The organism is Embleya sp. NBC_00896 (genome assembly GCF_045207785.1).
In the GTDB taxonomy this organism is placed as follows: Bacteria; Actinomycetota; Actinomycetes; order Streptomycetales; family Streptomycetaceae; genus Embleya.
In genome coordinates, this window is record NZ_CP108776.1 from 5,382,454 (window position 1) to 5,613,139 (window position 230,686).

General features: G+C 71.1%; 213 protein-coding genes, 1 tRNA gene, 2 pseudogenes and 1 riboswitch (2 of these 217 running past the window's edge). Of the genes and pseudogenes, 165 read left to right on the forward strand and 51 right to left on the reverse strand.

All coding sequences use genetic code 11. From position 1 onward, the window contains the following. From thiE to OG928_RS24440, 3 genes are all read right to left on the reverse strand, one after another. Positions 1–170: the beginning of a thiamine phosphate synthase gene (gene thiE / locus OG928_RS24430; RefSeq protein ID WP_406287347.1), read on the reverse strand. 475 nt of this gene lie to the left of the window's left edge; 170 of the gene's 645 nt are visible here — the first part of the coding sequence; the start codon lies at positions 168–170; its stop codon lies off the left edge, out of view. Between the two features lie 11 nt (positions 171–181). Beyond that, positions 182–547: an Rv2175c family DNA-binding protein gene (locus OG928_RS24435; RefSeq protein ID WP_406287349.1), complete on the reverse strand. Its 366-nt coding sequence runs from the start codon at positions 545–547 to the stop codon at positions 182–184. A gap of 90 nt (positions 548–637) precedes the next feature. After that, positions 638–1,819, reverse strand: coding sequence for an NAD(P)/FAD-dependent oxidoreductase (locus OG928_RS24440; protein ID WP_406287351.1), 1,182 nt, complete (start codon positions 1,817–1,819; stop codon positions 638–640). 117 nt (positions 1,820–1,936) lie between these two features. After that, positions 1,937–2,048, forward strand: a riboswitch (TPP riboswitch). On the opposite strand from OG928_RS24440, the gene thiO reads away from it, so the two are divergent. From thiO to pknB, 6 genes are all read left to right on the forward strand, one after another. Further along, the gene (gene thiO / locus OG928_RS24445; RefSeq protein ID WP_406287354.1) at positions 2,044–3,210 is read left to right on the forward strand and encodes a glycine oxidase ThiO; all 1,167 of its coding nucleotides are present in this window, start codon (positions 2,044–2,046) and stop codon (positions 3,208–3,210) included. Its footprint overlaps the riboswitch before it by 5 nt. A gap of 23 nt (positions 3,211–3,233) precedes the next feature. Continuing rightward, positions 3,234–3,443, forward strand: a complete 210-nt coding sequence (gene thiS / locus OG928_RS24450) for a sulfur carrier protein ThiS (protein WP_406291169.1) — start codon at positions 3,234–3,236, stop codon at positions 3,441–3,443. 4 nt (positions 3,444–3,447) lie between these two features. Continuing rightward, complete coding sequence (locus OG928_RS24455; RefSeq protein ID WP_406287356.1) at positions 3,448–4,242, forward strand: thiazole synthase; 795 nt, start codon at positions 3,448–3,450, stop codon at positions 4,240–4,242. 88 nt (positions 4,243–4,330) lie between these two features. Continuing rightward, the gene (locus OG928_RS24460) at positions 4,331–4,801 is read left to right on the forward strand and encodes a helix-turn-helix domain-containing protein (RefSeq protein WP_406286316.1); all 471 of its coding nucleotides are present in this window, start codon (positions 4,331–4,333) and stop codon (positions 4,799–4,801) included. Then, a complete protein-coding gene (locus tag OG928_RS24465) occupies positions 4,690–5,472 on the forward strand; it encodes an IS630 family transposase (RefSeq protein ID WP_406286313.1) in 783 nt (260 codons plus the stop codon). The genes OG928_RS24460 and OG928_RS24465 overlap by 112 nt, the downstream gene beginning before the upstream one ends. Before the next feature lie 137 nt (positions 5,473–5,609). Beyond that, positions 5,610–7,643, forward strand: coding sequence for a Stk1 family PASTA domain-containing Ser/Thr kinase (gene pknB, locus OG928_RS24470; RefSeq protein WP_406287359.1), 2,034 nt, complete (start codon positions 5,610–5,612; stop codon positions 7,641–7,643). 135 nt (positions 7,644–7,778) lie between these two features. Here pknB and OG928_RS24475 read toward each other — a convergent pair whose 3' ends face one another. From OG928_RS24475 to OG928_RS24485, 3 genes are all read right to left on the reverse strand, one after another. After that, positions 7,779–8,423 (reverse strand): sulfite oxidase-like oxidoreductase, encoded by a 645-nt coding sequence (locus OG928_RS24475; RefSeq protein ID WP_406287362.1) that lies wholly within the window; start codon positions 8,421–8,423, stop codon positions 7,779–7,781. 255 nt (positions 8,424–8,678) lie between these two features. Next, positions 8,679–10,169, reverse strand: coding sequence for a phytoene desaturase family protein (locus tag OG928_RS24480; protein WP_406287363.1), 1,491 nt, complete (start codon positions 10,167–10,169; stop codon positions 8,679–8,681). Positions 10,170–10,660: 491 nt separating this feature from the next. Continuing rightward, positions 10,661–11,527, reverse strand: a complete 867-nt coding sequence (locus tag OG928_RS24485; protein ID WP_406287366.1) for a 1-aminocyclopropane-1-carboxylate deaminase/D-cysteine desulfhydrase — start codon at positions 11,525–11,527, stop codon at positions 10,661–10,663. A gap of 296 nt (positions 11,528–11,823) precedes the next feature. Here OG928_RS24485 and OG928_RS24490 point away from each other — a divergent pair, with 296 nt between their 5' ends. From OG928_RS24490 to OG928_RS24515, 6 genes are all read left to right on the forward strand, one after another. Next, positions 11,824–12,111, forward strand: coding sequence for a DUF6504 family protein (locus tag OG928_RS24490; RefSeq protein ID WP_406287367.1), 288 nt, complete (start codon positions 11,824–11,826; stop codon positions 12,109–12,111). 13 nt (positions 12,112–12,124) lie between these two features. After that, positions 12,125–12,628, forward strand: coding sequence for an SAV_6107 family HEPN domain-containing protein (locus OG928_RS24495; protein ID WP_406287369.1), 504 nt, complete (start codon positions 12,125–12,127; stop codon positions 12,626–12,628). Between the two features lie 11 nt (positions 12,629–12,639). Further along, complete coding sequence (locus tag OG928_RS24500) at positions 12,640–16,104, forward strand: DNA polymerase III subunit alpha (RefSeq protein ID WP_406287372.1); 3,465 nt, start codon at positions 12,640–12,642, stop codon at positions 16,102–16,104. 52 nt (positions 16,105–16,156) lie between these two features. Next, a complete protein-coding gene (locus OG928_RS24505; protein WP_406287374.1) occupies positions 16,157–16,912 on the forward strand; it encodes a methyltransferase in 756 nt (251 codons plus the stop codon). Positions 16,913–17,008: 96 nt separating this feature from the next. After that, positions 17,009–18,217: a DNA polymerase IV gene (dinB, locus tag OG928_RS24510; protein WP_406287376.1), complete on the forward strand. Its 1,209-nt coding sequence runs from the start codon at positions 17,009–17,011 to the stop codon at positions 18,215–18,217. A 279-nt stretch (positions 18,218–18,496) separates the two neighbouring features. Then, positions 18,497–18,892 (forward strand): DUF3040 domain-containing protein, encoded by a 396-nt coding sequence (locus OG928_RS24515; protein ID WP_406287379.1) that lies wholly within the window; start codon positions 18,497–18,499, stop codon positions 18,890–18,892. Positions 18,893–19,094: 202 nt separating this feature from the next. On the opposite strand, the gene OG928_RS24520 is transcribed toward OG928_RS24515, so the two are convergent. The 5 genes from OG928_RS24520 to OG928_RS24540 all read right to left on the reverse strand — a co-directional run bounded on the left by OG928_RS24520 (position 19,095) and on the right by OG928_RS24540 (position 24,808). Then, complete coding sequence (locus tag OG928_RS24520) at positions 19,095–19,292, reverse strand: hypothetical protein (protein ID WP_406287382.1); 198 nt, start codon at positions 19,290–19,292, stop codon at positions 19,095–19,097. A 19-nt stretch (positions 19,293–19,311) separates the two neighbouring features. Beyond that, positions 19,312–21,531, reverse strand: coding sequence for a transglutaminaseTgpA domain-containing protein (locus tag OG928_RS24525; RefSeq protein WP_406287384.1), 2,220 nt, complete (start codon positions 21,529–21,531; stop codon positions 19,312–19,314). After that, complete coding sequence (locus tag OG928_RS24530) at positions 21,528–22,928, reverse strand: DUF58 domain-containing protein (RefSeq protein ID WP_406287386.1); 1,401 nt, start codon at positions 22,926–22,928, stop codon at positions 21,528–21,530. The genes OG928_RS24525 and OG928_RS24530 overlap by 4 nt, the downstream gene beginning before the upstream one ends. A gap of 1 nt (position 22,929) precedes the next feature. After that, on the reverse strand, positions 22,930–24,102 hold the full coding sequence (locus tag OG928_RS24535; RefSeq protein WP_406287388.1) for an AAA family ATPase: 1,173 nt from the start codon (positions 24,100–24,102) through the stop codon (positions 22,930–22,932). 181 nt (positions 24,103–24,283) lie between these two features. Beyond that, the gene (locus OG928_RS24540; protein ID WP_406287390.1) at positions 24,284–24,808 is read right to left on the reverse strand and encodes a beta-class carbonic anhydrase; all 525 of its coding nucleotides are present in this window, start codon (positions 24,806–24,808) and stop codon (positions 24,284–24,286) included. Between the two features lie 349 nt (positions 24,809–25,157). On the opposite strand from OG928_RS24540, the gene mraZ reads away from it, so the two are divergent. From mraZ to OG928_RS24625, 17 genes are all read left to right on the forward strand, one after another. Further along, on the forward strand, positions 25,158–25,598 hold the full coding sequence (gene mraZ, locus OG928_RS24545) for a division/cell wall cluster transcriptional repressor MraZ (protein ID WP_406291171.1): 441 nt from the start codon (positions 25,158–25,160) through the stop codon (positions 25,596–25,598). Positions 25,599–25,993: 395 nt separating this feature from the next. After that, complete coding sequence (gene rsmH, locus OG928_RS24550; RefSeq protein ID WP_406287393.1) at positions 25,994–26,947, forward strand: 16S rRNA (cytosine(1402)-N(4))-methyltransferase RsmH; 954 nt, start codon at positions 25,994–25,996, stop codon at positions 26,945–26,947. Positions 26,948–27,137: 190 nt separating this feature from the next. Beyond that, positions 27,138–27,866: a hypothetical protein gene (locus tag OG928_RS24555; RefSeq protein WP_406287395.1), complete on the forward strand. Its 729-nt coding sequence runs from the start codon at positions 27,138–27,140 to the stop codon at positions 27,864–27,866. A gap of 598 nt (positions 27,867–28,464) precedes the next feature. Continuing rightward, the gene (locus tag OG928_RS24560) at positions 28,465–30,477 is read left to right on the forward strand and encodes a penicillin-binding transpeptidase domain-containing protein (RefSeq protein ID WP_406287398.1); all 2,013 of its coding nucleotides are present in this window, start codon (positions 28,465–28,467) and stop codon (positions 30,475–30,477) included. A 49-nt stretch (positions 30,478–30,526) separates the two neighbouring features. After that, the gene (locus OG928_RS24565; protein ID WP_406287401.1) at positions 30,527–32,200 is read left to right on the forward strand and encodes a UDP-N-acetylmuramoyl-L-alanyl-D-glutamate--2,6-diaminopimelate ligase; all 1,674 of its coding nucleotides are present in this window, start codon (positions 30,527–30,529) and stop codon (positions 32,198–32,200) included. Then, on the forward strand, positions 32,197–33,621 hold the full coding sequence (gene murF, locus OG928_RS24570) for a UDP-N-acetylmuramoyl-tripeptide--D-alanyl-D-alanine ligase (RefSeq protein WP_406287403.1): 1,425 nt from the start codon (positions 32,197–32,199) through the stop codon (positions 33,619–33,621). The genes OG928_RS24565 and murF overlap by 4 nt, the downstream gene beginning before the upstream one ends. Continuing rightward, entirely contained in the window at positions 33,618–34,676 is a 1,059-nt protein-coding gene (gene mraY / locus OG928_RS24575) for a phospho-N-acetylmuramoyl-pentapeptide-transferase (protein WP_406287405.1), read from the forward strand. Before murF ends, mraY begins: the two co-directional genes overlap by 4 nt. 20 nt (positions 34,677–34,696) lie before the next feature. Next, positions 34,697–36,181 carry a UDP-N-acetylmuramoyl-L-alanine--D-glutamate ligase gene (gene murD, locus OG928_RS24580; protein WP_406291173.1) on the forward strand — a complete coding sequence of 495 codons (1,485 nt, stop codon included), beginning with the start codon at positions 34,697–34,699 and terminating at the stop codon, positions 36,179–36,181. 13 nt (positions 36,182–36,194) lie between these two features. After that, positions 36,195–37,517 (forward strand): putative lipid II flippase FtsW, encoded by a 1,323-nt coding sequence (gene ftsW / locus OG928_RS24585; protein ID WP_406287408.1) that lies wholly within the window; start codon positions 36,195–36,197, stop codon positions 37,515–37,517. Between the two features lie 5 nt (positions 37,518–37,522). Then, positions 37,523–38,617 carry an undecaprenyldiphospho-muramoylpentapeptide beta-N-acetylglucosaminyltransferase gene (gene murG / locus OG928_RS24590; RefSeq protein ID WP_406291174.1) on the forward strand — a complete coding sequence of 365 codons (1,095 nt, stop codon included), beginning with the start codon at positions 37,523–37,525 and terminating at the stop codon, positions 38,615–38,617. Positions 38,618–38,637: 20 nt separating this feature from the next. After that, positions 38,638–39,462: a cell division protein FtsQ/DivIB gene (locus tag OG928_RS24595; RefSeq protein ID WP_406287410.1), complete on the forward strand. Its 825-nt coding sequence runs from the start codon at positions 38,638–38,640 to the stop codon at positions 39,460–39,462. A gap of 290 nt (positions 39,463–39,752) precedes the next feature. Beyond that, positions 39,753–40,931 carry a cell division protein FtsZ gene (ftsZ, locus tag OG928_RS24600; RefSeq protein WP_406291175.1) on the forward strand — a complete coding sequence of 393 codons (1,179 nt, stop codon included), beginning with the start codon at positions 39,753–39,755 and terminating at the stop codon, positions 40,929–40,931. Between the two features lie 88 nt (positions 40,932–41,019). Beyond that, positions 41,020–41,751 (forward strand): peptidoglycan editing factor PgeF, encoded by a 732-nt coding sequence (pgeF, locus tag OG928_RS24605; protein ID WP_406287413.1) that lies wholly within the window; start codon positions 41,020–41,022, stop codon positions 41,749–41,751. A gap of 43 nt (positions 41,752–41,794) precedes the next feature. Further along, positions 41,795–42,520 carry a YggS family pyridoxal phosphate-dependent enzyme gene (locus OG928_RS24610; RefSeq protein ID WP_406287415.1) on the forward strand — a complete coding sequence of 242 codons (726 nt, stop codon included), beginning with the start codon at positions 41,795–41,797 and terminating at the stop codon, positions 42,518–42,520. 73 nt (positions 42,521–42,593) lie between these two features. Next, positions 42,594–43,238 carry a cell division protein SepF gene (locus tag OG928_RS24615; protein WP_406287418.1) on the forward strand — a complete coding sequence of 215 codons (645 nt, stop codon included), beginning with the start codon at positions 42,594–42,596 and terminating at the stop codon, positions 43,236–43,238. 65 nt (positions 43,239–43,303) lie between these two features. Further along, the gene (locus OG928_RS24620) at positions 43,304–43,588 is read left to right on the forward strand and encodes a YggT family protein (protein ID WP_020552920.1); all 285 of its coding nucleotides are present in this window, start codon (positions 43,304–43,306) and stop codon (positions 43,586–43,588) included. 45 nt (positions 43,589–43,633) lie between these two features. Next, positions 43,634–44,869 carry a DivIVA domain-containing protein gene (locus tag OG928_RS24625; RefSeq protein WP_406287420.1) on the forward strand — a complete coding sequence of 412 codons (1,236 nt, stop codon included), beginning with the start codon at positions 43,634–43,636 and terminating at the stop codon, positions 44,867–44,869. Between the two features lie 131 nt (positions 44,870–45,000). Here the strand turns inward: OG928_RS24625 and ileS are convergent, their stop codons facing one another. Next, positions 45,001–48,147: an isoleucine--tRNA ligase gene (gene ileS, locus OG928_RS24630; protein WP_406287422.1), complete on the reverse strand. Its 3,147-nt coding sequence runs from the start codon at positions 48,145–48,147 to the stop codon at positions 45,001–45,003. A gap of 609 nt (positions 48,148–48,756) precedes the next feature. Between ileS and OG928_RS24635 the strand changes: the two genes are divergently transcribed. The 5 genes and pseudogenes from OG928_RS24635 to OG928_RS24655 all read left to right on the forward strand — a co-directional run bounded on the left by OG928_RS24635 (position 48,757) and on the right by OG928_RS24655 (position 52,055). Beyond that, positions 48,757–49,218, forward strand: coding sequence for a TraR/DksA family transcriptional regulator (locus tag OG928_RS24635; RefSeq protein WP_406287424.1), 462 nt, complete (start codon positions 48,757–48,759; stop codon positions 49,216–49,218). 31 nt (positions 49,219–49,249) lie between these two features. Next, a pseudogene (gene lspA, locus OG928_RS24640) lies at positions 49,250–49,855 on the forward strand (signal peptidase II); the annotation flags it as partial. 281 nt (positions 49,856–50,136) lie between these two features. Then, on the forward strand, positions 50,137–51,081 hold the full coding sequence (locus OG928_RS24645) for an RluA family pseudouridine synthase (protein WP_406287426.1): 945 nt from the start codon (positions 50,137–50,139) through the stop codon (positions 51,079–51,081). 82 nt (positions 51,082–51,163) lie between these two features. Further along, entirely contained in the window at positions 51,164–51,376 is a 213-nt protein-coding gene (locus OG928_RS24650) for a hypothetical protein (RefSeq protein ID WP_406287429.1), read from the forward strand. A gap of 79 nt (positions 51,377–51,455) precedes the next feature. Next, positions 51,456–52,055: a dienelactone hydrolase family protein gene (locus tag OG928_RS24655; RefSeq protein WP_406287431.1), complete on the forward strand. Its 600-nt coding sequence runs from the start codon at positions 51,456–51,458 to the stop codon at positions 52,053–52,055. Here OG928_RS24655 and OG928_RS24660 read toward each other — a convergent pair. Next, on the reverse strand, positions 51,959–53,200 hold the full coding sequence (locus tag OG928_RS24660) for a mechanosensitive ion channel family protein (RefSeq protein WP_406291177.1): 1,242 nt from the start codon (positions 53,198–53,200) through the stop codon (positions 51,959–51,961). The genes OG928_RS24655 and OG928_RS24660 overlap by 97 nt on opposite strands. A gap of 158 nt (positions 53,201–53,358) precedes the next feature. On the opposite strand from OG928_RS24660, the gene OG928_RS24665 reads away from it, so the two are divergent. The 4 genes from OG928_RS24665 to OG928_RS24680 all read left to right on the forward strand — a co-directional run bounded on the left by OG928_RS24665 (position 53,359) and on the right by OG928_RS24680 (position 56,838). Further along, on the forward strand, positions 53,359–53,997 hold the full coding sequence (locus tag OG928_RS24665) for a hypothetical protein (RefSeq protein WP_406287433.1): 639 nt from the start codon (positions 53,359–53,361) through the stop codon (positions 53,995–53,997). Positions 53,998–54,109: 112 nt separating this feature from the next. Then, on the forward strand, positions 54,110–55,138 hold the full coding sequence (locus tag OG928_RS24670) for an ABC transporter ATP-binding protein (RefSeq protein ID WP_406287436.1): 1,029 nt from the start codon (positions 54,110–54,112) through the stop codon (positions 55,136–55,138). Between the two features lie 14 nt (positions 55,139–55,152). Further along, entirely contained in the window at positions 55,153–55,956 is an 804-nt protein-coding gene (locus tag OG928_RS24675; RefSeq protein WP_406287437.1) for an ABC transporter permease, read from the forward strand. A 102-nt stretch (positions 55,957–56,058) separates the two neighbouring features. Further along, a complete protein-coding gene (locus OG928_RS24680; RefSeq protein WP_406287439.1) occupies positions 56,059–56,838 on the forward strand; it encodes a hypothetical protein in 780 nt (259 codons plus the stop codon). Between the two features lie 177 nt (positions 56,839–57,015). Here the strand turns inward: OG928_RS24680 and ybaK are convergent, their stop codons facing one another. Genes ybaK through OG928_RS24695 form a run of 3 tightly spaced genes read right to left on the reverse strand, consistent with a single transcriptional unit; the run spans position 57,016 to position 59,757 of the window. Next, entirely contained in the window at positions 57,016–57,513 is a 498-nt protein-coding gene (ybaK, locus tag OG928_RS24685; protein WP_406287441.1) for a Cys-tRNA(Pro) deacylase, read from the reverse strand. Between the two features lie 16 nt (positions 57,514–57,529). Further along, on the reverse strand, positions 57,530–58,216 hold the full coding sequence (locus OG928_RS24690; RefSeq protein WP_406287444.1) for an LON peptidase substrate-binding domain-containing protein: 687 nt from the start codon (positions 58,214–58,216) through the stop codon (positions 57,530–57,532). A gap of 50 nt (positions 58,217–58,266) precedes the next feature. After that, entirely contained in the window at positions 58,267–59,757 is a 1,491-nt protein-coding gene (locus OG928_RS24695; RefSeq protein WP_406287446.1) for a pentapeptide repeat-containing protein, read from the reverse strand. Positions 59,758–59,864: 107 nt separating this feature from the next. Between OG928_RS24695 and hisD the strand changes: the two genes are divergently transcribed. The 13 genes from hisD to OG928_RS24760 all read left to right on the forward strand — a co-directional run bounded on the left by hisD (position 59,865) and on the right by OG928_RS24760 (position 71,600). Continuing rightward, the gene (hisD, locus tag OG928_RS24700) at positions 59,865–61,220 is read left to right on the forward strand and encodes a histidinol dehydrogenase (protein ID WP_406287449.1); all 1,356 of its coding nucleotides are present in this window, start codon (positions 59,865–59,867) and stop codon (positions 61,218–61,220) included. Then, on the forward strand, positions 61,217–62,329 hold the full coding sequence (locus OG928_RS24705) for a histidinol-phosphate transaminase (RefSeq protein WP_406287451.1): 1,113 nt from the start codon (positions 61,217–61,219) through the stop codon (positions 62,327–62,329). Before hisD ends, OG928_RS24705 begins: the two co-directional genes overlap by 4 nt. Before the next feature lie 21 nt (positions 62,330–62,350). Then, complete coding sequence (gene hisB, locus OG928_RS24710; protein WP_406287453.1) at positions 62,351–62,947, forward strand: imidazoleglycerol-phosphate dehydratase HisB; 597 nt, start codon at positions 62,351–62,353, stop codon at positions 62,945–62,947. Next, entirely contained in the window at positions 62,944–63,099 is a 156-nt protein-coding gene (locus OG928_RS24715) for a hypothetical protein (RefSeq protein ID WP_406287456.1), read from the forward strand. The genes hisB and OG928_RS24715 overlap by 4 nt, the downstream gene beginning before the upstream one ends. Positions 63,100–63,113: 14 nt before the next feature. Continuing rightward, on the forward strand, positions 63,114–63,752 hold the full coding sequence (gene hisH / locus OG928_RS24720) for an imidazole glycerol phosphate synthase subunit HisH (protein WP_406291179.1): 639 nt from the start codon (positions 63,114–63,116) through the stop codon (positions 63,750–63,752). A gap of 75 nt (positions 63,753–63,827) precedes the next feature. After that, complete coding sequence (gene priA, locus OG928_RS24725) at positions 63,828–64,562, forward strand: bifunctional 1-(5-phosphoribosyl)-5-((5-phosphoribosylamino)methylideneamino)imidazole-4-carboxamide isomerase/phosphoribosylanthranilate isomerase PriA (RefSeq protein ID WP_406287458.1); 735 nt, start codon at positions 63,828–63,830, stop codon at positions 64,560–64,562. Continuing rightward, positions 64,559–64,975 (forward strand): RidA family protein, encoded by a 417-nt coding sequence (locus tag OG928_RS24730; RefSeq protein WP_406287460.1) that lies wholly within the window; start codon positions 64,559–64,561, stop codon positions 64,973–64,975. Before priA ends, OG928_RS24730 begins: the two co-directional genes overlap by 4 nt. Then, entirely contained in the window at positions 64,972–65,733 is a 762-nt protein-coding gene (gene hisF / locus OG928_RS24735; RefSeq protein WP_406287462.1) for an imidazole glycerol phosphate synthase subunit HisF, read from the forward strand. The genes OG928_RS24730 and hisF overlap by 4 nt, the downstream gene beginning before the upstream one ends. A 542-nt stretch (positions 65,734–66,275) precedes the next feature. Next, complete coding sequence (gene ltrA / locus OG928_RS24740) at positions 66,276–67,769, forward strand: group II intron reverse transcriptase/maturase (protein ID WP_331766702.1); 1,494 nt, start codon at positions 66,276–66,278, stop codon at positions 67,767–67,769. 108 nt (positions 67,770–67,877) lie between these two features. Then, positions 67,878–68,444: a helix-turn-helix domain-containing protein gene (locus OG928_RS24745; protein ID WP_406287465.1), complete on the forward strand. Its 567-nt coding sequence runs from the start codon at positions 67,878–67,880 to the stop codon at positions 68,442–68,444. Positions 68,445–68,518: 74 nt separating this feature from the next. Beyond that, positions 68,519–69,799 (forward strand): MFS transporter, encoded by a 1,281-nt coding sequence (locus OG928_RS24750; RefSeq protein WP_406287468.1) that lies wholly within the window; start codon positions 68,519–68,521, stop codon positions 69,797–69,799. Between the two features lie 63 nt (positions 69,800–69,862). Then, positions 69,863–70,732 (forward strand): septum formation family protein, encoded by an 870-nt coding sequence (locus OG928_RS24755; protein ID WP_406287470.1) that lies wholly within the window; start codon positions 69,863–69,865, stop codon positions 70,730–70,732. 37 nt (positions 70,733–70,769) lie between these two features. Beyond that, on the forward strand, positions 70,770–71,600 hold the full coding sequence (locus OG928_RS24760; protein ID WP_406287473.1) for a septum formation family protein: 831 nt from the start codon (positions 70,770–70,772) through the stop codon (positions 71,598–71,600). Positions 71,601–71,805: 205 nt separating this feature from the next. On the opposite strand, the gene OG928_RS24765 is transcribed toward OG928_RS24760, so the two are convergent. Together OG928_RS24765 and OG928_RS24770 are read right to left on the reverse strand one after the other, a co-directional pair. Further along, on the reverse strand, positions 71,806–73,656 hold the full coding sequence (locus tag OG928_RS24765) for an ABC transporter ATP-binding protein (RefSeq protein WP_406287475.1): 1,851 nt from the start codon (positions 73,654–73,656) through the stop codon (positions 71,806–71,808). Continuing rightward, positions 73,653–75,470, reverse strand: coding sequence for an ABC transporter ATP-binding protein (locus OG928_RS24770; RefSeq protein ID WP_406287477.1), 1,818 nt, complete (start codon positions 75,468–75,470; stop codon positions 73,653–73,655). The genes OG928_RS24765 and OG928_RS24770 overlap by 4 nt, the downstream gene beginning before the upstream one ends. Before the next feature lie 286 nt (positions 75,471–75,756). Between OG928_RS24770 and OG928_RS24775 the strand changes: the two genes are divergently transcribed. The 20 genes from OG928_RS24775 to pyk all read left to right on the forward strand — a co-directional run bounded on the left by OG928_RS24775 (position 75,757) and on the right by pyk (position 97,779). After that, positions 75,757–76,920 (forward strand): alpha/beta hydrolase, encoded by a 1,164-nt coding sequence (locus OG928_RS24775; protein WP_406287479.1) that lies wholly within the window; start codon positions 75,757–75,759, stop codon positions 76,918–76,920. 31 nt (positions 76,921–76,951) lie between these two features. Beyond that, the gene (locus tag OG928_RS24780) at positions 76,952–77,629 is read left to right on the forward strand and encodes a TIGR03085 family metal-binding protein (protein WP_406287481.1); all 678 of its coding nucleotides are present in this window, start codon (positions 76,952–76,954) and stop codon (positions 77,627–77,629) included. A 43-nt stretch (positions 77,630–77,672) separates the two neighbouring features. Further along, entirely contained in the window at positions 77,673–78,050 is a 378-nt protein-coding gene (hisI, locus tag OG928_RS24785; RefSeq protein ID WP_406287484.1) for a phosphoribosyl-AMP cyclohydrolase, read from the forward strand. 54 nt (positions 78,051–78,104) lie between these two features. Beyond that, positions 78,105–79,649 (forward strand): anthranilate synthase component I, encoded by a 1,545-nt coding sequence (locus OG928_RS24790; RefSeq protein ID WP_406287486.1) that lies wholly within the window; start codon positions 78,105–78,107, stop codon positions 79,647–79,649. A gap of 133 nt (positions 79,650–79,782) precedes the next feature. Continuing rightward, the gene (locus OG928_RS24795; RefSeq protein ID WP_406287490.1) at positions 79,783–80,535 is read left to right on the forward strand and encodes a TIGR02234 family membrane protein; all 753 of its coding nucleotides are present in this window, start codon (positions 79,783–79,785) and stop codon (positions 80,533–80,535) included. A gap of 106 nt (positions 80,536–80,641) precedes the next feature. Next, positions 80,642–80,851: an HGxxPAAW family protein gene (locus OG928_RS24800; RefSeq protein ID WP_406287492.1), complete on the forward strand. Its 210-nt coding sequence runs from the start codon at positions 80,642–80,644 to the stop codon at positions 80,849–80,851. A gap of 285 nt (positions 80,852–81,136) precedes the next feature. Then, positions 81,137–81,526, forward strand: a complete 390-nt coding sequence (locus OG928_RS24805) for a CD225/dispanin family protein (protein ID WP_406287494.1) — start codon at positions 81,137–81,139, stop codon at positions 81,524–81,526. Beyond that, a complete protein-coding gene (locus OG928_RS24810; protein WP_406287497.1) occupies positions 81,526–81,990 on the forward strand; it encodes a DUF2752 domain-containing protein in 465 nt (154 codons plus the stop codon). The genes OG928_RS24805 and OG928_RS24810 overlap by 1 nt, the downstream gene beginning before the upstream one ends. Before the next feature lie 177 nt (positions 81,991–82,167). Further along, positions 82,168–82,977, forward strand: a complete 810-nt coding sequence (trpC, locus tag OG928_RS24815; protein WP_406287499.1) for an indole-3-glycerol phosphate synthase TrpC — start codon at positions 82,168–82,170, stop codon at positions 82,975–82,977. A gap of 19 nt (positions 82,978–82,996) precedes the next feature. Next, positions 82,997–83,140 (forward strand): tryptophan biosynthesis modulator TrpM, encoded by a 144-nt coding sequence (gene trpM / locus OG928_RS24820; protein WP_406291181.1) that lies wholly within the window; start codon positions 82,997–82,999, stop codon positions 83,138–83,140. A 55-nt stretch (positions 83,141–83,195) separates the two neighbouring features. After that, a complete protein-coding gene (gene trpB, locus OG928_RS24825) occupies positions 83,196–84,431 on the forward strand; it encodes a tryptophan synthase subunit beta (protein WP_406287501.1) in 1,236 nt (411 codons plus the stop codon). After that, positions 84,428–85,243 (forward strand): tryptophan synthase subunit alpha, encoded by an 816-nt coding sequence (gene trpA / locus OG928_RS24830; protein ID WP_406287503.1) that lies wholly within the window; start codon positions 84,428–84,430, stop codon positions 85,241–85,243. Before trpB ends, trpA begins: the two co-directional genes overlap by 4 nt. Positions 85,244–85,414: 171 nt before the next feature. Then, the gene (locus tag OG928_RS24835; protein ID WP_406287506.1) at positions 85,415–86,236 is read left to right on the forward strand and encodes a DsbA family protein; all 822 of its coding nucleotides are present in this window, start codon (positions 85,415–85,417) and stop codon (positions 86,234–86,236) included. A 117-nt stretch (positions 86,237–86,353) separates the two neighbouring features. Further along, entirely contained in the window at positions 86,354–87,013 is a 660-nt protein-coding gene (locus OG928_RS24840) for a MauE/DoxX family redox-associated membrane protein (RefSeq protein WP_406287508.1), read from the forward strand. Then, entirely contained in the window at positions 87,010–87,825 is an 816-nt protein-coding gene (locus tag OG928_RS24845) for a DsbA family protein (protein WP_406287509.1), read from the forward strand. The genes OG928_RS24840 and OG928_RS24845 overlap by 4 nt, the downstream gene beginning before the upstream one ends. Positions 87,826–87,958: 133 nt before the next feature. Beyond that, complete coding sequence (gene lgt / locus OG928_RS24850) at positions 87,959–89,020, forward strand: prolipoprotein diacylglyceryl transferase (protein WP_406287511.1); 1,062 nt, start codon at positions 87,959–87,961, stop codon at positions 89,018–89,020. 149 nt (positions 89,021–89,169) lie between these two features. Continuing rightward, entirely contained in the window at positions 89,170–89,904 is a 735-nt protein-coding gene (locus OG928_RS24855; RefSeq protein ID WP_406291184.1) for a VIT1/CCC1 transporter family protein, read from the forward strand. Positions 89,905–90,203: 299 nt separating this feature from the next. Beyond that, complete coding sequence (gltB, locus tag OG928_RS24860) at positions 90,204–94,754, forward strand: glutamate synthase large subunit (RefSeq protein ID WP_406287513.1); 4,551 nt, start codon at positions 90,204–90,206, stop codon at positions 94,752–94,754. Beyond that, entirely contained in the window at positions 94,747–96,207 is a 1,461-nt protein-coding gene (locus tag OG928_RS24865; RefSeq protein WP_406287516.1) for a glutamate synthase subunit beta, read from the forward strand. Before gltB ends, OG928_RS24865 begins: the two co-directional genes overlap by 8 nt. A gap of 147 nt (positions 96,208–96,354) precedes the next feature. Then, positions 96,355–97,779, forward strand: a complete 1,425-nt coding sequence (pyk, locus tag OG928_RS24870) for a pyruvate kinase (RefSeq protein WP_406287519.1) — start codon at positions 96,355–96,357, stop codon at positions 97,777–97,779. A gap of 48 nt (positions 97,780–97,827) precedes the next feature. Here pyk and OG928_RS24875 read toward each other — a convergent pair whose 3' ends face one another. The 3 genes and pseudogenes from OG928_RS24875 to OG928_RS24885 all read right to left on the reverse strand — a co-directional run bounded on the left by OG928_RS24875 (position 97,828) and on the right by OG928_RS24885 (position 98,728). Beyond that, positions 97,828–98,376 (reverse strand): helix-turn-helix domain-containing protein, encoded by a 549-nt coding sequence (locus OG928_RS24875; protein WP_406291186.1) that lies wholly within the window; start codon positions 98,374–98,376, stop codon positions 97,828–97,830. Between the two features lie 105 nt (positions 98,377–98,481). Continuing rightward, positions 98,482–98,583: pseudogene (locus tag OG928_RS24880) on the reverse strand (helix-turn-helix domain-containing protein); the annotation flags it as partial. Between the two features lie 72 nt (positions 98,584–98,655). Next, positions 98,656–98,728 (reverse strand) — tRNA-Leu (locus OG928_RS24885). Positions 98,729–98,839: 111 nt separating this feature from the next. Between OG928_RS24885 and OG928_RS24890 the strand changes: the two genes are divergently transcribed. The 6 genes from OG928_RS24890 to OG928_RS24915 all read left to right on the forward strand — a co-directional run bounded on the left by OG928_RS24890 (position 98,840) and on the right by OG928_RS24915 (position 105,107). Then, complete coding sequence (locus OG928_RS24890) at positions 98,840–99,460, forward strand: ANTAR domain-containing response regulator (protein WP_406287522.1); 621 nt, start codon at positions 98,840–98,842, stop codon at positions 99,458–99,460. 287 nt (positions 99,461–99,747) lie between these two features. Continuing rightward, positions 99,748–100,959: a branched-chain amino acid ABC transporter substrate-binding protein gene (locus OG928_RS24895; protein ID WP_406287524.1), complete on the forward strand. Its 1,212-nt coding sequence runs from the start codon at positions 99,748–99,750 to the stop codon at positions 100,957–100,959. 101 nt (positions 100,960–101,060) lie between these two features. Beyond that, the gene (locus OG928_RS24900) at positions 101,061–101,981 is read left to right on the forward strand and encodes a branched-chain amino acid ABC transporter permease (protein ID WP_406287527.1); all 921 of its coding nucleotides are present in this window, start codon (positions 101,061–101,063) and stop codon (positions 101,979–101,981) included. Beyond that, on the forward strand, positions 101,978–103,399 hold the full coding sequence (locus OG928_RS24905; RefSeq protein ID WP_406287529.1) for a branched-chain amino acid ABC transporter permease: 1,422 nt from the start codon (positions 101,978–101,980) through the stop codon (positions 103,397–103,399). The genes OG928_RS24900 and OG928_RS24905 overlap by 4 nt, the downstream gene beginning before the upstream one ends. After that, positions 103,396–104,316 (forward strand): ABC transporter ATP-binding protein, encoded by a 921-nt coding sequence (locus OG928_RS24910; RefSeq protein WP_406287531.1) that lies wholly within the window; start codon positions 103,396–103,398, stop codon positions 104,314–104,316. Before OG928_RS24905 ends, OG928_RS24910 begins: the two co-directional genes overlap by 4 nt. A gap of 86 nt (positions 104,317–104,402) precedes the next feature. Further along, positions 104,403–105,107: an ABC transporter ATP-binding protein gene (locus OG928_RS24915; RefSeq protein ID WP_406291188.1), complete on the forward strand. Its 705-nt coding sequence runs from the start codon at positions 104,403–104,405 to the stop codon at positions 105,105–105,107. 87 nt (positions 105,108–105,194) lie between these two features. On the opposite strand, the gene OG928_RS24920 is transcribed toward OG928_RS24915, so the two are convergent. Then, positions 105,195–105,575 (reverse strand): PaaI family thioesterase, encoded by a 381-nt coding sequence (locus tag OG928_RS24920; RefSeq protein ID WP_406291190.1) that lies wholly within the window; start codon positions 105,573–105,575, stop codon positions 105,195–105,197. 94 nt (positions 105,576–105,669) lie between these two features. On the opposite strand from OG928_RS24920, the gene polA reads away from it, so the two are divergent. The 4 genes from polA (at position 105,670) to OG928_RS24940 (ending at position 111,304) form a co-directional block, all read left to right on the forward strand. Next, positions 105,670–108,423, forward strand: a complete 2,754-nt coding sequence (gene polA / locus OG928_RS24925) for a DNA polymerase I (RefSeq protein WP_406291192.1) — start codon at positions 105,670–105,672, stop codon at positions 108,421–108,423. A 120-nt stretch (positions 108,424–108,543) separates the two neighbouring features. Continuing rightward, complete coding sequence (locus OG928_RS24930; RefSeq protein WP_406287533.1) at positions 108,544–109,773, forward strand: hypothetical protein; 1,230 nt, start codon at positions 108,544–108,546, stop codon at positions 109,771–109,773. A 200-nt stretch (positions 109,774–109,973) separates the two neighbouring features. Further along, complete coding sequence (locus OG928_RS24935) at positions 109,974–110,111, forward strand: hypothetical protein (protein WP_406287535.1); 138 nt, start codon at positions 109,974–109,976, stop codon at positions 110,109–110,111. Positions 110,112–110,170: 59 nt separating this feature from the next. After that, positions 110,171–111,304, forward strand: a complete 1,134-nt coding sequence (locus OG928_RS24940) for a DUF3068 domain-containing protein (protein WP_406287538.1) — start codon at positions 110,171–110,173, stop codon at positions 111,302–111,304. Between the two features lie 54 nt (positions 111,305–111,358). Here the strand turns inward: OG928_RS24940 and OG928_RS24945 are convergent, their stop codons facing one another. Further along, positions 111,359–112,228, reverse strand: a complete 870-nt coding sequence (locus OG928_RS24945; RefSeq protein ID WP_406287540.1) for a class I SAM-dependent methyltransferase — start codon at positions 112,226–112,228, stop codon at positions 111,359–111,361. Positions 112,229–112,506: 278 nt separating this feature from the next. On the opposite strand from OG928_RS24945, the gene rpsA reads away from it, so the two are divergent. The 13 genes from rpsA (at position 112,507) to OG928_RS25010 (ending at position 128,658) form a co-directional block, all read left to right on the forward strand. After that, entirely contained in the window at positions 112,507–113,994 is a 1,488-nt protein-coding gene (rpsA, locus tag OG928_RS24950; protein ID WP_406287542.1) for a 30S ribosomal protein S1, read from the forward strand. A gap of 159 nt (positions 113,995–114,153) precedes the next feature. Next, positions 114,154–115,458 (forward strand): MFS transporter, encoded by a 1,305-nt coding sequence (locus OG928_RS24955; RefSeq protein ID WP_406287544.1) that lies wholly within the window; start codon positions 114,154–114,156, stop codon positions 115,456–115,458. Next, entirely contained in the window at positions 115,448–116,497 is a 1,050-nt protein-coding gene (locus OG928_RS24960; RefSeq protein ID WP_406287546.1) for a hypothetical protein, read from the forward strand. Before OG928_RS24955 ends, OG928_RS24960 begins: the two co-directional genes overlap by 11 nt. 706 nt (positions 116,498–117,203) lie before the next feature. Then, the gene (locus OG928_RS24965; protein WP_406287549.1) at positions 117,204–117,767 is read left to right on the forward strand and encodes a phosphatase PAP2 family protein; all 564 of its coding nucleotides are present in this window, start codon (positions 117,204–117,206) and stop codon (positions 117,765–117,767) included. A gap of 3 nt (positions 117,768–117,770) precedes the next feature. After that, positions 117,771–118,757 (forward strand): decaprenyl-phosphate phosphoribosyltransferase, encoded by a 987-nt coding sequence (locus OG928_RS24970; protein ID WP_406287550.1) that lies wholly within the window; start codon positions 117,771–117,773, stop codon positions 118,755–118,757. Continuing rightward, a complete protein-coding gene (locus tag OG928_RS24975; protein WP_406287551.1) occupies positions 118,750–120,135 on the forward strand; it encodes an FAD-binding protein in 1,386 nt (461 codons plus the stop codon). The genes OG928_RS24970 and OG928_RS24975 overlap by 8 nt, the downstream gene beginning before the upstream one ends. A gap of 39 nt (positions 120,136–120,174) precedes the next feature. Beyond that, complete coding sequence (locus OG928_RS24980; protein WP_406287553.1) at positions 120,175–120,930, forward strand: decaprenylphospho-beta-D-erythro-pentofuranosid-2-ulose 2-reductase; 756 nt, start codon at positions 120,175–120,177, stop codon at positions 120,928–120,930. A gap of 186 nt (positions 120,931–121,116) precedes the next feature. Next, a complete protein-coding gene (coaE, locus tag OG928_RS24985) occupies positions 121,117–121,716 on the forward strand; it encodes a dephospho-CoA kinase (protein ID WP_406287555.1) in 600 nt (199 codons plus the stop codon). 37 nt (positions 121,717–121,753) lie between these two features. Beyond that, on the forward strand, positions 121,754–123,832 hold the full coding sequence (uvrB, locus tag OG928_RS24990; RefSeq protein WP_406287558.1) for an excinuclease ABC subunit UvrB: 2,079 nt from the start codon (positions 121,754–121,756) through the stop codon (positions 123,830–123,832). 238 nt (positions 123,833–124,070) lie between these two features. Beyond that, positions 124,071–124,643, forward strand: coding sequence for a TerD family protein (locus OG928_RS24995; RefSeq protein WP_406287560.1), 573 nt, complete (start codon positions 124,071–124,073; stop codon positions 124,641–124,643). A 103-nt stretch (positions 124,644–124,746) separates the two neighbouring features. Further along, positions 124,747–126,504, forward strand: a complete 1,758-nt coding sequence (locus OG928_RS25000) for a TerD family protein (RefSeq protein WP_406287561.1) — start codon at positions 124,747–124,749, stop codon at positions 126,502–126,504. 332 nt (positions 126,505–126,836) lie between these two features. Further along, on the forward strand, positions 126,837–127,493 hold the full coding sequence (locus OG928_RS25005) for an exonuclease domain-containing protein (protein ID WP_406287563.1): 657 nt from the start codon (positions 126,837–126,839) through the stop codon (positions 127,491–127,493). A gap of 178 nt (positions 127,494–127,671) precedes the next feature. Next, positions 127,672–128,658 (forward strand): TerC family protein, encoded by a 987-nt coding sequence (locus OG928_RS25010; RefSeq protein ID WP_406287565.1) that lies wholly within the window; start codon positions 127,672–127,674, stop codon positions 128,656–128,658. On the opposite strand, the gene OG928_RS25015 is transcribed toward OG928_RS25010, so the two are convergent. Continuing rightward, positions 128,655–128,822 (reverse strand): hypothetical protein, encoded by a 168-nt coding sequence (locus OG928_RS25015; protein ID WP_406287566.1) that lies wholly within the window; start codon positions 128,820–128,822, stop codon positions 128,655–128,657. The two genes, OG928_RS25010 and OG928_RS25015, sit on opposite strands and share 4 nt — an antisense overlap. A 136-nt stretch (positions 128,823–128,958) precedes the next feature. Here OG928_RS25015 and OG928_RS25020 point away from each other — a divergent pair, with 136 nt between their 5' ends. Further along, a complete protein-coding gene (locus OG928_RS25020; RefSeq protein WP_406287568.1) occupies positions 128,959–129,507 on the forward strand; it encodes a CGNR zinc finger domain-containing protein in 549 nt (182 codons plus the stop codon). Between the two features lie 258 nt (positions 129,508–129,765). Here the strand turns inward: OG928_RS25020 and OG928_RS25025 are convergent, their stop codons facing one another. Together OG928_RS25025 and OG928_RS25030 are read right to left on the reverse strand one after the other, a co-directional pair. After that, complete coding sequence (locus OG928_RS25025; protein ID WP_406287570.1) at positions 129,766–130,422, reverse strand: MBL fold metallo-hydrolase; 657 nt, start codon at positions 130,420–130,422, stop codon at positions 129,766–129,768. A 44-nt stretch (positions 130,423–130,466) separates the two neighbouring features. Then, on the reverse strand, positions 130,467–131,201 hold the full coding sequence (locus tag OG928_RS25030; protein WP_406287572.1) for a maleylpyruvate isomerase family mycothiol-dependent enzyme: 735 nt from the start codon (positions 131,199–131,201) through the stop codon (positions 130,467–130,469). Between the two features lie 348 nt (positions 131,202–131,549). Between OG928_RS25030 and uvrA the strand changes: the two genes are divergently transcribed. The 16 genes from uvrA (at position 131,550) to OG928_RS25110 (ending at position 152,135) form a co-directional block, all read left to right on the forward strand. Continuing rightward, positions 131,550–134,393 (forward strand): excinuclease ABC subunit UvrA, encoded by a 2,844-nt coding sequence (gene uvrA / locus OG928_RS25035; RefSeq protein WP_406287574.1) that lies wholly within the window; start codon positions 131,550–131,552, stop codon positions 134,391–134,393. Positions 134,394–134,462: 69 nt separating this feature from the next. Continuing rightward, a complete protein-coding gene (locus tag OG928_RS25040) occupies positions 134,463–134,939 on the forward strand; it encodes a Rieske (2Fe-2S) protein (protein WP_406287575.1) in 477 nt (158 codons plus the stop codon). A 39-nt stretch (positions 134,940–134,978) separates the two neighbouring features. Next, positions 134,979–137,078 (forward strand): excinuclease ABC subunit UvrC, encoded by a 2,100-nt coding sequence (uvrC, locus tag OG928_RS25045; protein ID WP_406287577.1) that lies wholly within the window; start codon positions 134,979–134,981, stop codon positions 137,076–137,078. Between the two features lie 24 nt (positions 137,079–137,102). Further along, positions 137,103–137,996 (forward strand): RNase adapter RapZ, encoded by an 894-nt coding sequence (rapZ, locus tag OG928_RS25050; RefSeq protein WP_406287579.1) that lies wholly within the window; start codon positions 137,103–137,105, stop codon positions 137,994–137,996. Next, positions 137,993–138,958: a uridine diphosphate-N-acetylglucosamine-binding protein YvcK gene (gene yvcK, locus OG928_RS25055; protein WP_406287582.1), complete on the forward strand. Its 966-nt coding sequence runs from the start codon at positions 137,993–137,995 to the stop codon at positions 138,956–138,958. The genes rapZ and yvcK overlap by 4 nt, the downstream gene beginning before the upstream one ends. Beyond that, the gene (whiA, locus tag OG928_RS25060) at positions 138,949–139,929 is read left to right on the forward strand and encodes a DNA-binding protein WhiA (protein ID WP_406287584.1); all 981 of its coding nucleotides are present in this window, start codon (positions 138,949–138,951) and stop codon (positions 139,927–139,929) included. Before yvcK ends, whiA begins: the two co-directional genes overlap by 10 nt. Positions 139,930–140,052: 123 nt before the next feature. Beyond that, positions 140,053–141,303: a GNAT family N-acetyltransferase gene (locus tag OG928_RS25065; protein WP_406287586.1), complete on the forward strand. Its 1,251-nt coding sequence runs from the start codon at positions 140,053–140,055 to the stop codon at positions 141,301–141,303. A gap of 182 nt (positions 141,304–141,485) precedes the next feature. After that, positions 141,486–144,707, forward strand: coding sequence for a M14 family zinc carboxypeptidase (locus OG928_RS25070; RefSeq protein ID WP_406287588.1), 3,222 nt, complete (start codon positions 141,486–141,488; stop codon positions 144,705–144,707). Between the two features lie 311 nt (positions 144,708–145,018). After that, positions 145,019–145,582 carry a hypothetical protein gene (locus OG928_RS25075; RefSeq protein WP_406287591.1) on the forward strand — a complete coding sequence of 188 codons (564 nt, stop codon included), beginning with the start codon at positions 145,019–145,021 and terminating at the stop codon, positions 145,580–145,582. Between the two features lie 198 nt (positions 145,583–145,780). After that, positions 145,781–146,785: a type I glyceraldehyde-3-phosphate dehydrogenase gene (gap, locus tag OG928_RS25080; RefSeq protein ID WP_406287593.1), complete on the forward strand. Its 1,005-nt coding sequence runs from the start codon at positions 145,781–145,783 to the stop codon at positions 146,783–146,785. A 114-nt stretch (positions 146,786–146,899) separates the two neighbouring features. After that, entirely contained in the window at positions 146,900–148,087 is a 1,188-nt protein-coding gene (locus OG928_RS25085; RefSeq protein WP_406287596.1) for a phosphoglycerate kinase, read from the forward strand. Positions 148,088–148,090: 3 nt separating this feature from the next. After that, entirely contained in the window at positions 148,091–148,906 is an 816-nt protein-coding gene (gene tpiA, locus OG928_RS25090; RefSeq protein ID WP_406287598.1) for a triose-phosphate isomerase, read from the forward strand. A gap of 366 nt (positions 148,907–149,272) precedes the next feature. Further along, entirely contained in the window at positions 149,273–150,925 is a 1,653-nt protein-coding gene (locus OG928_RS25095; RefSeq protein ID WP_406287600.1) for a hypothetical protein, read from the forward strand. After that, positions 150,922–151,275: a hypothetical protein gene (locus tag OG928_RS25100; protein WP_406287602.1), complete on the forward strand. Its 354-nt coding sequence runs from the start codon at positions 150,922–150,924 to the stop codon at positions 151,273–151,275. Before OG928_RS25095 ends, OG928_RS25100 begins: the two co-directional genes overlap by 4 nt. A 126-nt stretch (positions 151,276–151,401) precedes the next feature. Further along, the gene (gene secG, locus OG928_RS25105; RefSeq protein ID WP_026218871.1) at positions 151,402–151,638 is read left to right on the forward strand and encodes a preprotein translocase subunit SecG; all 237 of its coding nucleotides are present in this window, start codon (positions 151,402–151,404) and stop codon (positions 151,636–151,638) included. Between the two features lie 209 nt (positions 151,639–151,847). Continuing rightward, complete coding sequence (locus OG928_RS25110) at positions 151,848–152,135, forward strand: RNA polymerase-binding protein RbpA (RefSeq protein ID WP_020553570.1); 288 nt, start codon at positions 151,848–151,850, stop codon at positions 152,133–152,135. 206 nt (positions 152,136–152,341) lie between these two features. Here OG928_RS25110 and OG928_RS25115 read toward each other — a convergent pair whose 3' ends face one another. After that, positions 152,342–153,688 carry a tetratricopeptide repeat protein gene (locus OG928_RS25115; RefSeq protein WP_406287604.1) on the reverse strand — a complete coding sequence of 449 codons (1,347 nt, stop codon included), beginning with the start codon at positions 153,686–153,688 and terminating at the stop codon, positions 152,342–152,344. 308 nt (positions 153,689–153,996) lie between these two features. On the opposite strand from OG928_RS25115, the gene OG928_RS25120 reads away from it, so the two are divergent. Then, positions 153,997–154,581, forward strand: coding sequence for a hypothetical protein (locus OG928_RS25120; RefSeq protein WP_406287605.1), 585 nt, complete (start codon positions 153,997–153,999; stop codon positions 154,579–154,581). A gap of 175 nt (positions 154,582–154,756) precedes the next feature. Here OG928_RS25120 and OG928_RS25125 read toward each other — a convergent pair whose 3' ends face one another. The 3 genes from OG928_RS25125 to OG928_RS25135 all read right to left on the reverse strand — a co-directional run bounded on the left by OG928_RS25125 (position 154,757) and on the right by OG928_RS25135 (position 157,271). Continuing rightward, positions 154,757–155,140: a hypothetical protein gene (locus tag OG928_RS25125; protein WP_406287607.1), complete on the reverse strand. Its 384-nt coding sequence runs from the start codon at positions 155,138–155,140 to the stop codon at positions 154,757–154,759. 538 nt (positions 155,141–155,678) lie between these two features. Further along, positions 155,679–156,788 (reverse strand): methyltransferase domain-containing protein, encoded by a 1,110-nt coding sequence (locus OG928_RS25130; RefSeq protein WP_406287609.1) that lies wholly within the window; start codon positions 156,786–156,788, stop codon positions 155,679–155,681. Between the two features lie 258 nt (positions 156,789–157,046). Next, positions 157,047–157,271 carry a hypothetical protein gene (locus OG928_RS25135; protein ID WP_406287611.1) on the reverse strand — a complete coding sequence of 75 codons (225 nt, stop codon included), beginning with the start codon at positions 157,269–157,271 and terminating at the stop codon, positions 157,047–157,049. Positions 157,272–157,395: 124 nt separating this feature from the next. On the opposite strand from OG928_RS25135, the gene OG928_RS25140 reads away from it, so the two are divergent. From OG928_RS25140 to OG928_RS25155, 4 genes are all read left to right on the forward strand, one after another. Next, positions 157,396–158,244, forward strand: coding sequence for a Scr1 family TA system antitoxin-like transcriptional regulator (locus OG928_RS25140; protein WP_406291194.1), 849 nt, complete (start codon positions 157,396–157,398; stop codon positions 158,242–158,244). Beyond that, positions 158,223–158,420, forward strand: coding sequence for a DUF397 domain-containing protein (locus OG928_RS25145; protein WP_406287612.1), 198 nt, complete (start codon positions 158,223–158,225; stop codon positions 158,418–158,420). The genes OG928_RS25140 and OG928_RS25145 overlap by 22 nt, the downstream gene beginning before the upstream one ends. A 36-nt stretch (positions 158,421–158,456) precedes the next feature. After that, positions 158,457–158,648: a DUF397 domain-containing protein gene (locus tag OG928_RS25150; RefSeq protein ID WP_406287614.1), complete on the forward strand. Its 192-nt coding sequence runs from the start codon at positions 158,457–158,459 to the stop codon at positions 158,646–158,648. Between the two features lie 235 nt (positions 158,649–158,883). Further along, complete coding sequence (locus OG928_RS25155) at positions 158,884–159,408, forward strand: hypothetical protein (protein ID WP_406287616.1); 525 nt, start codon at positions 158,884–158,886, stop codon at positions 159,406–159,408. A gap of 83 nt (positions 159,409–159,491) precedes the next feature. Here the strand turns inward: OG928_RS25155 and OG928_RS25160 are convergent, their stop codons facing one another. Both OG928_RS25160 and OG928_RS25165 read right to left on the reverse strand, forming a co-directional pair. Beyond that, entirely contained in the window at positions 159,492–159,854 is a 363-nt protein-coding gene (locus tag OG928_RS25160) for a hypothetical protein (RefSeq protein WP_406287618.1), read from the reverse strand. Between the two features lie 92 nt (positions 159,855–159,946). After that, the gene (locus OG928_RS25165; protein WP_406287620.1) at positions 159,947–160,891 is read right to left on the reverse strand and encodes a heme o synthase; all 945 of its coding nucleotides are present in this window, start codon (positions 160,889–160,891) and stop codon (positions 159,947–159,949) included. 389 nt (positions 160,892–161,280) lie between these two features. Between OG928_RS25165 and tkt the strand changes: the two genes are divergently transcribed. The 6 genes from tkt to pgl all read left to right on the forward strand — a co-directional run bounded on the left by tkt (position 161,281) and on the right by pgl (position 169,983). Beyond that, a complete protein-coding gene (tkt, locus tag OG928_RS25170; RefSeq protein ID WP_406287622.1) occupies positions 161,281–163,371 on the forward strand; it encodes a transketolase in 2,091 nt (696 codons plus the stop codon). Between the two features lie 126 nt (positions 163,372–163,497). Beyond that, positions 163,498–164,610 carry a transaldolase gene (gene tal / locus OG928_RS25175; RefSeq protein ID WP_406287624.1) on the forward strand — a complete coding sequence of 371 codons (1,113 nt, stop codon included), beginning with the start codon at positions 163,498–163,500 and terminating at the stop codon, positions 164,608–164,610. Positions 164,611–164,856: 246 nt separating this feature from the next. Then, complete coding sequence (locus tag OG928_RS25180; protein WP_406287626.1) at positions 164,857–166,536, forward strand: glucose-6-phosphate isomerase; 1,680 nt, start codon at positions 164,857–164,859, stop codon at positions 166,534–166,536. Continuing rightward, positions 166,533–168,089, forward strand: coding sequence for a glucose-6-phosphate dehydrogenase (gene zwf, locus OG928_RS25185; RefSeq protein ID WP_406287628.1), 1,557 nt, complete (start codon positions 166,533–166,535; stop codon positions 168,087–168,089). Before OG928_RS25180 ends, zwf begins: the two co-directional genes overlap by 4 nt. Next, a complete protein-coding gene (gene opcA, locus OG928_RS25190; protein ID WP_406287629.1) occupies positions 168,086–169,231 on the forward strand; it encodes a glucose-6-phosphate dehydrogenase assembly protein OpcA in 1,146 nt (381 codons plus the stop codon). The genes zwf and opcA overlap by 4 nt, the downstream gene beginning before the upstream one ends. Further along, a complete protein-coding gene (gene pgl, locus OG928_RS25195) occupies positions 169,228–169,983 on the forward strand; it encodes a 6-phosphogluconolactonase (RefSeq protein WP_406287631.1) in 756 nt (251 codons plus the stop codon). Before opcA ends, pgl begins: the two co-directional genes overlap by 4 nt. Before the next feature lie 124 nt (positions 169,984–170,107). On the opposite strand, the gene OG928_RS25200 is transcribed toward pgl, so the two are convergent. Continuing rightward, positions 170,108–170,581, reverse strand: coding sequence for a hypothetical protein (locus tag OG928_RS25200; RefSeq protein WP_406287633.1), 474 nt, complete (start codon positions 170,579–170,581; stop codon positions 170,108–170,110). A 498-nt stretch (positions 170,582–171,079) separates the two neighbouring features. Here OG928_RS25200 and egtA point away from each other — a divergent pair, with 498 nt between their 5' ends. From egtA to egtD, 3 genes are all read left to right on the forward strand, one after another. Further along, positions 171,080–172,318: an ergothioneine biosynthesis glutamate--cysteine ligase EgtA gene (gene egtA, locus OG928_RS25205; protein WP_406287635.1), complete on the forward strand. Its 1,239-nt coding sequence runs from the start codon at positions 171,080–171,082 to the stop codon at positions 172,316–172,318. Continuing rightward, on the forward strand, positions 172,318–173,667 hold the full coding sequence (egtB, locus tag OG928_RS25210; protein WP_406287637.1) for an ergothioneine biosynthesis protein EgtB: 1,350 nt from the start codon (positions 172,318–172,320) through the stop codon (positions 173,665–173,667). The genes egtA and egtB overlap by 1 nt, the downstream gene beginning before the upstream one ends. A gap of 866 nt (positions 173,668–174,533) precedes the next feature. Further along, positions 174,534–175,511, forward strand: a complete 978-nt coding sequence (egtD, locus tag OG928_RS25215; protein ID WP_406291196.1) for an L-histidine N(alpha)-methyltransferase — start codon at positions 174,534–174,536, stop codon at positions 175,509–175,511. Between the two features lie 70 nt (positions 175,512–175,581). Here egtD and OG928_RS25220 read toward each other — a convergent pair whose 3' ends face one another. The 3 genes from OG928_RS25220 to OG928_RS25230 all read right to left on the reverse strand — a co-directional run bounded on the left by OG928_RS25220 (position 175,582) and on the right by OG928_RS25230 (position 178,308). Further along, positions 175,582–176,529, reverse strand: a complete 948-nt coding sequence (locus tag OG928_RS25220; protein ID WP_406287640.1) for a COX15/CtaA family protein — start codon at positions 176,527–176,529, stop codon at positions 175,582–175,584. Positions 176,530–176,587: 58 nt separating this feature from the next. After that, positions 176,588–177,304 carry an ABC transporter permease gene (locus OG928_RS25225; RefSeq protein ID WP_406291198.1) on the reverse strand — a complete coding sequence of 239 codons (717 nt, stop codon included), beginning with the start codon at positions 177,302–177,304 and terminating at the stop codon, positions 176,588–176,590. Positions 177,305–177,378: 74 nt separating this feature from the next. Next, positions 177,379–178,308 (reverse strand): ABC transporter ATP-binding protein, encoded by a 930-nt coding sequence (locus tag OG928_RS25230; protein WP_406287642.1) that lies wholly within the window; start codon positions 178,306–178,308, stop codon positions 177,379–177,381. A gap of 202 nt (positions 178,309–178,510) precedes the next feature. Here OG928_RS25230 and OG928_RS25235 point away from each other — a divergent pair, with 202 nt between their 5' ends. The 8 genes from OG928_RS25235 to OG928_RS25270 are packed head-to-tail and all read left to right on the forward strand — an operon-like array spanning position 178,511 to position 185,113. Continuing rightward, positions 178,511–179,326: a helix-turn-helix transcriptional regulator gene (locus OG928_RS25235; protein WP_406287645.1), complete on the forward strand. Its 816-nt coding sequence runs from the start codon at positions 178,511–178,513 to the stop codon at positions 179,324–179,326. Further along, positions 179,323–180,735 carry a Fe-S cluster assembly protein SufB gene (gene sufB / locus OG928_RS25240; protein WP_406287647.1) on the forward strand — a complete coding sequence of 471 codons (1,413 nt, stop codon included), beginning with the start codon at positions 179,323–179,325 and terminating at the stop codon, positions 180,733–180,735. The genes OG928_RS25235 and sufB overlap by 4 nt, the downstream gene beginning before the upstream one ends. A gap of 3 nt (positions 180,736–180,738) precedes the next feature. Then, a complete protein-coding gene (gene sufD, locus OG928_RS25245) occupies positions 180,739–181,971 on the forward strand; it encodes a Fe-S cluster assembly protein SufD (RefSeq protein ID WP_406287650.1) in 1,233 nt (410 codons plus the stop codon). Further along, positions 181,968–182,285, forward strand: a complete 318-nt coding sequence (locus tag OG928_RS25250) for a non-heme iron oxygenase ferredoxin subunit (RefSeq protein WP_406287651.1) — start codon at positions 181,968–181,970, stop codon at positions 182,283–182,285. Before sufD ends, OG928_RS25250 begins: the two co-directional genes overlap by 4 nt. Positions 182,286–182,292: 7 nt before the next feature. Further along, positions 182,293–183,066: a Fe-S cluster assembly ATPase SufC gene (sufC, locus tag OG928_RS25255; RefSeq protein ID WP_406287653.1), complete on the forward strand. Its 774-nt coding sequence runs from the start codon at positions 182,293–182,295 to the stop codon at positions 183,064–183,066. Next, a complete protein-coding gene (locus OG928_RS25260) occupies positions 183,063–184,322 on the forward strand; it encodes a cysteine desulfurase (protein WP_406287655.1) in 1,260 nt (419 codons plus the stop codon). Before sufC ends, OG928_RS25260 begins: the two co-directional genes overlap by 4 nt. 18 nt (positions 184,323–184,340) lie before the next feature. Continuing rightward, positions 184,341–184,790, forward strand: a complete 450-nt coding sequence (sufU, locus tag OG928_RS25265) for a Fe-S cluster assembly sulfur transfer protein SufU (protein ID WP_406287657.1) — start codon at positions 184,341–184,343, stop codon at positions 184,788–184,790. Continuing rightward, entirely contained in the window at positions 184,787–185,113 is a 327-nt protein-coding gene (locus OG928_RS25270; protein WP_406287660.1) for a metal-sulfur cluster assembly factor, read from the forward strand. Before sufU ends, OG928_RS25270 begins: the two co-directional genes overlap by 4 nt. 365 nt (positions 185,114–185,478) lie before the next feature. Here OG928_RS25270 and OG928_RS25275 read toward each other — a convergent pair whose 3' ends face one another. Then, complete coding sequence (locus OG928_RS25275; RefSeq protein WP_406287662.1) at positions 185,479–188,283, reverse strand: hypothetical protein; 2,805 nt, start codon at positions 188,281–188,283, stop codon at positions 185,479–185,481. 491 nt (positions 188,284–188,774) lie between these two features. Between OG928_RS25275 and OG928_RS25280 the strand changes: the two genes are divergently transcribed. The 7 genes from OG928_RS25280 to OG928_RS25310 all read left to right on the forward strand — a co-directional run bounded on the left by OG928_RS25280 (position 188,775) and on the right by OG928_RS25310 (position 196,870). Then, positions 188,775–189,149: an ATP-binding protein gene (locus tag OG928_RS25280; RefSeq protein WP_406287664.1), complete on the forward strand. Its 375-nt coding sequence runs from the start codon at positions 188,775–188,777 to the stop codon at positions 189,147–189,149. 112 nt (positions 189,150–189,261) lie between these two features. After that, positions 189,262–189,792, forward strand: a complete 531-nt coding sequence (locus OG928_RS25285) for a hypothetical protein (protein WP_406287666.1) — start codon at positions 189,262–189,264, stop codon at positions 189,790–189,792. Between the two features lie 558 nt (positions 189,793–190,350). Next, on the forward strand, positions 190,351–191,949 hold the full coding sequence (locus OG928_RS25290) for an ABC-F family ATP-binding cassette domain-containing protein (protein ID WP_406287668.1): 1,599 nt from the start codon (positions 190,351–190,353) through the stop codon (positions 191,947–191,949). A gap of 385 nt (positions 191,950–192,334) precedes the next feature. Then, complete coding sequence (locus OG928_RS25295) at positions 192,335–192,568, forward strand: helix-turn-helix domain-containing protein (protein ID WP_406287670.1); 234 nt, start codon at positions 192,335–192,337, stop codon at positions 192,566–192,568. 166 nt (positions 192,569–192,734) lie between these two features. Next, a complete protein-coding gene (locus OG928_RS25300) occupies positions 192,735–193,508 on the forward strand; it encodes an enoyl-CoA hydratase/isomerase family protein (RefSeq protein ID WP_406287673.1) in 774 nt (257 codons plus the stop codon). A 160-nt stretch (positions 193,509–193,668) separates the two neighbouring features. Beyond that, positions 193,669–195,570, forward strand: a complete 1,902-nt coding sequence (locus OG928_RS25305) for an ABC transporter ATP-binding protein (RefSeq protein WP_406287676.1) — start codon at positions 193,669–193,671, stop codon at positions 195,568–195,570. A 70-nt stretch (positions 195,571–195,640) separates the two neighbouring features. After that, complete coding sequence (locus OG928_RS25310) at positions 195,641–196,870, forward strand: FAD-dependent monooxygenase (RefSeq protein WP_406287678.1); 1,230 nt, start codon at positions 195,641–195,643, stop codon at positions 196,868–196,870. 30 nt (positions 196,871–196,900) lie between these two features. On the opposite strand, the gene OG928_RS25315 is transcribed toward OG928_RS25310, so the two are convergent. The 3 genes from OG928_RS25315 to OG928_RS25325 are packed head-to-tail and all read right to left on the reverse strand — an operon-like array spanning position 196,901 to position 198,521. Further along, the gene (locus tag OG928_RS25315) at positions 196,901–197,245 is read right to left on the reverse strand and encodes an Asp23/Gls24 family envelope stress response protein (RefSeq protein WP_406287681.1); all 345 of its coding nucleotides are present in this window, start codon (positions 197,243–197,245) and stop codon (positions 196,901–196,903) included. Continuing rightward, positions 197,242–197,976 (reverse strand): Asp23/Gls24 family envelope stress response protein, encoded by a 735-nt coding sequence (locus tag OG928_RS25320; protein WP_406287683.1) that lies wholly within the window; start codon positions 197,974–197,976, stop codon positions 197,242–197,244. The genes OG928_RS25315 and OG928_RS25320 overlap by 4 nt, the downstream gene beginning before the upstream one ends. Next, the gene (locus tag OG928_RS25325; RefSeq protein WP_406287685.1) at positions 197,967–198,521 is read right to left on the reverse strand and encodes an RNA polymerase sigma factor; all 555 of its coding nucleotides are present in this window, start codon (positions 198,519–198,521) and stop codon (positions 197,967–197,969) included. The genes OG928_RS25320 and OG928_RS25325 overlap by 10 nt, the downstream gene beginning before the upstream one ends. A gap of 274 nt (positions 198,522–198,795) precedes the next feature. Here OG928_RS25325 and OG928_RS25330 point away from each other — a divergent pair, with 274 nt between their 5' ends. The 6 genes from OG928_RS25330 (at position 198,796) to OG928_RS25355 (ending at position 201,741) form a co-directional block, all read left to right on the forward strand. Then, positions 198,796–199,290 (forward strand): Asp23/Gls24 family envelope stress response protein, encoded by a 495-nt coding sequence (locus tag OG928_RS25330; RefSeq protein ID WP_406291200.1) that lies wholly within the window; start codon positions 198,796–198,798, stop codon positions 199,288–199,290. Further along, complete coding sequence (locus OG928_RS25335; RefSeq protein ID WP_406287689.1) at positions 199,287–199,565, forward strand: hypothetical protein; 279 nt, start codon at positions 199,287–199,289, stop codon at positions 199,563–199,565. The genes OG928_RS25330 and OG928_RS25335 overlap by 4 nt, the downstream gene beginning before the upstream one ends. A gap of 374 nt (positions 199,566–199,939) precedes the next feature. After that, on the forward strand, positions 199,940–200,122 hold the full coding sequence (locus tag OG928_RS25340) for a hypothetical protein (protein ID WP_078977717.1): 183 nt from the start codon (positions 199,940–199,942) through the stop codon (positions 200,120–200,122). After that, a complete protein-coding gene (locus tag OG928_RS25345; protein WP_406287692.1) occupies positions 200,122–200,478 on the forward strand; it encodes an Asp23/Gls24 family envelope stress response protein in 357 nt (118 codons plus the stop codon). The genes OG928_RS25340 and OG928_RS25345 overlap by 1 nt, the downstream gene beginning before the upstream one ends. Beyond that, entirely contained in the window at positions 200,475–201,101 is a 627-nt protein-coding gene (locus OG928_RS25350) for a DUF6286 domain-containing protein (RefSeq protein ID WP_406287695.1), read from the forward strand. The genes OG928_RS25345 and OG928_RS25350 overlap by 4 nt, the downstream gene beginning before the upstream one ends. A 7-nt stretch (positions 201,102–201,108) precedes the next feature. Then, positions 201,109–201,741: a hypothetical protein gene (locus OG928_RS25355; RefSeq protein ID WP_406287697.1), complete on the forward strand. Its 633-nt coding sequence runs from the start codon at positions 201,109–201,111 to the stop codon at positions 201,739–201,741. A gap of 73 nt (positions 201,742–201,814) precedes the next feature. Here OG928_RS25355 and OG928_RS25360 read toward each other — a convergent pair whose 3' ends face one another. Beyond that, positions 201,815–202,576, reverse strand: coding sequence for an SDR family oxidoreductase (locus tag OG928_RS25360; RefSeq protein ID WP_406287698.1), 762 nt, complete (start codon positions 202,574–202,576; stop codon positions 201,815–201,817). Positions 202,577–202,658: 82 nt separating this feature from the next. On the opposite strand from OG928_RS25360, the gene OG928_RS25365 reads away from it, so the two are divergent. Further along, positions 202,659–203,429 (forward strand): SIR2 family NAD-dependent protein deacylase, encoded by a 771-nt coding sequence (locus OG928_RS25365; protein WP_406287700.1) that lies wholly within the window; start codon positions 202,659–202,661, stop codon positions 203,427–203,429. Positions 203,430–203,452: 23 nt separating this feature from the next. On the opposite strand, the gene OG928_RS25370 is transcribed toward OG928_RS25365, so the two are convergent. Then, positions 203,453–204,262, reverse strand: a complete 810-nt coding sequence (locus tag OG928_RS25370; protein ID WP_406287702.1) for an SURF1 family protein — start codon at positions 204,260–204,262, stop codon at positions 203,453–203,455. Positions 204,263–204,794: 532 nt separating this feature from the next. Between OG928_RS25370 and OG928_RS25375 the strand changes: the two genes are divergently transcribed. The 6 genes from OG928_RS25375 to OG928_RS25400 all read left to right on the forward strand — a co-directional run bounded on the left by OG928_RS25375 (position 204,795) and on the right by OG928_RS25400 (position 211,970). Further along, positions 204,795–205,511: a hypothetical protein gene (locus OG928_RS25375; protein WP_406287704.1), complete on the forward strand. Its 717-nt coding sequence runs from the start codon at positions 204,795–204,797 to the stop codon at positions 205,509–205,511. Then, positions 205,508–207,133, forward strand: a complete 1,626-nt coding sequence (locus OG928_RS25380) for a protein kinase domain-containing protein (protein WP_406287707.1) — start codon at positions 205,508–205,510, stop codon at positions 207,131–207,133. The genes OG928_RS25375 and OG928_RS25380 overlap by 4 nt, the downstream gene beginning before the upstream one ends. A 397-nt stretch (positions 207,134–207,530) precedes the next feature. Next, positions 207,531–209,312, forward strand: a complete 1,782-nt coding sequence (locus OG928_RS25385) for a hypothetical protein (protein WP_406287709.1) — start codon at positions 207,531–207,533, stop codon at positions 209,310–209,312. Positions 209,313–209,374: 62 nt separating this feature from the next. After that, positions 209,375–210,154, forward strand: coding sequence for a hypothetical protein (locus OG928_RS25390; protein WP_406287711.1), 780 nt, complete (start codon positions 209,375–209,377; stop codon positions 210,152–210,154). Positions 210,155–210,217: 63 nt separating this feature from the next. Then, the gene (locus OG928_RS25395; RefSeq protein ID WP_406287714.1) at positions 210,218–211,495 is read left to right on the forward strand and encodes an MFS transporter; all 1,278 of its coding nucleotides are present in this window, start codon (positions 210,218–210,220) and stop codon (positions 211,493–211,495) included. A 37-nt stretch (positions 211,496–211,532) separates the two neighbouring features. Continuing rightward, a complete protein-coding gene (locus tag OG928_RS25400) occupies positions 211,533–211,970 on the forward strand; it encodes a nuclear transport factor 2 family protein (protein WP_406287717.1) in 438 nt (145 codons plus the stop codon). Here the strand turns inward: OG928_RS25400 and OG928_RS25405 are convergent. The 5 genes from OG928_RS25405 to OG928_RS25425 form a co-directional block, all read right to left on the reverse strand. Further along, positions 211,940–212,743 (reverse strand): SAM-dependent methyltransferase, encoded by an 804-nt coding sequence (locus OG928_RS25405; protein ID WP_406287719.1) that lies wholly within the window; start codon positions 212,741–212,743, stop codon positions 211,940–211,942. The two genes, OG928_RS25400 and OG928_RS25405, sit on opposite strands and share 31 nt — an antisense overlap. Before the next feature lie 188 nt (positions 212,744–212,931). Beyond that, on the reverse strand, positions 212,932–214,197 hold the full coding sequence (locus tag OG928_RS25410) for an amidohydrolase family protein (protein ID WP_406287722.1): 1,266 nt from the start codon (positions 214,195–214,197) through the stop codon (positions 212,932–212,934). A 6-nt stretch (positions 214,198–214,203) separates the two neighbouring features. Next, positions 214,204–215,544, reverse strand: coding sequence for an amidohydrolase family protein (locus tag OG928_RS25415; protein WP_406287724.1), 1,341 nt, complete (start codon positions 215,542–215,544; stop codon positions 214,204–214,206). A gap of 5 nt (positions 215,545–215,549) precedes the next feature. After that, complete coding sequence (locus OG928_RS25420) at positions 215,550–216,440, reverse strand: SDR family NAD(P)-dependent oxidoreductase (protein ID WP_406287727.1); 891 nt, start codon at positions 216,438–216,440, stop codon at positions 215,550–215,552. A 45-nt stretch (positions 216,441–216,485) separates the two neighbouring features. Then, a complete protein-coding gene (locus tag OG928_RS25425; protein WP_406287729.1) occupies positions 216,486–217,280 on the reverse strand; it encodes an acetoacetate decarboxylase family protein in 795 nt (264 codons plus the stop codon). Positions 217,281–217,501: 221 nt separating this feature from the next. Here OG928_RS25425 and OG928_RS25430 point away from each other — a divergent pair, with 221 nt between their 5' ends. Continuing rightward, positions 217,502–218,107, forward strand: a complete 606-nt coding sequence (locus tag OG928_RS25430) for a TetR/AcrR family transcriptional regulator (RefSeq protein ID WP_406287731.1) — start codon at positions 217,502–217,504, stop codon at positions 218,105–218,107. Between the two features lie 19 nt (positions 218,108–218,126). Here OG928_RS25430 and OG928_RS25435 read toward each other — a convergent pair whose 3' ends face one another. Then, positions 218,127–219,335, reverse strand: coding sequence for a hypothetical protein (locus OG928_RS25435; RefSeq protein ID WP_406287732.1), 1,209 nt, complete (start codon positions 219,333–219,335; stop codon positions 218,127–218,129). Positions 219,336–219,453: 118 nt separating this feature from the next. Here OG928_RS25435 and OG928_RS25440 point away from each other — a divergent pair, with 118 nt between their 5' ends. From OG928_RS25440 to OG928_RS25470, 7 genes are all read left to right on the forward strand, one after another. After that, positions 219,454–219,753 (forward strand): DUF6412 domain-containing protein, encoded by a 300-nt coding sequence (locus tag OG928_RS25440; protein WP_406287734.1) that lies wholly within the window; start codon positions 219,454–219,456, stop codon positions 219,751–219,753. Positions 219,754–219,827: 74 nt separating this feature from the next. After that, the gene (locus OG928_RS25445; RefSeq protein ID WP_406287736.1) at positions 219,828–220,511 is read left to right on the forward strand and encodes a YidC/Oxa1 family membrane protein insertase; all 684 of its coding nucleotides are present in this window, start codon (positions 219,828–219,830) and stop codon (positions 220,509–220,511) included. Positions 220,512–220,613: 102 nt separating this feature from the next. Then, positions 220,614–221,555, forward strand: coding sequence for an exonuclease domain-containing protein (locus tag OG928_RS25450; RefSeq protein WP_406287738.1), 942 nt, complete (start codon positions 220,614–220,616; stop codon positions 221,553–221,555). Positions 221,556–221,796: 241 nt separating this feature from the next. Beyond that, positions 221,797–222,882, forward strand: a complete 1,086-nt coding sequence (locus OG928_RS25455) for an amidohydrolase family protein (RefSeq protein WP_406287740.1) — start codon at positions 221,797–221,799, stop codon at positions 222,880–222,882. Positions 222,883–223,064: 182 nt separating this feature from the next. Further along, positions 223,065–223,604: an RNA 2'-phosphotransferase gene (locus OG928_RS25460; protein WP_406287742.1), complete on the forward strand. Its 540-nt coding sequence runs from the start codon at positions 223,065–223,067 to the stop codon at positions 223,602–223,604. Between the two features lie 126 nt (positions 223,605–223,730). Further along, positions 223,731–224,297, forward strand: coding sequence for a DUF3099 domain-containing protein (locus tag OG928_RS25465; protein ID WP_406287744.1), 567 nt, complete (start codon positions 223,731–223,733; stop codon positions 224,295–224,297). Positions 224,298–224,584: 287 nt separating this feature from the next. Next, positions 224,585–224,842 carry a hypothetical protein gene (locus tag OG928_RS25470; protein ID WP_406287746.1) on the forward strand — a complete coding sequence of 86 codons (258 nt, stop codon included), beginning with the start codon at positions 224,585–224,587 and terminating at the stop codon, positions 224,840–224,842. A gap of 157 nt (positions 224,843–224,999) precedes the next feature. On the opposite strand, the gene moaA is transcribed toward OG928_RS25470, so the two are convergent. Beyond that, positions 225,000–226,007 (reverse strand): GTP 3',8-cyclase MoaA, encoded by a 1,008-nt coding sequence (gene moaA, locus OG928_RS25475; protein ID WP_406287747.1) that lies wholly within the window; start codon positions 226,005–226,007, stop codon positions 225,000–225,002. 191 nt (positions 226,008–226,198) lie between these two features. Between moaA and OG928_RS25480 the strand changes: the two genes are divergently transcribed. Both OG928_RS25480 and OG928_RS25485 read left to right on the forward strand, forming a co-directional pair. After that, on the forward strand, positions 226,199–227,176 hold the full coding sequence (locus OG928_RS25480) for a D-alanyl-D-alanine carboxypeptidase family protein (protein ID WP_406287749.1): 978 nt from the start codon (positions 226,199–226,201) through the stop codon (positions 227,174–227,176). Positions 227,177–227,317: 141 nt separating this feature from the next. Continuing rightward, positions 227,318–227,494, forward strand: coding sequence for a hypothetical protein (locus OG928_RS25485; RefSeq protein WP_406287752.1), 177 nt, complete (start codon positions 227,318–227,320; stop codon positions 227,492–227,494). A gap of 76 nt (positions 227,495–227,570) precedes the next feature. On the opposite strand, the gene OG928_RS25490 is transcribed toward OG928_RS25485, so the two are convergent. Further along, positions 227,571–228,935: an ABC transporter substrate-binding protein gene (locus OG928_RS25490; RefSeq protein WP_406287754.1), complete on the reverse strand. Its 1,365-nt coding sequence runs from the start codon at positions 228,933–228,935 to the stop codon at positions 227,571–227,573. 81 nt (positions 228,936–229,016) lie between these two features. Further along, positions 229,017–229,637 (reverse strand): hypothetical protein, encoded by a 621-nt coding sequence (locus tag OG928_RS25495; protein ID WP_406287756.1) that lies wholly within the window; start codon positions 229,635–229,637, stop codon positions 229,017–229,019. Between the two features lie 360 nt (positions 229,638–229,997). Between OG928_RS25495 and OG928_RS25500 the strand changes: the two genes are divergently transcribed. Next, positions 229,998–230,552 (forward strand): hypothetical protein, encoded by a 555-nt coding sequence (locus tag OG928_RS25500; protein ID WP_406287758.1) that lies wholly within the window; start codon positions 229,998–230,000, stop codon positions 230,550–230,552. Positions 230,553–230,557: 5 nt separating this feature from the next. Continuing rightward, positions 230,558–230,686, forward strand: partial view of an ABC transporter permease subunit gene (locus tag OG928_RS25505; RefSeq protein WP_406287759.1) — the beginning only. 1,770 nt of this gene lie beyond the right edge of the window; the window shows 129 of its 1,899 coding nt (coding positions 1–129); its start codon is at positions 230,558–230,560; its stop codon lies off the right edge, out of view.

Here is a 230,686-nt window from a genome sequence, read left to right on the forward strand (position 1 = left end):
AGGTGTTCGAGTTCCTGCCGGGCCTCCAGGCCCTTCTGCCGCAACTGCACGATGTCCACGCCGGCGCCGAGCACCGCGTCCAGGAACGCGGGCAGGTCGCCCTGCCGCTCCCGCGCGTCGGTGCACAGGTACAGCCGGGCGGCGGCCAACCGTTCCTGACGGGTCGTCATCTGTCCCGGCCTCAGATCGCCAGCGCCTGGGCGCGGCGACGCACCTCGGTCATCCGGTTCTCCTGCAGCGCCTGGACCGGCGTGCCCGGCAGGGTGTCGTCCGGAGTGAACAGCCACTCCAGCGCTTCCTCGTCGGTGAAGTTGGAGTCGGAGAGCAGGGTCAGCGTGCCGACCAGGCCCTTGACGATGTTGCCGTCCTGGAAGAAGTCGGCGGGCACCTGGAGGGCGCTGTGCTCGCCGCGGCGCACGGCCAGGAACTTGCGCTCCTTCAGCTGCTGCCGGACCTTCAGGATGTCCACGCCGAGGATCTCGGCGATGTCGGGGAGTGTCACCCAGGCGGGGACGAGGGCTTCTGTTTTGGCGTCGATCTCGCTCACCCGGCCCATTTTAGGTTCCGCGCCGGCCGCGGCCCGCCGGCGCGGTCGACAACAGCGCCGGCCGCGGCCTCCGAGACCGCGGACCGCGGGCTACAGGGCCACGGACTTGAGCGCGTTCTCGGGGTCGGCGAACCTCGCCCGGTCCACCGGCGTGCCCAACTGGACGAGCTTGCGGCCCTGGGCCAGGTCGCGCGGCCTGGCCACGGCGAGCAGCGCGACGAGCCGGTCGCCGGCGAACCAGCCCGCGGTCCACTTGGCCTCCTCGGCCGAGCCGCGGAAGACCAACTCGTCGGTCGCCGCGTGCCGGCCGACGTACTGCACCATCCGGCCGAACTGGTCGGACCAGAAGTAGGGGACCGGGTCGTACGCCAGGTCGCCGCCGAGCAGGTTGGTCACCAGCACGCGCGGGGCCTGGAGCGCGTTGTCCCAGTGCTCGACGTTCATCCGGGTGCCGTACCGGGCGGACGGGAAATCGACGCAGTCGCCGACCGCGTACACCCCGGGCAGTGAGGTCGCGAGGTGGTCGTCCACCTCGACGAAGCCGCGCGCGTTGCGGGCCACCGCGTCGGCCAGCCATTCCGTGTCCGGGCGCACGCCGATGCCCACCACGATCGCGTCGGCGGGCAGTCGGCGACCGTCGGTCAGGTGTACCGCGCCCGCCTCCAGGCGGTCCACGCGCGCGTTCACCAGGAGTTCGACGCCGGCCTCGGCGTACCACGGCACGAACCGCTCGCCGATGGCGTCCGGGAACGGCCCGGCGAGCGGCGTGTGCAGGGCCTCGACGACGGTGGTCCGGCAGCCGGCGGCGGCCGCGGTGGTCGCCACCTCGGCGCCGACCCAGCCCGCACCGACGATCACGACGTGCGCGCCGGGCACGAGCGCGGTGCGCAGCGCGCGCGCGTCGTCGATCGTGCGCAGGACGTGCACGCCGGGCATCCCGGCCGCGCCGGGCAGGTTGACCACCCGCGAGCCGGTCGCGATCACGAGCCGGTCGTAGTCGACCGGACCGGCGTCGGTGTCCACGACGCCCGCGCGCAGGCCCGTCGCGGTCCGGCCGAACAGGCAGCGCACGCCGAGCGCGTCCCAGTCCGCCTCGAACGAGGTGTCGTCGGTCTTGCCGGCGAGCACCTCCTTCGACAGCGGCGGGCGGTCGTACGGCGGGTGCGGCTCGGCCCCGAGCAGGGTGACGCGCCCGGCGTACCCCTGGTCCCGCAGCGCCACCACGGTTTGCAGGCCGGCCATGCCGGCACCCACGACGAGCACGTTGTCCATGCAGGGCACCCTACGACGCGCCCCGTCGTCCTCGACCACCAGGGTCTTGACTCAGTCAAGGACATCTCGGGTCGGCCATTCGGGCGCCCCGGGCGGCGCCGGGGCGGTGTCGTAGTGTGGAGAGGTCACGGGAGCCCGGTGAGACCGGGCTGAGAGGGGGGCTGCGAGCCCCCGACCGTCCGAACCTGATCCGGGTCATACCGGCGAAGGGAGTTCCCCTCACCATGTCCACCATCACGACCACCGACGTCGTGGTCGTCGGCGCGGGCGTCGCCGGACTGTCCGTCGCGTGGCGCGCGAGCACCCGGTACGGGCTGACCGTCACCGTCGTGGACCCGAGCCCCGGGCGCGGTGCCTCGCACGCGGCCGCGGGCATGCTCACGCCCGTCTCCGAACTGCAGTACGGCGAGGAGAGCCTGCTCCGGCTGAGCATCGAATCGGCCCGGCGCTACGCCGATTTCGCGGCCGAGCTGGCCGACGCGGCCGGCCTGCCGTCGGGCTACCGCGCCTGCGGCACGATCGCGGTCGCGCTGGACGCCGACGACCGGGCCGTCCTCAAGGACCTGCACGCCCACCAGACCCGCCTCGGCCTGGACTCGTCCTGGCTGACCAGCCGCGAGTGCCGCCGACTCGAACCGATGCTCGCTCCCGCGATCACCGGCGGCCTGCACGTCGCGGACGACCACCAGATCGACAACCGCCTGCTGGTCGCGGCGCTGCTGGCCGCCTGCGAACGGGCCGGCGTGCGGTTCGTCCGCGAGAGCGTCGAGCGGATCCTGGTCGCGAACGACCGCGCGTACGGCGTGTGCCTGGTCGACGGGCGCGAGCTGACGGCCGATCAGGTGCTCCTCGCGGCCGGCTGCCGCTCCGGCCTGATCCCGGGCCTGCCGCCCGAGGTGGTCCCGCCGGTACGACCGGTCAAGGGCGAGATCCTGCGCCTGCGGGTGCCGCCTGAGATGCTGCCGTTCCTGTCCCGCAACATCCGCGGCGTGGTCAAGGGCGGCAGCATGTACCTCGTGCCGCGCGCGGACGGCGAGCTGGTGATCGGCGCGACCGAGCACGAGCTCGGGCACGACACCCGGGTCACCGCCGGCGGCGTGTACGAACTCCTGCGCGACGCGCACGAACTGGTCCCCGGCATCACCGAGCTGCCGCTGGTCGAGACGCTCGCCGGGCTGCGCCCCGGCAGCCCGGACAACGCGCCGATCCTGGGCCGCTCGGCGCTCGCCGGCCTCGTCGTGGCGACCGGCCACTACCGGCACGGCATCCTGCTCACCCCGATCACCGCCGACACCGTCGCCCAAGTGCTCGCCGAGGGCGGCACACCCGAGCTCATCCGGCCCTTCGGGCCCGACCGCTTCGAGACCGCCGACCGGAAGGTCATGGCATGAACGACGCACCGGAAGGTCACGGCATGAACGCCATAGAGGTCTCGGTCAACGGCGCCCGGCGCAGCGTCGCGCCCGGAACCACCGTCGCCGAGCTGGTCGGCACGCTGACCACCGCGGCCAAGGGCGTCGCGGTCGCGGTCGACGAGGCAGTGGTCCCGCGCGGCGCGTGGGCCGACACCGTGCTCGACGCGGGCAGCCGCGTCGAGGTGCTGACCGCTGTCCAGGGAGGGTGACCGCATGGCCGACGACAAGCTGGTGATCGCGGGCGAGTCCTTCGCGTCGCGACTGATCACGGGGACCGGCGGCGCGCCGAGCCTGGAGATCCTGGAGCGGGCGCTGATCGCCTCGGGCACCGAGATCACCACGGTCGCGATGCGCCGGGTCGATCCGGGCACCGCGGGCTCGGTCCTGGACGTGCTGCGTCGACTGGGGATCCGGGTGCTGCCGAACACCGCCGGGTGCTTCACCTCGGGGGAGGCCGTGTTGACCGCGCGCCTCGCGCGCGAGGCGCTGGAGACCGACTGGGTCAAGCTGGAGGTGGTGGCCGACGAGCGCACGCTGCTGCCCGACGGGGTCGAGCTCGTGGACGCCGCCGAGCGGTTGGTCGACGACGGCTTCCGGGTGCTGGCGTACACCAACGACGACCCGGTGCTCGCGCGCCGACTGGAGCAGGTGGGCTGCGCGGCGGTGATGCCGCTGGGTTCGCCGATCGGTTCGGGCCTGGGCATCCGCAACCCGCACAACATCCGGCTGATCACCGAGCACGCGAAGGTCCCGGTCGTGCTCGACGCGGGGCTCGGCACCGCCTCCGACGCGGCGCTGGCGATGGAGCTCGGGTGCGACGCGGTGATGCTCGCGTCGGCGGTCACCCGCGCGCAGTCGCCGGTGCTGATGGCCGAGGCGATGCGGCACGCGGTGGACGGCGGCCGGCTCGCGTTCCGGGCCGGGCGGATCCCGATGCGGCACCACGCGCACGCGTCGTCACCGATGGCCGGCATGCTGGAGAGCAGCCCCGAACACCCGGCGTTCTAGTAGCGTGTCGCTGCTTAGATATGGCGTGTCTGGTTGGGAGGTTGGTGTCTGGCAGATTCCTTCCCCTTTGCCAGACGGGACTGTTGTCATGGGTTCGCAGAAAAAGCGGCCGGTCAGGTTGACCGCGCAGGATCGCGAGGAGTTGGTCCGGGTGACCACGACGGGTGTTCGTGGGGCCTCGATGATCATGCGCGCGCGGGTGCTGCTTGCGCTGGATGCCTCGGTGGGTGAGGCGGATCCCAAGGAGGTGATCGCGGCCCGGCTCGGCGTCTCCGGTGAGACATTGCGGCTGGTCGCCAAGCGTTTCGCCGAGACCGGTGGCGATGTTCACGCCACGATCGCGCGGAAGAAGCGCGACCTCCCGCCGGTGCCCTCGCCGGTGACCGGTGAGGTCGAAGCCCGGCTGATCGCGATGGCGTGCTCACAGCCACCCCAGGGCCATGCCCGGTGGTCGCTGCGGCTGCTGGAGAAGCACGTCGCGCTGGTCGAGGACATCCCCGATCTGGACCACTCCACCATCGGACGGGTCTTAAAAAAACGGAACTGCGTCCTCATCTGAAGAAGTGCTGGACCATCCCACCACGAGCGAACGCGGAGTTCGCGGCCCGGATGGAAGACGTACTGGCCGTCTACGCCCGGCCCTATGACCCGGCACGTCCGGTGGTGTGCATGGACGAGAAGCCCTACCAGCTCCTCGACCATGCCCGCGACCCGCTTCCGGCCCGCCCGGGTCACGACGCCCGCCAGGACAGCGAGTACATCCGCCGCGGCACGTGCTCGATCTTCATGTGGGTCGAACCCCTGCGCGGGTGGCGCCGAGTTCAGGCACTGTCCCAGCGGACCCGGATCGACTGGGCCGGCCAGGTCAAGCACCTGCTGAGCGTGGATTACCCCGACGCCGAGGCCGTGGTGCTGGTGATGGACAACCTCAACACCCACGGCATCGCCTCACTGTACGAGGCATTCGACCCGGAAGAGGCCTTCGCACTGGCCCAACGCCTCAAGATCCACCACACACCCAAACACGGGTCATGGCTCAACATCGCCGAGATCGAACTCTCCGCGCTGACCCGGCAATGTCTCGACCGCCGGATCGGCGACCTCGACATCCTCAACACCGAACTCTCCGCCTGGCAGAACGCCACCAACACCGACCAACGTCAGGTGGACTGGCAGTTCACCACCCACGACGCACGCATCAAACTGCGCCACCTCTATCCCAAGAATTAGCTGCGACGGACTACTAGTGCCGTGACCGCCGTGCCGCGTCGCGTCCTGCGACCGAGCGCGTCGTGTCATACACCAGGCGGGGAACCGTGGGGAAGACCGTCGGCGTCCACAAGGCAGTGGACCCTACACTCCTGAACATGGACACGACCTTGAACGATCCGCTCGTCGGGCGGCTGCTCGACGGTCGATACCGGGTCGATGCCCGAGTTGCCGCGGGTGGCATGGCCACGGTGTATCGGGCTCTCGACACCCGTCTCGACCGCACCGTCGCCCTCAAGGTGATGCACGCCGGCCTCGCGCAGGATCCCGAGTTCACCCGGCGCTTCATCCTGGAGGCGAAGGCCGCGGCGCGGCTGTCGCACCCGAACGTGGTCAACGTCTTCGACCAGGGCACCGACGGCGCCGTCGCCTATCTCGCGATGGAATACGTCGAGGGCCGCACGCTGCGCGAGCTCCTCACGGACCTGGGCAACATGACGCCGCGCGAGGCGTTCGGCGTACTCGAACCGATGCTGGCCGCGCTCGCCGCCGCACACCGGGCGGGCTTCGTACACCGCGACGTCAAGCCGGAGAACGTGCTGATCTCCGACGACGGCGGGATCAAGCTCGGCGACTTCGGCCTGGCCCGCGCGACCACCACGACCGCGACCGCCGCGACCGGCAAGGTCCTGGTCGGCACCGTCGCCTACCTCGCGCCCGAACAGGTCGAGCGGGGCGAGTCCACGCCGCGCTCGGACGTGTACGCGGCGGGCGTGGTGCTGTACGAGATGCTGACCGGCCGGCAGCCGCACCACGGCGCGACCGCCGTCGAGGTGATCTACAAGCACGTGCACTCCGACGTACCCGCGCCCTCGCTCGCGGTGCCGGGCCTGTCGCACGCGCTCGACACGCTCGTGCGCGCGGCGACCGTGCGCGACCCCGAGCAGCGGCCGAGTGACGCCGAGGCGCTGCTCACCTTCGTCCGCCGGATCCGGCACGGGATGCCGGAGGCGGAGCTCGACTTCGGCGCGGCGCTGCGCCTGCCGCCTGCGCCCGAGCCGATCAACGACAACGCCACGAGCGTGTTCCGCGTCAACGAGGTGCTGCTGCCGCCGCACCTGGCTCCGCTCGGGTTGAGCGTCGACTCGATGGAGGACGAGCACGCGCGCTACGGCGGGCCAGGGTACGACGATCGGTACGCGGAGCACCACGAGTACGCGCCGGTCGAGGAGTCCGCTCCGGCCGCGGCGGCGTCGGACGGCGGCTACCCGAAGCAGCCCGCGCTGCCGGGGCGGCGACGCAAGCGCGGTCCCTCGCGCGGGGTGATCGTGCTCGCGGTGATCCTGCTCGTCGCCGCGGCGATCGGCGGCGGCGCGTGGTGGTACGGCTCCGGGCGCTACTCCGACGTCCCGGGCGTGCTGAACATGGCCCAGGCCGAGGCCGAGAAGCGACTCAAGTCGGCCGACCTGAAGGTGAAGTACGACGAAGGGGCGTTCAGCGAGATCACCCCCAAGGGCGCCGTGCTGTCCACCGACCCGGCTCCCGGCAAGAAGGTGCTGAGCGGTTCGACGGTCACGATCAGACTCTCCAAGGGCCCCGAGCGCTACGTGGTGCCCGCGCTCGCGAACCTGAGCCTGGAGGACGCCAAGAAGGCGCTCGCCGCGGCGAACCTCAAGGTGGGCACGGAGACCAAGACCGCGAGCGAGAAGCCGCCGGGCACCGTGGTGGCCAGCCACCCGGCCGCCGGCGAGCAACTCCAGCGGGACACCGCGATCGCGCTCGTGGTCAGCCGCGGCCCGGACACCGTCGTGCCGGATCTGACGGCGCTGACCGTCGACGAGGCGAAGGCCAGGTTCCAGCCCAATCAGGGCATCACCGTCGAGGCGGATCCGACCCAGCAGTTCTCGGACACCGTCCCGGTCGGCCGGATCATGTCGTTCGCCCCGGGCGTCAACGCGACCGTCCCCTTCGGCACCAAGATCACGGTCGTCGTCTCCAAGGGTCCCGACCTGGTCCAGGTCCCGCCGGTGACCGGAATGAGCGCGGACGACGCGGGCCGGACACTGCAGGCCGCGGGCCTGCGGGTCAACAACCGGATGATCCCGCTGATCCCGGCGAACGTCGGCAAGCAGGAGCCGGCCGCGGGCTCGATGGTCAAGCGCAACAGCGAGGTCTTCATCTCGAACTTCTAGTGCCGGGCGCGGCACTGGTGCCGTGACCCACGGCATCGGCGCGCGACGCACGAAGGCCCCGCCCCGACTTCTCGTCGGAGCGGGGCCTTCGTGCGTGGTTCGTGGTCGTGCGTGGTCCGCGCGGCTCGGGACGGATCAGGTCAGGGCGGGGCCCTGTCCGCTCTCCTCCTGGTACGAGTAGCGCTGCTCCTGCCACGGGTCACCGATGTTGTGGTAGCCCCGCTCCTCCCAGAAGCCGCGCTTGTCGGCCACCATGTACTCGATCCCGCGCACCCACTTGGGGCCCTTCCACGCGTACAGGTGCGGCACGATCAGCCGGACGGGGAACCCGTGCTCGGCCGTCAGCGGCTCGCCGTTGTGGTGCGTGGCCAGGATCGTCTGGTCGTTCGCGAAGTCGAACATCCGCAGGTTGGAACTGAAGCCGTACTCCGCCCACACCATCGCGTGGGTGACCTCCGGGGCGGGCGGGGCGATCTCGAGCAGTTTCGCGATCGTGAGCCCGGTCCACTCGTTGCCGAGCATGCTGAACTTGGTCACGCAGTGGAAGTCGGCGATCACGGTCTCGTGCGGCAGCGCGGAGAACTCGTCGTGGTTCCAGCAGTGCTTGTCCCCCGAGGCGGTCGCGCCGAAGACGCGAAAGTCCCACATCTCGGGCTTGAACCGCGGGACCGGTCCGTAATGCAGAACGGGCCAGCCGCGCTGGATCCGTTGGCCCGGCGGAAGTCGCGGATCGCGATCCGGAGCCTCGGTCCCACCTTGTGCCGCTCCCGTATGCCCCATACCCCTCATGGTCCCAGACGCCCCGGGTAGGTCTCGACCGCCCCCGTCGGGCAGGGACGGTCACGCTCGGTCATTCCCGGCCGCGGCAAGGGAGCGTGACGGCCCTTGCGGCGCCGGCACAGACCGTCATCATCAAGTCGGTGTGGTCCCGAGTTGGCGATGACCGAGGAAACGCGCCGGGGTGAGGGGTGGCGGGACACGATTTCGGGATATCGGGACGCGCTCTTCGCGCGGGTGGCCTCCGCCTGAGCGGGGTCAGGGGCGGCCGATGAGGTCGGCCACCGAGGCCGCGGACATGCCGACCCTGGTCAGGCCGCCGCCGGGGTGGGCGCTCGCGCCGACCGCGAACAGGCCCGGGATCCCGGACTTGTTCGGGGTGCGGCGCCGGGCGTCGCGCGGGCCGTCGGCCGTCGCGCCGGGGACCTCGCCGCCCGGGGCGCCCGTCTGCCGCTCCAGGTCGGCGGGGGTGCGCAGGTCCGACCACAGGACCCGGTCGCGGACGTCGAGGCCGCGCCGGGCCAGCAGGTCGAGCACCGTGCCGGGGTAGGCGTCGCGGACGGCGGGCGAGGCCCAGTCGACGGCGCCCTGCCGCGGCACGCGCACCTGTACCGTCCACGCGCTGTGCCCCTCGGGGGCCAGCGTCGTGTCGTCGGGGGCGAGCACGCACAGCGTCGGGTCGGTCGGCGGCGTCGGCCGGTCGGCGAACAGCGCGTCCGGCTCGTGCGCGGGGTCGTCCGCGAACAGGTAGCTGCGATGCGGCATGTCGGGGGTACGGCCGCGCAGCGCGAGGTGCAGTTCGAGCACCGACGACGCGGCCGGCACCCGGTGTGCCCTGGCCGGTTCGGCCGGGCCCGGCAGCAGCCCGGCGTGCAGCGCGCCCGCCGGCACGTCGGTGATCACGATGTCGGCGTCGAGCCGGCCGCCGTCGGCGAGCAGCACGCCGGACACCCGGCCGCCCGCGACCTCGATCGAGGCGACCGCGGTGTCGGTGCGTACCCGCACCTTCCGCTGCACGCAGCGCGCGTGCAGGGCCTCGGTCATCCGATGCAGGCCGCCGCGGACCCACCACACCCCGAAGGTCTCCTCCAGGTACGGCAGCACCGCCAAGGTCGCGGGCGCCTTGCGCGGGTCGCAGCCCGCCTCGACGGCGAACCGCTCCAGGTGGGCGCGCAGTCGGGGGTCGCTCAGATGGGTGCGGCCGAGCGAGCGCAGCGAGCGCCAGGGGGCGGTCGTGCGCAGGTCGCCGCGCCCGCCCGCGCTGCGCAGCCGCTCGGCGCGCTGCTCGGGGTTCGCCAGCAGCGGCGCCTCGATGAACGACTTGCGGGTGACGCCCCAGATCTCGCCGGCCCGGTGCAGCAGCCGCTGCCAGTCGGCGCCCGCGCCGCGGCCGAAGCCGGCCTCGAACGCGTCGTGGATCCCGGATCGGGAGGCGTTGGGGACGTCGACGATCGTGCGCGGCCCGCCCGCGGAGGCGAACGACTCGCGGGTCGGCGTCTCCACCGGGACCAGGTCCACGACGTCCTCGATCGCGGCACCGGTCTTGAGGAACAGGTCGCGGTAGACGGCCGGCAGCGTGAGCAGCCCGGGGCCGGTCGTGAAGGTGAATCCGTCCCGGACGATCGACCCCGACATCCCGCCGGTCGACGCCGACCGTTCGCAGATCGTCACCTCGTGTCGAAGCGTGGCCAGTCGAGCGGCCACCGCCAGTCCACCGATACCTGCGCCGACAACCACAATGCGAGCCACGTCGACCCAGCGTATATGCGGGTGAGGGGGACTAGGCCCGCCCCCCGGGCCTAGTCCCCCTCACCGTCCCCGCGACCGCTCCCCACGGTCTACGGGCCCACCCCCCAGCGGGTCACGATTGGTAAGACTCGCGACCCGCCCGGAGGGTTGTACGCGCGGGGAAAATTTCTTGGCCGCATATACAACCGGCTCCCGAAATCATGATCAAAACGGATATAGCCGGTGGTACTCAGTCCTGTTTCTGAGTACCTGTACGGATGTCCCGCCCCCGGCACGACCGGCAGAGTTGTCCGCACGGGGAGAAGCCCGGGGGAACGCCGCTCGGGGGGAGCGGCGGGGCGACGAACGACATCGGGACCGGCGACACGGGGCGACGGTACGGATGGGGACGACCGTCGGCACGGGGCGACGGGCGTCCGAAGCGGTGGCTCCGCCGACGGGGACGGCGGAGCCGCTGTGCGTGCCGCGAGACGGCCGCCGCGCGACGCGCGTCAGCCGGTGACCACCGCGACGATCCCGGTGCCCGGTGCGAACGCGCCGCGCCCGATCAGTTCGAACAGACCGAACAGCATCTTGCCGACGTAGATCGGCTCGGGCGCGAACCCGTGCCGGGCCGCGAAGTCGGCGACGAACGCGTCCAGCTCCGCCGTGCGCCGCGCGTAGCCGCCGTGATGGAACCCGGTCTCCACCCGCCAGTTGTCGGTCGGGGCGCCGTACGTGCGCCGCTGGAGCTCCGCCACCTCGCGCGCGGGGAAGTCGCCTCTGAGCGCCGAGAAGCCGATCGCGCGCCGCCCCGGGGGCAGGCCCGCCGCGATCCCCGCGAGGGTGCCGCCCGTGCCCACCGCGACGCATACGACGTCGAACGCGACGTCGAGTTCCGCGGGCAGCTCCGCGCAGCCCCGCACGGCGGCCTCGTTGCTGCCGCCCTCGGGGAGGACGTACGCGGGCCCGTGTGCCGCGAGCAGGCGTTCGAGCACCTCGGGTGTGTGCTTGGCGCGGTAGGTGACGCGGTCCACGAACACCAGGCGCATGCCGCGTTCGACCGCGAAGGCCAGCGACGGGTTGAGGGGTCGGTCCGCGAGCTCGTCGCCGCGCACGACCCCGACGGTCGCGAGGCCGAGCGCGTGCCCCGCGGCCGCGGTGGCCCGGATGTGGTTCGAGTACGCCCCGCCGAACGTCAACAGCGTGCCGTGACCCCGCTCGTGGGCGGCCTCGAGGTTGTACTTCAGCTTGCGCCACTTGTTGCCGGGCACCTCGGGATGGATCAGGTCGTCCCGCATGAGCCACAGCCGCAGGCCGGATGCCGCGAGGCGGGGATCGGACAGCTCGCGCAGCGGCGAGGGCAGACGTGGTTGCACCCGGGCAGGGTCGCACGCCGGCCGCGGCGCGGTGTCGGTGCCGCCTGTCACGGTGGATCGCGTGCACGACCCCGTGCCCCAAGGTGCTCGAACACTTATCGAACACGACGGTTCGCCCGGTACTGCGGCAATGGCGTTGACGTGGGTGGGGGAGCGAGCTTTACTGGCAAACGAGATCGAACTTTTGTTCGAGAAAAGAGTTCGACTCTCGAACGGCACGGGGCACCCGGATGGACGGCCCGGACCGGCGGTGCGTGGGGAAGCGCATCGCCGGCCCCCGGCAGAGGAGGAGCTGTATGACGCGTCTGCACACCGATCCGGTGGAGGTGCTGCGCAGTGGTGGGGACCCCGCGCGGTTCCTTTGGCACGACCGGCTCTACGTGGTCCGGGAGGTGCTCGGCCACTGGGTCGAGACCGGTGAGTGGTGGCAGCACGCCCGCTCGCGGACCGCCGTCGTGGCGACGGGAGAGCGTGAGGTGTGGCGGGTGGAGGCCGGTGCCGGCCGCAGCGCGCCCCTGGGTGTGTACGACCTCAGCCTGGACGCCGGCTCCGGCACCTGGACGCTGGCGCGGACCGCCGATTGAGGAGGCGACTCCCGTGAGTGCAAGCCCGATCGCACGCCTGAACCAGTCCGCCCACATACCCGAGCCGCCGCCGGTGCGGCGGGCGCCCGTGCGTTGGTCGTCCGCCCCGCGCGGCGCGCTCGATCTGCTGGCCCAGGCCCGGCGCGGGCTCACCGAGGCCGCCGTCAGCCGGGACGCCGCCGAGCGGTACGCCACCGCCCATCTGGCCGCACTGCGGGTGGCCGCGGCCGTGCTCGCCGCCCGGGCCCGGGCCGACGACGAGCGCCCGGGCCGCCGTCGGCGGGCGCCGCGCAGCGCGTGGGAGCTGCTGCCGAGGGTGGCCCCCGAGCTGACCGAGTGGGCGGCCTTCTTCGCGGCGGGCGCCCGCAAGCGCGCCGCCGCCGAGGCGGGCCTGCCCGGCGCGGTCACCGGCCGCGAGGCCGACGACCTGATCCGCGACGTCGAGACCTTCTTCCGGTTGGTGGTGAAGCTCCTGGCGCTGCCCCCGATCCCGGCCCCACCCGCTCCTAGCGATTGAACGCACCACCCATGAACCGACCGAGCCGGCCGAACCGATCGTTCGCCCACCTGCACGTCGCCTCCGGGCACTCGATGCGCTACGGCGTCTCGCACCCGCGCACCCTGATCGAGCGCGCGGTCGAACACGGCCTGGACACGCTCGCGCTGACCGACCGGGACGGGGTGTACGGAGCCGTCGTGTTCGCGCGCGGGTGCGTCGCGGCGGGCATCCGGCCGATCCTCGGTGCCGAGCTGGCCGTCCTGCCCACCGAACCGCCCGCCGCGCCGGGCGGGGGCCGCCGCACCCCGCGCGCGGCGGCGCCTTCACCGACCCCGGCACCCCCGCGTCACCGTGCTCGCCCGGGGCAAGGCCGGGTGGGCCGCGTTGTGCCGGCTGATCAGCGACGCGCACCGGCGCGACCGCGGCACCCCGTGACCACGTGGGACATGCTCGCCGGGGCCGGCGCCGACGTCGTCGTGCTGGCCGGCCCCGACTCGGAGATCGGCCGGGCCGTCGCCGCCGACGAGCCCGCGCGCGCCGAGCGGCTGATCGCCCGGGCGAAGGCGGCGCTGGCGAACGACGCTTTTTTCATCGAACTGGTGTGCCATCTCGCGCCGCTGGGCCGGGCCCGCTCCGCGGCCCACGCGGCCCGCATGCTGACCCTCGCCGACACCCACCGCGTGCCCGCCGTGCTCACCAACGCCGTGCGCTACGCCGACCGCGAGGACGCCGTGATGGCCGACGTGCTCGACTCGGCCCGCCGACTGGTCCCCCTGGGCCACCACCACCTGGAGCGCACCGGCTCCGAGGAATACCTCAAGCCCACCCTCGACATGGTCGCCGTCGCCGCCGAGATCACCTGCCTGGCCGGCCGCGGCACCGCCGCCGCGCTGCTCGGCGCCACCCGCGCGCTCGCCGACGGCCTCGTCCTGGACCCCGCCGAGGACCTGGGCATCGGCAGCGTGTTCCACCCCGAGCCGGAGGTGCTGGGTGTCCCCGCGAGCCGGGCCGCCGCCGAACTGCGCGCGCGCTGCGAGGCCGGGCTGGGCCTGCGCGGCATCGCCCCCACGGCCGAGGCCCGCACCCGCCTCGACGACGAACTCGCGCTGATCGGCCGGCTCGGCCTGCCCTCCTACTTCCTGACCGTCGCGGGCGTCGTCGACCTGATCCGGGACATGGGCGTGCGCTGCGCGGCCCGCGGCTCCGGCGCCGGCAGCCTGGTCAACCACCTGCTCGGGATCTCCGGCGTCGACCCGCTGCGGCACGGCCTGCTGATGGAGCGCTTCGTCTCCGACCGGCGCACCGCGCTGCCCGACATCGACGTGGACGTCGAATCCGCCCGCCGCACCGACGTCTACGAGCGGATCATGGCGGTCTTCGGCCCCGAGCGCTGCGCGTGCGTGTCGATGACCGAGACGTACCGCGCCCGGCACGCCATCCGCGACGTCGGCGCGGCGCTCGGGCTGGCCGCCGGCGAGATCGACGAGCTCGCCAAGGCGTTCCCGCACATCCGCGCCCGCGACCTCGGCCCCGCCCTGCGCGACCTGCCCGAACTGCGCGCGAACCGGCTCGCCCAGGACGGCGGCTTCGACGGCCTGTTCGAACTCGCCGCCCGGCTGGACGGCCTGCCCCGACACCTCGCGCTGCACCCGTGCGGCGTGCTGCTGTCCGACCTCACGCTGCTCGACCGCACCCCGGTCGAGATCTCCGCCCAGGGCTTCCCGATGAGCCAGTTCGACAAGGAGGACGTCGAACACCTGGGCCTGCTCAAGCTCGACGTGCTCGGCGTCCGCATGCAGTCCGCGATGGCGCACGCGATCGCCGAGGTCGAACGGGTCGACGGCGCCGCCCCCGACCTGGACGCGATCCCGCACGACGACCCCGCGACGTTCGACCTGATCCGGTCCAAGCGCACCCTCGGCTGCTTCCAGATCGAGTCGCCCGGCCAGCGCGAGCTGATCGGCAAGTTCGCCCCGGAGACGTTCGAGGACATCATCGTGGACATCTCGCTGTTCCGGCCCGGCCCGGTCAAGAGCGACATGGTCACCCCGTTCCTGAAGGCCAGGCAGGGCTGGACCCGGCCGTACTACATCCACGAGAGCTTCCGCGAGGCCCTCGCCGAGACCTGCGGCGTCGTGGTCTTCCACGAACAGGTCATCAGGATCATCGCCATCGCGACCGGCTGCGACCTCGCGCGCGCCGACGTGGCCCGGCGCGCCCTCGGCAGCCACGAGCGAAAACCCGCCATCCGCGACTGGCTGTACGCGCGTGCCGCGAAACGCGACTACGACCCGCCCACGATCGACCGGATCTGGGAGGTCCTCGAAGCCTTCGCGTCGTTCGGTTTCTGCAAGGCGCACGCCGCCGCGTTCGCGGTGCCCACCTACCAGTCGGCGTGGCTCAAGACCCACCACACTGCCGCGTTCCTGGCCGGCGTGCTCACCCACGACCCCGGGATGTACCCCAAACGGCTGATCCTCGAGGACGCCCGCCAATTCGGCGTGCCGATCCTCGGCGTCGACGTCAACCGCTCGGACGACGTGTACCGGGTCGAACCCGCCGCCGACGGCACGCCCGGCATCCGCATCCCGCTGGCCGAGATCAAGGGCATCGGCGCCGACGAGGTCGCGCACGTCCTGGCGAACCGCCCCTACACGTCCCTCGTCGACTTCAAGGCCCGCGGCGGCGCGTCCCGCCCGACCACCGAGCGTCTCGTGACGATCGGCGCGTTCGACGCCGTACACCCGCCCCCGACCACCCGCCGCGACCTGCTGCTCCACCTGGGCGACCTGGACCGGCTCGGCCGCGCTGCCCGACACCGCGCCGGCGGCGGCGCCGAACTCGACCTCGGCCTCGCCCCGGACACCCCGCCGCCCACCGGACTGCCCGAGCTCACCGACGTCGAACGCGTCCGCGCCGAGCTCGACATCCTCGGCCTCGACGCCGGCCAGCACGTGCTCGACTTCTACGCGCCCTTCCTGGCCGACCTCGGCATCACCCGCGCCCGCGACCTGCTGAACCGGCGCAACCGCGCCGAACTGCTCGTCGCCGGGGTCAAGGTGGCCACTCAGACCCCGCCGATCCGAACCGGCCGCCGGGTGATCTTCCTGACCCTGGACGACGCCACCGGACCGGTCGACACGACCTTCTTCGAGGACGCCCAGGACCCGTACGCGGCCACCCTGTTCCACTCCTGGCTGCTCGTCGTACGCGGCGTCCTGCGCCGCACCGGACCGCGCGGCGTATCGCTGCGGGCCACCGGCTGCTGGGAGCTGGGCGCGCTGTACGACGCGTGGAGCACCGGCGGCGTCCGCGCCGTGCACGACCTGATGGCCGCCGTCGAACCCACCGCGACCGCGCCCGCGCGGCGCCGGGTCCTGGTGCACGCGAGCGGCTTCAAGATCTCCCCGTACGCCGACCTGCGCCCGGCCGGCGGCCCCACCAAGCAGGCACCGCGCAAGCTGTGGCACTCGAGCCCCGGGAGCGCCGGATGAACGCCGTACACGTCATAGGGTGGAAGCCGACCAGTTCCGGAGGAGGGTGTCCGTGTCCGACCAGACGCGCAGGCGCAGCTCGATGCGCACCGCCGTCGTGTGGCAGGTGCTGCGCGAGGCGTTGGACCGACGGGCCGAGGCGGCCGGACGGGACGTCCTCGACGTGCTCGACACCGGCGGCGGCACCGGCAACCTCGCCGTTCCCATCGCCCGGCTCGGACACCGGGTCACCGTCGTCGACCCCAGCCCCGACGCGCTCGCCGCGTTCGAGCGCCGCGCCGCCGAAGCCGGCGTCACCGCCCTCGTCCGGGCCTTCCAGGGCGACACGAACGGCCTGTTCGACGTGGTCGAGCCGGACGCCGCCGACGTGGTGCTGTGCCACGGCGTCCTGGAGGTCGTCGACGACCCGGCCGCCGACCTCGCGCACATCGTCCGCGCCCTGCGCGCCGGCGGCACGCTCAGCCTGCTCGCGGCCAACCGCACCGGCGCGGTGCTGGCCCGCGCCCTCGCGGGGCACTTCGACCAGGCCCGTGACCTGCTCGCCGACCCCGAGGGCCGCTACGGCCCGGCCGACCCGATGCCGCGCCGGTTCACCGTCGCCGACCTCACCGGCCTGGTCGCCAAGGCCGGTCTCGAAGCCGGCCCCGTGCACGCGATCCGGGTCTTCGCCGACCTGGTCCCGGGCGTCCTGGTCGACGACCCGGCCTCGTTCGACGCGCTCCTGGACCTCGAACGCGCCGCGGCCGAGCAGCCGGAGTATCGCGCCCTGGCCACCCAACTGCACCTGCTCGCGACCAAGCCCGCCTAGGTCCTGTCCGGCGAGGCCCCGTCCGGGGCCCGGGCCCCGTCCGGGTCCCGGGTCCCGGGCAGCGGCCCGCCGCGGCGTCCGGCCGGGTGGTGCCCCGTGAGCACCGCCCGAGCCGTGCCGCAGGCGATCATGCACGTCGACATGGACGCCTTCTACGCGTCCGTCGAGATCCGCCGCAACCCCGCCCTGCGGAACACGCCCCTCGTCGTGGCCGGCCAGGGCCCGCGCGGGGTGGTGCTGTCCGCCACCTACGACGTGCGCGCGCTCGGTGTGCACGCCGGCCAGGCCACCTCCCGCGCCCGCAGGCTCGCGCCGCACGCGGTGTTCCTCTCACCCGACCACGAGGACTACAGCCGGGTGTCCGGCGGCGTCATGGAGGTGCTGCGCTCGATCACCCCGCGGGTGGAGCCGCTGTCCCTGGACGAGGCGTTCCTCGACCTCGCGGGCGCCACCCGCCGGCTCGGCCCGCCCGAGACGATCGGCGAGACGATCCGCGCCCGGGTCTTCGACGAACAGGGCATCACCTGCTCGGTCGGGATCGCCGACAACAAGTTCACCGCCAAACTGGCCGGCGCGCTCGCCAAGCCCGACGGCCTGAGCGTGGTCCGCCCCGAACAGGTCGTGGATTTCCTGCACCCGCTCCCGGTGGACCGGTTGTGGGGCGTCGGCGAGCGCACGGGCGCGCTGTTGGCCGGTCTCGGGCTCGGCACCATCGGTGACGTCGCACACACTTCGGTCGAGACCCTGAGCCGCGCGCTCGGCCCGGCGGCCGGCCGCAACCTCTACGAACTCGCGTGGGGCCGGGACCGGCGACCGGTGATCCCGTGGGAACCCGAACGCAGTATCGGGGCCGAGGAGACTTTTCCGACCGACGTCGACGACCCGGTCGCGATCCGCCGCACCCTGCTCGCCCTCGCGCACCGCACCGCGACCCGGCTGCGCCGCGCGAAGGCGGCCGGTCGGACGGTGACGATCAAGATCCGGTTTGCCGACTTCACCACACTCACCCGGGCCAAGACCCTGCGCGAGGCCACCGACGTGGGCCACGAGATCTACGCCGTGGCGTGCGTGCTGCACGGCGGGCTGGGTCTGGAACGGGCCCGCCTGCGCCTGGTGGGCATCCGGGTGGACGGCCTGGTCAGTGGCGCCTATCCGCGCCAACTGGCGCTCGGGGAACGGGTTCTGGGCCACCGTGACGCCGAGCGCGCGGCCGACGCCGTGCGCGGCCGGTTCGGCGACTCGGCGCTCACCGCGGCCGCGCTGCTCGGCCGCGGCGCCGCGGCCGGCGGCCGATCGAGGCGCTGAATCCGCGCCGGAACGCGCTCGGGCACGAACGCGCGGTGCCCGCCGGCCCCTTCCCTCAGCGCGAACCCGCCCCGGCCGCATATCATCAAAGCCCTGACCGGGGCACATGAGCGTGCGTCGGGCAGGGCAGGAGTGTCGAAAGGGGCGGGAATCGACGTGGTGACCCACCATCCGGAAGCGGGTCTGGAGCCCGTGCCGAGGGTGGCTTTCACGACAGCGATTACCTGCCTATCCTGAAAGGGCCGCAAGGTCGCGTCGCGGCCGACGAAGGAGGACGCCGTGCCGCTCTCAGAGCACGAGCAGCGCATGCTTGAGCAAATGGAGCGAGCGCTCTACGCCGAAGATCCCAAATTCGCGACAGCGCTCGAAGCCGCCGGCATGCGCCGGCACACCCGGCGACGCACCGTCCAGGCAATCCTCGGATTCCTGCTCGGTATCGTCCTGTTGATGACCGGCATGATGGTCCAGCAGATCTGGGTGAGCGTCATCGGGTTCCTGGCGATGCTCGGTGGGGCGCTCCTGGCGGTCACCGGTTGGCGCCGGGGACCGGCGACGGCAGCAGCGGGAGAGGGCGGCGGCGCTTCGGGCCGCGGCGCAACCCCGCGCCGGCGCAAGGCGAAGGTGATGAACCGCATCGAGGACCGCTGGCGCCGTAGGCGCGAAGAGAACAACTGACGTTCGGCGCGACGCCGACGACTCGCCGGTGGTGGCCCTGCCACCGCCGGCCGAGTCGGTTCTGTGGACCGGGTCGGTGATCCGACGCGGTCCGATCGACATACGCCGTACGAAAACGCCGATGGCGGTGCCCCCGAGTCCTCGGGGGCACCGCCATCGGCGTTTTCGTCGGATCCGGTCCTAGGGGGCCCGGCGGGCGAAGTCAGCCCGTGTCCGCCGGCTTCGCCTCGGGGCCGTTGCCCCGGCGGCCGCGTGGCAGCCGGATCCGGTCGGTCAGCGCGTACCGGCGCTCCGCGAGGCTCGGTCGGCCCCGGCGGCGCAGCGACGGCGGGAGCAGCTTGGCCCGGATCCGCCGGCCGCGACCGGCCTGTGCGAGCAGGCCCTTGCGGACCGCCCGCACGTCCTCGCCCAGACCCGGTTCACGGGCGGGCGGGCTCGCCGCGTAGAGCTGCCGCTCGGCCGCGAGCGCGACCCAGCGGCAGCGCCTCGCGGGCGGCGTCGACGACGGGCCGGGCCGCGGTGTCCGGATCGGCCTCCGCGTCCTGGCCGGGTGCCAACACCACGAGCAGGCGCTCGGCCGCCTGGCGCGGTGTCTCCGCCTCCGGCGCGGCATGGCCCAGGTCGCGGGCGGTGTCGAGGACCTCGGCCCAGCCGCCCAGGACCGGTCCGCGCGAGTCGGCCGGATTATCCGGTTCGGGAGGATCCGCGCCCTTCGCGAGGTCCCGGCTCAGGGCCGCGAGCCGACGCCTGCGGACCCGTGCGCGGGTCAGCATCGGCGCCGCCGCGAGCAGGACGACCAGGGCGATCCCGGCGCCGATCAGCAGCACCCGACCCGAGACGTGCGGACCGTCCGAGCCGCCGGCGGTGACCGGTGCGGTCGTCGCGGAGGCCGACGGGGCCGCGCTCTGCGACGTCTGCGGGCGGTTCTCGGGGAGGCTCTCCGCGGTGCCGGGCGACGTGGTCGGCTGGGTCGGGGCGACGTCCTGCCGGGCGTAGGTCGGCGAGTTGCCGCGCGAGGGGGTCGGCTCGAACCGGATCCAACCCGCGCCGGCGAAGTACAGCTCGGGCCACGCGTGCGCGTCGTGACTGCTGACCTTGTACGACAGGTCGGTCTGCAGGGTGCCCGGGATGAAGCCGACGGCGACCCGGGCCGGGATGCCGAGGGTGCGGGCCATCACGGCCATCGTCGACGAGAACTGTTCGCAGTAGCCGACCTTCTGCTCCAGGAAGTTCTCGATCGCCGACGCGCCGTTGCCCGGCGGGACCTTGGTGTCGTAGCGGAACTGGCTGGAGCGGGCGAACCACTCCTCCAGGTTGCGGGCCTGGTCGTAGGCCGTACCCGTGCCGCCGATCCGGCGGGCCTGGTCCTGGATCCGGCGCACGGCGTCGGCCCGCAGCGGTACCGCCAGGTAGGGCGCGAGGTCGGGCGGCGGCGGTGCGGCGGCCTTGAGCTGGGCGGGGGTCGGCTCGACCTCGAGGCTGTTGACGGTCCAGCTCAGGCCGCGGGTGTCCTGCTTGTCGTCGCCGAGCAGCAGCCGCCCCTCGGGCTCGAACCGCCAGTTGCCCTTCACCTGGACCCGCGTCGCCGGGTAGGGCATCGGCAGCGAGCCCTGCTTGTAGGCGTCGCTCGCGTCGATCCGGGTGACCACCTCGGCGGTCTTCACGTTCGGGTCCAGGCCGGGCGGCTTCGGGAAGTCCTTGGGCACGTCGGCCAGTTGGCGCTCGGAGGGCTGCCAGGTGCGGCCGTCGAACCGGTCGAGCGAGGAGATCCGAAGGTAGACCGAGCCCGGCGCGGCCGCGTTGGTGCGGTAGCGCATCAGCTCGACGTTCTCCGCCCGGTTCAGCTCGTCGGACAGCTTGACGACGGGGTTGATCGTGGTCAGCCGGTGCGAGTTGGGGCCGCTCTTGTTGTCGTCGAGCAGCCGGTTGGCGCTGAGCGGGACCAGCGCGGGCACCACCACGGCCACCGCGAGCGCGGCCAGGCCGATCCGGCCGCCGCCGCGCGCGGGGGGACGGTACTGCCGCATCGCCGGGTGGCCGGGCGGCGCGGCGGGCGTCAGGGGGCGGCCCCAGCGCAGCAGCCGTTCGCGGCCCTCCGCCAGCAGCAGCAGGACGTAGGCGAGGGCCGCGATCAGGAAGATCGCCCAGCCGAGCCCGGAGCGGGACAGCGCCGCCGGGACGCTGTAGAGCGCGAGCAGCGGCAGGCCGGCCGGAGCCGCCTGGCCGTAGGTGACCGCGATCATGTCCACCACGACGGCCACGCCGCCCATCACGCACAACAGGATCGCGGCGATCCCGTTCGAGGCGGGCGCGGGGGTGGTGAACTCCTGGATGTCGTTCCCGCCGACCCTCAGCAGGTCGACGAACGCGTTGACGCTGTCCGGGGTCGGGATCGGCCCGCTCGCGTCCGGGACGCAGACCACGAGCAGGTAGGGCACCAGCGCGGCGACCTGGGTCAGGCCCACCACGGGACGCGGCACCCGGATCCGCCGGGAGCCCTCGCCGACCAGAACCACGAGCAGGATCGCGCCCAGTCCCAGGGCGATCCACCGGCCCGCGTCGACCAGCGGGAGCAGCGAGGACGATGTCAGTGCGGTCGCGAGGCCCGCGACCAGGGCCAGGCGTAGACGACCCGTCACGGCCTTCCCCCTCCCTCGACTGTGCTGCCGCCGACCGTCGGCGCCGCGTGCGGGCGCGGCGGCGGGGTCGGGGCGCCGGCATCGGGCGCGGGGGCCGCGGGGGCGCTCGCGCGGGAGGTACCGGCGAAGGACATCGAACCGGCGGCCGGATCACCCACACGGCCCGCCGAGCGCCACAGTTCCGACAGCCGCGAACCGGCCCGGGCGGACAGCACCCGCCAGCCGGCCTGGCGGAGCAGGGCCACTGCGGCGTCGTGCGGCAGCGCGCCGGGCACCCGGCCCCACGCGCTCACGTCCAGGACGACGGCGATGCCGCGGCCGGAGCGGTGCCTGGCCCGGCCGAGCCGCTTGACGTCGTCCTCGGTCAGCGCTCCGAGCACGGCGACGGTCAGGCCGCCGCCGTTCGGGTCGCGCAGCGCGGGTTCGGCCTGGTCCAGCGCCTGTACCGGCACGGTCTCGACCACGGCCAACGCGTCCAGCAGGAAGCCCTCCAGATCGCCCGGCGCGGCGCGGACGTCCTCCAGGTCCCCGGCGAGCGCGTCGCCCTCCGCGTCGAGCAGCCGGGTGGTGTACCCGCGCCGGCACAGGTGGACCCCCACCGACGCGGAGGCCGAGACGACCCACTCGAACGACGAGGCCGGGCCGTCGCCGACGTGCGCGCCCTCGCGGGTGTCGATCAGCACGGTGGCCCGGTTCTGCCAGGCCTGTTCCTCGCGGCGCACCATCAGTTCGCCGCGTCGGGCGGTCGAGCGCCAGTGCACGCGGCGCACGTCGTCGCCGTGTCGGTACTCGCGCGGGACCACGTCCTCCTCGCCGGACGCGGACACGTTGCGCGCGTGGCTGTCGCCGTACCCGGTCCACTCGCCGCCCAGGTCGACCGCCGGCAGGCGCTGTACCGCCGGCGTGACCACGAGCGTGTCGCGGGCGGCGAAGGAGCGGGTCAGTTCGCACATCCCGAACGGATCGGCCATCCGCAGGCGCAGCGGCCCGACCGGGAAACGGCCGCGCAGGTCCGAGCGCACCCGGTAGGACACGTGCCGGTTGCCGTGCGGCTCTATCCGGTCGAGCACGAACCTGGGCCGCGAGCCGAGCACGTACGGCACGTGGTCCTCGAGCATCAGCAGCCCGGTGGGTATCCGCGAGACGTTGTCCACGCGCAGCCGCACCTGTGACTCGTGGCCGGCCGCGACCCGGGCCGGTTCCAGCGCACGCGCGCTGGTGACCAGGTGCCGGGTCCGGGCGACGATCAGGACCGCGACGAGCGGTAGCGCGGTGAGCAGGAAACCGACCCGCAGCAGGTCGCGTTGGCCCAGGATCACCGCGCAGATGCTCGCGGCGACCCCCGCCGCGAGGAAGGACCGCCCCCGCGTCGTCAGGCCGGACAGGGCGGTACGCACGTCAGCGCGCCGCCCCGGAACCCGTGCCGCCGAGGCGGCCGTCGTATGTCACCGGGACGTAGCCCTGGTGCGCGGTCGGCGCCTGGGCCGGGTAGGGCGCGGTGCCGTTGTGGTGCGGGACGGCGCCCGGGTAGGGCACGTGGGCCGGCGGCGCGGGGACCGTCTGCGGCACCGCGGCCCGGTCCGGGGCCGGCGGGGTCCGGTCGCCCGGGGCACCGGGGACCGGGACCTGGCGGACGATGTCGGCGACGATCTGCTCGGGCGTACGGCGGGCCATCTGCGCGTCGGCGGTCGGCAGCAGCCGGTGCGCGAGCACCGCCACCGCCAGCGTCTGGAGGTCGTCCGGGAGGACGTAGTCGCGGTTGTCGAGGGCGGCCGCCGCGCGCGAGGCGCGCACCAGGTGCAGCGTCGCGCGCGGGGACGCGCCGAGCCGCAGTTCGGGGGAGCGGCGGGTCGCGTTGACGAGGTCGACGGCGTAGCGCGCGACGGCGGGCGAGACGTGCACCTTACGCACCGCGTCGGCGAGCCGGACCAGGTCGTCGGCGTCCGCGACGGGGGTGAGGTCGGCGAGCGGCGAGCCGGCGCTGTGGCCGCCGATCATCCGCAGTTCGGCGTCGGCCGCGGGGTAGCCCATCGACACCCGGGCCATGAACCGGTCACGCTGGGCCTCGGGGAGAGGATACGTTCCCTCCATCTCCACCGGGTTCTGCGTGGCGATCACCATGAACGGCGGCTGCAGCTCGTAGGTCGTGCCGTCGACGGTGACCTGACGCTCCGCCATGCACTCCAGGAGCGCGGACTGGGTCTTGGGCGAGGCGCGGTTGATCTCGTCGCCGACGACGATGTTCGCGAAGATCGCGCCCGGCTTGAACTCGAACTCGCGCTTCTCCTGGTCGAAGACGCTGACCCCGGTGATGTCCGACGGCAGCAGGTCCGGAGTGAACTGCACCCGGCGCATCCTGCAGTCGACCGAGCGCGCGAGGGCCTTGGCCAGCATCGTCTTGCCGACACCCGGAACATCCTCGACGAGCAGGTGGCCCTCGGCCAGAAGCACGGTCAAGGCGAGGCGGACGACCTCGGGCTTGCCCTCGATCACGGTCTCCATGGCCCCGCGGATCCGATCGGTGGTGGCCGTCAGATCCCCCAGACCGGCCTGATCGTTGAACGTCGACACCCGTGCCCTCCCTGGAACCGCGTTGTGCTCGCCCTGGGTCAGGGCCACAGGCCGATTCTCCAGGTAGCGTGCGCTGCCGTCACCCCGTTGGGCGACCCCGACGGCGAGCGGTGCGACTCCGGACAGTAGTCGACGCTTGGTAGGGGTCGGTCCACGGCGGCCGAATATCTTCGGCCAGGCCCTATGACTTCCCCGGAGTGCCTTCCGGTTGCACTTCGGAGGCCGGGAAAACCTCGCGCAGCAGCCCGGTGGTGACGTCGTAGACGAATCCACGCACCGTGTTGCCGTGCAGCAGGAAGGGTGACCGACGCACGCGGTTCATCGACTGGCGGACGTCGCCGTCCAGATCCACGAAGGCCTCGACCGCCCACTGCGGGCGCAGACCGGTGTCGGCCTCGAGTTCGCGGCGGAAGTCCTCGGTCACGGTGAGCATGCCGCACTGGGTGTGGTGGATCAGGACGACCTGGGTGGTGCCCAGGTGGCGCTGACTGATCGTGAGCGAACGCACGACGTCGTCGGTGACCACGCCGCCCGCGTTGCGGATGACGTGCGTGTCGCCGAGCTCGAGACCGAGCATGGCGTGTACGTCCAGGCGGGCGTCCATGCACGTGACGACTGCGGTGTGGCGGACCGGCATTGCGGACATTCCGGGGTCGCGATACCCCTCCGCGTAGTGACGGTTGGCGGCAACAAGGCGATCGACCATGGTCAGGACGGTAGCGACCGACGGCCGGCTTCGCCTCGTGGGGGGAGTCACACTGCCGTCGACCCGGAGGACTCGTCACTATTTCGGCTCTATGAGTACTTCTCCCGGAATGGTGAGGTACGTACAGCGAGCCCAATGCCGATGTGGCGGAAACCCGCGCCCGATGTACGGGAGTGGCGTGCGGGGGGCGCGCAATCGGGTGGTTCTGTCGAGCCACCCCTTCTGACCTGCACTTTTGTCGCGGATGGGAACAGAGTGACGCGCCCGAAAAGGGTTGACCGTGGGGTTTGGTGGAGTAGAGTGGCGGGAAATGGAGCTGAGAAGCTCCAGACGGCGGCCGGAGGTGCCCGTGTTCCTGGGCACGTACGAGCCCCGATTGGACGACAAGAGCCGGCTGATTCTGCCGGCCCGGTTCCGGGACGAGCTGGCGGAGGGCCTTGTGATCACAAAGGGGCAGGAACGCTGCCTCTATGTGTGGCCCATCGCGGAATTCGCCCGGATCGCCGAACAACTCGGGCGCGCGCCCGTGACGTCCAAGGCCGCCCGGGACTACATGCGCGTGTTCTACGCGGGTGCCTCCGACGCGGTGCCCGACAAGCAGGGGCGCGTCCTGGTGCCCCAGCCCCTTCGGGACTACGCCGGGCTCGACGGGGACAATCGCGACTGCGTCGTCATCGGTACGAACACGCGCGTCGAGCTGTGGGCGGCGCAGACCTGGCACGACTACCTCGCGGAGCAGGAGCAGTCCTTCGCGGAGTTGTCCGAGGAGGTGCTGCCCGGCCTCCTGTGACCGCGGCGGCGACGCCCCGTGCTTTCGTGTACTCCCGAACGCGATCTCGCCCGTGACGCACATGCGGCGAGGTCTCCACCCGCTCCGAGCTTTCTGGCACTCCTTCCCCGGTGCCAGAGGTCACTTCCCCAGACGAGCGGGCGGGGACCTGGCGGCATGTTCCCCGGGTCGATCGCGACCGAGCCTCGTCTCGGCGGGTCCGCGACGCCTGGCACCGCACCTCACCGCACCGGAGAAACGGCCGAATGGAACCACTATGCGGCTGCTTCTCCGGCGCGCCGAGGCACGGCACCAGACGCCGCGGCCTATCCACCAAGATCCCCCGGGCAGGACCTAGACTGCGGGTTTCCGCACGACGAAGGGCCCGGAGTGAACGCGACGATGGTGGAGGGGCCGTGACGGCGCCCGCCCACATTCCGGTCCTGCTCGAACGGTGTGTCGAATTGCTCGCCCCGGCGCTGCGGGCGCCCGGAGCGGTGGTGGTGGACGCGACGCTCGGGATGGGCGGACACAGCGAAGCCCTCCTGAAGACCTTCCCCGAGGTCCGGCTGATCGGGCTCGACCGCGACCCCGAGGCGCTGGAGCGCTCCGGCGCGCGGCTCGCGGGCTTCGGCGAGCGCGCGACCCTGGTCCACGCGGTGTACGACGAACTGCCCGAGGTACTCGGCCGGCTCGGGATCGACCGGATCGACGGCATCCTGTTCGACCTCGGGGTCTCCTCGCTCCAGCTCGACCGCGCCGACCGCGGCTTCGCGTACGCGCAGGACGCGCCGCTCGACATGCGGATGGACCCGACCGTGGGCATCACCGCCGCGGACGTCCTGAACACCTACACCGCCGGCGAACTCGCGCGCATCCTGCGCGACTTCGGCGAGGAGCGGTTCGCCCGCCGGGTCGCGGACGCGATCGTGCGCGAGCGGGAGAAGGAGCCGTTCACCAACAGCGCGCGCCTGGTCGACATCGTCCGCACCGCGATCCCGGCCGCGACCCGGCGCACCGGCGGCAACCCGTCCAAGCGCACGTTCCAGGCGCTGCGGATCGAGGTCAACGGCGAACTCGCGGTCCTGGAGCGCGCGTTGCCCGCGGCCGTCAAGGCGCTGGCGCTGCACGGGCGGATCGCGGTGATGTCGTACCACTCGCTGGAGGACCGGATGACCAAGCGCGTGCTCGCGGCGGGTGCCGAGAGCAAGGCGCCGCCGGACCTGCCGATCGTGCCCGAGGACCTCCAGCCCCGGCTGAAGCTGCTCACGCGCGGGTCGGAGAAGGCGAGCGAGCGGGAGAACGCGGAGAACCCGCGCGCGGCCTCGGTACGGCTGCGGGCGGCGGAACGGGTGCGGGAAGACCTGTGACCCCGGTGCCTGTCCGGCCGATCCCGGCGGGTCCGCGTCGCCTGGCGCCGCGCCTCGCCGCACCGCGGTCACACCCGCGTGGAACCACCATGCGGCTGCGCCCGCGGCACGCCGAGACACGACACCGGACGACACGGCCCGATCCACCGGGATCGGCCGGACAGGCACCAGGCGGACGGGGGAGCCGGCGGTGAGTGGTGGCGCGTCCAGGACGATGACGCGGATCCGACTGGCGGCACACCAGGCGAAGGGTTCGTCGCGAACACCCTTCGTGGTGCTCGTGGTCGGACTGCTCGGCGGTGGCCTGCTGTCCCTGCTGCTGTTGAACACCGCGCTCAACCAGGGCTCGTTCGAGCTGGGCAAGCTGCAAAAGCGCGAGGACCAGCTCACCGACGACAAGGAAGCGTTGCAGCGCGAGCTGGACGCGAAGGCGGCACCGGGCGAACTCGCGCGGCGCGCGCAGGAGATGGGCATGGTCCCGGGTGGGAGCCTGGTCTTCGTCGACCCGGTGACCGGCCAGGTCCTGGGCGTCCCCAAGCCCGCGACCAGCAAGCCGCCGCTGGTGCCCGAGCCGCGTACGACCCCCACCGCGCCGGTGCCCCCCACCACCCCGGCGACCGTGCCGCCGGCTGCGGGCGGAGGCCCGGGCGCACCGGCCCAGGCCGGGCCCGAGCCGGCGGCAGCGCGCTGCGCCGCCGGCGGCCGAACCGGCTCCGACCGCGTCCGCCGCCCCGGTCGCGTCGAGCGCGGCCCCGCCGAGCACCGCCGCGCCGAGCGCCGCGCCACCGGTCGCGGCCACGCCGGAAGCGACCCGTTGACGAATGCCGGGGTCGTCTCGTTCGTCTCGTTCGTCTCGTTGTACGTGTGCGTCGCCTCGGGCGACACGATGCCGAATCCAGGTGAAGGGACCCCGCGTTGACCGACGGACGCCGTGACCCCCGCGATCCGCGTGACCCCGACGAGCCGCGTTCGGCCGGCCGGCCGCGCCGTGAGCCGGGCGCGGACCCGGCCGCGTCCTCGGAGCGACGGTCCCGACCCCGACCCGGGTCGGCCGGCCCGGACGGAACGCGGTCGGCGGACGGCCGGCGGTCCCGGTCGGACGAGCGGGACGGACCGGCCGCCCCGCGCTCGCGCGCCGGCGGGGCCGAACCCGCGGATCCGGCCCGGAACCCGCGCGCGCCCCGGCCCGGACCCCCGGGCGACCGCGCCGGGCGAGCGACGAGGCCCCCGCCGAGCAGCGCCGCCGCGGCCCGCGCCCCGGCGACCCACAGACCCCCCGAGCCCCACGCCCACGCCCGCGCGAGCGGGAGGAGCCGACCGCCGCCCGCCCCGAGCGTCCCGCCCGCCCCGAGCGTCCCGCCCGCCCCGAGCGTTCCGCGCGCCCGGCCCGGCCCGCGAGCCGGTCCGGCGACGGATCCCGGACCGAGCGCCCGGCTCCGCGCCGCCCACGCCCCGCCGACGCGCCCGCCGAGAATCGCGAGACCCGCCCCTCCCGCGACGCCCGGCCCGCGAGCCGCGTGGGCGACGGACCGCGCCCGCGCCCGGACGCGCACGGCGCCGACGCCTCGGCCGCCGGCCGCGCCGAGCGCACCCGCCGGCCGCACCCCGCGCCCGGCGAGGCCACGAGGCGCGCCGAGCGTGCCGACCACGCCGGCCCCGCCGCCCGCCCGCGCCCGGGAACCGCCCGCCCGGGCCGGACCCGCGACGCGCACCCCGCCGGGCGGCCCAAGCCGTCCCGCCCGCCCCGCCCGACCAGGACCGCGCGGATGGGCGACCCGAGCAAGCGGCTGCGGGTCGTGCTGATCGTGCTCGGCGTGGTGCTGACCCTGTTCGCCGGCCGCCTGCTCCAGCTCCAGGCCCTGGACGCCCCCGCGTACGCCGCGCAGGCCGCCGCCAAGCGGGTCCAGACCATAAACGTCCCCGCCGAGCGCGGCACACTCACCGACGCCTCCGGCGTGAGCCTGGCCAAGTCGGTCGACGCGTACGACGTCACCGCCGACCCCACCCAGGTGCAGAAGTACGACCCGCACGCGACCGCCCTCGCGCTGGCCCCGCTGGTGGGCGGCGACCCCCTCGCCATCGAGGAGAAGCTGCGCACCCCCAAGTCCCGCTACGTGGTCCTGGCCCAGCAGGTCGAGCCCGCGGTGTGGGACCACATCCGCCAGGTCCAGAAGGACCTCGGCAAGCAGCGCCGCGACGACCTGGTCGGGATCTACTCGACCAAGCACAGCAAGCGGGTCTACCCGGCCGGACCGGTCGGCGCGAACCTGGTCGGCTTCGTCAACGCGACCGGCCACGGCGGCGGCGGCCTGGAGATGACGCTGGACGCCCAGCTCGCCGGAAAGGACGGGCGCACCACGCAGGAGATGGTCTACGGCCGCCGGGTGCCCACGTCGGACCTGACCGGCAAGCAGGCCGTGCCCGGCTCGGACGTCCAGCTCACCGTCTCGCGCGACCTCCAGTGGTACGCCGAACAGCTGATCGCCGCGAAGGTCGCCGAGACCCGCTCCGAATCCGGCACCGTCGTGGTGCAGGACGTGCGCACCGGACAGATCCTCGCGATGTCCACCGCCCCGGGCTACGACCCCAACCGCATCGGCGCCGGCGACGTGCCCAACCTCGGCAACCGAGCCGTCGAGGAGGCCTACGAGCCGGGCAGCACCGGCAAGGTCATGACGATGGCCGCGGTCATCCAGGAGGGCCGGGCGACCCCGGGCACACACGTCACCGTGCCCAACCGGCTCGCCCGGGCCGACCAGTTGTTCAAGGACGAGAACGACCACCCCACGCAGCAGCTGACCCTCGCCGGCGTGCTCGCCAAGTCCAGCAACATCGGCACGATCCTGGCCTCCGAGCAGCTCTCGCCGAACCGCGCCGAGGCCAACGCCAAGCTGCACGACTACCTCACCCGCTTCGGGGTGGGACAGCCGTCCGGCCTGAAGTTCCCCGGCGAGACGCCCGGCATCCTGGCCCAGCCACAGAAGTGGAACGGTTCGCAGCAGTACACGATCCCGTTCGGGCAGGGCCTGTCGGTCAACTCGGTCCAGGCCACCTCCGTGTTCCAGACCATCGCCAACGGCGGCGTTCGGATCGAGCCGAGCCTGGTCAAGGGCAGCACCGGCCCGGACGGCGGATTCAAGCCCGCCGCCGCGCCCAGGACGAACGTCGTGGTCAGCCCGGAGACCGCCCGCCAGGTGGCCGACATGCTGGAGACGGTCGTCTCCGACGACGGCGGCACCGGCAAGGCCGGTCGGATCCCCGGCTACCGGGTCGCGGGCAAGACCGGCACCGCCAACCGCGTCGACCCCAAGACCGGCCGCTACAACGGCTACACCACGTCCTTCATCGGCTTCGCGCCCGCCGACAACCCTCAGGTCGTGGTGTCGGTCACGCTCCAGGCGCCCGGCATCGACGGCGGCGGCGGAAGCCTGTGCGCGCCGGTGTTCCAGCAGGTGATGACGTTCGCCCTGCAGAGTCGCAAGATCGCCCCCAGCGGTACCCCGCCGCTCGATCTCCCGATCCAGTGGTGAGGACCCGGGCGGACGAGCCGAAGACCCAAAGCGCGGTAGCCTGCCCGCCGTGCCCAACCGTGATCTGCGCCGCCCAGCCGAGGTGCGCCCCCAACCGCTGACCGCCCTGGCCGGGATCGTTTCCGTCCCCCTCGCGGGGGCCCCGAGCGATCCCGAGGCGACGTTGACGGGGGTCACCCACGACTCCCGGGCGGTGCGCCCGGGGGACCTGTACGCGGGCCTGCCCGGCGAGAACTTCCACGGCGCCGCGTTCGCCGCGCAGGCCGCCGCGGCGGGCGCGGTGGCCCTGCTCACCGACCCGGCCGGCGCCGGGATGGCCGCCGCGAGCGGTCTGCCCATACTGGTGGTCGAGGATCCGCGCGGCCGACTGGGTGAGATCGCCGCGTGGGTGTACGGCGGACCCGGCGCGCACATGACGATGTTCGGGATCACCGGCACCAACGGCAAGACCACCACCGCCTATCTGCTCGACGGCGGGCTGCGCGCGGCCGGCCGCACCACCGGCGTGATCGGCACCGTGGAGACCCGGATCGGCGAGGACGTGGTGCCCAGCGTGCGCACCACCCCGGAGGCCACCGACCTGCAGGCGCTGCTCGCCTCGATGCGCGAGTACGGCGTCACCGCCGCCGTGATGGAGGTCTCCAGCCACGCGCTCGCGCTCGGCCGGGTCGACGGGACCGTGTACGACGTCGCGATGTTCACCAACCTCTCGCAGGACCACCTGGACTTCCACGCGTCCATGGAGGACTACTTCCTGACCAAGGCCGAACTCTTCACCCCGGCCCGCTCGCGCGCCGGCGTGATCGACATCGACGACGCGTACGGCCGCAGGCTGGCGAACCTGGCGAGCGTGCCGGTGTCCACCGTGTCCGCCGCGGGCTCGGCGCACGCCGACTGGCGCGCCGAGGACGTCGAACCCGGCCCGGACGGCAGCCGGTTCCGCGTGGTGGGCCCGAACGGGCAGAAGGCGGACGCGCGGGTGCGCCTGGCCGGCCCCTTCAACGTCGCCAACGCCCTGCTGGCGATCGTGGCCCTGGTGGTCGGCGGCATCCCGCTCGCCGACGCGGTCGAGGGCGTCGGCGCGACACCCGGCGTGCCCGGGCGGATGGAACGCGTCGACGCGGGCCAGCCCTTCCTGGCCGTGGTCGACTTCGCGCACACCCCGGACGCGGTCGAGATCCTGCTCGAGGCGCTGCGCCCGGTCACCGCGGGCGCGTTGACCTGTGTGCTGGGCGCGGGTGGCGACCGGGACCGGGCCAAGCGCCCGCTGATGGCCGCCGCCGCGGCCCGGCTCGCCGACGTCGTCGTGCTCACCAGTGACAACCCGCGCTCGGAGGATCCGCTCGCGATCCTCGACGAGATGCTCGTCGGCACCCGCGAACTCGCCGCCCCGCACGGCACGGTGCTGGTCGAGCCGGACCGGGTCGCGGCGATCGCGCTCGCGGTCGAGCGGGCGGGTGCCGGCGACACGGTCGTGATCGCGGGCAAGGGCCACGAGCAGGGCCAGGAATTCGCAAACGGCGTCAAACACCCCTTCGACGACCGCGTCGAACTGCGCGCGGCGCTCGACAGAACCATGCGAGGCGGCCCCGCGTCCCCGAAGCAGTCCGACGATGCGAGGATCGTGACCCCCGCACCATCAACGCACACCCCGACGTCCGAGACCCCGACCCCAGGCGTCCCGGCGACCGGCACCTTGCGTGCCGAGGAGACGAACCAGTGATTTCCACCACTCTTGCCGAGATCGCGAAAGCTCTCGGAGGGCGGCTCGCGGGCGACGCGGACCCGAACGCGCGGATCACCGGCGAGGTGGTCGTGGACTCCCGCAAGGTCGGCCCCGGCTCGCTGTTCGCGGCCGTGCGCGGCGGCCGGGTCGACGGGCACGACTACGCGCACACCGCGATCGCGGCCGGCGCGGTCGCCGTCCTCGCGGAGCGCGAGACCGGTACCCCGGCCGTCGTCGTCGAGGACGTGGTCAAGGCGTTGGGCCCACTCGCCCGCCTGGTCACCGACCGGCTGACCGACACCACGGTGATCGCGCTGACCGGCTCGTCCGGAAAGACCAGCACGAAGGACCTGATCGGCCAGGTTCTCGCGCGGGTCGGGCCCACGATCGCCCCGAGCGGCAACCTCAACAACGAGATCGGCCTGCCGCTGACCGCGCTCGGCGCCGACGAGAAGACCCGGCACCTGGTCCTGGAGATGGGCGCGCGGCACATCGGCGACATCACCTACCTGTGCGGGGTGACCCCGCCGCGCATCGGCCTGGTGCTGAACGTGGGCTCCGCGCACGTGGGCGAGTTCGGCAGCCGCGAGGGCATCGCGCTCGCCAAGGGCGAACTCGTCGAGGCGCTGCCCGCCGACGGCGTGGCCGTGCTCAACCACGACGACCCGCTCGTGCGCGCGATGGCGGCGCGTACCAAGGCGCGCGTGGTCACCTTCGGTGAGAGCGCCAACGCGGACGTACGGGCCGAGAACGTGACACTCGACGAGCGGGGCCGGGCCTCCTTCACGCTGTGCGTGCCGGAGGGCAGTGCGCCCGTGATCTTGCGCCTGTACGGTGAGCACCACGTGGCGAACGCACTCGCGTGTGCCGCCGTGGCACGCGAAGTGGGCATGACCGTCGAGGACCTCGCGGCAGCCCTCAACGCGGCCGGTACGCTCTCCCGCTGGCGCATGGAAGTGACCCACCGGGACGACGGGGTGACCGTCGTGAACGACGCGTACAACGCCAACCCCGAATCGATGCGAGCCGCGCTCAAGGCCCTCGCCGCGATGGCGGGTGGGAATCGTACGTTCGCCGTGCTGGGTGAGATGCGGGAACTGGGCGAGGCGTCGCTTGTCGAGCACGACGCGATCGGGCGGCTCGCGGTACGCCTCAACATCCACCGGCTGGTGGCCGTGGGCGGCAGGGAGGCCGCCTGGATCGACATGGGCGCGAAGAACGAGGGTTCGTGGGGTGAGGAGTCGGTGCTGGTGCCCGACGTAGAGGCGGCCGTCGAACTACTCCGGGGCGAATTGGCCCCGGGCGACGTCGTACTGGTGAAGGCTTCACGCGGAGCGGCCCTGGAACGGGTCGCGGACGCGCTCTTGGCGGACGACGCCAATGACGAGGACGCGAACAACCGGGAGGTGCACGGGTGAGGGCCATCCTCATCGCCGGCGGCATCGCCCTGGTGCTGTCGCTGATCGGTACCCCGCTCGCGATCCGGATCCTGGTCAAGCGTGGCTACGGCCAGCTGATCCGGGACGACGGTCCGGCCGGACACCACAGCAAGCGCGGTACGCCCACCATGGGCGGCGCGGTGATCATTCTGGCGGCGCTCGCGGGCTACGGCGGCGCCAAGGCGATCACCCTGGAGGCACCGAGCGCGTCCGCGCTGCTCGTGCTGTACCTGATGGCGGGCCTGGGCCTGGTCGGCTTCGTCGACGACTTCATCAAGATCGTCAAGCAGCGCAGCCTGGGCCTGCGGGCCAAGGCCAAGCTGGCGGGACAGTCCTTCGTGGGCATCTCGTTCGCGCTGCTGGCGATCCAGTTCAAGGACGCGCGCGGGTTCACCCCCGCGTCCACACACCTGTCGTTCGTGCAGGACACCGCGCTCGACCTGACGCCGGTGTTCTTCGTGATCTGGGCGTACATCCTGATCGCGGGGCACTCCAACGGCGTGAACCTCACCGACGGCCTGGACGGTCTGGCGACCGGTGCCTCGGTGATCGTCTTCGGCGCGTACACCTTCATCGGCGTCTGGCAGTACGGCCAGTCGTGCCTGAACGCCCCCGGCGTCGGCTGCTACGACGTGCGCGATCCGCTCGACCTCGCGATCGTCTCGGCCGCGATGATGGGCTCGTGTTTCGGCTTCCTGTGGTGGAACACGTCGCCGGCGAAGATCTTCATGGGCGACACCGGTTCGCTCGCGCTCGGCGGCGCGCTCGCCGGGCTCGCGATCCTGACCCGCACCGAGCTGCTGTCCGCGCTCATCGGCGGCCTGTTCCTGATCATCTCGCTCTCGGTGATCATCCAGGTCGGCTACTTCAAGATGACCGGCAAACGTGTGTTCAAGATGGCGCCACTCCAGCACCATTTCGAACTGAAGGGGTGGACCGAGGTACTGATCGTGGTTCGGTTCTGGATCATCGCCGGTCTGTGCGCCATTCTCGGGATCGGCATCTTCTACGCGGGCTGGGTTACGGGACAGTAAGAGACGTGAGTACGAAAGACCTGAGCACCTTCACTCATCACGGTGCGCCGTGGGCCGAACTGTCGTTCTGCGTCGCGGGCACCGGGGTCACCGGCGCGTCCGCGGCCAGGGCGCTGGCCGGCCTCGGCGCGCGCGTCGTGGCGATCGACGGCGCCGCCGACGACAACGCGCGGCGGCGGGCCGAGGAACTGGGCGCGCTGGGCGTACCCGTGCGGCTGGGCGACGACGAGACGCTGCCCGAGGGCGTCGACGTGCTGATCGCGTCGCCCGGACTGCGGCCCACCAAGCCGCTGTTCGCCGCGGCACGCGCGGCCGGCGTGCCGGTGTGGGGCGACGTCGAGCTCGCGTGGCGACTGCGTCCGCGCGAGAACCCGGCGCCGTGGCTGGCGATCACCGGCACCAACGGCAAGACCACGACCGTGCGCATGCTCGCCTCGATCCTGGAGGCGTCCGGCAAGCGGGTCGCGGCGGCCGGCAACGTCGGTACACCCGTGGTCGACGCGGTGCTCGCCCGGGACGGCGACGGCGAACCCGCCTACGACGTCCTGGCGTTGGAGCTGTCCAGCTTCCAGCTGCACTGGCTGCCGACGTGGGAGGAAAGCCCCAAGGACGACGCCGGCGCGCCCCGGATGCTCGCCGCGGCGGTGCTCAACATCGCGCCGGACCACCTCGACTGGCACGGCTCGCCCGAGGCGTACGCGGCCGACAAGGGCCGGATCTACGGCGGTTGCCAGATCGCGTGCGTGTACAACCTGGCCGACCCGCAGACCGAGCAGCTCGTGCACGAGGCCGAGGTCGAGGAGGGCTGCCGCGCGGTCGGCTTCGGGCTCGGCCCGCCGGGCCTGTCCAATTTCGGGGTGGTCGACGACCTGCTCGCCGACCGGGCCTTCGTGCCCGACCGGCACAGCACGGCCGCCGAACTGGCCACCGTGGCCGACGTGAACCCGCCCGCCCCGCACAACGTCGCGAACGCGCTCGCCGCCGCCGCGCTGGCCCGCGCCTACGGCGTGTCGCCGGTCGCGGTCCGCGACGGGCTGCGCGCGTTCCGGCCGGACGCGCACCGCATCGCGCACGTCGCGACCGTGGGCGGCGTCGACTACGTGGACGACTCCAAGGCCACCAACGGGCACGCCGCGGCGGCCTCGCTCGCCGCCTACCGGGACATCGTGTGGATCGCCGGCGGCCTCGCCAAGGGCGCGTCCTTCGACGACCTGGTCTCCGGCGCGCGGAGCCGGCTGCGCGCGGTCGTCCTGATGGGCACCGACCGGGCCGTGTTCCGCGACGCGCTCGCGCGACACGCCCCGGATGTCCCCGTGGTGGAGGTCGCCGCGACCGACACTGGGGCCATGGAACTGGTCGTGGGCGAGGCGGCGGCGCTGGCGCGGCCCGGGGACACCGTGCTGCTCGCGCCCGCGTGCGCGTCGATGGACATGTTCGCCAACTACGGAAAGCGTGGCGACGCGTTCGCCGACGCGGTCCGCGGACTCGACACAGACGCCGGCTGACCGGGCCGTCGCCATGGCCGCCGGTCCGGACACCCGCGAAGCACACCCGACGGCCTCCGCCGACACGCGGAAGCCGTCGGGCACCTCGGGCCTGCCCAAACCGCGTGCCGGCGCCGCGCAGCGCCGCCCCGGGCCGCTGCGCCGGGAACTGCGCCGGGCCCTGGACAGCCCCCTGACGGCCTACTACCTCCTGCTCGGCTCGGGTCTGCTCCTCACCGTCCTGGGCCTGGTCATGGTGTTGTCCGCGTCGCAGATCACGTCCCGGACGATCTACGGCTCGTTCGACGAGATCTTCACCAAGCAGCTGATCGCGGTGGCCATGGGCTTCCCGCTGATGTGGATCGCGTCACGCCTGCCGCTGCGCTGGTACCGCCGGCTGTCGTACCCGTTCCTGCTCGGCTGCGTCGGCGCGCTGTGCCTGGTGCTCGTGCCCGGCCTCGGCATCGAGGTCAACGGCAACCGGAACTGGATCGGGTTCGGGTCCTTCCAGCTCCAGCCCTCGGAATTCGCCAAGCTCGGCCTGGTGCTGTGGGGGGCCGACGTGCTCACCCGCAAGCGCCGGCTGCTCGGCCAGTGGCGGCACATGTTCGTCCCGCTGCTGCCCGGTGCGATGGTCATCCTGTTCCTGGTGATGCTCGGCGGCGACATGGGCACCGCGATGATCCTCACGGTGCTCGTGCTCGCGCTGCTGTGGATCGCCGGGGCCCCGGGCCGCTTCTTCGCGACGGCCCTCGCGGTGGTGACCGTGGCCGCCACCGTGTTGATCGTGCTGAAACCACACCGCGCGGCCCGGTTCGGAAGTTTCCTGCACCCGTTCTCCGACCCGGACGACACGACGTTGCAGGCGGCCCAGGGCATCTATTCGCTGGCCACGGGCGGCTGGTTCGGCAGCGGAATCGGTACAAGCTACGGAAAATGGGGCACATTGCCCGAGGCGCACACAGACTTCATCTTCGCCGTGATCGGCGAGGAATTGGGTCTGGTGGGGACGCTGTCCGTACTCACCCTCTTCGCGGCCCTAGGCTATGCAGGTATCCGCGTCGCGAGTCGCACGAAAGACCAGTTCGTGAGGCTCGCCGCGGGAGGTGCGACCGCGTGGATCATGGCCCAGGTCATGATCAACGTCGGGGCGGTGCTCGGCCTGCTGCCGATCGCCGGAGTGCCGTTGCCATTGGTGTCCTACGGAGGTTCCGCCCTGCTTCCGACCATGTTCGCCGTGGGCATGCTGTTGTCCTTCGCCCGAGGTGAACCAAGGGCCGAGGCCGCGCTCGCCGCACGCGGGCCCGGGGCGGTTCGTCGAGCGTTCGCGCGGATCCTGCCGCGCAGGGATGGGTGAATCAGGTGCATGTCGTCCTTGCCGGCGGAGGAACCGCCGGGCACATCGAGCCCGCTCTGGCATTGGCGGACGCGCTGCGCCGCCAGAACCCCAATGTGGGTATCACGGCGCTCGGCACGGCCAAGGGCCTGGAGACCAAGCTCGTTCCCGCTCGCGGCTACGAACTCGCGTTGATCCCGGCCGTGCCGTTGCCGCGCAAGCCCACGCCCGAGCTGATGACCGTCCCCGGTCGACTGCGCGGCACCATCCGCGAGGCCGCGGCCGTCCTGGAGCGCACCAACGCGTCCTGCCTGGTCGGCTTCGGCGGCTACGTGGCGCTGCCGGGCTACCTCGCGGCCAAGCGCCAGGGCGTGCCCACGGTGGTCCACGAGGCCAACGCGCGACCCGGGCTCGCGAACAAGATCGGCGCCCGGTACACCCGGTTCGTCGCGGTCAGCACCCCCGACAGCAAGCTGCGCGGGGCCCGCTACATCGGCATCCCGCTGCGCCGCGCGATCGCCACGCTCGACCGCAACGCGCTGCGCGACGAGGCCCGTGCCATGTTCGGGCTCGACCCGATGCGGCCCACGCTGCTCGTGTTCGGCGGCTCGCAGGGGGCCCGGCGGCTCAACGAGACGCTCGCGGCCACCGCGCAGCAGCTGCTCGCCGAGGGCGTCCAGGTGCTGCACGCGGCCGGCCCCAACAACGAGTTGAAGATCACCTCGCCGCCCGGCGGCCCGGCCTACGTCGTGGTGCCCTACCTCGACCGGATGGACCTGGCCTACGCGGCGGCCGACATGGTCCTGTGCCGGGCCGGCGCGATGACCTGCGCCGAGCTGGCCGCGGTCGGCCTGCCGGCCGCCTACGTACCGCTGCCCATCGGCAACGGCGAGCAGCGGCTGAACGCGCAGCCCGTGGTCAAGGCGGGCGGCGGCCTCCTGGTCGACGACGCCGACCTGACCCCCGACTGGATCCGCTCGACCGTGCTGCCGGTGCTGACCGACGCGCGGCGGCTGCACGACATGGGCAAGGCCGCGTCGGAGTTCGGTCGGCGCGACGCCGACGAGGAACTGGTCCGGATGGTCCACGAGGCGATCGCCGCCGCGCGATTGCCGCAGTAGGCACGGGACGAGGAGCGTTCTTGCCCAAGACGAAGGAGCGCGCGCCGGTGCGTTCGGCGGGGCCCGGGCGCGGCCCGCGGCGGCGCTGGACCAACCTGCGCCCGCTCCTCGTCCTGGTGCTCCTCGTCGTACTCGCGGGCGCCGGGTGGGGGATCGTCTACCACTCGCCGCTGCTGGACGCCCGCAAGGTCGCCATCGGCGGCCTGACCGTGCTCCAGCGCGACCAGATCGCCGCGGTCGCCGCGGTACCGGTCGGCGAACCCCTCGCGGGGATCGACCTCGACGCGATCCGGGCCAGGGTGGCCGCGGTGCCGCGGGTGGCCTCGGTGCGGGTCGAACGGGAGTGGCCGCATACCGTACGGATCTCGGTCCGCGAACGCACGACCGCGCTGGTGGTGCCGGACGCGGGCCGCTACGCGGAGATCGACAAGGACGGCGTACGGTTCGGTACGGTGGACGCCGCGCCCTCGGGGGTGCCGGTCGTCAAGGCCGATGCCAACACGGTGAGCCGCGAAACGCTACGGGGGGTGGTCCAGGTGGTATCGGCATTGCCGCCACCGGTCGCCCAACGTGTCCGCGACATCACCGCACGAACGCGCGACGACATCGTGCTCACGCTCGACAAGGGCGAGAGCGTGTCGTGGGGCGGGGCCGACGCGTCCGACCGCAAGGCCCTGATCCTCACCGTCCTGCTGCAACGGCCGGCCAAGTTCTATGACGTCGGCGCGCCCGACGCGCCCGTGACGCGCACCCAACCGTTGCCGGCGCAGGCGGAGCCGGCCGCCGCGCAGTCGTTACCTCCGGCCCCACCCGTCACGGCGGTTCCGACACCTTCCACTCCCTGACGGGGAACGGAAGGGCCCCGCCACTGCGATAAAACAATAGGGACAGGTTCGGCGTGTTCGTTGAACCGTGTCCGATGGGGACCTAGTGTCGGCCTAGCCCCAGGTTGACAAAGCTGTTATCCGCACCGTTTCGATCGGCGACGTTCGATGGAATTCGGTGTAACTCTATACCTGAGGGTGAGGGTTTTGGTGGCTCGCGGAAATCGCGTCCCGACCTCCCCAAGTCGGCAAATGTCGGCATGCCGGAACCACGGCACGCCGACCGGAACTCGAGGCGAGAGGCCTTCGACGTGGCAGCACCCCAGAACTACCTCGCAGTCATCAAGGTGGTCGGTATCGGCGGTGGCGGTGTCAACGCCATCAACCGGATGATCGAGGTCGGTCTCAAGGGCGTCGAGTTCATCGCGATCAACACCGACGCCCAAGCCCTCCTCATGAGCGATGCCGACGTCAAGCTCGACGTCGGCCGTGAACTGACGCGCGGCCTCGGCGCCGGCGCGAACCCCGACGTCGGCCGCAAGGCCGCCGAAGACCACCGTGAGGAGATCGAAGAGGTCCTCAAGGGGGCCGACATGGTCTTCGTCACGGCGGGCGAGGGCGGTGGCACCGGAACCGGTGGCGCCCCCGTGGTGGCGAACATCGCCCGCTCGCTCGGCGCGCTCACCATCGGCGTGGTCACGCGCCCGTTCACCTTCGAGGGACGGCGTCGCGCGAACCAGGCCGAGGATGGCATCGCGCAACTGCGCGACGAGGTCGACACCCTGATCGTCATCCCCAACGACCGCCTGCTCTCGATCTCCGACCGGCAGGTCAGCGTCCTGGACGCGTTCCGCTCGGCCGACCAGGTCCTGCTGTCCGGCGTGCAGGGCATCACCGATCTCATCACCACGCCCGGCCTGATCAACCTCGACTTCGCCGACGTCAAGTCGGTCATGTCCGAGGCGGGCTCGGCGTTGATGGGCATCGGCTCGGCGCGCGGCGACGACCGCGCGGTGGCCGCCGCCGAGATGGCGATCTCCAGCCCGCTCCTGGAGGCGTCGATCGACGGCGCCCGGGGCGTACTGCTCTCCATCTCCGGTGGCTCCGACCTCGGCCTGTTCGAGATCAACGAGGCGGCGCAGCTGGTCAGCGAGGCCGCGCACCCCGAGGCGAACATCATCTTCGGCGCGGTCATCGACGACGCGCTCGGTGACGAGGTCCGCGTCACGGTGATCGCCGCCGGCTTCGACGGCGGCCAGCCGCCGTCCAAGAGCGAGCTCGGCAAGCCCGCTGCGGTGGGCGGCGGTCGGCCGCCGGTCGAGCAGCCCTCCCGTCCGGCCTCGAACCAGGGGCAGAGCGTGCTGCACGATCCCGCCCCGAGCCCGGCGCCCTACTCGATGCCGACCACTCCGGGCCCGCGCACGCCGCTGGTCCCGGAGCCGATCAAGGACGACCTGGATCTCGACATCCCGCCGTTCATGAAGGACTGACGTCCGGGGCTACCCAGTCGGGTCGCACGAAAAGTCACAAAGCGTATAAAAAGCACAAAGAATACAAAGAATATTGGGGGAGCCCCACGTGTTCACGCGCAGGGCCGCCGCCGGCGGCGCCCGTTTCGCCTTCACCGACCGGTGGGGCGGGGCGGGCGCCGCGCCGTTCGACGAACTGAACCTCGGCGGCCACGTGGGCGACGACCCGCGCGCCGTCGCCGAGAACCGCGCGCGCACCGCCGCGGCCCTGGGGCTGCCGGTCGAGCGCGTGGTGTGGATGGACCAGGTGCACGGCGCCGGCGTCACCGTCGTGGACGGCCCGAGCACCGAGCCGCTCCCCGCCACCGACGCCGCGGTCACCGCGACCCCGGGCCTGGCGCTGGCGGTCCTGGTCGCCGACTGCACCCCCGTACTGCTCGCCGATCCGCTCGCCCGCGTGGTCGCCGCCGCACACGCCGGCCGGCCCGGGCTGGCCGCGGGCGTCGTCCCCGCCGCGATCGAGGCGATGTGCAAGCTCGGCGCCGACCGTTCACGGATCGTCGCCACCACCGGACCCGCCGTGTGCGGCCCGTGCTACGAGGTCCCCGAGGCGATGTGCGACGAGGTCTCGGCGCTCGTCCCGGCCGCTCGATCGCGCACCCCGGAAGGCACCCACGCGCTCGACATCACGGCCGGCGTATGGGCCCAACTGGCCCTGGAAGGCGTCGTTCCGGGTGAGAAATCGCACATCTGCACCCGCGAGTCCGCCGACCACTTCTCCTACCGCCGCGACCGCACGACGGGCCGGATCGCCGGCTACGTGTGGCTCGCCGAGGACTGACCCCGCCCCGGCGGTCGTGGCGCCCGTCGGCGACGATGGAGGCATGGAAACGCACGCTTCAGCCGCCGAAGAGACCGCGCGTCGGCGCGGCGAGCTCGCCGCGAACCTGGCCGCCGTCCAGGCCCGGATCGCCGCCGCGTGCACGGCCGCCGGCCGCCCGCGCGAGGACGTCACCCTCGTCGTGGTCACCAAGACCCACCCGGCGGGCGACGTACGGCTGCTCGCCGAACTCGGCGTCCGCGACGTCGGCGAGAACCGCGACCAAGAGGCCGCGCCGAAGGCGGCGGCCACCGCCGACCTCGACCTGACTTGGCACTATGTCGGCCGGTTGCAGACGAACAAGGCGAAATCGGTGGCCGGTTACGCCGACGTCGTGCACTCGCTCGACCGGGTGCGACTGGCCGCCGCCCTGTCCTCGGCGGCCGAACGGGAACAGCGCACGATCACGGCCCTGTTGCAGGTCAGCCTGGATGGGGACCCCTCACGCGGTGGGGTGTTGCCCGCCGATGTGGCCGAACTCGCCGACGCGGTGGCCGACTCCCCGCACCTGACCCTCGGCGGCGTGATGGCCGTTGCACCGCTGGGGGTCGAACCCGCCGGCCCATTCGCCACGCTGCGAGAAATCGCAAGCCGCCTGCGCGAAGCCCATCCGGCTGCCACGATGGTTTCCGCGGGGATGAGCAACGACCTCGAAGCGGCCATCGAGGCTGGGGCGACACATGTACGCATCGGTACTGCGGTGCTCGGAGTCCGGCCTTCCCTCCGGTAGCGTCGCCGTGAAGTGGATCGCACGACCCACGGTGACCTCAGCCGATCCACCGTGAGACCGGAGGAAGCGGAACATGGCCGGCGCAATGCGCAAGATGGCGGTCTACCTCGGCCTCGTGGAGGACGATGTCTACGAGTATGACGATTACGATGAGGACGACATCGGCCAGGACGGCCGCGACCGGGTCGAGCGCACCGATCGTCGCGAGGAGCGGCGGGAAGAGCGTCGTGAGGAGCCACGTGAAGTACGCGAGCCGCGTGGCGAGTCGCGGGAACGTCGCGAGGACCTCGTTCGTGGAGCAACCGCCCTGCGTGAAGCGGGGGCGCTCCGCGACGAAGGCCGCCTTGAAGAACACCGCGCAACAGTGTCCGCCATGCCCGAACGCCGTCCCGAGAGCAGCACACCGGTGACCGTACACAAAGTCGTCAGCGAACGTGAGCCCTACCGCATCACGACGCTGCACCCGCGTACCTACAACGAAGCCCGCACGATCGGCGAGCACTTTCGCGAGAGCACGCCCGTGATCATGAACCTGACGGAAATGGAGGACACGGACGCCAAGCGGCTCGTGGACTTCGCCGCGGGTCTCGTGTTCGGCCTGCACGGCAGCATCGAGCGGGTCACCCAAAAAGTGTTCCTCCTGTCGCCTGCTAACGTCGATGTGACAGCCGAGGACAAGGCCCGCATCGCCGAGGGTGGGTTCTTCAATCAGAGCTGAGGTGTGCGAAAACTGAGGCTAGGTGCGGTCCTGACCCGAAGGACGGCACGCGAGGGGGCAGGTAAATGAGCATTGCGCTGGAGATCATCCGCATCGTGCTCTACTGCTTTTTGATCGTGTTGTTCTTCCGCTTGGTGATGGACTACGTGTTCCAGTTCGCGCGGTCGTACGAACCGCGCGGGGCCATGGTGGTACTGCTGGAGGCGACGTACTCCATCACCGATCCACCGTTGAAGTTGCTGCGCAGGTTCATTCCTCCGCTGCGCCTCGGGGGTGTAGCACTCGACCTGTCCTTCTTCGTACTGATGATCATCGTCTACATCCTGATCTCCGTCGTGGGCAGGCTGTAAGCGGTACCGTCTGTCCGATGCCGACGATCACGCTGAGGTGAAGAGATGCCGTTGACCCCCGAAGACGTGCGTAACAAGCAGTTCACGACCGTCCGTCTCCGTGAGGGCTATGACGAGGACGAGGTCGATGCGTTCCTCGATGAGGTCGAGGGCGAACTGACCCGACTTCTCCGGGAAAACGAGGATCTGCGAGCGAAACTCGCGGCGGCGACCCGTGCCGCCGCGCAGAGCCAGCAGCAGGCCCAGCAGCGCAAGGAGCGCGAGCGCCCCGACGCACCCGTCCCGGCAGCCATATCCGGGCCGACCCCGGTTCCCCCGCCGCCCCAGATGGGTGGACCCCAGGGGATGCAGGGCGGCCAGCACCAGATGCAGGGCGGCCCGCAGCAGCTCGGTCCCGGTGGACCGCAGCAGCACCCCATGGGGGGACCGCAGCAGCTGGGTCCCGGCATGAGCGGCCAGCACCAGCTCCAGGGCCCGCCGCAGCACCAGCTCCAGGGCGGCCCCGGCATGCCGAGCGGGCAGCACCAGGTGCCCGGTCAGCAGCAGCACCAGCTCCAGAGCGGTCAGCACCAGCTTCAGGGTGGCCCGCAGCACCAGCTCCAGGGTCCGCCGCAGCACCAGCAGCAGCTCCAGCAGCACCAGCTCCAGGGCGGCCCGCCGCAGCTCGGTCCCGGTGGACCGCAGCAGCAGCAGCAGCAGATGGGCAACCCCGGTGGCGACAGTGCCGCCCGGGTGCTCGCGCTCGCGCAGCAGACGGCTGACCAGGCGATCGCCGAGGCCCGCTCCGAGGCGAACAAGATAGTGGGCGAGGCGCGCACCCGCGCCGACGGCATGGAGCGCGACGCGCGTTCCAAGGCCGACGCCCTCGAGCGGGACGCGCAGGAGAAGCACCGCGTCGCGATGGGCTCTCTGGAGAGCGCCCGCGCCACGCTCGAGCGCAAGGTCGACGACCTGCGCGCGTTCGAGCGCGAGTACCGCACGCGCCTGAAGTCGTACCTCGAGAGCCAGTTGCGTCAACTGGAGTCGCAGGCCGACGACTCGCTCGCACCGCCGCGTACACCGGCCACGGCCTCGCTGCCGCCGGCCATGTCGTCCGCACCGGTGCCGATGTCGCAGCCGTCCTCGATGTCTCCGGCGATGACGCCGTCGATCGGGCAGCAGATGAGCCCGGCCATGACGCAGCAGATGTCGCCGGTGCGTCCGCAGGCTCCGCAGCCGCAGCAGATGCAGCAGCCCTCGCCGATGCGTGGGTTCCTGATCGACGAGGACCCCGAGAACTGACCGGCCACTGAGCGTCGGTCGTCTCATCCGAGAAGCGCCCGCCCCCTCCGGGGGGACGGGCGCTTCTCGTGTTCCGGAACGGCTCGTGCGCTCCGGAAGGGCAGGGGGCGGCCGAGGCCGCCCCCGCCCGATCAGACCTTGCGCAGCCAGAAGCGCAGGCCCAGCGCGGCGTCGCCGTGCTCGGGCAGCTCCTCGTCCTCCGGGGAGCCCTGGGCGAACTGTGTCGCGAGCACCTCGTCGGCGACCTGGACGCCGTGCGCGAGCAGCGCCGACGTGGTCTCCTCCGACTCGTCCGCGGCCCACCACACCAGGATCCGGTCCGACACGTCCAGGCCGCTGTTCTTGCGCGCCTCCTGGATCAGCCGGACCACGTCGCGGGCCAGGCCCGCGAGTCGCAGCTCGGGGGTGATGGTCAGGTCGAGCGCGACCGTGGCGCCGGATTGACTGGCCACCGTCCAGCCCTCGCGCGGGGTCTCGGTGACGATGACCTCGTCGGCCACCACCTCGACCTCCTCGCCCTCGACCACGACGACCGCCGTGCCGGATTCGCGCAGCGCCGCCGACAGGGCCGCCGCGTCGGCCGCGGCGATCGCGCCCGCCACGATCGGGGTGCGCTTGGCGAAACGCTTGCCCAGCGCGCGGAAGTTGCCCTTCGCGCTGTATTCGACCAGGTCGCCGCCGGCGTCGGAGAGCGCCGCGACCGAGACCACGTTGAGCTCCTCGGCGATCTGCTCGCGCAGCTCCGCCGACAGCTCGTCCCAGCCGGCCGCCCCGATCAGCGCGCGACCCAGCGGCTGCCTGGTCTTGACGCCGGAGTCCGCGCGGGTGGCCCGGCCCAGCTCCACCAGGCGCCGAACCAGCACCATGTGCCTGCCGAGTTCGGGCCGCACCAGCGCCGCGTCTGCGGTCGGCCACGACGCCATGTGCACCGACTCGGGCGCGTCGGCGGTGACCGGACGGACCAGGTCCTGCCAGACCCGCTCGGTGATGAACGGCACGAGCGGCGCCATCAACCGGGTCACCGTCTCCAGCGCCTCGTGCAGCGTCGCGAGCGCGGCCGGGTCCGCGTTCCAGAACCGCCGCCGAGAACGGCGCACGTACCAGTTCGAGAGGTCGTCCACGAACGCGGTGAGCGCCTTGCCCGCGCGCTGTGTGTCGAACGCCTCCATCGCCGTGTCGACGTCGCCGATCAGCGTGTTCAGCTCGGACAGCAACCACCGGTCGAGCAGCGGGCGCTCGGCCGGCGCCGGATCGCTCGCGCTCGGCGTCCAGCCGCCGGTGCGCGCGTACAGCGCCTGGAAGCTCACCGTGTTCCAGTAGGTCAGGAGCGTCTTGCGGACGACCTCCTGGATCGTGCCGTGCCCGACCCGGCGCGCCGACCACGGCGAACCGCCCGCGGCCATGAACCAGCGCACCGCGTCCGCGCCGTGCCGGTCCATCAGCGGGATCGGCTCCAGGGTGTTGCCCAGGTGCTTGGACATCTTCCGGCCGTCCTCGGCCAGGATGTGCCCCAGGCACACGACGTTCTCGTAGGACGACTTGTCGAACACGAGCGTGCCGACCGCCATCAGCGTGTAGAACCACCCGCGCGTCTGGTCGATCGCCTCGGAGATGAACTGCGCCGGGTAGGACTTCTCGAACAGCTCGCGGTTCTTGTACGGGTAGCCGAACTGCGCGAACGGCATCGAACCCGAGTCGTACCAGGCGTCGATGACCTCGGGCACGCGTGTCGCCCGCGCGCCGCAGACCGCGTCCGTGGTCTTGGCCGGGCAGCCGAAGGCGACCTCGTCGATGTACGGCCGGTGGGGGTCCAGGTCGGACAGGTCGCGGCCGGTCAGCTCGGACAGCTCGGCGAGCGAGCCGGCGCAGGTGAGGTGACCCTCGTCGCAGCGCCAGATCGGCAGCGGCGTACCCCAGTAGCGGTTGCGCGACAGGGCCCAGTCGATGTTGTTGTTGAGCCAGTCGCCGTAGCGGCCCCACTTGACCGTGTCCGGGTGCCAGTTGGTGCGCTCGTTCTCGCGCAGCAGCGCGTCCTTGACCGCAGTGGTGCGGATGTACCAGGACGGCTGCGCGTAGTAGAGCAGCGCGGTGTGGCAGCGCCAGCAGTGCGGGTAGCTGTGCTCGTACTCCAGGTGCCGGAACAGCAGGCCGCGCTCGCGCAGGTCGGCGACCAGGGCCTCGTCGGCCTTCTTGAAGAACTGCCCGCCGACCAGTGCCAGATCGGCCTCGAACGTGCCGTCCGGGCGGACCGGGTTGACCACCGGCAGGTCGTACGCCCGGCAGGTCTTGAGGTCGTCCTCACCGAAGGCGGGCGCTTGGTGCACGACACCCGAGCCGTCCTCGGTGGTGACGTAGTCGGCGAGCACGACGAAGTTCGCGTCCTCGAGCGGCAGCAGCTCGAACGGGCGCCGGTAGGCCCAGCGCTCCATCTCGCGGCCGGTGAAGCGCTCGCCGGTGAGCACCCAGCCCTCGCCCAGCGACTTCTCCACCAGCGGCTCGGCGACCACCAGGCGCTCGTCGCCGTCGGTGGCCACCACGTAGGTCACGTCGGGGTGCACAGCGGCGGCGGTGTTGGACACCAGCGTCCACGGCGTCGTCGTCCACACCAACAGCGCGGCCGTGCCGGCCAGCGGCCCCGAGGTGAGCGGGAAGCGCACGTACACCGACGGGTCGACGACCGTCTCGTAGCCCTGCGCGAGCTCGTGGTCGGACAGGCCGGTGCCACAGCGCGGACACCACGGCGAGACCCGGTAGTCCTGGGTCAGCAGGCCCTTGTCGAAGATCTGCTTGAGCGACCACCACACCGACTCGACGTACTCGGGGTCCATCGTGCGATAGGCCTGGGAGATGTCGACCCAGTAGCCCATCCGCTCGGTGAGCTCCTCGAAGGCGCCCACGTGGGTCATCACCGATTCGCGGCACCTGGCGTTGAACTCGGCGATCCCGTAGCGCTCGATGTCGGGCTTGCCGGAGAAGCCGAGCTGCTTCTCGACGGCCAGTTCGACGGGCAGGCCGTGGCAGTCCCATCCGGCCTTGCGCGGCACGTTGTACCCGCGCATCGTGCGGTAGCGCGGGAACACGTCCTTGAAGACGCGCGCCTCGATGTGGTGCGCTCCCGGCATGCCGTTGGCCGTCGGCGGGCCCTCGTAGAAGACCCAGCGCGGTCCGTCGGCGTTCTGCTCCAGGGAGCGCTCGAAGATGTCGTTGTCCCGCCAGAACGCGAGGACCTCGTGCTCCATGGCGGGCAGGTCGACCTGCGCCGGTACCGGGCGGTACATGTGGCTTCCTTCCGCGGGCTGTGATGCGTGCCTACCGAAGGGACGAGGCGACTTGCTCGAGTCCCGAGCCGCCCCGCGGTACCACCCTTCTTGGCCGCGCCGCCGGTGGCGGGCACAACCCTCTCGTCTGCGCGAGGGCCGGTTCTACGGGTCGATCCGGGGGATCGGCCCTTCTTCCGGCAGCTCCGGGGTGATCTTCACGTCGCGCACACCTCCGGGCTCACACCGTCCCCGGATCGCTGGTGGCTGCGTGCGGCGCTACTCGTCCCCATCGACACCGTCTCGCTCTGCGGATTGTACGACCCGAAGGGGCCCGGGCGCTGCCGGCTTTCCCGGGCGGCGATGGATAACGATCCGTTCGGGAACCGGTAACGAACGGGACACGTAGAAGAGGGATAAGCGTGGTTGCGTCTGGGCACAACCGATTTACGTCGTCGCCCCGGCGCACTCAGTGACGGGACGGCGCGTCCGGTTGTCCGGGGCGACCCATCCCTAGCGAGCAAGGGGGCCGTGACCATGACGGATACAGAGAAGGCGAGTGGCGGACGGACGCGTCGTGCGACGACGACGACGCCGCGAGCCGCGGTACGGGGAGGAACCGGGCGCATCGTGAAGGCAGCACACGCGAGTACGGCGATGACCACGTTGGCGCCGCCGCCGAACGGATTCCACGACCCGACGGTCTATGTGGTCCGAACGGGTGAGGACCCCTGGGACGACGTCGAGCTGCGCGAGGTGCGCGACGGGCTCAAGGAGACCGTCAACGAGCTGCGGGCCGAGATCGCGGTCTCCGAGAACGGGATCGCCGACCTCCTGCGCGACTCGGGCGAGGGCGCGGGCGACGACCAGGCCGACACGGGGACCAAGAATTTCGAGCGCGAGCACGAGATGTCCCTCACCAACAACGCGCGTGGCATGCTGCTCCAGTCGGAGAAGGCGCTGCGTCGTCTCGCCGACGGCACGTACGGGGCCTGCGAGTCGTGTGGTTCGGCCATCGGCAAGGCACGCCTCCAGGCATTCCCGCGTGCGACCCTGTGTGTGACCTGCAAACAGCGCGAGGAACGCCGGTAACCGTCCAGGCAGCCGGCGGCGCGTCCGAGGACTGGAGCGAGCCATCGGCACCGGAGCGGAACGACGGGATGACGCGGAGTCGCAGGCCCCCGCAGGGGAGCTCGACACCGGGGCGACCGAGAGCGGGGCGGACGGCCACGAGCCGACCGCGCCCGCCGGTTCGCGCACCCGTCGATACATCGCCGTCCTGCTCGGCGTCGCGACCTTCGCGTACGGCCTCGACCTGGTCAGCAAGCTGATCGTCGTCGCCAAGCTCGAATACCACGCGCCGATCGACATCCTCGGCGACTGGCTGCAGTTCCGGGCCACCCGCAACGCGGGGGCGGCGTTCGGCATGGGCCAGGGCCTGACCATCGTGCTGACGGTGATCGCCACGGCCGTGGTCGTGGTCATCCTGCGGCTCGCGCGGCGGTTGAACAGCCTCCCGTGGGCGATCGCGCTCGGTCTGCTCCTGGGCGGTGCCTTCGGCAACCTCACCGACCGGATCTTCCGGTCGCCGAGCGTGTTCGAGGGCCATGTCGTCGACTTCATCGCGCCCAAGCACTTCGCGATCTTCAACCTGGCCGACTCGGCCATCGTGATCGGCGGGTGCCTGATCGTGCTGCTGTCGTTCCTGGGCCTGCAGCCCGACGGGACCCGCGACGGCGAGGACGCGGAGGACGACGAGGCGACGAGCGAGGCGCCGGACGCGACCGACGAGCCGGCCGCGGCGACCGACCCGGCGACCGACCGGGTCGCGGACGAGCCGACCGATCGGGCCGCGGGCCGCACGGGCGCCACGGCCGCGAAGACCGGCGCGAAGCCGGCCGCCCAGACCCCGGCCGAGCCGGTCGAGCGGGCCGCCGAGCCGGCCCCCGAGCAGGTCGGCGAAGACCGTGTCGTCGAGTCCGGCCCCGAGGCCGGGCATACTCGTATCTCGTGACTGTCAATCCCGGCTCGCCCGAAATCCGTACTCTTCCCGTTCCCGATGGCCTCGAAGGCGAGCGGGTCGATGCCGCGCTCTCGCGGATGTTCGGCTTCTCGCGCACCAAGGCGGCCGAACTGGCCGGCTCCGGGAAGGTGCAGCTCGACGGCAAGCCGGCCGGGAAGTCCGACCGGGTCAACGGCGGGGCCTGGATCGAGGTCGAGATGCCCGGCGCGCCCCGCCCGGTGCAGCTCGTGGCCGAACCGGTGCCCGGTCTGCGGATCGTGCACGACGACGACCACATCGTGGTCGTCGACAAGCCGGTCGGCGTGGCCGCGCACCCCAGCCCCGGCTGGACCGGCCCGACCGTGGTCGGCGGCCTCGCGGCGGCCGGCTACCGCATCTCCACCTCCGGCGCGGCCGAGCGCCAGGGCGTGGTGCACCGCCTCGACGTGGGCACCTCCGGCCTGATGGTGGTCGCCAAGTCCGAGCGCGCCTACACCCTGCTCAAGCAGCAGTTCCGGGACCGCACCGTGGACAAGCGCTACCACGCGCTGGTCCAGGGCCACCCGGACCCGCACACCGGCACGATCGACGCGCCGATCGACCGGCACCCCACCCACGACTACAAGTGGGCCGTGGTGATGGGCGGCAAGCCCAGCGTCACGCACTACGACACGATCGAGGCGTTCCGCGCCGCGAGCCTGCTGTCGATCAAGCTGGAGACCGGGCGCACACACCAGATCCGGGTGCACATGGCGGCCCTGCGGCACCCGTGCGTCGGCGACCTGACCTACGGCGCCGACCCCACGCTGTCCAAGCGGCTGGGCCTGGACCGGCAGTGGCTGCACGCGGTGAGCCTGAGCTTCGAACACCCCGGCGACGGCTCCTGGGTCCGGTACGAGAGCACCTACCCGGCCGACCTCGCCGCGACCCTGGAGCGGGTCACCGACAAGTGACACCGATGCCCCGCGATCGGTGATCGGGGACCGATTCGGGGAACCCTCCCAGATCGAATCGGGCTCGATCGGTCGGAAGGCGATGCTCGCCGAGCTGAACCCGGAGGGCGCGGTCGAGGACCTGGCCGACGCCGTGGTCGCGCGGTCCAAGCGGATCGGGCTGCTGCACGAGGTCGAGGCCGAGATGACCGCCGCCGCGCGCCGCGAGGTGATCGCGGCCCGGAGCCGGCGCGGCGTCGACCCGGCCGCCGCCGATCGCGTCCTGCGCCGCCTGGACCTGCGCAGCGTGCGCTGAGGCCGGCCCGCCCCGGGTACGGTTGGATGCTCTGTCCGTCGGGTTTCCCCGACCGCCGTGTTCCCCCGAAAGGACCCTCGTGGCCCGCATCGTGCTGTTCCACTCGGCCTACGGGCTGCGCCCCGCCGTTCACGCCGCGGCGGAGCGGCTGCGCGCGGACGGGCACGAGGTGACCGTGCCCGACCTGTACGACGGGCGCACCACCGAATCGGTCGAGGAGGGCATGGACATCAAGGACGAGATCGGCGCCGACGTGCTGATCGGACGCGCCGTGGCGGTGTCCGCGAAGCTCGGCCCCGGACTCGTGTACGCGGGGTTCTCACTGGGCGCCTCGATCGCACAGAACGCCGCGCTGGCCGACCGCTCGGCCGCCGGGCTGCTGATGTTCCACGGCACCTCCGACCTGCGCGAGGACGCCGCCACCGAGGTGCCGGTGCAGCTGCACGTGGCCGAGCCCGACCCGTTCGAGACCGAGGACTGGCTCGGCACCTGGTACCTGGGCATGCGCCGGGCCGGGGCGGAGGTGGAGATCCACCGCTACCGCGGCGCCGGTCACCTGTTCACCGACCCGGACCTGCCGGACTACGACCGCGAGGCCGCCTCGCGTGCCTGGGCGATCGCCTCGGACTTCTTGAGCGAGATCGACGCGGCCGCGGCCGCGGCGGACTCCAGCGTCTGAGGCTTCTTGGCCAGGTCCACGTACCGGCGGGGGCCGGTCTGCGCCGGGACCGGGGCCGGCAGGGCCTTCGCGAAGCGCCCGGTCCCGCTGTACGGGCCCACCGACTCGTTGCCCAACGGCGCGGGCGCGGTGGCGATCCGCGGCAGCGCGTACGGGTGCTCGCGGCGCAGGAAGTCGAGCAGCTTCTCGCGCACCTCGCAGCGCAGCGTCCACAGGTCGTCCGAGTCGCGCGCGGTCAGCACCGCGCGGACCAGGATCGTGGTCGGCGTGGTGTCGGTGACGTACAGGCTCCAGCCCTGGCCGTCCCACAGACCGGTGTCCTTGAGGATGCGGTGCAGTTCCTCGCGCAGTTCGGCCACCGGCGCCGAGTGGTCCAGGTGCAGGAAGACCGTCCCGGTCATCCTGGTGTCGGTGCGCGACCAGTTCTCGAACGGCCGGGACGTGAAGTAGGAGACCGGCATCACGATGCGGCGCTGGTCCCAGGTGTTCACCACCAGGTAGGTCAGGGTGATCTCCTCGATCGTGCCCATCTCCTGGTTGACCACGACCGAGTCGCCGATCCGGACCATGTCGCTGAACGCGATCTGCAGACCCGCGAACAGGTTCGCGAGCGCGCTCTGCGCGGCCAGACCGGCGACGACGCCGATCAGACCGGCGGACGCGAGCAGGCTGGTGCCGATCGTCTTCATGCCGGGGAAGGTCATGATCATCGCGGCGAACGTGATGATCCCGACGATCACGACCGCGGTGCGCCGGATCAGCGCGATCTGGGTCTGGATCCGGCGCACGCGCGCGTTGTCCGTCGCGTTCGCGGCGTAGCGCTCGAACGAGGTGTTCACCAAGAGCGTGACCGCGTGCACGATCAGCCACGAGCACGCGGCGATCACCAGCAGCACCAGGATGTGCCGGATCATCCCGCGGCTGCGTTCGGGCAGGGCGGCCGCGGGTTCGGCGAGCAACAGCGCGGACGTGGCCAGGGTCGCCACGATCGAGGCCCGGCCCCGCCGCATCATCGACCACAGGGGTCCCGTCAGCGGTTTGCGGGTCTGTACTTCGCGGGCCAGGCGAGCCATTCCCCAGGTCACCACACCCGTGAAGGCGATCACCGAGACGAGCACGATCAACGGGCGAAGTATGTTCCACACATCCACGTCGAGAGCCTCCTAGGGGGCTTGTGGTCAAACACGTACGCTACCCGAGCACGCAGAAGTTACCGTCGCGTCCGGTGCCGGGCGACCGCCCCCGCAGGCGTCGGAAGGCGCTAACGTGCGGGTCAGGCACCGAACCGTACAAGGGATCTGCGATGTCCAAGTGGACCAGGATCGGCAAGGCCGGATTCGGCGCGGTCCGACAGGGACGGCGGTTCCGGTCCGCCTCCCGCGGCGCGGCGGAACGTTCCGCCGCGGGCGGCGCGATCCCCGTCGATCCGGACGTCGACACCCGGCTGACCCCGCGCCAGGCGGCCCTGCTGATCCGCTATCTCACCGGCAAGGTGGTGCTGGGCCGGCTGGAATTCGTGTTCCTGCTCAAGTACCTGCTGTTCGTGGCCGGCGTGCTGCTGTTGATCGTGTTCGCGCCGCTGGGCATCGCGCTGCTGGTGCTGTTCGGCATCGCGGCGCTCGTGCAGTGGGTGATCTCCAGGGCGGTCGGCCGACTGGCCGGGTTCCACCGCCTGGACGCCGCGGGGAACGAGCTGACGGACGCCGCGACCGTGTGGTGGCCCAACCTCAAGCGCGAGAGCGCTCGGGTGGGCCTGCCCACGAGACCGATAGCGCTGCTGCGCGTGGCCGCCGCCCGCGTGACCCGGCGCCTGGATCCGCAGCGCGAGGCCGCGTTCGCGGCCATCGACTGGCGCGCGGTGCTGCCCCGGGAGCAGTGGCAGCGCGCCCGGGTGCTGCTCGCCCGGGAGGCGGGCGGTCGGGCGGCCGAGGAGACCGCGTAGAGTCGTCCCGTCGTGTGCCGGCCCACACGCGCCCGGGGCACGACTCGGACGCGGGGTGCGGGGCGCACGCCTCTCGACAATCCTCAGGACGACGGACGACGCGCGGGGTCGGATGTACAAGCTGCCCGGAACGGACGAGCGGAGCGTGACCATCCCCGGCGAGCCCACGGCGGTCGATCCGTGTTTCACGGTTCGCGGTCTGACCAGGACCTATCGCACCGGACGCCGGCGGGATCGACGTGTGGTCACCGCGAACGAGGCCATCGACCTCGATGTGCGCCGAGGCGAGATCTTCGGCCTGCTGGGCCCCAACGGCGCCGGCAAGTCCACCCTCGTGCGCCAGCTCACCGGCCTGCTGCGGCCCGACACCGGCTCGATCGACCTGCTCGGCCACGACCTGGTGCGCCGGCCGGACATCGCCGCGCGGCTGGTCGCCTACCTCGGCCAAGAGTCCGGCGCGCTCGACGAGTTGACCGTGGCGCTCGCGATCGAGACCACCGCGCGACTGCGCGCCCTCGACGGCGTGCGGGCCCGGGCCGAACGCGACGCGGTGATCGAGGAACTCGACCTCGGTGCGATCGCGGACCGTCCGCTCAAGAAGCTCTCCGGCGGCCAGCGCCGGCTCGCGTGTGTGGCGACCGCGCTGGTGGGTGCCCGCCCCGTGCTCGTCCTGGACGAGCCCACCACCGGCATGGACCCCGTCGCGCGCCGCGCGGTGTGGGCCGCGGTGGATCGCCGGCGCGCCGAACAGGGCGCGACCGTCATGCTCGTGACGCACAACGTGATCGAGGCCGAGACGGTGCTCGACCGCGTCGCCGTGCTCGACGAGGGCCGGGTCATCGCCTGCGACACGCCGGGCGGGCTCAAGGCCATGGTCGGCGACGAGGTCCGGCTCGACCTGGTGTGGCGGGCCGACCCGCCGATGGACGACCCGGCGGTGAACATGCTCGCGCAGAGCGCGATCCGCACCGGGCGGCGCTGGAGCGCGCACATGGAACCGGGGGTGGCCCGGGAACTGCTCGCCGGCGTCACGTCCGGGCCCGCGTTCGAGGCGCTCGACGACTTCACGTTGTCGACGCCGACCCTGGAGGACGTCTACCTCGCCCTCGGCGGACGCCATCAGGGACTGGTCAAGGGATGAAGGTGCCGACCCGAGTGAGTGCAGCGAGCATCGAGACCGCGCCGGCCCGTACGGCCGAGCCGGTCGAACCCGCCCCGGCCACATCGCTGGGGGCCGGACTGCTGACCGTGTACCGCGCGCAGCTTTCGCGCGTGCGGGTGTCCCGGGTCCCGCTGCTGTTCGTCGCGGTGTTCCAGTCGGTCGGGATCATGATCCTGATGCGCGGCGTCGTGGACACCGGCAGCGACACCGCGCGCGAGGCGGTCGTGGCCGGATCCAGCGTGCTGGTGGTCGCGTTCGTCGCGCTCAACCTGCTCGCCCAGCACTTCGGCACGCTGCGCGCGGCCAACGCGCTCGACTACTACCTGACGCTGCCGGTGCGGCCGGCCGCCGTCGTGCTCGGGATCGCCGGCGCGTACGCGTCGTTCACGCTGCCCGGCACGGTGGTCACGGCGGTGATCGGCGCGCTGATGTTCCAACTGCCGCTGGCCAACCTGTGGATGCTGCTCCTGGTCGTCCCGCTCTCCGGCGCGGCTCTGGCGGGCATCGGCGCGGTGTTCGGCCTGCTCGCGCCGCGCCCCGAACTGGCCACACTGCTCGGTCAGTTGGGCATGTCGGCGGCGCTCCTGCTCGGTGTCCTGCCGGAGGACCGCATGCCGGGCGTGATCGTGCTGGCCCGCGACCTGCTGCCGTCCTCGTACGGCGTGGACGCGTTCATCGCCGGCTACGGCGACCCGGATTGGGCGGCGGTGGGCGGCAACCTCGCGGTGTGCGCGGCCGTCGGAGTGGTCATGCTCTCCTTGGCCACCTGGTCCTTCCGCCGCAGCACCCGTTCCTAGTGCCGCGCCCGGCACTGGCGCCGCGCACCAGACCTGCCCCGGACACGCCGCCGCACGCGGGGTCGTCCCGCCGGCCCGATCCACACATGGGATTCTGACCAGATGACGTCTGCTGGGGATTTCGCCCCCTACCCGTCGCCCGAGGGCGCGCACGTGGGCTTCGCGCCCGGGTCGAGTCCGCAACCGGGGCTGTGGCGGCGCTACCGCGCGGACGTGGTCGCGTTCGCCGCGGTGGTCGCGGCCTGCCTGGCCGTGGGCGTGCTGGTCGGCCTGGTCTGGGAGCAGATCACGCCGCGCGTGCCGCTCCTGGCCACGGAGGAGGGCGTCTTCCAGACCTCGCCCGAGACCGAGACCTCGATCGCGCTCGACGGCTGGTTCGCGGTGTGCGGCGTGGTCGCCGGCATCGTGCTCGCGCCGCTCGCGTTCTGGCGGTTCCGCCGGCAGGGCGTGGCCACCGCGCTCGCGCTCACGGTCGGCGGGCTCGCCGGCGGCTACCTCGCGTTCAAGATCGGCGTGTGGCTGGGCCCGGACGAGATCATGGACCAGGTCCGCCGGATCGGCCTCGGCAAGCGCTTCGACCAGCCGCTCGAACTCAAGGCCAAGGGCGTGCTTTTGCTGTGGCCGATCGCGTCCATGGTGATCTTCCTGGGCCTGTGCGCGGGCTTCGCCCCTGCGGATCGCGACGAGGCGCCGAGTGCGGGGCCCTACGGGTGGCCGCCCGCGCAGCAGCCTGGCGGGCAGGGCTACCCGTGGTCGTCGTCCGGTGCGTCTTCGGCTTCGCCGTCGGGTTCGTCTTCGGCTTCGCCGGTCGACCTGGCCAAGCCGGATGCGGAGTCGCCTTCGGCGGTGGACCTGACCAAGCGGGACTCGGACGAGCGGTGACGCCGTCGGGGTGGCCGGCCTGCGGCCCGCTGTCCTCAAGCGCCGGACGGGCTGAGGTTCTCAAGCGCCGGACGGGCTGGGGTGGCTGGGTTGTCCTCAAGCGCCGGACGGGCTGAGGTTCTCAAGTGCTGGGCGGGCTGAGGTTCTCAAGCGCTGGATGGGCTGGGGTGGCAGGGGCTAGGTTCGGGCGATCGGGGCTGTTGTTGCGTTGGTGAGGTTGATCAGGTCGGTGGGGGACAGTTCGATTTCGAGGCCGCGGCGGCCGGCTGAGATGTACATGGTCGGGTGGGTGAGTGCCGATGTGTCCACGATCGTGGTGTGCTTGCGCTTTTGGCCCAGTGGGCTGATTCCGCCCAGCACGTAGCCCGTCGCGCGCTCGGCCGCCGCGGGATCGGCCATCGCCGCGCGCTTGCCGCCGACCGCCGCCGCCAGGGCCTTGAGGTCGAGCTTGCCCGCGACCGGCACGACCGCGACCGTAAGCGCGCCGTCCACGTCCGCCAGCAACGTCTTGAACACCCGCTCGGCGGAGACCCCGAGCACGGCCGCCGCCTCCTCGCCGTACGAGGCCGCGTCCGGGTCGTGCTGATACGCGTGCACCGTGAACGCGACGTCCGCCCGGGTCAGCGCGACCGTCGCCGGCGTGCCCCCACCGCCCTTGGCCTTGCTCTTCGCCATGCCCCGAGACCTTCGCCTAGTTGGGTTCGATGCTCTGTCGCAGCAGTTCCACCGCGGGCAGCGACGGCAGATGGTCGAGCAACGCCGCCTCCCGACGCAGCAGCTCGACCTCCGCGGTCAGTCGCGTGCTCGCGTCCTCGGCCTCCAGGAGGCGCTGCTTGTCGTGCGGGTCGAGCACCACCGCGGCGGCCACCAGGTAGGAGAGCACGACCGGATCGTCCGGCAGCTCGGGCAGGCTCATCGGAGTGCGCTGCTGCGCCGAGAGCAACCGCCGCTGGTACTCGCCGAACGCGCGCGTCGCGGCCAGCCCGAGCACGTCGGCCCGCTCCCCGACCGGGTCCTCCAGGTATTCGACCTCGGCGTACAGGTACGGACCCGTGTCGTCGACCGACAGCAGGCGGAACCGGGTCGCCCCGGTGGCCACCAGGTCGTAGCGCCCGTCCTCGTGCGTCTTGATGGTGGCGATCTCGGCGGTACACCCCACCGGGTGCAGGACCTCCAGCGGATCGCCGACGATGTCGCCGACCTCACGACCGGTCCGCAGCGCGACCACGCCGAAGCGCTGCTCCGCCTGGGGCAGCTCCTCCAGGTCGCGGACCAGCGTGCGATACCGCTCCTCGAAGATGTGCAGGGGCAGCACCAGACCCGGATAGAGCACCGAGTTGAGTGGGAAGAGTGGAAGCCGGTCGGTCACGGTGACCAAGAGTAGGGCCTGACCGCTCCACCGCGTCGATCATTGAGCCCGCCCGGATCTCACGCCCGATTGAGCACCCGCGTGGCCCCGGCCGCGGCGGCGCCGGCGAGCACCCAGCCGAGCAGGATCAGCGTGTACGCGAGCCACTGGGTGGCTCCGGCGGGCTTCCACGCGTTGTCCTGACCGAGGGTCACCACCGGCAGCAACAGGTCGAGCGTGTACCAGAACGGGTTCCAGTGGGGTGACTCGTCCGGCTTGAGCGGCGCGGGCCGATTGGCGGCGAACACCACCGTGCCGACCGCGATCAGCGCGACCAGCCAGCCGAACGCGCGCGCGGGGCGGTAGCCGTACCCGATCGCGACGTCCTGCACGCGGCCCCACAGCCGGCCCGGGATGCTCAGCGTCTCGCGGCGACGGCGCTGCTTGGCGAGCAGGACGGCGCGGGCCTCGTCGTCCTCGCCGGCCGAGCGGTAGACGCTCGCGAGCTGGTCGTAGGGCTGCGGGGCGTATTCGGCGGTACCGCGTTCGACCCAGGCGATGCGGTCGGCCACGCCGGCCGGGGCCGCCGCGCGCCGCGTCGTGTAGGTCAACTCGGCGATCTCCAGGTTGCCGGGCGGCGGCCATGTGTCGGGTGTGTCCGTGAGGATGCCGACCGACGCGCCGTTGAGCACGATCCGGCCCAGGGGAGGGGTCGTGAGGGCGAGATGCAATCCACGGGCCGTGACCCGCCACAGCGTGAGCTGCTCGTCGGGGTTCGTGCACGCGGTCCCGCCCGCCAGCACGATCGCGTCGCCCACGCGCGCGTCGTTGATCCTGATCGAACCGCTCACGTGGAAGCCCTGGGTCAGGAACAGCGAATGTTCGACGTACACCCGCCCGAGGTCGAGCGCGGCCTCACCCGGTCGACCGATCCGGGTGCCGGAGAATCGCGCGTTCCCGCCGAAACGGGCACCGTGCAGGCTCACCTGGCCGGTGAACACCGAGCGATCGAACGTCGCGTCCGCGCCCACCTGGAGGCCGTTCGCGTACACCGCTCGGTCGTGCCCGCCCGGGCCCACCACGCAGTCGTGGACGCGCAGATCGTTGTCGATCCGCGCGTCGAGTATCAGGATGCCGCCGGGTATCTCGCAGCGCTGGAGGGACAGGTCACCGTCGATGCGCAGGTTGCGTCCCTGAAAGGCCGGGATCACGCATTCGTTCGCGAAGATCGTCGTCGAGGACGCAACGTTGAGGATGATCGGATTTTCGAAGCGGCAGCGGATCACCGAGATGTAGACGTCCATGCGCCCGCCGCCCAATTCCAGCCGGCCGGTGACCAACGCGCCGGTCAGCCGCAATGCCGTCATGTGTCCCGGCTCGGCTTCCGGCGGCTGGAGCAGGAGCCGCGCGAGCACACTCGCCCGGATCGTGCGGTCGGCACCCCACGGCACGCCGGTGCGTGGATCGTCGTCCGCCGCCGTTCCCGTGCTCAGATCCAGCCGTTCCCCCCGCCGGTACGCCTCCCACAGGCGTACTTCGAGCGCGGTCAGATGCGGTGGTGGTGTGCTCATCCGTGGTCCCCCGACACTGGAAGGCTGTTGAGGACCCCCATGATCGCGTGTCTCATCCTCCGACACGCGAGAACGTCCGCGCCGGCGCCGTCTCTACACTGGGGCAGGTGATCTCCCGTATCGACCTGCGCGGTCCCGCCTCGCGGGCTGTCCTGGACAGCCCCGCCGCACTGCGCGACGTGTTGCCCCGTGCCGAACTCGACGTCGAGGCGGCCCTGGAGAAGGTGCGCCCGATCTGCGAGGACGTGCGTCATCGCGGCGTCGAGGCGCTGGTCGAGATCACGGAGCGCTTCGACGGGGTACGGCTGAGTGACATCCGGGTGCCCGCCGAGGCGATCACCGCGGCCCTGGACACGCTGGCGCCCAAGGTGCGCGCGGCCCTGGAGGAGTCGATCCGCCGGGCCCGCATCGTGCACCGCGAGCAGCGCCGCGAGGACGTCACCGTGCAGGTCGTGCCGGGTGGCACGGTCACCGAGCGGTGGGTCCCCGTCGAGCGGGTCGGGCTGTACGTCCCGGGCGGCAACGCCGTCTACCCGTCCTCGGTGATCATGAACGTGGTCCCCGCGCAGGAGGCCGGCGTCGCGTCGATGGCGATCGCCTCGCCGCCGCAGGCCGACTTCGGCGGACTCCCGCACCCGACCATCCTCGCGGCGTGCGCACTGCTGGGCGTGGACGAGGTGTACGCGGTCGGCGGCGCCCAGGCGATCGCGATGTTCGCGTACGGTGCCGGCTCGTGCGCGCCGGTGGCCCTGGTCACCGGCCCCGGCAACATCTACGTCGCCGCCGCCAAGCGGCTGCTCAAGGGCCGGATCGGGATCGACTCCGAGGCCGGGCCGACCGAGATCGCCGTGCTCGCCGACGCAGGTGCCGACGCCGCGCACGTCGCGGCCGACCTGATCAGCCAGGCCGAGCACGACACGCTGGCCGCGTCGATCCTGGTCACCGATTCCGCGGCGCTCGCCGACGCGGTCGTCGAACAGCTCAAGGTCCAGGTCGACGCGACCAAGCACCGCGAGCGGGTCACCGAGGCGCTCGCGGGCCGCCAGTCCGGCATCGTGCTGGTCGACTCGGTCGACGACGGCCTGCGGGTCGTCGACGCGTACGCCGCCGAGCACCTGGAGATCCAGACCGCCGACGCGGCCGCGGTCGCCGCGCGGGTGCGCAACGCCGGCGCGGTGTTCGTCGGCGCCTTCGCGCCGGTCTCGCTCGGCGACTACTGCGCCGGGTCCAACCACGTGCTGCCCACCGGCGGCTGCGCGTGCCACTCGTCGGGCCTGTCCGTGCAGACCTTCCTGCGCGGCATCCACGTCGTGGACTACTCGCGCGCGGCCCTGGCCGACGTCGCCGAGCACGTCAGCGTGCTGGCCGACGCCGAGGACCTGCCCGCGCACGGCGCGGCCGTACGGGTGCGCTTCGCCGCCGGCGAGCTGGCCGGCCTCGCGGCGTGGGAGGAGGGCGCGTGACCGACCTCGACAGTCTGCCGATCCGTGACGAGCTGCGCGGCCAGTCGCCCTACGGCGCCCCGCAGCTGGACGTCCCGGTCCGGCTCAACACGAACGAGAACCCCTACCCGCTCCCCGACGCGCTGGTGGCCCGGATCGCCGAGCGGGTCGCCGTCGCGGCCCGCGACCTCAACCGCTACCCCGACCGGGACGCGGTCGAGCTGCGCACCGCGCTCGCGTCGTATCTGACCCGCACCGGCGGCTACCCGCTGGACATGGGCGGAGTGTGGGCGGCCAACGGCTCCAACGAGGTGCTCCAGCAGCTCCTCCAGGCGTTCGGCGGCCCCGGTCGCACCGCGCTGGGCTTCGACCCGTCCTACTCGATGCACGCGCTGATCGCGCGCGGCACCGGCACCGGCTGGATCTCCGGCGCGCGCCGCGACGACTACACGATCGACCTGGACCGAGCCCTCGCGCAGATCGCCGAACACCGCCCCAACGTGGTGTTCCTGTGCTCGCCCAACAACCCGACCGGCACCGCGCTGCCCGGCGAGGTCGTCGAGCGGGTCTACGACGCCGCCCAGGCCGCCCGGCCCGCGCTGGTGATCGTGGACGAGGCGTACGTCGAGTTCGCGCACACCTCGTCGCTGCTGCCGCTGCTGGCGGGTCGACCCAACCTGGTCGTCTCGCGCACGATGTCCAAGGCGTTCGGCGCGGCCGGCCTGCGGCTGGGCTACCTCGCCGCGGACCCCGCGGTCGTGGACGCCGTACAGCTCGTGCGCCTGCCGTACCACCTCTCGGCGGTCAATCAGGCCACCGCGCTCGCCTGCCTGGAACACGAGGACACCCTGCTCGGCTACGTCCGCGAGCTCAAGGTCCAGCGCGACCGGATCGTGGCCGAACTGCGCGGCCTGGGCTGCGAGGTGACCGACTCGGACGCCAACTTCGTCCAGTTCGGCCGCTTCGAGGACCCGCACGCGGTCTGGGCGAAGATCCTCGACCACGGGGTCCTGGTCCGCGACAACGGTGTCCCCGGCATGCTGCGGGTGACCGCGGGGACCGACGCCGAGAACACGGCCTTCCTGGACGCGATGCGCCACGTCCTGAAGAGCTCGGGTCCGAAGGACTGAGAGAGAGTCGGAATCACCGTCATGGCAAGAATCGGTCGCGTCGAACGCGCCACCAAGGAAACCTCCGTCGAGGTCTCGATCGACCTCGACGGGACCGGGAAGGTCGACGTCGCGACCGGCGTCGGGTTCTTCGACCACATGCTCGACCAGCTCGGCAAGCACGGCCTGTTCGACCTGAGCGTCAAGACCCGCGGCGACCTGCACATCGACGCCCACCACACGATCGAGGACACCTCCCTCGCGCTCGGCGCCGCGTTTCGCCAGGCGCTCGGGGACAAGAAGGGCATCCGCCGCTTCGCGGACGCGTCCGTGCCGCTGGACGAGGCGCTCGCGCAGGTCACCGTCGACCTGTCCGGCCGGCCCTACCTCGTGCACTCCGAGCCGACGAACATCGCGCCGATGATCGGTCCGGACTACGACACGACGATGACCCGGCACATCCTGGAGTCGTTCGTCGCGCAGGCGCAGATCTGCCTGCACGTGCACGTGCCGTACGGCCGCAACGCGCACCACATCGTCGAGGCGCAGTTCAAGGCGCTCGCCCGCGCGCTGTCCGACGCGTGCGTGCTCGACCCGCGCCGGGCCGGCGTGATCCCCTCCACGAAGGGCGCGCTGTGAGCACCGGTGCGATGGTCCTGATCGTCTTCGGGCTCTTCCTGGTCGGCGGGTGCATCTCCTTCTACAAGCAGGACCTGCCCAAGAGCGTGATCGCGCTGCTCGCCATCGGCGCGTTCTTCTCGATCGCGGCCGGCGTCCTGAAGATCGGATAGGCGGCGTGAGTCAGGTGCGCAAGAAGGTCATCGTCCTGGACTACGGCTTCGGGAACGTGCGCTCCGCCGAGCGCGCGCTCGCGCACGCCGGCGCCGACGTCGAGATCAGCTCCGACCGCAAGGCCGCGCTGGACGCCGACGGGCTGCTGGTGCCCGGCGTCGGCGCGTTCGCGGCGTGCATGGAGGGGCTCAGGAAGGTCCGCGGCGACACGATCGTGGACAAGCGGCTCGCGGGCGGCCGACCGGTGCTGGGCATCTGCGTCGGGATGCAGATCCTGTTCGCGCGCGGCGTCGAGCACGGCACCGTGACCGAGGGCTGCGCGCAGTGGCCCGGCACGGTCGAGCGGCTCGACGCGCCGGTGGTGCCGCACATGGGCTGGAACACCGTCGACGCGCCCGCCGACACGGTGCTGTTCAAGGGCATCGCCGACGACACGCGCTACTACTTCGTGCATTCGTACGCGGTGCGCTCGTGGGAGATGCCGATCGTCCAGGACGGTCCGCACATCCCGCCGAGCGTCACGTGGAGCACGCACGGTTCGCCGTTCGTGGCCGCCGTCGAGAACGGCGCGCTCAGCGCCACCCAGTTCCACCCGGAGAAGTCCGGCGACGCCGGCGCGGAACTGCTGCGCAACTGGCTCGCCACCCTGTAGTCGTCGTCCCGCCCGTCGTCCCCGCCCGTAATCCCGTCGTCCTTTCCGAACGAACTGTTGAGGATCCGAAGCGTCATGACCCAGAGCCACCGCCTCGAACTGCTCCCCGCCGTCGACGTCGCCGACGGGCAGGCCGTCCGCCTGGTCAAGGGCGAGGCCGGGTCGGAGACCTCCTACGGCGACCCGTGGACCGCCGCCCTGGCGTGGCAGAACGCCGGCGCCGAGTGGATCCACCTCGTCGACCTGGACGCCGCCTTCGGCAAGGGCAGCAACCGCGAGCTGCTCGCCGAGGTGGTCGGCAAGCTCGACGTCAAGGTCGAGCTGTCCGGCGGAATCCGCGACGACGCGTCCCTGGAGGCCGCGCTCTCCACCGGCTGCCGCCGGGTCAACCTCGGCACCGCGGCCCTGGAGACGCCCGACTGGGTGCGCTCGGCGATCGCCCGGCACGGGGACCGGATCGCGGTCGGCCTGGACGTGCGCGGCACGACCCTGGCCGGGCGCGGCTGGACCCGCGAGGGCGGCGAACTGTTCGAGACGCTGGCCCGCCTGGACGCCGACGGCTGCGCGCGCTACGTGGTCACCGACGTCAACAAGGACGGCACGCTCACCGGCCCCAACCTCCAGCTCCTGCGGGACGTGTGCGCGGCCACCGACCGCCCGGTCGTGGCCTCGGGCGGGGTCTCCTCGCTGGCGGACCTGCGCGCGATCGCCGAACTCGTGCCCCTGGGTGTGGAAGGCTCGATCGTCGGCAAGGCGCTGTACGCCCAGGCGTTCACCCTCGAAGAGGCGTTGGAGGCGGTGTCCCGGTGACGGGAAGCGGCAATTCGGGCAAGATCGAACGGTATTCGTCCGGCGGTCCGTGGGAGGCCGCGTTCGGCTACTCGCGCGCCGTCGCGGTGGGCGAGTACGTGCACGTGTCGGGCTGCACCGCGATCGTCGAGGGCAACCTCGCGCACGAGGGCGACCCGCACCACCAGACACTCGCGGCGTTCCGGATCGCGTTGGACGCGATCGCGCACTTCGGGCTCGGCCCGGCGGACGTGGTGCGGACCCGGATGTTCATCACGCACTCCCGCGACTCGGACGACGTGGGCCGCGCGCACGGCGAGCTCTTCGGCGACACCCGGCCGGCCGCGACCATGGTCGTGGTCGCGAGCCTGATCGACTCGCGCATGCTGGTCGAGGTCGAGGTGGACGCGTACCGGGGGAGGGCCGAGTCGTGACCCTCGCCGTACGGGTGATCCCGTGCCTGGACGTGGACGCGGGCCGGGTGGTCAAGGGCGTCAACTTCCAGAACCTGCGGGACGCGGGCGACCCGGTCGAGATGGCCCGGGTGTACGACGCCGAGGGCGCGGACGAACTGGTCTTCCTCGACATCACCGCGTCCTCCGGCAATCGCGAGACGACGTACGACGTCGTGCGGCGGACCGCCGAGCAGGTGTTCATCCCGCTCACCGTCGGCGGCGGCGTACGCGCGGTCGACGACGTCGACAAGCTGCTGCGCGCGGGCGCGGACAAGGTGGGCGTGAACACCGCGGCCATCACCCGGCCCGAGCTGATCGCCGAGATCGCGGACCGCTTCGGCTCGCAGGTGCTCGTGCTCTCGGTGGACGCGCGCCGCCGGCAGGACGGTACGCCGGGCTTCGAGGTGACCACGCACGGCGGGCGCACCGGCACCGGTATCGACGCGATCGCCTGGGCCGCCAAGGCCGCCGAGCTGGGCGCGGGCGAGATCCTGCTCAACTCGATGGACGCCGACGGCACCAAGGACGGCTACGACCTGGAGCTGATCCGGCTGGTCCGTGCCGAGGTGGCGATCCCGGTGATCGCCTCCGGCGGCGCGGGCGCGTTGGCGCACTTCGCGCCGGCGGTCGACGCGGGCGCGGACGCGGTGCTCGCGGCCAGCGTGTTCCACTTCGGCATGCTGCGGATCCCGCAGGTCAAGGACACGTTGCGGGCGGCGGGACACCCGATCCGCTGAGCCGGGCGACCGCCGGCGACGGGATCGACCCCGATCGACCCCGATCGACCACGATCGACCGAGAAGAAGCCGACCGCGGGTGCGGTCGGCTTCTTCTTCCGTCGAATGCGAAGGATTTCTTTCGAAAGAAATATTGCGAAAGACTTCTTTCGAATCTACGGTGAGGCCATGGTGCGTCCTGAAAGCTCCATCAGACCAGCGGGTGCAAGTCCCGCCCGGGTAGGCACCGGAGCGCCCGGTAGCAGGCCCCAGTTCGTCGGAGAGATCCGGCGGGCCGAGCGGGGTGTCAAGAGCCTCTTCGGAGGGAGCAAGAACGCGGGCCGCAGCATCAAGCGAATCTTGCAGCCTCGTCACACTTACGACGGAGAAGCCGAGCCGCTCATGTCACGGCGAAGGCCACGTCCGGCGGGCTCCGTTCCGGGGTCGGCTCGTCGGGTTCTCCCGGGGTATGGAGAGTGGCACGCGTTCACGGCCTGGTGGGGAACAGGAGAGACCCGTCCGCGCACGCCCTTCGTCGGGGCAGAGACCGGGGATATAAGCCGATGGTGAAGTTCTCCGGAGCGCGGCGGGAGTCCGAGGGGGTCGTAGTACCGCCGATCGGCGTGCAACACAACGCGCCGGGAGGGAAGGGCCCTCACTTTGATCACGCCTGTGAAGAAGGTAAGCGCAAGGGCATGACCGGGACCGCCCGGTCCAACCACCCCGACGACGGGCACCCGCATTCTGCACGAGGGCCCGTCCGAGACAACGTGCGAGAACTTCAACGCGGGCTATGGGCTGCGGCCAAGCAGTCGCCGGGCAGGCGCTTCCATGCCTTGTACGACCGTATCGGCAGGCGTGACGTCCTGCTGAGGGCGTGGGTGCGCGTGCGTGAGAACCGTGGTGCCGCCGGGGTGGATCGGGTCACCCTGGAGGAGGTGGAGCGGTACGGAGTGGACCGGTTTCTCGATGAGCTCCGTGTGGTTTTGCTGGACGGCACGTATCGTCCCGCGCCGGCCAGGCGCGTGGAGATTCCCAAATCCGATGGTGGCAGGCGCCCTCTTTCGATTCCTGCTGTTCGGGATCGGGTGGCTCAGCAGGCGGCTCGTTTGGTGATCGAGCCCATTTTCGAGGCGGATTTTCTGGATGTCTCGTATGGGTTCCGGCCGAAGCGGTCCGCGACGCAGGCGATGGAGTGTGTCCGCGTGCATTTTCCGCGTGGGTACACGCATGTCGCCGAGGCCGATATCCGTGATTTCTTCGGGCAGATCGATCACGCGCTGTTGATGCGCGAGGTCGAGCGGAGGATTTCGGACCGGCGGGTGCTCAAGTTGATCCGTAAGTGGTTGCGGGCCGGGGTGTTGGACGGAGGGGAGTTCCGTCGCACGCTGGCCGGGACGCCCCAGGGCGGGGTGATCTCGCCCTTGCTGGCCAACATCTATCTGCACGCTTTCGACCGCGAGATGGTCGCGCGAGATGTCGGGGTACTGGTGAGGTACTGCGACGACTTCGTGGTGCTGTGCCGCTCCGCGCGGCAGGCCGAGGCGGCGCTGGAGACGAGTCGGCGGATCCTGGGCGGGCTCGGGTTGCAACTGCATCCGGGCAAGACCCGGGTGATCGACCTCGGGGACGGCCGGGAGGGTTTCGACTTTCTCGGGTGCCACTTCCGCGCTCGCATGTCGGGAAAGCTGTGGGAGCAGAAGCGTATTAGGCGCTATTACCTGCACCGATGGCCGTCCCAGCGGGCGATGAAGCGGATACGCGAGAAAGTGCGGGAGCGGACCGGTCGTAATCGTGCGGGAGCGGATATTCGCGATGTGATCGCGAGTGTGAATCCGATCCTGCGCGGCTGGGGTGGCTACTTTCGGACCGGCAATGCCGCGATCAAGTTCCGCCAGATCGACCATTACGTGGAGCGTCGGCTTTGTGGCCTGATGGTCAAGAAACGGGGCCGCAATCTACGTGCCGGTCAGGTCGATCGGTGGGATGGGGACTGGTTCCACGGGCACGGGCTGTACCGCCTTCGCGGCACGGTCCGGTACCCGAAGACTGCGTAATCCAGCAAAGAAGATCATCGGTAAGCCGTGTGCGGGAAAACCGCACGCACGGATTGAAAGGGGACGGAGGAAACGGGCCCGCAAGGAGCACCGCGCCTCCAACTACCAATGACCGAGCAGACCCCACCGCGCCGGATGATCACGGACGTACAGACCCTCAAGGTGTTCACCCACCCGCTGCGGATCACCATCCTGCGGATGCTGCACGCCGGCGGCCCGGCCACCGCCTCGGTGCTCGCCAAGCGGGTCGACGCGACCCCGGCCCTGGTCAGCTACCACGTGCGCACGCTGGCCGCGCACGGCTTCGTCGTCGAGGACCCCGAGCACACCGCGGACGGGCGCGAGCGCTGGTGGAAGGTGGTCGAGGACCTGACCTTCTCGTTCCGCGACTTCGCCGAGGACCGGGTCGGGCGGGACGTCTCGGCAGGCATCGCGCGCGTGCTCGGCACGCAGTCCGAGGACCGCTACCGGCGCTTCCTCGACGAACTCGAGTCGTGGGGGCCCGACTGGGCCGGCGCGGCCTTCAGCGGCGCGCCCTCGCTGCGGCTGACCCACGCCGAGACCCGCGAGCTGGGCGAGGCGATCGCGGCCCTCGTGGACGGCTACCGCGGCCGCGAGAGCCCCGGGGCCGAGCATGTCGAGATCCACTACCGCGGCTTTCCGTACCACCTCTGACACCGCGACGCCTCGCCCGAGGCGCCGTCCCGAACGTCGTCGACCACCACCGCCGCCGGAACGGGGAGCAGATCATGCCCGGTACGAAGACCGCCGACCCCGCGATCACCCGGTCGCGGCCCGCCCACCGCGACCCGCGCGTCCTGGCCTGGCTCGCCGCCTACACCGCGTCCCTGATCGGGGATCAGATCTGGTTCCTGGCCCTGTCGTGGACGGCGGTGCGCAACGGCGACGCGACCCGGGCCGGCCTCGTGCTCGCCGCCGGGTCGCTGCCGCGGGCCCTGTTGATGCTCCCGGGCGGGGCGATCGCCGACCGGTACGGGCCGCGCCGCGTGGTCATCGGCAGCGACCTCGTGCGCTGCGCCGTGATGCTGGTCGCCGCCTTCGCGATGCTCTCGAGCAGCCCGGAGGTGTGGCTGCTCGTGCCGATCGCGCTGGTATTCGGCGCGGTGGACGCCCTGTTCATGCCGGCGGTCGGCGCGCTGCCGGTGCGGCTGACCACGCGCGATCAGCTCGTCCGGGTCCAGGGGATGCGCTCGCTGGCGCAGCGGACGGCCACCGTGGTGTCCGCGCCGCTCGGCGGCGCGGTGCTCGCGTGGGGCGACGCCGAACTGGCCTTCGTGCTGAACGCGGCGCTGTTCGCGCTTTCCCTCGCGCTGCTGTGGCGGCTTCGTCCCGGCCCCGTACCCGCGGCCGAATCGGGCTCCGAGGAACCGGAGTTGGGGATGCGCGCGGGCCTGCGATACGCCGCCCGGCACCGCGTCCTGCTGCCGCTGCTCGTGGTGACCGCGCTGATGGAGCTGGGCTTCACGATCCCGATGAACATCGGCATCGTGCTGCTCGCCGACGACGCGGGCTGGGGGCCGGGCGGCCTGGGTCTGGTCCTGGGGGCGTGGGGGATGGGCGCGGCGGTCGGCGCCCTCGTGCTGACCGTCGCGGGCCGGGTCCCGCGCCCGGCGGTCGTGCTGCCGGTGGGGATGACGGCGATGGCGGCGAGCCTGGTCGGCCTCGGGTACGCGCCGAGTCTTCGGGTCGGGATCTGCTGCGCGGTGGCACTGGGCATCTCCACCGGTGTCGTGGGCGGTTCGTCCGGGGCCCTGGTGCAGACCACGTGCGCGCCGAGCGCGCTCGGCCGGGTGACCGCGCTGCAGATGCTGTTGGGCGTCGGCCTGATCCCGCTGCTGTATCCGGTCGGCGGGATGGTCGCCTCGGCGTTCGGCCCCGCGAGCGTGTTCGCCGGCGGTGGGGTCTCGATGCTCGTGGGCGTCGCCGTGGCGCTCGTGAGCGGACCGTTTCGGCGGATGGGCGCGACATCGGGGTCACGGAAGGATTCCGGTCCCACAACGATCATCTGATGCCTAGTCACGTAGTTGGACCCACACGAGCGGCGGGTTCACCCGATCGGGCAGGCTAGGCACATGACGACGCCGCCATCACCCGGACAGGGGGGCTACCCGGGCTACGGGCAGCAGCCGGGCCAGGGTTACCCCAGCAATCAGCCTTACCCCGGGCAGCAGTACCCGCAGGGTGGGCAACAGTATCCGCCGCCGCAGAGCCCGTACGGCGGCACTCCGCAGCCCCCGCAGTATCCGGGCGGCGGCGGAGGCCCGCAGTACCCCGGCAACTACGGCGGCTACGGCGGCGGGAACTACGGCGGCGGCATGCCGCCGGGCCCGAACCAGGGCGGCTCCGGCAAGGGCCCGCTGATCGCCGTCGTGATCGCCGCGATCGTCGTGGTCGGCGGCATCATCGCGACCCTCGTGGTCGTCCTCGGCGGTGACGACGACAAGAAGACCAAGGCGAGCCCCACCACCAGTGGATCCTCGTCCGCGTCCGCCTCGGCCGACCCGAGCCGGAGCGCGAGCCCGACGAGCCGACCCAGCACGTCCCGGCCCGCCCCGCCGACCCGCAGCAGCCGCCCGACCAGCTCGGCCGGCGAGATGCCGTCCGAGGTCGAGTACGTGGACCTCTCCAAGGGCGAGTGCGTCAACCTCGGCGCGACCGGCGACATCGACAAGACCTCGTGCAGCTCCTCGCACGACGGCGAGGTCGTGCACACCTACAACCTGACCGGCAGCACCTACCCCGGTGAGGACGCGATCTCGACCCAGACCGAGAGCAAGTGCGGGCCGGTGTTCGACTCGGCGGTCAGCGGTCGTTCCGACGCCTCGCAGCTCACCTTCAACTTCACGTTCCCCAAGCAGCCGGGGTGGGACCTGGGTCGCCGCAAGGTGACCTGCATCGCGCAGTACAAGTCGGGGCAGAAACTCACCAAGCCGCTGCGCTGACCCGAAGCGCTCGGCCCTTGGGGGAGGGATCGTCGCGATGAGCACTCCCGGTGGGTATCCCGGTGGAGGCTACGGTTCGGGCGGGTACGGCGGAGGAGGGTACGGCGGCGCCGGCGGCTACCCCGGTGGGCCGGGCGGACCGGCCGGCCCACCACCGGCGAACCCGCCGCCGTACGACGGGCCGACGATCGGGGGGCCGCCCTACGGCGGCGGCCCCCCGTACGGCGGCGGCGGTCCGCCCTACGGCCCGAACGGCCCCGGCGGCCCGGCGGGCGGTCGTGGCGGTGGCCGCGTGGTCGCGATCGTGGTGGTCGTCGCGCTCGTGATCGCCGGCGGCGTGATCGCGCTCGTGCTCAGCCTGGGCGGCGACGACAAGGACGACGAGGCCGGCCCCGCGACGCCGACGGTCGGGCACACCTCGCCGCCGCCCGTCACGGAGAGCACGATCGCTCCGCCGACGACCGAGCCGCCGACCACCGACGAGCCCACGACCGCGGAGCCCTCCAGCTCCACCGGCAGCGTCCCGGTCAAGAAGGTCCCGCTGAGCCCCGGCGACTGCATCACCTTCGAGACCGGCGGCACCGGCATCGACAAGGTCGCGTGCACGACGCCGCACGACGGCCAGCACGTACGCAACGTCAACCTGCCCGACCAGACCTGGCCCGGCGAATCGGCCATGGACGCCAAGGCATCGGCCGCCTGCAAGCCGGTCGCCGAGCCGGTGATCGCCCGCCAGCCCCAGGCCGACCAACTCACCTGGCTGTACATCTACCCCAAGGAATCAGGCTGGACCGGCGGCGACCGCGAAGTCCAATGCCTGATCTCCTACACCGACGAATCCAAAAAACTCGAAGCCCCCCTGAACTGACCACCCCAACACCCACACCAGCCCGGCCGGCGTTCGAGGCCACCCGACCCGACCGACCGCTCAACCGCAGCCCACATCAGCCCGGCCGGTGCTCGAGGCCACCCAACCCCACCGATCACCAAACCGCGGCCCGAAACGAATCAGCCCGTCCGGCGCCTGAGGACAAAGCCCACGGCCGCAGGCCGGGGCCGCCCGCCGCCCGGCTCTACCGCGGAGAACGCTGCTGCGCCGACCACGACGCGTGCAGCCGCGAGTAGACCCCGCCCGCCCCCACGAGCACCCGATGCGGACCACGCTCGACCAACTTCCCCGCATCGAACACCAGCACCTCGTCGGCCGATTCGGCCGTGGACATCCGGTGCGCGATGAACACCGCCGTACGCCCCCGGGTCAGCCCGTCCAGCGCCCGATTGATCCGCACCTCGGTGGCCGGGTCGACCGCCGACGTCGCCTCGTCCAGCACCAGCAGGTCCGGGTCGGCGATGTACGCCCGTACCAGCGCGACCAACTGCCGCTCGCCCGCCGACAACGACTCGCCGCGCTGCCCCACCGCCGTGTCCAGGCCGGCGGACAGGCCCGCGAGCCAGTCGGCGAGCCCCAGGTCGGTGAACGCCGCGCGGATCGCCGCGTCGTCCGCCTCGGGCCGGCCGTACCGGACGTTCTCGCGCAGTGTCGCGTCGAACAGGAAGCCCTCCTGCGGCACCATCACCACCCGTGCGCGCAGCGACGAGAAGCGCACCCGGGGGAGTTCGACGCCGTCGAGCAGCACCCGGCCGTCGTCCGGGTCCACCAGCCGGGTGAGCAGCTTCGCGAACGTCGTCTTGCCCGAGCCGGTCTCGCCCACGACCGCCACCCGGCTCTTGGGCGCGAGCGTGAGGTCCACGTCGTGCAGGATCCGCGGCCCGCCCGGGTAGCCGTACGAGACGTGCTCGAACGCGACCTCGACCGGGCCGCGCGCGAGTTCCTCGCCCGCGTCGCCGGGGTCGGCGATGTCCGGCTCCGCGTCCAGCACCTCGAGCACCCGGCGCCAGCCCGCGAGCGCGTTCTGCGCCTCGTTGAGGATCTCGACGCCCATCTGCACCGGGCCCACGAACAGCGTGACCAGGAACAGGAACGCGACCAGCTCGCCGACGCTGAGCTGCCCGTCGATGCCCAGCCACACGCCCACGACCACCACGAGCGCGTTCGCGAGGCCGACCACGAACTCGCCCATCGGGAAGGTCAGCGCGACGAACATCTGCGCGCGCGTCTGCGCGTCCCGGTGTCCGTTCACCGACTCGTCGATCCGGCGCGCGGTGCGCTCCTCGATCCCGTGCGCGCGCACGATCGACGCGCCCACGACCGGCTCCGCGATCGCGCCGAGCATCCGGCCCATCGCGACCCGCACGTGCGAGTAGGCGGCGGCGATCCGCTTCTGGACGGCGCGCATGAAGAAGTACAGCGGCGCGAAGCACGCCCACACCAGCAGCGTGAGCTGCCACGAGTAGACGAACATCAGCACCGTCACCAGCGCGATCTGCCCGACGCTGACGATCAGCAGCAGCCCGCCGAACTGGATGAACCGGCTGATCGTGTCCACGTCGCCGGTCACCCGCGAGACCAGCGAACCGCGCTTCTCGGACTGCTGGTGCAGCGTGGACAGGTCGTGGATGTGCCGGAACGCGGCGACCCGCAGTGTGGACAGGCCGCGTTCGCTGGTGCGGTACAGCCGTACGTTCATCGCGTACGCGGACACCGCGGTGATCACGACCGCCAGCGCGGCCAGCGCGGCCATCGTGCGCACGACGGTCAGGTCCGGGCCCGCGTCGGCGCGCAGGCCGCGGTCGATCGTCTGTTGGACGGCGAGCGGCACCACGATGCGGCCGGCGGTGCCCACCACGGCCAGCAGCAGCGTGACGATCAGGCCCTCGGTGAACTCCGGTGTCATCCGCAGGCCGCGCCGCAGCACGCTCAGGCCGGACTCGTCCGGCGCGCCGCCCGCGGGGTCGGCGCCGATCCGCGAACCCGCTCTCGGTTCCTTGTCGGGGGTCGTCTTCTCGACGGTGGCGGTACTCATGAAGCCGTGGCCTCCTCGGCCTCGCTGACGTCGATGTCGAGGTCCTCGCCGGCGCCTTCGCGCGCGGCCCGCTCGTAGGCGTTGACGAGCCGGCGGTAGCCCACCGAGCGCTCCAGCAGGTCGTGGTGCGAGCCGCGGTCGACCACCCGGCCGCCTTCCACGTAGACCACCTCGTCCGCGAGCGCGATGGTGGCCTTTCGGTAGGCGACCACCACCACCGTCGCCGGTCCCGCGTCGCGCAGCCCGTGCAGGATCGCCGCCTCCACGCGCGGGTCCACCGCCGACGTCGCGTCGTCCAGGACCAACAGGCGCGGGCGGCGCACCAGGGCCCGGGCGAGCGCGATCCGCTGGCGCTGGCCTCCGGACAGGGTGGTGCCGCGCTCGCCGACCTGGGTGTCCAGGCCGTCGGGAAGCGCGTTCACGAAGTCGGCCTGCGCGATCCGCAGCGCCTCGTGCACCGCCGCGTCGTCGAGGTCCAGGCCGAGCGTGATGTTGTCGCGCACACTGTCGTCGAACAGGAACGCCTGCTGCGGGACCAGCGCGGCCGTGGCCGCGATCCCGCCGCGCCGGTAGTCGCGCAGGTCGGTGCCGTCGAGCAGGATGTCGCCGTCGACGGGATCGACCAGGCGCACCAGCAGCGACACGAGCGTGGACTTGCCGGAGCCGGTGGGCCCCACGATCGCGACCGTGCGTCCGGGCTCGACGTCGAACTCCACGTCGCGCAGCACGTCGGTGTCGTCGGTGTAGCCGAACCGCACCGCGCGGGCCTCCAGACGCGCGGGACCGGCCGCGGCGTCGCCGCCCTCGGTGGCGCCGTAGGCGTGCTCGCCCTCGGCGTCCAGGACGCCCCGGACCCGGTTGTAGCCCACCACCGAGCGCGGCATGTCGCCGAGCAGCCAACCGATCGCCCGGACCGGGAACGCCAGCAGCGTGAACAGGTACGCGACCTGGACCAGGTCGCCCGGCGCCAGGTCCCCGTTCGAGACCCGGACCGTGCCGACCACCAGGACGAGCAGCACGCCGAAGCTCGGCAGCGCCTCCAGGATCGGGTCGAACAGCGCGCGGACGCGCCCCACCGCGATGTTCGCGTCGGCCAGCTCGCGCGACGCGGCGGCGAAGCGGGTGGTCTCCTCGGTCTCGCGGCCCAGCGTCTTGACGACGAGCGCGCCGTCGAAGCTCTCGTGCGCGATCTCCGCCACGTCCGCGCGCAATTCCTGCGCGCGCATCGCCAGCGGGCCCTGTTTGCGTTGGTAGACCACGTTGAGCAGGGCGATCGCCGGGAAGATCACGAAGCCGACCATCGCGAGCGCCCAGTCGGTGAGCACCATCGAGATCGCCGCGACGAACAGCATCACCACCACGCCGGTCGCCATCGGCAGCGGCGCGACCGGGTTCCACGCGGCCTCGACGTCGGCGTTCGCGTTCGAGAGCAGTGTCCCGGTGGGGTGCCGGTGGTGCCACGCCAGCGGCAGGCGCAGGTATTGCCGGGTGACCCGGCGCCGGTAGGTGGCCTGGAGGCGGTACTGCATCACGCCCGCCCACAGCCGTCGACCGATCACGCCGAGCGCCTTGAGCAGCGCGATCCCGAAGACCGCGGCGAACGCGCCGATCAGCGCACCCGCGGTGGTCCTTCCGTCGCGGAAGGCCGGGATGATCACGTCGTCGGTGACCCGGCCCAGGACCAGCGCCGATCCCACCGTCATGACGCCGTACAGCGCGCTCGCGCCCACCGCGGCCGCGAAGATCCGCGGCTCCTCGCGGATCGCGACACCGAGGACGCGCAGTCCTTGTCGCAGAACGACCTTGTCCGCCACGGGGCTCACTTTCGGGAATCCGGCCGCCGAGAACGGGGCTGGCGTCGTTGGTTGTCCAATGAAAGTACAAGGCACCCAGGACGGTCCCGATTCCCGCCCGGGGCCGTGATCGAAGCGGGATCCGGGCCCCGGGACTCCGAATGGAGCAGACCTTTTCCGCATGCCGCACCTATTCGGGCACGATCGATCGCTCCAGCCGGACCCGTCCCGGCGCCCGCAACCAAACCCGGGCGGGTCTCGTCTCCAACGGCGTGCCCTGACCAAGATCGACCACTTAGGACGCCGCGTGGGCCTCACCAGCCTGAAACTGATCATCCTGCTCGGCGTCGCCGCCTTCGCCTCGATCGCCGCCGTCGTCGTCTTCTGGCCCAAGCTCTCCCGCCAGGGCGTGCTGCCGATCCTGGGCCGCGTCGGGATCCTGGTGACGACCCAGGTGCTGCTGATGGCGACGGTGGCGCTGATCGGGAACCGCTACTTCGTCTTCTACACGACGTGGGACGACCTGCTCGGGCACACCGGGAAGCCGATAGTCAACTTCGGCGAACCCACCGGCCCCAACGGCGTGCCCAAGCTGGTCAAGCAGAACGGCACCGAGACCATAGACGTCCGCGAGGGGAGCAATCCCCAGGTCGCGGGCCAGATCATGCAGGTCGAGGTGGCCGGCCGGCGCAGCGGGATGGGCACCCCGGCACTGGTGTACCTGCCGCCGCAGTACTTCCAGCCCCAGTACAAGGACCGGCAATTCCCGGTCGTGGTCGTGCTCACCGGCTACCCCGGCAACGAGCGCAACCTGGTCACCCGCCTGGAACTGCCCAAGTTCGCCGCCACCGAGATCGCCGCCGGCCGGGTCCAGCCCACGATCTACGTGATGATGCGACCGAGCGTCAACCAGAACCGCGACACCGAGTGCACCGACGTGCCCGGCGGCCCGCAGGTCGGCGTGTTCTTCAGCCAGGACCTGCCCGAGGCCATCCGCCAGGCGTACCGGGTCGCGCCCGGGCCCCAGGGCTGGGCCATGCTCGGCGACTCCACCGGCGGCTACTGCGCGGCCAAACTCGCGATGCTCAACTCGGATCGGATCGGCGCGGGCGTCGCGCTGTCCGCCGACTACGGCGCGCCCATGGACGGCGACACCGGCGACCTGTACGGCGACAGCAAGGCCTACCGCAACCAGAACGACCTGATGTGGCGGCTCAAGAACATGCCGATGCCACCGGTGAACCTGCTGCTCACCAGCAGCGAGAGCGGCGAGCCGAACCTGGCGGACACCAAGGAGTTCGACCGGCTCGCCAAGCCGCCGCTCGTGGTGGACACGCTGTTCCTGCCCACCGGCGGCCACAACTTCAAGACCTGGCAGGCCGTACTCCCCGACGCGCTGCGCTGGTTGAGCGCGAAGCAGAACACGGGTCAGCCCAAGGATTCCGCCCCGGTGGCCGCTTCCTCCCCTTGACCGGACCCCGGCCGGGCCGAAGGATCGGCACATGCCGACTTCCTTCGCCCGCGCCGAACGTGCCGCGCTCGCCGACCTGCTGCGCGAGCTGGGGCCGGACGCGCCGACCCTGTGCGAGGGCTGGACCACCCGCGACCTCGCGGCCCACCTCGTGGTCCGCGAGCATCGCCCCGACTCGGCCCCGGGCATCATGATCGCGGCCCTCGCCGGGTGGACCGAGAAGGTCCGCCTGAAGCAGGCCGCCAAGCCCTACGAGCAGACCGTGCGGCTGGTCGCGGACGGCCCGCCGCGCCTGTCCGTGTTCGGCATCCCCGGCGTGGACGCGGCGGCCAACACGATGGAGTACTTCGTCCACCTGGAGGACGTGCGCCGCGCGCAGCCCGCCGGCGCCGAGCCGCGCGACCTGGACCCCGCGCTCACCGAGATCCTGTGGAAGCGGGCCCGCGGCGCGTCCCGGACAGCGCTGCGCGGCGTCCCGGTCGGGGTCGCGCTGCGCCGCACGGACGGCCCGTACGACGAGCCGCCGGTGACCATCCACAAGGGCAGCCAGAGCACCAAGGGTGCCCAGGGCACCCCGGTGGTGACGCTGGCCGGCCACCCGGCCGAGCTGCTCCTGTACCTGTTCGGCCGCAAGGAGCAGGCACAGGTCGCGATCGAGGGCGACGAGGACGCGATCCGTCGACTGCGCGAGGCCCGTACCGGCCTGTGAACACGCGCGCGATCGAACGGTGGCGGTCTGCGACAATGCGCGCATGACCGGTGCCACCCACCCGCCCGCGCGGCCGTCCGACCTCGACCCGACCATCGCCGCCCGCCTCAAGCGCGACCCCGACGGCCTGATCGCCGCCGTCGCGCAGGCGAGCGACACGGGCGAGGTGCTCATGGTCGGCTGGATGGACGACGAGGCGCTGCATCGCACGCTGACCACCGGCCGGTGTACCTACTGGAGCCGCAGCCGGCAGGAATACTGGGTCAAGGGCGACACGTCCGGCCACATCCAGAAGGTCGTCTCGGCCGCGCTCGACTGCGACGGCGACGCCGTGCTCGTGCGGGTCGAACAGACCGGCGCCGCGTGCCACACCGGCGACCGCACCTGCTTCGACGCGGACGTCCTGCCCGTCACCGCCTGACCCGCCGCCCGATTCGTCCCGCCCGACCTCGTTGCCCGGGAGATTGCGCACGCCATGACCACCGGAACCGTCACCCCCGACCTCGACACGTTCCGGGCGCTCGCTCGCGACCGGCGCGTCATCCCCGTCACCCGGCGCTTCCTGGCCGACGGCGACACCCCCGTGGGGCTCTACCGCAAGCTCGCCGACGAGCGGCCCGGCACGTTCCTGCTCGAATCCGCCGAGAACGGCCGCTCGTGGTCGCGCTATTCGTTCGTGGGCGTGCGCAGCGCGGCGGTCCTGACCGAGGTGGACGGGCAGGCCCGATGGCTGGGCACGCCGCCGGTGGGGGTGCCGGTCGACGGCGACCCGCTGGAGGTGCTGCGGGCGACCGTGGCCGCGCTGCACACCCCGCGCGGGATCCCCGGCCTGGAACTGCCGCCGCTGACCGGCGGCATGGTCGGCTACCTCGGCTACGACGTGGTGCGCCGGCTGGAGCGGCTGCCCGACTCGGCCGTGGACGACCTGCGGGTGCCCGAGCTGATGATGTTCCTGGCGACCGACCTCGCGGTGCTCGACCACGTGGACGGCAGCGTGCTGCTGATCGCGAACGCGATCAACCACGACAACCGCGAGTCCGGCGTCGACGAGGCGTACCACGCGGCCGTGGCGCGCCTGGACGCGATGACCGCCGACCTCGCCCGCCCGACCGGGCTGTCGGCGGCCGCCTTCGAGCGCGGCGCCACGCCCGACGCGGTCGGCCCGTGGGGCTCGGCCGCCTACCGCAAGGCGGTGGACGCGGCCAAGGAGGAGATCCGGGCCGGCGAGGCGTTCCAGATCGTGCTGTCGCAGCGCTTCGAGATGCCCACGACGGCCGGCGCGCTCGACGTGTACCGGATCCTGCGCGCGACCAACCCCAGCCCGTACATGTACCTGTTCCGGCTGCCCGGCCCCGACGGCGGCACCGAGGGCGGCTTCGACGTGGTCGGCTCCAGCCCCGAGGCGCTGGTCACCGTGGACGACGGGCGCGCGATGCTGCACCCGATCGCGGGCACCCGCCCGCGCGGTGCGACCCCCGAGGCGGACGCGGCGCTGGCCGAGGAACTGCTCGCCGACCCCAAGGAACGCGCCGAGCACCTGATGCTCGTCGACCTGGGCCGCAACGACCTGGGCCGGGTGTGCGCGCCGGGCACGGTCGAGGTCGTCGACTTCATGTCGGTCGAGCGGTACAGCCACGTCATGCACATCGTGTCCACCGTGGTGGGCGAGCCGGCCCCCGGCCGGAGCGCGCTGGACGTGTTCGCGGCCTGCTTCCCCGCCGGCACCCTCTCGGGCGCGCCCAAGCCGCGCGCGATGGAGATCATCGAGAACTTCGAGCCCACCCGGCGCGGCCTGTACGGCGGTTGCGTGGGCTACGTCGACTTCGCCGGCGACCTGGACACCGCGATCGCGATCCGCACCGCGCTGATCCGCGACGGGGTCGCGTACGTGCAGGCGGGCGCGGGCGTGGTGGCCGACTCCTCGCCCGAGGGCGAGGACATCGAGTGCCGCAACAAGGCGGCGGCGGTGCTGCGCGCGGTGGCGATCGCCGCGACGCTCACGCCGGCGCACGACATCTGAGCCCGTCCGGCGATCCCCGCCCGGCATGCCGGTGTCCCGCAGGCCCCGGCCCGCGAGCCCTGTCCCGGCGCACGGCACCGGGGTCGGCCCGCCCCGTGTCAAGGGCGCGCGCGGCGTCGGTCATGCTGGAGACATGACCGCCGCGACCCCAGACGCGAACACCGAGGCCGGCTCCGCCCGCGGCGGCACCGAGACGGACGAGCGGCCGGCCCCCGAGACCGCGGCTCCCGAGACCGCAGCCTCCGAGACCGCGGCCGAGGCGACCGCGCCCAGTGCCGCGGGGGAGGACGCGCAGGCGCTGCGCGCGCGCAAGGCCGCGCGGCGCGAGATGACCGTCGCGGTACTGCTCGCGCTCGCCGGCGCGGCCCTGGTGCTCTCGGTCGCCGGTCGCACGTGGGCGAAGGGCACGGCCCTCGTGCACGGCTCGCACATCGCGGTCCACGCGAGCGGCACCTCGATCAACAAGGGGATCACCGCGCTCGCGCTGCTCGGCCTCGCCGGCGGCCTCGCGGTGTTGGCGACCCGCACGATCGGCCGCACCGTGATCGGTGTGCTCGTGCTGCTCGCCGGGCTCGGCGTCACGGTCCTGGCGGTCCAGGGGGGCGGGGACACGTCCGCGGTGAACTCCGAGGCGGCGGCCAAGGCGGCCGTCGAGGGCGTGCGCGCGGTGGACGTGAGCCACTCGATCTGGCCGTGGTTCGCGGCCGTCGGCGGCGTGGTGATCCTGCTCGCGGGCCTGCTCGTGGTGGTCCGCGGCCGGCGCTGGCCGGGCATGTCCAACCGCTACGAGGCCCCCGAGGGTCGAACCGCCGCGGCCCGCCGCGGCACGGCCACCAACGCCGATCTGTGGAACGCGCTCGACCGCGGCGAGGACCCCACGCGCTGAGCACTGCTCCCGGCGGGTGACAATAGGTTTCGCGCGGTTGTGATCGCGGCGCCGAAGGCGGTGTCGCAGTGGCCGCGCACACGCTTGTGGAGTCGAAGGAGTAGGCATGTCGTCGCAAGGCGGAAATCACGGCAGCACCCCGGCGGCCTGGACCGTGACCATACTGGCGCTGATCGGCTGCACGATCTCCGGCGTCGCGATGATCGCGGCGAGCGTCATGGTGTTCTGGGCCGGCGCGGCCGTGGTCCTCGTCGGCTGCGTCGCGGGTCTCGCGATGCGGATGAGCGGTATGGGCGCCGCGCCCGCGCGCAACTGACCTCGGCACCTTGCGTCCTCAAGCGCCGGACGGGCTGAAGGCAGGCCGGCCTGCGGCCGATTCGGCCTCGAACGCCGGCCGGGCTGAAACAGCCTGCCCGGCGCTTGAAATCAGCCTGCCCGGTGCTTGAGGGCAACCCGCCCGGCGTTCGAGGGCGGGCGTCAGGGTGCGTGGCTCTGCCCCGGGCCCCGCTGCTGTTCTAGGGTGAGTCTGCCGCGCGGGCCCGGTCGCCCCCGGCGTACATGCGCACACGCGCAAACACCGTACGAAGCCCAGGGGGGAAATGTGGCCTACGGCTATCCGGGATCCCCCGGTGGCGGTGAGGACCGCACGCGGGACTGGCGACAGCCTCGACCGTTCGGGCACACGGTGCCCTACGGCCCGCCGACCACACCCCCGCCCGGCGGCCCGCCGCCGAGGCCGCCGGACAACTACCTCGCGTGGGCGGTCGTGGCGACCGTGTTCTGTTGCTTCCTCGCCGGTGTCCCCGCGCTGCTCGCCGCCACCAGCGTCAACGAGCGTTGGCAGCGCGGCGATCTCGACGGCGCCCGACTCGCGTCGCTTCGGGCCCGCAACTGGACCATCGGGACCGTCCTGCTCGGCGTGATCTTCTGGACCACGTGGATGGTCGGCGTATTCCTGCTCGGCTGGAAAGACACGCTGGGTGACCTCTGATGGCCACGCCCGAGCCGCGCGACGAGCCGGTGGACATGTCCGCGGGACCCCTCGCGCCGACCCCCGGCTTCCGACTGCGCAATCTCGGGCTGCCGGCCGCGACCCTGGCCCTGCTGACCGCCGCCACCGGCTATGTCGCGCTGGTGGACCCCCGCGAGTCGGGCCACTATCCGCCGTGCCCCTATCTGGTGCTCACCGGGGTCGCCTGTCCCGGCTGCGGTGGTCTGCGCTGTGTGCACGCGCTCACCCACCTGGACCTGTCGGCGGCGATCGGCTACAACGCGCTCGCCGTCGCGCTGTTCCCGCTGATCGGCTGGCTGTGGCTGCGTTGGACGGTGCGCAGCGCCCGCGGCGAGCCGCGCCGCTCGCTCGCGGATCCGCGATGGCTGTGGGCCCTGCTCGCGGTCGTCGTGCTGTTCTGGATCGTGCGCGACCTGCCCTTCGGCGCGGCGCTCGCCCCCTGACGCACAGTGACGGCCCGCTCTTCCGTCTGCCGGACCGTGCGTACGAACCGACCGTGCGACGCCGTATGCTGCCCCCACCTCTTCGGCGGTGCGGCGTGGACGGGTCTGTTCGAATCGGCCTATACCATCGAAGGGCCGGGGGAGCAGGTTCTCCGGATAAACGAGGGGATGTACGGCGTGACTGTTCTCGACGAGATCATCGACGGTGTCAACGCCGACCTCGCCGAACGACAGGCCCGCGTATCCCTTGACGAGATCAAGGAACTCGCGGCCCAGGCGCCGGCGCCCCGCGACGCGGAAGCCGTCCTGCGTGCCGACGGCATCGCGGTCATCGCGGAGGTCAAGCGCTCCAGCCCCTCCAAGGGCGCGCTCGCCGCGATCGCCGACCCGGCCGGCCTGGCCGCCGACTACGAGTCCGGCGGCGCCTCGATCATCAGCGTGCTCACCGAGCAGCGCCGCTTCGGCGGCTCGCTCGAGGACCTCGACGCGGTGCGCGCCGCCGTGGACATCCCGGTGCTGCGCAAGGACTTCATGGTCACCAGCTACCAGCTGTGGGAGGCCCGCGCGCACGGCGCCGACGTCGCCCTGCTGATCGTCGCGGCCCTGGAGCAGAACGCCCTGATCTCGCTGATCGAGCGCTCGCGCTCGATCGGTCTCACCACGATCGTGGAGGTCCACGACGAGGAGGAGACCGCCCGCGCGCTCGACGCCGGCGCGACCGTGATCGGGGTCAACGCGCGCAACCTCAAGACCCTCGAGGTCGACCGCAACAACTTCGCCCGGATCGCCCCGCTGATCCCGGACACCTGCGTGCGCATCGCCGAGTCCGGCGTGCGCGGCCCGCACGACCTCATCGCCTACGCCAACAACGGCGCCGACGCCGTCCTGGTGGGCGAGTCCCTGGTGACCGGTCGCGACCCGCGCAGCTCGGTCGCCGACCTCGTCGCCGCGGGCGCCCACCCGGCGATCCGGCACGGACGCGGCTGAGAGCGCGACGACGATGAGCATGGACCCGCGACTGGCCCGAGGCTGCAAGCCTCGCGGCTGTCGCGCGCCCGCGCGCAGGGCACGCGGCCGCCGCGTGCGCTACGTGATCGGTTGCGAGCCCGGTCAGGTCCAGGGCAGCCGATGGCGCCGACACGTTTCCTGACCCACCGTCAGCAACGTGCCGTCCGCACGGCATGCCACACCGACAAGGACCCAGCATGTCCAGTACCGAACAACAACCGACCGCCCAACAGCCGGACCCGTCCGGCCACTTCGGGGTCTTCGGCGGGCGCTTCCTGCCCGAGGCCCTGATCGCGGCCCTCGACGAGCTCACCGCCGCCTACGACAAGGCCAAGGACGACCCACAGTTCCAGGCCGAGTTCACCGGTCTGCTGCGCGACTACGCCGGGCGCCCCAGCATCATCACCGAGGCCCCGCGATTCGCCGAACACGCCGGCGGCGCGCGGATCATCCTCAAGCGCGAGGACCTCAACCACACCGGCTCGCACAAGATCAACAACGTGCTCGGCCAGGCCATCCTGACCAAGCGCATGGGCAAGACCCGGGTGATCGCCGAGACCGGCGCCGGCCAGCACGGCGTCGCCACCGCGACCGCGTGCGCGCTGCTGGGCCTGGAATGCGTCATCTACATGGGCGAGCTCGACACCCAGCGCCAGGCCCTGAACGTGGCCCGCATGCGCGTGCTCGGCGCCGAGGTCGTCCCCGTCTCGATCGGCTCGCGCACCCTCAAGGACGCGATCAACGAGGCGCTGCGCGACTGGGTCGCCAACGTCGACAACACCCACTACCTGCTTGGCACCGCCGCCGGACCGCACCCGTTCCCGGCCATGGTCCGCGACTTCGCCAAGATCATCTCGGTCGAGGCCCGGCAGCAGGTCCTCGACCTCACCGGCCGGCTCCCCGACGCGGTCTGCGCGTGCGTGGGCGGCGGCTCCAACGCGATCGGCGCCTTCCACGCCTTCATCCCCGACGCGAGCGTGCGCCTGTACGGCTTCGAGGCCGGCGGCGACGGCGTCGAGACCGGCCGGCACGCCGCCTCGATCACCGGCGGCTCGATCGGCGTCCTGCACGGCGCGCGCACCTACCTGCTCCAGGACGAGTACGGGCAGACCCGGGAGAGCCACTCGATCTCCGCCGGCCTGGACTACCCGGCCGTCGGCCCCGAGCACGCGTGGCTGCACCAGACCGGCCGGGCCACCTACCGGCCGATCAACGACGCCCCCGCGATGGAGGCGTTCCGGCTGCTGTGCCGCACCGAGGGCATCATCCCGGCCATCGAATCGGCACACGCCCTCGCCGGCGCGATGGAGGTCGGGCGCGAGCTCGGCCCCGACGCGACCATCCTGGTGAACCTCTCCGGCCGCGGCGACAAGGACATGCACACCGCCGCCACGTACTTCGATCTCCTCGACGCCGAAGCGGAGCAGTCGTGACCAGCACCCGTACACCCAGCAGGCTGACCCGGGTCCTGGCCGCCGCCCGCGCCGAGAACCGGGCCGCCCTCGTCGGCTACCTCCCCGCCGGCTACCCCTCCGCCGAGGGCTCCGCCGCCGCCATGCGGGCGATGGTCGAGGGCGGGTGCGACATCATCGAGGTCGGCCTGCCCTACAGCGACCCGCAGATGGACGGCCCCGTCATCCAGCGCGCGGTCGAACACGCCCTCGCGCACGGCATCAACACCCACCACGTCATCGACAACGTGCGCGCGGTCGCCGAGACCGGCGCCGCCACGCTGGTGATGTCCTACTGGAACCCCATCGAGCGCTACGGCGTCGAGCGGTTCGCGAGCGAACTCGCCGAGGCCGGCGGCAGCGGCGTGATCACCCCCGACCTGATCCCCGACGAGGCGCACGACTGGATCGCCGCCACCGACCGCCACGGCCTGGACCGGATCTTCCTGGTCGCGCTGTCCTCCACCGACGAACGCATCGCCTACACGACCCGCCACTGCGGCGGCTTCGTCTACGCCGCCTCCGTCATGGGCGTCACCGGCACCCGCGCCTCGGTCGGGGACCGCGCCGGCGAACTGGTCGCGCGCACCCGCGCGAGCACCGACCTGCCGGTCTGCGTCGGCCTGGGCGTCTCCAACGCCCGCCAGGCCGCCGAGGTCGCCGCCTACGCCGACGGCGTCATCGTCGGCTCCGCGTTCGTGCGCGCCCTCCTGGACGCCCCGAACGAGCAGGCCGGGCTCGACGCGGTCCGCGCCCTCGCCGAGGAACTCGCCGAAGGCGTCCGCAAGCGGTAGCGCCGACGCGACGACACCGGGCGGGTGCGCCCGAATATCGCGTATCCGGAGCAACAAAAGCAGCAAAATGTACTTCGGCAGACCACGGCCGCTGCGGCACCCCCGCGGCGGCCGTTCCCATGCCACGCGCCAAAGCGCACCACCGCACCTACCCCATCGGAGGAACCCGCGTTGAGCACCAAGACCAAGACCGATCGAACACCCGTCATCCTGGCCGTCGTCGGAGTGATCGTGGTCGCGGTGCTCGCCGCCGTCCTGGGCGTCGTGCTCACCATCGACGACGACAAGAAGAACGACTCGGGCGCCGCCGAGGCCGCCGTCCCCAAGGCCGCCGTCCCCAGGGCCGCCGTCCGCGACATCGACCCGAACACGCTCCCCGCCGCCGTCCGGCCCGACGGCACCATCCGCGTCGGCCGCGCCGACGCCCCCGTCACGGTCACCGTGTACGAGGACTTCCGCTGCCCGTTCTGCAAGCGCTTCGAGACCAACTTCGGCCCGCTCCTGGCCGACTACACCGAGGCCGGGAAGATCAGGGTCGACTACCACATCGCCTCCTTCCTGGACGGCAAGCTCGGCGGCACCGGCTCGGTCAAGTCCGCGAACGCCGCGCGCTGCTCGGTCGACGCCGGCAAGTTCGCCGCCTACCACGCGGTGCTCTTCGACAACCAGCCCGAGGAGTCCGAGGACGGCTACACCACCGCCCGGCTGCTCGACCTCGCCGGCCAGGTCCCGGGCCTGCGCGGCGAGACGTTCGATCAATGCGTCAACACCGACGCCAACGCCGCGTGGGTCGCCGCGTCCCAGACCGCGTTCGACAACTCCGGCGTCTCCGCCACCCCCAGCGTCGCCGTCGACGGAAATATCCTGGACAGCGGGAACTCGGCGATGCGTTCGCCCGACAACCTTCGTGAACTGCTCGACCAGCGCCTGGAGAACCCCGGGAGTGGTAAGGCGGCACTCGGACAGGAACCTCAGGCACCTTCCGCCGGTTAGACAGGACATGTGCCGGTCCGGGCACGGGGGACCACCGGGCCGGCTGTCCCTGTACCTCACCCGCCGTGACGGAGGTCAGACCGTGGGAAGCAAGACCATCGAGCCGGCGGCCGAGTGGTGACCGCCACGGCCACCCCGAACGGCACCGCCGCGGCAGGCCCGCGCGCGGGCCTGCGCCGCGCCGCGCCGTGGATCGGCCTCGCCGCCCGCCTGGGCCTGGCCTTCGTCTGGGCCTACGCCGGGTGGGAGAAGGCGCTCGATCCCGACCAGGCCGCGTACGCGGTCCGCGGCTACGACGTGCTGCCCGACAACCTCGTCGAGCCCGTCGGCTACGCCCTGCCCTACCTGGAGCTGGGCCTGGCGCTGCTCCTGGTGGTCGGACTGGGCACCCGCCTGGTCGCCTCGATCTCCGCACTGCTCCTGCTCGTGTTCATCGCGGGCATCGCCCAGGCCTGGGCGCGCGGACTGGCGATCGACTGCGGCTGCTTCGGCGGCGGCGGCCCGGTCGAGCCGGACAAGACCGCGTACCTCGAGGAGATCCTGCGGGACTGCGGCTTCATGCTGCTCGCGATCTGGCTGATCGTCTTCCCCAGGACCCGCCTGTCCGTCGACGCGTGGCTGTTCCGCGAGGAACAGCCCCACGTCTACGACGACGAGTACGACGAGGACGACGAGTACGACGAGTCGGACCCGGCCGAGCAGGACACAGGTGACAACCGCGGGGACGCGAACCGGAACCCCGGAACCCGGGAACTGAAAGGCCCTGAGATCCAGTGAGCTCGAAGAACTCCGAAGGCAAGCGCACCGCGCGCGAACGCATGGCGCAGGAACGCGCGCGCCAACAGGCGATCGACAAGCGCAAGCGCGTGATGGTCATCGCGGGCGCCGTCGTGGCGGTCCTCGCGGTCGTGGCCATCATCGGCGTGATCGTCGGCATGTCCAAGACCAACAAGAAGAAGGGCCCCTGGAAGGACGCGCTGGCCGAGCCCGCGAGCGCCCCCGCCAACCTGTCCCCGGACGGGCTCGGCGTCACGGTCGGCAGCAACCCGAACGCCCCCTCGCTGATCATGTACGAGGACTTCCGCTGCCCGATCTGCCACGAGGTGGAGAAGGCCCTCGGCCCGACCATGCGCGCGCTGGCCGACGAGGGCAAGATCAAGATCGACTACCACATCGCGTCCTTCCTGGACGGCAAGCTCGGCGGCAACGGCTCCAAGTACGCCGCCAACGCCGCCGGGTGCGCGCAGAACGCCGGCAAGTTCGCGGAGTACCACGACACCCTGTTCGCGAACCAGCCCGACGAGCTGGACGACAAGTTCGCCAGCCGCTCCTACCTGCTCGAACTCGCCGGCAAGGTCGAGGGCCTGCGCTCGCCCGCCTTCGACCAGTGCGTCAACGACCTGGCGGTCGCGAGCTGGGTCGACCGGGTCAACACCGAGTTCCAGGACGCCAAGATCGGCGACACCCCGGTCACCGGCACCCCGACGGCGGGCATCAACGGCAAGATGATCGACCTGATCGTCAAGGGTCGCGGCCTGGCCACCCCGGAAGAACTGCGAGCGCAGATCGAAGCGGCGACCAAGTCCTAGTGCCGCGGGACTAGCCCGACCGGACACACCCCGACACAGGCGCGGGCGCGGCACCGAATCCCGGGTGCCGCGCCCGTTCGTGTGTGCCCGGCGGCACACACCCGCCCCCGCACCAGGTAGCGTCGTACCCGCCATGGACCTCGCATTCATTCCCAGCCCCTCCCGCGGCCAGATCGACCTCGGTCCGATCCCGCTGCGCGGCTACGCGCTGTGCATCATCATCGGTGTCGTCCTCGCGATCTGGCTCGGCGAGCGACGTTGGGTCGCCCGAGGCGGTCGCGCGGGCACGGTCGGCGACCTCGCCGTGTGGATGGTGCCCTTCGGCCTCGTCGGCGGCCGCCTCTACCACGTCATCACCACGCCGGGGCCGTACTTCGGCGACGGCGGCGACCCCATGCAGGCGTTCGCCGTCTGGAAGGGCGGCCTCGGCATCTGGGGCGCGATCGCGCTCGGCGGGGTGGGCGCGTGGATCGCGTGCCGCCGCCGGGGCATCCCGCTGCCCGCGATGGCCGACGCGCTCGCCCCGGGCATCGTCCTCGCCCAGGCCGTGGGCCGCTGGGGCAACTGGTTCAACCAGGAGCTCTACGGCCGCGAGACCGACGTGGCGTGGGCGGTGAAGATCGACGGCGACCACAACGTGATCGACCCCGGTCAGGCCGGCACCTTCCACCCGACGTTCCTGTACGAGTCGCTGTGGTGCGTCGGCGTCGCGGCCCTGGTGATCTGGGCCGACCGCCGATTCAAGCTCGGCCACGGCCGCGCCTTCGCGCTCTACGTCGCGGGCTACACGGTCGGCCGGTTCTGGATCGAGTACATGCGCGTGGACGACGCCGAACAGGTCCTGGGCATGCGGCTCAACAACTGGACCTCGATCGTCGTGTTCGTCGGCGCGATCGCCTACATCTGGATCTCGGCGCGCAAGCACCCCGGCCGCGAGGCCCCCGCCACGCTGCAGGGCCACGACCCGGAGACCGGTGCGGCCGCGGCCGCCGACGCGGACCCGGACACCGATGCCGATGCCGATGCCGACGCCGACGCCGTCCCGGACGCGACGGAGGACGTGCCCGCGAAGGCCGATGGACTCGCGAAGGACGACGAGCCCGCCGACGACGCGGACATCCACGCGGACGCCGACGAGGACGCCGAAGCCGAGCGCACCCCGTCACTGGCGAAGAAACCCGCCCAGAAGGACTGACACCACCTCGTTCAAGGCTGCCCGAACCCGCTTCCACCCGCGGGTACGGGCAGCCTTTCCTTGCCGGCGGCACCCGGTGCCAAAACGGTAGCGTCGGCCCCCTGAGCGCGACGAGAGGGTGCACGACGTTGAAGACCACCGACAGCCCGATATCCCCCGAGGTCCCCGCCGCCGACCCGGCGCTCGGGCACCGGGACGGTATCGACCACACCCACCGCGACATCGGCGGCGGCTGGCTGCGCCCGGCCGTGTTCGGCGCGATGGACGGCCTGGTCTCCAACTTCGCCCTGATCGCCGGCGTCGTCGGCAGCGACGCCGCACCCAGGACCGTCGTGATCACCGGCCTCGCCGGCCTCGCCGGCGGCGCCTTCTCGATGGCCGCGGGGGAGTACACCTCCGTCGCCTCGCAATCCGAGCTCGCCCGTGCCGAGGTCGAGATCGAACGCCGCGAACTGGTCCGCAGCCCCGAGGCCGAACAGCGCGAACTCGCCGAGCTCTACATCGCCCGCGGCCTCGACGAGGACCTCGCCGTCGAGGTCGCCCGACAGCTCTCCCGCGACCCCGAGCTCGCCCTGGAGATCCACGCCCGCGAGGAACTGGGCGTCGACCCGCACGACCTGCCCTCGCCGTGGCTGGCCGCCGGCTCCTCGTTCGGCTTCTTCGCCATCGGCGCGCTGCTCCCGCTGCTGCCCTACCTGCTCGGCGCCACGACGCTCGCCCCGGCCCTGGTGCTGACCGCGCTCGGCCTGTTCGGCGCCGGCGCCGCCGTCTCGCGCGTGACCGCCCGGCCGTGGTGGTTCAGCGGGACCCGACAGTTGGTCCTGGGCGCCGCGGCGGGCGGGCTCACCTACCTGCTCGGCCTGCTGATCGGGCAAGGGCTGTGACGGGTGAGGCATACGTAACACGCCCGTAGTCCCGCGACTCCGCCGGGAAACGATCACTTCGGGTGGTCTGACATGCAGTTTCGGTGGTGGAATGGTCGGGAATGAGCCAGCTGATATGCCAAGGCGACCGGCACGGCACAGCGGTCGGCGGCCCGGCTGTTCACATGCCGAGACGAGATGTCCCGGGTTCCGGATGGCCGTACTGATCGTGTAACCTGCAAGAAATCGCATAGGGCCAACGTCGTCCCTGTTGCGCACCACACGCCACGACGACGACGGGAGCGCCCATGCCTCCTGCCATGCCCGCAACTCCGGGCCCCCTCTTCTCCGCGATTCCCGCGGCACAGGGGTTGTACGACCCCCGTAACGAGCACGACGCCTGCGGTGTCGGATTCGTGGCCACGCTCACCGGCGAGCCCAGCCACGACATCGTCGACCAGGCCCTCACCGTCCTGCGGAACATGGAACACCGCGGCGCCACCGGCGCCGAACCCGACACCGGCGACGGCGCGGGCATCCTCATCCAGGTCCCCGACGCGTTCCTGCGCGAGACCACGGGCTTCGACCTGCCCGCCGCCGGCGCCTACGCCGTCGGCATCGCCTTCCTGCCCGACGACGACGTGCACGCCGGCCGCGCCAAGTCCTCCATCGAGCGGATCGCCGCCGAGGAGAACCTGCGCGTCCTGGGCTGGCGCGAGGTGCCCACCACACCCGGCCTCGTCGGCAACATGGCCCGCGAGACCATGCCGCGCTTCAGCCAACTCTTCGTGGCCGGCGTCGACGACAGCGTCACCGGCATCGCGCTCGACCGGCTCGCGTTCGCGCTGCGCAAGCGCGCCGAGCGTGAGGTCGAGGTGTACTTCGCCTCCCTCTCCGCGCGCACCCTCGTCTACAAGGGCATGCTCACCACCGGGCAACTGGAGCCGTTCTTCCCCGACCTGTCCGACCGGCGCCTCGCGTCCGCGATCGGCCTCGTCCACTCCCGGTTCTCCACCAACACCTTCCCGGCCTGGCCGCTCGCCCACCCGTACCGCTTCATCGCGCACAACGGCGAGATCAACACGGTCAAGGGCAACCGCAACTGGATGGCCGCCCGCGAGTCCATGCTCGCCACCGACCTCATCCCCGGCGACCTCACCAGGCTCTACCCGATCTGCACGCCCGAGGCATCCGACTCGGCGTCCTTCGACGAGGTCCTGGAACTGCTCCACCTCGGCGGCCGGCCGCTCCCGCACGCCGTGCTCATGATGATCCCCGAGGCGTGGGAGAACCACGCCACCATGGACGCCGCCCGCCGCGCGTTCTACAAGTTCCACGCCACCGTCATGGAACCCTGGGACGGCCCCGCCTGCGTCACCTTCACCGACGGCACCCTCATCGGCGCCGTCCTGGACCGCAACGGCCTGCGCCCCTCCCGCTACTGGGTCACCGACGACGGCCTCGTCGTGCTCTCCTCCGAGGTCGGCGTCCTCGACATCGACCCAGCCAGGATCGTCCGCAAGGGCCGACTCCAGCCCGGCCGCATGTTCCTCGTCGACACCGAGGCCCGCCGCATCGTCGAAGACGACGAGATCAAGACCGCGCTCGCCGCCGAGCACCCCTACCAGGATTGGCTGCACGCCGGCCTGATCAACCTCGAGGACCTCCCCGAGCGCGAACACGTCGTGCACACCCACGCCTCCGTCTCCCGGCGCCAGCAGACCTTCGGCTACACCGAGGAAGAACTCCGCGTCATCCTCGCGCCGATGGCCCGCGCCGGCGGCGAACCACTCGGCTCCATGGGCACCGACAGCCCCATCGCCGCGCTCTCCAGCAAGCCGCGACTGCTGTTCGACTACTTCGTCCAACTGTTCGCGCAGGTCACCAACCCGCCGCTGGACGCCATCCGCGAAGAGCTCGTCACCTCGCTCGGCAGCTTCGTCGGCCCCGAGGGCAACCTCCTCGACGCCCAGCCCGCCGACTGCCGCAACGTCGTCCTGCCCTTCCCGGTGCTCGACAACGACGAACTCGCCAAGCTCATCCACATCAACCTCGACGGCGACCAGCCCGGCCTCAAGGCCGTCACCATCTCCGGGCTCTACCCCGTCGACGGCGGCGGCGCCGCACTGGCCAAGCGCCTGGAGGAGATCCGCGTCGAGACCACCGGCGCGATCGCCGACGGCGCCCGCATCGTGGTCCTCTCCGACCGGCACTCCGACGCCGAACACGCGCCGATCCCCTCGCTGCTGCTCACCTCAGCCGTGCACCACCACCTGATCCGGACCAAGACCCGGACCCAGGTCGGCCTCATCGTCGAAGCCGGCGACGTGCGCGAGGTACACCACATCGCGCTGCTCATCGGCTACGGCGCCGCCGCCGTCAACCCCTACCTCGCGATGGAATCCGTCGAGGACCTCGTCCGCGAAGGCGTCTTCCTCGGCGGCATCGAATCCGACCAGGCCATCCGCAACCTGATCAAGGCGCTCGGCAAGGGCGTCCTGAAGGTCATGTCCAAGATGGGCATCTCCACCGTCGCCTCCTACCGCGGCGCCCAGGTGTTCGAAGCCGTCGGCCTCGCCGAAGACTTCGTCGCCGAATACTTCACCGGCACCACCAGCAAGCTCGGCGGCATCGGCCTCGAAGTCGTCGCCGAGGAAGTCGCCCGCCGGCACGCCAAGGCCTACCCGCCCACCGGCATCGCCCCCTCGCACCGCCGGCTCGAAATAGGCGGCGAGTACCAGTGGCGCCGCGAAGGCGAACCGCACCTGTTCGACCCGGAGACCGTCTTCCGGCTCCAACACTCCACGCGGACCCGCCGCTACGACATCTTCAAGAAGTACACCCAGCGCGTCGACGAACAGTCCCGACGCCTGATGACCCTGCGCGGCCTCTTCGCCTTCAAGGACGGCGCCCGCGAACCCATCGCCATCGACGAGGTCGAACCGGTCTCCGAGATCGTCAAGCGGTTCTCCACCGGCGCCATGTCCTACGGCTCCATCTCCATGGAAGCCCACCAGACCCTCGCCATCGCGATGAACCGCCTCGGCGGCAAGTCCAACACCGGCGAAGGCGGCGAAGACCCCGAGCGCCTGCACGACCCCGAGCGCCGCTCGGCGATCAAGCAGGTCGCCTCCGGCCGCTTCGGCGTCACCAGCGAATACCTCGTCAACGCCGACGACATCCAGATCAAGATGGCCCAGGGCGCCAAGCCCGGCGAAGGCGGCCAACTCCCCGGCCACAAGGTCTACCCCTGGGTCGCCCGCACCCGACACTCCACCCCCGGCGTCGGCCTCATCTCGCCGCCCCCGCACCACGACATCTACTCCATCGAAGACCTCGCCCAGCTCATCCACGACCTCAAGAACGCCAACCCGGCGGCCCGAGTGCACGTGAAGCTGGTCGCCGAGGTCGGCGTCGGAACCGTCGCGGCAGGCGTGTCCAAGGCACACGCCGACGTCGTACTCATCTCCGGCCACGACGGCGGCACCGGCGCGTCCCCGCTCACCTCGCTCAAGCACGCCGGCGGACCCTGGGAACTCGGCCTCGCCGAAACCCAGCAGACGCTGCTGCTCAACGGCCTGCGCGACCGCATCGTCGTGCAGACCGACGGCCAGCTCAAGACCGGCCGCGACGTCGTCATCGCCGCCCTCCTGGGCGCCGAGGAATACGGCTTCGCCACCGCGCCGCTCGTCGTCTCCGGCTGCGTCATGATGCGGGTCTGCCACCTCGACACCTGCCCCGTGGGCGTCGCCACCCAGAACCCCGTCCTGCGCGAACGCTTCACCGGCCAGGCCGACCACGTCGTCAACTTCTTCGAGTTCGTCGCCGAGGAAGTCCGCGAACTGCTCGCCGAACTCGGCTTCCGCACCCTCGAAGAGGCCGTCGGCCACGCCGAACTCCTCGACACCGGCGCGGCGGTCCGACACTGGAAGACCGTCGGAATCGACCTCGCACCGCTGTTCCACGTGCCCGCCCTGGCCGAGGGCGCCGTCCTGCACCACACCAGCCCGCAGGACCACGGCCTCGCCAAGGCACTCGACAACCAACTCATCCAACTCAGCGCCGACGCGCTCGAGAACGGCGAGAAGGTCGTCATCAACCTCCCCGTGCAGAACATCAACCGCACCGTCGGCACGATGCTCGGCCACGAGGTCACCAAGCGCTACCGCGGTGCCGGCCTGCCCGACGACACCATCGACATCACCCTCACCGGGTCGGCCGGACAGTCTTTCGGCGCCTTCGTGCCCAAGGGCATCACCCTGCGCCTCGAAGGCGACGGCAACGACTACGTCGGCAAGGGCCTCTCCGGCGGCCGGATCATCGTCCGCCCCGACCGCACCGCGACCTTCCCGGCCGAAGACAACATCATCGCCGGCAACGTCATCGGCTACGGTGCCACCAGCGGCGAGATCTACCTCCGCGGCCTCGTCGGCGAACGCTTCTGCGTCCGCAACTCCGGCGCCACCGCCGTCGTCGAAGGCGTCGGCGACCACGGCTGCGAATACATGACCGGAGGCCGCGCCGTCGTGCTCGGCCGCACCGGCCGCAACTTCGCCGCCGGCATGTCGGGCGGAGTCGCGTACCTCCTCGACGCCGACCCGAACAACATCAACACCGAACTCGTCGGCGTCGAGGAACTCGACGCCGCGGACCGCGCCGAACTGCACGACGTTGTGCGCCGGCACCACGAGGAGACCGACTCGGCCGTCGCCGGGCAACTGCTCTCCGACTGGGACGCCGCCTCCCGGCGCTTCACCAAGATCCTGCCCAGGGACTACAAGGCAGTGCTCGCCGCCAAGGACGCCGCCGAGCGAGCCGGTCTCACCGAGACCGAGATCGTCCAGAAGATGATGGAGGCGGTTCATGGCTGACCCGAAGGGCTTTTTGACCACGCCCCAAGAGCTCGGCAAGCGTCGCCCCGTCGACGTGCGCATCCGGGACTGGAAGGAGGTGTACGAGGAGCGCACACTGCTCCCGATCATCACCGAACAGGCCGGCCGCTGCATGGACTGCGGCATCCCGTTCTGCCACAACGGCTGCCCGCTCGGAAACATCATCCCCGAGTGGAACGACCTGGTCTGGCGCGACGACTGGCAGGCCGCGAGCGAGCGCCTGCACGCGACCAACAACTTCCCGGAGTTCACCGGGCGGCTGTGCCCCGCCCCGTGCGAGGCCGCGTGCGTGCTCGGCATCAACCAGGCGCCGGTCACCATCAAGAACGTCGAGGTCTCGATCATCGACCGGGCCTGGGACGACAACAACGTCGCCCCGCAGCCGCCCGAGCGCCTCTCCGGCAAGACCATCGCCGTGATCGGCTCCGGCCCCGCCGGCCTCGCCGTCGCCCAGCAGCTCACCCGCGCCGGCCACACGGTCGCCGTGTACGAACGCGCGGACCGGATCGGCGGGCTGCTCCGCTACGGCATCCCCGAGTTCAAGATGGAGAAGCGACACATCAACCGCCGCATCGAGCAGATGCGCGCGGAAGGCACCAAGTTCTACACCGGCATGCAGATCGGCACCGACCTCGACGCGGCCAAGCTCCGCCGGCGCTACGACTCCGTCGTGATCGCCGCCGGCGCCACCGCGGCGCGCGACCTGCCGATCCCCGGCCGCGAGTTCGGCGGCGTGCACCAGGCGATGGAATACCTCCCCTTCGCCAACAAGGTGCAGGAGGGCGACCTCGTCGCCTCGCCGATCGACGTGGCCGGCAAGCACGTGGTGATCATCGGCGGCGGGGACACCGGCGCCGACTGCCTCGGCACCGCGCACCGCCAGGGCGCGGCCTCGGTCACCCAGCTGGAGATCATGCCCCGGCCGTCCGAGGAGCGGATCGCCACGCAGCCGTGGCCGACGTACCCGATGACGTACCGGGTCGCCAGCGCGCACGAAGAGGGCGGCGAGCGCGTGTACGCGGTCAACACCCAGGAATTCGTGGGCGGCGAGGACGGGCGGGTCAAGGCCCTCAAGCTGGTCGAGGTCGAGTTCAAGGACGGCCGCTTCGTGCCGGTGCCCGGCAGCGAGCGGGAGATCCCGGCCGACTTCGTCTTCCTCGCGATGGGCTTCACCGGCACCGACCGGTCCAACGGGCTGGTCGAACAGCTCGGGCTCGACCTCGACGAGCGCGGCAACGTCGCGCGCGACGAGTCGTTCGCGACGAACGTCGACGGCGTCTTCGTGGCCGGCGACGCCGGTCGCGGGCAGTCGCTCATCGTCTGGGCGATCGCCGAGGGTCGCGCCTGCGCGGCCGCCGTCGACTCGTGGCTGACCGGTGGCACGAACCTGCCATCGCCCATTCGGCCGACGGACCGACCGCTCACCGTGTGAGAAATCGGGACGAGTTCGAATACCCACGGAAACTTGTGTGAACGGGAAAGGGCGTCGCCATGGCGGCGCTCTTTCCGCATCCTGGAAAAGCGCCATATACCGGACGCGGGTACGGCTTACTCGGCGGTAGGAACTAGGCTCTTGACCATGCGTCGAGCCAAAATTGTCTGCACCCTGGGTCCTGCCACCAACTCGTACGAACAGATCCGCACGCTGGTCGACGCAGGCATGGATGTAGCCCGCTTCAACCTCAGCCACGGCGCGTACGCCGAGCACGAGGAGCGTTATCACCGCGTTCGCCGGGCATCCGACGAATCCGGTCGCAGCGTCGGCATTCTCGTCGACCTCCAAGGCCCCAAGATCCGCCTGGAGACCTTCGCCGAAGGCCCCGTGCTCCTGGAGCGCGGCGACGAGTTCACGATCACGACCGAGGACGTCCCCGGCGACAAGCACGAGGTCGGCACCACGTACAAGGGCCTCACCGCCGACGTGACCAAGGGCGAGCGGATCCTGATCGACGACGGTCGGGTCACCCTCGAGGTCGTCGACGTCGAGGGCCCGCGCGTGCACACGATCGTCATCGAGGGCGGGATGGTCTCCGACCACAAGGGGCTCAACCTCCCCGGCGTGGCCGTGAGTGTTCCCGCGCTGTCCGAGAAGGACATCGAGGACCTCAAGTGGGGCCTCAACCTCGGTGCCGACATGATCGCGCTGTCCTTCGTGCGTGCCGCGAGGGACATCGAGGACGTCCACAAGATCATGGACGAGGTCGGTATCCGGCTCCCGGTGATCGCGAAGATCGAGAAGCCGCAGGCGGTGGACAACCTCGAGGAGATCGTCCACGCCTTCGACGCCATCATGGTCGCCCGCGGCGACCTGGGCGTCGAGATGCCGCTGGAGGCCGTGCCGATCGTGCAGAAGCGCGCGATCACGCTGGCCCGGGCCAACGCCAAGCCCGTCATCGTCGCCACCCAGATGCTCGACTCGATGATCAGCGCCTCGCGCCCCACGCGCGCCGAGGCGTCCGACGTCGCCAACGCCGTCCTGGACGGCGCGGACGCGGTCATGCTTTCGGGTGAGACCTCGGTCGGCAAGTATCCGATCGAGACCGTCAAGACCATGGCACGGATCGTCGTCGCGGCCGAGGACTCCTCGGCGATGCGCGAGGAGATCCGCGGCCTCGCCGGCCCGCGTACGCAGGGCGGCGTGATCGCGAAGGCCGCGATCGAGATCGCCGAGCGGTTGGACGCCAAGTATCTGGTGGCGTTCACGCAGAGCGGCGACACGGGCCGCAGGTTGTCCCGTTACCGCTCGATGATCCCGATGCTGGCCTTCACCCCCGAGCCCTCCGTGCGCAGCCGCCTGGCGCTCACGTGGGGCCTGGAGACGTTCCTCGGCCCGCTGTGCGACCACACCGACGAGATGGTTCGTCAGGTCGACGCGGCGCTGCTGGCGATCGGCCGCTGCAAGAAGGGCGACCTGGTCGTCATCACGGCCGGCTCCCCGCCCGGCGTCCCGGGTTCCACGAACCTGATCCGCCTGCACCACATAGGAGACATCCCGAACGCGTAACACCCCGCACCACTACCGATGGCCCGTCACCCCCGCGGTGGCGGGCCGTCAGTATTTGGGCCCGATGTGCTCGTCCATGAGCGCGACGGAGGCCCGGCGGGCGACGGAGAGGACATTTCGGCGCGCGAATTTCCACTCGACACCGAGCTGGTCGAGGGTGGTCGTGAGGATGCGCATGATGTCCATGGACTCGTTGCTGAAGAGGTAGCGCGGGTATTCGTAGCGCTTGCGTTCACCGCCGACCGTACGGGTGGTCCAGTTCACATTCCGGCAGCCGTCGGAGTGGATGAGCCCGCGAACGAGGGCCCATGGTTCGGCTCGGACGATCTCGTTTTGCCAGGGCTCCAGGACGATCGACCGCTCGTGCTTGCGGCCGGGGCCGTGTTGCGGAAAGAGGCAAGTCCAGTGTCGGGAGTACGACTTCACGTCAGTGCAACCCGTCCGCTGTACACGGGAGGTGGAGGCTTGGGGCAGGACCACTCGCATCGCAGCTTCAGCCTCGTCGATGAGGCCGGGCCAAGCGTCGCAACATGAGACGGTCAGGTGATGCTGGCGTGGTTTGCTGATGATGTGGCCGTCGCCCAGATAGATGCCCAACAAGTATGCATAGGCGTTCGGCGTGATCTTAGGGTGATCATGTTGGCACGCTACGTATGCGCGTTCTGTGTTCGGCTTGCGTCGAGTGCCCCAGCGCCAATGGCGTACCGATCGCACGGAAACGCCACAGGCCTCTGCGACTGCCGCGTCTGTCAGTCCTTGTTCGTGGAGGCGCAGTGCCAGATCCACGGTCTCTTGCGGGTACATGCGTACGAGAATTCACGCAAGAGTACGAACAAGCAGTCGAACGAGTTGGATTCACTCGAACGGACTAGCTAGTGCCCCGGGTCGGTTTCGAACCGACACTGGATGGGTTTTGAATCCATGGCCTCTACCGTTGGGCTACCGGGGCGGCAAAGCTGGGCACTTCGTCGTCTGCGCGAGACCCAACCCCTGCACGAGGAACACCATACCGCCTCTCGGTACCCTCGTGTCCGCACCATTTCGACGATCGAGGAGCCACGTGACCGCCGCCACGCAGCCGCCCGCCGCGGCGCAGGACAGCCAGCGCGCCCGTGTCGTCATCGCCGAGGACGAGGCGCTGATCCGGCTCGATCTCAAAGAGATGCTGGAAGAAGAGGGGTACCACGTCGTCGGCGAGGCCGGCGACGGGCAGCGGGCCGTGGAGCTCGTTCAGGAGTTTCGCCCCGACCTGGTCATCCTCGACGTGAAGATGCCGATCCTCGACGGCATCTCGGCCGCCGAGCAGATCGCCCAGGCGCGCCTCGCGCCGGTGCTGATGCTGACCGCGTTCTCGCAGCGCGAGCTGGTCGAGCGGGCCCGGGACGCCGGTGCGATGGCCTATCTGGTCAAGCCGTTCACGAAGGGCGACCTCGTTCCGGCGATCGAGATGGCCGTCTCGCGGTACACCGAACTGGCCGCCTTGGAGCGCGAGGTCGGCGATCTGACCCAGCGGCTGGAAACGCGCAAGCTGGTGGATCGCGCCAAGAGCGTGCTCCAGGAGAAGTACGGAATGTCCGAGCCGGACGCGTTCCGCTGGATCCAGAAGGCCTCGATGGACCGGCGGATGTCGATGCGCACGGTAGCCGAGGTCGTGGTGTCCGGAGGCGACGTCGCCGACTGACCCAGCCCTACCGATACTCCTACGAACCCGCCCGAGTGTGGTCAAACCGGGCGGGTTCGGTGTTTTTCGGGCATCAGATGATCAGATTTGATCACTTTGCTTCGAACATTTTCATTCAGTGTTTCTTTTGGATTACATCTGGTTACGGGCGCATCACATCTCGGCCGGCGCACTGCCGCTGCCGTTCCTGCCGGACTACATTCCGGGCACCGCATGTTCATCGCGGTTTGTGGAGGCGCCCCGTGCGGGCTCCCTAGGCTTTTTTCTACAAGGGGTTGGGGTTTGCTGTGCTCAAGCGACGCGTAGTCAATATCGCGCTGCCCATCGCGGCAGCCGCGCTCGTGCTTTCCGCGTGCGGCAGTGATGATGACGACAAGGACAAGAAGGCCGGTGACACCGGCGGCAACTCCGCGGACAGCGGTAAGCCGACCTGGACGATCGGTTTCCAAGCAGGGCTCTCGGGGGAGAACGCCCAGCTTGGTATCAACGAAGAGAACGGCGCGCGTCTCGCCGTCGAGCAGGCCAACGCGAAGGGTGATCTTCCCTTCACGCTCAAGTTCAAGACCTCGGACGACGAGGCGTCGGAGACCAAGTCGGTCTCCGCGGCTCAGAAGCTGATCGACGACAAGAACGTCATTGCCGTCGTCGGTCCCGCCTTCTCCGGCCCCACGAAGGCCGCGTCGCCGAACTATGCAAAGGCGAAGCTCGCCACGGTTTCCCCGTCGGCGACGAACCCGTCCCTGACGAACGAGGCGAACAATTTCACCGCGTTCCTGCGGGGCACGCCGAACGACAACGCCCAGGGCAGCGGGATGGCGAAGTACCTCGCCAAGAAGCTCCAGGCCAAGAAGGTCTTCGTCGTCGACGACAAGACCGAGTACGGCGTGGGCCTGTCGAAGGTGGCCAAGAGCGAGCTGGAGAAGGCCGGTGTCCAGGTCGTCTCGGACAGCGTGCCGAAGGCCACCCCGGACTACGGTCCGATCTCCACGAAGATCAAGAACTCCGGCGCGGACGCCATGATCTACGCGGGCTACTACCAGGACGGCGCGCCGTTCGCGAAGAAGCTCAAGGAGGCGGGGTTCACCGGTCCCAAGTTCTCCGGTGACGGCACCAACGACTCGCAGTTCGTCTCCCTCGCCGGGGACGCCTCGAACGACTGGTACCTGACCTGCCCGTGCTCGGACGCGAACGTCGAGGCGGCCACGAAGACGTTCACGGACGACTACAAGAAGCGCTTCAGCACGAACCCGAGCACCTACTCGGCGGAGTCGTTCGACATCGCCAACCTGGTGATCGACCAGATGAAGACCTTCGGCAAGGAGAGCATCACCCGCGAGGCGATGCTCAACAAGCTCAAGGGTGCTTCGTACAAGGGTCTGACCAAGACCTTCAAGTTCCTGCCGAACGGCGAGTACGACGGCGCCACGACCTTCATCTACCAGGTCAAGGGCGGCAAGATCGGCTACATGGGCAACATCGACCAGCTCGTGGGCGGCTGACCCCTTCGTTAGGGGCGGCACAACCAGACGATCGGGCCCGGGTCTTCCCGGAGTTTCGGGAAGACCCGGGCCCGTCCGGTTTTCTTGAGGAAGCTTTCCTTATGCGACCTGATGAAATCCTGGATTATCTTATTCCAGGAATCATGCTCGGTGCGTTGTACGCGGTGATCGCCATCGGCTATACCCTCGTCTATGGCGTGCTGCAGCTCATCAACTTCGCGCACAGCGAGGTTTTCATGGTGGGCGCCTACGCGGCGCTCCTGGCTTTGACCGCAATCGACCCCAGTAATCCGACGACTCTCATGTCGGTATTCCTGGTGGCGATCGGTCTGGCCGTCTCCGGTACCGCCGGTGCGGCCACGGCCTTTACGCTCGAAAAAGTGGCGTACAGACCGCTCAGACGCAGGAACGCGCCACGATTGGCGTTCCTGATCAGCGCGATCGGCGCCTCCTACTTCCTCCAGAACCTTGCGGGGAAGTTGTTCGGCCGCGACGCGCGTGCCCTGCCGACGCTCTTCGAGAACAAGAAGGTCTTCTCGGTCTTCGGCACCCAGGTCACCATCCTTCAGCTGCTGATCGTTTGTGCGGCTGTGCTCATGATGATCGGCCTGGACTACCTGGTGAACCGCACCAAGCTCGGCTCGGGTATCCGCGCCGTCGCGCAGGACGCCGAGACGGCGGGCCTGATGGGTGTGGACATCGACAAGGTGATCTCGCGGACGTTCATCATCGGCGGGTTCATGGGCGGTATCGCCGGCTTCCTGTTCGGCCTGCACCTCCAGCTGTCGTTCACGATGGGCTTCCTGCCCGGTATCACGGCGTTCGCCGCGGCGGTCGTCGGCGGTATCGGCAACATTCGCGGCGCGATGATGGGCGGCATGCTGCTCGGCATCGTCGAGAGCTTCTCGTCGCCGATCTTCGGTGAGTCGTGGCGTTACGTCAGTGCCTTCGTGGTGCTGGTCCTGGTGCTGATGTTCCGGCCGACCGGCATCCTGGGCGAACGTCTGGGGAGGTCGGCGTGACCACGACGACGACGGACAAGGAATTCGCGCCGACCGCGTCGGCGCTGGCCAAGTTGCGCCGCAAGCGCTGGTATCAGCACCCGATGGTCGGGCGCTTGGTGGGCATCGTGTCGGCGGCCGTGCTGCTCGATGTGATGAGCGGGCCGCAGGGCAGCCGTGACGACATCTTCTTCTCGCTGGACGAGACCCTCGGGTCGCTGCGTCTGCTGTGGTGGATCCTCGGCGCGGTCGTGCTGTGGGCGATTCTCGAATTCACCCAGCCGCTCTACGCCCGGTATGTGGCCCCTTCGGTCGGGCCGCTGGATCGCTTCTACCGGCCGGTGACCGATGTGCTCCAGAGCGCGAAGGACACGACCCGGAGCACGACGGCCCAGTGGCGCAGGATCATCTGGGTCCGCCTGGGTGTCTCGCTGTTGGTGATCGGGCTGCTGATCCTGCTGCCGAACCTGTTGTCCACGTTCTGGAACCAGGTCCTGGTGAACGAGGTGGCGATCTACGTCCTCCTCGCGATCGGTCTGAACGTCGTGATCGGTTGGGCGGGTCTGCTCGACCTGGGCTTCATCGCGTTCTTCGCGATCGGCGCGTACAGCACGGCGTACTGGACGGGCGCGATGCCCGTGCAGCCGCCGATCACGCTGAACGCGTTCCTGGTGATCCCGGTCGCGGTGGTGACGTGTCTGCTGGCGGGCCTGCTGCTCGGTGCGCCGACGCTGCGGTTGCGCGGTGACTACCTGGCGATCGTGACGCTCGGGTTCCACGAGATCATCTACCTGATCGCGAAGAACTCCGACGGGTTCACCAACGGTCCGCGTGGTGTGCAGGGCATCTCGAACTTCGCCGTGCACATCGGCCCGATCGACTACGACTGGGAGCTCGACCCGGTGCCGTACTGGTACCTGTTGATCGCGATCGCGACGATTTTGATCATCGCGTTCCTGCGGTTGGAGCACTCGCGCGTGGGTCGGGCCTGGACGGCGATCCGCGAGGACGAGGTGGCCGCTTCGGCGACCGGCGTCGCGACGGTGAAGTTCAAGCTGATGGCGTTCGCGATCGGTGCGTCGACGTCCGGCATCGCCGGTGTGGCGTACGCGAGCAAGGCGGCGTTCATCTCTCCGGAGAGCTTCCTGCTGCTGTTCTCGGTGCTCGTGGTGGCGTACGTGATCTTCGGCGGCATGGGTTCGCTGTGGGGCGTCATCATCGGTACGGCGTTCCTGGCCTGGCTGCCCCAGTACATGAAGGACTGGGTCAACCCGAACGACCGCTTCATGTACCTCGGCGCGCTGCTGATCGTCATGATGATCTACCGGCCGCAGGGGCTCATTCCCTCGGTCCGGCGAAAGCGTGAGCTGACGATGGCCAAGCAGGGTCTCGGCGACGCGGACGCGATGACGGAGCCGGCCGGCGGGAGGATGACGTGAGCACCACGAAGACCCAGGCGGGCGAGACGCCGCGGGTGAACGCGGACGACCAGGTCCTGTCGGCGCGTGGCGTCACGCTGCGCTTCGGCGGCCTGGTGGGTCTGTCCGATGTGGCGTTCGATCTGCACCGGGGCGAGGTCCTGGCGGTGATCGGCCCCAACGGCGCGGGCAAGACGTCGCTGTTCAACTCGCTGACCGGGATGTACGTCCCGCAGGAAGGCAGCATCGTGCTGCGCGACCGGGAGGGGCGCGAGCATTCCCTCAAGGGCCGCAAGCCGCACTTGGTCAACCGGCTCGGGGTGGCCCGGACGTTCCAGAACATTCGCCTCTTCGGTGCCTTGACGGCGCTGGAGAACGTGAAGATCGCGGCGGAGACCCGGCAGAAGTCGGGCCCGGTCTCGATCATGCTGGGGCTGCCGAACGCCCGGCGCGAGGACCGCGCGAGCGACCGGCGTGCGCTGGAGCTGCTGCACTTCGTCGGCATGGACCACCTGCTCAACGAGCTGGCCGCGTCCCTGTCGTACGGCCAGCAGCGCAGTCTGGAGATCGCCCGCGCGTTGGCGACCGATCCCCAGGTGCTGCTCCTGGACGAGCCCGCGGCGGGGACGAACCCGACCGAGAAGCTCGAACTGGAGGTGCTGATCCGGCGGATCAACCGCGAGTTGGGGATCAGCGTGCTGCTGATCGAGCACGACATGCGGTTGGTGATGTCGGTGGCGGACCGGGTGACGGTGCTCAACTTCGGCAAGGTGATCGCGCAGGGGTCGCCGTCCGAGGTGCAGCGCAACCCCGCCGTCGTGGAGGCCTATCTGGGCGCCGAGATGGCCGCGGAGATGGTGGCCGCGGGCGAGAACGCCGCGGCCGAGGTCGCGGATGGCACGGTCCCCGCGCAGCGGGATGGGGAGGACGAGCAATGAGCGGCGCCGAGTCCACGGGTACGGGCGCGGACGCGGTCGGGCTGGCCAAGCCGGCCGGGACGACGGCCGTCGCACCCCGCAAGAAGATGCTCGAACTCGACAATCTGCACGTGTTCTACGGCGCCATCCAGGCGCTCAAGGGCGTGCACATCGAGGTGAACGAGGGCGAGATCGTGGCCCTGCTCGGCGCGAACGGCGCGGGCAAGACCACGACGCTGCGGACGATCTCCGGTCTCCTGACGCCCCGTGAGGGCGAGGTCAGGTGGCGCGGTGAGCGGATCGACGGCGTGCCGGCGCACCACGTGGTGGGTCTGGGTATCGGCCATTCTCCCGAGGGTCGCCGGGTGTTCCCGGCGATGACCGTCGTGGAGAACCTGAACATGGGCGCGTACCGGTTCAAGTCGGTGTCCAAGTCCGAGCTGGACCGGGTGTTCGAGTTGTTCCCGCGGCTGCACGAGCGGCGCTCGCAGTTGGCGGGCACGTTGTCGGGTGGCGAGCAGCAGATGCTCGCGATCGGGCGCGCGCTGATGGGGCAGCCGAAGCTGCTGCTCCTGGACGAGCCGTCGATGGGTCTGGCGCCGCTGATCGTGGCGCAGATCTTCGAGATCATCCGGGAGATCAACGAGCAGGGCACCACGGTGCTCCTGGTGGAGCAGAACGCGGCGCAGGCGTTGCGGTTGGCGCACCGGGGCTATGCCTTGGAGACGGGCTCCGTGGTGCTGTCGGGTCCGGCCGATCAGCTGTTGTCGGATCCGAAGGTGCGCGAGGCGTATCTGGGTGAGGGCGCCTAGCCACGGCGTCGGGCATCGGTCCGTGTGGGCATCCGCGCGGCGGAGGGGGTCGGCCCCTCCGCCGCGCGGTGGCGTTTGCGGGCTCGGTCAGCCGCGCTTGATCATGCAGCTGAGGCGGGCGGTGCAGATGCGCTTGTCGTCCTCGTCGGTGATGACGATCTCGTAGGTGGCGAGGCTGCGGCCGAGGTGGATGGCGGTGGCGACGCCGGTGACCAGGCCGGCCTTGGCGGAGCGGTGGTGGGTGGCGCTGATCTCGATGCCCAGGGCGATGCCGTCGCGGCCGGCGTGCAGTGCGGAGCCGACGGAGCCGAGGGTTTCGGCGAGGACGCAGGACGCGCCGCCGTGCAGCAGTCCGTAGGGCTGGGTGTTGCCCTTGACGGGCATGGTGGCGACGACGCGTTGGGCGGAGGCTTCCACGTATTCGATCCCCATGCGCTCGGCCAGGGTGTCCTGGGCGCCGAGGTTCATGAACGCCAGGACCTCTTCGAGGGTGGGCGGCGGGGTCTGGTCGTGCATGGGGTGCTCCTCCGGAAACGTGGTTGTGTCGGCCTGACAGCCTAGGATCGCGGTCGTGGCAGCGACTCAGACCCCCCAGACCTCCGTTCCCGCCGGTTCCCGGCCGCGACTTCTGCTGCTCGACGGGCACTCCCTGGCCTATCGGGCGTTCTACGCGCTCAAGGAAGCGTCGATGAGTACCGCGACGGGTCAACCGACCCAGGCGGTCTATGGGTTCACGTCGATGTTGGTGAACGTCTTGCGGGACGAGGCGCCGACCCATCTCGGGGTGGCGTTCGACGTGTCCCGGCGTTCGTTCCGGACCGAGGAGTTTCCGGATTACAAGGCGAACCGGTCGGAGACTCCGGAGGAGTTCAAGGGCCAGATCGAGCTGATCGTCGAGGCGTTGCACGCGATGGGTGTGCCGACGATGCGGGTCGCGGGCTTCGAGGCCGACGACGTGATCGCGACGATCGCGACGCGGGCGGCGGCCGAGGGTTTCGAGGTGTTGATCCTCACCGGCGACCGTGACTCGTTGCAGTTGGTGACGCCGGACGTGACGGTGCTGTATCCGATGATGGGCGTGAGCAAGCTGCACCGGTTCACGCCGGCGGCGGTGGAGGAGAAGTACGGCCTGACGCCGGCTCAGTATCCGGATTTCGCGGCGCTGCGCGGCGACCCGAGCGACAACCTGCCGGGCATTCCGGGGGTGGGCGAGAAGACTGCCGCGAAGTGGATTCGCGAGTTCGGTTCGTTCACGGACCTGATGGAGCGGGCGGACGAGGTCAAGGGCAAGGCCGGGCAGAATCTGCGCGATCACCTGGACAACGTGAAGCTGAATCGCCGGTTGACCGAGCTGGTGCGCGATGTCGAGCTGGAGGTGACGCCGACCGAGCTGGAGCGCATGCCGTTCGATCGGGAGGCGATCGAGGTCGTGCTGGACGCGTTGGAGTTCCGCAACGCGAGTTTCCGGGATCGGCTGTGGGCGGTGGATCCGGGTCTGGTGATCGCTGCGGCGCAGGCGAAGGCGGAGCCGGGCTTCGAGATGCACACGACGGTGGTGGAGCCGGGTGGTCTGACGGCGTGGCTGGAGGAGCACGCGTCGGGCGCGGAGCGTACGGGTCTTGCCGTGGAGGGTGTGTGGGGTCGGGGGACGGGCGCCGTGAAGGGGCTGGCGTTCGCCGGCGCGGACGGCACGGCGGCGTTCGTGGACCCGTTGACGATGGACGAGGGCGACGACGCGGCGCTGTCGGCGTGGTTGGCGGATCCGCAGCGGCCGAAGGCGGTGCACGACGCGAAGGGTCCGATCCTGGCCCTGGCGGCGCACGGCTGGGCGTTGTGGGGGGTGACCAGCGATACCGCGCTCGGTGCGTATCTGGTGTTGCCGGGTCAGCGTTCGTTCGCGTTGGACACGCTCGTGGAGCGGTTCCTGGGCCGTGAGTTGAAGGCGGACCAGTCCGACGCCGCCCATGGGCAGTTGTCGCTGGACATGTCGGGTGAGGACGACGCCGGGCAGGGCGAGGTGCTGATGCTGGCGGCGCGCGCGGTGGTGGATCTGGCCGCCGCGTTGGATGTGGAGTTGGCCGCGAAGGGTGGCCTGGAGCTGCTCCAGGACATGGAGTTGCCGTTGCTTCCGGTGCTCGCGCACATGGAGCAGTTGGGCATCGCGGCCGATCTGCCGTATCTGGAGGAGCTGCAGGAGCAGTTCGCGGCGGCGGTGAAGCAGGCGACGGAGGAGGCGCATGCCGCCGTCGGGCACGAGTTCAACCTGGGTTCGCCCAAGCAGTTGCAGGAGATCCTGTTCAACGAGTTGAACCTGCCGAAGACGAAGAAGATCAAGACCGGGTTCACCACCGACGCCGACGCGCTCACGTGGCTGGCGACGCAGACCACGAATGAGTTGCCGGTCATCCTGTTGCGCCACCGCGACCAGACCCGGCTGCGCACCACGGTCGAGGGTCTGATCAAGACGGTCGGCGACGACGGGCGTATCCACACCACGTTCAATCAGACCGTGGCGGCGACGGGCCGGTTGTCCTCGCAGGACCCGAACCTGCAGAACATTCCGATCCGTACCGAGGAGGGGCGGCTGATCCGGCGCTCGTTCGTGGTGGGCGAGGGCTTCGAGGGTCTGCTGACGGCGGACTACAGCCAGATCGAGCTGCGCATCATGGCGCACCTGTCGGAGGACGCCGCGTTGATCGAGGCGTTCACGACGGGGGAGGACCTGCACACGACGATGGCCGCGCAGGTCTTCGGGGTGGCGCCCGACGCGGTGGACCACCAACTGCGCAGCAAGATCAAGGCGATGTCGTACGGATTGGCGTACGGGCTCTCGGCGTTCGGTCTGTCGCAGCAGTTGGACATCGAGCCGGGCGAGGCGCGCGGTCTGATGGAGAACTACTTCGAGCGGTTCGGCGGGGTGCGCGACTACCTGCAGAAGGTGGTCGAGGAGGCGCGGCAGACCGGTTACACCGAGACGGTGTTCGGCCGGCGTCGTTACCTGCCGGACCTGACCAGCGACAATCGCCAGCGCCGCGAGATGGCCGAGCGGATGGCGCTCAACGCGCCGATCCAGGGTTCCGCGGCGGACATCGTCAAGGTCGCGATGTTGGGTGTGGATCGCGCGATGCGGGACGAGAAGCTGGCGTCGCGGGTACTGCTCCAGGTCCACGACGAACTCGTTCTCGAGGTCGCGCCGGGCGAGCGTGAGCGGCTGGAGGCGCTGGTGCGTCGGGAGATGGCGAGCGCGTATCCGCTGCGGGCTCCGCTGGACGTCTCGGTCGGTTTCGGGCCGAACTGGGAGGACGCGGGGCACTGATCGTGAATGAGTGTGCCGTGGGGGTGGAGAGCCGGCCGAAGCTGTCATAGGTTCGCACGGTCACCGGTGGTAGAGGCCGACCGGTTGGCGGTCGAATCAGCGCACAGAGGGGGGAGCTTCGTGGAAGAGGCCGAGTCGAGGCCCGATCCGCAGAAGCCGGGTGTGTCGGACGAGGGCGCGGTGGAGCCGGCGGCGGAGCGAATATCCGCTCCGGCTCCCGCGTCCGAGCCCGTGTCCAAGCCCGAGCCCGTGTCCAAGCCCGTGGCGACGTCGATGTCCGACGGGCAGGACGCGCCGCGCCCGCGCAGACGCGTGCTGAACCCGTGGATCGGCAGCGCGGCGGCGATCTTGGTGGTGCTGGCCTGCGGCGCGGCGGTGCAGTCGCCGTTCTCGATGGTGACCGCGCACCGCGTGCCGACGTCGGACCTGCCGCGGCTCTCGGATCCCGCGCCGGCGAACGGTACCTCGGTCAACGGCGGCGGGCCGGGCCACTTCGAACTCCCGCCGGTGGTGCCGGCGGCCGTGGCCGGGGCGCCGACGACGGCTCCCGCCACGACGGCCTCGCCCGGCGGCGCCACGGCCCCGGCCGGCACTCGCGGTACGTCGGCGACCGGCACGGGCGGCATTCCGCAGACGGTGCTGGCGGCGTATCAGCAGGCCGCGTCCAACCTGGCTCGGATGGATCCGGGCTGCAAGCTGCCGTGGACGCTGTTGGCCGGGATCGGCCGGGTGGAGTCGGAGCACGCGTACGGCGGCAACGTGACCGCGGACGGCACGGCGGTGACGCCGATCCTGGGCCCGCGCCTGGACGGCCGGCAGTTCGCCCGGATCACCGACACCGACGGCGGTCGCTACGACTTCGACACCGAGTTCGACCGCGCGGTGGGTCCGATGCAGTTCATCCCCTCCACCTGGAAGGGCTGGGGCATGGACGGCAACCGGGACGGTCAGGTCAATCCGCAGAACGTCTTCGACGCCACCCTGGCCGCGGGGCGCTACCTGTGCGCGGGCGACCGGGACCTGTCCAAGGAGGCGGGCCTGAACGCGGCGATCTACAGCTACAACCACTCGGACGAGTACCTGCGCACGGTCAAGTCGTGGATGACGTACTACGCGACGGGTGCGCGGGCGGTGCCGGACGTGCGGCAGTCCACGTCCAAGCCGCCGACATCCAAGCCGCCGGTGAGCAAGCTGCCCACGAGCAAGCCGCCGACCACGAAGCCCGCTTCGAGCGACCCGGCGACGACTCCGCCGGCGAGCGCGTCGGGTTCGGGCTCGCCGTCGGCGTCGCGCACGACGGGCGGGGAGAGCGCGTCGTCCTCGGCCACGGACACCGCGCCCGCGTCCTGACCGAGGGCACCGAAGCCCGAACCTCCAATCCCCAACCCCCAGCGCCAAGCCCCGAATCGACGGACCCCGATCCGCCGGCCGACCAGATCCGACCCGATCCGATCCGCGAATAACGGGAACCTGTTCTCGTTTCTTGCTACGGTGCCCCATCGTCGGCGGTCGGGACGGCGGCCAAGGCAGGAAAGGTGGGACCGCCACACATGCGTTCCTTCGCAGCGGTCGTGATCGGGGTGGTCCTGGCCGTGGGGGCCGCGTTCGCGGTGACCGCGGTCGCCGCCTCCGAGCCCTCGACGGTGCACAAGCCGCTCCAGGTCACGAGCCCGCCCGCGCGGCCCTAGTACCGCGCCCTCGGCGGCGCGAATCCGTACCCGGTTCCATCGTCAAGGGGTCCACCTCGATGCGTCGTAAGTCCAGTTTGATCCTGCTGGTCGCGGCAGTGTTCTGCGTGGCCCTCGCGCCCCTGCTGCGCGAGTTCGTCTTCCCGCGCCTGGTCGCCGCGTCGCTCGCGGGCGAGGACGCGTACCGGGTCGTGGTGCTGGACGCGACCGATGCCACCCTGCTCGGCTCCCCCGAGGGCCCGGGCAAGGCGAAGATCACCGCCATCCAGACGATCCGGCCGAACGCGAAGGACAGCAAGGACGGCACGATCGTCTGGGACCTGAACCTCGCCGTCCTGGACAGCACGGGCAAGGTCGTCACCCAGCTCCCGGAGCGCTACGCGTTCGACGCGGCGACGCAGATCCCGAAGAACTGCTGCGGCGAGTCGATCGACGGCGCCCCGGCCGCGCACACCGGCCTCGCGTACAAGTGGCCGTTCTTCACCGGGAAGCGCGACTACAACTACTACGACTCGCAGGCGCACAGCGCGAACGTGATCGCGTACAAGGGCACCGAGAAGCGCGGCGGCCTGCAGACGTACCGGTTCGAGCAGCAGGTGCCGTGGATGAAGATCCCGATGCCCAAGCAGCTCCCGGGCGGCCTCGATCCGGTGGCGATCGAGAAGGACGGCATGCAGCTCTGGTACACCGCGACCCGCAAGATGTGGGTCGAGCCGGTCACGGGCATGCCGGTGTACGTGGAGGAGACCCGCACCGAGGAACTGCGGACCTCGCCGCCGGCCGACGACCCCACCGCGAAGCCGGTGGTCACCCGGGTCTTCGACGGCACGTTCAAGCCGCGGCCGGCGTGGTCGGCCAAGCTGATCGCCGACGCCAAGGAGCGCGGCGCGGACCTGCGCCTGGTGCACGACACCATCCCGATCGGCCTGGTGGTGCTCGGCGTCGTGCTGTTCCTGGCCGCGCTGGGCATGCAGTTCCTCGCGGACCGGGTGTGGCGTCCCAGGCCGGCCGGCCCCGCGCCCGCGGCGACCGACGTCACGCGGCCGGAGGCCGAGACCAAGGCCGAGACCAAGGCCGAAAGCAACGCCGAGGCCGTGCCGTCCGCGCGCGAGTTCGTCCCCGAGCCGGCGCACGCGCTCAACGGCAAGGACGCCGACGCGGCCTCCGATCACGCGGAGTCACCGCCCGCCTAGTGTCGGGCGGGCCGGGCCGGTGCGCGGGCTCGCCCGGCCCGCGCGGCGACCCGCTCAGTCCCGGTCGCACACGAAGATCGCCGTGCCCGGGAACAGTCGTCCGCGCAGCGGGCTCCAGCCGCCCCACACCGAGTCGAGGTCCTCGGGCCATTCCGGCTCGACGATGTCGACCAGCCGGAACCCGGCGCCGACCACCTCGCGCACCCGGTCGCCGAGGGTGCGGTGCTGCTCGACGTAGGTGGCCCGCCCGGTGTGGTCCTGCTCGACGTAGGGGGTCGTGTCGAAGTACGAGGTCACCGCGGTCAGCCCCTCGGGCCCCGGCTCGTCCGGAAACGCCCAGCGGATCGGGTGCGTGATCGAGAAGACCCACCGCCCGCCCGGCCGCAGCACCCGGTACACCTCGCGCATGATGCCCGCCCCGTCCGGGCTGAACGGCAGCGCGCCGTACGCGGAGAACGCGAGGTCGAACGCGGCGTCGGCGAACGGCAGCCGGGCCGCGTCGCCCTGCACGACCGGCACGCTCGTGCCGTGCTCCTCGTCCAGTCGCCGCGAGTGCTGGAGCTGACGCAGCGACAGGTCGAGCGCGATCGGGTGCGCGCCGCGCGCGAGCAGCCGCCGCGAGCACTGGGCCGCGCCCGCGCCGACCTCCAGGACGGTGCGCCCCTCGACCGGGCCGAGCAGCCCCACGCGGTCCTCGTCCAGCCCCTCGGGGCACCAGGTGAACCGCGCGTCGCCGAGGAAGTCGCCGTGCTCGATCTGGTAGTCGTCGGCGTTCGCGTCCCACCAGTGCCGCCCGGCGCGCACACTCTCCACGAGGCCGACCTTGCGGCGCACCGCGTCGTCGTCGGCGTCGTCGAGCTCGTCGGGGTCCACGTATTGCGCGGCGAGTGACGCGTGCGGCTCGTGGGAAATGGGGCGGTTCACGGGACTCCAGGGACTGCAATTGGCTCGGACGCGCGTAGGGTACTCCCTTCGAGTCGTCCCCCTTGACCCCATGCATCCCGTGCGCGTTGACCGCACCCGGTCGGCCCCGTATGCTGCAAGTTGCGCCGCGGGCCTGCGTGAACTCAGACGTAGCAGGTCGCGCTCACCTTTGTCGATCCCACGCCATCCTCTTGCATGGTCGCGGGCGTCGGGGGCGAAACCGGGTCCTGAAGCGTGTTTGAAAACGACTTCTGTCCGTACCCGGAGCCCTTACCCACATGACGAGCAGCACCGAGGCCACGCCCAGCACCACCCCGCAGGTGGCGGTCAACGACATCGGCTCCGAGGAAGACTTCCTCGCAGCGATCGATGAGACGATCAAGTACTTCAACGACGGCGACATCGTGGATGGCGTGATCGTCAAGGTCGACCGGGACGAGGTCCTGCTCGACATCGGTTACAAGACCGAAGGCGTCATCCCGTCCCGCGAGCTTTCCATCAAGCACGACGTGGACCCCCACGAGGTTGTCACTGTCGGTGACCACATCGAGGCCCTGGTTCTCCAGAAGGAGGACAAGGAAGGTCGCCTGATCCTCTCGAAGAAGCGGGCTCAGTACGAGCGCGCTTGGGGCACGATCGAGAAGATCAAGGAAGAAGACGGCATCGTCACCGGTACCGTCATCGAGGTCGTCAAGGGTGGTCTCATCCTCGACATCGGCCTCCGCGGCTTCCTCCCGGCCTCGCTGGTCGAGATGCGTCGTGTGCGTGACCTCCAGCCGTACGTGGGCAAGGAGCTCGAAGCCAAGATCATCGAGCTGGACAAGAACCGCAACAACGTGGTCCTGTCCCGCCGTGCCTGGCTCGAGCAGACCCAGTCCGAGGTGCGCCAGACCTTCCTCACGACCCTGCAGAAGGGTCAGGTCCGCACGGGCGTCGTGTCCTCGATCGTCAACTTCGGTGCGTTCGTCGACCTCGGCGGCGTCGACGGTCTCGTGCACGTCTCCGAGCTGTCCTGGAAGCACATCGACCACCCGTCCGAGGTTGTCGAGGTCGGCCAGGAAGTCACCGTCGAGGTCCTCGACGTGGACATGGACCGCGAGCGCGTCTCCCTGTCGCTGAAGGCGACCCAGGAAGACCCGTGGCAGCAGTTCGCCCGTACGCACCAGATCGGCCAGGTCGTTCCCGGCAAGGTCACCAAGCTGGTTCCGTTCGGTGCGTTCGTCCGTGTGGACGAGGGGATCGAGGGTCTGGTCCACATCTCCGAGCTGGCCGAGCGCCACGTGGAGATCCCGGAGCAGGTCGTCCAGGTCGGCGACGAGATCTTCGTCAAGGTCATCGACATCGACCTCGAGCGTCGCCGCATCAGCCTCTCGCTGAAGCAGGCCAACGAGGCGTTCGGCGCGGACCCGGCCACGGCCGAGTTCGACCCGACCCTCTACGGCATGGCCGCGACGTACGACGACGCGGGCAACTACATCTACCCCGATGGCTTCGACCCGGAGACCAACGACTGGCTCGAGGGCTTCGACAAGCAGCGCGAGGAGTGGGAGAAGCAGTACGCCGACGCCCAGACGCGCTTCGAGTCGCACCAGCAGCAGGTCGTCAAGGCTCGCGAGGCCGAGGCCGAGGCCGTGGCCGGCGAAGCCGCCGGCGCGTACTCCTCGGGCGGTGACGACGAGGTCGAGGCCGACACCACCGGTGGCGCCCTGGCGTCCGACGAGGCGCTCGCCGCGCTGCGTGAGAAGCTGGCCGGCGGCCAGAGCTGACCTCGTGTCGGGCTGCTTGATCCACTCCGCCGGTAGCTGACGGCGGATCGAAGGCCCCACCTCCTTTCCCGGGAGGTGGGGCTTTCGGCTGTTCCGGTGCGGGCGCGCGGGACACGCGCTAGCGTCGTGGCGATCGCGCGAGCCGGGGGAGGGTGCGGCGTGTACGTCTCGTCCGGACGTCCGGAACTCATCGGCGAGCGGCCCGCGACCGCGCCCGCGCCCGGGGCCGGAGTCGGGGCCGGCGCGGTCGTCACGGGCAACGTGATCGCGCTCGGCATGGTGAGCCTGGTGACCGACGTCTCCTCGGAGATGGTCACGGCGGTGATGCCGGTCTACCTGGTCACCGGGCTCGGGCTGACGATGCTTCAGTTCGGCTTCCTGGACGGCCTGTACTCCGGCGTCACGGTCTTCCTGCGGCTCGTCGGCGGGCACCTCGCCGACCGGTTCGCCGCGCGTAAGAAGGTCGCGGTGGTGGGGTACGGGATGTCGGCCGTGGCCAAGCTCGGGCTGCCGCTCGCGGGGGCCTCGGTGCCGGGGATCGGCGCGGTGCTCGCGGCCGACCGGGCCGGCAAGGGGCTGCGGACCGCGCCGCGCGACGCGCTCATCTCGCTCTCCAGCACGCCCGAGGCGCAGGGGCGCGCGTTCGGCGTGCACCGGGCCCTGGACACCGCCGGGGCCTTCATGGGGCCGCTCGTGGCGTTCACGATCCTGGCCGCGGTGGGCACGGCCTACGACGCGGTGTTCGTGGTGAGCTTCTGCGTGGGCCTGGTCGGCGTCGCGATGCTGGTGCTGTTCGTGCGCGATCACCGCGATCCGGTCGAGCACGGGCCGATCCCCCGGACAGGGCGCACGTGGCGGGACGGGCTGCGGCTGCTGCGGGATCGGCCGTATCGGCGGTTGTGCGCGGTGGCGGCGCTGCTGGGGCTGGTCACGGTCGGCGACGCCTTCGTGTACCTGCTGCTCCAGCATCGGCTGGACATCGAGCCGCACTGGTTCCCGCTGCTGCCGCTGGGCACGGCCGGGGTCTACCTGGTGCTCGCGGTGCCGTTGGGGCGGATCGCGGACCGGGTCGGGCGGCGGCGGGTGTTCCTGGCCGGGCACGGCGTGCTGCTGGGGGCGTACCTGTTGCTCGGCGGCCCGCTCGGCGGGGTCGGGCTGCTGGTCGCGGTCCTGGCGCTGCACGGCGTGTTCTACGCGGCGACCGATGGCGTGCTGTCGGCGGCGGTGGGGGCGCGGCTGCCGGCGGGCGGGCGCGCGGGCGGGCTCGCGGTGGTGCAGACGGGGCAGGCGGCGGGGCGGTTCGGGTCCTCGATGATCTTCGGCGCGCTGTGGACGGCGTGGGGACCCGAGGCCGCGGTCCGGATGCTGGCGATCGCGCTCGCGGTGGCCCTGCTCGGGTCGGCCGCGGCGTTGTCCGGGCGGCGCGGGCTCCGGCGGCGCGAGGGGGTGTCCGGTGTCCGCTGACGCGCCGGTGCGGCCGGTCGTCACCAAGGGCCGACTGCTCGTGTTCGGGCTGGTCCTGGCGCTGCTCGCGGGGATCGCGATCGCGTACACCGTGTACGCGGTCCGGCGCGAGGACGAGAAGCTGCACGGCGGGTCCGGCACCGCGCCGGGCGGTGCGCCGCTCACCTTGGGCGGCGCGCCCCGGCTGCTGTTTCGCAGCACCGAGTCGGGGCCCGGGTACGGCCGGCTCGCGACGGTGGCGGCGGCCGATCCGGGCGGGCCGCGATCGGTGGGCGAGCGCGCGTGCGAGCGGGTGTACGCGGCGGCGGGCACCGCGCTGTGCCTGACCACCGAGGGCGGCCTCGCCAGGCGCAATGTCGCGCTGATCCTGGACGCGGAGCTGCGTCAGGTGCGGCGGATCGAGCTGGAGGGCACGCCCAATCGGGCCCGGGTGTCGGCCTCGGGGCGGATGGCCTCGTGGACCGTGTTCGTCTACGGCGACTCCTACGCGTCGATGACGTTCTCCACCCGGACCTCGATCCTGGACACCCACACGGGCGCGCTGACCGCGAACCTGGAGGACTTCACCACGACCCGGGACGGCAAGGAACTCAAGTCCCCGGACCGGAACTTCTGGGGCGTCACGTTCACGGCCGACGACAACGCGTTCTACGCCACGCTGTCGACGAACAGTTCGGGGCGGACGTACCTGGTGCGCGGTGATCTGCGGGCCCGGACGATGACCGTGCTGCGGGAGAACGTGGAGTGCCCGTCGTTGTCCCCGGACGGTACGCGCCTGGTGTTCAAGAAGAAGGTGTCGCAGAGCACCCGTAACCCTTGGCGGCTGCACGTGTTGGACCTCGCGACGATGCGGGAGACGCCGTTGGCGGAGGCGCGGAGTGTGGACGACCAGGCGGTGTGGCTCGACGACGGCACGGTCGCGTACGGACTGCCGACGGGGGTCGGGGCGGCGACGGATGTGTGGTCGGTGCGGTCCGATGGGGCGGGGGTTCCTTTGCGCGTCCTTGCCGGGGGCTTCTCGCCTGTTCCGTTGCGGTAGGGCTCGGCCTGCGGCCATCGCCGGCCTCAAGCGCCGGCCGGGCTGCTTGTCCTCAAGCGCCGGACGGGCTGGGTTTGGTCGGGTGTTCGGTCGAGGTGGCCTTGAGCGCCGGCCGGGCTGCTTGTCCTCAAGCGCCGGACGGGCTGGGTTTGGTCGGGTGTTCGGTCGAGGTGGCCTTGAGTGTTGATTGGGTTGTTTGTCCTTAAATGCCGGACAGGCTGGGTTTGGTTGGGCGTTCGGTCGAGGTGGCCTTGAGCGCCGGTCGGGCTGCTTGTCCTCAAGCGCCGGACGGGCTGGGTTCGAGCCGGTGTTCGGTCGAGGTGGTCTCGAGCGTCGATTGGGCTATTTGTCCTCAAATGCCGGACGGGCTGGGTTTGAACCGGCGTTCGAGGTGGGTCCGGTTCGGTCTCGGGTCGGCGTCGGGGAGGCTTCGTGGAGGATGCGGGTCTGGCACAGTTCCGTTACGAAAGGGGTCTGGCGAGACGGGAGAACCGGGGCTTTGGCAGCGTCGGTTCGGGGCGCGGGTTCGGCGGAGGCCGATGCGCGGCGAGGGCGGCTTGCCCGCTTCGCGTACCCTGATCCATTGGTGCCAGGCGCCGGGCGCATGGAAGTGGCCCGTGTGGCGGTCGGGACGACCGCCGTGCACGTTGGCCCCCGAGCCCGGGGCAGGCGCCCACTCGACTTGCGGTAAGGAATGAGGATTTCGATGGCCTTTGGTGGATCTTTCGCCACCGGGCAGGTGTTCAAGGCGGTCGGCACGACCGATGTCGCCTTGTACCGCGGAGTACGTGGACGGACCGCGCATCCGGTCGTCCAGAACACGAGCAAGGCGCTGTCCTTCGCCGGCGAGCACGCCGGCGTGTGGCTGGCCGCCGGGCTCGTGGGTGCCGCGGTGGACGGCGATCGGCGCGGCGAATGGCTGCGTGCGACCGCCACGGTCGCCGGCGCGCACGTCGCGAGCATGGTCGTCAAGCGCGTCGTGCGCCGTCCCCGCCCCGCGATAGCGGGACTGGAGCCGATCGTGCGCACCGCGGGCCGACACAGCTTTCCGTCCTCCCACTCGGTCTCCTCGGCCGCCGCCGCCGTGGCGTTCCACGGCCTGCTGCCCACCGCCGTCACCGGTACGGCCGCCGCTGCGACGTGTTTCTCGCGGCTCGTCGTGGGCGTCCACTATCCGTCCGACGTCGTCGCCGGGGCGACCATGGGCGTCGCCGCCGGTGGCCTGGGTCGAGCCTGGGCCCGCCGCGCGCTGCGCCCCGAAAGGGTCTGAGTTTTGAGTACATCCGAGATCGAATCGACGCTCGAAGAACCGCTGGAAGCACCGCTCGAATCGCGCGCACCGACCGCGACCGCCGTGGTCGAGGCGCCGCCGAGCCCGCCGCGTGGCGGACTCGCCGGCGGGCTGCTCAAGCTCGCCCGACCCAAGCAGTGGGTCAAGAACGTGCTCGTGTTCGCGGCGCCGCTCGCGTCGGGACGCCTGGACGAGTGGTATGTGATCAAGCAGTCGGCGATCATGTTCCTGCTGTTCTGCCTCGCCGCGTCGGCGATCTACTACGTCAACGACGCGTTCGACGTCGAGGCCGACCGCGAGCACCCGACCAAGCGCAACCGGCCGATCGCGTCGGGCGTGGTCCCGGTCAAGCTCGCGTGGGTGCTGGGGCCGATCCTGGGGATCGGCGCGGTCACGCTCGGAGTGCTGCTGTGCAACGCCGGGACGGCGCTGGTCCTGGGCCTGTACGTGGCGCTGAACATCGCCTACTGCTTCTCCTTCAAGCACGTGGTCGTGCTCGACCTGGCGATGGTCGCGTCCGGCTTCCTGTTCCGGGCGATGGCCGGCGGTACCGCGTCCGAGCTGCCGCTGTCGCGCTGGTTCCTGCTCACCGCGGGCTTCGGGTCGCTGTTCATGGTGGCCGGCAAGCGCTACTCGGAGATGGTCCTGATGGGCGAGGAGGCCGCCAAGACGCGTGCCTCGCTGGCCAACTACTCGATCACCTACCTGCGGTTCGTGTGGCAGATGGCGGTCTCGGTGACGCTGCTCACGTACTCCCTGTGGGCATTCCAGATTCCCGAGGGCGATTCGACGCTCGCGTGGCACCAGCTGTCCCTGATTCCGTTCGGCTTCGCGTTCCTGCGCTACGCCGTGTACGTGGATGCCGGAACCGCGGGGTCCCCCGAGGACGTTCTTCTCAAGGACAAGGTCCTCGTCGGCCTTGGCTTCGCCTGGCTTCTCACCTTTGTTCTGGGAGTTTTCCATGTCTGACGGCCCGTCGGCCGACGCACGTCCAACCGCTCGGCGGGTCAGCCTGAACGGGTGGGGCCGCACCGCCCCCACGTTCGCCGATGTCGTGCGCCCCACCAGTCGCGACGAGGTCGCGACCGCGTTGGGGCGGCGCACCTCGCGCGGTGTGATCGCCCGCGGCCTCGGCCGCTCGTACGGCGATCCCGCGCAGAACGGCGGCGGCACCGTCCTGGACATGACCGGGCTCGACCGCATCCTCGCGGTGGACCTGGAGCGCGGCCTGGTCACCTGCGAGGCCGGGGTCAGCCTCGACCGGCTGATCGAACTGTTCGTTCCCTTCGGGTTCTTCGTGCCGGTCACGCCGGGGACCCGGCAGGTGACCGTGGGCGGCGCGATCGGCGCCGACGTGCACGGCAAGAATCACCACGCGGACGGCAGCTTCTGCAACCACGTGCTGTCCTTCGACATGCTGATGGCCGACGGCACCGTGCGCACGGTCACCCCCGAGGCCGACCCCGAGCTGTTCTGGGCCACCGCGGGCGGCATGGGGCTCACCGGCCTCATCCTGTCGGCGACGATCCGGATGACGCCGATCGAGACCTCGCTGGCGTCGGTGGACACCGACCGGACGAAGAACCTCGACGAGGCCATGGCGCTCATGGCCGAGACGGACGAGAAGTACACGTACACGGTCGCGTGGCTGGACTGCCTCGCCAAGGGCGCCAACCTCGGGCGCTGCGTGCTCACCTGCGGCGAGTTCGCCACGCTCGACGAGCTGCCCGCGAAGAAGCGCCGCGACCCGCTGCGGTTCCGGACCGGTTCGCTGCTGACCGTGCCGGACCTGGTCCCGGGCCGGCTGCCGAACAAGCTCACGATGGGCCTGTTCAACGAGCTGTGGTACCGCAAGGCGCCGCAGCACAAGGTCGGCCAACTGCAGTCGATCACCGGGTTCTTCCACCCGCTCGACCTGGTCCAGGAGTGGAACCGGGTCTACGGGCGCACCGGCTTCCTGCAGTACCAGTTCGTGGTGCCGTTCGGCCGTGAGGACGGGCTGGTCAAGGCCGTCGAGACGATCAGCGCGCACGGCGCGCCGTCTTCGCTGACCGTGCTCAAGCGCTTCGGTCCGGGCAACGCGGGCTTCCTGTCCTTCCCCAAGCCGGGGTGGACGCTGACGCTCGACTTCCCGACCAACACGCCGGGCCTGGCCCGGCTGCTCAAGCAGCTCGACGAGATCGTGCTCACCAACGAGGGCCGGTTCTACCTCGCGAAGGACTCGCGGATGGACCCCGCCGACCTGGCGCGGATGTACCCGCGGCTCGAGCAGTTCCGCGAGGTGCGCGCCAAGGTGGACCCGGACGGGATCTTCGTCTCCGACCAGGCCCGCCGGCTCGGTCTCTGAGTCCCCGATCCATTCGTTTTCTTTTGTGAAGGACGCACTGTGAAAGACGCCCTGGGCGCACCGCAGTCCCTGCTCGTTCTCGGCGGCACCTCCGAGATCGCGCTGACCACGGCCCGCGCGATGGTCGCCGAGCGGGTTCGGCGCGTCGTGCTCGCCGGCCGCCCCTCCGCCGCGCTGGACACGGCCGCCGACGACCTGCGGGGCCGCGGTGCCACGGTCGAGGTGGTCGCGTTCGACGCGGCCGAGACCGACGACCACGAGAAGACCATCGACGAGGTCTTCGCGGCGGGCGACATCGACGTCGTGCTGCTCGCGTTCGGTGTGCTCGGCGACCAGGACGCGGACGAGAAGTCCCCGTCGGCCGCCGCGCGGGTCGCGCAGGTCAACTACGTGGGCGGCGTCTCGGCCGGCCTCGCGGCGGCGAACGCGCTGTCGCGGCAGGGGCACGGCGCGCTCGCGGTGATCTCGTCGGTGGCGGGCGAGCGGGCCCGCAAGTCGAACTTCATCTACGGCTCGACCAAGGCCGGGCTGGACGCGTTCGCGCAGGGCCTGGGCGACAAGCTGCACGGCACGGGCGTGCACGTGATGGTCGTGCGGCCGGGCTTCGTGAAGACCAAGATGACCGAGGGCCTGCCGGACGCGCCGTTGGCGACCACGCCGGAGATCGTCGCCGAGGCGATCGTCAAGGGCCTGCGCAGGAAGTCCTCGGTCGTGTGGGTACCGGGCCAGTTCCGCTTCGTGATGTCGGCCCTGCGGCACGTCCCGCGGCCGATCTTCCGGAAGCTGAACATCTGACGAAGTCGCGGCCCTCGCGGCCCGCGGTGTCGGGTTGCGTCGCGTTGTGATCGGGAGCCTGCCTCGGTGCGTCCGGGGCGGGCTCCCGGCGCGTTCGGGGGCCGGTGAACGCTCCCGGTCACGGCACCAGTGCGCGGGACTAGGCTGGCCCGGTCTTGGTCCGGCGGAGGGTACGAGGGGCGCGGCATGGGCAGCAGGGGCAACGTCGGGCTGACCGGTGGGATCGGGGCCGGCAAGAGCGAGGTGGCGCGCCGGCTCGCGGAGCTGGGGGCCGTGGTCATCGACTCGGACCGGATCGCGCGCGAGGTCGTGGAGCCGGGTACGCCGGGGCTCGCGGCGGTGGTGGCCGAGTTCGGCGAGGGGATCCTGCTGCCGGACGGGTCACTGGATCGGCCGGGGCTGGGACGGATCGTGTTCGGGTCGACGGAGCGGTTGGCCGCGCTGAACGCGATCGTGCACCCCTTGGTGGGGGCACGGGCGGCCGCGTTGACCGAGGCCGCGGGCGAGGACGCGGTGCTGATCAACGACGTGCCGCTGCTGGCGGAGAACAACCTGGCGAAGCTGTACGACCTGGTCGTGGTCGTGGACGCCGCGGAGGCGACGCAGCTGGATCGGCTGGTCCGGCTGCGGGGGATGCCGGAGGCCGACGCCCGGGCGCGGATGGCCGCGCAGGCCACGCGTGCGCAGCGGCTCGCGGTGGCGGACGTGGTGATCGACAACGACGGTCCGCTGGAGGCGCTGGAGCCGCAGCTGCTGGCGCTGTGGGAGCGGTTGACGGGCGGCTGAGCCTCGTTTGTCGGTGCGGACCCGTAACGTGTATGCCGTGCGACCCATTACCGATCTCGAACGCAAAGTGGCGCCCTTCGAGGTCGTCAGTCCCTTCCAGCCGTCCGGTGATCAGCCGCAGGCGATCGATCTTCTCGAACAGCGGGTCCGGGCGGACGACAAGAACGTGGTGTTGCTCGGCGCGACCGGCACCGGCAAGTCGGCGACGACCGCGTGGATGATCGAGCGGCTCCAGCGGCCGACGCTCGTCATGGCGCCCAACAAGACGCTCGCGGCCCAGCTCGCCAACGAATTCCGTGAGCTGCTGCCCAACAACGCCGTCGAATACTTCGTCTCGTACTACGACTACTACCAGCCCGAGGCGTACGTCCCCACCACGGACACCTACATCGAGAAGGACTCCTCGATCAACGAGGAGGTCGAGCGGCTCCGGCACTCGACCACCAACTCGCTGCTGACCCGGCGCGACGTCGTCGTGGTCGCGTCCGTGTCGTGCATCTACGGCCTGGGCACGCCACAGGAGTACGTCGACCGGATGGTCCGCCTGCGGGTCGGCGAGGAGATCGAGCGCGACGCGCTGCTGCGCCGTTTCGTCGGCAACCAGTACACCCGCAACGACGTCGCGTTCACGCGCGGGACCTTCCGGGTGCGCGGCGACACGATCGAGATCTTCCCGGTCTACGAAGAGCTGGCCGTGCGGATCGAGATGTTCGGCGACGAGATCGAGTCGCTGATGACGCTGCACCCGCTCACCGGCGAGGTGGTCAGCGAGGACACCGAGCTGTACGTCTTCCCCGCCACCCACTACGTGGCCGGTCCCGAGCGGATGGAGCGCGCGGTCGCCGGGATCGAGAAGGAGCTCGAGGAGACGCTCGCGCTGATGGATCGCCAGGGCAAGGTCCTGGAGGCCCAGCGCCTGCGGATGCGCACGACGTACGACATCGAGATGCTCCGCCAGATCGGCACCTGCTCGGGCATCGAGAACTACTCGCGGCACATGGACGGCCGCGAGTCCGGCACCGCGCCGAACACGCTGCTCGACTACTTCCCCGAGGACTTCCTCCTCGTGCTCGACGAGTCGCACGTCACCGTGCCGCAGATCGGCGCGATGTACGAGGGCGACGCGTCGCGCAAGCGCACACTCGTCGAGCACGGCTTCCGGCTCCCGTCCGCGATGGACAACCGCCCGCTCAAGTGGGAGGAGTTCCTGGAGCGGATCGGCCAGACGGTGTATCTGTCCGCGACCCCCGGCAAGTACGAGCTGGCCAAGGCGGACACCGTCGTCGAGCAGATCATCCGGCCGACCGGTCTGATCGACCCCGAGGTCGTGGTCAAGCCGACCGAGGGCCAGATCGACGACCTGCTGCACGAGATCCGCACGCGCGCCGAGCGGAACGAGCGGGTCCTGGTGACCACGCTCACCAAGAAGATGTCCGAGGACCTCACGGACTACTTCCTGGAGCAGGGTGTGCGGGTGCGCTATCTGCACAGCGACATCGACACGCTGCGCCGGGTCGAGCTGCTGCGCGAGTTGCGGCTGGGCGAGTACGACGTGCTGGTGGGCATCAACCTGCTGCGCGAGGGCCTGGACCTGCCCGAGGTGTCGCTCGTGTCGATCCTGGACGCGGACAAGGAGGGCTTCCTGCGCTCGGGCACCGCGCTGATCCAGACGATCGGCCGTGCCGCCCGCAACGTCTCGGGGCAGGTCCACATGTACGCGGACAAGATCACGCCGTCGATGGCCAAGGCGATCGACGAGACCAACCGGCGGCGCGAGAAGCAGGTCGCGTACAACACCGAGAACGGCATCGACCCGCAGCCGCTGCGCAAGAAGATCGTGGACATCCTCGACTCGATCTCGCGCGAGGACGCGGACACCGCCGACCTGCTCGCGGGCAACAAGGGCCGGCAGAAGGCGCCGACGCCGACGCTCGGCCGCAGGACCGGGACCGACAATGTGCCGGCGACCGATCTCGCGGACATGATCCGGGTGATGACCGAGCAGATGCACGCCGCCGCCTCCGAACTGCAATTCGAGCTGGCCGCGCGGTTGCGCGACGAGGTCGGGGAGCTGAAGAAGGAGCTGCGGGGGATGAAGGCCGCGGGCATTGCCTAGTGCCGCGCCCGGGCGCGGCACCAGTGCCGCGCCCGCTACGAATCACCGGCTGAGGGAACGGCCTGTGGGGCCCGGACGTCTTGAGCGGTAGGTTCGTGATCCGAGAACGCGACCGAGGGGGCTCGCCGGGACACCGGCGGCACCCGAGGACTACTCTGCGGCCAGTGTGGGTCCGCCCCGCCTGTCGGGGCGACGCCCACGAGCCGCGTGACCAAATCTGTGAGGGGAGACGTCGCCAGTGGCCGTCAACATGTCCAAGGGCCAGAGGATTTCACTCGACAAGCCGGGTGGTGGCGAGCTGACCATGGTCCGGATGGGCCTTGGTTGGGACGCCATCAAGCGCCGCGGCCTGTTCGGCAGCCGGGAGAAGGAAGTCGACCTCGACGCGTCGTGCGTGCTGTTCGCCGACAACCAGCCGGTCGACGTCTGCTACTTCGGCCAGCTCACCAGCAAGGACGGGTCCGTTCGCCACACCGGCGACAACCTGACCGGGCACGGTGACGGGGACGACGAGTCGATTCTCGTGGACCTGTCCCGCGTGCCGGTGCACGTGGACCAGATCATCTTCACGGTCAGCTCCTTCCAGGGGCAGACCTTCCAGGAGATCGAGAACGCGTTCTGCCGGATCGTGGACGAGACCACGGGCACCGAGCTCGCGCGCTACACGCTGTCGGGCGGTGGCAACTACACCGGCCAGATCATGGCCAAGCTCTACCGGCACGGCACCGCGTGGAAGATGGCCGCGATCGGTGAGCCGGCGCACGGGCAGACCCTGCGGGACCTGCTGCCGGCCCTGGTCGCGCACCTGTAGAACGCACAACCAAAAAAGGTGAGCGGGCCGGGATGGGCGACAACGCCTCCCGGCCCGCTCGCGCGGGGTCCGTCCCGGCGGGGCGGGGAGGGGACGAACGCACGTGAGCACCGAACTTGTACGGGGTCAGAACCTGTCACTGCCCGACACCCGGGTGGAGGTCGAATTCTCGGCACAGTGCCCGGTCGAGCTGGTGGTGGCCCTCGTGGGGGCCGACGAACGAGTCCGCGACGACGACGACGTGATTCAGCGCGGCGGCGGTGACGTCACCGGGGTGACGATCCGTCAGGCCGGCGCGACGTTCGAGCTGGAGAAGCTGCCCGCCGAGGTCGAGCGGGTACTCGTCGCCGCCTCGCTCGAGGGCGGCGGCGTGGACCGCTTCGGCGTGGTCGCGGCGCCGGTGGTCACCGTGCGCGCGGCCGGCGAGGACGTGGCCGCGTTCCGGATCACCGATCTCGGCAGCGAACGGGCCCTGCAGGCCGTCGAGCTGTACCGGCGCCAGGGCGCGTGGAAGGTGCGCGCGGTCGGGCAGGGCTACGAGGCCGGCCTGGAGGCGCTGCTCAAGGACATCGGCGTACAAAACCGCGCCCGTGCCGTGGACCGGGCGCGCACGGCGCTCGCCGGGCCCGCCGCCGCGCCGTTCAGCGCCGCCAACGCGCCCACCGAGCCGCGTGAGCCGGGGACCCCGCCGCGGATCGACCCGAACGGCGGCATGGCCTGGGCCGCGGCCCCGCCGGACGTCGAGCGCGAGGCCGCGCAGCGGGCCGCGCGGCGCGAGGTGGAGAAGCTGTACGAACAGGTCTGGGGCGTGTTCGAGGACGCCGCGCGATCGGCCGCCGCCTACCGGTCGGCGATCGAGTACGCCGACGGCCGGCTCGACAAGGAACTCGAAGGTGTACTGAACGACCCCGCCGCGCGGTTCTCGCCGGCCGGGCTGGCCGCGCAGGACACCGCGCGCGACCGGCACCGCGCGCTGGCCGAGCAGGCCAAGGCGGTGCTGGACCGGGACACCGCGCAGCTGGTCGCCGAGGTCGAGCAGCTGGAGCCGAACCTGCCGCCGGTGATGGCGCGCTGGGACAGCACGTCGTGGGCCGGCTGGCAGGCGCCGGAGGACGGTGCGCCGGCGATGCGGCTCGGCGATCTGTACCTGCCCGAGCGGCCCGAGTTGCGGGTGCCGATGGTGTTGCGGCTGCCGATGGACCGCGGCCTGTGGATCGACACGTCGGCGACCGGCCTCGACGGCGAGAGCGGCAACGGCGCGGAGCGGGCGAACGAGCTCGCGGTGTCGTTGGCGGCGCGGATGTTCGCGGCGTTCCCGGTGGGCGAGTTCAAGGTGCACGTGATCGACCCCGCGGGCAAGGGCACGGCCGCGGCGCCGTTGCAGCCGCTCGCGGCGACCGGGCTGCTCGTGGGGCCCGTGGCCACCGGCGCGGCCGACGTGTCCGCGTTGCTCGGGCGGGTGCTGGATCGGATCGAACTGGTGCGGATGGCCGTGGCCAACGACGCCGTGGACTCGCTGCCGCCGGACCTGGACCTGGCTCGGCAGCTGCTGCTCGTGCACGATTTCCCGTTCGGGTTCGACGATCGCAGTGCGGCCCAGTTGCGGCACATCGTGGAGGAGGGGCCGCGGGTCGGCGTGCATGTGATCGTGATCGGCAGCCGGGGCGATGCCGAGTCGTTCGGGCCGTTGCTCGATCCGTTGTGGCGGTCGTTGCTTCGGCTCACCGCGATTCCGGAGGACCACATCATGGATCCGTGGATCGGGTTGCCGTGGGTGTACACGGCGGATCTGCCGGCGGGTGGGTCCGATGCGACTCGTCGGCTGTTGTCTTGGGTTGCGGCCGGGACGACCGAGCGCTGAGCGCGCGGGTTGGGCCTCCGGCCGGGTTGTCCTCAAACGCCGGACGGGCTGGAATCGTGGGCTGAGTTGTCCGGCTGCGGTTCGGGTTTGGCGGGTCTTGGGTGTCCTCAAGCGCCGGACGGGCTGGGGTTGTGGGCTTGAAGTGTCGGGCTGGGGTTCGTGTTTGGTCGGCCTGGGGGGTGTTCTCAGGTGTCGGATCGGCTTTGGTGGGGTTGGAAGTGGGTTGCCGGGAATGGGTGGTTCGGGGGATTGTGGTGTGAGTGGTGGGGCGAGGGTCATAGACTCTCGCCCCGTCGGTCGTGACCAGGCGGCCGGGGGAGAGGGAAGCCGCCTTGTTCGCCTATGCCGATCCCGTGCGCCTGCTCGGGGTGCCCGCCGAGGTTGCTCGGACCGAGTTCGCAGTCGTCGACTTGGAGACCACCGGCTTCTCGCCCGCGCGGGGTGACCGGATCGTGGAGATCGGCGTGGTGCGCATGCTCGGCACCGGGCAGGTGCTGCGCGAGTGGACCACGCTGCTCGACCCCGGGCGCTCGGTCGGCGCCGGCCACGTGCACCGGATCACCGCGTCCGACGTCGTGGGTGCGCCGCGCTTCGAGCAGGTCGCGACCGAGTTGGCCGGGCTGCTCGCGGGCGCCGTGGTCGTCGCGCACAACGCCTCGTTCGAGCAGCGCTTCCTGGAGGCCGAGTTCGTCGAGGCCGGGATGTCGCCGCCCATGCTGCCCGCGCTGTGCACGATGAAGTTGGCGAAGGCGTCCGGCCTGCCGCTCGCCGACCACAAGCTCGGCACGTGCTGCGCGCACTTCGGGCTGACCTTCCCCGACGCGCACGCGGCACTGGCCGACGCCCGGGTGACCGCGCGCCTGCTGCCGCTGCTGCTCGCGAGCATGGGCACCGGCCGGCTCGGGCTGCCCGTACCGCCCGCTCGCGCACCCGAGCCGCTCCCGGCCCCGACCCTCAAGCCGCGCCAGGGGTTCGCGCCGGTGGGCTGACGCGTATCCGACCGGCCTGACCGCACCGGCCTCGCAGCAGGTCGCCTGAAGCCCTGTCACCCGGATTTGGCAAAGGACTCCTTGGTGTTTCCTTTACCTTCTGGCATGCTTGAGGCAATCGGAGGGGTGCATCCCCCCTCCGGCGATGACGCGACCGCCCACGTCTGCCGGAGGCGCAGTGGACGTTTCACCCGTTGCCTGGATCCTGACCATCGTCGTGCTGCTGGCACTGGTGGCAGTGGATCTCTTCCTCAACCGCAAACCACACGAGGTCACGCTCAAGGAGGCGTCCCTATGGGGCGTCTTCTGGGTCGGCCTCGCCGTCCTGTTCGGCATCGGCCTCTGGGTCGTCGCCGGGGCGGAACCCGGTGGTGAGTTCTTTGCCGGATTCATCACCGAGAAATCACTGAGCGTCGACAACCTGTTCGTGTTCGTGCTGATCATGGGCAAGTTCGCGGTGCCGCCGCAGTACCAGCAGCGCGTGTTGCTGGTCGGCGTGCTGCTCGCACTCGTCCTGCGCGGCATCTTCATCGCCGCGGGCGCCGCGGTCGTCGCCACGTTCTCCTGGGTCTTCTTCATCTTCGGCGCGTTCCTGATCTGGACCGCGTGGAAGCTGATCAAGGAGGCGCAGTCGGACGAGGAGGAGGAGTTCGAGGAGAACGCCCTCCTGCGCAAGGTCGAGAAGGTCCTGCCGACCACCGACGGCTACCGCGACATGAAGCTCGTGGTGAAGGAGAACGGCAAGCGCTTCGTGACGCCGATGCTGATCGTGATGATCGCCGTCGGCACCACGGACGTGCTGTTCGCGCTCGACTCGATCCCGGCGATCTTCGGCCTCACCAAGGAGCCGTACATCGTCTTCACCGCGAACGCGTTCGCGCTGATGGGTCTGCGCCAGTTGTACTTCCTGATCGGCGGACTGCTCAAGAAGCTGGTCTACCTGTCGTACGGCCTGTCGGTGATCCTGGGCTTCATCGGGGTCAAGCTGATCTTCGAGGCGCTGCACGGTCAGGGTGTGCACGTGCCGACGATCGGCATCCCGCTCTCGCTCGGTGTCATCGTGGCGACCCTCGCGGTCACCACGATCCTGAGCCTGCGCAAGACGAAGAAGGACGAGCGCGAGGCGGCTGCCGTGGCGGCGGTCGAGAAGGACGCGAACGTCTAACGCGGTACCGGAACGGCCGGCGGCCCCTGGGCGAGGAGTACCTCGTTCGGGGGCCGTTCCGTTTCGGTGGACCGCGGCCGCAGGCGGACCCCGACGCTGCCGCACAGGCAGCGGGTGTAGACGACTTCGCCCTGGGAGGTGAGGTGGCGGGACAGTACCGTCATCCGCGGATCCTCGATCCGTCCGCAGGCGTCGCATCGGGAAGACATCGAGTTGCCTCCGTGTTGCCGAGGGTGATACTGGGTAATGAGTGTGACGGCGTAGCTCCTTACATACCCTCGCAGCCTAGGTAAGGGTTCAATGGAAGTCAACGGTTACCGCAGTGATGGGGTCGGTGCTGCCGTGGCGATGGTCAACGCGTGGACCGGCGAGCAGGGGGCCGCGCCCGACGTGGCCTCCGCGCGGGGGGTGCTGGCGCCGTTCTCGTTCCTGGTGGACGACCTGGACGAGAGCGCGCTGGAGCCGCTCGTGGAGTGGTCGGGGCAGTTGCGCGCGTTCTTCGAGATCACCGATCTGGAGGCGGCCGTCGCGCACGTGAACGTTCTGCTGGCGCGCGTCGAGGTGCGGCCTCGGCTGGTGGACCACGGCCATGGGCTGCACCTGCACCACGCGCCGTCGGGCGTGCCGTTCGTGCAGCGCATTCGGATCAACACGGCGATGGGGTTGGCGAACCTGGTGGCCGACTACGGCGTGGGGCGGTCGGGGGTGTGTGCGGCTGTGGGCTGTGCGCGGGTGTTTGCCGATACGTCTCGTAATGGGCGGAAGCGGTATTGCTCCGACGCGTGTGCGAATCGGGCCAATGTGGCGGCGCATCGGGCGCGGCGGAGGGCCTCTGCGCCTGGGGGGTAGGGGTGGGGTGGCCTCAATCGCCGGCCGGGCTTGTCCTCAAGCGCCGGACGGGCTGGATCTGGCGGCCCGCGGCCAGGCGGCCTCAAGCGCCGGCCCGGCTGGGTGGCCTCAAGCGCCGGCCGGGCTGGGTGGCCTCAAGCGCCGGCCGGGCTATTTGGCCTCAAGCGCCGGCCGGGCTGGGGTGGCCTCGAGTGTCGGCTGGGGTGATTGGGCTCGATGCCGGCCGTGCTGGGGTGGCTCGGTCGGCGGTTGGGGTTGTTACCAGCGTCGGGTGTGCCATTCGGGGAGGTTGGGGCGTTCGTTGCCGAGGGTGGTGTCGGTGCCGTGGCCCGGGTAGATCCAGGTCTCGTCGGGGAGGGTGTCGAAGAGTTTGTGTTCTACGTCGTCGATCAGGCGGTCGAACGCGGCCGGGTCGCCGAATGTGTTGCCGACACCGCCGGGGAACAGGCAGTCGCCGGTGAACAGGTGCGGGTGGCCCTTGGGGTCGTCGTACAGCAGGGCGATGCTGCCCTCGGTGTGGCCCACCAGGTGGATGGCCCGCAGCTCGATCGCGCCGAAGGCGATCGTGTCGCCGTCGTCCACGAGCACGTCCGTGGGCACCGGGACGGCCGCGGCGTCCTCGCGCCCGGCGAGCGTGGTCGCGCCGGTGTGCGCGACCACCTCGGCGAGCGCCTGCCAGTGGTCCTGGTGGCGGTGCGTGGTGACGACCCGGGCGAGGCCGCCGTCGCCGACGAGGGTGATCAACGTGTGCGCGTCGTTGGCCGCGTCGATCAGCAGCTGCCGGTCCGTGGCGCGACAGCGCAGCAGGTAGGCGTTGTTGTCGTAGGGCCCGACCGCGACCTTCGTGATCATCAGGTTGGCCAGTTCGCGCACCGCCGGGGCGCCGCCGACCTTCACCGATCCGTGATACGTCATGTCTGCCATCCTCCTCGCCCGACCGCCATGTCGGCCACCGACCGCTACATCCAGGCGGGCAGCGGCGGCAGCTGCCCGAACGGCTCGACGGTCAGCCCGTCGCCGTTGGTGCGGCCGATCAGCCACGCGAGCAGCGACTGGCGGCGCCCCGACACGACCGCGGCGGGCTGCACGCCTTCGGGGCCGATCCGCAGTTCGCGGTGGGTTATGTCGTCGCGCAGCAGCAGCGGCGGGCAGTCCGGCCGGCCGCGGAAGGAGGCCGCGACCTCGTTCAGCTCGCGCTCGGTGTAGTCGGTCGGCCAGTGCGCCGGCGTCCAGCCCGCGTCCAGGTCGACGTGGTGGATGTACAGCTCCCGCAGCCGCATCGTCGGCAGCAGCGTCGCCGCGACGTCGCCACCCCCGCGCCGGGAGACCTTGGCCCCCCACGCGGTCGGCGTCATCACCGCGAACGCCTGCGCGAACCGCGCGGACGCGTCGTACAGGTCGGTGAGCTGCTCGGGCAGCGGGCGCGGCGAGCCCTCCTCGATCGCCCGGTCGCGCGCGTCGCCGGGCGCGTACATCGGGGTCGGGATCCCGGTGCGGGCCCAGTTCAGCAGATTGGTGAGCGCGTCCGCGTTGCGTGCGAGATGGGTCAGGACGTGGCCGCGGCTCCAGCCGGGCAGCAGCGATGGACCGGCCAGGCGCTCGGGGGTCAGTCGCTCCGCGGTCGCCAGTACCTGCGCGGTCGCGTCGTTGATCTCCTCGAGCAGTGCGGCGGGGTCGAACCCGTCCGTCGTCACGCTTACCTCCCCAAGTCGCCCACGCCACCGAACTGCGGGACGAGACGGGTCCCGGTGCGACGTGGTCTTGGGACTTCACCTTAGTGGCGCGAACGCCTGTGCCAGACCTTCACACGATCGGGTGAAGAACGGTCTCTTGAAGTTTTGTTCGAATGAATGTGCGATAGCCTGGCTGCTCAAAGGGGAACAAACACCTGCCCGCGGCTGCTTACGATGGCGCGAGGCCTTGTCGATCCGGTGCCGCTCGGCACTTTGTTCGTAGCCTCGATCCGCACTGTCGACGCGTACCGATCAGCTCGACACACCATCAGCCGTAGCGGCATGCCGTCGAAGGGTTTCGATTCTCAAGTGGCCGACCGTCTCATCGTCCGTGGCGCGCGCGAGCACAACCTCAAGGACGTCTCCCTCGACCTTCCGCGCGACGCGCTCATCGTCTTCACCGGCCTGTCCGGTTCGGGTAAGTCCTCGCTCGCGTTCGACACCATCTTCGCGGAGGGACAGCGCCGCTACGTCGAGTCGCTGTCCTCGTACGCGCGGCAGTTCCTCGGGCAGATGGACAAGCCCGACGTCGACTTCATCGAGGGCCTGTCGCCGGCCGTCTCGATCGACCAGAAGTCGACCAACCGCAACCCGCGCTCGACGGTCGGCACGATCACCGAGGTCTACGACTACCTCCGCCTGCTCTATGCCCGGATCGGGCACCCGCACTGTCCGGTCTGCAGCCGCCCGATCGCGCGGCAGAGCCCGCAGCAGGTGGTCGACCGCGTGCTCGAACTCGAGGAGGGCACCCGCTTCCAGGTGCTCTCGCCCATCGTGCGCGAGCGCAAGGGCGAGTTCGTCGACCTGTTCGCCGAACTCCAGTCCAAGGGCTACAGCCGGGCCCGGGTGGACGGCGCGGTGATCCAGCTGACCGACCCGCCCAAGCTCAAGAAGCAGGAGAAGCACTCGATCGAGGTGGTCATCGACCGCCTGACCGTGAAGTCCTCCGCCAAGCGCCGGCTCACCGACTCGGTCGAGACCGCGCTCTCGCTCGGTTCCGGCATGGTCATCCTCGACTTCGTCGACCTGCCCGAGGACGACCCGAACCGCGAGCGGATGTTCTCCGAGCACCTCTACTGCCCCTACGACGACCTGTCGTTCGAGGAGCTGGAGCCGCGCTCGTTCTCGTTCAACTCGCCGTTCGGCGCGTGTCCCGACTGCACCGGCATCGGCACCCGCATGGAGGTCGACCCCGAGCTCGTGGTCCCGGACGGGCAGAAGTCCCTCGACGAGGGCGCGCTCGCGCCGTGGTCGAGCGGGCACGCCGCCGAGTACTTCGGCCGACTGGTGTCCGCGCTCGCGGACGAGATGGGCTTTCGCACCGACATCGCCTGGGACGGGCTGCCGCAGCGGGCCAAGAAGGCACTGCTCAACGGCCACAAGACGCAGATCCACGTCAAGTACAAGAACCGCTACGGGCGCGAGCGCTCCTACTACACATCGTTCGAGGGCGCGCTGCCCTACATCGTGCGCCGGCACTCCGAGGCGGAGACCGACACCAGTCGCGAGCGCTTCGAGGGCTACATGCGCGAGGTGCCGTGCGCGACCTGCCAGGGCGCCCGGCTCAAGCCGATCGTGCTCGCGGTCACCATCGCGGACAAGTCGATCGCCGACGTCGCGTCGATGTCGATCAGCGACTGCGCCGAGTTCCTCGGCCGGATCAAGCTGGTCGCCCGCGAGAAGAAGATCGCCGAGCGGGTCCTCAAGGAGGTCAACGAGCGGCTGAAGTTCCTGGTCGACGTCGGCCTGGACTACCTCTCGCTCGGCCGCCCGGCCGGCACCCTCTCCGGCGGCGAGGCGCAGCGCATCCGGCTCGCCACGCAGATCGGCTCCGGCCTGGTCGGCGTGCTGTACGTGCTGGACGAGCCCTCCATCGGGCTGCACCAGCGCGACAACCACCGGCTGATCGAGACCCTGGTCCGGCTGCGCGACATGGGCAACACGCTGATCGTGGTCGAGCACGACGAGGACACCATCCGGATCGCCGACTGGGTCGTGGACATCGGTCCCGGCGCCGGCGAGCACGGCGGCGAGGTCGTGCACTCGGGCAGCTACAAGGAGCTGCTCAAGAACAAGCGGTCCGCGACCGGCGACTACCTCTCCGGCCGCAAGTCGATCCCGACCCCGACCGAGCGCCGGGTCCCGGACAAGCGCCGCCTGGTCGTGCACGGCGCCCGCGAGAACAACCTGCAGGACGTCAGCGTCGCCTTCCCGCTCGGCGTCTTCACGGCCGTCACGGGCGTGTCCGGATCGGGCAAGTCGACCCTGGTCAACGACATCCTGTACACCCACCTGGCCCGCGAGCTCAACGGCGCGCGGATCGTCCCCGGCCGGCACACCCGGATCACCGGGACCGACCTGGTGGACAAGGTCGTGCACGTGGACCAGGGGCCGATCGGGCGCACCCCGCGCTCGAACCCGGCCACCTACACCGGCGTGTTCGACCACGTGCGCAAGCTCTTCGCCGAGACCACCGAGGCCAAGGTGCGCGGCTACCTGCCGGGCCGGTTCTCGTTCAACGTCAAGGGCGGGCGCTGCGAGAACTGCTCGGGCGACGGCACGATCAAGATCGAGATGAACTTCCTCCCGGACGTCTACGTGCCGTGCGAGGTGTGTCACGGCGCGCGCTACAACCGGGAGACCCTGGAGGTCCACTTCAAGGGCAAGAACATCTCCGAGGTGCTCGACATGCCGATCGAGGAGGGGCTCGCCTTCTTCGAGGCCGTCCCCGCGATCGCCCGACACCTGCGCACGCTCAACGACGTCGGCCTGGGCTACGTGCGCCTGGGTCAGCCCGCGACCACGCTCTCCGGCGGCGAGGCGCAGCGCGTCAAGCTCGCGTCCGAGCTGCAGCGCCGCTCGACCGGCAAGACGGTCTACGTCCTGGACGAGCCGACCACCGGCCTGCACTTCGAGGACATCCGGCGCCTGCTCGGCGTGCTGACCAGCCTGGTCGACAAGGGCAACACGGTGATCGTGATCGAGCACAACCTCGACGTGATCAAGACCGCCGACTGGGTCGTCGACCTGGGCCCCGAGGGTGGCAGCGGCGGCGGCCTGATAGTCGCCGAGGGCACGCCGGAGGAGGTCGCCGAGGTGGCCGGCAGCCACACCGGCAAGTTCCTGCAGGGCGTGCTGCAGGACCGACGGTGACGTAGGGGGCATCCGAGGCGGGTGCGAGGATTGGGCACCCCAGCGTCATCGTTCGCAAGGAGACACCGCATGACCCCGCAGCAGCCGCCCCTGTCCGAGTCCGGCTCCGACCACACGGCGGAACACGGGACCGACCGGCGCGCGCTGCTGCGGGGCGCGGCCGTCGTGGGCGCGGTCGGGGCCGCCGGGATCGCGCTGACCGCGTGCGCCACGGAGAACCAGCCGGCGTCGCCGCACGAGAAGCCGCTCCTGAACGGGCCGGTCACCGTGGGCCGGTCCCAGGACGTGGTGGTCGGCAAGGGCAAGGTCTACACCGACACCTCGATCGTGGTCACCCAGCCCGCCAAGGACGATTACAAAGCGTTCGACGCCCGTTGTCCGCACCAGGGTTGTCTGGTCACCAAGGTCGACCAGGGTGTCATCCAGTGCCAGTGCCACGGCAGCCAGTTCTCGATGAACGACGGCTCCGTGGTCCGCCGCCCCGCGAAGCGCGGCCTGACGGCCCTTCCGGTCAAGGTCGCGAACGGCGAGATCATCGTGGGCTGACCGCAAAAATCTGTTGGAGCCAGCACATAGGGTGGAGAAATGGACCCGTCGTCGTACCGGCCCGCACCCGGCCAGATCCCGACGTCGCCCGGCGTATACCGGTTCAGCGACGAGCACGGCCGTGTGGTCTACGTCGGCAAGGCGAAGAACCTGCGCGCCCGGCTCTCGTCCTACTTCCAGGACCTGGCCAACCTGCACCCGCGGACCCAGACCATGGTCACCACGGCGGCGGGCGTGGACTGGACCGTGGTCGGCACCGAGGTCGAGGCGCTCCAGCTCGAATACTCCTGGATCAAGGAGTTCGACCCGCGCTTCAACGTCAAGTACCGCGACGACAAGAGCTACCCCTCGCTCGCGGTGACGCTCAACGAGGAGTTCCCGCGCGCGCAGGTCATGCGCGGCCCGCACCGCAAGGGCGTGCGCTACTTCGGGCCGTACGGGCACGCGTGGGCCATCCGCGAGACGCTCGACCTGCTGCTGCGGGTCTTTCCGCTGCGCACCTGCTCGGCGGGCGTGTTCAAGAACGCCCGCCGGGTCGGCCGGCCGTGCCTGCTCGGCTACATCGGCAAGTGCGCGGCGCCGTGCACCGGCAAGATCTCCGCCGAGGACCACCGTGCGCTCGCCGAGGACTTCTGCGAGTTCATGGCCGGCCGCACCGGTCCCTACATCAAGCGCCTGGAGCGCGAGATGAAGGTCGCCGCGCAGGAGATGGAGTACGAGAAGGCGGCCCGCCTGCGCGACGACATAACCGCGCTCACCCGGGCCCTGGAGAAGAACGCGATCGTGTTCGGCGACGGCACCGACGCCGACGTCATCGCGCTCGCCGAGGACGAACTGGAGGTCGCCGTCCAGATCTTCCACGTGCGCGGCGGCCGGGTGCGCGGACAGCGCGGCTGGGTCACCGAGCGGGTCGAGGACGTGGACACGGGCGACCTGGTCGAGCACTTCCTGCAGCAGCTGTACGGCGAACAGCGCGGCGAGGCGGTGCCGCGCGAGGTGCTGGTGCCCGCGCTGCCCAAGGACGCCGACGCGCTGTCCGAGTGGCTGTGCGCGCTGCGCGGCGCCAGGGTCGAACTGCGGGTCCCGCAGCGCGGCGACAAGAAGTCGCTCCAGGAGACCGTGCAGCGCAACGCCGCGCAGGCGCTCAACCTGCACAAGCTGCGCCGCGCCGGCGACCTCACCGCGCGCTCGCTGGCGCTCCAGCAGCTCGCCGAGGCGCTGGAGATGGACACCGCGCCGCTGCGCGTCGAGTGCTACGACATCTCGCACCTGCAGGGCACCGAGGTGGTCGCCTCGATGGTCGTGTTCGAGGACGGCCTGCCGCGCAAGAGCGAGTACCGACGCTTCGCGATCAAGTCGTTCGAGGGCCAGGACGACACCCGCGCGATGCACGAGGTGCTCACCCGACGGTTCAAGCGGTACAAGGCCGACCTCGCGCGCGACGCGGCCGGTGACGCCGCCGACGCGGAGGGGCTGGAGAACACCGGCCCGATCGACCCCGAGACCGGCCGACCCAAACGGTTCGCCTACCCGCCGCAGCTGGTCGTGGTCGACGGCGGCCAACCGCAGGTCGCCGCCGCGGTGCGGGCCCTGGAGGAGGCCGGCGTCGTCGACGTGACGGTGTGCGGCCTGGCCAAGCGGCTCGAAGAGGTGTGGCTGCCCGGCGAGGACGACCCGGTCGTGCTCCCGCGCAGCAGCGGCGAGGCGCTGCTGATGCTGCAGCGGATTCGCGACGAGGCGCACCGCTTCGCGATCACCTACCACCGCTCCAAGCGGTCCAAGGCGATGACGGCGAGCGTGCTCGACGACGTCCCGGGACTGGGTGCCACCCGCCGCAAGGCGGTGCTCGCGCACTTCGGCTCGCTCAAGCGGTTGCGCGCGGCGAGCGTCGACCGGATCACCGAGGTGCCGGGCATCGGCCGGGCCACCGCGGAGGCGATCGTGGCGGCGCTCGCCACCCGGGCTCCCGCGGCTCCGGCCGTGAATACCGCGACGGGCGAGATCATTGAAGAAGACGACGGCACCGAACACGACGGCACCGAAGAAGACGGCACCGTGAGACGGCACCAAGGAAGCCATCCCGTCGCACCCCCGAGGCAGGAACCAGCAGGAGGAAGCGTTGAACTCGCCCAGCCGTAGGCACGACACGCAGCGGGGGGACGCATGAGCACCGAGATCGCGAGCGGAGAGGTCGAGGGGACCCCGGAGCTGGTGATCATCTCCGGCATGTCCGGCGCCGGTCGCAGCACCGCCGCCAAGGGTATGGAGGACCTCGGCTGGTTCGTCGTCGACAACCTGCCGCCGTCGCTCATCCCGGCCATGGTCGACCTCGGTGCCCGGACCCAGGGGGCGGTGGCGCGGATAGCGGTCGTGGTCGACGTCCGCGGCCGGACCTTCTTCGACGACCTGCGTTCCGCGCTCGGTGAGCTGGACGCCGCCGGCGTGGTGCGTCGGATCGTGTTCCTGGAGGCATCCGACGACGTCCTGGTGCGTCGCTTCGAGGGCGTGCGCCGCCCGCACCCGCTGCAGGGCGACGGGCGGATCCCGGACGGCATCGCGCGCGAGCGCGAACTGCTGCGCGAGCTGCGCGGCGAGGCCGACCTGGTGATCGACACCTCCGACATCAACGTGCACCAGCTGCGCGCCAGGATGGACGACCGGTTCGCCGGCTCCGGCGAGCCGCAGCTGCGCGCGACGGTGATGTCGTTCGGCTTCAAGTACGGCCTGCCGGTGGACGCCGACCTGGTCGTCGACTGCCGCTTCCTGCCCAACCCGCACTGGATCCCCGAGCTGCGCCCGCACACCGGGAAGGACGAGGCGGTCAGCCGCTACGTGTTCGACCAGCCCGGCGCCAAGGAGTTCCTGGACCGGTACGCCGAGCTGCTGCACATCGTCACCGAGGGCTACCGCCGCGAGGGCAAGCGCTACGTGACGCTGGCGGTGGGCTGCACCGGTGGCAAGCACCGCAGCGTCGCGATGGCCGAACGGCTGGCCCGCCGGCTCACCGAGGACGGCCTGGACACCGTGCTCGTGCACCGCGACATGGGCAGGGAATGAGCGGCCCCAAGGTGGTCGCGTTGGGCGGCGGACACGGGCTCTCGGCGTCGCTGGCGGCACTGCGCCGGCTCACCGACGACCTGACGGCGATCGTCACGGTCGCCGACGACGGCGGCTCCAGCGGCCGGCTGCGCAAGGACCTGGGCGTGCTGCCGCCGGGCGATCTGCGGATGGCGCTCGCGGCGCTGTGCGGGGACGACGAGTGGGGCGTGACCTGGAGCCGGGTGATCCAGCACCGGTTCCGCTGCGAGGGCGACCTGAACGGGCACGCGGTCGGCAACCTGCTGCTCGTGGGCCTGTGGGAACTGATGGACGACCCGATCGCGGCGCTCGACTGGATGGGCCGGCTGCTCGGCGCGCACGGGCGGGTGCTGCCGATGTCGGCGGTTCCGCTCGACATCGAGGCCGACGTCGCCGGACACGACCCGAGCCGGCCGCACGAGGTGCTGACCGTGCGCGGGCAGGCCCAGGTCGCGGTGACTCCCGGGGACGTGCGCGGGATCCGGCTGCTGCCGGCCGATCCGCCCGCCGTGCCCGAGGCGGTCGAGGCGGTTCGTGACGCCGATTGGGTGGTTGTCGGACCTGGTTCCTGGTTCACCTCGGTGCTGCCCCACCTGCTCGTTCCCGAGTTGGCGACGGCGCTGGTGGAGACCAAGGCCAGGCGGTTGCTGGCGCTCAATCTGGCTCCACAGCCGGGCGAGACGGCCGGTTTCTCGCCGCAGCAGCACCTGGAGGTGCTGGCGGCGCACGCCCCCGGGCTGACCTTTGACATCGTCCTCGGCGACCGCGACCGTGTGGAGGACGTACCGGGCCTGGAACGGGCCACGGCGGCGCTCGGTGGACAGGTCCACCTCGCCCCCGTTTCGGCGGTCGACGGCACACCGCGACACGACCCCGAACGGTTGGCCGCGGCCTACGGCCGGATCTTCGTCGATCGTGAAAGGATCGCTCCATGGCGATGACGGCAGCAGTCAAGGACGAGCTCAGCCGCCTCCCGGTCACCCGGTCGTGCTGTCGCAAGGCGGAGGTCTCCGCGCTCTTGCGCTTCGCGGGCGGACTGCACATCGTGGGCGGGCGAATCGTCATCGAGGCGGAACTCGACACGGCCATGGCCGCGAGGCGCCTGCGCAAGGACATCCTGGAGGTCTACGGGCACAGCTCGGACCTGGTCGTGGTGGCCCCCGGCGGCCTGCGGCGCGGCAGCCGCTACGTCGTGCGGGTCGCCGTCGGCGGCGATCAACTGGCCCGGCAGACCGGTCTGCTCGACGCCCGCGGGCGTCCGGTGCGGGGTCTCCCGCCCCAGGTCGTCTCGGGCGCGACGTGCGACGCGGAGGCCGCCTGGCGCGGCGCGTTCCTCGCGCACGGCTCGCTCACCGAGCCCGGCCGTTCCTCCGCCCTGGAGGTGACCTGCCCCGGTTCCGAGGCGGCGCTCGCGCTGGTCGGCGCGGCCCGCCGGTTGGGCCTGGCGGCCAAGTCGCGCGAGGTGCGCGGCGTGGACCGCGTGGTGGTGCGCGACGGCGACGCGATCGGCGCGCTGCTCACCCGGCTCGGCGCGCACGAGAGCGTGCTGGCCTGGGAGGAGCGGCGGATGCGCCGCGAGGTGCGGGCCACGGCGAACCGGCTCGCGAACTTCGACGACGCCAACCTGCGCCGCTCGGCCCGCGCGGCCGTCGCGGCGGGCGCGCGCGTGCAGCGGGCCCTGGAGATCCTCGGCGAGGAGGTCCCGGAGCACCTGGCCGCGGCCGGCAAGCTGCGGCTCGACCACAAGCAGGCATCCCTGGAGGAGCTGGGCGGGCTCGCCGAGCCGCCGCTGACCAAGGACGCGGTCGCCGGCCGGATCCGCCGGCTCCTGGCGATGGCCGACAAGCGAGCCGGCGAGCAGGGAATGCCCGGCACCGACGCCGGCCTGTCCATGGACATACTCGTGTCCTGAGCAGGGCCGGGGCCGCGAAAAACCACTCGAAGGCGCCGAACCCCGAGACATAGGGTCTCGGGGTCGGCGCCTTCGCCCATGCCCGTGGAGGGAAGGCCGCACCGCGAGGAAGGAACCACCGCAGTGGACATCCGAACGATCGGCGAGGGCGATGTCATCGCCTGGACCGATGCCATGGCCATCGGTTTTCAGCGCGTCCCGGACAACTCCAAGGACAACCGCGAGAAGCGGGTCGACCACTGGGTTCGGCGTGTCCACAACGACTTCACTCGCGCCCGCGGGGCCTTCGACGGCGACCGCTGCGTGGGCACCTTCCGCAGCTTCGCGACCGGTCTGACCCTTCCGGGCGGGGCGATCCTGCCGGTGTCGGCGATCACCAACGTCACCGTCACCCCGACCCATCGCCGGCGCGGCCTGCTCACCTCGATGATGCGCGCGGACCTGGCCGACTCGGTCGCGCGCGGCGAGGCGATGGCGATCCTGATCGGGGCCGAGTACCGGATCTACGGCCGGTTCGGCTTCGGGGTCGCCACCGACTTCCAGAAGCTGACCCTGGACACGCTGCGCACCGACTTCGTCGCCGACGCGCCGGTCGAGGCCGGCGGTCGGGTCGAGTTCGTCACCCCCGAGCAGGTGGTCGAGCTCGGCCCGGCCGTGTACGAGGAGTTCCGCCGGCTGCGCCCGGGGGCGATCGGTCGCAGCCCGTTGTGGTGGGACATGTACGCCGGCCTGGAGGCGCCGCCGAGCGGTCCGACTCCGGGCCGCTTCCACGCCGTGTACCGCGACCCGTCCGGGCGGATAACCGGTCTGCTCGGCTACCGCGTGAACGACCACTGGGTCGAGTTCGCTCCCCGGGTCACGCTCACCGTCGACGCGCTGATCGCGCTCACCCCCGAGGCCGAGATCGCGCTGTGGCGGTTCTGCGCGAACGTGGACTACGTCCACCTCGTCGAGGCCGAGGACCGCAGCCCGGACGAGTTGCTGACGCACTGGGTCGAGGACCCCCGGGCGATCACCACCGGGTCCCGCCGGGACTTCGTCTGGGCCCGTGTCCTGGACGTGCCCGCCGCGTTCTCGGCGCGCACCTACGGCGCCCGCGACAAGGTCGTGGTCGACGTGCGTGACGACCTCGGCTACGCCGCGGGCCGGTTCGCGATCGACAACCGGTCGGGGGAGGCGGTCTGCGCGCCGACCGGGGATCCGGCGGATCTCGCGCTGGACATCGCCGAGTTGAGCGCTTTCGTCCTGGGTTCGGGATCACCGGTACGGCGGGCCGACGCCGGACGGATCACCGAACTCGTGCCGGGCGCGGCCGAGCGGGCCGAAGCGCTCCTGCGCACGCCGCGCGAGCCATGGTGTCCCGACTGGTTCTGACCACATGGTGGAATCTTTGCGCGTAGCTTCGATCGAATATGACCGTCCGTCAAGTCTCGTGTATCACACGGTAGTTGCCGTAGCATGCGCAACACCCGGGCGCTGGAGTCTCGTTCCGTCCCTACAGGCCGAGTGATTCCGCGCCGTCCCGCATGCACGCCGACCACACGACTGGGGGGTCGATGAGGCGTCATCGTTCCAGGGGCACCACCAAGCGAGTACGGATCGCAACGACGGGGGTGGCGGCGTTGTCGCTGGCGCTCGGTCTGTTGACCGCGGCGCCGGCCACGACGGCCGCACCGAACGAGTCCCCGTCCTTTCCCGAGGTGACCACCGCGCCGCCGGAAGCGAAACTGCCTCCGGCCGGCGACAACGGCCTGCGGACCTATTCGGTCACGGCCGACGCCGCACAGCTGAAGCAGATCTTCGAACTCGGTATCGATCGGCATGAGACCGAGGTCCGCAAGGCGGCCGAGGGCAAGGCCAATCTCGAGGTCGTGCTCGATCAGGGTCAGGCCGCGAAATTGCGGGCTGCCGGGATCGCGCTGGACGTCAAGGCCGAGGCCGCGCAGGACCGTTCGCTTGCTCCGGCCGCGGCCGGGGTCTTCCGCAAGTACAGCGGCGAGGGTGGGCTCGGCGCCGAGATGGTCCAGCTCGCCAAGGACCACCCGGACATCGCGAAGACCGTCAGCATCGGCAAGACCGTGCTGGGGCAGGACATCCTGGCGGTCAAGGTCACCAAGAACGTGCGCACCAGCCCGGACGGGTCCAAGCCGGGCGTGGTCTACATGTCCAACCAGCACGCCCGCGAGTGGATCACGCCGGAGATGACCCGCCGGCTGATGCACAAGTACGTGGAGGGCTACGGCACCGACGACGTGGCCACCAAGCTGGTCTCGGACAACGAGCTGTGGTTCGTGCTCTCCGCCAACCCCGACGGCCTCGACTGGACCTTCCAGCCCGGCCAGCGGCTGTGGCGCAAGAACCTGCGGGACAACAACGGCGACGGGGTCATCACCGCCGGCGACGGCGTGGACCTCAACCGCAACTTCGACTACAAGTGGGGCTACGACAACGAGGGTTCCTCGCCCGACCCGGCGAACGAGACCTACCGGGGCACCGGTCCGTCCTCGGAGCCGGAGACCAAGGCGATGCAGAACTTCGCCAAGCGGGTCAAGGCCGAGTTCGTGGTCAACTACCACTCCGCCGCGCAGCTCCTGCTGTACGGCGTGGGATGGCAGGTCGAGACGCCCACCCCGGACGACCAGATCATGGTCGCGCTCGCGGGCGACGACGCGCATCCGGCGGTGCCGGACTTCGACCCCGACCTGTCCGCGGAGCTCTACACCACCAACGGTGACACCGACGGGCAGATGAACGAGGCGTACAAGACGCTGTCGTTCACCCCGGAGATGTCCACGTGCGTGACGGCCGCGAACTACCTGCCGGACGACCCGTACACCCCGGCGAACTGCGGCAGCATCTTCAGCTTCCCGAACGACGAGACGCTGGTCGCGATGGAGTTCGCGAAGAACATCCCGTTCGCGCTGTCGATCGCCAAGTCGGCCGCCGACCCGGACGACCCGGTCTCGGCGGTCGGCTGGAAGGCGCCGGACCTGGTCGCCGACAAGTTCGAGCACTCCTACGCCGAGGACCACGACGACCAGACCGTCGCGGTGATCGCCAAGCGGAGCCTGAGCGACCGCAAGCTCAACTACCGCGTCAACGGTGGCAAGACCAAGACCGCGGGCGTCAAGGAGTGGAAGGGCGGCGAGCGCTACGGCGGCGAGGGCACGCGCTACCTCGCCGAGTACCGCGGTGACGTCAAGAACGTCCGTACGGGCGACAAGGTCGAGGTGTGGTTCACCGGCGACAAGCCCGGGACCGGCAAGGTCGAGAGCGAGCACTTCACCTTCACCGTGGAGTCCGGGATCCAGGAGAAGACCGAGACCCTGGTCGTCGCCAACGAGGACTACAAGGGCGTCAACCCGACCTACCCGGCGGGCACCGTCGGGCCCAAGTACGCGCAGCAGTACGTCGACGCCCTGCAGGCCAACGGCATCCGTGCCGCGGTGTGGGACGTGGACAAGCTGGGCGTGCCGCACCCGTTGGGCGTGCTCTCGCACTTCAAGGGCGTGTTCTGGTACCTCGGTGACAACCGACTGACCCAGAACCCGTCCGACGAGTACACCGACGTCTTCGGGCAACCGGTCGCCGACGCCCAGGTCGCCGACTCGGTCCAGTGGCTCACCATGGCGGTTCGCGACTTCATCAACGAGGGCGGCAAGGTCGCCCACCTCGGTGAGACCGCGGGCTACTTCGGTCCGCTGCGGGGCGCCGCGGGCGGTGGCATCTACTACGGCCTCAACGGCGCGCCGGACAAGCCGTGTGTGATCACGGCGGACCCGGCGGGCGACTGCCTGATCGTGTCGGACGACTTCACCCAGTACTACCTGGGCGCGTACGACCGGTCCGCCACGAACGGAGCCACCGGGTTCACCGGGACCGGGGCACCGCTGATCGGCCTGGACAAGGCGCTTCCGGGCACCGCGTCCAACCCGCTGAACGAGGCGGGCGGCTATCTGCCCACCGGCGCGGTCCTGCCGGACCACCCGCTGTTCGACAGCCGTCCGGCGGCGACGTACCAGGGGAACACCTCGGGTCCGTTCTCGCCGGCGGAGGGCAAGTGGTACATCAACGGTCTGCACACCGACAACGCCTACAAGCGGTTGATGCGCACGATCGACCTGAGCACGGTGTCCGCAGCGGACGCGGCGAAGCTGACCGCGCAGATGTCCTACAACGCGGAGGACGGCTGGGACCACGTCATCGTCGAGGCCCACACGGTCGGCGCCGACGACTGGACCACGCTGCCCGACCTGAACGGTCGGACCACCACGACGCCGTCCACGCAGTGCGAGGCCGGCGACTACGTCAACGGTCACCCGCAGCTGCGGCACTACCTGACGGTGGCCACCCCGACCTGCAAGAACACCGGGACCACCGGGGCGTGGAACGCGTTCACCGGCGACTCCGGCGGCTGGCAGCCGGTCGCGTTCGACCTGTCCGCGTACGCGGGCAAGAAGGTCGAGGTCTCGATCGCCTACGTGAGCGACTCGTCGGCGAACGGGACGGGCGTGTTCATCGACGACACCAAGGTCGTCACGAACGCGGGCGTCGTGGACGCCGAGGGCTTCGAGACCGGCCTGGGCCCGTGGGTCCTGGCCGGACCGCCGCCCGGTGACCAGTCGATCAAGGGTTACGACCGCAGCGAGGCCGTCTTCGGCACCGCGGTGGTCGTCACCGACGACACCATGCTCTTCGGCTTCGGCCTGGAGCAGCTGGCGAACCCGGCCGACCGCAAGGCGGTCGTGGACCGGATCCTGCGGGAGCTCTACAAGTAGCGCGCACCATCGGTAGGGCAACGAGAGGGAAGTCCCGACTGTGATCACGCGGGCCCCCGACGGAAGATGCTTCCGTCGGGGGCCACGCGCGTTCGTACCGCGGCACACCGCGTTCGCGCGCACCGGAATCACCCGGTCGCTGGGGCGCCGGTTCCCTCGTTGGTAGCGACGCGGCGGTCGCGTGCGCGGGCCCGCGCGAAAATCGGTGGCGGGAACGACGCCCCCGGCGGAGACTCCTCGGCCGGGGGCCACTAACGTTCGTGCGCACATTCGAGTTCCCATTTGCAGCAAGCCTTCGGGGGAGATTCACCTTGAGCAACAACATGCCGGGTCAATGGGGGCAGCAGCCGGGGCAGCCCGGGCAGGGACAGTGGGGGCAGCAGCAGCCCGGCCAGGGACAGTGGGGGCAGCAGCCCGGTCCGTACGGCTCGGGCCCCTACGGCGGTCCGCCGCCGCAGCCGCCGCGCCGGGAGGGCAACCCCGGTCTCGGCATCGTGGCCGGCGTCGTGGCGATGCTGGTGGCGGCCGGGCTGTACGGCTTCATCGTCAAGTCGCTGGAGATTCAGAGCACGTACTTCGGCCTGGGGGTCGCGGCGCTGATCGCGTTCGCGATCGGCAAGATCGGCGGGTCGCACCCGGCGCTGCCGATCGTCGCCGTGCTGCTCGCCCTCGTGGGCGTCATGCTCGGCCAGCTCACCGCGATCACGCTGGACGGCGCCGACGAACTGAACATGTCGGTGCTCGATGTGCTGTCCGAATACAGCAGCGAGATCTTCAAGGCGTGGAAGGAGGACCTCGGCTTCGTCGACATCCTCGTCTACGCCTTCGCCGGGTTCGGGGCCTTCGGGATCACCAAGTCGGTCGGCGAGAAGTAGGCGCCGTCCTACCCCGCATTGGTCCGCTTTTCTGATGGTTCATCACGCCCTGGGTGCCTTCCGCAGCAAGCCTGCGTGAAGGTGCCCGGGGCGTCACGGTAGGGTCGGACATGGCCGGGGATATCGCGGATTCCACTGACCATCTCCTCGGTCACATCACCATCAGGGCATTCGGCGTTCGACAGAGGAGATCGGTTCGTGACGATCCGGGTAGGCATCAACGGATTCGGCCGTATCGGCCGCAACTTCTTCCGCGCGGCGCTGGCCTCGGGCGCGGACTTCGAGATCGTCGGGGTCAACGACCTCACGAACATTGCGACCCTGGCCCACCTGCTCAAGTACGACAGCATCCTCGGCCGCATCGGCGCCGAGGTCACCTACACCGACGACGCGATCACCGTCGGCGACAAGACCTTCAAGGTCATCGCCGAGCGTGACCCCGCCGCGCTGCCGTGGGCCGCGCTCGGTGTGGACATCGTGATCGAGTCCACGGGCATCTTCACGGACGCCGAGAAGGCCAAGAAGCACATCGAGGCCGGCGCGAAGAAGGTCATCATCTCGGCTCCGGCCAAGAATGAGGACGTCACCATCGTGATGGGCGTCAACCACGAGAAGTACGACGCCGCCGCGCACACGATCATCTCCAACGCCTCCTGCACGACCAACTGCGTCGCGCCGATGGCCAAGGTTCTCCTGGAGAACTTCGGCCTGGTCAAGGGCATGATGACGACGGTCCACGCGTACACGAACGACCAGGTCATCCTGGACTTCCCGCACTCGGACCTGCGCCGCGCCCGGGGTGCCGCGACCAACATCATCCCGACCTCGACGGGTGCCGCCAAGGCCACCGCGCTGGTCATCCCCGAGCTCAAGGGCAAGCTGGACGGCATCGCCATGCGCGTCCCGGTCCCGACCGGCTCGGTCACCGACCTGGTCGTCGAGCTGGAGCGCGAGGTGACCCGCGACGAGGTCAACGCCGCCTTCCAGAAGGCCGCCGAGGGCTCGCTCAAGGGCTACCTCACGTACACCGAGGACCCGATCGTGTCCTCGGACATCGTGACCGACCCGTCCTCGTGCACCTTCGACTCGGGCCTGACCATGGCCCAGGGCAAGCAGGTCAAGGTCGTCGGCTGGTACGACAACGAGTGGGGCTACAGCAACCGCCTGGTCGACCTCGTCGGCTACATCGGTGGTCAGCTCTGACGGTGCGTCACACGCGCTGAGATTGCTTGACGATGCGGGCCCGGGTGACACGTCGTCGCCCGGGCCCGTTCGCTACCCCCACCCGTTTCTTCGACATCCGAGGACGAGTCGAACTTGAAGACCATCGACGACATCGACGTATCCGGTAAGCGCGTCCTGGTACGCGCCGACCTCAACGTCCCGCTCGACGGCGGACGCATCACCGACGACGGCCGGATCCGGGCGAGCGTCCCGACCATCGAGGCACTGCTCGCCCGCGGTGCCAAGGTGATCGTGTGCTCGCACCTGGGCCGGCCCAAGGGCGCCCCCGAGCCGCAGTTCTCGCTGGCGCCGATCGCCGCCCGCCTGGGTGAACTCCTGGGAGCCCCCGTCGCGTTCGCGACCGACACGGTCGGCGAGAGCGCCGCGGCCGTGGTCGCGGGGCTCGCCGACGGCGAGGTCGCGCTGCTGGAGAACCTGCGCTTCAACGCGGGCGAGACCAGCAAGGACGACGCCGAGCGCGGCGCGTTCGCCGACCGGCTGGCCGCCCTCGCCGACGTGTACGTGGGCGACGGCTTCGGCGCGGTGCACCGCAAGCACGCGTCGGTGTACGACGTGCCGGCCCGTCTGCCGCACGCGGTCGGCGGCCTGATCGCCACCGAGCTGGACGTGCTCGAGCGACTGACCGCGAACGTGCAGCGCCCGTACGCGGTCATCCTCGGCGGCTCGAAGGTCTCCGACAAGCTCGGCGTCATCGACAGCCTGCTCGACAAGGCCGACCGGATCCTGGTCGGCGGCGGCATGGTGTTCACCTTCCTGGCCGCGCAGGGCCACGAGGTGGGCAAGTCGCTGCTGGAGAAGGACCAGATCGACCGGGTCCGCGACTACCTCGCGCGTGCCGAGGCCAACGGCGTCGAGTTCGTGCTGCCCGTCGACGTGATCGCGGCCACCGCGTTCGCCGCCGACGCCGACCACGCGGTGGTTTCGGCCGACGCGATCCCCGCCGACCGGCTCGGCCTGGACATCGGCCCCGCGTCCGGCGAGCTGTTCGCCGACAAGATCGCCGACGCGCAGACCGTCTTCTGGAACGGCCCGATGGGCGTGTTCGAGATGGAGCCGTACAGCCACGGCACCCGCGCGGTCGCGCAGGGCCTGATCGACTCCGACGCGTTCACCGTGGTCGGCGGCGGCGACTCGGCCGCGGCCGTGCGCACGCTCGGCTTCGACGAGAACGCCTTCGGTCACATCTCGACCGGGGGCGGCGCGAGCCTGGAGTACCTCGAAGGCAAGTCCCTGCCCGGCCTCGAAGCCCTGGAGGGCTGAACGATGTCCGCTGCCGCCAAGGCGCAGAACACCCCCGGTCGCATCCCGCTGATGGCGGGCAACTGGAAGATGAACCTCAACCACCTCGAGGCCATCTCGCTGGTGCAAAAGCTCGCGTTCACGCTGAACGACAAGGACTTCGACCAGGTCGAGGTCGCGGTGCTGCCGCCGTTCACGGACCTGCGCTCGGTACAGACCATGGTCGACGCCGACAAGCTGCGGTTCACCTACGGCTCGCAGGACATCTCGCAGCACAAGGGCGGGGCGTACACCGGCGAGATCTCCGGCTCGATGCTGGCCAAGCTCAAGTGCACGTACGCCACGGTCGGGCACTCCGAGCGCCGGCAGTACCACGCCGAGGACGACACCGTCGTCAACGCCAAGGTGCACGCGGCCTACGCGAGCGGCCTCGTGCCGATCGTGTGCGTCGGCGAGGGCCTGGACGTGCGCAAGGCCGGTGAGCAGGTCGCGTACACGCTCGCGCAGGTCGACGGCGCACTCAAGGGGATCACGGCCGAGCAGGCCGAGTCCGTGGTGATCGCGTACGAGCCGGTGTGGGCCATCGGCACCGGCGAGGTCGCCACCCCCGAGGACGCGCAGGAGGTGTGCGCGGCGATTCGCGGGCGGCTCGCGGAGCTCTACAGCGCCGACCTCGCGGACCGCGTGCGGGTGCTGTACGGCGGTTCGATGAAGCCGTCCAACGTGGCCGGCCTGATGGCGCAGCCGGATGTGGACGGCGGCCTGATCGGCGGCGCGAGCCTGGTCGCCGAGGACTTCGTCAAGCTCGTGCGCTACCGCGACCAGGCGGTCGCGCAGTAGTCGAGTCGAACGTGTGCGACGGGCCCGGGGCGGGAACGCTCCGGGCCCGTTCGCGTTCGCGTTCGCGTTCGCGTTCGCGTTCGCGTTCGCGTTCGCGTTCGAGCTCGCGTGCGCGGCGCCGGTCCGGCGCGTGCGCGTCGCGTCCCCGGCGCGCGTCGGGCGCGGGCGGGTGGGCGCGTGTCCGGGCGAGAGCCCCCGAGTGGCCGGAATCACTCGTTCCTCATAAACCCGTCCCAAGAGGTTCCATTCCTCTTGCCCCTCCCGTAACGGATACCTGACGATAAGTCATCGCCAAGTGGCCGGTAGTCGCCCCTCGCGGGTACCTGTACCGGCCGACCCCAGGGGGTCCAGGTGTCATTTCAAGACATGTCGGGAGCGGGAGGCGCCGGGGACACCGGAGCCACGAGGTATCTGTGTACGGGCGCGGAGATCGACGAGCGGTTCGGCGCCCGGGTGATCGAGGAACTGTGGGAGAACGCGCACCGCGATCGCGCGCCGTCCTACGGATACAACGAACAGGCGGTCCTGGAGCACGCGTTGTCCGCACGGCGCCGGCGGATCCTGCGCGACGTGGTCGCGTTCCTGGTCCCGGCGGTGCTGTTCATGGTCGGATTCGGCTTCGCGGCCGGGCTGTTCTGGCTCGCGATCGTGGTCGTCTTCGGGTTGATGACGGTGCGGAGCGGGGTCGCGGGCGGTGGCGGCGTACGCGACTTCCGCACCCGCGCCGCCGCGCACGTGTCGTGGATCGCGGCGCTGCTGTTCGGGATGATGCTGTATCTGGCGGGCGACGGGAGCGGCCTGCCCGACGGCGGCACGATCGCGGTGACGGTGTTGCCGGCGTTCTTCGTCGTGGTGTTCGTGGTGTGGATCGAGCGGATGCAGCAGCGCGCCACCGTGGTCGGCGACCTGGGACCGGGACGGACGTGGGTGCCCACCCCGCCGCCCGGGCCGCTCGGGGCGCCGGGAACGCTCCAGGGGGCGATGAACGAGGTGTTGCCGCCGCGGCCGACGCACGCGCCGATCGGCGCGGAGGGACCGACCCGGCTCGCGCCGCCGATACCGTCCGGGGTGCGCTACAGCGGATACCTGCCGTTCGTCGGCGCGGGCGAGCTGGTGGAGAGCTGGACGTTTCCCGTCGAGCTGCGCGGGGCCGGGCCCTCCGTGCTCGAAGCGCCGCGCAAGAGCGGGTTCAGACCCTTCAGTGTGGAGGAACTGACCACCGCCGTCTGCGAGTCCTTCGACGCGCTGGCCCGTTCCGAGGAGGGCAAGCACCGGCTGTCCGGGCTGAGCGTACAGATGCACGAGTTCAGCAGCGGGGTGACCGGCGGCGCGGTGCCGCCGCCGGTGGAGGCGACCCGACGCTACCTGTGCGTGCGGGTGGGCACGTGGTCGCAGGAGGTCGTGGTCTCGGTCCTGATCCGCTTCACGATGGACGGGCGGCTGCTGTACACCGAGCTGCACGAGCTGGTGCTGCCGCCGATCCGGCCCGAGTACCACGTCGCCGACGAGTGGCTGCACTCGGTCGACGCGGGGGCGGTGTGGGGTGCGGTCGGCCGCGCGCTCGTGGAGGCGCCCGCCCTGATGGTCTCCTCGGCCGGGCGGCTGATGCGGGTGTGGTCCTCGTGGTGGCGCCGGGCCGGCAATCTGCGCGCGGCGGAGGAGCGGGCGATCCGCAATCTGCCGGTGGACCGGGGCGCCCGGGCGTCGGTGCGCGAACTGGGCGCCTCGGCGACCTACGCGACGTTCTTCCAGAACTCGGACGCCGAGAAGTACCTGAAGCTGATCGAGCGCAAGTTCACCGCCTTCGTCCTGGATTTCCTCCAGCAGCGGAACGTGGACGTGACCGAGTATCGGCAGCGCAACGAGCTGGTTCTCAACAACGGGATCATCCAGCACGTCTCGGGTGATCTCAACAACAGTGGCGCGATCGTCGCGGGCCGCGGGAACCAGGCCTCGGTACGTGGCTCCGGCGGCGCCGGAACGGGCGCCGCACGATCGACGGCGGGAGGGACGACGTGAGCGACACGGAACCGAACGAGGACGACGCGGGCGGCAACGACGGGATCAGCCTGTCCGGCGGCCCGGTGACCAACACCGGGGCGATCGTCGCGGGCGGCGAGAACCGGGTCACGGTGCGGCGTACGGGAGCCGTACGGGGCCCCCGGGACCCGGGACGGGGGCATCCGCTGGCCAACACGGGTGGCCTGGTCAGCGGCGCGGGCCAGGAGGTGGAGATCGAGGACACCGGCGACGTCGACCCGGACGGGCCGGCCGAGCGGGCCGAGGAGGGCGAGGGGACCGAGCGGGCCGCGGGGGACGAGCGGGCCGTGGGAGACGAGGGGGAGCGGTCCGGGCCGGGCCGGCCGTAATAGGATGATCCGCCGGATTAGCCGAAGGGCCGTACGGCTCCCACCTGCGGGGCGCGACAGCGTACGCTGTCCGATGGCCGGGAACCCCCGGCCCCCGCGTTCCGCCAGAAGGAGTTGGGCCCGGCCGTGGTCACCGGTTTCTCGATCGCCCTGATCGTCTTCAGCCTGCTCATGGTGCTGTTGGTGCTGCTGCACAAGGGCAAGGGCGGCGGCCTCTCCGACCTGTTCGGCGGCGGCATGTCATCTTCGCTCGGCGGTTCGTCCGTCGTGGAGAAGAACCTCGACCGCATGACCATCATCGTGGGCGTGTGCTGGTTCGTGACGATCGTCGTGCTCGGTCTGCTGCTCAAGAACACGTACTGACAGCGCCGGTTCGGCCGCTGTTTCCACCCGCGCGGTGGCCTTTCTGACGGACTGTCGGAAAAGGCCCACCGCTCGGTTCAACCTTGCGCGAGGCGCACGTACACTGGACGCCAAGCCGCGCAACGGGGGCGCGACCTCAAGGACCAAGGGGAGTTTTTACCGTGGCAAGTGGCAACGCCATCCGTGGGAGTCGGGTCGGCGCCGGCCCGATGGGGGAGGCAGAGCGCGGCGAAGCAGCCCCACGTCTCCGTATTTCTTTCTGGTGCGCGAACAAGCACGAGACGCAGCCGAGCTTCGCTACCGACGCTCAGGTCCCCGAGACGTGGGACTGCCCCCGTTGCGGTCTGCCCGCCGGGCAGGACCAGCACAACCCGCCGGACGCCCCGCGTACCGAGCCCTACAAGACGCACCTCGCCTATGTGCGCGAGCGTCGCAGCGACGCCGACGGCGAGGCGATCCTTGCCGAGGCGCTCGCGAAGCTGCGCGGCGAGCTCTGACACCTCGGCCTCCGGGCCGGCGGACCCGTGATCCGGGTCCCATCGCCTGACAGCCTTGGAGCCGTCGGGAGTCACGGCACACCTTCGGGTGGTTCCGTTGCTCCCGACGGCTCTTTTCGGTGTGCGACTTCGCGTGTGATTTCGTGCGTGATTTCGTGCGTGCGACGTGGCTTCCCCGAGGCGATGCCGGGTCGGGCCCCTCGCTTTCAGTCGCGGCTCTGGAGGGCCTCCTGGGGGATCGGCCGGCGGCCCGTCTGACGCGGGAGCGGGAGTTGGCCGCGCTCGATCCAGGCCGGCAGTTCCTCGCCGGTGGCCGCGAGCCAGCGGTTGCGGACCGCGTCCGGGTCGGCGCGGTGGGCCCGGACCAGGGTGTCGCCGGCGAGGTCGGAGACCCGTTCGAGATTGAGCGCGGTGCCCACGCCGAGGGCCGCGGCGAGCGGCGGGACCGCGTCGGCGGGTCGGCCCGCGGCGACCAGGACTATGCCGTAGAGCGCGTAGGTGACGGGGACCTCGGGGAGGCGGGCCAACACCGGGTCGGCCCGCACCCGTCTCGCGCGCAGGCGGACCGCCTCCTCCAGGGCGTCGACGGCCTCGTCGTGCGCGCCGCCGGCACTGTGCAGCAGGCCCAGGCTCTGCAGCGACGCGGCGAGTTCGTCCTCGCGGCGGCCGGCGGGCGCGTGGTCGGCGCCCGCGTAGGTGCGGCGGACCTCGACCGCGTCGGCGGCCAGCGCGACCGCCTCGGGCCCGCGGCCGAGGCGGGCGAGGAGGGTGGCGTGGCGCAGCAGCACCGCGGCCTGGCGGGCGTCGGGCGGGCCGATCCCGAGCAGGCGTTCGGCCTCGGTGAACGCGGCAAGGGCGGCCTCGGCAGCGCCGGTCGCGGCGAGGCGGCCCGCGAGTTCGTCCAGGGACAGCGCGAGTTCGGCACGGTGTCGCTCGGGTGCCTGCGCGGCGAGCGTGCGGAAGAGCTGTACGGACTCGCGCAGCGCGGCGAGCGCGGCCTGTTCGTCGCCGTTGTCGCCGAGTCGGGCGCCGAGTTCGCGCAGCGACGCCGCGAGCAGCGGACGGTGCGTGCGGTGGTCGATCGCGCCGAGTCGGCGGGCGTGCTCGACGGCGCTGGTCGCCACCTTGACCGCGTCCGCGGCCCGTCCGTCGGCGGCGAGCACGGCCGCGAACGCGCGCAGGCCGCCGACCAGGGCGGGTCCGTGCCGGCGGTGGTCCTTGCCGGCGAGCACGCCCTGCATCCGGACCGCGGCGCGGGCGGGGGCCGCCGCGTCGGCGTGCCGGCCGGCCCGGGTCAGTTGCCGGGCCTTCTCGGTGAGCATCTCGGCCCGGGTCGCCTCGGCGTCGTCGGACTCGGCCGGCACCCCGCCACCCGGCGGAACGGATTCCGGTTCGGCCGGATTGCGCCCCTCGTACCGGTGCGGATTTGCGAGGTGCATCGGCGCGGGCGGGGGTTCGGGCACGGCGCGGCCCGGGCACGGCGATTGTTCCTCACGCCGGCGCCGGTATTCCTCCAGGTGACGCTCATGGCGTCGCAGCCATCCGAACCGCACGGGTCCCACCTCGCCTCTGGTCCCGAAGACCTCCGCGTGACGCTATCGCGAGCCGGCGTCCGCCGGGGCCGAACGGGTACGGATCCGGCCACGACCGGGCGACGTCCGTCGTGACGAGCGGCGCACCGAGCGCTACTTTGCCCAGCCCGTTCCACACCTTGATTTTGTCTTTGCTGTATTCGTGAACATCGACCGGCGGCCGATTTCCAAGATCGCTAATGTGTGCGAGTTCCATCGGAGTGCGGGCGCATGGCGCCCGGCGTACAGGGGGTTCGATGTATCCGATTACTCGCAGGACGTTGGGCGGGGTGACCGCCGTGACGGTCGGCGCGCTCATGTTGGTCGCGTGCAACGCGGACGGCAAGGACGACAAGAAGGACTCGCCGAAGGCGGCCGGCACCCCGGCCTCCACGGCGCCGGTGGTGGCGCCCGATCCCACCGGCAGCCCGGCCGCCTCCGGCTCGGGGCAGCCCAAGGCGCCGAAGTCGGCCAAGCCGTCGGCGGGTCGGTCGTCGGCGGCCGCGCCGGGCGACGACTGCGGCGCCGGGCCGACGATCAAGACCGGTCACAAGATCGTCTATCCGGTCAGGCAGCCCACCAAGGACTCGCTGTACTACAAGAACACCAAGTTCGTCTGCGACCCCAACGACGGCCACTTCGAGGCGGTCGGCGCCGAGCAGACGCCGCTGCACTTCGCGCCGAAGGCCACCGGAACGCTGAACGGCCCGACGCCGTGGAAGGCCGAGTACCTCGCCCAGGTGTGGGACCACATCGGCAAGTGCCTGGCGAACCAGACCGACGGTGAGTACATGTGCTCCTCGAACGGGGCCTACGACATCACCCTGAACGCCGCGAACGAGATCACCGACATCACGGAGATCTTCCACTCCTGATCCAGGGGGCCGCGCGCCCGGGCTGGACCCTCCCACGGTGGGAGGGTCCAGCATGGCCGCATGCGGGAAGAGGAACCTCTGCTCACGATCGGCCGCTTGGCGGCTGTGTCGGTTGAGCGTCAGGCAACCACGGCACTACGACGACGTCGGGCTGTCGCGGTCCGAGGGCTGCGGGTCATGAGGATGCGATCTTCCCGTCCGGGTATGCGGAAAGGAGCCGGTGGACGAGGTCCGGATCGGCGGACTCGATCTCCCATTCCGAGCTGTCGATCGCCAAGATGGAGACTGTCGGGTCCCGGGTTTCGGGTGGCATCCCGTCAAAACGGCCGTCGATGATCTGCTTGTTCGGAGTGACCAGCCGCAGCAGCTCCGTCGTCGAGATCCGGTCGCGATGTGTCAAGGACTCAAGCGCCGGATCGTGAGGCTCCGGCGCGAGTTCGTCGATCTCGCACGACCATTCCAGATCCACGCCGTGGGTTCCGAGGTGCCCGAGTATCTCGGCGAGGCCGATATAACCGTCGTAGGTCGAGTCGCGCCATGCGGAGAACGTGATGACCACGTGTCTGTTCACTTCCTTGTGGAACGCTCTGTGGGATCGGTCAGGCGGAGGCGGGGTAATGCGCGTCGCCGCCTACTGGGTCGGCGAGGGCAGCCCGGCCTTTGCCCGCCAGAAGGACGGATCGCTCGGTCCGTCGATCCAGGCGCCCACCTACTCTGCCGCTCGCTCGAACGCTCGTGCAGTCCTCATACTTCGATCATGGCCAGAGCGCGGAGCCCTGACAACCATGATTCCGAACAAGACGATGTTCGCGAGGCGCGGTGATCATGTGTCAGACACGTCCCAGCCCTGAGGCGGGAGTTCCGGGGCTGGCCGGGCCTCTGGTTCTGCGTGGCCTGAGGCCGGGTGACAACCCGAGGTTGTCGCCCGGCCGCTTCACGCTCGCGCGGCAACCTTGACGGCCTGTTTCTGCCCCACGTTCCGTGACGTCGGCGGGGTTGGGCTTTCGTCGGGTGGACAACTCGTCGGGCCGTCGGCCCCGCGTGATCGCGGTGGGTCCGCGTGGCATGGGTGGCTCGTCACCCTGCCGGCGGCAGGGCTACGACACGCCCACGACGACATCCAGCGGGTCGTCCAACCACACCCGCTGCCCGCGCGCATCGACCGAGATCCCGAAGCGGGACCGTTCCGGCTTGCCGAGTTCGTGCCACCGCAGAAAGGCGCTCTCGGTCTCGTCCCACAACGTCCGCGGGCCGAACTGCTCGACCCCATAGGCGTCTTGGTCGGGGGCATACCGCACGGAGGCCCACGATTTCCCGTCGTCGGCGAAGAGCCAGAGCGTGGCTCCGCCGCTGCCATCGTCCGCTTCCGCCCAGCGATACCACGCGTCGGTGAGGTGGAGCCCGACGAAGAAGGCCGGATCGTCCTGTAGGACGTTCTGCGGTGGAACATCGGTCGAGCGCCGCCGACCCCTCTCCTCACGGTGGTGATCTCGGATCCGCCCGGCCCCTGCTCGATGCTTCCGGTCCCACATGAAGGCGGGGTCGCCGGAGAACGAGCCCCGGGCCCGGCCGGCTTCCACCGCCAGGGTGACGAAAGAGCCGTTGAAGAAGCTGCTGCCCCATGGGGTCACGATGCGACCGTCGAGGCATTGCTCCAACCAGGCCCGTGGGATCTCGCGCATGCTGAACGTGCAGATGATCCGCTGGTAAGGCGCTCCGCGACGGAATCCGTCGCGGCCATCGCCCACGGTCGCGGTCGGGCAATACCCGGCCGCCTTCAGGTTGTTCACCGCGGTGGCCAGGATCACTGGATCCAGCTCCACCGTCGCCACGTTCGCATCGCCGAGACGGTGCGACAACCAGGCCGCGTTGTACCCGGTGCCGGTGCCCAGTTCCAACACCCGATCCCCCGCGCGCGCATCGAGCAGGTCGAGCATCTCCAGCATGATCGATGGCATCGACGAGGAAGAGGTGGCAAGCCGGAACGCCCCTTCGTCGATCGGCATCCCGTCGTTGACCTGAGTCACGACGGGCACATCGTCGTACACGAGCCGCCGCCATTCCTCGGACTCCGCGGTGCCGCCGCACCCCTCTACGGCACTCGGGATGAACAGTCCCCGGTCCACCGACATGACGGCATCACGCCACTCGGGCGACAAGGCGCCCTTGCCGTCGAGCAGTTGAACGAGTCGCTCTTGCGTGGTCATGGAACCAACCTCACTTCTTCGGCGGCTCGTATGGCTTCATCGGCCCCGGAGGCTTGTCGCGATGCCCATCACTGTCGGATGTGTCGGGCTTTCCGGAGTGGTCGCCACCCTGGGTTCCCATAATTTTTCTCGCTTTCCGTCAGGTCGGTCATCGATCGACCGACTGTTTTCGCAGTGCGATCGAGGTGGAGGACGTCGGTCGCGGGGCGTTCCCCGCGTGGTCGGTCCGGGCGGGCCACCGGAACGCGGGGAGGGGTTCTAGGAGTTGCCGTGTTTCAGCGGGCAGGTGGTCGGACACGCGCAGGGTGGTTCGACCTGCGGCCAGGCGCGGGTGAACCCCTTGTGGTCTTCGGGCTCCTTGACCACGTGGACACCGGCCGCGTCGACCCGGTAGACGGCGATCCTGATGCCGCTGCCCGGGGGTTGGGGAGCCGGGTCGGGTCCGTAGTCGGCCGCTCGGAGATACCAAAGAGGGTCGTGCATGTCGACGCGCTCCTCATCTTTCGTATTCGCGTCATCACGATCTGTGTCCGATGATGCGCCGACATGGCTAGCCTGACGATGGGGCGAATGTTGTCAATTGGGTAGCAACAGGAGAGTGAACCCGATGGTGTTTCGTGGCCGGTCGCTGGATCCGGGAGCAGGACCAAGGCACGCGTATGGGGCGGGGATTCGAGCTCTGCGCGAGGGCGCCGGGATGTCACTCGCCGACCTCGCGGCGAAGGTCGGCTACGACCGAACAATCTTGTCCCGCTTCGAGACCGCAGAACGACCGATCCCGGAGGAACTGGCGCCGCTACTGGACGCGGCCTTCGGGACGCACGGGCTCTTCGTGGCGATGTACGAGACGATTCGCGACGACGTTTTCCCTGACTGGGTACGGGAGTTCGTGAACCGTGAGGCACAGGCGATCCGGATGCGGAAGTACAGCTCTGCCATGGTCCCTGGGCTATTGCAGACGAGGGCATACGCCTTGGCTGTGATTCGGGCGGGTCGCCCACGAGATGCAGCGGAAGAGGTGGAGGCGGCGGTCGATGCACGGATGAGTCGCCAGTCGTTGCTCGACAAGCAGGACCCACCGCACCTTTGGGCGGTCTTGGACGAGGCGGTTCTGCGTCGGACTGTCGGGTCACGCACCATCACGTGTGAGCAGTTGAAGCAGCTACTGGCCGTGGCCGAGCGGCCGAATGTGGTGCTTGAAGTGCTGCCGTTCAACAGTGGTGCGCACGCCTTTATCGGCGGGTCGTTGACCCTGCTGACCCAGGCTGACGGAGCACGCTGCGCGTACATGGAGAGCAGTCATACCGGGCAACTATTCGAAGAACCGAACGTCGTCGATGCCTACGAGCTGTCATACGATCACCTGCGTACGCACGCCCTTTCGCCTCGGGAGTCAGCAGCGATGATCGCGGCGGCGATGAAGGAGTACCAGAAATGCGAACTGCCTCCGAGCTGACCGCCGCCCAGTGGCGCAAGAGCAGCTACAGCAACGGCCAAGGCGGTGACTGCGTCGAGGTTGCAGCAGGCTTCACGATCGTCCCGGTCCGTGACTCGAAGGATCTGGATGCCGGGCACCTCCTGGTGAGCCCGGGTGCATGGTCTGCGCTGGTGGCTGCGCTGCGTATCGCCTGACAATCGTCGTGCCAGGGATGGAGCACTGAAATGCGAATGGCCATCAAGGCGACCGCCGTTCGGTGGCGCAAGAGTAGCTACAGCAACAACGCCGGGGGTGACTGTGTGGAAGTCGCCGCCGGCCTTGCGGTGGTTCCGGTCCGTGATTCAAGAGACCCAAGGATCGGCTACGTCACCGTTCCCCCGGCCTCTTGGTCGGCCCTGACGACTGCGCTTCGGACGATCTGACCGTGGCCAAGGCGACTGTCGTTCGGTGACCCGCCCCGGTGACCGCACGCCGCACACCCTGACGCCGTGTGGATATGCGGAAGGCGGGGCGGGAAATCGATACGGCTCCCGCCGCGACCTGCCGCCGCAGTCACGATGTCACGTTCTTTTCGGTTCCTACCGGAGCGTGAGCGGATTCGCTCGGCACACAGGGGGTTCGATGTATCGGGCGAGGCGAAGGGTGGTCGCCGTCGGCGTGGCCGTGGCCGTCGGTGCCGTCGTGCTGGTCGGGTGTGGCGGGGACGAGGGTGCGCCGGAGGTGGGTCGTACGGGTTCCTCGGTGCCGGTGGTGCCGAGTGTCGGTGGCACTGCCGAGTCCACGGGCGGCGCGCCCACCTCGGCGTCGGCCGAGCCGGTGGGCGATTGTGGGCCCGCGCCGAGCCTCGCGCCGGGGCACCGGATCGTCCAGCCCATCCGGCAGCCGAACAAGGACCAGCTCTACTTCAAGAAGACCAGGTTCGTCTGCGATGCCAACGGCGGCCACTACGAGGCGGTCGGCGAGGAGCAGACCCCGCTCGTCTTCGTGGTCGAGGTCGACGCCACGCTGAGCGGGCCGACGCCCTGGAAGGCCCGATACCTCGGACAGGTGTGGGTGCACATCGGCAAGTGCCTGGCGGGCGGGCAGGACGGCGAGCACATGTGTTCGCCGTTCCCGGTCTACGAGATCACCGTGGACGACAAGAAGCAGATCACGAGCATCACGGAGATCTTCCACCCCTGACACCGATAGGGCGGCGAACGTACGAACGGCCCCGCTCGCGTCGCGCGCGTGGGGCCGTTCGATCGGTCGTGGGGTGGGGTTCGCTACTGCGAACCGCCGCCGAGTTGCTTGTTCGCCATCCGGGACCACTCGTAGTTCGACGTACGCACCTTCGCCGCGAGTTCGTTCGGGAACTCCTCGTGCAGCGTGACGCCGGCCTGTTCGATGGCGCGACGGGCGAGCTCGGGGGAGCGGGCCACCTGGTCGCCCCACGCGCCGTCCGTGCCCACGAGCACGATCCGGGTCGCGTCGCGCCCCATGTACTCCACCACCGCGTCGCCGCCACCGCCGTGCGCGCCGGTGAAGCGTCGGATGTTCTTGGCGATCCTGCGGACCTGTCGCTCGGTGCGCGCGTCCGGGGAACCCGGCGTCTCCGGCGTGGCCGTCGTGGTCTCGGTGTCCGTCATGGAACCCACATTACCGACGGGTCACCACGGCCCTCGGCCCGGCCGGCGTTCGCCGCGTACCGGTCGCGGGCCACCGGTCCCGACCGGCAGCGTCAGAACAGCAGCGGGTCGACCGCCACCGCGACGAACAGCAGCGTCAGGTACGTGATCGACCAGTGGAACAGCCGCATCTCCTTGAGCCTGGCACCGGTGAGCCCGGCCTTCGCCCGGCGCTGGAGCCCGTGCGCCTCCCACACCCACGCGACGCCCAGGACCGCCGCGGCGATCGGGTACAGCGGGCCGGTGTCGGCGGCCGGCCACAGCAGCATCGACACCGCGACCATGACCCAGCTGTAGACCACGATCTGGTTCGCGACGACCTTGTTGCCCGCCACCACCGGCAGCATCGGCACACCGGCGTTGGTGTAGTCGTCGGAGAACTTCATCGACAGCGGCCAATAGTGCGGCGGCGTCCAGAAGAAGATCACCATGAAGAGTACGAACGGTGCCCAATCGAGCGAATTCGTGACCGCGGTCCAGCCGATCAGCACCTGCATGCAGCCCGCGATGCCGCCCCACACGATGTTCTGCGGCGTGCGCCGCTTGAGCAGCATCGTGTACACGACGACGTAGTAGAAGATCGCGAAGACCGAGAGCGCCGCCGACAGCGGATTGACCAGGAACCAGAACCACGCGGTCGAGACGACCCCGAGCGCGCTCGCGAACACGATGCTCTCGCGCGGCGACACCATTCCGGTGACCAGCGGTCGCCGTTCGGTGCGGTGCATCAACCGGTCGATGTCGCGGTCGATGTACATGTTGAAGGCGTTGGCACTGCCGGCCGAGAGATAGCCGCCGAAGACGACGAGGAGTACGAGGCCGAGGTCCGGCAGACCGTCGGCCGCGAGGAACATCACCGGAATCGTGCTGATGAGCAGCAGCTCGATGATGCGCGGCTTGGTGAGGGCCACGAAAGCGAGAACCCGGGCCATCGGCGGACGCGCGCCGGCCGGCGCACTTCCCACCAGGCCGGCCGGTCGGGATTCGACGGCTGTCACGAACACCCCATCAGCAGCGTTTTCGGCCGGGACCGGGTGCCGCCCGGATGCCGGTTGCTCGTCAATATGTAGGGGACGTCGGGTTGTCGAGGCCCGGACCCACTAGCAGGAAACTGTAGTCCCTCACCAGGGGCACAAACCGTCGGGGGCATGTCGGCCGCACTCCCGGGTAGCCGCGACGGGAGCGAGTTCCGTCCGAGTACGGTCCACGCCGAGGCGCGGTTTCGGCCATGCCGCGAACGTCACCACCCGGCCGGCCGTCCTCCGAGCAAGGCAGCGTCGGGCCCCCGGTAGGCTCGGGGCGTGTTTGAGGCGCCGGGGCGAAGGTCCCGAGCCGGCCGAATTTTTTCGGCCCAACCCGGAATACCCCGGAAGGAGCCCTGACCAGGGTGAGCACCATGCCGACCCCCGACAACAGCTCTCTCGAGTGGAGCGACCTGGACAAGCGTGCGGTGGACACCGCTCGCGTCCTGGCGATGGACGCCGTTCAGAAGGTCGGTAACGGCCACCCCGGAACGGCCATGAGCCTGGCCCCCGCGGCCTACCTCATCTGGCAGAAGTTCCTGCGCCACGACCCGACCGACCCGGACTGGACCGGCCGCGACCGCTTCGTGCTGTCCCCGGGTCACACCAGCCTGACCCTCTACACCCAGCTCTACCTGTCGGGCTACGGCCTGACGCTGGACGACCTCAAGTCGTTCCGCACGTGGGGCAGCCGCACCCCGGGCCACCCGGAGCACGGCCACACCGCCGGCGTCGAGACCACGACCGGGCCGCTCGGCCAGGGCGTGGGCAACGCGGTCGGCATGGCGATGGCGGCCCGCTACGAGCGCGGCCTGTTCGACCCGGAGGCGGCCCCCGGCACCTCCCCGTTCGATCACACCATCTGGGTGATCGCCTCCGACGGCGACCTCGAGGAGGGCATCTCCTCCGAGGCCAGCTCGCTCGCGGGCCACCAGAAGCTCGGCAACCTCGTGGTGGTCTACGACGACAACCACATCTCGATCGAGGGCGACACCGAGACCGCGTTCAGCGAGGACGTCCTCGCGCGCTACGCGGCCTACGGCTGGCACACGATCCGGGTCGAGCCGCACGCCAACGGCGACATCGACGTCGAGGCGCTGAACGCGGCGCTCGAGGCGGGCAAGGCCGAGACCGGCCGCCCGACGATGATCGGGATGCGCACGATCATCGCGTGGCCCGCGCCGAACCTGCAGAACACCGGCAAGTCGCACGGCTCGGCGCTGGGCGCCGCGGAGGTCGCGGCCACCAAGAAGATCCTCGGCTTCGACCCGGAGCAGCACTTCGAGGTCGCCGACGAGGTCCTGAACCACGCCCACAAGGTGGTCGACCGCGGCCGCGCCGCGCACGACGCGTGGAAGAACACCTACGCCAAGTGGGCCGAGGCCAACCCCGAGCGCGCCGCCGAGCACGCCCGCATCTCCGCGCGCCGGCTGCCCGACGGCTGGGAGAAGGCGCTGCCGGACTTCGAGGCCGGCAAGCCGGTCGCGACCCGCAAGGCGTCCGGCAAGGTGCTCGCCGCGCTCGGCGCGGTCATCCCGGAGCTGTGGGGCGGCTCGGCCGACCTCGCGGAGTCGAACAACACCACGATCGACGAGGGCAGCTCGTTCCTGCCCGAGGGCAACCCGCTCAAGGGCGCGAACCCGTACGGCCGCACCATCCACTGGGGCATCCGCGAGCACGCCATGGGCTCGACCATGAACGGCATCGCGCTGCACGGCGGGACCCGCGTGTACGGCGGCACGTTCCTCGTGTTCAGCGACTACATGCGCCCGGCCGTCCGGCTCGCCGCGCTGATGAAGCTGCCCACCACGTACGTGTGGACGCACGACTCGATCGGCCTCGGCGAGGACGGTCCGACCCACCAGCCGATCGAGCACATCGCCGCCCTGCGCGCGATCCCCGGCCTCGACGTGGTCCGCCCCGCCGACGCCAACGAGGTCGCGGTGGCGTGGCGCAAGATCCTGGAGACCACGGACCGCCCTGCGGGCATCCTGCTCACCCGCCAGGACGTACCGACCTGGGACCGCAACGAGTTCGCCTCCGCCGAGGGCACCGCGCGCGGTGGATACGTACTCGCCGAGGCCTCCAGCGGCATCCCGCAGCTGATCCTGATGGGCACCGGCTCCGAGGTGCAGATCGCCGTCGCGGCGCGCGAGGTCCTCGAGGCCGACGGCATCCCGACCCGGGTGGTCTCGCTGCCGTGCGTCGAGTGGTTCAACGAGCAGGACCAGGCGTACCGCGAGCAGGTGCTGCCGCCGTCGGTCAAGGCGCGCGTGTCGGTCGAGGCCGGCATCGCGCAGGGCTGGCGCGAGCTGGTCGGCGACGCGGGCCGGATCGTCTCGCTGGAGCACTTCGGCGCGTCGGCGGACTACAAGAAGCTGTTCGCCGAGTTCGGGCTGACCCACGAGGCCGTCGTTTCGGCCGCGCGGGAATCCCTGGCGCACCTCGCTAGCTGAACGTTACGTACCCCCTGTGGGGGGTGTCGGCCGGGAAACCCGGCCGGCACCCCCCACGACGGGCGCCGGTCCCGCACCCATCAGGTCGCCGGACCCGGCCGCCGACTCGAGAAGGAGCAAAGTGTCATGACGGAACCCCTGCGTCGCCTGTCCGCCGAGGGCGTGGCCGTGTGGCTCGACGACCTGAGCCGGACGCGGCTGGAATCCGGCAACCTGCATGACCTGGTGCGCGACCGCGGGGTCGTCGGCGTCACCACGAACCCGGCGATCTTCCAGAAGGCGATCACCGGCAACGACGTCTACGACGCGCAGCTGCGCGACCTCGCGGTGCGCGGCGTGACCGTGGACGAGGCCGTCCGGATGATCACCTCGGCCGACGTGCGCGACGCGTGCGACGTGCTGCGCCCGGTGTACGACGCGACCGAGGGTCTCGACGGCCGAGTGTCGATCGAGGTCGACCCGCGCCTCGCGCACAAGACCGAGCCGACCATCGCCGAGGCCCGCCAGCTGTGGTGGCTCGTCGACCGGCCGAACCTGTTCGTCAAGATCCCCGCGACCAAGGCCGGGCTGCCCGCGATCTCGCAGGCACTCGCCGAGGGCATCAGCGTCAACGTCACGCTGATCTTCTCGCTGGAGCGCTACCGCGAGGTCATGGAGGCGTACCTGGAGGGTCTGGAGCGCGCCCGCGTGGCCGGTCTGGACATCTCCAAGATCGAGTCGGTCGCGTCGTTCTTCGTGTCCCGCGTGGACACCGAGATCGACAAGCGGCTCAAGGCGCTGGGCACCCCCGAGGCCAAGGCCGCCGCCGGCAAGGCCGCCGTCGCCAACGCGCGGCTCGCCTACCAGGCGTACGAAGAGGTCTTCGGCACCGACCGGTGGGCGGCCCTCGCCGCCGCCGGCGCCCGTCCGCAGCGCCCGCTGTGGGCCTCGACCGGCGTCAAGGACCCCGAGTACCGCGCCACGATGTACGTCGACGACCTGGTCGTCGCGGGCACCGTGAACACGATGCCCGAGGCCACCATGAACGCCGTCGCCGAGCAGGGCGAGATCACCGGCGACACCGTCCACGGCACGTACGAGTCGGCCCGTGCCGACCTCGACACGATCGCCAAGCTCGGCATCTCCTACGACGAGGTCGTCGACCTCCTGGAGGAGGAGGGCGTCGAGAAGTTCGACACCTCCTGGAACGAGCTGCTCGCGTCGGTGCAGGCCGAGCTGGACCGGCTCGCCAAGGGCTGAACCCCCCTTCGAACCGGGCTCACGACCGGGCCCGACCGGGCTCACGACCGGGCCCACGACCGTGATCTCGGCCGGGATTCCGGCCGTGGTTCGCACCCGTCGCCCTCCCTCGGGCGGTGGTCGCAGCACCCTTCGTTCCGTCGTCGCCGAATGTGACCCGTTCGGCGGCGACGGGGCGGGTACTCCACGTAATCAGGGCATGATTTCAGCACACTCCCACCCCATTAATAGGAGGGCTGACCGCCCGTGGTACACGCAAACGACGAACGCGTGACCGCCGGCGGCGTGGATGTCACCGTTTCCGGTGATCTCTCGCACGCTGCCGCAGTCGCCGAAGTCATCACCGCCTGCGTCGTGGACAAGGTGCCCGCGCGCCTGGTCGCCTCCGACGCCACCCTGTGGGGTCCGGAGGCCGAGTCGCTGGCCGCGATCCGTCTGGGTTGGGTGGACCTGCCCGCTTCCTCGCGCGCCCTGCTGCCCCAGCTCGCCGAGTTGCGCGAGCAACTGCGCGCCGAGGGCCTGGACCACGTCGTCCTGGCCGGCATGGGCGGCTCCTCGCTCGCGCCCGAGGTGATCACCTCGACCTACGGCATGCCGCTCACCGTGCTCGACACGACCGACCCCGCCCAGGTCCGCCGCGCGCTCGGCGACGACCTGGAGCGCACCGTCGTGGTCGTCTCCAGCAAGAGCGGCGGCACCGTCGAGACCGACAGCCACCGGCGCGCCTTCGAACAGGCCTTCCTGGACGAGGGGTTGACGAACGATCAGCTCTCCCGGCGGATCGTGGTCGTGACCGACCCGGGCTCCCCGCTGGAGAACACCGCGCGCAACGCCGGCTACACCGTCGTGCTCGCCGACCCCAACGTCGGCGGCCGCTACTCGGCGCTGACCGCGTTCGGCCTGGTGCCCAGCGCGCTGGCCGGCGTCGACGTGGAGAAGCTGCTCGACGACGCCGCGGCGCTCGCGCCCGCGCTCGCCGAGGACAAGGACAACCCGGGCCTGCTGCTCGGCGCCGTGCTCGGCGCCGCCGCCAACCACGGCCGGGACAAGCTCGTGCTCGCCAACACCGGCGACATCGTGGGCTTCGGCGACTGGGCCGAGCAGCTCATCGCCGAGTCCACCGGCAAGCAGGGCCGCGGCATCCTGCCCGTCGTCGTCGAGGGAGTCGACGCGCCGGGCTTCGCGCGCAAGGTCGGCGCCGACACCGTCCGCACGGTGATCGGTGACGAGGACGTCGTGCGGCCCGAGGCCGACCTGCGCGTCTCCGGCCCGCTGGGCGCCCAGTTGCTGCTGTGGGAGTACGCGACGGCGGTCGCCGGGCGCGTCATCGGCATCGACCCGTTCGACCAGCCGAACGTGCAGGAGTCCAAGGACAACACCGGTGCGCTCCTGGAGCGTGCGGGCGACGGTCCGCTGCCCGAGGGCGAGCCGGCCTTCTCCGACGGCGCGGTCCGGGTGTACGGCGACGCCGAGTTGCTCGCCGGCGCGAGCGACCTGAGCGGCGCGTTGCGCGCGCTGCTGGAGACCGTGCCGGACACCGGCTACCTGGCCGTGATGGCCTACCTCGACCGCGTCGGCGACAGCGCCGCCGCCGAGTTGCGGCCGCTCCTGGCCGACGCGCTCGACGGCGATCAGGTCACCTTCGGCTGGGCGCCGCGCTTCCTGCACTCGACCGGTCAGTTCCACAAGGGCGGCCCCTCGGTCGGGGCGTTCCTCCAGATCACCGGCGCCAGTGCCGAGGACCTGGACGTGCCGGCCAAGCCGTACAGCTTCGGTCGGCTCCAGCTGGCCCAGGCCCTCGGCGACCTCGGTGCGATCACCTCGCGCCGGCGGCCCGTACTGCGCCTGCACCTGACGGATCGCGCGGCCGGACTCGGGCAGCTGCTCGACGCCGTCCGCGCCCTTGTGGACGGAGCGGCTCGATGAGCCCCAAGGCCACCAAGTCCAAGCCGGCCGTCTGGCCGGACAACCCGCTGCGCGACCCGCAGGACCGCCGACTCCCGCGCATCGCGGGCCCGTCCGGCCTGGTGATCTTCGGCGTCACGGGCGACCTGTCCCGCAAGAAGCTGATGCCGGCGATCTACGACCTCGCCAACCGCGGGCTGCTGCCGCCGGGCTTCGCGCTCACCGGCTTCGCCCGCCGCGACTGGGAGAACCAGGACTTCGCGCAGGTCGTGTACGAGGCGGTCAAGGAACACGCGCGCACGCCCTTCCGTGAAGAGGTGTGGCAGCAGCTGTCCGAGGGCTTCCGGTTCGTCCAGGGCGAGTTCGACGACGGCAAGGCGTTCGACCAGCTGCGTCAGACGATCGACGACCTCGACGCGCAGCAGGGCACCCAGGGCAACCACGCGTTCTACCTGTCGGTTCCGCCGAAGGCATTCCCCGAGGTGGTCCGCCAGCTCAAGGAGCACGGGCTCGCCGACCCCAAGGCCGACTCGTGGCGCCGCGTCGTCATCGAGAAGCCGTTCGGGCACGACCTCAAGAGCGCGCGCGCACTGAACAAGGTGGTCGACGAGGTCTTCCCGCCCGAGTCGGTCTTCCGCATCGACCACTACCTCGGCAAGGAAACCGTCCAGAACATCATGGCGCTGCGCTTCGCCAACACGATGTTCGAGCCGCTGTGGAACCGGTCGTACGTGGACCACGTGCAGATCACCATGGCCGAGGACATCGGCATCGGCGGCCGGGCCGGGTACTACGACGGCATCGGCGCCGCGCGCGACGTGATCCAGAACCACCTGCTCCAGCTGCTCGCGCTGACCGCGATGGAGGAGCCGGTCTCCTTCGACGCCGACTCGCTGGTGGCCGAGAAGCTCAAGGTGCTCAGCTCGGTCAAGCTGCCCGACGACCTGTCGCGCGGCACCGTGCGCGCGCAGTACACGCGCGGCTGGCAGGGCGGCGAGCTGGTCCCGGGCTACCTCGAAGAGGACGGCATCCCGCCGGACTCGCGGACCGACACGTACGCCGCGATCAAGCTGGAGATCGCCAACCGCCGCTGGGCGGGCGTCCCGTTCTACCTGCGCGCGGGCAAGCGGCTCGGCCGCCGGGTGACGGAGATCGCGGTGGTCTTCCAGCGCGCCCCGCACCTGCCCTTCGACGCGACCGCCACGGAGGAGCTGGGCCAGAACGCCCTGGTCATCCGGGTGCAGCCGGACGAGGGCATGACGGTGCGGTTCGGCTCCAAGGTGCCGGGCACCGCGATGGAGGTGCGCGACGTCAACATGGACTTCGCGTACGGCGAGTCCTTCACCGAGTCGAGCCCGGAGGCGTACGAGCGACTGCTGCTCGACGTCCTGCTCGGCGACGCGCCGCTGTTCCCGCGGCACGAGGAGGTCGAGCTGTCCTGGAAGATCCTCGACCCGATCGAGGCGCACTGGGCGCAGCACGGCAAGCCCGAGCCCTACGTGTCCGGGACCTGGGGTCCCGACGCGGCCGAAGAGATGCTCGCACGTGACGGACGGAGCTGGCGCCGCCCATGATGATCGATCTGACGGACACCAAGTCGAGCAAGATCAATGCCGCCCTGGTCGAGGCCCGTCGAGGGATGGGCAGCCCCACCCTCGGCATGGTGCTGACGCTGGTCATCGTCACCGACGAGGCCAACCAGTACGACGCGATGAAGGCCGCGGGCGAGGCCGCCCGCGAGCACCCGTCGCGGATCCTGGTGGTGATCGGCCGCCCCGGCCAGGAGATCAGTCCGCGGCTCGACGCCGAGGTCCGGGTCGGCGACTCGGGCGTCGGCGAGACCGTACTGCTGCGCATGCACGGCGAGTTGGCGAACCACGCCGAGTCGGTCGTGCTGCCGCTGCTGCTGCCGGACGCGCCCGTGGTGGTGTGGTGGCCGGGGCGCGCGCCGGAGGTGCCGAGCAAGGACCTGCTGGGTGCGCTGGCGACCCGTCGGGTCACCGACGCGGCCGCACCGCCGCGCCGGGCCGATGTGCTGCGGCTGCGCGCGAGCGCGTACACGCCGGGCGACACCGACCTGGCCTGGACCCGGACCACGCCGTGGCGCAGCCTGTTGGCCGCGGCGCTCGACCAGAAGTACAGCAGGATCCTGAGCGCGAAGGTCGGCGCGAAGGCGGGCAACCCGAGCGCGGAACTGCTCGCGCTGTGGCTCACCGACCGCCTCGGCGTCGACGTGGAGCGGGTGGAGACCGGCGGCCCGGGCATCACCTCGGTGACGCTGGTGACCAAGGACGGCGAGATCGTCATCGACCGTCCGGACGGGATGATGGCGTCGCTGTCCTCGCCCGGCCAGCCGGACCGGGTGGTGGCGCTCAAGCGCCGCGAGGCGTCCGACCTGGTCGCGGAGGAGCTGCGGCGGCTCGACCCGGACGACGTGTACGCGGCGACGCTCGCGCGTGCGGCGCTCGAAGCGGCGCGCGACCCCTCGCCGGGCTCGTTCACCGAGACGCCGGTGTCGCAGACCCCGGTCGCCGACGTGCAGAAGGCCGAGGAGGGCGAGGCGCCGAAGGCGCGCGTGACCAAGGACCTCGGTACGGCGCCGGTGGTCAAGCGCACGTCGAGCGCGGCGGCGACCAAGCCGGCGTCGACGCGCGAGGCGGTCGCCAAGAAGGCCGCGCCGCGCGCCCCTCGCAAGAAGAAGGGCGACAACGCGTGACGGCGCACGGCCTCGTACGGGTACACGCCGACACCGCGCTGATGGCCAAGGCGGCCGCGACCGGGCTGATCCAGCGGGTCGCGGACGCGCAGGCCGAGTTCGGCGTCGCGCACATCGTGCTGACGGGTGGGCGCAACGGCAACGCGCTGCTGTACGAGCTGTCGCTCACCCCGACGTTGAACGCGATCGACTTCGACCGGCTGCACATCTGGTGGGGCGACGAGCGGTTCCTGCCGGCGGGCCACGCCGACCGGAACGAGACGCAGGCGCGCGAGGCGTTGTTGGACACGGTTCCGGTGCTGCCGGAGCTGGTGCACGCGATGCCGGCGAGCGACGGCCCGGACGGCGACGACGTCGAGGCGGCCGCGGCGCGGTACGCGGCCGAGCTGGCCGCGGCGGCGCCGGCGGGCGCGTCGGTGCCCGCGTTCACCCTGGCGATGTTCGGGGTCGGCCCCGACACGCACGTGGCGTCGCTCTTCCCGGGCTTCGCCGCGACGCGGGAGACGGAGCGGACGGTGGTCGCCGTGCGCGAGGCCCCCAAGCCCCCGCCGACGCGAATCACCTTGACCTTCCCGGCGATCCGGGCGGCGCACGAGGTGTGGCTGCTGGCGGCGGGCGAGGACAAGGCGCAGGCGGTGGCATCGGCCCGGGCCTCAGCCGACCCGACCGCGACCCCGGCCGCCGGCGCCCACGGCACGGCCGCGACCCTGTGGCTCCTGGACCGCAAAGCGGCGGCAAAGCTGCCGGAGTAGGCAGATCGAAGCCGCCTGATACGAGGCGAGTCGAGTCGTGAAGGGCGGGGCGAGAGCCGAGTGGCTCCCGCCCCGCCCTTCACGTACCGCGGCAGTCGGCAATCGCGGCCTCGGCGGATCGCCTCTACGTCAGGCCCGCGCGGTGGCGCATTGTGGTTTCGGGGGGCAGGGAGGTCGGGCGGACCCGGTTTTCCTTGGCCACGTACTGCTCGTACAGGGGGCCGCCGCCGGCCGGGAAGGGGTGTCGGTCCAGGAGCACGAGCAGGTTCGATCGGGCGCACCCGTACGCCCGGACCGCCGGCGCGGCCCCGGCGCGTGCGGTCGGGTCGTCCTCGGCCGGCCGCAGCGCCTGCTCCGCCCGCTCCGCCGCCGCCCTGGCCCGGTGAAACGCGGGCGCGACCTCGGCGTGCCAACAGGCCAGGCCGAAGAGCAGCCTGTCGCGCCTGATGAGGTCCCACTGCCGGTCGAGGTCCGCGTCCGTGGCGTCGTCGGGCAGCGGCTCGAACAGGGCGTGTCCGCGCTCACGGTGCAGCGCGTGGTCGCGGGCGTGGTCTCCGGTGTAGCCGTCCAGGTCGATCGGCGGCCGCGCGATGGTCATCCCGCCATGACAGGCCACCCGGCGCCGGTTGTCCAGACTCCCGGGGCGGGTACGGCCGCCGCGGATCCGTCCCCTCGCGAACCGCGGACGCGCGCGCCGGCCGGCGCGGTCAAGCACCCTCGGCCCGTGCCGCCCTCGCTCTCACGGGACCCGTGCGGCCGCAACTCGGGGCGCTCGCAGGCGAAGAGGGGCGCGGCGGGCATCGAGCAGCGCGGAGACGGCGGGGCGACGGAGCGGGGCCGCGCGCCGGGATCCCGGCGCCACAAGGCCCGAACCTCGACCCCCACGACAACCTCGCAACGAGCCCACGACGACCCCCGCGGCACCCCGACGATGACCCGAACGGGGAACACGCCCCCGGTCCCCGTGGTTGCCCTCGTGTGTCTCCTGTAGGCCATGTGGGTGTGGCTCGGGGTTCACGAGTGCGCTGGTGTTCCCGTCCCGTCCGCCGGGTACAGCAGTTCAGGAAAGTTGCTCGAGAGACAAGGAGTGAGTGCGATGGATGTCGCTCTCAAGGAGGACGACGCGCAGGCCCACGTACATGGCGTGTGCTTCAAGACGGGCCCACCCGCGCGGGTCGGCATAGAGCTGGAATGGATCGTGCACGACGGCGTCGACGCCCGCCGCGAAGTGACGCCGGAGCGGCTGGACGAGGCCCTGGCCCCCTTGACGGGACCCGGCGGGCTGCCGTTCGGCAGCAGGTTGACCCGGGAGCCGGGTGGGCAGGTCGAACTGAGTTCGCTGCCCGCGACGACGCTCGCCGGCTGTGTCGCGGAGCTGCGGGCCGACACCGAGGCGCTGCGACGGGCACTGGCCGCGAGCGGACTCGTGCTCGCCGGCCACGGATTGGAGCCGTACCAAGACCCCCCGCGGATCGTGGACCATCCCCGCTACCGCGCCATGGAGACCTACTTCGACCGGGATGGCACCTGGGGCCGGATGATGATGCGCGGCACCGCGTCCGTGCAGGTCAACCTGGACGCCGGTGACGAGACGGCGGGCCTTCAGGGATACCGCTCCCGCTGGGAGCTGACCCACCGGCTCGGCCCGGTCCTGATCGCCGCGTTCGCCAACTCCCCGCTGTGGCACGGCAAACCGACCGGCTGGCGCTCGACCCGGCAATTCGTCTGGGAACGGATGGACCCCGGCCGAACCCGACCCCCGGGATCCGGACCGGACCCGCGCGCCGTCTGGGCGAGCTACGCGCTGGACGCCGCGCTGCTGTGCGTGCGCGGCATCTCGTCGGAGAGCTGGACCGCGCCCGAAGGGCTGACCTTCCGCTCCTGGTTGCGCGGCGCGCCCGGCGTGCGACCACCCACCTTGGAGGATCTGGACTACCACCTGACCACGCTCTTCCCGCCGGTCCGCCCGCGCGGCTGGCTGGAGTTGCGGATGATCGACGCCCAACGCGGCGACGACTGGGTGGTCCCGGCCACGATGGCCGCCACCCTGCTCGACGACCCGGCCGCGGCCGAGGCCGCCTGGGCGGCGACCGAGCCGCTGTGCCCGAACGGGTCGGCGGTACCGGCCGACTCGGTGTGGACACGTGCCGCCAGGCTCGGCCCCGCCGACCCGGAGCTCGGCAAGGCCGTCCGCGCGTGCTTCGCCGCCACCGAGAACGCACTCGCCGACTCCGGTGCGCCGGACCGGATCCGCTGTGCCGTGGCCGAGTTCGGCCGACGCTACGCCGAACGGGGCCGATGTCCCGCGGACGACCTCCTGGAAAGGGTCCGTTGATGAAGTCGACGACGTCGATAACCGAGCGCCCTCCTTCCGCACGCGCGCGGGCCGCGGCCGCGCTGGCGAGGGCCCGGCGCCGGACACTGGCACTGACCGACTGCCTGGGCGAGGACGAACTCTCGGCCCAGCACTCCCCGCTGATGTCCCCACTGGTCTGGGACCTGGCACACATCGGCAACCAGGAAGAACTGTGGCTGGTCCGCCGAGCCGGCAACCGCCCCGCGCTGCGCCCCGACCTGGACCCGCTCTACGACGCCTTCCGGCACCCGCGTGCCGACCGTCCCGCACTTCCCCTGCTGGGGCCCGAAGCGGCCCGCCGCTACCTCGGGGAGGTGCGCGAGCAGGCCCTTGCCGTGCTGGACACCGCCGATTTCGACGCCACGGGCGACCCGCTCCCGGCGAACGGATTCGTCTTCGGCATGCTCGCCCAGCACGAGCAACAGCACGACGAGACCATGCTCGCCACCCACCAACTGCGCAGCGGGCCGGCCGTCCTGGACGCCCCCGCCCCGCCGGCCGCCCCGCCCGACGCGGCCGGGCTGCCCCGCGAGGTGCTGGTGGCCGCCGGACCCTTCGAGATGGGCACGTCCACCGAGCCGTGGGCGCTCGACAACGAACGGCCCGCGCACACCGTCGACGTGCCGGCGTTCTGGCTGGACACCGTGCCCGTCACCAACGCGGCCTACCTGGACTTCATCGCCGACGGCGGCTACGAAGACGCGCGCTGGTGGACCCCGGAGGGCCTGCGGCACCGGCGGCAGGCCCAGCTGACCGCCCCGCTGTTCTGGCGACGCGACGGCGGGACCTGGCTGCGCCGCCGCTTCGGCCGGACCGAACCCGTACCGCTCGACGAGCCGGTGCTGCACGTGTGCTGGTACGAGGCCGACGCCTACGCCCGCTGGGCGGGGCGGCGCCTGCCGACCGAGGCCGAGTGGGAGAAGGCGGCCCGGCACGATCCGGACGCCGGCCGCTCCCGCCGGTACCCGTGGGGGGACGCCGACCCCACGCCCGAGCACGCCAACCTCGGTCAGCGACACCTCCAACCCGCCCCCGCCGGCGGCTATCCGGCGGGTGCCGCCCCGTCCGGGGCCCGCCAGCTGATCGGCGACGTCTGGGAGTGGACGTCCTCCGACTTCACGCCCCATCCGGGCTTCGCGGCCTTCCCCTACCGGGAGTACTCCGAGGTGTTCTTCGGCCCCGGGCACAAGGTGCTGCGCGGCGGCTCCTTCGCGGTGGACGAGGTCGCCTGCCGCGGTACCTTCCGCAACTGGGACCTGCCGATCCGCCGACAGATCTTCGCCGGCTTCCGCACCGCGCGCGACGCGGGCCCCGGGGAGGCCCGCTGATGTGCCGTCATCTGGCCTACCTGGGACCGGAGATCACGCTCGCCGAGCTGCTTGTCGAACCGCCGCACGGGCTGTACGAGCAGTCCTGGGCGCCGCGCCGGCAGCGGTACGGCACGGTCAACGTCGACGGCTTCGGCTTCGGCTGGTACCCCGGCGGGCCGGCGGCAGCCGACCCGGAACTCGACCCGGACGCGGAGCCCGACCGGGCGGCGGCGTCCGGCCACCCGCCGGAGCCCGCCCGCTACCGTCGCGCGCTGCCGATCTGGGCCGACCCCAACCTGCCCGACCTGGCTCGCACGATCCGCAGCGGCGCGATCCTGGCCGCCGTCCGCAGCGCCACCGCCGGCACCAGTCAGGACGAGGCCGCCGCGGCACCGTTTCGCGACGGCCACTGGCTGTTCAGCCACAACGGCGCGATCCCGGACTGGACCAGGTTGCCCATCGAGGCCACCGGCCTGGAGCCGGCCGACCTGCTCGCCCTGGAGGCCCGCTGCGACTCGGCCCTGCTCTGGGCCATGCTCGCGCGCCGGCTCCGCCGCGGGGAGCCCGCCGGCGGGGCGACCGCCGCGCTGATCCGGCAGGTCGCCGCCGCCCGCCCGGACGCGCGGCTGAACCTGCTGCTCACCGACGGCCACACCATCGTGGCCGGCCGGCACGGGGACACCCTGTGGTACCGCACCGCCCCCGACCGGGTACTCGTCGCCTCCGAACCCGACGACACCGTCGACGCGCGTTGGGGCGAGTGGCGCGAGGTGCCCGAACACTCCCTGCTCCTGGCCACCCGAAGCGGCGTGCGCGTCGCCCCGATCCGCCCCGTGCGCCCCACCGCCGCACGCCCGTCCACCGACCCACAGGAACGGCGCACCATGACCAGCCGCTTCACCCTCGACCACCGGCTGCCCGACGACTACTTCACCACCACCCTGCGTGCCGACGTGCTCCAGGGCCTCACGGCGCCGACCAGGTCGCTGCCGCCCAAGTGGTTCTACGACGCCCGGGGAAGCGAACTCTTCGAGCAGATCACCCACCTGCCCGAGTACTACCCCACCCGGGCCGAGCAGGAGATCCTCACCCGCTACGCCCCCGAGATCGCCGCCGCCACCCGGGCCCGCTCGCTGATCGAGCTCGGCTCGGGCTCCTCCCGCAAGACCCGGCTGCTCCTGGACGCGCTCACCGCCGCCGGCACGCTGGAGCGCTACGTTCCGCTCGACGTCAGCGACTCCGCGCTCGTCCAGGCCGGGGAGGCGCTCTGCCGCGACTACCCGAGCCTGCGGGTCGCGGCCACGGTCACCGACTTCGAGCACGAACTCCCCGTGACCGACGAGCCGGGTCCGCGCCTGCTCAGCTTCCTGGGCAGCACCCTCGGCAACCTCGACACCGCCCAGCGCGCGGCCTTCTACGGCATCCTGCGCCGCGCCCTGAGCGCCGACGACACCCTTTTGTTGGGCGTGGACCTGGTCAAGGATCCCGAGGTCCTGGTGGCGGCGTACGACGACAGCCAGGGCGTCACCGCCGAGTTCAACAAGAACGTGCTGCAGGTGCTCGATCGCGAACTGGACGCCGACTTCGATCCCGACGCCTTCGACCACGTGGCGCTGTGGAACGCCGAGGCGGAGCGGATCGAGATGCACCTGCGTTCCCGCACCGACCAGACCGTCAAGATCCCCCCGCTCGACCTGTCCGTGGACTTCGCCGAGGGCGAGCACCTGCGCACCGAGATCTCGGTCAAGTTCCGCCGGGAGGCGCTGGAGGCCGAGCTGGCCGGGGCGGGCTTCACGATCCGCCGGTGGTGGACCGACAGCCGCGAGCGCTTCGCCCTGCTCCTGGCCGTGCCGAGCCGCTGACGCGTCGAGGCGCTCCGAACCGCCGAAGCGGGTCGCGATCCCATGGATCCGACCCGCTTCGGCGGCGGTGTCAGTAGCGCGTGGCCACCGGCTCGCGGTCCTCGACCGCCGGCCGCGGCTCCTCGGCCTCGGTCGCCGCGTCCGCGCGGACCCGCAGGCCGAACAGCACGCGCGTCGCCGTCACCACGGTCAGCGTCGCGCCCCACATGTGGACCAGGACCATCCACTCGGGCAGGCCGTTGAAGTATTGGACGTAGCCGAGCAGGCCCTGGGGGACCAGGACGCCGAGCAGCCACCAGACGCGGTGCTGGGCGGCGAGGGGGGCGTCGGTGACGCGCAGGGCCAGGGCCAGGGCGATGGCCGCGCCGAGCAGGAGGAACGCCAGGTCGGCGTGCAGCCAGGCGATCTGGTCGATGTCCAGGTCGAAGCGCTTGGCCTTGAGGTCGCCCGCGTGCGGCCCGGTGCCGGTGACCAGGGTGCCGACCACGATCAGCGCGCCCGCGAGGGCCACCGTGCCGTAGCCGAACCAGCGGATCTCCGGCCGGACCAGCAGCCGCGCGGGCGCGTCGCCCTCGCCCGCGCGCTCGTACAGCATGACCGCCGAGCCGATCAGCAGCATCGACAGCAGCAGGTGGCTCGCGACCGCCATCGGGTGCAGGTCGGTGAGCACGGTGATGCCGCCGAGCCCGGCCTGGCCGGCGACCGTGCCGATCTGCACCCAGGCCAGCGTGGTGATGTCCCTGCGGCGCGGGAGCTGCCGGTACGCGAACACCACGCACGCCACCGCGATCGCGCCGACGACGTAGGTCAGCATCCGGTTGCCGAACTCGATGTACGCGTGGTGGCTGACCGCCTCGTGCGGCGTCCAGTCGGTGTTGTTGCACTGCGGCCAGGTGTCGCACCCCAGGCCGGAGTCGGTGAGTCGGACGAGACCGCCCGTGACGACGATGCCGATCTGCGCCACCAGGTTCGCGAGGAACACACGGCGGGCGAGCGGGGAGACGGCCTGCAAACTCATGCGCGACATGCTACGTCGTGAATCAATTCACAAGCGCACCAGGGTGCCCGGCCGACCGTCACTCCCACCGAAAGAAGCGCGCCGCCGCGCCCAGGCCCAGCACCGCCCAGACCGCCAGGATCGCCAGATCGCCCAGCGGCAGCCCCGAGCCGTCCCGCAGCACGTCGCGCAGGCCGTCCGACAGCGCCGAGATCGGCAGCAGCGCCAGGGTGTGCTCGACCCCGGAGGGGAACTTGTCCAGCGGCACGATCACCCCGCCGCCGAGCAGCAGCAGGATGAACACCAGGTTCGCCGCCGCCAGCGTGGCCTCGGCCCGCAGCGTCCCGGCCATCAGCAGTCCGAGCCCCGAGAACGCCGCCGTGCCCAGCAGGAGCAGCAGGATCACCCACACGGGGTTCCCGTGCGGCGACCACCCGAGCGCGAGCGCGATCACCGCGAGCAGGGCCACCTGGAGCACCTCGACCACGAGCACGCACGCCGTCTTGGCCACCATCAGCCCCCAGCGCGGCAGCGGCGTCGAACCGAGCAGCTTGAGCACGCCGTACCGCCGCTCGAACCCGGTCGCGATCGCCTGCCCGGTGAAGGCCGTCGACAGCACCGCGAGCGCGAGCAGCCCGGGCGCCAGGAAGTCGACCCGCTCGCCGTCGCCGGTGTCGACGATGTCCGCCGAGCTGAAGACGACGAGCAGCAGGGTCGGGATGATCACCGTCAGCAGCAGTTGCTCGCCGTTGCGCAGCAGCATCCGCGTCTCCAGGACGGCCTGCGCCACGATCATCCGGGTCGGCGAGGCCGCGCCGGGCGCGGGCGCGAAGGTCCCCCGCGGCGCGATCGTCCCTTCCTCCACCGCGCTCAACTCCGCAGCTCCCGTCCGGTCAGCTCCATGAACACGTCCTCCAGGCTGCGTCGTTCCACGGTCAGCCGCTCCGGCATCACCCCGTGCTGCGCGCACCACGAGGTGACGGTCGCCAGGAGTTGCGGGTCGATGTGGCCCTCGATCCGGTACGCCCCGCGGGACACCTCCAGCGCCTTCGCGCCTTCCGGCAGCGCGTTCAGCAGCGAGCCCAGGTCGAGCCCGGGCGGTCCGGAGAAGCGCAGCGAGTTCTCCGCGCCGTCGTGGCACAGCGCCTCCGGCGACCCGAACGCGATCACCCGCCCGCGGTCCACGATCGCGACGTCGTCGGCGAGCTTCTCGGCCTCGTCCATCAGATGCGTGGTCAGCACGACGCTCACCCCGTCCGTACGCAGCTCGCGCACCAGCTCCCAGGTCGCGTGCCGCGCGTGCGGGTCGAGCCCGGCGGTCGGCTCGTCCAGGAACACCAGCTCGGGGCGGCCGACCACGGCGAGCGCGAGCGCGAGGCGCTGCTGCTGCCCGCCGGACAGGCGTCGGTACGTGGTCCGACCGCACGAGCCCAACCCGAGCCGCTCGATCAGCATCGCGACGTCCAGCGGATGCGCGTGCAGCCGCGCGACGTGCCGCAGCATCTCCTCGGCGCGCGCTCCCGAGTACACGCCCCCCGACTGCAACATCACCCCGATCCGCGGCCGCAACGCGCTCGCGTCGCGGGCCGGGTCCAGGCCGAGCACCCGGACCTCGCCCGCGTCGGCGCGCCGGTAGCCTTCGCAGATCTCGATCGTGCTGGTCTTCCCGGCGCCGTTCGGACCGAGCACGGCGGTCACCGTGCCGCGTTCGACGGTGAGCGAGAGCCCGTCCACGGCGGTCTTCGCGCCGTAGCGCTTGACCAGGCCCGTGATGGCGACTGCTGGGGGCGGGGAGTCCATGACGAGTCAGTCTAGAAAGCTCTCGGCGCCTCTCGTGCCGGGGTCGCCGACATCACGCACACCTGACGGGGCGTCAGGAAAATCCGCAGGTCAGCCCGCGTGTACTCACCGGTGTGATGTTAGGTACACCTAAGTGATGGACTCCACGTGGACGGAGTTTGGCCTGGGGGTCGATTAACGCAACAATGGTGTTGTGGAATACATGCGGACGGGTGAAGAGGCGTCGAGGCGGACAACCGCCCCGGGTGTCGGCACGTCCGAGCATGACGGCCACGAGGGCACCCGGCACCGGGTCACGCGCTCGATCGTCGACCACGGCCCGTCCACCGCGGCGGACCTGGCCGAGCGACTGGAGCTGACCCCGGCGGGAGTGCGTCGCCATTTGGACGCACTCGTGGCCGAGGGCGTCGTCGAGGCCACCGAGCAGCGCGTCTACGGGCGCCGAAGCCGGGGTCGCCCGGCCAAGGTGTTCGCGCTCACCGACGCCGGTCGCTCCGGTTTCCACCAGGAGTACGACGAGCTGGCGGCCGAGGCCCTCGGCTTCGTCGCCGAACATCTCGGCGACGAGGCCGTGACGAAATTTGCCCGCGAGCGGCTTGCCGCCCGCGAGGAGAGGTATCGTCCCTCGGTCGAGTCCGCGCCCCCCGGGGAGCGGGCCCGAGCGCTGGCCGAGGCGCTGTCCGCCGATGGGTATGCCGCGAGTGCGCGGCCTGCACCCGGCGGAGAGCAGCTTTGCCAGCACCACTGTCCGGTGGCACACGTCGCCGAGCGGTTTCCGCAGCTCTGCGAGGCCGAGGCCGAGGTGTTCGCGCGCCTTCTCGGCACGCACGTGCAACGGCTGGCGACCATCGCCCACGGCGACGGCGTCTGCACGACGCACGTTCCTGCTGTACAGGCTGAACCGGCCGGCTCGTCCGGCCGGACGAACACCGAAGACAAGAATCCGCCGCGCCGGGGCCCTTCCCGTCCGCGGGAATCGACCGACGCCACCCCGGCTTCCGGGAGGACTACTTCATGACCACCGACGCTCGCCCAGAGCTTGAGGGTCTGGGCACCTACGAGTACGGCTGGGCCGACTCGGACACCGCCGGCACGAACGCGCGCCGCGGAATCTCCGAGGAGGTCGTCGCGGACATCTCGGCGAAGAAGTCCGAGCCCGAGTGGATGTTGAAGCAGCGCATGAAGGGCCTTCGGCTCTTCGGCAAGAAGCCGATGCCGACCTGGGGCTCCGACCTCTCGGGCATCGACTTCGACAACATCAAGTACTTCGTGCGCTCGACCGAGAAGCAGGCCGCCTCGTGGGAGGACCTGCCCGAGGACATCAAGAACACGTACGACCGGCTCGGCATCCCGGAGGCGGAGAAGCAGCGCCTCGTCGCGGGCGTCGCCGCGCAGTACGAGTCGGAGGTCGTCTACCACCAGATCCGCGAGGACCTGGCGGAGCAGGGCGTCATCTTCCTCGACACGGACACCGGGCTGCGCGAGCACCCGGAGCTGTTCAAGGAATACTTCGGGTCGGTCATCCCGACCGGCGACAACAAGTTCTCCGCGCTGAACACCGCCGTGTGGTCGGGTGGCTCGTTCATCTACGTCCCGCCGGGCGTGCACGTGGAGATCCCGCTCCAGGCCTACTTCCGGATCAACACGGAAAACATGGGTCAGTTCGAGCGGACGCTGATCATCGCCGACGAGGGCAGCCACGTGCACTACGTCGAGGGCTGCACCGCGCCGATCTACAAGTCGGACTCGCTGCACTCGGCCGTCGTCGAGATCGTCGTCAAGAAGAACGCCCGGGTGCGCTACACGACCATCCAAAACTGGTCGAACAACGTGTACAACCTGGTGACCAAGCGCGCCGTGGCCCACGAGGGCGCGACGATGGAGTGGATCGACGGCAACATCGGTTCCAAGGTCACCATGAAGTACCCGGCCGTGTGGCTGCTCGGCGAGCACGCCAAGGGCGAGACGCTGTCGATCGCCTTCGCGGGCGAGGGCCAGCACCAGGACGCCGGTTCGAAGATGGTGCACTGCGCCCCGAACACGTCGTCCAACATCGTGTCCAAGTCGGTCGCGCGCGGCGGTGGCCGCACGTCCTACCGCGGTCTGGTCCAGATCGAGGAAGGCGCGCACGGCTCGACCTCGTCGGTCAAGTGCGACGCGCTCCTGGTCGACACGATCAGCCGCTCGGACACCTACCCGTACGTCGACGTCCGCGAGGACGACGTGTCGATGGGCCACGAGGCGACCGTCTCGAAGGTCTCCGAAGACCAGATGTTCTACCTCATGAGCCGCGGCATGACCGAGGACGAGGCCATGGCGATGATCGTGCGCGGGTTCGTCGAGCCCATCGCGCGCGAACTCCCCATGGAGTACGCCCTCGAACTGAACCGCCTGATCGAGCTTCAGATGGAAGGGGCTGTGGGCTAGTCCATGGCTGCGAACACCAACAACCCCGGTAGCACGACCGCCGGCTCGATCGCCGTGCGCGAGTCCGGGGCCGCGAACGAACTCGCCGGCCCCGGCACCGGGCGCTCGGTCGCCCAGCCGGCTGACGCCCGACAGGTCGCCGCCGCGTCGTACGACGTGGCCGACTTCGCGGTGCCCACCGGCCGTGAGGAGGACTGGCGGTTCACCCCGCTGGCCCGCCTCCGCGGCCTGCACGACGGCACCGCCGGCGCCGGCGACCTGGGCGAGGTCACCGTCTCGGTGACCGCGCCCGAGGGCGTGGCCGTCGAGACCGTCGACCGCACGGACCCGCGCATCGGCACGGCCGGCCCGCCGGTCGACCGCGTCGCCGCGCAGGCGTACAGCGCGTTCGAGAAGGCGACGCTGATCACCGTCGCCAAGGACACGCAGCTCGCCGAGCCGGTCGTGGTCGCCCTGCACGGAGCCGGCGGCACCGCGTTCGGGCACGTCACGATCTCGGTCGAGCGGTTCGCCGAGGCCACGGTCGTGCTCGACCACAGCGGTTCCGCGACCTACGCGCAGAACGTCGAGTTCATCGTCGCCGAAGGCGCCAAGCTCAAGGTCGTCTCGATCCAGGACTGGGACGCCGAGTCCGTGCACGTGGGGTCGCATCTGACCCGCGTGGGCCGCGACGCGTCCTTCACCTCCGTGGTGGTCACGCTCGGCGGCGACCTCGTTCGGCTGTTCCCGCGCGTGGTCTACGACGGCCCGGGCGGCGACGCCGAGCTGTACGGCGTGTACTTCGCCGACGCCGGCCAGCACCTCGAACACCGGTTGTTCATCGACCACGACGTGCCGCAGTGCCGCAGCCTGGTGACCTACAAGGGCGCGCTCCAGGGTGCCGACGCGCACACGGTGTGGATCGGCGACGTGCTCATCCGCGCGGCCGCGCAGGGCACCGACACCTACGAACTCAACCGCAACCTCGTGCTCACCGACGGCGCGCGCGCCGACTCGGTCCCCAACCTGGAGATCGAGACCGGCGAGATCGCCGGCGCCGGGCACGCGAGCGCGACCGGGCGCTTCGACGACGAGCAGCTCTTCTACCTGCAGTCGCGCGGCATCCCGGCCGACGAGGCCCGCCGCCTGGTGGTGCGCGGCTTCTTCGCCGAGATCATCGCCCGGGTCGGTATCGCCGAACTGGAAGAGCGCCTGATGACGCAGATCGAGGCCCGCCTCGAAGGCGGCGCCCGATGAGTTATCTCAAGGCCTGCGCCGAGACGGATCTGCACGAGGACACGCCCCTGCGCGTCGTGCTCGACGAGATTCCGGTGACTCTCGTGCGCACCGAGGGCGATGTGTACGCGATCAACGACGTGTGCTCGCACGCCAACGTGTCGCTCTCCGAGGGCGAGGTCGAGGACTGCGCCATCGAGTGCTGGCTGCACGGCTCGCGCTTCGATCTGCGCACCGGCCGCCCTTCGGGTCCCCCGGCAAATCTGCCGGTCCCCGTGTACCCCGTGAAGATCGACGGCGGAGCCGTCTTTGTCGATGTGAACCAGGAGTCCTGAGTCCGTTATGGCAACGCTTGAGATCCGCGACCTGCACGTCAGTGTGGACGCCGAGAACGGTCCGCGCGAGATCCTGCGCGGCGTCGACCTGACCGTGAAGCAGGGCGAGACCCACGCCATCATGGGCCCGAACGGCTCGGGCAAGTCGACGCTGGCGTACTCGGTCGCGGGTCACCCGAAGTACAAGGTCACCGGCGGCAGCGTGCTGCTCGACGGCGAGGACGTGCTGTCGATGTCCGTCGACGAGCGGGCCCGCGCCGGCCTGTTCCTCGCGATGCAGTACCCCGTCGAGGTCGCCGGCGTCTCGGTGTCCAACTTCCTGCGCACCGCGGCCACCGCCACCCGTGGCGAGGCCCCCAAGCTGCGGCTGTGGATCAAGGAAGTCAAGGAGGCCATGCAGCGCCTCCAGATGGACCCCGCGTTCGCCGAGCGCAACGTCAACGAGGGTTTCTCCGGGGGTGAGAAGAAGCGCCACGAGATCCTCCAGCTGGAGCTGCTTCGCCCGAAGATCGCGATCCTCGACGAGACCGACTCGGGTCTGGACGTCGACGCGCTGCGCGTGGTGTCCGAGGGCGTCAACCGCGTGCAGGCCACCGGCGAGATCGGCACCCTGCTGATCACCCACTACACGCGCATCCTGAAGTACATCAAGCCCGACCACGTGCACGTCTTCAACGGCGGCCGGATCGTCGAGTCCGGCGGCGCCGAGCTCGCCGACAAGCTGGAGGACGAGGGCTACGAGGCCTACACGGGCGTCAGTGCCAAGGGAGAGTCTGCATGACAGTGCACCTGCCGGGGCTGCTCGACACCGACGCGATCCGCAAGGATTTCCCGATCCTCGAACGGCTCCTGCACAGCGACAAGCCGCTTGTCTACCTGGACAACGCGGCGACGTCGCAGACCCCGCGTCAGGTGATCGACGCCATGACGCACTACTACGCCAACAGCAACGCGAACGTGCACCGCGGCGTGCACGTGCTGGCCGAAGAGGCCACCGCGCTGTACGAGGGCGCCCGGGACAAGGTCGCGACGTTCATCAACGCGCCCAGCCGGGACGAGGTCATCTTCACGAAGAACTCCTCCGAGGCGATCAACCTCGTCGCGAACATGCTGACCTGGGCGGACGAGCCGTTCCGGGTCGGCGCGGGCGCCGACGTGGTGATCACCGAGATGGAGCACCACTCGAACATCGTCCCGTGGCAGCTGCTCGCGCAGCGCACCGGCGCGAAGCTCAAGTGGTTCGGTCTGACCGACGACGGCCGGCTCGACCTGTCGAACATCGAGCAGGTGATCACCGAGGACACCAAGGTCGTCTCGGTCGTGCACACCTCGAACATCCTCGGCACGGTCAACGACCTGGAGCCGATCGTGCGCCGCGCGCACGACGTCGGCGCGCTCGTGGTGGTCGACGCGTCGCAGGCCGCGCCGCACGTCGTGCTCGACGTGCAGGCCCTGGAGGCCGACTTCGTCGCCTTCACCGGGCACAAGATGTGCGGCCCGACCGGCATCGGCGTGCTGTGGGGCCGGCTCGGCCTGCTGGAGGAGCTGCCGCCGTTCCTGGGCGGCGGCGAGATGATCGAGACCGTGACGATGAGCGCGTCCACGTACGCGCCCGCGCCGCACAAGTTCGAGGCCGGCACCCCGCCGATCGCGGAAGCGGTCGGGCTCGGTGCGGCGATCGACTACCTGTCGGCGATCGGCATGGACAAGGTCGCGGCCCACGAGCACGCGCTCACCGGGTACGCGATCGACGCCCTCGCCGGTGTCGAGGGCCTGAAGATCATCGGTCCGGCGAACAACATCGCCCGCGGTGCGGCCATCTCGTTCACCTTCGGCGACATCCACCCGCACGACGTGGGTCAGGTGCTCGACGAGCAGGGCATCGCGGTCCGCGTGGGTCACCACTGCGCGCGACCGGTGTGCCTGCGCTACGAGGTGCCGGCGACCACGCGTGCCTCGTTCTACCTCTACTCCACGCCGGGTGAGGTCGACGCGCTCGTGGCCGGTCTGGAACATGTCCGTCGGTTCTTCGGCTGACACGGGTGGGAGGCGAAGATGAAGCTTGACGGCATGTACCAGGAGATCATCCTGGACCACTACCGCCACCCCCATAACAAGGGGCTGCGGGACCCGTTCGACACCGAGGTGCACCACGTCAACCCGACGTGTGGCGACGAGGTCACCCTGCGTGTGAAGCTGGACGGCGAGAAGGTTCTCGACGTCAGCTACGAGGGCCAGGGCTGTTCGATCAGCCAGGCCAGCACGTCGGTGATGACCGACCTGGTGATCGGGCACACGATCGAGGACGCTCTGCACGCGGGCGACGAGTTTCTCGCGCTCATGCAGTCCAAGGGGCAGGGCGAGCCGGACGAGGACGTCCTGGAGGACGCCGTGGCGTTCGTCGGCGTCAGCAAGTACCCGGCACGTGTGAAGTGCGCGCTGCTGGGCTGGATGGCCTTCAAGGACGCGACCGCGCAGGCGCTGGAGACGGAAGGGCAGAAATGACCGACACCAAGGCGCAGGCCACGCCCGAGGACGTCACCGAGGCGATGTACGACGTCGTCGACCCCGAGCTCGGGATCAACGTCGTCGACCTCGGCCTGGTGTACGGCGTCCACGTGGACGACGCGAACATCGCGACGATCGACATGACGCTCACGAGTGCGGCGTGTCCGTTGACCGATGTCATCGAGGACCAGACCCGTACGGCGACGGAGGGGATTGTCGCGGACATGCGGATCAACTGGGTGTGGATGCCGCCGTGGGGGCCGGACAAGATCACCGATGACGGGCGTGAGCAGTTGCGGGCGCTTGGGTTCAACCTGTAGGGCCTCAGTCGCCGGCCGGGCTTTTGGCCTCAAGCGCCGGCCGGGCTTGATTGACCCGGCCTTCGGCCGAGGTGGCCTCAAGCGCCGGCCGGGCTTTTGGCCTCAAACGCCGGCCGGGCTTGATCGACCCGGCCTTCGGCCGAGGTGGCCTCAAGCGCCGGCCGGGCTTTTGGCCTCAAACGCCGGCCGGGCTTGATCGACCCGGCCTTCGGCCGAGGTGGCCTCAAGCGCCGGCCGGGCTGATTGGGCTCGTGCGTTGGGCGGTGCGGCTTGGGTCGTGCGTTGGTTGGCCTCAAGCGTCGGTTGGGCTGATTGGGGTCAAGCGTTGGTCGGGCTGGTGTTGACAGCCCGGCCGGCGCTTTTTTCTATGGGCGGGGTTGGGTGACGCCCAGGAGTTCCAGGACGTCGGTGTCGCCGCGTTGTTGGAGGCGGTGGAGGACGGCCTTGAGGTCGATGCCGGGGTCGAGGCCGATGCGGGCGCCGAGGAGTTCCGGGAGGTTGACCTGCTCGGGGACCGGGTCGACGCCGGTGTGGCGTAGTGCGCGGGCCCAGCGGGGGAGGCGGACGGTCGCGTCGCCGCGGACCAGGCGTGCCTCCAGGCGGCCCTGGTGGATGGACGAGATGAAGACCATGTCGCCGTCGTGCGCGGCCAGGCCCGCCAGGATGGCCCGCAGCGATACCAGGTAGGGCGTGTCGGCCCAGCGCAGGGCGGCGGGGCCGTGCCCGTGGTGCAGCCGCACCTGGCCGCCCGGGGTGATGCCCAGGGACTGCGCGAACGCCGCCGGCAGCTTGACCGGCTCCCCTTCGAGCATCCCGGTGGAGACGTCCACTCGGAACGCCCACGCGCCGCTCTCCTCGCGGAAGCACCCCGCGGTCCAGGACGGGTCGCCGATCGGCGCGGCCGGCTGCTGCTTCTGGGCGGGTCGCTCCAGCGTGTCCGCCGAGCGGGAGAGCACGTGGCCGTTCTCGATCTGGAAGCCTTCGAGCCGGGCGATCCACGCGGCCTGGAGCGGCTCGCGGATGCCCATCGCGGCGAGGTCGCGCTCCAGCGCCCGGAGCGGGACCGGGCCGTGCGCGCACGCCGCGTCGAGGGTGTTCTGGGTCCGGTCCGACAGCTCGCCCAGCGGCGCGGCGGAGAGCCAGCCGTCCACCGACGCGTGCAGGCCGAGCAGGCCGCGCAGGACCTGCCAGACCTGGATGTCCAGGCCCCGCACGATCGCCGTGTGCCGCTCGTGCAGCGCGCGCAGCTCGGCCACCGTGGTCAGCACGCCGAGCCGGTCGCGGACGAAGCTCAGGTGCACCCGCACCGGCGCGCCCTCGGAGCGCGCGATCCGCTCGTCGAGGGTGCGCCGCAGGTCCCGCTCCATGATCTTGACCTCGGCCGGAGTGGTGCCGAACTCCGCGGCCAGCGACTCCAGTTCGCGTGGCGCGTCGGTGAACAGCCGATCGCGCGCGAGCACCTTGCGGCGCGGCTCGGCGGTCACGAACCACGAGGACAGCACCACTTCCAGGTCCCCGCCGCCGGGTTCGCCGGAGCGCGGCACCGGCCGGTCGACCAGCATCGTGACGTCCTCGGGCGCCGCCAGCGTGCCCGGGACCATCTCGACGGTGGCCTCGGGGTCGGCGGCCGCCGCCTTGGTGCCGCGGTTGGTGCGCGGGACGGCCGAGTGCTCCGGCGGCGCGGGCACCGACGGTACGTCCGCGTCGGCCGACGCGGTGCGCGGCGGGTGGCTCGGCCGCGGCGGGATGGCCAGACCCTGCGGCGTGCGCGGCGTGTTCGACTCGGCGACCGCCCGGACCTCGCCGACCGTGGCGGGCGGCACCTCGCCGAACGCGTCCAGGCCGGGCTCTTCGGCGCCCCGCTCGGCCGGCTTCGCCGACCGGTCGGCCGCGGCGGCCTCCTTTTTCCTGTCCTTGAGCTTGGGGATCGGCACGTCCGCGACGGTCAACGGCGGCGTCTCGCCGAACGCGTCCAGGCCGGGCAGATCGCCCTCGGTCGCGGGCTCGGCGGACACGACGGGCCTCGCCTCGGGCTTGTCTTCCGAGGTGTCCTCGGTGCGGATCCGCGGCGCGCGCTTGACGTCCGGCTTCGGCTCGGGTTCGGACGTCGGCGGCGGGACCGTCCGGACGCTCGCCTGCGTGGTCGGCGGGATCTCGCCGTACGCGTCCACGCCGGGCCCGGTCGAGCCGTGCGGTGTCGGCGGCGCCTCGCCGAACACGTCGGCCGGCTCGGGGGCGGGCGTCGACTCCGGGGCGTCGGCCGGCTCCGGGGCGGCGAGCGGGGCCGACGGCATGGTCAGCGACGCGCGCAGCCCGGACGGGACCTGCGTGAGCAGCGCCGTGAGGGCCGCGCGGACCTCCTCGTCGGCCTCCTCCAGGCCGACGACCGCGGCGGTCTCCAGGGTGACCTGCGCGAGCTGTGCCATCAGCGGTACGTCGGGCGCCTGCTCGGCCAACCACCGCACCACCGTGCCGAGTTCGGCGGTCAGCGGTTCGGGCAGCTTGACGGTGCGCAACTCGTTCTCGTCGAGGTCGCCCCAGTCGTGCGGGTCGTCGGCGTCGGCGTCGGGGGCGGTCGCCTCGGCGTCGGTCGGCGGCTCGGTCGGCGTCGCCGCGGTCGCGGCCGGTTCGGGTTCCGGGGCCGGCTCGGGCTCGGCCGCGACCTCGGGCTCGGGTGCGGCCGGCGCGACCGGCGGTACGTCCAGGACGGCGTCCACGTCCAGCGACTCGTCGTCGGCGGGGAGCAGCCCGAGCACCTCCTCGAACAGCCGGGCCACCAGCGGCCGGACCGTCGAGGTGCCGATCTGCGTCCAGTCGCCGACCTCGCGCACCGTCGTGGTCAGCAGGTCCGCCCAGTCCGGCGTGCGGACCATGACGTTCGTCCGCGCGCCGTCGGGCCACTGGGACAACCGGAAGCCGTTGCGGGCGAGCCACGCGCCCGGCAGCAGGTCGCCGAGCCGCAGATGCCGCAGCTCCGTGTACGCGAGGTCGGCGAGCCGACCGGGCAACTCGTCCCGGCCGAAGGTCTCCGCGGCGCGCACGACGGGAACGCTCAGCCACCACGCCGCGGGCAGATCGTCGTGTTCGAGGTAGTCGGCGACGAGTTCGGGTGCGACGAAGCGCAGAGCGGGGACGAAATCGGCCAGAGTGGCCTGAAGCCGGGGCTGCATGCAGGTCCTCCGTGACGCGGTCGGTAACCCCGACGTTAGCGGCCGGGCGGCGAACCGGCACCGGTTGTCCGGGCCGTTGCCGTCTGCTTGCGGGACGAAGCGGCGGATCGGTTGGTTCCCCGAGAGCCGCCGAGTGGGGTGTGAGCCGTGTCCCCTTGCGGCTCGCCCGGTCTTCGGTGGAGGTCGTCTTTGTCGGAAATCGCTACCCCGCCGAGCAGGCACGGAACCGCTTCCCGGGCGCTCGACGGCTCATTTCGCACACGCGTGCGCCGGTCGAGCGCCGTCGTGCGTCCGTCGCCGGCCCGCGCCAGGTTTCACCAGGGGTAAAGAAGTCGATCTCACCAACAGGGGCGACAAGGGCGGCTAGTTTGGGCAAAGGTCACCGAAGCCTCCGGCCGCCTCATGTGGGGTCAGCAGGGGAGACAGGGGGAGACGTGGGCGAAATCGCCTCATCGCCGCGACCCGGGGAGTCCCCGGCCGGTCCGCTGCTCATGTCGTTGCGTCTTGCGGCCACCGTGGAGGCGGTTCCCCGGGCCCGCCACGCGCTGCGCCGCGTGCTCGCGGAGCGCGTCCCCGACGGGCCGCTCGACACGCTCGAACTGCTGCTGTCGGAGCTGGTGACCAACGCGGTCCAGCACTCGGTGGTGGGTCGCACGGTGGCGATCGCCGTGCTGCGCCGGGAGAACTCGATTCGGATAGCGGTCGTCGACAACGAGTCCGCGCCCCCCGAGCCGGGCGACGCGGTGGATCTGCTGGACGAGCACGGCCGCGGACTGTTGCTCGTGGAGGCGATGGCCGAGGAATGGGGCAGCTATCCCGTTCCGGACGGCAAGGTCGTCTGGTGCGACGTCAAGACCGTCGAATGACGGCGGTCCGGACCCGTTCAAACCAAGTGCCGCAATAAATGGCGCAATTCGGTGGAGCCGGGCAACCTGGCAGGGACAGTTCGTTTCGTTCGTCCTTGGCGAGGAGGGTCCGTTGCGCGAACAGACCATCGGGGAACATCTCGACCGGTTGGCCAGTCCCGACGTCCGGGTGCGTGGTTCGGCCGCCGCTGTGCAAGCCGGCCAGTCCGCCGCGCTGATCGAGCGGTCGGCCGCGTTGGCGCTGCACACCACCGACGCCGAGGAGACGATGCGGGCGGCGCGTGCGGAGGCGGGGCGGATGCGGGAGCGCGCCATGCGCGTTGCCGATGCGGAGGGGGCCGGGGTCAACGGGCACGCGTCTGCCGGGGCGGAGGTGGAGGTGCCGCTGCGGATTGCTGCGCTGGCCGCGGATTTGATTCGGCTCGCCTGTACGGTGCGGGATGGGGCGGACGATGACGTGTTGCCCTATCTGGTGGCGGCTGCGGCCAGTGCGCGGGCTTCGTTGGAAGCGGCGGGGGCTTGGGCGGACTTGCTTGTCGCCGATGGCGGGGGGCGGGAGGCTCGGGCTCGGATGGCTCGTCATCTCGCCGCGGTTCCCTATGCCGAAGACTTGGTCGACCGTGCGCGTCTAGTCGTCGGCTGATCGGGCGGCCTCAAGCGCCGGCCGGGCTGCGTGGCCTCAAACGCCGGCCGGGCTGACTTGGCCTGGTCTTCAGGGTGGCCTTGAGCGTGGGCTGGCTCTTGGCCTCAAGCGCCGGCCGGGCTGATTCGACCCGGCCTTCGGCCGAGGTGGCCTCAAGCGCCGGCCGGGCTGATTTGGCCTGGTCTTCAGGGTGGCCTTGAGCGTGGGTTGGCTCTTGGCCTCAAGCGCCGGCCGGGCTGATTTGGCTTGGTCTTCAAAGTGGGGGCTCAAACGCCGGCCGGGCTATTCGTAGCCCGGCCGGCGTTTGAGGACGCTCGATCAGTCCGGCCGGGGGCGAGAAGGTGGGGTGACCGATATCCCATTTCCGGGTTTTTATGGCCGACGTCGGCTTTGTGACCTGTGACGCCCGGAAATGCGGGCGGAGGGCTCCCGTAGACTGGGCGCCATGGTCGGTTTCTCTGGATATCCCCGCGAGCGGCCCTAGAGCGGTGCGGCTTCCCTGCGAGCCCCGCGCGACCGTCCGTCTTCGTCAGTCCCCGACCGGGAGTCCAGTCCTTCATGATCAATGCAACCAACGTCGAACTACGTGCCGGCGCCCGCATCCTGCTCGAGCCGGTTTCCTTTCGGGTGGCCGCCGGCGACCGGATCGGTCTGGTCGGCCGCAACGGCGCGGGCAAGACCACGTTGACCAAGACCCTCGCCGGCGAGACCCAGCCCGCGTCCGGCACGATCACCCGCACCGGTGAGGTCGGCTACCTGCCGCAGGACCCGCGTACCGGCGACCTCGACGTGCTGGCCCGCGACCGGATCCTGTCCGCCCGCGGCCTGGACGTGGCGTTGACCGGCATGCGTGAGGCCGAGGGCCTGATGGCCAGCGCGAGCGGTGACACCGCCGCGAAGGCGATGCGCAAGTATTCGCGCCTGGAGACCGAGTTCCTGACCAAGGGCGGCTACGCGGCCGAGGCCGAGGCGGCCACCATCGCCGCGAGCCTGGGCCTGCCGGACCGGATCCTGGGCCAGGAGCTGAACACCCTCTCCGGTGGCCAGCGCCGCCGCGTCGAACTGGCCCGGATCCTGTTCTCCGACGCCGACACGCTCCTGCTCGACGAGCCCACCAACCACCTCGACGCCGACTCGATCGGGTGGCTGCGCGAGTTCCTCAAGACGTACAAGGGCGGCTTCATCGTGATCAGCCACGATGTCGGCCTGATGGAGGCGTGCGTCAACAAGGTCTTCTACCTCGACGGCAACCGCACCACGATCGACCTCTACAACGTCGGCTGGAACGCCTACAAGCTCCAGCGCGAGACCGACGAGCGGCGCCGCAAGCGCGAGCGCTCCAACGCCGAGAAGAAGGCCGGCCAGCTCTTCTCGCAGGCCGACAAGATGCGCGCGAAGGCCACCAAGACCGTCGCCGCGCAGAACATGGCCAAGCGCGCCGAGAAGCTCCTCGCCGGACTGGAGAGCGAGCGCAAGTCGGACAAGGTCGCCAAGCTGCGCTTCCCGAAGCCGGCCCCGTGCGGCAAGACCCCGCTGATGGCGACCGGCCTGTCCAAGTCGTACGGCTCGCTGGAGATCTTCACCGACGTCGACCTGGCGATCGACAAGGGCTCGCGGGTGGTCATCCTCGGCCTCAACGGCGCGGGCAAGACCACGCTCCTTCGCCTGCTCGGCGGCGTCGAGGACGCGGACACCGGCAAGATCGAGCCTGGCCACGGCCTCCAGCTCGGCTACTACGCGCAGGAGCACGAGACGCTCGACCCCGAGCGCTCGGTCCTGGAGAACATGCGCTCGTCCGCGCCCGACCTCGACCTGGTCGAGGTGCGCAAGGTGCTCGGCTCGTTCCTGTTCTCCGGCGACGACGTGGACAAGCCCGCCGGTGTGCTCTCCGGCGGCGAGAAGACCCGCCTGGCGCTGGCGACCCTGGTGGTCTCGGCGGCCAACGTGCTGCTGCTGGACGAGCCGACCAACAACCTCGACCCCGCGAGCCGCGCCGAGGTGCTGGACGCGCTGCGCACGTACGAGGGCGCGGTCGTGCTCGTCACGCACGACGAGGGCGCGGTGGAGGCGCTTCAGCCGGAGCGGATCATCCTGCTCCCGGACGGCGTCGAGGACCTGTGGAACGAGGACTACGCCGACCTGGTCGCGCTCGCGTAACACCCCGAACGACCGACACCCCGTCGGGTTGCCTTGGATGGCAACCCGGCGGGGTGTTCGCTTTCGTCCCTCGTCGCCTTTTCGCCACGAAACCCTCACAAGGGGAAGCCATCGTTCCGGTACGTGGGTGATTCCGGTCATGAGAACCGACGGCGACGCAGAGCAAGGTCGCGAATCTCATGGGTGACCAGGGGCTTTGCGGACGGACATCGGATTCGGTCAAGCATTCGGCAGGGGAAGGCGCGATTCCGGTCGGGTGATCTTTGTGTGCGCGAGGCCACGCGCCGCGACGATCAAGCCATCGGGCCTGGTCGAATCACTGGCCATGGCATGGCCCAGGGGTGATCATGGGATTCCAGAGCGCACTTCCTACGAGGAGGCACGTGTGGCCGAGACTCTGAAGAAGGGCAGCCGGGTTACCGGTGCCGCGCGCGAGCAGCTCGCGGCTGACCTCAAGAAGAAGTACGACTCCGGTGCCAGCATCCGCGCCCTCGCGGAGGAGACGGGCCGTTCCTACGGCTTCGTGCACCGGATGCTCAGTGAGTCCGGAGTGACCCTCCGTGGCAGGGGTGGGGCAACGCGGGGCAAGGCAAAGACCGCCGCGTCCGCCTCGGCCTGAGGCCGCGCTCCGGAGGAACGGCTCCACGGTACAGACCGTCGAACGACCATGTGACCGACCGGTAACGTCGGGCGCGTGGTCGTTTGCCGGAAGCGACCCGAACACGGGAGGGACCGTGGACGCGGTGGCGGATCTCAATGGCGGTACTGGCGGAAATTTCGACAATGTGGAAAAGCAGGGCCTCTCGGTCGTGACCGAGGGCTCGCTCGCGGTGGTGACCCTCACCAATCCCGATCGGCGCAACGCGCAGACTCCCGCGCTCTGGCGCGCGCTTGCCGCCGTCGGTCGCGACCTGCCCGGTGACATTCGGGCCGTGCTGCTGTGCGCGGAGGGAGCCTCCTTCTCCGCGGGTCTGGACAGGCGGATGTTCCCCGGCGGCGGGGGCATCCCGGGGGAACAGGACCTCGCCGGCCTGGCCGGCGCGGGGGACGAGGAGCTCGACGGGGCGATCGCCTCGTTCCAGGAGGCGTTCACGTGGTGGCGCCGCCCGGACCTGATCACGGTTGCCGCGGTGCAGGGGCACGCCGTGGGCGCCGGGTTCCAGTTGGCGCTGGCCTGCGATCTGCGGGTCTGCGCCGACGACGCGCAGTTCTCGATGCGCGAGACCGCCCTCGGCCTGGTCCCCGACCTGGCCGGGACCAAGCCGTTGACCGAACTCGTGGGCTACGCCCGCGCGCTGGAGATCTGTGTGACCGGCCGCTGGGTGGGTGCCCAGGAGGCCGTAGCGATGGGCCTGGCCACGCTCGCGGTGCCGCGCGAGGATCTCGACGGCGCCGCGCGCGACCTCGTGGCCGCGCTCCTCGCCGCGCCGCGCGACGCGGTGATCGAGACCAAGGCGCTGCTCGCGGGTGCCGCGGCGCGGACGTACGACGAACAGCGTGCCGCCGAACGCGCCGCGCAGGCCCGCCGGCTTCGTGACCTCGCGGGGCTCGGCGAGTAGGGGCCGAGGGGTGATTCGCGTCACACCGGGCCGCCGCCGGCGGCCGCGGCCCGGTGCGTGCCCGGGAGTAACCGAGCCCGTGCCGGTGTTCCTGTACACGAAGTGCTGAGGTTGGCTCAGGATTTCGTCTTATCACTTGTATGTACGGGAGCGAGGCATCATGAGCGGCGGCGGCCCGATGGGGGTGAACCTGCGGTCCTACACCCGCGACGCGTCGGTGACCGAGCGAAAGCTCGCGCCGGGCACCGTGCGGCGGGTGGGGGAATTCGCCAAACCGTTCGCCCGGCAGATCACCGTGTATCTGATCCTCGTCGTGATCGGCGCGGTGCTGACCATCGTGCCCCCGCTGCTCGCGCAGCGGATCGTCGACGACGGGGTGCTCAAGGGCGACAGCGGTCTGGTGACCGTGCTCGCGATGGTGGTCGCGGGGATCGCGCTGCTCGCGGCCGGCTTCGGGCTCGCCGAGCGGTGGTACTCGGCGCGGATCGGCGAGGGCTCGATCTATCAGTTGCGCAGCCAGGTGTTCGCGCACGTGCAGCGCCAGCCGATCGCGTTCTTCACCCGGACCCAGACCGGCGCGCTGATCTCGCGCCTGAACAACGACGTACTGTCCGCGCAACGCGCGTTCACCTCGACCCTCGCGGGGGTCGTCGCCAACCTGGTGAGCCTGGTCCTGGTCGCCGGCACGATGTTCTACCTCGCCTGGCAGATCACCCTGATCTCGCTCGTGCTGCTGCCGTTGTTCCTGCTGCCGGCGAAGTGGATCGGCCGCCGGTTGCAGGCCATGACGCGTGAGCAGATGCAGCTCAACGCCGAGATGTCGACGGTGATGACCGAGCGGTTCAACGTCTCCGGCGCGATGCTCGCCAAGATCTTCGGCCGGCCCGACGAGGAGGACGCGCTGTTCTCCGGGCGGGCCGCGCACGTGCGCGACATCGGGGTCCGGATCGCGCTGGTGAACCGGGTCTTCGCGACCGCGCTCACCCTGGTCGCGTCGCTGGCGACCGCTCTCGTGTACCTGATCGGCGGTCACCTGGCGGTGGACGGCAGGCTCACCGTCGGCACGCTCGTCGCGCTCACCGTGCTGCTCGGCCGGTTGTACGGGCCGCTCACCGCGCTCGCGAACGTGCGGGTGGACGTGATGACCGCGCTGGTCAGCTTCGAGCGGGTCTTCGAGGTGTTCGACCTGCCGGCGATGATCGCCGACAAGCCGGACGCCAAGCCGCTGCCCAAGGACGCGGCGGCGGTCGAGTTCGACGCGGTCGGGTTCGCCTACCCGGGTGCCGACGAGGTGTCGCTCGCCTCCCTGGAGAGCGTCGCGGTGCTCGATCGGCGGCGCCCCGAGCAGGTGTTGCGCGACGTGTCCTTCCGGGCCGAGCCCGGCCAGGTGATCGCGCTCGTCGGCCCCTCGGGCGCGGGCAAGACCACGATCACCTCGCTCGTGGGCCGGCTCTACGACGCGACCGAGGGCGCGGTGCGGATCGGTGGCCACGACGTGCGCGATGTGACACTCGCCTCGTTGCGGGACACCGTCGGCGTGGTGACCCAGGACTCGCACATGTTCCACGACACGATCCGAGGCAACCTGCTGTACGCCAAGCCGGACGCGACCGACGACGAACTGTGGGCGGCCCTGCGCGCGGCCAACATCGGGGACCTGGTGTCGGCGCTGCCGGATCGGCTGGAGACCGTGGTCGGTGAGCGCGGGCACCGGCTCTCCGGCGGGGAGAAGCAGCGCCTGGCGATCGCCCGGCTGCTGCTCAAGTCGCCGCGCGTGGTCGTGCTCGACGAGGCGACCGCGCACCTGGACTCCGAGTCGGAGGCGGCGGTGCAGCGCGCGCTGACCACCGCGCTGGAAGGGCGCACGGCGCTGGTCATCGCGCACCGGCTCTCCACCGTGCGCGACGCCGACCAGATCCTCGTCGTGGACGACGGCGGGATCGTCGAGCGTGGCACACACGCCGAGTTGCTCGCCCGGAACGGGCTGTACGCGGATCTGTACCACCGTCAGTTCCGGGACCAGGAAGACGAGTCGATCGAGCCCGAGGTGCTCGCGAGTTGACCGGCCGCAGACCGGACCGACGGGTAGTGTTGTCGATATTCCCAAACGGTTGGCAAGAGGGGCTTTCTACGTGCGTGTTCTCGTCGCCGGTGGCGGCATAGGCGGATTGGCTGCGGCACTGAGCCTGTACGACGCGGGCATCACCGATGTGACGGTGGTCGACGCGGCACTGAGAATCCGGCCCCTCGGGCTCGGGATCAGCCTCCTGCCACACGCGGTTCGCGAACTCGCCGAACTCGACCTCTACCACCCGATCGCGAACCTGGGCGTGCCGCTGTCGGCGGTGGCCTATCCCAACGCCGCGGCGACGCGCGTGGTGCTCGAACCGCGGGGGCAGCGGGCCGGATTCCTGTGGCCGCATCTGTCGGTGCCGCGCGGTGAGTTGCAGGTCGCGCTGCTGCGCGCGGTCTACCAGCGGCTCGGCCGGGTCGCGGTGCGCACCGGTTCGCGGCTGACCGGGTTCGACCAGGACGGCGGCGGGGTGCGGGCCCGCTTCGTCGATGCCGACGGCCGGGTCTGGGACGAGAGTGCCGACGTGCTGATCGGCGCCGACGGGATCAACTCGGCGACGCGCGCGACGCTGTTGCCGGACGAGGGCGTGCCGGTCGCGCAGCCGCGAATACTCATGCGCGGCACCACGCGCTGCGCGCCGTTCGCGGACGGGCACACGATGATCATGACCGCGCACGGCGAGGCGCGTTTCATGGCGCACCCGATCAAGCCGATCGATCCGCGCGACGGGTACACGCTCACCAACTGGCTCGCCGAGCTGCCCGATCGCCAATCCGCGGGCGAACTCGGCGACAGCGGCTGGAACGGCCCCGCGGACCTGCGCCGGCTGCACCGGGTCTTCCGCGGCTGGAGCATCGCGGGCGCCGACATCGGCGCGATGGTCAAGTCGCCGACCGAGGCGTCCGGCTACCCGCTGGTGACCCGCCCACCGCTGGACCAGTGGTCGTACGGCCGGGTCACCCTGCTCGGCGACGCGGCGCACCCGATGTACCCCTACGTGCTCGGCGGCGCGTCCGAGTCGATCGTCGACGCGCGGGTGCTCGCGCGGGCGTTGGCCTCGCACGACGATCCGGTCGAGGGCCTGGCGATGTACGAGCGGGCCCGGCTGCCGTTGAACAAGTGGCTCCAGTTGATCGGCCACGGGCGGGTCCCGCGGGCCGCCGACGCGACCGGTCCGCTCACCGCGGCCGAGGAGATCGGCGGCGTCCTGGGCGCGTACGGCCACCTGCCCGGACACGACCCGGCGGCGCTCAACGCGCGGCCGTCGTACAGCCTCGCGAAGGTCTGACGGCGGCCCGACACGCCCCGGGGCGCGTCCTCACGACCCCGCGTCGGTGACCAGGATGTGTACGACCACGTTCTTGTGCCCGGTCCGGGCGGAGACCTCGGCGGCGACCGCCGCACGGACCTCGCGGGCCACGTCCAGGACCCGGCGGCTCGCCGCCGCGCGGAACTGGACGTCGACGTGCAGGACCCCGTCCACCACGCGCGTGGTCACGCCCGGGACCCGGCCCTGGATCAGGCCGCCCGAGACCTGGGCCACCGCGTCCAGCAGCCCCGGTTGCAGGCCGACCACGCCCGGCACGGCCAGTGCCGCGCCGCCCGCGGTGGTCCGGGCCAGGACGGACAGTTCGCGCGATGAGCGCGTCGCCGGCTGCGTCATCGGTCCGCCTTCCGATCCCGGGCGGCCGGTTCCAGGCCCACCACGTCCACGTCCACCTTCGCCACTTCCAACCCCAGTCGTTCCGTCGCGGCCCGGGTGACCCGCTCGCGCAGCCGGTCGGCCAGCGGGTGGATCGGTTCGCCGTACGGCACACCGACCGACAGCCGCACCGTGACCGGGCCCGGTACGGCCGCGCCCGCCCGGTTCTCGTGCGGTCGGATCCGGCAACTGCGCGCCTGGACCCCGGGCTCGGCGTCCGCCGCCGCGCGCAACGTGCGCGCCGCGGCCGTCTCGGTCAGCGTCAACTGCTCGTCGGGCTCGCCCAACGGGAGCAGCCGCCCGGTGTGCAACTCGGCCCGGACCAGCCGCATCACGCGCGAACCCAGGTCGTCCGGCACCGGCACCGGCAACTCGGCCCACTCGCGTGTGACCTGGTCGAGCACCGAGTGGTCGCGGATCACCGCCTGGCACTCCGGGCACGAGCGCTCGTGCTCGTCGAGCAGGCCCGCGCCGGCGTGTTCCAGGACGGTCTCGGGCTCCCGCCCGCACGGCAGCAGTTCCTCGTCCGAGCCCGGGCGCACCGAGGTCGCCGCGGGCGCATCCGCGGCCGGCTCGGGCCGGGTCGTCGCGAGCAGTTCGGCCGCGGACGGCAGCCGCACGGCGTCCGGCGCGTCCCCGGACTCGTTCGTCGCGGCGTCCGGCGCGTTCCCCGTCTCGTTCGTCACGTCCACGGCCGCATCGCCTCCGCCAGGGTCTGTCGTGCTCGGAAGATCCTGCCCCGGACCGCGCTCGGCCCGATCCCCACGGCGGCCGCGATCTCGTCGTAGCTCTGCCCGTGCAGCTCGCGCAGTACCCAGCAGGCGCGTTGCTCCTCGGTGAGCGTGGTCATCGCCTCCTGGAGTGCCTTGAGCGCCGCCGACCCCTCGGCCCTTCGTTCCGGGTTGTCCGCCATCTGCTCCATCGCCCGGTCGGGCACCTGGTCGAGCCCGACCGTGGGCCGTCTGGTGCGCGCGATGTTCAACGCGCGGTTGGTGACGATGCGGTACATCCAGGTCAGGAAGGACGAATCGGCGCGGAAGCCGGGCAGGCGCCGCCACGCGCTGATGAACGCCTCCTGGACCGCGTCCTCGGCGTCGGTGGGGCGGCCGAGGATGCGCAACGCCAGTGTGTAGAGGGATCGTCCGTGCCGACGCATCAGCACCTCGAACGCCTCGGCGTCGCCCTCTTGAGCCCGCACCACCAGGGTGCCCTCGTCGAGCTCGGCCTCGTCGGCCATCCGATTCCCTCCTCGTCCCAACCCGGCGACGGTACTGCGCTCCGCGCGCCAACACGAGAACCGCCACCCCCCGGCGGGGCGTGGGGGCGGTTCCGTGCCCGCGGGCGCTCGGCGAGATAGCGTCGGATTCCTCGAAACATCCTCCGATCGACGCGTGACGTTCGCCCGGTGTGTGTGTCGTACAGGTGTGGTGAACCCGGCAACGGGCACCGATGTCAGCGGGACCGAGGGGTTCCGGTCGCAGGTTTTGGCAGTCGAGGAAGGAAGTGCGCCGATGGCGGACACAACGACGCAGGGCAAGACCGGCACGCAGGCGCTCCAGAAGGACGAAGAGCGCTCCGCGGTGGGCGGGGCTCGATCGACCGAGGTCGTCAAGCTGGCCACGGAGAAGGGGCGCACGTCCATCGCGGACGGCGTCGTCGCGAAGATCGCGGGCATCGCGGCCCGCGAGATCCCGGGCGTGTACGCGCTCGGCGGCGGTGCGGCGCGTGCGTTCGGCGCGGTGCGCCAGCGCATTCCGGGTGGCAAGCCGAACGTGGCCCAGGGTGTCAGCGTCGAGGTGGGCGAGCGGCAGTGCGCGGTCGACCTCAACATCGTGGTGGATTACGGCGTGCCCATCGCGGAATTGGCGCAGGCCGTCCGCGAGAATGTCATCGACTCCGTCGAGCGGATGACCGCGCTCGAGGTGGTCGAAGTCAACATCGCGGTGGACGACATCCACATCGAGTACGACGGCGACGACTCCACCAAGGAACGCCAGCTTCAGTGACGCGAGGGCCCGGCGACGACGAGCGGCGTCAACTGCTGCGCGAATACCGGGAGTTCATTCGCACGAGTCATCCCGATCGTGGAGGTGACCCCGATGAATTCGTCGCCGGGCTCGAACGTTTCAGGGCGCTCATCGACGCGGCGGGCCCGCCCGCACCCAGGCTTTCCGGCGCCGCGGCGGAGACCACGGCCTACCGCCGCGGTCGCCTCCCGGCCCAACTCTGGCGCCACCTGACCGAACGCCACCGTCGTCGCAACAACCCACGAGTCGAGTAGCCCCCGGGCCGCCCCAGGCTCACGACCAGTCCGTCCCCCCGCCCGAACCCCGACGAGCCGCCCCCGACCCTCACGACACGACCATGGCCCCCACGGCCGCCGACCCCGACGCTTCGACGAGCGCAGCGAGGAGAGCGGCCGGAGGCCGCAAGCTTTTCGACAACGTCGCCGGCCCGGAACGAAGTGGAGGGACGGCGACGTGCGAGCGGAGTGCCGCTTTTGTGGAGCGCGAGCGGAGCAAAAGTGGTGCTTCGGGAGCCGGCGGCTCTGCCGCCTAAAAAAGAGTGGTGCTTCGGGAGCCGGCGGCTCTGCCGCCCAAATAAGAGCCGTGCTTCGGGAGCCGGCGGCTCCGCCGCCCAAAAAGAAGGAGTCCAATGACTACACCCATGGTCGGCCTGTTGGTCGGCATGGCGCTCGGTCTGGCCGCCGCACTCGGCGGGTTCGGGGCCTTTCTCCTGGTCGCCGCGCTCGGGGTGGTCGGCTTCCTGGTCGGTCGTTTCCTGGACGGCGATCTGGACCTCGGCGAGCTGTTCAGCTCGCGCAACCGGCGGCGCTGATGCGCGCGGTACCGGCGGAGGGCCTCGCGCCGGCCGCGCATCGAGGGGTACTCCAGATCGGCGGGCGGGTGGTCGAGAAGATCGCCGCCCGCGCGGCGCGTGAGGCCACCGCGGAGGCCGCGCCGGACACCGTCCTGCGCGCGCCCCGAGCCGGCGCGACCATGCACCACGACCACGCGACGGTCAACCTCGACGTCGACGTGCCCTACCCCGGGCCCGTGGTCGCGATCGCCCGCACGATTCGGCAACGGGTGCGGGCCGACGTCGAGTACCTGACCGGCATGCCGGTCGTGCGCGTGGACGTGACCGTCGCCCGATTGACCCGTGGGGGGCACGGCAAGAGGAGAGTGCAGTGAGTCTGGACGCCGCGTCCGAGGCGCCCGCGGGCAGCTCGGCGGACGAGCCCGCCTCGGAGGACGCCGGCGACTGGGGCGACGGCGCGAGGGTTCGCCGGGCCTGGTCGCCCCGTGGTTTCCCGGCCGGCCTGGTGGCCCTGGTCGCGGCCGGCGTCGCGGGCACCGCGCTGTACATCGGCGTGACGGCCCGGATCGACCGCGCTCCGCGCTGGTCGCGCGACCTGCTGGAGCGCGCGCAGACGCACGAATGGCGTGACTCCGCGGTGGTCGCCGCGGGCCTGGTCACGGCGGTGGTCGGGCTGTGGCTGATCGTGCTCGCGGTCACCCCGGGTCGGCGCAGCCTGCTGCGGCTTCGTTCGCCCGGCGACGGGATGACCGTGTACATGACCCGGCGCACCGCGGCCTCGTTCCTGCGGCACACCGCGCTGGCCTCCTCGGGCGTGCTGGACGCGCGGGTGCGGATGGGCCGGCGCAAGGCGGTACTGCGGGTGGACTACCACTTCCGCGACCCCGACGAATTGCACGACGAGCTGACGGAGCGGCTGGAGGAACGTGCGCACGCCCTCACCCTCGCCCGAGTGCCGCGCGTGGATCTGCGCCTGCAGCCCGTGAGCGGGAGGTGAGGCGGGCATGCGTACGGTTTGCAACCGGATCCTGTTGTTCGTCGTCGGTCTGATCCTGATCGCCGGCGGCCTGGCCGTCGCCGCGCGCGGACGGGGCTGGTATCCCGACCTGGTGCGCACCGCGGACAAGCCGTTCATCACGGCGAGTCAGGCCGAGCGGCTCACCGACGAGAGCTGGTGGTGGTGGGCCGCGTTCGGCGTGCCCGGTCTGCTCCTGGTGCTCGCACTGTGGTGGCTGTTCGCGCAGTTCGGCCGGCGCCCGGTGCGCTCGCTGCACGTCCACGACGAGTCCGCGAACGCCGGCACCGGCCCGTCGGGTCTGGGCACCGGCTTCGGGATGGTCGGCGACGAGGCGGACACCCTGACGGTCACGGGCCACGCGCTCGCCGACGCGATCGAGGACGACCTGTCCTCGGTCGACGGCGTCGAGCACGTCTCGGCGCACCTGGTCCGCCGACGCAAGGGCCCGACGCTGCGCGCCCTGGTCCGCGCCGAGCCCGGCGCCGAGCCGCGCACGCTGCTCACCGCCGTGCGCGACCGGGTGCTGCCGAACGCGCGCGACGCGGTGGGCCTGCCCACGCTGCCCACGGTGCTGACGCTGCGCACGAGCCGCGGGCTGCCGAAGCGCCACCTGGAGTGAGCCGAGCACGCGCGCGGGGCCCGGGACACGCGTCCCGGGCCCCGCGCGTTCGACCCACGGTCAGCGCGGCGATCTACAGCGAGCGCATCAGGCCGCCGTCGACGGGGATCATGAGACCTGTGAGGTAGGAGGCGGCCGGCGACAGCGTGAAGGCGGCGACCCGGCCGAACTCCTCCGGGGTGCCGTAGCGGGCCAGCGGGATGGACTCGGCGTGGCGGGCCCTGGTGTCGTCGGGGTCGGCGGTCAGGCCGTCCAGATCGCGGATGCGGTCGGTGTCGATCCGGCCCGGGAGCAGGCCGAACACCCGGATGCCGTGCGGGCCCAGCTCGTCGGCGAGGGTCTTGGCGACCATCGCCAGGCCGGGGCGCAGGCCGTTGGAGATGCCCAGGCCGCCGATCGGCTGGCGCACCGACGAGGACAGGACGAACCCGATCGAGCCGCCGCCGGCCAGCGCCGCCGCGGTCGCCCGGGCCAGTCGTACCGCTCCCAGGAACACCGACTCGAACGCGTCCCGCCACTGGTCGTCATCGACCGCGGTGATCGCGCCGGCGGGCGGGCCGCCCACGCTCACCAACGCGCCGTCGAGCCGCCCGAAACGCGCGAGCGCCGACGCGACCAGGCGTTCGGCCGTACCGCTGTCGCTGTTGTCGGCCCCCACCCCCAGCGCGTGGTCGTGCCCACCCAGCGCGGCGGCGGCCTCCTCCGCGCGCTTTTCGTCCCGCCCGGTGACGACCACCTTGGCGCCGTCCTCCACCAGCGCGGTGGCGGTGGCGAAGCCGAGGCCGCGAGTGCCGCCGGTGACCAGATACACGCGATCGCGCAGTCCAAGATCCATGCCTCCCATCCTGCCTCGTCGGGGCCCCGGCACGGGGTAAATGACAGGCCGTCAGGTCGGCCCGGTCGCTACCCTCGGTGCCATGACCGAACTGATCGACGTCGTGCGGGAGTGGATTCGCCGGGCCGACGACGGCGTGACCGTACTGACCGGAGCCGGCATCTCCACCGACTCGGGGATTCCCGACTATCGGGGCCCCCGGGGCGTGTGGACCACGGATCCCGACGCCGAGAAGCTGGTCACCTACGGTTACTACATGGGCGACGAGGACATCCGCCGCCGCTCGTGGCTGCTGCGCCGGGACAACCCCGCGCGGCTGGCCGGACCCAACGCCGGGCACGGCGCGCTCGTCGAGCTGGAACGGGCCGGACTGCTCAACGCGCTGATCACGCAGAACGTCGACGGGTTGCACCGGCGGGCGGGGAACAGCCCGGAGAAGATCATCGAACTGCACGGGACGATGTTCTTCGTGGTGTGCACGGACTGCGACGGCCGCACGACCCTGGACGCCGCCCTGGAGCGGATCGAGATGGGCGAGGACGATCCGCGCTGCCTCACCTGCGGCGGGATCCAGAAGACCGCGACCATCATGTTCGGGCAGGGGCTGGACCACGGGGTCCTGGAGCGCGCCGCCATGGCCGCGCAGATCGGCGACGTGTTCCTGGCGATCGGCACCACGCTCCAGGTGGAGCCGGCCGCGTCGCTGTGCCGGGTGGCCCAGGAGTCCGGGGCCAAGCTGGTGATCGTGAACGCGGGGGAGACGCCCTACGACGAGGTCGCCGACGCGGTCATCCGGGAACCCATCGGCGAGGTCCTGCCGGAGCTGGTGAAGGGGCTCGAACCCGCGCCCTAGGAGCGGGCCGTCACGGACGGTCGTCAGACCTTGGCCGGTTCCTCGTGTTCGTCCTCGGCCGCGGCGGCGTCGAGTGCGGCGAGCTCGGATTCGAGGTCTCGGGCCTCGGTGCGGATCAGCCTGACGTACATCGCGAGCAGCGCGAAGGCGAAGATCCACCACTGGACCGCGTAGGCCAGGTGGGGGCCGAGGTCCTCGTCGTCCGGGGCCGGGACCGCCGCCGGAACCTTGGCGGGCGCCGGGGTCTGCTCGGTCAGTTCGATGTAGCCGCCGAAGACGGGGTAGGGCAGCTTCAGTTTCGGGGCCAGCTCGAAGCCGGAGATCCGCAGGACCTGGCCCTGGGGCACCGGGCGGTCGCCGATGCCGGAATTCTCGCGGGTCTCGTCCGGGCGCAGCCGCCCCGTCACCGTTACCTGGCCGGTGGGCGTCGCGGGTACGTCCGGGACGTCCTCGGCCGTGGCCGCGTTCGCCACCCAGCCGCGGTTCACCAGGAGCGCGCGGCCGTCGGTGGTGATCAGTGGGACGACGACGTAGTAGCCGACCACGTCGTTCTGCGACCGCTGGCGCACGAGCACCTGGTGCTCGCTGTCGTATCTGCCGGTCGCGGTGACCTGGCGCCACTGCGACTTCGCGGACAGCTTCGCGCCGACGGTGAGGATCTCGGCCGCGGGCGCGGGCTCGCGCTTTCTGTTGTCGCTGATCAGGTCGTTGTGCGCGACCTTGTTCTCGTGACGGTGGAACTGCCAGAAGCCGAGCCTGACCATGATCGGGATCAACACCACCACGAGCAGGGCCATGGCGATCCAGCGCGGCGTCAGCAGGAAGCGGTACACCCGAGCACGGTACCCCTCGCGGTGTCCGGTCCGTCCCGCCGGGGCTGTGTTCTTTGGGCGGCGAAGCCGCCGGCTCCCGAAGCACCACTTTTGCTCCGCTCGCGCTCCACAAAAGTGGCACTCCGCTCGCACGTCGCCGTCCCTCCACTTCGTTCCGGGCCGGCGACGTTGTGGAAAAGCCTGCGGCCTCCGGCCGCTCTCCTCGCTTCGCTCGTCGAACGGCGAAGCCGCCGGCTCCCGGAGCACCACTTTTGCTCCGCTCGCGCTCCACAAAAGTGGCACTCCGCTCGCACGTCGCCGTCCCTCCACTTCGTTCCGGGCCGGCGACGTTGTGGAAAAGCCTGCGGCCTCCGGCCGCTCTCCTCGCTTCGCTCGTCGAACCCGTCGGAGTGGGCATTCGCAGGTGGGCAGCCGGACGGCGGGTCCCGCCGATAGGCTTTCGGCACGCCGTCTCCCGGCCTTCGCCCGCAGCCCCCGGCAGGCCACGGTGCGGACGCGGCATCGATCCGCCATTCCCCGGGAGACACACAGCATGGAAGGTCCCTCGCCCGATCCCGTGCCCGGCCGACGCGGAAGCGCCGGTCACTGGGTCGGGCTCATCGGCCTGGCCCTCGTCGCGTTCCTGTCGATCGGGCTGCTCTCCTGGATCACCCCCCTCGTCGCGGCGGTACGCACCCGCAAGCGCGCGGACTGGGCGGCCCTGGTGCTCACTTCGGCGGTCGTGGTCGTCGCGTTCGTGTTCGTGATCGTGGGCAGCGAGTCGACCGCCGAGGAGGCGAGCCGCAAGGCGCTGGGCGAGCCCGAGCGGAAGTCGGTCCTGGACGACATCGGGATGATCATGCTGATCGTGCTGATGGTCGCGGTGCCGATCTGGTGGTGCGTGGTGTCCTCTCGGTGGGCGCGCGCGGCCGGCGCCGGGCCGCAGCCGGCCGGATACGCGCCGTGGCACCCGCAGCAGCCGGTGCACGGGCACCCCGGGGGGCAGCGGCAGCCCGTCCAGCCGCGGCAGCCCGTCCCACCGCACGCCGTGCATCCGCAACAGTCCGGCCCGCGGCCGCCGGTGCCGCCGCCGGCCCCGCCGACGTATCTCCCGGCCGGCGGGCACGCGTCGCCCCACGTGCCGCCGTCGGCCGCCGCGGCCCCGCCGCCCGCTCCCGACGATCCCGCCGCCCGGGCCCGGGCCCGGCTGCAAGGGCTCAGCGATCGGCTGCGCGAACAGGACGGCGGCAACTCCGGAGGTTCCCGATGAGCGTCCCGGGGCGGGTCATCGCGGGCCGCTACGAGCTGTCCGCGGCGATCGGCCGCGGCGGCATGGGCCAGGTCTGGAAGGCGTACGACCAGACCCTCCAGCGCCGGGTCGCGGTCAAACTGCTGCGCACCGACCTCTTCGACACCTCCGGCGACCGCGGCGCGATGGAACTGCGCTTCCTGCGCGAGTGCCGGGTCACCGCCGGTATCGACCACCCCGGCCTGGTCACCGTGTTCGACGGCGGTACCGACGACGGCGATCTCTACCTGGTCATGCAACTCCTCGACGGCTGCGACCTCGCCGACCTGATCGCCGAGAACCAACCCGTGCCGTGGGACTGGGCGGTCGCGGTGGCCGCGCAGATCTGCTCGGTGCTCGCCGCCGTGCACGCGGTGCCCGTCGTGCACCGCGACCTCAAGCCGCGCAACGTCATGGTCCGCCGGGACGGCACGGTCAAGGTGCTCGACCTGGGCGTGGCCGCGGTCCTGGACCCGGAGTCGACCAAGCTCACCACCACCGGCGCGATGCCGGGCTCGCCCGCGTACATGGCGCCCGAGCAGATGAACGGCATCGTCGAGCCGCGCACCGACCTGTACGCGCTCGGCTGCCTGATGTACGAAATGCTCTCCGGGCGCGCGCCGTTCGCCGGGCCGACGATGGCCTCGGTGATGCTCGGGCACCTCAACGGCACCCCGGAGCCGCTGGCCGCGCGGCGCCCCGACATCCCGGCCGGGCTCGAACTCCTGATCATGCAACTGCTCGGCAAGCAGCCCGACCAGCGGCCCGCGAACGCGCAGGAGGTCTACCGACGGCTCGTGCCGCTGCTGCCGACGGCGGGCGCCGACGCCGCCGCGGCGCTCGCGCCCACCGCGCCGATGGACCCGACCCGGCCGCTGCGCTTCCCCGCCGCGCCGCAGCCGCTGCCGGGCGTGCCCGCCCCGGTCCGGGCGCCCGCGCCGACCCCGGCGCCGTGGACGATGAGCGCGGGGCCCCCGGCGCCGCCGCGCCCCAACACCGACTGGGCGGCCGTGCCGTCCGCCGCGCCGCCCACCCTCGACGTGGGCAGTGCGCTCGACGAGGCCAACCGGCTGCTCGGCGAGGGCGCCCTCACCCAGGCCGTGGACGTGCTCGGTGCGGCCCTGCCGGTCGCGATCGCGCGTCACGGCGAGCGCGACCCGCTCGTGCTCGGCCTGCGTCAGGCGCTCGCCGACACGCTGCTGGCGGACCGTCAGTTCCGGCGCGCGCTCCCCGAGTTGCAGTACATCGCCGGGGTGTTCGCGGCCGAGGGCGGGCCGACCGACCCCGAGGCGATGGAGTACGGCCGTCAGGTGGGTGCGTGCCTGGAGGAGCTGGGCGACCTGCCCGCGGCGCTCGGCGAGTACCGGCGCCTGCTCGACCTGCACCGGCGGATCCCCGACGGCGACGTGTACCAGGGCTTCGACCTGCGTGAGCGGATCGGCCTGCTGCTCGCGGCACTCGGCGATCCGTACCAGGCGGAGAGCGTGCTCGTACCGCTGCTCGCCGAGGAGGAGCACCGCCTGGGACCGCAGCACCCACGGGTGCTGACGCTGCGTCAGCACGTCGGGCGGATGCACGGCGCGACCGGATTCCGCCGGCGCTGAGCGGCGCGCCGAACGGAGCGCCGAACGGACCCGAAAGGGTGTTACGGGCCGGGGGAGTCGTGGCGTCATGCGCACGACACCAGGCGCGATGGCGCCTCGACGGAACCGGGTCACCGGGGCTGAGCCCGGCCCGACCGTCGAACGGTTGCCGGCGATCGCCGGCTCGCCCGCCTGGGACGGACCGATGACCACGGACCGATGACCGCCCTGCCGTAGGCGACCTTCCGGCTCCACTCGCAAGGCTCATCCCCAAGGGTCACCCCCCAGGCTCACCCCCAAGGCCCACCCCCAAGGCCCATTCCGACAAAGCCCCCGCGCGTCGTTCGAGATCACCGGCGCGCGGCGGGCATTCTCGGCCTGCCCGGAAATATCACCACCAGACGTAAGGAACAGATTCGTGGGCCTGGCGCTCGAACCCGACCTCGAAGAAACGGAAGACGACCTTCCGGTCGATCGCGCGCTCCGCCGCGTCGTCCTCTGGAACGGGGCCGCGGTGCTGCTCCCCACCCTCGCGATCGCCGTCCTGGTGTGGCGGCACCGCGCGCTCACCGACGACGGCACGATCTTCCTGCGCACGGTGCGCCAGATCCTGGCCGGCAACGGGCCCGTGCTGAACGCGAGCGAACGGGTGGAGGCGAACACGAGCACGCTGTGGCAGTGGCTGCTGGTGCTGTTCGGCGCGGTCGTGCCGGGGGACCTCGGCTTCACCGCGGTCGTCGCCGGCCTCGTGCTGACCACGGCCGGCGTCGCGATCGCGCTCGATGCCACCCGGCGGCTGTACACCGCGGGCGGGCCGTGCCGACTGGTGCCCGCGGCCGTCCTCGTGCTCCTGGCGGTGCCGGTCTTCTGGGACTTCGCCACCGGTGGCCTGGACACCGGCCTGGGCACCTTGTGGCTCGGCGGGTGCTGGTGGCTGCTGGTCCGCCTGTACACCCGGCCGGGTGCGCGGGGCCGGGCCGGGTGCGCGGTCTGGTACGGCCTGGGCGTGCTGGTCCGGCCGGACTTCGCGATCGTGACGGTGGTGTTCCTGGTAGGCGCGTGGATGGTGCTGCGGCCGAGTCCGCGGCGCGCGGCGCTGTATTTGGCGATCGGCGGCGCGCTGCCGATCGGGTACGAGATCTTCCGGGCCGGCTACTACGGCCTGGTGGTCCCGTTGCCGGCGCTGACCAAGGAGGCCGGCGACAGCGAGACCGGGCGCGGAGTGCGCTACCTGTGGGACTTCACCGAGCCGGTCGCGCTGTACGTCCCGGCGGTGCTGTTCGGCGGGCTGCTCGCGGCCTGGCTGGTCCACTCGCGCCCGAACACGCGCCGGCCGGTGGTGGTGCTCACACCGGTCGTGGCGGCACTGCTGACGTGCGCGTACGTGGTGCGGCTCGGTGGCGACTACATGCACGGGCGGATGCTGCTGCCGGCGGTGTTCCTGGCCCTGCTGCCCGGCCTGCTCGTGCCGGCGACCCGGTGGATGGGGCTGCTCGCGGCGGCAACGGCGGTGTGGGCACTGGCGGTTGCCGGCCCGTGGCATGCGGCGGCCTACCACGACAACGACGCCTCCCTCACCGTGCGGGTGCGCGACAGCGACATCGGGATCACCGGCTCCGCGCACGCCGACCGGATCGGCGACTGGACCATCGCCTTCCCGGGACTGCGCGCCGCAGTCGCCGCGGGCCTGGCCGCCGATCGACCGGTGCTGGTGCGGCTGCGCCCCGACGGGTGGCCCTCGATGCTGCTCCCGCTGGGCCCCGGCCACGGCCGCAGCCGGGTCTCGGTTCCGGGCGGATTCCTCGGCGTCACCGGAGAGTTGGTGCCGCTGGACCAATACATCGTGGAGGTGTGGGGGCTGGCGAACACGGTCGGGGCGCACCTGGAGTACACCCCCGGTGCCGACCGGAAATGGCCGGGTCATCGCAAACTGATCGACGACGTCTGGCTGTTGGCCCTGGAACTCGACCCCGCCGTCACCACCGTCTCGGCCGAATTCCCGGGCGTCACACCCCAGGCGCTGGCCGCCGCGCGACACACGCTCGGCTGCGGTGATCTCAGGGAACTCCTCGACTCCACCCGCGCACCGCTCACCGTCTCGCGCTTCGTCCGCAACCTGGTCGGCGCCCTCGACCGCACCACGCTGCGCATCCCCCGCGATCCGTTCGCGGCCGAGCGGAAGTTCTGCGACATGCGCTGACGGCGTCACAACCGAGCATTTTCTGCCACTTGTTCCGCCGTGCTCTTCCGTCCGGGCCCGTCATGGGCGACCGTGGAGACATCGACGCGCGGAGGGGTGACGTGGCGATGGAGATGTCCGAGGTGTCCCTGCCCTGGTTCGTACTCGGTGTCGCCGGCGCGGTGCTGTCCCTGGTGTTGCCGTGGTTCCAGACGCGGACGCATCGTCGGGCACGCGCGCTCGGCTTCGACGAGACGCGTTACGCGACGACGCCCGACACCGTCTTCCGGGTCCCGATCACACCGCTCAAGGTGTACGCGGAACCGGTCGCGGCGCGGGCCGTGGGCCTGCCCCTCGGCGTCGTCGGCGCGGTGCTCTTCCTGGTGTTCGGGCTGTGGCCGTCGATCGTGACGTGGTCGGTGTGCGGGGGTGTGACGATCGTGCTCACGCCGGTGCGGCGCGCCCTGGGCCTGCGCGTCGTGCACCGGACCGCGCGGGAGGTGCACTTTCGCAACGGGCCGCTGCGCGACCGCGACGGCACGGCGATCGCGGATCAGTCGTGGCCGCAGGTCGTGCGCACCTGGTATCGGCACGAGTATCGCGACCGGCCGCCCGGCGAGGACGACCTGTCGGTCGCCGTGCTGTCCAAATTCTGGTGGCTGGCCGGTCATCTGCTGTGCTGGCCGGTGACCCTGCCCGGCACCCAGATCGTGCAGACCGCGATGTGCCAGAACCCCGCGTGGGCGCTCGGCCACGTGGGCGACGACGCGGGTGCGCCGTGGCTGGCCGACCTCGGCGACGCCCGAACCCCTGTACAACGCGACTTGGACGCGAAGGCACGCCAGACCGCCCCGGACGGGTGACGCCCGCTCGGGTGACCACACCCCGACCCGGTCGTTGGGCGAGACGTGACTCGAAATGTCTCCATGGCCCGGATCGCGGCGGCGTCCTTCGCCGGCACGTCGATCGAGTTCTACGACTTCTTCGTCTACGGCACGGCCGCGGCCCTGGTTCTGGGCCCCCTCTTCTTCCCCGGCATCTCGCCGATCGCCGGCACCCTCGCGGCGTTCGCGACCTACGCGGTCGGGTTCGTCGCGCGCCCGCTGGGCTCGGTGCTGTTCGGCCGACTGGGTGATCGGCGCGGCCGGCGTCCCGTGCTGGTCGTGTCGCTGCTGATGACCGGCGTCGCGACCGTCCTGGTCGGCCTGCTGCCCACCTACGACCACATCGGCCCGGCCGCGCCGATCCTGCTCGTGCTGCTGCGCTTCCTCCAGGGGCTCGGGGTCGGCGGCGAGTGGGGCGGCGCGGTACTGCTCGCGGCCGAGCACGCGCCGCCGGGCCGACGCGCGCTGTGGGCGAGCTTTCCGCAGGCCGGGCCCGCCATCGGGTTCCTGCTCGCCAACGGCATCATGCTGACCCTGTCCGGAACGCTGACGGACGGGCAGTTCCACTCCTGGGGCTGGCGGGTGCCGTTCGTCTTCGCCGGCGTACTCGCGGCGGTCGGCCTGATGCTCCGCGCCTCGATCGAGGAGACCCCGCAGTTTCGCGAACTGGTCGCCGCGGACGAGATCTCGCCGAGCCCGTTCAAGGACGTCGTGCGCGAGCAGTGGCGGCTGATCCTGCTCGTCGCGGGGGCGCTCACGTGCGGGTACGTCGCCTTCTACCTCACCACCACGTGGTCGCTGCACTACGCCACCACCCGCCTGGACGTGGGCCGCACCACGATGCTCGGGTGCATCATGTTCGCGGTCGTCTGCAAGGCCGCGGCCACGCCGCTGTTCGCGCTCCTGGGCGACCGCTACGGGCGCAGACCGCTGTGCGTCGCCGGGTGCGCGGCGATCGGTGTGTGGGCCTTCCCGATGCTCGGGCTGCTCGCGACCGGCGAGCCGGCGTGGATCACGCTCGCGTGCGTGGGCACGCTGATCGCGTTCATCGCGATGTTCTCGGTGGTGGGGGCGTACCTGTGCGAGCTGTTCGAGCCGCGCGTGCGGTGCACCGGCGCGTCGACCGCCTACAACCTGGGCGGGGTCCTCGGCGGCGCGCTGACCCCGATCGTGGCCACCGAACTCGCGCGCGGCGACGGGACGCCGTGGGGCGTGGCGGCGTATCTCGCGGGCGCGGCGGCGTTGAGCGTGGCGTGCTTCACCGCGCTGCCCGAGACCCGCGCGGTGTTCGCGAACGAGGGCAAGCCCGTGCCGGCGTGAACTTTCATTGTCGGGCGTTGTGCGCCAGGCTGCGGCCATGGAACCAGGTGTGCCGGCAGAGGCCCAGGCGCGACGCGCGCACAACGTCCGAATCGCCGAGCGGCTGCTCGCGGCGGTGAGCGCGGGCGACCGGGCCGCCCAGATGGCCTGCTACGACCCCGGGATCGTGCTGGAGTTCCCGTACGCCGCGCCGCCCGTGCGGGTCGAGGGCAAGGGCGCGGTGAACGCCTATCTGGAGGTCGCGCTGACCTTCTTCGAACTGCGTCTGACGGTGACCCGGGTCCACGACTGCGTGGACCCGGACACCCTGATCGTGGAGTTCACGAGCGAGGGCCGGGCCGTCACGACCGACCGCCCCTACGCGAACACCTACATCGCGGTGCTGACCTTCCGGGCCGGACTGGTGGTCGGTCAGCGCGAGTTCTACAACCCGATTCCGGCCGCTCAGGCCTTGACCGCGACGCCCGCGAGCTGAGGCAGCTTGACCTCGGGGTCGCCGAGCGGCCCCTCGGGACCCCACACGTCCACCGGGACCAGGCGGGCCGGGAGCAGTTCCAGGTCGCCGAAGATCGCCAGGATCCCGTCGTGCGTACGGGCGTGCATCTTCTGCACGTTGGACGAGTACTCGCTGAGGGCGCGATCCATCCCGGCGGGGCGCTCCTCGCCGCGGTGCGCGTGCGAGAGCGCGAGGTGGCTGCCGGGCACGGTCGCGTCCATGTACTGGCGCACCACGCCGATCGGGTTCGCCTCGTCCGGCAGGAAGTGCAGCACCGACACGATCAGCACGCCGACCGGCTGGGAGAAGTCGATCAGCTCCTGCACCTCGGGCGACCCGATCACCTTCGCGGGATCGGTCAGGTCCGCGCCCACCACGGTCGCGTTCGGGTGGTCCGCGAGCAGCGCCTGGCTGTGCGCGACCGCCACCGGGTCGTTGTCGACGTAGACCACGCGGGCGTCCGGAGCGGCCTTGTGCGCGATCTCGTGCACGTTGCCCACGGTCGGGATGCCGGAGCCCAGGTCGAGGAACTGGCGGATGCCCAGCTTGAGCAGATGGTGCACGGCACGGGTCAGGAACACCCGGTTCCCGCGCAGCACCTCCCGCAGCTCGGGCATCGCCTGGGTGACCAACTCGGCGGCCTCGCGGTCGACCGCGAAGTTGTGCGCGCCGCCCAGCGCGTAGTCGTAGACGCGGGCCACGCTGGCCCGCGTGATGTCGATGTGCTCTGGAGCCCAGTCCGGTCGAGTCATGGCTCGGACTCTAAAGCGTGCCGGTTCGATCCACCGGGTGAATCGAGGAGCCGTCGGTGGGAAACCGTGTGCAAGGGGTCACACGTGCGCGACACGCAGAAACGATCTCGATGTCGAAAGGGGCGGACCGCCGGGCTCGACCCGCCGGTTCGCCCCCTCGACTCCGAGATCGTCCGCGCGTGGCGCGGTTACGGCTTCACGTTGGTCATGCCCACGAACGCCGGGCACTTGTCCGCGCCCACCGGGATGTCCTCGGGCGCCAGCGGCGCCCACACCTGGTCGACCCGGGGGCCCACCTTCGCCGCGATCGGGGCGAGCGCGTCGAGGTCGAAGCCGTACAGCTTCGCGGCGTTGCCGCCGACCATGGCCGCGACCTCGACGGGGTCGATGCCGTTGTAGGTCAGCTGGAGCGCCTCGCGGCTGAACGGGTGGCTGGCCTCCTTGTGCGGGTAGTCGCTGCCCCACATGATCCGGTCGACGCCCACCTGGTAGCGCAGCTTGGCCTCGGCGGGGCGCTGGAAGCTCGCCCCGACGTGGCACTGGCGGGCCCAGTACTCGCTCGGCTTGAGGTCCATCCGGCCGACGAGCGCACTGCCCCACTCGTACTCCTGGGAGCCCACCGCCGTGCTCATCCGGTGCCAGTAGTAGTCCAGCCGCCGGGTCTCCTCCGGGATCCAGGCTGTGCCCTGTTCGGTGAACACGAACTGGAGCTCGGGGTGGCGGTCCATTGCGCCGGAGACGATCAGGTGCGTGAACGCGCGGTGCGCCCACCACGACACCTCGGTCAGGAACACCACCTTGTCCACGTCGGTGTCCCCGGCCGGCGGCGCGGCCGAGCCGGTGTGGTGGTTGACCGGCATGCCCAACTCCTCGCACACGCGCCACAGGGGCTCGTAGTGCGCGTAGTCGAACATCGGCACCAGACCGGATCCGGGCGGCGTGCCCGGCAGCAGCACGCCCCCGGTCAGGCCGGCCTCCTTGGCCCAGCGGATCTCCTCCACCGCGGCCGGGATGTCGTGCAGCATGATCTGCACGATGCCGGCTCGGCGCCCGGGCGTGGCCGCGCAGAAGTCGACCATCCAGCGGTTGTGCGCCTTCAGGCCCTCCCAACGCAGCGCCAGGTCGCCTGCGTTGGCGGCGGGCGGCTGGTCGGTCAGCGAGGGCTTGGGGAAGAACGGCGGCACCGTGTTGGGGAAGATGACTTCCGCCACCACCCCGTCCGCCTCCAGATCCCGCATTCGGCGTTCGGAGTCCCAGTTGCGCGGCCCGAGGTCGCCCTTGAGGTCCGCGTACGGGATCTCGTAGCCCCGCACCCACGTGTCGAACTCGGCGTGCAGGCGCGTGGGCAGGTAGTCGCGGTACTCGTGGACCTCGCCGCCGCCATGGCAGTCGGCGGAGATCACCGTGTACCGCTCGGGGACGTCGGTCACGGGCGGGGTGGTGCGCTCACTCATGGGGGATCAGACCTCCAGGGCTTCCGCGTTGGGGTTGACCGCGGCACCCGTGTCGTGTCCGGTGAGCCAGTGCCGGCCGATCTCGGCGGCCGCGGCCCACTTGGTCGTCAGGTCCTTCGCCGAGCCGTCCTCGTTCAGCTGGCCCAGCGTCGCGGGGGTGACCCCGACCCGCTCGGCGTGCGGCGCCAGGGCTGCCAGGTCGAAACCGTACACGTCCGCGACCGCTTCGCCGAGCATCACGCGGGTCTCGTCGATCGGTACGTCCGAGAATGTCTTGCGCAGGATATTGAGGGTTTCCGGCCAGGTGCCCTCGGGGTGCGGGAAGTCGTTGCCCCAGCAGATGTTGCCGACACCGATCTCGTAGCGCATGCCGATCTCGCGCCGCTTGGTGTTGGACGCGCCGATGAAGCAGTTGCGGTCGAAGTACTCGCTCGGGAGCAGCTTGATCTCCTCGAACCCGGCCAGTTTGGCCGCGCCGCGCGAGCCGAGCAGCAGCCGGTCGGTGAACCAGAGCAGGTTGCCCACCCACCAGCAACCCGCCTCGGTGACCCCGAACCGCAGCCGCGGGAAGCGCTCGAAGACGCCCGACCACAGCAGGAACCACAGCGGCCGGGACGGCCACCAGGTGACCTCGGTGACGTAGATGCCCAGGTGGTTGCCGTACGACTCGCGGTCGGCCGGACCCGAGTGCGTGACGACGGGCAGTTCGAGGTCCTGGCACAGCGCCCACACCGGGTCGTACTTGCGGTCGTGGTAGGGCGTCTGGTTCATCCACATCGCCGGGATCATCACCGCGCCCAGACCGTCCGCCTTGATCCGGCGGATCTCCTTGAGCACGTCCTCGATGGCCGCGGTGATCGGGATCAGCGCGACCCCGCGCCGCCGCTCGGGGCTGGTCTTGCACAGCTCGGCCAGCCACCGGTTGTGCGCCTGCGCGCCGGCCAGGCCCAGCTCGGGGTCCATGTCGCCGGACAGGCCCAGGCCCGCGCCGAAGGGCACGCACGTGCGCGACTCGACCGCGTCCGCGTCGGGGAAGATGACCTCGCCGACCACGCCGTCCTTGTCCAGTTCGAGGTCGCGCCGGTCCACCTCCCAGCCGCTGCGCAGCACCTCCTCGTTGGTCTCGAACCAGTTCGCCGCGAAGTCCTCGTTGCGCACGCCCAGGTCGGTGATCGCCTTGAGTTGCGCCTCGCGCTCGGACATGAATTGGTCGAACGCCGCGTGGTGCCTGGTCGCGAGGTAGTCGCGGTACAGCTCGGTCGGCAGCCCGGCGTGGGTGTCCGAGGAGATGATCGTGTAGGGGGTGGTGAGTTCGTTCCGCGGCGTCGCCGCGTTCTGCTCGGTCATCTCGCTCACTTGTCCAGAACGAAGGTTTCGAGGTACCCGGGGTTGCTCCGGGCGAGCATGCTCTGCGAGCGCGCGGTGATCTGGCTGTCGCTGTGCTCGCTGGCCGGCATGATCCAGAAGCGGTTCTCGCGGATGCCGTCGAACACGTCGGCGGCCACCGACTCGACCGGCGTGAACTCGATCTCCTGGCCGGCGTCGCGCATCGCCTTCTCCCACGCGTCGAGCGTGTTGTAGGGCGTCTTGCGCGGGACGGACTTGGCGTAGCGCTCGGGCCGGTTGCGGTACGACTCCCACAGGCCCGTGCGCAGCATCTTGGGGCCGGGGAAGAGCACGGAGGCGCCCAACTGCGCCTTGACCTGGCCCAGTTGCGCGTAGAGCGCCTCGGTCATCGTCACCACGGCGGCCTTGGTGGTCGCGTACACCGACGCGTTCGGCAGCGGCGCGATGCCGCCGTCGCCGGAGGAGGTGTTCACGATGTGGCCGGGGGTGTTCTGCGCGAGCATCCGCGGTACGAACGCCTGGATGCCGTTGAAGACGCCGAACACGTTGACGGCGAAGCACCAGTCCCAGTCCTTGGGGTCGTGCTCCCACATCTTTCCCTCGGAGCCCGAGCCGATCCCGGCGTTGTTGCACAGCACGTGCACGGCGCCGAAGTGCTCGAAGGCCCGGTCGGCGAGTGCGAACACCGAGTCCCGCTCGGACACGTCGGTGACGTGCCCGATCGCGTCCCCGCCCGCGTCGGCGAGCTGCGCCACGGCCTTGTCGAGCGCGCCCTGTTCGATGTCCGCGAGGACGACCTTCATGCCCTCGGCGCTGAACCGCTGGGCCATCGCGAAGCCGATACCGCTCGCGGCACCGGTGACGACGGCGACCTTGCCGTCGAATTCCTGCAGCATGTGTCTCGATTCCTTGCTGTCGTCGCTGCCGTGGTTCGCCGTGCGTTACTTCGCCGGCGGCGGGTCGTCGGTGATCTGCTGCACGTCGTCGTAGCGCTGGTGGATGTACGGCAGCACCAGATCGGCCTTGACGTGCTCGGCGACGAAGCCCTGCTGGTCGGAGGTGCGCTCGCTGAGGGTGATCGAGATCAGCTTGCGGACCGGGAGGTCGGCGACCGGGTCGAAGTCCGAGTCGCGCAGGATCACCTCGCCGTCGATGCGGTGCGCGGAACGAGTGCGCTCGTTGCGGGTGACGTGTACGAGCATCGGGTCGGCGTCGAAGCCGTCGCCGTCCACGGCGGGCAGGAACTTGTAGTAGAAGCTCAGCGTCTGCCGGGGCTCGGGCGTGGCCAGCTCCTCGACCACGGTGCCGCGCACCTCGACGTACGTGACGCCCATCCGGTTCACCGTGGCCACGACCGCGTCGCCGTCCCGCTCGACCTTGACGTCGGCGAGCTTCTTCGGCTCGCCGAACACCTCGCGGCCGCCGATCACGGCGCGCTCGGTGGTCATCGGCATGGTGAGCGTGTAGTCGCCCTCGATGTCGCCGTGCTTGCAGCGGACGGCGACCGCGCCGGCGCCGAGCGGGTAGCCGTTGATGTCGCAGGACGAGATGTTCACCCGGACCAGCGGCCGGTCGGCGGGGACCAGCGGCGGCGGCAGGATCGCCGCGATCACCTCGGGGTCGGTCTCCCAGATCGCCATGACGCCCGTGGACCAGATCTCCGGGAGGCTGGAGCGTTCCTTCGAAGACTTCCTGAGTGTCTCCGCCGGTCGGGCTCCGTACCGAATGCGTGCCACGTCCCTCACCTCTTCCGCTCGTGCGCGCGGGGCACGCGTCGTTGCGTGCCGCCTTGCGGGTCGTGCGAGTGCTGCGCGCGCGGCCCGGAATCCCGGGTTCCGCGTGCGGTGCTGCCAGGTGCTCTGTAACACTGTTACACCGCCGACGCGAAGAGGTAAAGACTTCCGGCCCGGTTGCCCCTGTATCGGGTGGTCGCGGTTGGACGCGAGAATGGGACGTGATGGACAGAATCACGCGAGACACCGTGCTCGACACCGCCATGCGTCTGGTCATGGAATCCGGTATCGAGAACCTCAGCATGCGCAAACTGGCCGCCGAGTTGGGCGTCGCCGTCACCTCGATCTACTGGCACGTGGGCAACCGCGACGTGCTCGTGGACCAACTGGTGGACCGGGTGATCGCGGACATGGGCGCGATCTCGGTGGACGGGAGCACGCCGGTCGAGCGAGTGGTGTCGATCGCGCGATCGTGCCGGCGGCTGATTCTGGAGCGCCCGCACCTGGTCGGCCTGGTGCGTGAGCGCGGGCTGGAGTCGCTGATGATGCTCCCGGCCCGCAAGGCGCTGGTGGCCGAGATGCGGGCGGCGGGCCTGCGCGGTGCCCGGGCCGGCGAGGCGGTCCAGGCGGTGCAGTACCAGATCGCCGGGTTCGTGATGCTCGAGCGGGCCCTGGAGAACAGCGCGGCCGAGCCGCCGGCCGTGGACGAGTGGCGGGCCGAGCTCGCGACCGAGGACCCGGAGCTGGCGGAGAGCCTGGCCAACGTCGCGGACGGGGATCGGCTGTTCGTGCTGTCGGTGCGCGCGCTGGTGGAGTCGTTGCTGGGGTGATGCGGGGGGTTCGGGTGGCTCAGGGGACGTGCGGTGGGGCGCCGGCCACGATGCGGCGCCACGCGGCGGGGGAGAGCGCGCCTTGGGTGTCCTTGTGGTCGGCGCGGGTGAGTGTGCCGGCGGGGGCGGCCAGCAGGGCGGTGGTCAGCAGCGCCATCGCGCCGATCCGGCGCGGCTCCGCGCGCAGGCTCAGGGTCTCCTCGACGCTGTCGCGGTACGGGCCGGCGCGGACCGCCAGGCGGGCCAGCTCGCGCACGACGCTCCACCGGCCGGCGCGGGCCGCGGTCAGCAGCGCGCCGGCGCCCTGCCGGGTGCGCACGCCCGCGCGGCCCCACGGGATCGAGGCCGGCGCGTCGCCCCGGGACACCGCGATCAGTGCCGCGACCAGGTCGGTGCCGCTTGCCGCGGCGTTCGCGGGCTCGGCCAGGTAGGGGCGCACGTCCAGCCAGGCCGGGCCGGTCCGCGCGGTGAGCACCGCGTCGAGCGAGAGGCCGCCGTGCCAGCCGAGGTGGCCGCCGAGCATCGCGACGTGCTCGCGGACCTCGGGCACCACGAGGCTGCGCTTGACCGCCGTGCCGTGGAGGTGTTCGTACGCGTGCACAGCGACCAGGCGGCCGTGCTCGAACACCGCCTGGGCGGACAGGACCGGACCCTCCGCGGGCTCCTGGACCAGCACGCCCGCGCCGTCCACGAACGCACCGGCCTGCTCCAACTCGTCTGCCAGACGCAGCAGTTGCTCGCGCCGCTCGACCCGATGCGAGCCGAGCAGGCTCTTCACGTAAAGCGGGGGATCGGCGACCTGGCGCAGTTCCTCGGCGCCGAACACGACCACGGTCCCCGCCGGTTGCGGCATCGCGATCTCGGTGAGCGTGGCGGCCGCCGCGGCTCGGTCCGCGACCCGGCGCAGCGCCGCGAACGGCGGTACGGCCAGCGCCGCGCCGTGCGCGGTGATCCGCGCCGGTTCCCGGGCCAGCACCGCGACGTGGTCGTGGGTCGGGAGCAGCACGTCGTACGGCTCGGCCCGGACCACCGCCTCGGCTCGGTCGAGCCACGCCCACGGGTCCGCGCCGAAGGCGGGTACCTCGTGGACTTCCGCGATCGACCGCGGATGGCGCAGCACGGGCCGACCCGGCGGCGCGAGCACCGCCACGTCATGCCCCGCCCGTCCGACCGCCACCGCGATCTGACGTGACGTCACCCCGAAGCCGTCCCCTAGCAGCACGCGCACGGGGTCATCCTGGCACGAACGCGGGTTCGGACTCGCCCCCGGTGTTCGGTTGGCGACGCTCGCCGACGGTTGGCGACACCCGCCGGCGGGCGCGCGGGCACGCGATAGGCTTTCGGGCATGGACCGCCGAACCACCACCACCGCGTCGACGTCGCTGTTCGCGACGCTGCTCGCACTGGTCGGCTTCGGCCTGTTCGTGGACGGGGCGCTGCCGGGCCTGGTCGCCGTCGCGGTGACCGTGGTCCTCGCGGTGGCCTTCGGGGCCCCGTCGTGGACGCCCTCCGCGGCGCGCGCGCACGTGCGCGGCACGACGTTGCGCAGGCGGGCCGCACGGCTGGCGTTCCTCCCCTCGCGCGATCCCGACGGGCCGGGCCGATCGCGCCCGAGAGCACCGGGAGCGGGCCCGGCGGCCTGCTGACCCCGCACGCCCCACTGCCGGTCACAGCCGCCTGACGCATCCTCATCTCCCGCGTCACGGAAGGCCCTTGCCCCATGTTCGGCATCCCTGTTCTCGGTATCGCGCACGACTTCCTGCTCACCCTCGCCGACGCGCTCGCGCCGCTGCTCGGCACCGGCTCGGTGGCGGGCGCGGTCGTGCTGTTCACGGCCTGCGTCCGGCTCGCTATCGTCCCGCTCGGGTACGCCCAGGCCCGCGCCGAGGTGGTCCGCGCCCGGCTCGCCCCGCAGGCCCGGCGGATCCAGGACAAGCACAAGAAGGACCCGCAACGCGCCGCGCGCGAGCTGTCCGCGCTCTACAAGCAGGCCGGCACCTCGATGTTCGCCGGCATCCTCCCGGCCCTGGCCGGCATGCCGTTCCTGTTCCTGACGTACCGCCTGTTCAGCGGCGACCGGACGCTGTTGGCGAACACGCTGTTCGGTGCGCCGCTGGGGCTGCACCCCCTCGACGGGCTCGCGGGGCCGCACGCGCTCGTCCTGGTCGGGCTGTTGGCGTCGCTCGCGGCGGTGGCGTTCGTGCAGTACCGCAAGGCCGCCGCGACCCCGGACGCGCCCGCCCTGGTCCGGTGGTTGCCGTTCGGCACCGTCGTGACGGCGCTCTTCGTTCCGCTCGCGGCCGGCGTGTACCTGCTCACGAGCACCGCGTGGACCACAGCCGAACGTCCGCTGCTGCGCCGCCTGGCCGGCAGTCGGGATGGGCGCGTCGTACCCGGGCACTAGCGTTTCGGGCAGTGACGACGTGAATGTGATCCGCAATGAGATCTGCGATGTGGTCCGCGATGGAATCCGCATCGGGATCCGCGATCGGAAAAGGGCACTCCCATGGCTACGAACAAGTTCGGCGCGACCTGTGCCACGTGCACCACCTATGTCAAGGCCGGCGACGGCCTGTTGGCCCGAATCGACGGCAAGTGGGTCACGTACTGCGCCACTTGCGGGGAACCAAAACCGGCCGCCCCCGCGCGCGGCGACCACGACGGCTGGCATCGCGGCCCGATGGCCGCGTTCGACGTCGAGACGTCCGGTCTGGATCCGCACACGGACTTCATCGTCACGGCCGCGCTCGTGGACTCCGCGGGCACCCGCCGGTCGTGGCTGATCGACCCCGGGGAGCGGGAGATCCCCGCCGACGCGACGGCGATCCACGGCATCGGCACCGAGCGGGCCCGGGCCGAGGGTCGGCAGGCGGCCCTGTGCCTGGCCGAGATCGCCGACGAGATGGCGCGATACCTCACGTCCGGCACGCCGATCGCGATCTACAACGCGCCGTTCGACCTGAGCATCCTGCAGACCGAGCTGCACCGGCACAACCTGCCGCAACTCCCGTACACGGCACCGATCATCGACCCGCTCGTGATCGACAAGCAGCTCGACCGCTGGCGCAAGGGCAAGCGCACGCTCGCCGCCACGAGCGCGTTCTACGAGGTCGTGCTCACCGACGCGCACACCGCCGAGGGCGACGCGCTCGCGTGCCTGTTGCTGGCGCGGGATCTGGGCGCGCGTTTCCCGGAGTTGGCCGCCCATTCGCTGCGCGAACTGCACGAGAAGCAGGTGGGGTGGTACGCGGAGCAGGCCGCCTCGCTACAGAGCTACTTCGACCGCAGGAATCCGGACGGCGGCGAGGTCGTGGACGCGAACTGGCCGGTGATTCCCGGCGGCCCGGACGGGCCGGGGACCCCGGACATCACCGCCGCGCCGAGTGGTTCGACCGCGTGGCGGCCGGCCACGGGTTCGACGGCGTGGCGGCCCGGGGAGGGGGCGTAGGGCCTGGTGGGTTCGGGACCGGGCGGCCGATCGCACGAGCCCGCCCGGTCGCGGTGATCGCGAACCCGGCCGGGCCGCGGCGGTGCCCGGCATCGGCGGCCCGCGCGTGCCGCCGGCCCCGGTCGGCGGCCGTCGACGCCGCCTCGGCCGGCCGGTGCGGCGCCCGGGCCCGGGCTGCGCGCGAACGCATTTCGCGGTGGTGGTCACCGCCGGGGCGCGGCGCTGCCCGTAGGGTCTCGGCATGACCGTGCTCCATGTGAAGGGCCGAGTGTTGGTCGGCCCGGACGATGTCCGTGACGAGATGTGGGTGGTCGGTGGGCGGATCACGTTCGAGCGGCCGACGTCGCTCGCCGTGGACGCGACACTGGAGGGCTGGGTACTGCCCGGCCTGGTCGACGCGCACTGCCACGTCGGGATCGACGCGCACGGGGCCGTCGACGCGGCGACCTCCGAGCGGCAGGCGCTGACCGACCGGGACGCGGGCGCACTGCTCCTGCGCGACGCCGGCTCGGCCGCGGACACCCGCTGGATCGACGGCCGCGAGGACCTGCCGCGGCTGATCCGCGCGGGCCGCCACCTCGCCCGGCCGCGGCGCTACATCCGCAACTACGCCCACGAGATCGAGCCGGGCGACCTGACCGCCTTCGTCACCCGGGAGGCCCGGCGCGGCGACGGCTGGGTCAAGCTGGTCGGCGACTGGATCGACCGCGACACCGGCGACCTGGCCCCGCTGTGGCCCCTGGACGCGCTCAAGGAGGCCATCGCCGCCGCGCACGCGGAAGGCGCCCGGGTCACCGCGCACTGCTTCGCCGAGAACTCGCTGCCGGATCTGGTCGAGGCCGGCATCGACTGCGTCGAGCACGCCACCGGCCTGACCGAGGAGCTGATCCCGCTGTTCGCCGAGCGCGGGGTGGCCATCGTCCCGACGCTCGTCAACATCGCCACCTTCCCCGGCATCGCCGATCAGGCCGCCGCGAAGTTCCCGACCTACGCCGCGCACATGCGCGCGCTGCACGAGACCCGCTACGCCACGGTGCGCGCCGCCTACGACGCGGGCGTGCCGATCTACGTGGGCACCGACGCCGGCGGCTCGCTGCCGCACGGCCTGGTCGCCGACGAGGTCGCGGAGCTGGTGCGCGCGGGCATTCCGGCGCCCGACGCGCTGGCCGCCGCGTGCTGGTCGGCCCGCGCGTGGCTCGGCCGGGACGCGATCGCGGAAGGCGCCTCGGCCGACGTGGTCGTGTACGCGGCGGATCCGCGCGCGGACGTCGCGGTGCTGGGCCACCCCCGGGCGATCGTGCTGCGCGGCAGGGTGGTCGGCGGCTGACCGACCGGAGCCGGCCGGGCGCAACTCGACTCCGCGGGGCGGTCGTACGCCTCGATCCCTCGGATGGGGGAGGGGGGTACCTCCGGCGCCCGCGTGGAGTCGGGGCCGGGCGGGTGGTGGTGCGCCTGGGCGGGAAAATCGCTGGGCCGGGGGCGGGGCTCGTGGTTTCGTTGGGGGTCATCATGAACACTGTCAAAATCTCGAAGTATCTTTCCCGGCACCTGCGGCATCAGCCGGAGCGGCTCGGGATCACCCTCGACGACGCCGGATGGGTCGACGTCGACGTGTTGTTGGCGGCCTGCGACGCGCGCGGATTCGCGCTCACTCGGGCCACGCTCGACCGGGTCGTCGCGGAGAACGACAAGAAGCGGTTCGCGTTCTCGGCGGACGGGACCCGGATCCGGGCCAGCCAGGGGCACACCGTCGCGGTGGATCTGGACCTGGTCGAAGTGCCGCCGCCCGCCGTGCTCTACCACGGGACGAATCCCGCGAGCGTGGCCGCGATCCTCGCCGAGGGGCTCAAGCCGATGAGCCGGCACGACGTGCACCTGTCCGCGGACACCGAGACGGCGCGCCGGGTGGGTGCGCGGCGTGGTCGGCCGGTCGTGTTCGTCGTGCGGGCCGAGCGGATGGCCGCGGCCGGGTTCGTGTTCCGTCGCTCGGACAACGGAGTGTGGCTGATCCCGGCCGTTCCGCCGGAGTACCTGGAGCCGTTGGGCTGAGCGCGGCGCCGTCCCCCACTCGGGTCAGTTCGCGGCAAAGGTCACGGGACCGGTCTCGGTGTGCCCCACGCGCGGGCGTACCGTGAAAGGGACGAGTGTGCTCACCTGGTCGGAGACGGTGGAGTCGTGAAGAACGCCAAGAGCGCGGTGTACCAGATCAGCGGTGCGCGCAAGGGGCTCACGGAGGACGTGGCCGGGCGCCAGCGCCGCTACGTCATCTCGATGTCGATCCGCACCGTGTGCTTCATCGGCGCGGTGTTCACGCCGTCGCCCTGGCGCTGGATCCTGGTCGCGGGCGCGCTGTTCCTGCCGTACATCGCGGTGGTCGTCGCCAACGCCGGGCGCGAGCCCACCTCGAACGCGCCGGTCCAGGCGCAGATTGTGCCGCCGCTCCCGCCGAAGGCGCTGGAGCCGCCGCCCGGAGCGGTGCTGACCAGCGCCGAGCGGGAGACGTTGCACGCGCATTCGGAGGACTCGTGGACGATGCCCTCCACGCCCACTTCCGCAACCCCTCCCGCATCGCCCACCGCAACCTCTTCCGCATCGCCGACCACACCCTCCTCCGCGACCCGCGCGAACCCCACCGACCTTTCGTCGCACACGAATTCGGATACACACGGTGACGCCGGGGGTGCCGACCGGGGCCACACCGAAGACCCGACGGCCGCGCCTTCGCACACCGTCAAAAATTAGCGGGAAGCGCTACGCGGGTTGGTGCTTCAACCGCAAGCGGGACGTGCCATACTTCGAAACGTGCTCCGTATCCCCCGTCGGAGCGACCGACGCGATGCCGGGCGGCTCCCCCCGTGGCTGCCCGGCATCGCCCGTGTCCGGGGTCGTTTCGCCACTGGCATGTCGACACGTGACCGGGTACTACACCAGCGGGTTGCTTACTGAGAGCAGCGCTCCGGTTGGCCGCTGACGCCGGGTCAGCTCGCCGGCGGGTCGAGTGGACCACCTCTTCTGCGACACTGGTGGGCATGCTGCCGACCCCCGCCGACCCCGTCCGTCCGATCTGTTCGGCCAAGGGTTGCCGTGCCGACGCGCGCTGGGTCCTGGCGTGGAACAACCCGAAATTGCACACACCCGAGCGGCGCAAGACATGGCTCGCGTGCGACGAGCACCGTGAGCACCTGTCGCAGTTCCTGGCGATCCGCGGATTCCTCAAGGACACCGTCGCGTTCGCCGACTGGCACGAGCCGCAGACGCCCGCCGGTCCGCCCGGCGAGAGTTCCTGACCCTCGACCGCACGGCCCCGCCCGCGAACTCGGCCTCGGAGTCGGAGTCCGGCCTCGGAATCCGGTCTCCGAACCCGGCTTCCGAACCCGGCTTCCGAACCCGGCTTCCGAACCCGGCTTCCGAAGTGGGCTCGATCCGGTGCCGCGACCGCCCGACTCAGCCGCCGATGGCCGACATCGGCCGATCCGGCTGGAGGAACGTGGGGTCGTCGATCCCCGCGCCGGCCTTCTTCGTGCGCATCGCCGCCCGCCACCGCTCGGCGATCTCGGCGTCGTCCGCACCGCCGCGCAGGGCGGCCCGCAGATCGGATTCCTCGCGGGCGAAGAGGCAGTTCCGGATCTGTCCGTCCGCGGTGAGCCGGGTCCGGTCGCACGCGCCGCAGAACGGGCGCGTCACCGAGCCGATCACACCGACCGTCGCCGGGCCGCCGTCCACCAGCCACCGCTCGGCGGGGTTGCTGCCGCGGGCGTCCTCCGGGTCGAGCCGGAACACCGAGCGCAGCGATTCCAGGATCTCCCCGGCCGTGATCATCTCCGAGCGCTTCCAGCCGTGCTGCGCGTCCAGCGGCATCTGCTCGATGAACCGCAGCTCGTAGCCGCGCTCGACGCACCACGCGAGCAGCGCGGGCGCCTCGTCGTCGTTCACGCCGCGCATCAGCACGGTGTTGACCTTGACCGGTCCCAGCCCCGCGTCCACCGCCGCCGCGAGCCCCGCGAGCACGTCCGCGTGCCGATCGCGCCGGGTCATCGCCTTGAACCGGACGGGGTCCAGCGTGTCGAGCGAGACGTTGACCCGGTCGAGGCCGACCTCCTTCAACGTCCCGGCCAGGCGGGCGAGGCCGATTCCGTTCGTGGTCACGGACAACGTCGGCCGTGGTTCCAGGGCCGCGGCGGCGCGCACGATGTCGACCAGCTCGCGGCGCAGCAGCGGCTCGCCGCCGGTGAAGCGCACCTCGTTCACGCCGAGCAGGGTCACCGCGATCCGCACGAGCCGAGATATCTCGTCGCCGGTCAGCAGCTCGGGCTTGGCCAGCCAGTCGAGCCCCTCCTCGGGCATGCAGTACGTGCAGCGCAGGTTGCAGCGGTCGGTCAGCGACACGCGCAGGTCGGTCGCCACCCGGCCGAAACCGTCGACGAGTCCTGCTGTGACGTACTGCGTGTTCACCTTTGACCCCTTTCTGCGTCCGGCAAGCTTCCCAGGTTACGCGCGTCGGTCGTACAGGCGGGTCCCCGGGCTACGTATGACGCCCCGTCGGGGTTGCAGTGGCGTATCCCACACGGGGATCGGTAACCGCAGCTCGCTAGGTGTGCGTGATCCGCGAGAGGATCCAGGCCCACCCCGAGGAGGCTTCACCGGTGAGACACGCAGCGGGCAGTGGTGCACAGCCCGACGAAGGGGGTACACCCGACGGAGCGCACTTTCTGGACACCTCATGGGAACGGCACACCGTCGTCCCGCCCGGCCCACCCACTCCACCCAATCAACCCAATCAACCCAATCAACCCAATCAACCCGGCACGCCCGGCACGTTCGACGCGCCGACCACGCCGGTGCCGGTCGACTGGTCGCATCAGCAATCGGCCGCCCCCACCCCGCCCGACGAGCCCGCCGCGGCGGAGCCCCGGTCCCGGCGCAACGCGCAGGAGCCGCCCCGGCGCAAGCGCGGCGCGCTGGTGGTCTGGGGTCTGGCGGGTGCCCTCGTGATCGGCGCGACCGGCGTCGCCGCGGCGGTGTTCGTCGGAGGCGGGGACGACGACAAGAAGAACCGCGCGGGCACGGTCGGCGCGGAACTGTCCCCCGGGCCCACACCCGCCCCGTCCACGCAGCAGCCGGCCACCACCACGCCGCCGCCGTCGTCGAGCGCTCCGTCGTCGAGCCGGCGCCCGTCCTCGTCGGCATCCGCGTCGAAGTCCGCCGGCGCGAAGCCGCCGGCCAACGACGTGGACGCCCCGAAGGACCCGAGCGCGCTCACGCCCGCCGCCTACAGCGCGTGGCAGAAGATCAAGACGGCGATGGCCGCCGAGGGCGTCACCCTGAACCTGAACTCGGGCAAGCGGGGGTGGGCCCACCAGCAGAGGTTGCTGGACAACAAGATCGCCGAGGTCGGCTCCCGCGAGGAGGCGCTGCGCTGGGTCCTGCCGCCGGAGAAGTCGATGCACGTCCAGGGCGTCGCTGTCGACATCTACCCGGCGAACGCCCAGGCGTGGCTCCAGGCCAAGGGCGCCAAGTACGGCTGGTGCCGGATGTACGACAACGAGGAATGGCACTTCGAGTACAAGGCCTCGTACACCTCGGGTTGCCCGGCTCGGCTGCCCAGCGCGCTGGATTCGTAGCACCGCGCGCGGGGCCATGGGAGTGACCTCCCGACACTCCGCGTCCGCCCGATCGTTGTACGCCGTGCCCGCCGAGGAGTCTCGCCGGGTACGGCGTCGGGACATGGGGTCTCGGGGCCGGCATAGCGGAGAGGCGCGCCTGTGCGAGGTTCGGCCCTGATCGCCCCCAATCCCGATCCCAACCATCGCCGCCCGTTCGGCATGGTGCCGCTGCCCTATCCGGTCTCCACACCGGCCTGGCGCGGCCCCGACCGGTCGACCGAGGCGAAGCGCGGACTCGCCGAACCCGTGCCCTGGTACGGCCGCGACTGGCGTTAGCGCACGCCGGGGGCGGGTGCCGAGGACCAGGGCGGGGCAAAGTCGAGGCGCGGGTGGGCGGGTGGGCGGGGCGGGTTCAGGGCTTGTAGGGCACCGACGGCACGTCGAAGCAGTTCGCGGTCATGTCCGGTACCTGGTTCACCCACCCGCCCGGCGCGGCGTCCTGCCAGCGCACCACGTCGAAGCAGGTCCGGGTCGGCGCGGCCACCTGCGCGACCGGCTCGGCCTTGAAGTCCACCGGGATCAGCAACCCGTGCGCGTCGTAGCCCTCGGGTCGGGTGACGAACCGCTCGACACACGCCCGGGTCACGTCGGCCCCGCAGGACGCGATCGCGTCGGTGAGCCACATCGCGGAGGCCCAACCCTCCAGCTCCCACTGCGAGAGCCGGTCCTCGCGGTCGGGGAAGTACTTCTTCATCGCGGCCCGGAACTCGGCCACCGCCGGGTGCGCGGTGTCCGCGTAGCTGCGGCTGTTGCCGGTCGCGTAGATGCTGTTGCGGCAGGTCGGGGACGCCTTGAAGTCCTCGCCGACCCGCGCGTTCCAGTTCTGCACGTTCGTCACCTTGGCGGTCACCCGCAGCCCGGCACCGTCCATCGCCTTGCACAGCTCGGCGTTGCCGCGCGTGTCCACGGCGTCGAAGACGATGTCGACGCCCTTGCTGCGCATGTCCACCACGGCCGCGGCGAAGTTCGGCAGCGCGAAGTCGACCTGCTTGTCGAGCACGGTGTAGCCCTCGACCCGCAGGCCGTCGGCGACGGTCTGCGCGTAGCGCGCCGAGTCGGCCTGGTTGTACGACACGACGGCGGCCGTGCGCGCCCCGAGCTTCTCCTTGAAGTACCGGTACACCTCGGTGCTCGCGTAGAGACTGCCGTCCCACCCGACCCGGCCGTCGCGCGGAGCCCGCGAGCCGTAGATCGAGTAGAGGTGGGGGTAGGTCTCGTACGCGGTCCCCACCGGCTGGCCGCCGACGTCCGGGACGCCCTTGTCGCTCACGTACTTGGCCGCGTTGTAGCTGTAGATGCTGTTGCCGGCGAAGGCGAACACCTTGTCGTCCTCGACGAGTCTGCGCGCGCAGCGCTGGTTGGCGACGCCGTATCCGGTGTCGTCGCACGCGTCGACCTTGATCTTGCGCCCGTTGACGCCGCCTCGGTCGTTCAGCGCCTTGAAGTACGCCTGCGCGCCGTACATCGGACCGGAGAACGTCTCGTCGCCGAGGATGCCCTGGACGGTGTCGATCATTCCGACGGTGATCTCGGTGGGCGTGACCCCCACGTCGGACGCGGTGTTGGCGCTGGTACCGGCGGGCGCGCGCGTCGGCGCGGCGTCGCGGAAGTCGCGTTCGGGCAGGCGCGAGCCGCATCCGGCGAGCGCGCTCAGCGACGTACACAGCAACAGGGCCACCGAGGCGCACCGCACGCGCCGTCCGATCGAACGATGCATGGTGTGCTCCTCGGTGGCCCCGGTGCCGTGACCGGTTACGTGCCCGGGTTTCGGTCACGGCACGCGTCGCGATGGGGTGGATCAGGCCTTCGGGCAGCCCTCGACCACGGTGCCCGGCTTGAGCGCGCTCACGAGCGTGCAGACCGTGCTCAGGCTGACCTTCCAGGTGCCGTCCTGCTTCACGGCCTTGCCGTGCTGGCCCGGCAGCGCCGGGGTGCCCGCGAGCAGGATGTCGAACGTGACCTCCGCGTTGTCACCGCTGATCTTGACGGCGGTGGTCTTGGAGGTGACGGTCTTGGCCATCGGGTCGTTCGCGAGCTGGTCGACGAGACCGCCCATCTTGTCCGCGTTCTCCAGGACCGCCTTGCGGTCCGGGAGCGCCGCGGTGTTGTCGAAGAGCTTGTCCCAGTTGTCGGCGACCTTCTTCTCCTCGCCGGTCAGCGTCGTCGCACCGCCGGGGGCGGCGGTGGTGCCGCCCGCGGCCGGGGTCGTCGGCGTGGTCGCGGCGGGCGTCGTCTGCGCGGGGGCCGGAGCGGTCACCGACGGGGCCGACTTCTTGTCGTCCTTGTCGTCGTCGTCACCACAACCGGACAACACCAGCACCGCCGCGACCGGCAGCGCCAGCCACGCGCGTCGCATCCCCTTGCGACGACCGATGCCGTTGCCCGTCTTCGACTGCTCGTTGATCGTGTCCACGCTCACGTGCGTTCACCACCCGTTCCGCCGGTTCATCCGGCGTCCTGTTGCTGTTGATGTAGCCAGGAACTAGCTGGGTTACCGGCTAGTCATGTTGCCACGTGCGACTCGGTATCCAATCGTGTTCCGGGCCGTATGACCAGATCCCGGAGAACTACGCTGAGGCACGGATGCGCGATGAGGCGGACTCGACGGGTGGACCACATGGCAGGTGCGACGGATTCGGCGGCTTCCGCGGGTTCCGCAGGGACATCGAACTCCCCTGCGAACTCCCTTGCGAACGCCGATACGAACGCCGATACGAACGTCCATGCGAAACGACAGCGTACGGCCGACGCGGCCGCGACCAGGGACGGATTGCGCGAGTTGCTGCGCACGCGCGGCGGCTGGCTGGTCGGATTGTGCGGCGTGCTGTTGTGCGCGCTGGGGTGGTACGGAGTGTCCGGCGAGCGGTACGAGGCGCGCCAGCTGCCCTATCTGGCGTCGGCGACCATTCCGGGCGCGGCGCTGATCGTCGCGGGCGCGGTGCTCGTGGTCGGCACCCGGCGGGGCGCCGGCGGCGCGGACGGCTCGGGTGCGGTGGACGCGGAGCTGCGATCGATGGTGGGTCAGCTGTATCGGCTGCTGGTCGAGCCGGTGCCGGGTGACGCCGCGGGCGCGCCGGCGGGTCCGGCGGCCGACGCGCCGTGGGTCGCGGTGCCGGGTGGCGCGCGGTACCACCGGCGCGGGTGCTCGTTGGTGCAGGGCAAGAACGGGCTGTTCCCGGTGGACGCGACCACGGCGCTGAACAAGGACCTTCGGCCGTGCCGGCTGTGCGACCCGGGCCGGTCGGCGGCGGCGTCGGGGGCAGCTGCGGGTTCCGCGGATCCGGCCGAGCCGACCGCATCGGCCGAACCGACCGAACCGCGCTCGGACGGCTGAGCGCCGTGCTCACTCTGGATCTGGCGATCGCCGGGCTCGGCGTGGGCGCGATCGCCGCGCTCGCGGCGGTCGGCATGATCACCTCCTACCGGGCGACCGGCGTGTTCAACCTGTCCTTCGGCGCGCTCGCGATG

Bases quoted from the DNA above. Each gene is read 5' to 3' on its own strand.
- OG928_RS24440 (WP_406287351.1), bottom strand. From the start codon at position 1,819: ATGGACAACGTGCTCGTCGTGGGTGCCGGCATGGCCGGCCTGCAAACC.
- thiO (WP_406287354.1), top strand. From the start codon at position 2,044: ATGTCCACCATCACGACCACCGACGTCGTGGTCGTCGGCGCGGGCGTC.
- thiS (WP_406291169.1), top strand. From the start codon at position 3,234: ATGAACGCCATAGAGGTCTCGGTCAACGGCGCCCGGCGCAGCGTCGCG.
- OG928_RS24455 (WP_406287356.1), top strand. From the start codon at position 3,448: ATGGCCGACGACAAGCTGGTGATCGCGGGCGAGTCCTTCGCGTCGCGA.
- OG928_RS24460 (WP_406286316.1), top strand. From the start codon at position 4,331: ATGGGTTCGCAGAAAAAGCGGCCGGTCAGGTTGACCGCGCAGGATCGC.
- pknB (WP_406287359.1), top strand. From the start codon at position 5,610: ATGGACACGACCTTGAACGATCCGCTCGTCGGGCGGCTGCTCGACGGT.
- OG928_RS24475 (WP_406287362.1), bottom strand. From the start codon at position 8,423: ATGGGGCATACGGGAGCGGCACAAGGTGGGACCGAGGCTCCGGATCGC.
- OG928_RS24490 (WP_406287367.1), top strand. From the start codon at position 11,824: ATGACGCGTCTGCACACCGATCCGGTGGAGGTGCTGCGCAGTGGTGGG.
- OG928_RS24500 (WP_406287372.1), top strand. From the start codon at position 12,640: ATGAACCGACCGAGCCGGCCGAACCGATCGTTCGCCCACCTGCACGTC.
- OG928_RS24540 (WP_406287390.1), bottom strand. From the start codon at position 24,808: ATGGTCGATCGCCTTGTTGCCGCCAACCGTCACTACGCGGAGGGGTAT.
- ftsW (WP_406287408.1), top strand. From the start codon at position 36,195: ATGGCCGCCGGTCCGGACACCCGCGAAGCACACCCGACGGCCTCCGCC.
- OG928_RS24610 (WP_406287415.1), top strand. From the start codon at position 41,795: ATGGAAACGCACGCTTCAGCCGCCGAAGAGACCGCGCGTCGGCGCGGC.
- OG928_RS24615 (WP_406287418.1), top strand. From the start codon at position 42,594: ATGGCCGGCGCAATGCGCAAGATGGCGGTCTACCTCGGCCTCGTGGAG.
- OG928_RS24620 (WP_020552920.1), top strand. From the start codon at position 43,304: ATGAGCATTGCGCTGGAGATCATCCGCATCGTGCTCTACTGCTTTTTG.
- OG928_RS24625 (WP_406287420.1), top strand. From the start codon at position 43,634: ATGCCGTTGACCCCCGAAGACGTGCGTAACAAGCAGTTCACGACCGTC.
- ileS (WP_406287422.1), bottom strand. From the start codon at position 48,147: ATGTACCGCCCGGTACCGGCGCAGGTCGACCTGCCCGCCATGGAGCAC.
- OG928_RS24650 (WP_406287429.1), top strand. From the start codon at position 51,164: ATGCTCGCCGAGCTGAACCCGGAGGGCGCGGTCGAGGACCTGGCCGAC.
- OG928_RS24665 (WP_406287433.1), top strand. From the start codon at position 53,359: ATGTCCAAGTGGACCAGGATCGGCAAGGCCGGATTCGGCGCGGTCCGA.
- OG928_RS24670 (WP_406287436.1), top strand. From the start codon at position 54,110: ATGTACAAGCTGCCCGGAACGGACGAGCGGAGCGTGACCATCCCCGGC.
- OG928_RS24680 (WP_406287439.1), top strand. From the start codon at position 56,059: ATGACGTCTGCTGGGGATTTCGCCCCCTACCCGTCGCCCGAGGGCGCG.
- ybaK (WP_406287441.1), bottom strand. From the start codon at position 57,513: ATGGCGAAGAGCAAGGCCAAGGGCGGTGGGGGCACGCCGGCGACGGTC.
- OG928_RS24695 (WP_406287446.1), bottom strand. From the start codon at position 59,757: ATGAGCACACCACCACCGCATCTGACCGCGCTCGAAGTACGCCTGTGG.
- hisB (WP_406287453.1), top strand. From the start codon at position 62,351: ATGGCAAGAATCGGTCGCGTCGAACGCGCCACCAAGGAAACCTCCGTC.
- priA (WP_406287458.1), top strand. From the start codon at position 63,828: ATGACCCAGAGCCACCGCCTCGAACTGCTCCCCGCCGTCGACGTCGCC.
- ltrA (WP_331766702.1), top strand. From the start codon at position 66,276: ATGGTGAAGTTCTCCGGAGCGCGGCGGGAGTCCGAGGGGGTCGTAGTA.
- OG928_RS24745 (WP_406287465.1), top strand. From the start codon at position 67,878: ATGACCGAGCAGACCCCACCGCGCCGGATGATCACGGACGTACAGACC.
- OG928_RS24750 (WP_406287468.1), top strand. From the start codon at position 68,519: ATGCCCGGTACGAAGACCGCCGACCCCGCGATCACCCGGTCGCGGCCC.
- OG928_RS24755 (WP_406287470.1), top strand. From the start codon at position 69,863: ATGACGACGCCGCCATCACCCGGACAGGGGGGCTACCCGGGCTACGGG.
- OG928_RS24760 (WP_406287473.1), top strand. From the start codon at position 70,770: ATGAGCACTCCCGGTGGGTATCCCGGTGGAGGCTACGGTTCGGGCGGG.
- OG928_RS24765 (WP_406287475.1), bottom strand. From the start codon at position 73,656: ATGAGTACCGCCACCGTCGAGAAGACGACCCCCGACAAGGAACCGAGA.
- OG928_RS24780 (WP_406287481.1), top strand. From the start codon at position 76,952: ATGCCGACTTCCTTCGCCCGCGCCGAACGTGCCGCGCTCGCCGACCTG.
- hisI (WP_406287484.1), top strand. From the start codon at position 77,673: ATGACCGGTGCCACCCACCCGCCCGCGCGGCCGTCCGACCTCGACCCG.
- OG928_RS24790 (WP_406287486.1), top strand. From the start codon at position 78,105: ATGACCACCGGAACCGTCACCCCCGACCTCGACACGTTCCGGGCGCTC.
- OG928_RS24795 (WP_406287490.1), top strand. From the start codon at position 79,783: ATGACCGCCGCGACCCCAGACGCGAACACCGAGGCCGGCTCCGCCCGC.
- OG928_RS24800 (WP_406287492.1), top strand. From the start codon at position 80,642: ATGTCGTCGCAAGGCGGAAATCACGGCAGCACCCCGGCGGCCTGGACC.
- OG928_RS24810 (WP_406287497.1), top strand. From the start codon at position 81,526: ATGGCCACGCCCGAGCCGCGCGACGAGCCGGTGGACATGTCCGCGGGA.
- trpM (WP_406291181.1), top strand. From the start codon at position 82,997: ATGGACCCGCGACTGGCCCGAGGCTGCAAGCCTCGCGGCTGTCGCGCG.
- trpB (WP_406287501.1), top strand. From the start codon at position 83,196: ATGTCCAGTACCGAACAACAACCGACCGCCCAACAGCCGGACCCGTCC.
- lgt (WP_406287511.1), top strand. From the start codon at position 87,959: ATGGACCTCGCATTCATTCCCAGCCCCTCCCGCGGCCAGATCGACCTC.
- gltB (WP_406287513.1), top strand. From the start codon at position 90,204: ATGCCCGCAACTCCGGGCCCCCTCTTCTCCGCGATTCCCGCGGCACAG.
- OG928_RS24865 (WP_406287516.1), top strand. From the start codon at position 94,747: ATGGCTGACCCGAAGGGCTTTTTGACCACGCCCCAAGAGCTCGGCAAG.
- pyk (WP_406287519.1), top strand. From the start codon at position 96,355: ATGCGTCGAGCCAAAATTGTCTGCACCCTGGGTCCTGCCACCAACTCG.
- OG928_RS24900 (WP_406287527.1), top strand. From the start codon at position 101,061: ATGCGACCTGATGAAATCCTGGATTATCTTATTCCAGGAATCATGCTC.
- OG928_RS24915 (WP_406291188.1), top strand. From the start codon at position 104,403: ATGCTCGAACTCGACAATCTGCACGTGTTCTACGGCGCCATCCAGGCG.
- OG928_RS24920 (WP_406291190.1), bottom strand. From the start codon at position 105,575: ATGAACCTCGGCGCCCAGGACACCCTGGCCGAGCGCATGGGGATCGAA.
- OG928_RS24935 (WP_406287535.1), top strand. From the start codon at position 109,974: ATGCGTTCCTTCGCAGCGGTCGTGATCGGGGTGGTCCTGGCCGTGGGG.
- OG928_RS24940 (WP_406287538.1), top strand. From the start codon at position 110,171: ATGCGTCGTAAGTCCAGTTTGATCCTGCTGGTCGCGGCAGTGTTCTGC.
- rpsA (WP_406287542.1), top strand. From the start codon at position 112,507: ATGACGAGCAGCACCGAGGCCACGCCCAGCACCACCCCGCAGGTGGCG.
- OG928_RS24965 (WP_406287549.1), top strand. From the start codon at position 117,204: ATGGCCTTTGGTGGATCTTTCGCCACCGGGCAGGTGTTCAAGGCGGTC.
- OG928_RS24975 (WP_406287551.1), top strand. From the start codon at position 118,750: ATGTCTGACGGCCCGTCGGCCGACGCACGTCCAACCGCTCGGCGGGTC.
- coaE (WP_406287555.1), top strand. From the start codon at position 121,117: ATGGGCAGCAGGGGCAACGTCGGGCTGACCGGTGGGATCGGGGCCGGC.
- OG928_RS25015 (WP_406287566.1), bottom strand. From the start codon at position 128,822: ATGACGGTACTGTCCCGCCACCTCACCTCCCAGGGCGAAGTCGTCTAC.
- OG928_RS25020 (WP_406287568.1), top strand. From the start codon at position 128,959: ATGGAAGTCAACGGTTACCGCAGTGATGGGGTCGGTGCTGCCGTGGCG.
- OG928_RS25025 (WP_406287570.1), bottom strand. From the start codon at position 130,422: ATGACGTATCACGGATCGGTGAAGGTCGGCGGCGCCCCGGCGGTGCGC.
- OG928_RS25040 (WP_406287575.1), top strand. From the start codon at position 134,463: ATGACCCCGCAGCAGCCGCCCCTGTCCGAGTCCGGCTCCGACCACACG.
- uvrC (WP_406287577.1), top strand. From the start codon at position 134,979: ATGGACCCGTCGTCGTACCGGCCCGCACCCGGCCAGATCCCGACGTCG.
- rapZ (WP_406287579.1), top strand. From the start codon at position 137,103: ATGAGCACCGAGATCGCGAGCGGAGAGGTCGAGGGGACCCCGGAGCTG.
- yvcK (WP_406287582.1), top strand. From the start codon at position 137,993: ATGAGCGGCCCCAAGGTGGTCGCGTTGGGCGGCGGACACGGGCTCTCG.
- whiA (WP_406287584.1), top strand. From the start codon at position 138,949: ATGGCGATGACGGCAGCAGTCAAGGACGAGCTCAGCCGCCTCCCGGTC.
- OG928_RS25070 (WP_406287588.1), top strand. From the start codon at position 141,486: ATGAGGCGTCATCGTTCCAGGGGCACCACCAAGCGAGTACGGATCGCA.
- tpiA (WP_406287598.1), top strand. From the start codon at position 148,091: ATGTCCGCTGCCGCCAAGGCGCAGAACACCCCCGGTCGCATCCCGCTG.
- OG928_RS25095 (WP_406287600.1), top strand. From the start codon at position 149,273: ATGTCGGGAGCGGGAGGCGCCGGGGACACCGGAGCCACGAGGTATCTG.
- OG928_RS25110 (WP_020553570.1), top strand. From the start codon at position 151,848: ATGGGGGAGGCAGAGCGCGGCGAAGCAGCCCCACGTCTCCGTATTTCT.
- OG928_RS25130 (WP_406287609.1), bottom strand. From the start codon at position 156,788: ATGACCACGCAAGAGCGACTCGTTCAACTGCTCGACGGCAAGGGCGCC.
- OG928_RS25135 (WP_406287611.1), bottom strand. From the start codon at position 157,271: ATGCACGACCCTCTTTGGTATCTCCGAGCGGCCGACTACGGACCCGAC.
- OG928_RS25140 (WP_406291194.1), top strand. From the start codon at position 157,396: ATGGTGTTTCGTGGCCGGTCGCTGGATCCGGGAGCAGGACCAAGGCAC.
- OG928_RS25145 (WP_406287612.1), top strand. From the start codon at position 158,223: ATGCGAACTGCCTCCGAGCTGACCGCCGCCCAGTGGCGCAAGAGCAGC.
- OG928_RS25150 (WP_406287614.1), top strand. From the start codon at position 158,457: ATGGCCATCAAGGCGACCGCCGTTCGGTGGCGCAAGAGTAGCTACAGC.
- OG928_RS25160 (WP_406287618.1), bottom strand. From the start codon at position 159,854: ATGACGGACACCGAGACCACGACGGCCACGCCGGAGACGCCGGGTTCC.
- tal (WP_406287624.1), top strand. From the start codon at position 163,498: ATGACGGAACCCCTGCGTCGCCTGTCCGCCGAGGGCGTGGCCGTGTGG.
- zwf (WP_406287628.1), top strand. From the start codon at position 166,533: ATGAGCCCCAAGGCCACCAAGTCCAAGCCGGCCGTCTGGCCGGACAAC.
- opcA (WP_406287629.1), top strand. From the start codon at position 168,086: ATGATGATCGATCTGACGGACACCAAGTCGAGCAAGATCAATGCCGCC.
- OG928_RS25200 (WP_406287633.1), bottom strand. From the start codon at position 170,581: ATGACCATCGCGCGGCCGCCGATCGACCTGGACGGCTACACCGGAGAC.
- egtA (WP_406287635.1), top strand. From the start codon at position 171,080: ATGGATGTCGCTCTCAAGGAGGACGACGCGCAGGCCCACGTACATGGC.
- egtB (WP_406287637.1), top strand. From the start codon at position 172,318: ATGAAGTCGACGACGTCGATAACCGAGCGCCCTCCTTCCGCACGCGCG.
- egtD (WP_406291196.1), top strand. From the start codon at position 174,534: ATGACCAGCCGCTTCACCCTCGACCACCGGCTGCCCGACGACTACTTC.
- OG928_RS25220 (WP_406287640.1), bottom strand. From the start codon at position 176,529: ATGAGTTTGCAGGCCGTCTCCCCGCTCGCCCGCCGTGTGTTCCTCGCG.
- OG928_RS25225 (WP_406291198.1), bottom strand. From the start codon at position 177,304: ATGATCGTGGCGCAGGCCGTCCTGGAGACGCGGATGCTGCTGCGCAAC.
- OG928_RS25230 (WP_406287642.1), bottom strand. From the start codon at position 178,308: ATGGACTCCCCGCCCCCAGCAGTCGCCATCACGGGCCTGGTCAAGCGC.
- OG928_RS25235 (WP_406287645.1), top strand. From the start codon at position 178,511: ATGCGGACGGGTGAAGAGGCGTCGAGGCGGACAACCGCCCCGGGTGTC.
- sufB (WP_406287647.1), top strand. From the start codon at position 179,323: ATGACCACCGACGCTCGCCCAGAGCTTGAGGGTCTGGGCACCTACGAG.
- sufD (WP_406287650.1), top strand. From the start codon at position 180,739: ATGGCTGCGAACACCAACAACCCCGGTAGCACGACCGCCGGCTCGATC.
- OG928_RS25250 (WP_406287651.1), top strand. From the start codon at position 181,968: ATGAGTTATCTCAAGGCCTGCGCCGAGACGGATCTGCACGAGGACACG.
- sufC (WP_406287653.1), top strand. From the start codon at position 182,293: ATGGCAACGCTTGAGATCCGCGACCTGCACGTCAGTGTGGACGCCGAG.
- OG928_RS25260 (WP_406287655.1), top strand. From the start codon at position 183,063: ATGACAGTGCACCTGCCGGGGCTGCTCGACACCGACGCGATCCGCAAG.
- sufU (WP_406287657.1), top strand. From the start codon at position 184,341: ATGAAGCTTGACGGCATGTACCAGGAGATCATCCTGGACCACTACCGC.
- OG928_RS25270 (WP_406287660.1), top strand. From the start codon at position 184,787: ATGACCGACACCAAGGCGCAGGCCACGCCCGAGGACGTCACCGAGGCG.
- OG928_RS25275 (WP_406287662.1), bottom strand. From the start codon at position 188,283: ATGCAGCCCCGGCTTCAGGCCACTCTGGCCGATTTCGTCCCCGCTCTG.
- OG928_RS25280 (WP_406287664.1), top strand. From the start codon at position 188,775: ATGTCGTTGCGTCTTGCGGCCACCGTGGAGGCGGTTCCCCGGGCCCGC.
- OG928_RS25290 (WP_406287668.1), top strand. From the start codon at position 190,351: ATGATCAATGCAACCAACGTCGAACTACGTGCCGGCGCCCGCATCCTG.
- OG928_RS25305 (WP_406287676.1), top strand. From the start codon at position 193,669: ATGAGCGGCGGCGGCCCGATGGGGGTGAACCTGCGGTCCTACACCCGC.
- OG928_RS25315 (WP_406287681.1), bottom strand. From the start codon at position 197,245: ATGACGCAGCCGGCGACGCGCTCATCGCGCGAACTGTCCGTCCTGGCC.
- OG928_RS25325 (WP_406287685.1), bottom strand. From the start codon at position 198,521: ATGGCCGACGAGGCCGAGCTCGACGAGGGCACCCTGGTGGTGCGGGCT.
- OG928_RS25330 (WP_406291200.1), top strand. From the start codon at position 198,796: ATGGCGGACACAACGACGCAGGGCAAGACCGGCACGCAGGCGCTCCAG.
- OG928_RS25340 (WP_078977717.1), top strand. From the start codon at position 199,940: ATGACTACACCCATGGTCGGCCTGTTGGTCGGCATGGCGCTCGGTCTG.
- OG928_RS25345 (WP_406287692.1), top strand. From the start codon at position 200,122: ATGCGCGCGGTACCGGCGGAGGGCCTCGCGCCGGCCGCGCATCGAGGG.
- OG928_RS25355 (WP_406287697.1), top strand. From the start codon at position 201,109: ATGCGTACGGTTTGCAACCGGATCCTGTTGTTCGTCGTCGGTCTGATC.
- OG928_RS25360 (WP_406287698.1), bottom strand. From the start codon at position 202,576: ATGGATCTTGGACTGCGCGATCGCGTGTATCTGGTCACCGGCGGCACT.
- OG928_RS25365 (WP_406287700.1), top strand. From the start codon at position 202,659: ATGACCGAACTGATCGACGTCGTGCGGGAGTGGATTCGCCGGGCCGAC.
- OG928_RS25375 (WP_406287704.1), top strand. From the start codon at position 204,795: ATGGAAGGTCCCTCGCCCGATCCCGTGCCCGGCCGACGCGGAAGCGCC.
- OG928_RS25380 (WP_406287707.1), top strand. From the start codon at position 205,508: ATGAGCGTCCCGGGGCGGGTCATCGCGGGCCGCTACGAGCTGTCCGCG.
- OG928_RS25390 (WP_406287711.1), top strand. From the start codon at position 209,375: ATGGGCGACCGTGGAGACATCGACGCGCGGAGGGGTGACGTGGCGATG.
- OG928_RS25395 (WP_406287714.1), top strand. From the start codon at position 210,218: ATGGCCCGGATCGCGGCGGCGTCCTTCGCCGGCACGTCGATCGAGTTC.
- OG928_RS25400 (WP_406287717.1), top strand. From the start codon at position 211,533: ATGGAACCAGGTGTGCCGGCAGAGGCCCAGGCGCGACGCGCGCACAAC.
- OG928_RS25405 (WP_406287719.1), bottom strand. From the start codon at position 212,743: ATGACTCGACCGGACTGGGCTCCAGAGCACATCGACATCACGCGGGCC.
- OG928_RS25410 (WP_406287722.1), bottom strand. From the start codon at position 214,197: ATGAGTGAGCGCACCACCCCGCCCGTGACCGACGTCCCCGAGCGGTAC.
- OG928_RS25415 (WP_406287724.1), bottom strand. From the start codon at position 215,544: ATGACCGAGCAGAACGCGGCGACGCCGCGGAACGAACTCACCACCCCC.
- OG928_RS25420 (WP_406287727.1), bottom strand. From the start codon at position 216,440: ATGCTGCAGGAATTCGACGGCAAGGTCGCCGTCGTCACCGGTGCCGCG.
- OG928_RS25430 (WP_406287731.1), top strand. From the start codon at position 217,502: ATGGACAGAATCACGCGAGACACCGTGCTCGACACCGCCATGCGTCTG.
- OG928_RS25440 (WP_406287734.1), top strand. From the start codon at position 219,454: ATGGACCGCCGAACCACCACCACCGCGTCGACGTCGCTGTTCGCGACG.
- OG928_RS25445 (WP_406287736.1), top strand. From the start codon at position 219,828: ATGTTCGGCATCCCTGTTCTCGGTATCGCGCACGACTTCCTGCTCACC.
- OG928_RS25450 (WP_406287738.1), top strand. From the start codon at position 220,614: ATGGCTACGAACAAGTTCGGCGCGACCTGTGCCACGTGCACCACCTAT.
- OG928_RS25455 (WP_406287740.1), top strand. From the start codon at position 221,797: ATGACCGTGCTCCATGTGAAGGGCCGAGTGTTGGTCGGCCCGGACGAT.
- OG928_RS25460 (WP_406287742.1), top strand. From the start codon at position 223,065: ATGAACACTGTCAAAATCTCGAAGTATCTTTCCCGGCACCTGCGGCAT.
- OG928_RS25470 (WP_406287746.1), top strand. From the start codon at position 224,585: ATGCTGCCGACCCCCGCCGACCCCGTCCGTCCGATCTGTTCGGCCAAG.
- OG928_RS25490 (WP_406287754.1), bottom strand. From the start codon at position 228,935: ATGCATCGTTCGATCGGACGGCGCGTGCGGTGCGCCTCGGTGGCCCTG.